186 protein-coding genes, 3 tRNA genes, 2 pseudogenes and 2 riboswitches are annotated in these 223,760 nt (G+C 57.0%); of the genes and pseudogenes, 90 read left to right on the top strand and 101 right to left on the bottom strand.

The genetic code is table 11. From position 1 onward, the window contains the following. Nucleotides 1-84: 84 nt before the first annotated feature. The 3 genes from JL015_RS18990 to JL015_RS19000 all read right to left on the bottom strand — a co-directional run bounded on the left by JL015_RS18990 (nucleotide 85) and on the right by JL015_RS19000 (nucleotide 1,993). Nucleotides 85-267 carry a hypothetical protein gene (locus tag JL015_RS18990; RefSeq protein ID WP_201019531.1) on the bottom strand — a complete coding sequence of 61 codons (183 nt, stop codon included), beginning with the start codon at nucleotides 265-267 and terminating at the stop codon, nucleotides 85-87. 171 nt (nucleotides 268-438) lie between these two features. Further along, nucleotides 439-792: a hypothetical protein gene (locus JL015_RS18995; RefSeq protein ID WP_025259829.1), complete on the bottom strand. Its 354-nt coding sequence runs from the start codon at nucleotides 790-792 to the stop codon at nucleotides 439-441. A 541-nt stretch (nucleotides 793-1,333) separates the two neighbouring features. Further along, entirely contained in the window at nucleotides 1,334-1,993 is a 660-nt protein-coding gene (locus tag JL015_RS19000) for a YceH family protein (RefSeq protein WP_201019532.1), read from the bottom strand. Between the two features lie 155 nt (nucleotides 1,994-2,148). Between JL015_RS19000 and JL015_RS19005 the strand changes: the two genes are divergently transcribed. Next, a complete protein-coding gene (locus JL015_RS19005) occupies nucleotides 2,149-2,658 on the top strand; it encodes a DUF1993 domain-containing protein (RefSeq protein WP_201001977.1) in 510 nt (169 codons plus the stop codon). 2 nt (nucleotides 2,659-2,660) lie between these two features. Here JL015_RS19005 and nhaR read toward each other — a convergent pair whose 3' ends face one another. Beyond that, nucleotides 2,661-3,557, bottom strand: coding sequence for a transcriptional activator NhaR (gene nhaR, locus JL015_RS19010; protein ID WP_201019533.1), 897 nt, complete (start codon nucleotides 3,555-3,557; stop codon nucleotides 2,661-2,663). Between the two features lie 132 nt (nucleotides 3,558-3,689). Between nhaR and JL015_RS19015 the strand changes: the two genes are divergently transcribed. After that, nucleotides 3,690-3,932 (top strand): hypothetical protein, encoded by a 243-nt coding sequence (locus tag JL015_RS19015; protein WP_201019534.1) that lies wholly within the window; start codon nucleotides 3,690-3,692, stop codon nucleotides 3,930-3,932. Between the two features lie 32 nt (nucleotides 3,933-3,964). After that, nucleotides 3,965-4,723, top strand: coding sequence for a TerC family protein (locus JL015_RS19020; protein ID WP_201019535.1), 759 nt, complete (start codon nucleotides 3,965-3,967; stop codon nucleotides 4,721-4,723). Nucleotides 4,724-4,796: 73 nt separating this feature from the next. Here JL015_RS19020 and JL015_RS19025 read toward each other — a convergent pair whose 3' ends face one another. Both JL015_RS19025 and JL015_RS27750 read right to left on the bottom strand, forming a co-directional pair. Beyond that, nucleotides 4,797-4,961, bottom strand: a complete 165-nt coding sequence (locus JL015_RS19025; RefSeq protein ID WP_201019536.1) for a hypothetical protein — start codon at nucleotides 4,959-4,961, stop codon at nucleotides 4,797-4,799. 128 nt (nucleotides 4,962-5,089) lie between these two features. Then, the gene (locus JL015_RS27750) at nucleotides 5,090-5,269 is read right to left on the bottom strand and encodes a hypothetical protein (protein WP_236124047.1); all 180 of its coding nucleotides are present in this window, start codon (nucleotides 5,267-5,269) and stop codon (nucleotides 5,090-5,092) included. A gap of 7 nt (nucleotides 5,270-5,276) precedes the next feature. Between JL015_RS27750 and JL015_RS19030 the strand changes: the two genes are divergently transcribed. After that, on the top strand, nucleotides 5,277-5,867 hold the full coding sequence (locus tag JL015_RS19030; RefSeq protein WP_374063445.1) for a peptidase C39 family protein: 591 nt from the start codon (nucleotides 5,277-5,279) through the stop codon (nucleotides 5,865-5,867). A gap of 58 nt (nucleotides 5,868-5,925) precedes the next feature. Here JL015_RS19030 and JL015_RS19035 read toward each other — a convergent pair whose 3' ends face one another. After that, complete coding sequence (locus JL015_RS19035; protein WP_201019538.1) at nucleotides 5,926-7,209, bottom strand: NAD(P)/FAD-dependent oxidoreductase; 1,284 nt, start codon at nucleotides 7,207-7,209, stop codon at nucleotides 5,926-5,928. A gap of 182 nt (nucleotides 7,210-7,391) precedes the next feature. Here JL015_RS19035 and JL015_RS19040 point away from each other — a divergent pair. Next, nucleotides 7,392-7,468: transfer RNA gene (locus tag JL015_RS19040), tRNA-Val, on the top strand. A gap of 118 nt (nucleotides 7,469-7,586) precedes the next feature. Here the strand turns inward: JL015_RS19040 and JL015_RS19045 are convergent. After that, complete coding sequence (locus JL015_RS19045) at nucleotides 7,587-7,808, bottom strand: ubiquitin-like protein (RefSeq protein ID WP_025259836.1); 222 nt, start codon at nucleotides 7,806-7,808, stop codon at nucleotides 7,587-7,589. A 296-nt stretch (nucleotides 7,809-8,104) separates the two neighbouring features. Between JL015_RS19045 and JL015_RS19050 the strand changes: the two genes are divergently transcribed. Together JL015_RS19050 and JL015_RS19055 are read left to right on the top strand one after the other, a co-directional pair. After that, nucleotides 8,105-8,181: transfer RNA gene (locus JL015_RS19050), tRNA-Val, on the top strand. Between the two features lie 550 nt (nucleotides 8,182-8,731). After that, entirely contained in the window at nucleotides 8,732-9,049 is a 318-nt protein-coding gene (locus JL015_RS19055) for a hypothetical protein (RefSeq protein ID WP_201019539.1), read from the top strand. Nucleotides 9,050-9,606: 557 nt separating this feature from the next. Here the strand turns inward: JL015_RS19055 and JL015_RS19060 are convergent. From JL015_RS19060 to JL015_RS19110, 10 genes are all read right to left on the bottom strand, one after another. Further along, nucleotides 9,607-9,954, bottom strand: coding sequence for a hypothetical protein (locus tag JL015_RS19060; RefSeq protein WP_201019660.1), 348 nt, complete (start codon nucleotides 9,952-9,954; stop codon nucleotides 9,607-9,609). Between the two features lie 335 nt (nucleotides 9,955-10,289). After that, nucleotides 10,290-11,540: a hypothetical protein gene (locus JL015_RS19065; RefSeq protein ID WP_122321277.1), complete on the bottom strand. Its 1,251-nt coding sequence runs from the start codon at nucleotides 11,538-11,540 to the stop codon at nucleotides 10,290-10,292. Between the two features lie 34 nt (nucleotides 11,541-11,574). After that, entirely contained in the window at nucleotides 11,575-11,826 is a 252-nt protein-coding gene (locus tag JL015_RS19070; RefSeq protein WP_122321279.1) for a hypothetical protein, read from the bottom strand. A 94-nt stretch (nucleotides 11,827-11,920) separates the two neighbouring features. After that, nucleotides 11,921-12,184: a hypothetical protein gene (locus tag JL015_RS19075; RefSeq protein WP_122321281.1), complete on the bottom strand. Its 264-nt coding sequence runs from the start codon at nucleotides 12,182-12,184 to the stop codon at nucleotides 11,921-11,923. Beyond that, nucleotides 12,181-12,606 (bottom strand): hypothetical protein, encoded by a 426-nt coding sequence (locus tag JL015_RS19080; protein ID WP_122321283.1) that lies wholly within the window; start codon nucleotides 12,604-12,606, stop codon nucleotides 12,181-12,183. Before JL015_RS19080 ends, JL015_RS19075 begins: the two co-directional genes overlap by 4 nt. Before the next feature lie 14 nt (nucleotides 12,607-12,620). After that, on the bottom strand, nucleotides 12,621-12,890 hold the full coding sequence (locus JL015_RS19085) for a hypothetical protein (RefSeq protein WP_122321285.1): 270 nt from the start codon (nucleotides 12,888-12,890) through the stop codon (nucleotides 12,621-12,623). A 465-nt stretch (nucleotides 12,891-13,355) separates the two neighbouring features. Beyond that, nucleotides 13,356-14,312 (bottom strand): tyrosine-type recombinase/integrase, encoded by a 957-nt coding sequence (locus tag JL015_RS27755; protein WP_236124051.1) that lies wholly within the window; start codon nucleotides 14,310-14,312, stop codon nucleotides 13,356-13,358. A gap of 206 nt (nucleotides 14,313-14,518) precedes the next feature. After that, complete coding sequence (locus tag JL015_RS19100) at nucleotides 14,519-14,881, bottom strand: NUDIX hydrolase (protein ID WP_025259837.1); 363 nt, start codon at nucleotides 14,879-14,881, stop codon at nucleotides 14,519-14,521. A gap of 219 nt (nucleotides 14,882-15,100) precedes the next feature. Further along, nucleotides 15,101-15,469, bottom strand: a complete 369-nt coding sequence (locus JL015_RS19105; RefSeq protein ID WP_201019540.1) for a hypothetical protein — start codon at nucleotides 15,467-15,469, stop codon at nucleotides 15,101-15,103. A gap of 242 nt (nucleotides 15,470-15,711) precedes the next feature. Beyond that, nucleotides 15,712-16,776: an NAD(P)-dependent alcohol dehydrogenase gene (locus JL015_RS19110; RefSeq protein ID WP_201019541.1), complete on the bottom strand. Its 1,065-nt coding sequence runs from the start codon at nucleotides 16,774-16,776 to the stop codon at nucleotides 15,712-15,714. A gap of 260 nt (nucleotides 16,777-17,036) precedes the next feature. Between JL015_RS19110 and JL015_RS19115 the strand changes: the two genes are divergently transcribed. Both JL015_RS19115 and JL015_RS19120 read left to right on the top strand, forming a co-directional pair. Next, nucleotides 17,037-19,937, top strand: coding sequence for a sensor domain-containing phosphodiesterase (locus JL015_RS19115; protein ID WP_201019542.1), 2,901 nt, complete (start codon nucleotides 17,037-17,039; stop codon nucleotides 19,935-19,937). 142 nt (nucleotides 19,938-20,079) lie between these two features. Beyond that, the gene (locus JL015_RS19120; RefSeq protein WP_201019543.1) at nucleotides 20,080-20,634 is read left to right on the top strand and encodes a hypothetical protein; all 555 of its coding nucleotides are present in this window, start codon (nucleotides 20,080-20,082) and stop codon (nucleotides 20,632-20,634) included. Nucleotides 20,635-20,695: 61 nt separating this feature from the next. On the opposite strand, the gene JL015_RS19125 is transcribed toward JL015_RS19120, so the two are convergent. The 8 genes from JL015_RS19125 to JL015_RS19160 form a co-directional block, all read right to left on the bottom strand. Next, a complete protein-coding gene (locus JL015_RS19125) occupies nucleotides 20,696-21,634 on the bottom strand; it encodes a carbohydrate kinase family protein (RefSeq protein ID WP_201019544.1) in 939 nt (312 codons plus the stop codon). Nucleotides 21,635-21,657: 23 nt separating this feature from the next. Continuing rightward, the gene (xylB, locus tag JL015_RS19130; protein ID WP_201019545.1) at nucleotides 21,658-23,139 is read right to left on the bottom strand and encodes a xylulokinase; all 1,482 of its coding nucleotides are present in this window, start codon (nucleotides 23,137-23,139) and stop codon (nucleotides 21,658-21,660) included. Between the two features lie 9 nt (nucleotides 23,140-23,148). Continuing rightward, on the bottom strand, nucleotides 23,149-24,630 hold the full coding sequence (locus JL015_RS19135) for a mannitol dehydrogenase family protein (RefSeq protein WP_201019546.1): 1,482 nt from the start codon (nucleotides 24,628-24,630) through the stop codon (nucleotides 23,149-23,151). Between the two features lie 20 nt (nucleotides 24,631-24,650). Beyond that, the gene (locus JL015_RS19140; protein WP_201019547.1) at nucleotides 24,651-25,754 is read right to left on the bottom strand and encodes an ABC transporter ATP-binding protein; all 1,104 of its coding nucleotides are present in this window, start codon (nucleotides 25,752-25,754) and stop codon (nucleotides 24,651-24,653) included. Nucleotides 25,755-25,785: 31 nt separating this feature from the next. Then, complete coding sequence (locus tag JL015_RS19145; RefSeq protein WP_201002010.1) at nucleotides 25,786-26,619, bottom strand: carbohydrate ABC transporter permease; 834 nt, start codon at nucleotides 26,617-26,619, stop codon at nucleotides 25,786-25,788. A gap of 10 nt (nucleotides 26,620-26,629) precedes the next feature. Further along, a complete protein-coding gene (locus tag JL015_RS19150) occupies nucleotides 26,630-27,562 on the bottom strand; it encodes a carbohydrate ABC transporter permease (protein WP_201019548.1) in 933 nt (310 codons plus the stop codon). 74 nt (nucleotides 27,563-27,636) lie between these two features. Continuing rightward, nucleotides 27,637-28,959, bottom strand: coding sequence for an ABC transporter substrate-binding protein (locus JL015_RS19155; RefSeq protein WP_201019549.1), 1,323 nt, complete (start codon nucleotides 28,957-28,959; stop codon nucleotides 27,637-27,639). A 240-nt stretch (nucleotides 28,960-29,199) separates the two neighbouring features. Beyond that, entirely contained in the window at nucleotides 29,200-30,105 is a 906-nt protein-coding gene (locus JL015_RS19160; RefSeq protein ID WP_201002016.1) for an AraC family transcriptional regulator, read from the bottom strand. Between the two features lie 105 nt (nucleotides 30,106-30,210). On the opposite strand from JL015_RS19160, the gene cobF reads away from it, so the two are divergent. Then, a complete protein-coding gene (gene cobF / locus JL015_RS19165) occupies nucleotides 30,211-30,966 on the top strand; it encodes a precorrin-6A synthase (deacetylating) (RefSeq protein WP_201019550.1) in 756 nt (251 codons plus the stop codon). On the opposite strand, the gene JL015_RS19170 is transcribed toward cobF, so the two are convergent. Together JL015_RS19170 and JL015_RS19175 are read right to left on the bottom strand one after the other, a co-directional pair. Further along, nucleotides 30,967-32,235, bottom strand: coding sequence for a glycosyltransferase (locus JL015_RS19170; RefSeq protein ID WP_374063446.1), 1,269 nt, complete (start codon nucleotides 32,233-32,235; stop codon nucleotides 30,967-30,969). Between the two features lie 46 nt (nucleotides 32,236-32,281). Then, nucleotides 32,282-32,641 (bottom strand): response regulator, encoded by a 360-nt coding sequence (locus JL015_RS19175; RefSeq protein WP_201019551.1) that lies wholly within the window; start codon nucleotides 32,639-32,641, stop codon nucleotides 32,282-32,284. Nucleotides 32,642-32,988: 347 nt separating this feature from the next. Between JL015_RS19175 and JL015_RS19180 the strand changes: the two genes are divergently transcribed. The 5 genes from JL015_RS19180 to JL015_RS19200 all read left to right on the top strand — a co-directional run bounded on the left by JL015_RS19180 (nucleotide 32,989) and on the right by JL015_RS19200 (nucleotide 39,690). Then, nucleotides 32,989-36,489, top strand: coding sequence for a response regulator (locus tag JL015_RS19180; protein WP_201019552.1), 3,501 nt, complete (start codon nucleotides 32,989-32,991; stop codon nucleotides 36,487-36,489). A gap of 40 nt (nucleotides 36,490-36,529) precedes the next feature. Further along, complete coding sequence (locus tag JL015_RS19185; protein WP_201002024.1) at nucleotides 36,530-37,351, top strand: CheR family methyltransferase; 822 nt, start codon at nucleotides 36,530-36,532, stop codon at nucleotides 37,349-37,351. Beyond that, complete coding sequence (locus JL015_RS19190; protein WP_201019553.1) at nucleotides 37,348-37,962, top strand: chemotaxis protein CheB; 615 nt, start codon at nucleotides 37,348-37,350, stop codon at nucleotides 37,960-37,962. The genes JL015_RS19185 and JL015_RS19190 overlap by 4 nt, the downstream gene beginning before the upstream one ends. Further along, the gene (locus tag JL015_RS19195; protein ID WP_201019554.1) at nucleotides 37,956-39,137 is read left to right on the top strand and encodes a hybrid sensor histidine kinase/response regulator; all 1,182 of its coding nucleotides are present in this window, start codon (nucleotides 37,956-37,958) and stop codon (nucleotides 39,135-39,137) included. Before JL015_RS19190 ends, JL015_RS19195 begins: the two co-directional genes overlap by 7 nt. A 175-nt stretch (nucleotides 39,138-39,312) precedes the next feature. Beyond that, nucleotides 39,313-39,690, top strand: a complete 378-nt coding sequence (locus JL015_RS19200) for a response regulator (protein WP_201002030.1) — start codon at nucleotides 39,313-39,315, stop codon at nucleotides 39,688-39,690. A 19-nt stretch (nucleotides 39,691-39,709) separates the two neighbouring features. Here the strand turns inward: JL015_RS19200 and JL015_RS19205 are convergent, their stop codons facing one another. Both JL015_RS19205 and JL015_RS19210 read right to left on the bottom strand, forming a co-directional pair. Continuing rightward, a complete protein-coding gene (locus tag JL015_RS19205) occupies nucleotides 39,710-41,740 on the bottom strand; it encodes a hybrid sensor histidine kinase/response regulator (protein ID WP_201019555.1) in 2,031 nt (676 codons plus the stop codon). Further along, nucleotides 41,737-43,221, bottom strand: a complete 1,485-nt coding sequence (locus JL015_RS19210; protein WP_201019556.1) for an ATPase domain-containing protein — start codon at nucleotides 43,219-43,221, stop codon at nucleotides 41,737-41,739. The genes JL015_RS19205 and JL015_RS19210 overlap by 4 nt, the downstream gene beginning before the upstream one ends. A 203-nt stretch (nucleotides 43,222-43,424) precedes the next feature. Here JL015_RS19210 and JL015_RS19215 point away from each other — a divergent pair, with 203 nt between their 5' ends. Both JL015_RS19215 and nudC read left to right on the top strand, forming a co-directional pair. Then, the gene (locus JL015_RS19215) at nucleotides 43,425-44,237 is read left to right on the top strand and encodes a crotonase/enoyl-CoA hydratase family protein (protein ID WP_201019557.1); all 813 of its coding nucleotides are present in this window, start codon (nucleotides 43,425-43,427) and stop codon (nucleotides 44,235-44,237) included. 39 nt (nucleotides 44,238-44,276) lie between these two features. Further along, complete coding sequence (gene nudC, locus JL015_RS19220; RefSeq protein ID WP_201019558.1) at nucleotides 44,277-45,113, top strand: NAD(+) diphosphatase; 837 nt, start codon at nucleotides 44,277-44,279, stop codon at nucleotides 45,111-45,113. Here the strand turns inward: nudC and JL015_RS19225 are convergent. The 6 genes from JL015_RS19225 to JL015_RS19250 all read right to left on the bottom strand — a co-directional run bounded on the left by JL015_RS19225 (nucleotide 45,081) and on the right by JL015_RS19250 (nucleotide 50,408). Continuing rightward, a complete protein-coding gene (locus JL015_RS19225; RefSeq protein ID WP_201019559.1) occupies nucleotides 45,081-45,860 on the bottom strand; it encodes a TSUP family transporter in 780 nt (259 codons plus the stop codon). The genes nudC and JL015_RS19225 overlap by 33 nt on opposite strands. Nucleotides 45,861-45,963: 103 nt before the next feature. Further along, nucleotides 45,964-47,106 (bottom strand): Gfo/Idh/MocA family protein, encoded by a 1,143-nt coding sequence (locus JL015_RS19230; protein ID WP_201002042.1) that lies wholly within the window; start codon nucleotides 47,104-47,106, stop codon nucleotides 45,964-45,966. Nucleotides 47,107-47,246: 140 nt separating this feature from the next. Further along, nucleotides 47,247-48,014 (bottom strand): SDR family oxidoreductase, encoded by a 768-nt coding sequence (locus JL015_RS19235; RefSeq protein WP_201019560.1) that lies wholly within the window; start codon nucleotides 48,012-48,014, stop codon nucleotides 47,247-47,249. Between the two features lie 31 nt (nucleotides 48,015-48,045). After that, nucleotides 48,046-49,113 carry a phosphotransferase family protein gene (locus tag JL015_RS19240; protein ID WP_201019561.1) on the bottom strand — a complete coding sequence of 356 codons (1,068 nt, stop codon included), beginning with the start codon at nucleotides 49,111-49,113 and terminating at the stop codon, nucleotides 48,046-48,048. A gap of 211 nt (nucleotides 49,114-49,324) precedes the next feature. Then, nucleotides 49,325-49,642, bottom strand: coding sequence for an SCP2 sterol-binding domain-containing protein (locus tag JL015_RS19245; protein ID WP_201002048.1), 318 nt, complete (start codon nucleotides 49,640-49,642; stop codon nucleotides 49,325-49,327). A gap of 55 nt (nucleotides 49,643-49,697) precedes the next feature. Continuing rightward, nucleotides 49,698-50,408, bottom strand: a complete 711-nt coding sequence (locus JL015_RS19250) for a histidine phosphatase family protein (RefSeq protein WP_201019562.1) — start codon at nucleotides 50,406-50,408, stop codon at nucleotides 49,698-49,700. A 205-nt stretch (nucleotides 50,409-50,613) separates the two neighbouring features. On the opposite strand from JL015_RS19250, the gene sohB reads away from it, so the two are divergent. After that, complete coding sequence (sohB, locus tag JL015_RS19255; RefSeq protein ID WP_201019563.1) at nucleotides 50,614-51,642, top strand: protease SohB; 1,029 nt, start codon at nucleotides 50,614-50,616, stop codon at nucleotides 51,640-51,642. 67 nt (nucleotides 51,643-51,709) lie between these two features. On the opposite strand, the gene JL015_RS19260 is transcribed toward sohB, so the two are convergent. Both JL015_RS19260 and JL015_RS19265 read right to left on the bottom strand, forming a co-directional pair. After that, a complete protein-coding gene (locus JL015_RS19260; RefSeq protein ID WP_201002053.1) occupies nucleotides 51,710-52,204 on the bottom strand; it encodes a DUF934 domain-containing protein in 495 nt (164 codons plus the stop codon). Beyond that, the gene (locus tag JL015_RS19265; protein WP_201002055.1) at nucleotides 52,188-53,846 is read right to left on the bottom strand and encodes a nitrite/sulfite reductase; all 1,659 of its coding nucleotides are present in this window, start codon (nucleotides 53,844-53,846) and stop codon (nucleotides 52,188-52,190) included. Before JL015_RS19265 ends, JL015_RS19260 begins: the two co-directional genes overlap by 17 nt. A gap of 572 nt (nucleotides 53,847-54,418) precedes the next feature. Here JL015_RS19265 and JL015_RS19270 point away from each other — a divergent pair. Beyond that, nucleotides 54,419-55,522, top strand: a complete 1,104-nt coding sequence (locus tag JL015_RS19270; RefSeq protein ID WP_201019564.1) for an ABC transporter substrate-binding protein — start codon at nucleotides 54,419-54,421, stop codon at nucleotides 55,520-55,522. A 53-nt stretch (nucleotides 55,523-55,575) separates the two neighbouring features. Here JL015_RS19270 and metH read toward each other — a convergent pair whose 3' ends face one another. Then, nucleotides 55,576-59,295, bottom strand: coding sequence for a methionine synthase (gene metH / locus JL015_RS19275; protein WP_201002059.1), 3,720 nt, complete (start codon nucleotides 59,293-59,295; stop codon nucleotides 55,576-55,578). A gap of 153 nt (nucleotides 59,296-59,448) precedes the next feature. Here metH and JL015_RS19280 point away from each other — a divergent pair, with 153 nt between their 5' ends. The 3 genes from JL015_RS19280 to nfuA all read left to right on the top strand — a co-directional run bounded on the left by JL015_RS19280 (nucleotide 59,449) and on the right by nfuA (nucleotide 63,605). Further along, nucleotides 59,449-61,752 carry a fatty acid cis/trans isomerase gene (locus JL015_RS19280; RefSeq protein WP_201019565.1) on the top strand — a complete coding sequence of 768 codons (2,304 nt, stop codon included), beginning with the start codon at nucleotides 59,449-59,451 and terminating at the stop codon, nucleotides 61,750-61,752. Nucleotides 61,753-61,919: 167 nt separating this feature from the next. Beyond that, entirely contained in the window at nucleotides 61,920-62,942 is a 1,023-nt protein-coding gene (locus tag JL015_RS19285) for an acyltransferase family protein (RefSeq protein WP_201019566.1), read from the top strand. Between the two features lie 69 nt (nucleotides 62,943-63,011). Further along, complete coding sequence (gene nfuA, locus JL015_RS19290) at nucleotides 63,012-63,605, top strand: Fe-S biogenesis protein NfuA (RefSeq protein ID WP_122315432.1); 594 nt, start codon at nucleotides 63,012-63,014, stop codon at nucleotides 63,603-63,605. A gap of 68 nt (nucleotides 63,606-63,673) precedes the next feature. On the opposite strand, the gene cobM is transcribed toward nfuA, so the two are convergent. From cobM to JL015_RS19310, 4 genes are read right to left on the bottom strand one after another with little or no spacing between them, the layout of a single operon-like run. Then, a complete protein-coding gene (cobM, locus tag JL015_RS19295; RefSeq protein WP_201002066.1) occupies nucleotides 63,674-64,420 on the bottom strand; it encodes a precorrin-4 C(11)-methyltransferase in 747 nt (248 codons plus the stop codon). Between the two features lie 42 nt (nucleotides 64,421-64,462). Then, the gene (locus tag JL015_RS19300) at nucleotides 64,463-64,906 is read right to left on the bottom strand and encodes a cobalamin biosynthesis protein (RefSeq protein ID WP_201019567.1); all 444 of its coding nucleotides are present in this window, start codon (nucleotides 64,904-64,906) and stop codon (nucleotides 64,463-64,465) included. Then, nucleotides 64,887-65,591 carry a CbtA family protein gene (locus tag JL015_RS19305; protein ID WP_201019568.1) on the bottom strand — a complete coding sequence of 235 codons (705 nt, stop codon included), beginning with the start codon at nucleotides 65,589-65,591 and terminating at the stop codon, nucleotides 64,887-64,889. The genes JL015_RS19300 and JL015_RS19305 overlap by 20 nt, the downstream gene beginning before the upstream one ends. An 11-nt stretch (nucleotides 65,592-65,602) precedes the next feature. Continuing rightward, nucleotides 65,603-65,788, bottom strand: a complete 186-nt coding sequence (locus JL015_RS19310) for a CbtB domain-containing protein (protein WP_201002072.1) — start codon at nucleotides 65,786-65,788, stop codon at nucleotides 65,603-65,605. Nucleotides 65,789-65,883: 95 nt separating this feature from the next. After that, nucleotides 65,884-66,099: riboswitch (cobalamin riboswitch) on the bottom strand. Nucleotides 66,100-66,157: 58 nt separating this feature from the next. Next, a riboswitch (cobalamin riboswitch) is annotated at nucleotides 66,158-66,369 on the top strand. A 108-nt stretch (nucleotides 66,370-66,477) separates the two neighbouring features. On the opposite strand from JL015_RS19310, the gene cobW reads away from it, so the two are divergent. The 4 genes from cobW to JL015_RS19330 are packed head-to-tail and all read left to right on the top strand — an operon-like array spanning nucleotide 66,478 to nucleotide 73,003. Continuing rightward, a complete protein-coding gene (cobW, locus tag JL015_RS19315; RefSeq protein ID WP_236124052.1) occupies nucleotides 66,478-67,542 on the top strand; it encodes a cobalamin biosynthesis protein CobW in 1,065 nt (354 codons plus the stop codon). 3 nt (nucleotides 67,543-67,545) lie between these two features. After that, a complete protein-coding gene (gene cobN, locus JL015_RS19320; protein WP_201019569.1) occupies nucleotides 67,546-71,310 on the top strand; it encodes a cobaltochelatase subunit CobN in 3,765 nt (1,254 codons plus the stop codon). Then, on the top strand, nucleotides 71,310-72,341 hold the full coding sequence (locus tag JL015_RS19325) for an ATP-binding protein (protein WP_201019570.1): 1,032 nt from the start codon (nucleotides 71,310-71,312) through the stop codon (nucleotides 72,339-72,341). The genes cobN and JL015_RS19325 overlap by 1 nt, the downstream gene beginning before the upstream one ends. 53 nt (nucleotides 72,342-72,394) lie before the next feature. Next, nucleotides 72,395-73,003, top strand: a complete 609-nt coding sequence (locus tag JL015_RS19330) for a vWA domain-containing protein (RefSeq protein WP_201019657.1) — start codon at nucleotides 72,395-72,397, stop codon at nucleotides 73,001-73,003. 156 nt (nucleotides 73,004-73,159) lie between these two features. On the opposite strand, the gene JL015_RS19335 is transcribed toward JL015_RS19330, so the two are convergent. After that, nucleotides 73,160-73,426 carry a hypothetical protein gene (locus JL015_RS19335; RefSeq protein WP_201002078.1) on the bottom strand — a complete coding sequence of 89 codons (267 nt, stop codon included), beginning with the start codon at nucleotides 73,424-73,426 and terminating at the stop codon, nucleotides 73,160-73,162. Between the two features lie 373 nt (nucleotides 73,427-73,799). On the opposite strand from JL015_RS19335, the gene JL015_RS19340 reads away from it, so the two are divergent. Continuing rightward, nucleotides 73,800-75,125, top strand: a complete 1,326-nt coding sequence (locus JL015_RS19340) for a sigma-54 dependent transcriptional regulator (RefSeq protein ID WP_201019571.1) — start codon at nucleotides 73,800-73,802, stop codon at nucleotides 75,123-75,125. On the opposite strand, the gene JL015_RS19345 is transcribed toward JL015_RS19340, so the two are convergent. Both JL015_RS19345 and pnuC read right to left on the bottom strand, forming a co-directional pair. Next, on the bottom strand, nucleotides 75,069-75,647 hold the full coding sequence (locus tag JL015_RS19345) for an AAA family ATPase (RefSeq protein ID WP_201019572.1): 579 nt from the start codon (nucleotides 75,645-75,647) through the stop codon (nucleotides 75,069-75,071). The genes JL015_RS19340 and JL015_RS19345 overlap by 57 nt on opposite strands. Further along, nucleotides 75,644-76,207 carry a nicotinamide riboside transporter PnuC gene (gene pnuC, locus JL015_RS19350; RefSeq protein WP_201002083.1) on the bottom strand — a complete coding sequence of 188 codons (564 nt, stop codon included), beginning with the start codon at nucleotides 76,205-76,207 and terminating at the stop codon, nucleotides 75,644-75,646. The genes JL015_RS19345 and pnuC overlap by 4 nt, the downstream gene beginning before the upstream one ends. A gap of 214 nt (nucleotides 76,208-76,421) precedes the next feature. On the opposite strand from pnuC, the gene JL015_RS19355 reads away from it, so the two are divergent. Then, a complete protein-coding gene (locus tag JL015_RS19355) occupies nucleotides 76,422-77,252 on the top strand; it encodes an undecaprenyl-diphosphate phosphatase (protein WP_201019573.1) in 831 nt (276 codons plus the stop codon). After that, nucleotides 77,249-77,719, top strand: coding sequence for a DUF1294 domain-containing protein (locus JL015_RS19360; protein WP_201019574.1), 471 nt, complete (start codon nucleotides 77,249-77,251; stop codon nucleotides 77,717-77,719). The genes JL015_RS19355 and JL015_RS19360 overlap by 4 nt, the downstream gene beginning before the upstream one ends. Here JL015_RS19360 and JL015_RS19365 read toward each other — a convergent pair. Then, nucleotides 77,684-78,028, bottom strand: coding sequence for an MmcQ/YjbR family DNA-binding protein (locus JL015_RS19365; RefSeq protein ID WP_201019575.1), 345 nt, complete (start codon nucleotides 78,026-78,028; stop codon nucleotides 77,684-77,686). The genes JL015_RS19360 and JL015_RS19365 overlap by 36 nt on opposite strands. A gap of 118 nt (nucleotides 78,029-78,146) precedes the next feature. Between JL015_RS19365 and pcaD the strand changes: the two genes are divergently transcribed. Together pcaD and JL015_RS19375 are read left to right on the top strand one after the other, a co-directional pair. Beyond that, nucleotides 78,147-78,938, top strand: a complete 792-nt coding sequence (gene pcaD / locus JL015_RS19370; RefSeq protein WP_201019576.1) for a 3-oxoadipate enol-lactonase — start codon at nucleotides 78,147-78,149, stop codon at nucleotides 78,936-78,938. A 306-nt stretch (nucleotides 78,939-79,244) separates the two neighbouring features. Further along, entirely contained in the window at nucleotides 79,245-80,324 is a 1,080-nt protein-coding gene (locus JL015_RS19375; RefSeq protein WP_201002409.1) for an alpha/beta hydrolase family protein, read from the top strand. On the opposite strand, the gene JL015_RS19380 is transcribed toward JL015_RS19375, so the two are convergent. From JL015_RS19380 to glgA, 10 genes are all read right to left on the bottom strand, one after another. Then, nucleotides 80,279-80,953, bottom strand: a complete 675-nt coding sequence (locus tag JL015_RS19380; RefSeq protein ID WP_201019577.1) for a glycosyltransferase — start codon at nucleotides 80,951-80,953, stop codon at nucleotides 80,279-80,281. The two genes, JL015_RS19375 and JL015_RS19380, sit on opposite strands and share 46 nt — an antisense overlap. After that, nucleotides 80,950-81,549: a class I SAM-dependent DNA methyltransferase gene (locus JL015_RS19385; protein WP_201019578.1), complete on the bottom strand. Its 600-nt coding sequence runs from the start codon at nucleotides 81,547-81,549 to the stop codon at nucleotides 80,950-80,952. The genes JL015_RS19380 and JL015_RS19385 overlap by 4 nt, the downstream gene beginning before the upstream one ends. After that, nucleotides 81,546-82,304, bottom strand: coding sequence for a PIG-L deacetylase family protein (locus JL015_RS19390; protein ID WP_201002098.1), 759 nt, complete (start codon nucleotides 82,302-82,304; stop codon nucleotides 81,546-81,548). Before JL015_RS19390 ends, JL015_RS19385 begins: the two co-directional genes overlap by 4 nt. Further along, a complete protein-coding gene (locus JL015_RS19395) occupies nucleotides 82,301-83,320 on the bottom strand; it encodes an acyl-CoA dehydrogenase family protein (protein ID WP_201019579.1) in 1,020 nt (339 codons plus the stop codon). Before JL015_RS19395 ends, JL015_RS19390 begins: the two co-directional genes overlap by 4 nt. Then, on the bottom strand, nucleotides 83,317-85,485 hold the full coding sequence (glgX, locus tag JL015_RS19400; RefSeq protein WP_201002102.1) for a glycogen debranching protein GlgX: 2,169 nt from the start codon (nucleotides 85,483-85,485) through the stop codon (nucleotides 83,317-83,319). Before glgX ends, JL015_RS19395 begins: the two co-directional genes overlap by 4 nt. 159 nt (nucleotides 85,486-85,644) lie before the next feature. Further along, a complete protein-coding gene (locus JL015_RS19405; RefSeq protein ID WP_201002104.1) occupies nucleotides 85,645-85,995 on the bottom strand; it encodes a DUF2934 domain-containing protein in 351 nt (116 codons plus the stop codon). Between the two features lie 17 nt (nucleotides 85,996-86,012). Further along, a complete protein-coding gene (locus tag JL015_RS19410; protein WP_201019580.1) occupies nucleotides 86,013-88,796 on the bottom strand; it encodes a malto-oligosyltrehalose synthase in 2,784 nt (927 codons plus the stop codon). After that, nucleotides 88,793-90,871 carry a 4-alpha-glucanotransferase gene (gene malQ / locus JL015_RS19415; protein WP_201019581.1) on the bottom strand — a complete coding sequence of 693 codons (2,079 nt, stop codon included), beginning with the start codon at nucleotides 90,869-90,871 and terminating at the stop codon, nucleotides 88,793-88,795. Before malQ ends, JL015_RS19410 begins: the two co-directional genes overlap by 4 nt. Next, a complete protein-coding gene (gene treZ / locus JL015_RS19420) occupies nucleotides 90,861-92,675 on the bottom strand; it encodes a malto-oligosyltrehalose trehalohydrolase (RefSeq protein ID WP_201019582.1) in 1,815 nt (604 codons plus the stop codon). The genes malQ and treZ overlap by 11 nt, the downstream gene beginning before the upstream one ends. Before the next feature lie 17 nt (nucleotides 92,676-92,692). Continuing rightward, a complete protein-coding gene (gene glgA, locus JL015_RS19425) occupies nucleotides 92,693-94,285 on the bottom strand; it encodes a glycogen synthase GlgA (protein ID WP_201002112.1) in 1,593 nt (530 codons plus the stop codon). Nucleotides 94,286-94,884: 599 nt separating this feature from the next. Between glgA and JL015_RS19430 the strand changes: the two genes are divergently transcribed. After that, on the top strand, nucleotides 94,885-95,376 hold the full coding sequence (locus tag JL015_RS19430; protein ID WP_201002114.1) for a GNAT family N-acetyltransferase: 492 nt from the start codon (nucleotides 94,885-94,887) through the stop codon (nucleotides 95,374-95,376). Between the two features lie 74 nt (nucleotides 95,377-95,450). Here JL015_RS19430 and JL015_RS19435 read toward each other — a convergent pair whose 3' ends face one another. Further along, a complete protein-coding gene (locus tag JL015_RS19435) occupies nucleotides 95,451-95,624 on the bottom strand; it encodes a DUF6026 family protein (RefSeq protein WP_201002116.1) in 174 nt (57 codons plus the stop codon). A gap of 316 nt (nucleotides 95,625-95,940) precedes the next feature. On the opposite strand from JL015_RS19435, the gene gnd reads away from it, so the two are divergent. The 4 genes from gnd to JL015_RS19455 are packed head-to-tail and all read left to right on the top strand — an operon-like array spanning nucleotide 95,941 to nucleotide 101,125. Next, entirely contained in the window at nucleotides 95,941-96,915 is a 975-nt protein-coding gene (gene gnd, locus JL015_RS19440; RefSeq protein ID WP_201019583.1) for a phosphogluconate dehydrogenase (NAD(+)-dependent, decarboxylating), read from the top strand. After that, nucleotides 96,915-98,447 carry a glucose-6-phosphate dehydrogenase gene (zwf, locus tag JL015_RS19445; protein ID WP_201019584.1) on the top strand — a complete coding sequence of 511 codons (1,533 nt, stop codon included), beginning with the start codon at nucleotides 96,915-96,917 and terminating at the stop codon, nucleotides 98,445-98,447. Before gnd ends, zwf begins: the two co-directional genes overlap by 1 nt. Beyond that, nucleotides 98,440-99,258 (top strand): HAD family hydrolase, encoded by an 819-nt coding sequence (locus tag JL015_RS19450; RefSeq protein WP_201002411.1) that lies wholly within the window; start codon nucleotides 98,440-98,442, stop codon nucleotides 99,256-99,258. The genes zwf and JL015_RS19450 overlap by 8 nt, the downstream gene beginning before the upstream one ends. Before the next feature lie 46 nt (nucleotides 99,259-99,304). Beyond that, entirely contained in the window at nucleotides 99,305-101,125 is a 1,821-nt protein-coding gene (locus JL015_RS19455; RefSeq protein ID WP_201019585.1) for a glycoside hydrolase family 15 protein, read from the top strand. A 117-nt stretch (nucleotides 101,126-101,242) separates the two neighbouring features. On the opposite strand, the gene JL015_RS19460 is transcribed toward JL015_RS19455, so the two are convergent. Next, nucleotides 101,243-101,422 carry a hypothetical protein gene (locus JL015_RS19460; RefSeq protein ID WP_201002124.1) on the bottom strand — a complete coding sequence of 60 codons (180 nt, stop codon included), beginning with the start codon at nucleotides 101,420-101,422 and terminating at the stop codon, nucleotides 101,243-101,245. A gap of 16 nt (nucleotides 101,423-101,438) precedes the next feature. After that, nucleotides 101,439-101,744 carry a DUF1883 domain-containing protein gene (locus JL015_RS19465; RefSeq protein WP_201002126.1) on the bottom strand — a complete coding sequence of 102 codons (306 nt, stop codon included), beginning with the start codon at nucleotides 101,742-101,744 and terminating at the stop codon, nucleotides 101,439-101,441. A gap of 172 nt (nucleotides 101,745-101,916) precedes the next feature. On the opposite strand from JL015_RS19465, the gene JL015_RS19470 reads away from it, so the two are divergent. Next, nucleotides 101,917-102,267, top strand: a complete 351-nt coding sequence (locus JL015_RS19470) for a hypothetical protein (protein ID WP_201002128.1) — start codon at nucleotides 101,917-101,919, stop codon at nucleotides 102,265-102,267. A gap of 7 nt (nucleotides 102,268-102,274) precedes the next feature. Here the strand turns inward: JL015_RS19470 and JL015_RS19475 are convergent, their stop codons facing one another. Further along, nucleotides 102,275-102,556, bottom strand: coding sequence for a hypothetical protein (locus JL015_RS19475; protein WP_025259914.1), 282 nt, complete (start codon nucleotides 102,554-102,556; stop codon nucleotides 102,275-102,277). 184 nt (nucleotides 102,557-102,740) lie between these two features. On the opposite strand from JL015_RS19475, the gene JL015_RS19480 reads away from it, so the two are divergent. The 6 genes from JL015_RS19480 (at nucleotide 102,741) to JL015_RS19505 (ending at nucleotide 109,622) form a co-directional block, all read left to right on the top strand. Next, the gene (locus tag JL015_RS19480; RefSeq protein ID WP_201019586.1) at nucleotides 102,741-104,102 is read left to right on the top strand and encodes a UDP-glucose dehydrogenase family protein; all 1,362 of its coding nucleotides are present in this window, start codon (nucleotides 102,741-102,743) and stop codon (nucleotides 104,100-104,102) included. 44 nt (nucleotides 104,103-104,146) lie between these two features. Beyond that, complete coding sequence (gene galU / locus JL015_RS19485) at nucleotides 104,147-104,986, top strand: UTP--glucose-1-phosphate uridylyltransferase GalU (RefSeq protein WP_025259916.1); 840 nt, start codon at nucleotides 104,147-104,149, stop codon at nucleotides 104,984-104,986. A gap of 105 nt (nucleotides 104,987-105,091) precedes the next feature. Next, nucleotides 105,092-106,456, top strand: coding sequence for a glutathione-disulfide reductase (gene gorA / locus JL015_RS19490; protein WP_201019587.1), 1,365 nt, complete (start codon nucleotides 105,092-105,094; stop codon nucleotides 106,454-106,456). Nucleotides 106,457-106,647: 191 nt separating this feature from the next. Further along, nucleotides 106,648-107,466, top strand: coding sequence for a class II aldolase/adducin family protein (locus JL015_RS19495; RefSeq protein ID WP_201019588.1), 819 nt, complete (start codon nucleotides 106,648-106,650; stop codon nucleotides 107,464-107,466). 119 nt (nucleotides 107,467-107,585) lie between these two features. Beyond that, nucleotides 107,586-108,494 carry a glutaminase B gene (glsB, locus tag JL015_RS19500; RefSeq protein WP_201019589.1) on the top strand — a complete coding sequence of 303 codons (909 nt, stop codon included), beginning with the start codon at nucleotides 107,586-107,588 and terminating at the stop codon, nucleotides 108,492-108,494. A gap of 54 nt (nucleotides 108,495-108,548) precedes the next feature. Continuing rightward, a complete protein-coding gene (locus JL015_RS19505; RefSeq protein ID WP_201019590.1) occupies nucleotides 108,549-109,622 on the top strand; it encodes a DUF1615 domain-containing protein in 1,074 nt (357 codons plus the stop codon). Between the two features lie 5 nt (nucleotides 109,623-109,627). Here JL015_RS19505 and JL015_RS19510 read toward each other — a convergent pair whose 3' ends face one another. Beyond that, nucleotides 109,628-110,059: a DUF1810 domain-containing protein gene (locus JL015_RS19510; RefSeq protein WP_201019591.1), complete on the bottom strand. Its 432-nt coding sequence runs from the start codon at nucleotides 110,057-110,059 to the stop codon at nucleotides 109,628-109,630. An 89-nt stretch (nucleotides 110,060-110,148) separates the two neighbouring features. Here JL015_RS19510 and JL015_RS19515 point away from each other — a divergent pair, with 89 nt between their 5' ends. The 3 genes from JL015_RS19515 to JL015_RS19525 all read left to right on the top strand — a co-directional run bounded on the left by JL015_RS19515 (nucleotide 110,149) and on the right by JL015_RS19525 (nucleotide 115,847). Then, a complete protein-coding gene (locus JL015_RS19515; protein ID WP_201019592.1) occupies nucleotides 110,149-111,960 on the top strand; it encodes an ABC transporter ATP-binding protein in 1,812 nt (603 codons plus the stop codon). Between the two features lie 135 nt (nucleotides 111,961-112,095). Beyond that, the gene (locus JL015_RS19520; RefSeq protein ID WP_201002142.1) at nucleotides 112,096-113,133 is read left to right on the top strand and encodes an NADP(H)-dependent aldo-keto reductase; all 1,038 of its coding nucleotides are present in this window, start codon (nucleotides 112,096-112,098) and stop codon (nucleotides 113,131-113,133) included. Between the two features lie 326 nt (nucleotides 113,134-113,459). Then, on the top strand, nucleotides 113,460-115,847 hold the full coding sequence (locus JL015_RS19525) for a TonB-dependent receptor plug domain-containing protein (protein ID WP_201002144.1): 2,388 nt from the start codon (nucleotides 113,460-113,462) through the stop codon (nucleotides 115,845-115,847). Between the two features lie 88 nt (nucleotides 115,848-115,935). Here JL015_RS19525 and JL015_RS19530 read toward each other — a convergent pair whose 3' ends face one another. Further along, entirely contained in the window at nucleotides 115,936-116,964 is a 1,029-nt protein-coding gene (locus tag JL015_RS19530; RefSeq protein ID WP_201019593.1) for an ABC transporter substrate-binding protein, read from the bottom strand. 146 nt (nucleotides 116,965-117,110) lie between these two features. Continuing rightward, complete coding sequence (locus tag JL015_RS19535) at nucleotides 117,111-118,127, bottom strand: DNA-binding protein (protein ID WP_201019594.1); 1,017 nt, start codon at nucleotides 118,125-118,127, stop codon at nucleotides 117,111-117,113. A gap of 177 nt (nucleotides 118,128-118,304) precedes the next feature. Here JL015_RS19535 and JL015_RS19540 point away from each other — a divergent pair, with 177 nt between their 5' ends. The 3 genes from JL015_RS19540 to ahpF all read left to right on the top strand — a co-directional run bounded on the left by JL015_RS19540 (nucleotide 118,305) and on the right by ahpF (nucleotide 121,617). Next, the gene (locus JL015_RS19540) at nucleotides 118,305-119,264 is read left to right on the top strand and encodes a site-specific integrase (protein WP_201019595.1); all 960 of its coding nucleotides are present in this window, start codon (nucleotides 118,305-118,307) and stop codon (nucleotides 119,262-119,264) included. A gap of 101 nt (nucleotides 119,265-119,365) precedes the next feature. After that, nucleotides 119,366-119,929 (top strand): alkyl hydroperoxide reductase subunit C, encoded by a 564-nt coding sequence (gene ahpC, locus JL015_RS19545; protein ID WP_025259928.1) that lies wholly within the window; start codon nucleotides 119,366-119,368, stop codon nucleotides 119,927-119,929. Nucleotides 119,930-120,054: 125 nt separating this feature from the next. After that, a complete protein-coding gene (ahpF, locus tag JL015_RS19550) occupies nucleotides 120,055-121,617 on the top strand; it encodes an alkyl hydroperoxide reductase subunit F (protein ID WP_201002152.1) in 1,563 nt (520 codons plus the stop codon). A gap of 130 nt (nucleotides 121,618-121,747) precedes the next feature. On the opposite strand, the gene gloA is transcribed toward ahpF, so the two are convergent. After that, nucleotides 121,748-122,269: a lactoylglutathione lyase gene (gene gloA, locus JL015_RS19555; protein WP_201019596.1), complete on the bottom strand. Its 522-nt coding sequence runs from the start codon at nucleotides 122,267-122,269 to the stop codon at nucleotides 121,748-121,750. A 171-nt stretch (nucleotides 122,270-122,440) separates the two neighbouring features. On the opposite strand from gloA, the gene JL015_RS19560 reads away from it, so the two are divergent. Beyond that, complete coding sequence (locus JL015_RS19560; protein WP_201019597.1) at nucleotides 122,441-122,986, top strand: DUF4946 domain-containing protein; 546 nt, start codon at nucleotides 122,441-122,443, stop codon at nucleotides 122,984-122,986. Between the two features lie 609 nt (nucleotides 122,987-123,595). Here the strand turns inward: JL015_RS19560 and JL015_RS19565 are convergent. The 5 genes from JL015_RS19565 to mexE all read right to left on the bottom strand — a co-directional run bounded on the left by JL015_RS19565 (nucleotide 123,596) and on the right by mexE (nucleotide 131,457). After that, nucleotides 123,596-123,961 carry a histone-like nucleoid-structuring protein, MvaT/MvaU family gene (locus JL015_RS19565; RefSeq protein WP_201002158.1) on the bottom strand — a complete coding sequence of 122 codons (366 nt, stop codon included), beginning with the start codon at nucleotides 123,959-123,961 and terminating at the stop codon, nucleotides 123,596-123,598. Nucleotides 123,962-124,368: 407 nt separating this feature from the next. Next, on the bottom strand, nucleotides 124,369-125,469 hold the full coding sequence (locus JL015_RS19570) for a tetratricopeptide repeat protein (protein WP_201019598.1): 1,101 nt from the start codon (nucleotides 125,467-125,469) through the stop codon (nucleotides 124,369-124,371). Nucleotides 125,470-125,614: 145 nt separating this feature from the next. Further along, nucleotides 125,615-127,012, bottom strand: coding sequence for an efflux transporter outer membrane subunit (locus JL015_RS19575; protein WP_201002162.1), 1,398 nt, complete (start codon nucleotides 127,010-127,012; stop codon nucleotides 125,615-125,617). Further along, nucleotides 127,012-130,203, bottom strand: coding sequence for an efflux RND transporter permease subunit (locus tag JL015_RS19580; protein ID WP_201019599.1), 3,192 nt, complete (start codon nucleotides 130,201-130,203; stop codon nucleotides 127,012-127,014). Before JL015_RS19580 ends, JL015_RS19575 begins: the two co-directional genes overlap by 1 nt. Before the next feature lie 12 nt (nucleotides 130,204-130,215). Beyond that, entirely contained in the window at nucleotides 130,216-131,457 is a 1,242-nt protein-coding gene (gene mexE / locus JL015_RS19585; protein WP_201019600.1) for a multidrug efflux RND transporter periplasmic adaptor subunit MexE, read from the bottom strand. Between the two features lie 366 nt (nucleotides 131,458-131,823). Between mexE and JL015_RS19590 the strand changes: the two genes are divergently transcribed. Next, nucleotides 131,824-132,930, top strand: a complete 1,107-nt coding sequence (locus JL015_RS19590; RefSeq protein WP_236250237.1) for an MBL fold metallo-hydrolase — start codon at nucleotides 131,824-131,826, stop codon at nucleotides 132,928-132,930. Between the two features lie 158 nt (nucleotides 132,931-133,088). Continuing rightward, the gene (locus JL015_RS19600; protein WP_201019602.1) at nucleotides 133,089-134,327 is read left to right on the top strand and encodes an MFS transporter; all 1,239 of its coding nucleotides are present in this window, start codon (nucleotides 133,089-133,091) and stop codon (nucleotides 134,325-134,327) included. On the opposite strand, the gene JL015_RS19605 is transcribed toward JL015_RS19600, so the two are convergent. Beyond that, on the bottom strand, nucleotides 134,324-134,659 hold the full coding sequence (locus JL015_RS19605; RefSeq protein ID WP_201019603.1) for a DoxX family protein: 336 nt from the start codon (nucleotides 134,657-134,659) through the stop codon (nucleotides 134,324-134,326). The genes JL015_RS19600 and JL015_RS19605 overlap by 4 nt on opposite strands. A gap of 343 nt (nucleotides 134,660-135,002) precedes the next feature. Here JL015_RS19605 and JL015_RS19610 point away from each other — a divergent pair, with 343 nt between their 5' ends. Then, nucleotides 135,003-135,557, top strand: a complete 555-nt coding sequence (locus tag JL015_RS19610; RefSeq protein ID WP_268939678.1) for a TetR/AcrR family transcriptional regulator — start codon at nucleotides 135,003-135,005, stop codon at nucleotides 135,555-135,557. A gap of 89 nt (nucleotides 135,558-135,646) precedes the next feature. Here the strand turns inward: JL015_RS19610 and JL015_RS19615 are convergent, their stop codons facing one another. The 4 genes from JL015_RS19615 to JL015_RS19630 form a co-directional block, all read right to left on the bottom strand. Further along, entirely contained in the window at nucleotides 135,647-136,798 is a 1,152-nt protein-coding gene (locus JL015_RS19615) for an MFS transporter (protein WP_201019605.1), read from the bottom strand. An 85-nt stretch (nucleotides 136,799-136,883) separates the two neighbouring features. Beyond that, nucleotides 136,884-138,119: an aromatic ring-hydroxylating oxygenase subunit alpha gene (locus tag JL015_RS19620; protein ID WP_201019606.1), complete on the bottom strand. Its 1,236-nt coding sequence runs from the start codon at nucleotides 138,117-138,119 to the stop codon at nucleotides 136,884-136,886. 196 nt (nucleotides 138,120-138,315) lie between these two features. Beyond that, nucleotides 138,316-139,692 carry an MmgE/PrpD family protein gene (locus JL015_RS19625; RefSeq protein WP_201019607.1) on the bottom strand — a complete coding sequence of 459 codons (1,377 nt, stop codon included), beginning with the start codon at nucleotides 139,690-139,692 and terminating at the stop codon, nucleotides 138,316-138,318. Nucleotides 139,693-139,832: 140 nt separating this feature from the next. After that, the gene (locus JL015_RS19630; protein ID WP_201019608.1) at nucleotides 139,833-140,792 is read right to left on the bottom strand and encodes a LysR family transcriptional regulator; all 960 of its coding nucleotides are present in this window, start codon (nucleotides 140,790-140,792) and stop codon (nucleotides 139,833-139,835) included. Nucleotides 140,793-141,159: 367 nt separating this feature from the next. Here JL015_RS19630 and JL015_RS19635 point away from each other — a divergent pair, with 367 nt between their 5' ends. The 9 genes from JL015_RS19635 (at nucleotide 141,160) to JL015_RS19670 (ending at nucleotide 150,619) form a co-directional block, all read left to right on the top strand. Then, on the top strand, nucleotides 141,160-142,194 hold the full coding sequence (locus tag JL015_RS19635; RefSeq protein WP_201019609.1) for a quaternary amine ABC transporter ATP-binding protein: 1,035 nt from the start codon (nucleotides 141,160-141,162) through the stop codon (nucleotides 142,192-142,194). A gap of 50 nt (nucleotides 142,195-142,244) precedes the next feature. After that, nucleotides 142,245-143,198 carry a glycine betaine/L-proline ABC transporter permease ProW gene (gene proW / locus JL015_RS19640; protein ID WP_201019610.1) on the top strand — a complete coding sequence of 318 codons (954 nt, stop codon included), beginning with the start codon at nucleotides 142,245-142,247 and terminating at the stop codon, nucleotides 143,196-143,198. A gap of 42 nt (nucleotides 143,199-143,240) precedes the next feature. Then, complete coding sequence (gene proX, locus JL015_RS19645) at nucleotides 143,241-144,266, top strand: glycine betaine/L-proline ABC transporter substrate-binding protein ProX (protein WP_201019611.1); 1,026 nt, start codon at nucleotides 143,241-143,243, stop codon at nucleotides 144,264-144,266. A 90-nt stretch (nucleotides 144,267-144,356) separates the two neighbouring features. After that, nucleotides 144,357-145,268, top strand: coding sequence for a GlxA family transcriptional regulator (locus JL015_RS19650; RefSeq protein WP_268939676.1), 912 nt, complete (start codon nucleotides 144,357-144,359; stop codon nucleotides 145,266-145,268). A gap of 5 nt (nucleotides 145,269-145,273) precedes the next feature. Continuing rightward, nucleotides 145,274-145,411 (top strand): hypothetical protein, encoded by a 138-nt coding sequence (locus JL015_RS27895; protein ID WP_268939677.1) that lies wholly within the window; start codon nucleotides 145,274-145,276, stop codon nucleotides 145,409-145,411. 128 nt (nucleotides 145,412-145,539) lie between these two features. Continuing rightward, on the top strand, nucleotides 145,540-146,856 hold the full coding sequence (locus JL015_RS19655; protein WP_201019612.1) for an NAD(P)/FAD-dependent oxidoreductase: 1,317 nt from the start codon (nucleotides 145,540-145,542) through the stop codon (nucleotides 146,854-146,856). A gap of 168 nt (nucleotides 146,857-147,024) precedes the next feature. Then, on the top strand, nucleotides 147,025-147,927 hold the full coding sequence (locus tag JL015_RS19660) for a dihydrodipicolinate synthase family protein (RefSeq protein WP_201019613.1): 903 nt from the start codon (nucleotides 147,025-147,027) through the stop codon (nucleotides 147,925-147,927). Nucleotide 147,928: 1 nt separating this feature from the next. Further along, entirely contained in the window at nucleotides 147,929-149,419 is a 1,491-nt protein-coding gene (locus JL015_RS19665; protein ID WP_201019614.1) for an aldehyde dehydrogenase, read from the top strand. A gap of 186 nt (nucleotides 149,420-149,605) precedes the next feature. Then, a complete protein-coding gene (locus JL015_RS19670; protein WP_236250242.1) occupies nucleotides 149,606-150,619 on the top strand; it encodes a GlxA family transcriptional regulator in 1,014 nt (337 codons plus the stop codon). 81 nt (nucleotides 150,620-150,700) lie between these two features. Here JL015_RS19670 and JL015_RS19675 read toward each other — a convergent pair whose 3' ends face one another. Then, complete coding sequence (locus JL015_RS19675; protein ID WP_201019616.1) at nucleotides 150,701-151,384, bottom strand: glutathione S-transferase family protein; 684 nt, start codon at nucleotides 151,382-151,384, stop codon at nucleotides 150,701-150,703. 50 nt (nucleotides 151,385-151,434) lie between these two features. Next, nucleotides 151,435-152,193: an SDR family NAD(P)-dependent oxidoreductase gene (locus JL015_RS19680; protein WP_201019617.1), complete on the bottom strand. Its 759-nt coding sequence runs from the start codon at nucleotides 152,191-152,193 to the stop codon at nucleotides 151,435-151,437. A 156-nt stretch (nucleotides 152,194-152,349) separates the two neighbouring features. Here JL015_RS19680 and JL015_RS19685 point away from each other — a divergent pair, with 156 nt between their 5' ends. Further along, nucleotides 152,350-153,249 carry an AraC family transcriptional regulator gene (locus JL015_RS19685; RefSeq protein ID WP_201019618.1) on the top strand — a complete coding sequence of 300 codons (900 nt, stop codon included), beginning with the start codon at nucleotides 152,350-152,352 and terminating at the stop codon, nucleotides 153,247-153,249. Nucleotides 153,250-153,325: 76 nt separating this feature from the next. Here the strand turns inward: JL015_RS19685 and JL015_RS19690 are convergent, their stop codons facing one another. The 4 genes from JL015_RS19690 to JL015_RS19705 all read right to left on the bottom strand — a co-directional run bounded on the left by JL015_RS19690 (nucleotide 153,326) and on the right by JL015_RS19705 (nucleotide 157,772). Next, entirely contained in the window at nucleotides 153,326-154,087 is a 762-nt protein-coding gene (locus JL015_RS19690; protein ID WP_201019619.1) for an IclR family transcriptional regulator, read from the bottom strand. Between the two features lie 111 nt (nucleotides 154,088-154,198). Next, nucleotides 154,199-155,518, bottom strand: a complete 1,320-nt coding sequence (locus tag JL015_RS19695; protein WP_201019620.1) for an MFS transporter — start codon at nucleotides 155,516-155,518, stop codon at nucleotides 154,199-154,201. Between the two features lie 116 nt (nucleotides 155,519-155,634). Further along, complete coding sequence (locus JL015_RS19700) at nucleotides 155,635-156,834, bottom strand: CaiB/BaiF CoA transferase family protein (RefSeq protein WP_201019621.1); 1,200 nt, start codon at nucleotides 156,832-156,834, stop codon at nucleotides 155,635-155,637. After that, the gene (locus JL015_RS19705) at nucleotides 156,831-157,772 is read right to left on the bottom strand and encodes a hydroxymethylglutaryl-CoA lyase (RefSeq protein WP_201019622.1); all 942 of its coding nucleotides are present in this window, start codon (nucleotides 157,770-157,772) and stop codon (nucleotides 156,831-156,833) included. The genes JL015_RS19700 and JL015_RS19705 overlap by 4 nt, the downstream gene beginning before the upstream one ends. 354 nt (nucleotides 157,773-158,126) lie before the next feature. On the opposite strand from JL015_RS19705, the gene JL015_RS19710 reads away from it, so the two are divergent. Further along, nucleotides 158,127-159,053 (top strand): SMP-30/gluconolactonase/LRE family protein, encoded by a 927-nt coding sequence (locus JL015_RS19710; protein WP_201019623.1) that lies wholly within the window; start codon nucleotides 158,127-158,129, stop codon nucleotides 159,051-159,053. A 106-nt stretch (nucleotides 159,054-159,159) separates the two neighbouring features. After that, nucleotides 159,160-160,446, top strand: a complete 1,287-nt coding sequence (locus tag JL015_RS19715) for a CitMHS family transporter (RefSeq protein ID WP_201019624.1) — start codon at nucleotides 159,160-159,162, stop codon at nucleotides 160,444-160,446. Nucleotides 160,447-160,525: 79 nt separating this feature from the next. Here the strand turns inward: JL015_RS19715 and JL015_RS19720 are convergent, their stop codons facing one another. Then, entirely contained in the window at nucleotides 160,526-161,554 is a 1,029-nt protein-coding gene (locus JL015_RS19720; protein ID WP_201019625.1) for an AraC family transcriptional regulator, read from the bottom strand. Nucleotides 161,555-161,894: 340 nt separating this feature from the next. On the opposite strand from JL015_RS19720, the gene JL015_RS19725 reads away from it, so the two are divergent. From JL015_RS19725 to JL015_RS19750, 7 genes and pseudogenes are all read left to right on the top strand, one after another. Continuing rightward, nucleotides 161,895-163,148: a dienelactone hydrolase family protein gene (locus tag JL015_RS19725; RefSeq protein ID WP_201019626.1), complete on the top strand. Its 1,254-nt coding sequence runs from the start codon at nucleotides 161,895-161,897 to the stop codon at nucleotides 163,146-163,148. A gap of 2 nt (nucleotides 163,149-163,150) precedes the next feature. Next, entirely contained in the window at nucleotides 163,151-163,936 is a 786-nt protein-coding gene (locus JL015_RS19730) for an SDR family oxidoreductase (protein ID WP_201019627.1), read from the top strand. A 76-nt stretch (nucleotides 163,937-164,012) separates the two neighbouring features. Continuing rightward, on the top strand, nucleotides 164,013-165,251 hold the full coding sequence (locus JL015_RS19735; protein ID WP_201002186.1) for a styrene monooxygenase/indole monooxygenase family protein: 1,239 nt from the start codon (nucleotides 164,013-164,015) through the stop codon (nucleotides 165,249-165,251). Between the two features lie 26 nt (nucleotides 165,252-165,277). Next, on the top strand, nucleotides 165,278-165,820 hold the full coding sequence (locus JL015_RS19740) for a flavin reductase family protein (RefSeq protein WP_201019628.1): 543 nt from the start codon (nucleotides 165,278-165,280) through the stop codon (nucleotides 165,818-165,820). 396 nt (nucleotides 165,821-166,216) lie between these two features. Further along, complete coding sequence (locus JL015_RS19745; RefSeq protein ID WP_201019658.1) at nucleotides 166,217-167,137, top strand: SphA family protein; 921 nt, start codon at nucleotides 166,217-166,219, stop codon at nucleotides 167,135-167,137. 127 nt (nucleotides 167,138-167,264) lie between these two features. After that, a pseudogene (locus JL015_RS28290) lies at nucleotides 167,265-167,558 on the top strand (PAS domain-containing protein); the annotation flags it as partial. Between the two features lie 159 nt (nucleotides 167,559-167,717). After that, complete coding sequence (locus tag JL015_RS19750) at nucleotides 167,718-168,812, top strand: methyl-accepting chemotaxis protein (protein ID WP_445177109.1); 1,095 nt, start codon at nucleotides 167,718-167,720, stop codon at nucleotides 168,810-168,812. Between the two features lie 66 nt (nucleotides 168,813-168,878). Here JL015_RS19750 and antC read toward each other — a convergent pair whose 3' ends face one another. Genes antC through antA form a run of 3 tightly spaced genes read right to left on the bottom strand, consistent with a single transcriptional unit; the run spans nucleotide 168,879 to nucleotide 171,804 of the window. Beyond that, the gene (antC, locus tag JL015_RS19755) at nucleotides 168,879-169,910 is read right to left on the bottom strand and encodes an anthranilate 1,2-dioxygenase electron transfer component AntC (protein WP_201019630.1); all 1,032 of its coding nucleotides are present in this window, start codon (nucleotides 169,908-169,910) and stop codon (nucleotides 168,879-168,881) included. An 18-nt stretch (nucleotides 169,911-169,928) separates the two neighbouring features. Then, nucleotides 169,929-170,417, bottom strand: a complete 489-nt coding sequence (gene antB, locus JL015_RS19760) for an anthranilate 1,2-dioxygenase small subunit (protein ID WP_201002193.1) — start codon at nucleotides 170,415-170,417, stop codon at nucleotides 169,929-169,931. 1 nt (nucleotide 170,418) lies between these two features. Next, nucleotides 170,419-171,804, bottom strand: a complete 1,386-nt coding sequence (gene antA, locus JL015_RS19765; protein WP_201019631.1) for an anthranilate 1,2-dioxygenase large subunit — start codon at nucleotides 171,802-171,804, stop codon at nucleotides 170,419-170,421. 228 nt (nucleotides 171,805-172,032) lie between these two features. Here antA and JL015_RS19770 point away from each other — a divergent pair, with 228 nt between their 5' ends. The 4 genes from JL015_RS19770 (at nucleotide 172,033) to catA (ending at nucleotide 175,575) form a co-directional block, all read left to right on the top strand. Further along, entirely contained in the window at nucleotides 172,033-173,040 is a 1,008-nt protein-coding gene (locus JL015_RS19770) for an AraC family transcriptional regulator (protein ID WP_201019632.1), read from the top strand. An 82-nt stretch (nucleotides 173,041-173,122) separates the two neighbouring features. Then, nucleotides 173,123-174,271, top strand: a complete 1,149-nt coding sequence (locus tag JL015_RS19775) for a muconate cycloisomerase family protein (protein WP_201019633.1) — start codon at nucleotides 173,123-173,125, stop codon at nucleotides 174,269-174,271. A gap of 10 nt (nucleotides 174,272-174,281) precedes the next feature. Beyond that, on the top strand, nucleotides 174,282-174,572 hold the full coding sequence (gene catC / locus JL015_RS19780; protein ID WP_201019634.1) for a muconolactone Delta-isomerase: 291 nt from the start codon (nucleotides 174,282-174,284) through the stop codon (nucleotides 174,570-174,572). A gap of 73 nt (nucleotides 174,573-174,645) precedes the next feature. Further along, complete coding sequence (catA, locus tag JL015_RS19785) at nucleotides 174,646-175,575, top strand: catechol 1,2-dioxygenase (RefSeq protein WP_201019635.1); 930 nt, start codon at nucleotides 174,646-174,648, stop codon at nucleotides 175,573-175,575. Nucleotides 175,576-176,157: 582 nt separating this feature from the next. Here the strand turns inward: catA and JL015_RS19790 are convergent. Beyond that, on the bottom strand, nucleotides 176,158-178,833 hold the full coding sequence (locus JL015_RS19790; protein WP_201019636.1) for an AAA family ATPase: 2,676 nt from the start codon (nucleotides 178,831-178,833) through the stop codon (nucleotides 176,158-176,160). 188 nt (nucleotides 178,834-179,021) lie between these two features. Between JL015_RS19790 and JL015_RS19795 the strand changes: the two genes are divergently transcribed. After that, nucleotides 179,022-183,038: a helix-turn-helix domain-containing protein gene (locus tag JL015_RS19795; RefSeq protein ID WP_201019637.1), complete on the top strand. Its 4,017-nt coding sequence runs from the start codon at nucleotides 179,022-179,024 to the stop codon at nucleotides 183,036-183,038. 708 nt (nucleotides 183,039-183,746) lie between these two features. Here the strand turns inward: JL015_RS19795 and JL015_RS19800 are convergent. Next, the gene (locus JL015_RS19800; protein ID WP_201019638.1) at nucleotides 183,747-187,376 is read right to left on the bottom strand and encodes an ATP-binding protein; all 3,630 of its coding nucleotides are present in this window, start codon (nucleotides 187,374-187,376) and stop codon (nucleotides 183,747-183,749) included. A 64-nt stretch (nucleotides 187,377-187,440) separates the two neighbouring features. Further along, nucleotides 187,441-188,169, bottom strand: a pseudogene (locus JL015_RS19805) (TIGR03747 family integrating conjugative element membrane protein). A gap of 584 nt (nucleotides 188,170-188,753) precedes the next feature. On the opposite strand from JL015_RS19805, the gene JL015_RS19810 reads away from it, so the two are divergent. Continuing rightward, nucleotides 188,754-192,761, top strand: coding sequence for an nSTAND3 domain-containing NTPase (locus JL015_RS19810; RefSeq protein WP_201019639.1), 4,008 nt, complete (start codon nucleotides 188,754-188,756; stop codon nucleotides 192,759-192,761). 265 nt (nucleotides 192,762-193,026) lie between these two features. Then, a complete protein-coding gene (locus tag JL015_RS19815; protein WP_201019640.1) occupies nucleotides 193,027-195,447 on the top strand; it encodes an NERD domain-containing protein/DEAD/DEAH box helicase in 2,421 nt (806 codons plus the stop codon). A gap of 634 nt (nucleotides 195,448-196,081) precedes the next feature. Here JL015_RS19815 and JL015_RS19820 read toward each other — a convergent pair. Then, nucleotides 196,082-196,996, bottom strand: a complete 915-nt coding sequence (locus JL015_RS19820) for a LysR substrate-binding domain-containing protein (RefSeq protein WP_236250238.1) — start codon at nucleotides 196,994-196,996, stop codon at nucleotides 196,082-196,084. A gap of 309 nt (nucleotides 196,997-197,305) precedes the next feature. On the opposite strand from JL015_RS19820, the gene JL015_RS19825 reads away from it, so the two are divergent. The 5 genes from JL015_RS19825 to pgm all read left to right on the top strand — a co-directional run bounded on the left by JL015_RS19825 (nucleotide 197,306) and on the right by pgm (nucleotide 206,130). Continuing rightward, on the top strand, nucleotides 197,306-198,328 hold the full coding sequence (locus JL015_RS19825) for a zinc-dependent alcohol dehydrogenase family protein (protein WP_201002348.1): 1,023 nt from the start codon (nucleotides 197,306-197,308) through the stop codon (nucleotides 198,326-198,328). Nucleotides 198,329-198,913: 585 nt separating this feature from the next. Beyond that, nucleotides 198,914-200,416 carry a hypothetical protein gene (locus tag JL015_RS19830; protein ID WP_201019641.1) on the top strand — a complete coding sequence of 501 codons (1,503 nt, stop codon included), beginning with the start codon at nucleotides 198,914-198,916 and terminating at the stop codon, nucleotides 200,414-200,416. A 97-nt stretch (nucleotides 200,417-200,513) separates the two neighbouring features. Then, a complete protein-coding gene (locus JL015_RS19835; RefSeq protein WP_201019642.1) occupies nucleotides 200,514-201,920 on the top strand; it encodes an aminotransferase-like domain-containing protein in 1,407 nt (468 codons plus the stop codon). Nucleotides 201,921-202,059: 139 nt separating this feature from the next. After that, nucleotides 202,060-204,381: an ATP-dependent DNA helicase gene (locus JL015_RS19840; protein WP_374063447.1), complete on the top strand. Its 2,322-nt coding sequence runs from the start codon at nucleotides 202,060-202,062 to the stop codon at nucleotides 204,379-204,381. 102 nt (nucleotides 204,382-204,483) lie between these two features. Beyond that, on the top strand, nucleotides 204,484-206,130 hold the full coding sequence (gene pgm / locus JL015_RS19845) for a phosphoglucomutase (alpha-D-glucose-1,6-bisphosphate-dependent) (RefSeq protein ID WP_201019643.1): 1,647 nt from the start codon (nucleotides 204,484-204,486) through the stop codon (nucleotides 206,128-206,130). Between the two features lie 53 nt (nucleotides 206,131-206,183). On the opposite strand, the gene JL015_RS19850 is transcribed toward pgm, so the two are convergent. Further along, nucleotides 206,184-206,459: a peptidylprolyl isomerase gene (locus JL015_RS19850; RefSeq protein ID WP_122315356.1), complete on the bottom strand. Its 276-nt coding sequence runs from the start codon at nucleotides 206,457-206,459 to the stop codon at nucleotides 206,184-206,186. A gap of 132 nt (nucleotides 206,460-206,591) precedes the next feature. Between JL015_RS19850 and JL015_RS19855 the strand changes: the two genes are divergently transcribed. After that, on the top strand, nucleotides 206,592-207,758 hold the full coding sequence (locus JL015_RS19855; RefSeq protein ID WP_201019644.1) for a PilT/PilU family type 4a pilus ATPase: 1,167 nt from the start codon (nucleotides 206,592-206,594) through the stop codon (nucleotides 207,756-207,758). Nucleotides 207,759-207,815: 57 nt separating this feature from the next. On the opposite strand, the gene JL015_RS19860 is transcribed toward JL015_RS19855, so the two are convergent. The 11 genes from JL015_RS19860 to JL015_RS19910 all read right to left on the bottom strand — a co-directional run bounded on the left by JL015_RS19860 (nucleotide 207,816) and on the right by JL015_RS19910 (nucleotide 219,810). Beyond that, entirely contained in the window at nucleotides 207,816-208,577 is a 762-nt protein-coding gene (locus JL015_RS19860) for a 3-hydroxybutyrate dehydrogenase (protein ID WP_201019645.1), read from the bottom strand. A gap of 10 nt (nucleotides 208,578-208,587) precedes the next feature. After that, the gene (locus JL015_RS19865; RefSeq protein ID WP_201019646.1) at nucleotides 208,588-209,979 is read right to left on the bottom strand and encodes a GntP family permease; all 1,392 of its coding nucleotides are present in this window, start codon (nucleotides 209,977-209,979) and stop codon (nucleotides 208,588-208,590) included. A 242-nt stretch (nucleotides 209,980-210,221) separates the two neighbouring features. Then, the gene (locus JL015_RS19870) at nucleotides 210,222-211,634 is read right to left on the bottom strand and encodes a sigma-54 interaction domain-containing protein (protein WP_201019647.1); all 1,413 of its coding nucleotides are present in this window, start codon (nucleotides 211,632-211,634) and stop codon (nucleotides 210,222-210,224) included. 52 nt (nucleotides 211,635-211,686) lie between these two features. Continuing rightward, entirely contained in the window at nucleotides 211,687-213,264 is a 1,578-nt protein-coding gene (locus JL015_RS19875) for an ABC transporter ATP-binding protein (RefSeq protein ID WP_201019648.1), read from the bottom strand. A 40-nt stretch (nucleotides 213,265-213,304) separates the two neighbouring features. Beyond that, nucleotides 213,305-214,327: an ABC transporter permease gene (locus JL015_RS19880; protein ID WP_201002366.1), complete on the bottom strand. Its 1,023-nt coding sequence runs from the start codon at nucleotides 214,325-214,327 to the stop codon at nucleotides 213,305-213,307. Then, a complete protein-coding gene (locus JL015_RS19885) occupies nucleotides 214,327-215,391 on the bottom strand; it encodes a microcin C ABC transporter permease YejB (protein WP_201019649.1) in 1,065 nt (354 codons plus the stop codon). The genes JL015_RS19880 and JL015_RS19885 overlap by 1 nt, the downstream gene beginning before the upstream one ends. Next, nucleotides 215,392-217,260 (bottom strand): extracellular solute-binding protein, encoded by a 1,869-nt coding sequence (locus JL015_RS19890; RefSeq protein ID WP_201019650.1) that lies wholly within the window; start codon nucleotides 217,258-217,260, stop codon nucleotides 215,392-215,394. Nucleotides 217,261-217,428: 168 nt separating this feature from the next. Continuing rightward, nucleotides 217,429-217,773, bottom strand: coding sequence for a peptidylprolyl isomerase (locus JL015_RS19895; RefSeq protein ID WP_268939539.1), 345 nt, complete (start codon nucleotides 217,771-217,773; stop codon nucleotides 217,429-217,431). A 20-nt stretch (nucleotides 217,774-217,793) separates the two neighbouring features. Further along, complete coding sequence (locus JL015_RS19900) at nucleotides 217,794-218,873, bottom strand: 3-deoxy-7-phosphoheptulonate synthase (RefSeq protein ID WP_201019651.1); 1,080 nt, start codon at nucleotides 218,871-218,873, stop codon at nucleotides 217,794-217,796. A gap of 325 nt (nucleotides 218,874-219,198) precedes the next feature. Continuing rightward, nucleotides 219,199-219,345, bottom strand: a complete 147-nt coding sequence (locus JL015_RS19905) for a hypothetical protein (RefSeq protein WP_201019652.1) — start codon at nucleotides 219,343-219,345, stop codon at nucleotides 219,199-219,201. A gap of 231 nt (nucleotides 219,346-219,576) precedes the next feature. Further along, nucleotides 219,577-219,810 carry a DNA-binding protein gene (locus tag JL015_RS19910; protein ID WP_201019653.1) on the bottom strand — a complete coding sequence of 78 codons (234 nt, stop codon included), beginning with the start codon at nucleotides 219,808-219,810 and terminating at the stop codon, nucleotides 219,577-219,579. Between the two features lie 82 nt (nucleotides 219,811-219,892). Between JL015_RS19910 and JL015_RS19915 the strand changes: the two genes are divergently transcribed. From JL015_RS19915 to JL015_RS19935, 5 genes are all read left to right on the top strand, one after another. After that, nucleotides 219,893-220,258 (top strand): helix-turn-helix domain-containing protein, encoded by a 366-nt coding sequence (locus JL015_RS19915; RefSeq protein WP_201019654.1) that lies wholly within the window; start codon nucleotides 219,893-219,895, stop codon nucleotides 220,256-220,258. A gap of 257 nt (nucleotides 220,259-220,515) precedes the next feature. Further along, entirely contained in the window at nucleotides 220,516-221,160 is a 645-nt protein-coding gene (gacA, locus tag JL015_RS19920; RefSeq protein WP_201002380.1) for a response regulator transcription factor GacA, read from the top strand. Between the two features lie 2 nt (nucleotides 221,161-221,162). Next, nucleotides 221,163-222,986 (top strand): excinuclease ABC subunit UvrC, encoded by a 1,824-nt coding sequence (gene uvrC, locus JL015_RS19925; protein WP_201019655.1) that lies wholly within the window; start codon nucleotides 221,163-221,165, stop codon nucleotides 222,984-222,986. Nucleotides 222,987-223,018: 32 nt separating this feature from the next. Beyond that, on the top strand, nucleotides 223,019-223,579 hold the full coding sequence (gene pgsA, locus JL015_RS19930; RefSeq protein WP_201002384.1) for a CDP-diacylglycerol--glycerol-3-phosphate 3-phosphatidyltransferase: 561 nt from the start codon (nucleotides 223,019-223,021) through the stop codon (nucleotides 223,577-223,579). 61 nt (nucleotides 223,580-223,640) lie between these two features. Beyond that, a tRNA-Gly gene (locus tag JL015_RS19935) sits at nucleotides 223,641-223,716 on the top strand. The last annotated feature ends 44 nt before the right edge of the window (nucleotides 223,717-223,760 follow it).

Here is a 223,760-nt window from a genome sequence, read left to right on the forward strand (position 1 = left end):
CCCATAAAAAAGCCCACATCAAAGGATGTGGGCAAGGGGATGTGCGGAGCAACGCACGAAGTTCGTTAAAGCCGGGTACTGCATTCAGCCGTTGAGCATGTTGCTTTCCAGTTTCTCGGAACTGGCCTTGGCTGCAGGCAGTGAAGCGAAAGGGCCGCTGACGGGCTCGCCGTTGTGCATCAGATACCAGCAGGCCAGCAGGCCGCGTTCTCTGAGTGTGGCTGGTACGGCGCTGCCAACTACTGACATGATCTGAACCTTGTTCATGGCTGTCTCCATCAATCGATGGCGCTACTTTACGCAGCCATCGTCTCTGGTAAAAATCATCGCTCTCGATAGTGGTCATTGATGAGCGCGAGGTTCCCAAGCCTTGACGCTCCACCCCCGACTCATGACAAAGAAACGAAAAACCCCGCCAAAGCGGGGTTTTTTTGTGGGTTACCAGTGACCGCGTGGCGGGCCATAGTAGGCTGGCGGCGGTGCATAGCGACGGTAGTAGACCGGTGGCGGAGCCGGGTAGCGTTCCACAACCTCATAAGCGGGTGCCGGCTGGTAGTAAACCACTGGCGGAGGAGGTGGAGCGTAGTAAACCGGCTGCGGTTGAACATAGACCGGCTGGCGCTCTACATACACTGTCCTGTCACGGCTGGACGAAACAGCCGCTCCAACCACGGCAGCGCCAACGATTGCGCCCAGTACGGCGGGCCCACCCCAGCCACGATCAGCGTTGGCTTGACCTGCCAGTGCCAGGGCACCAATAAACAAGGCAATTTTGGGGATATGACGAATCATGACTGTTCCTCGCTCTCAACCCGTTGTCGCGGGCCTGCATTACGCTCAAGCACTGCCACGGGATAACTCTAAGACATCGTAATTTGAGAAAACTGCGAAGCCGTTAGGTAAATTTTGTGTAAGGGGGCTGGCGATGTTTTGTGTGGCTTGTCCATCGCGAATCTGTGGAGCGATTCTACGCCTGCACCGGGGAGTTAATCCAATACCGTTTGGGGGAAAGGTGTAGATGAGAGAGGCGCGGGTTTGATGTTGGCGACTGGTGCGGGTGGGAGAGTTGCAGAGACTCGTCCAAGCCAAGGCGTCTAAGCGCCGCATTGATATAAAACCAAAGATAGCAAGGGCGAGTTCGGGGGCAGGCTTACGAGCAGGATTGACCTTTGTCATTAGCCGAGTGTTGATTTGTGCAGGAGGCTCCGCTGTGTTCTTGACATCGCGCTGTCGCGCAGCAGACTTAGGAGCGAATTTATTCGCGAAGGGCCTGTGCATCCGTCAGAGATATACAGTTTGAAATACCTTCTCGCGGATAAATCCGCTAGTCCCCTCACTCTAGCCTCGCCAACCGCTCCTCAAGCGCCGCAATCCGTGCCTCAAGTTCATCGATCCGCTCGCTCGATGCAGATGCCGATACCCGTTCCGGCTGGTTTTGCCGTGCAGCCAGCAGTTCCTCCAGGTCGGCCGGATCTCCCAGTGAATGCATGTAGCGATCTTCCCGCTGGCCGGCCTGGCGTGGCAGCAGGGTTGCCAGGCCTCGGGCGATGAGGCGGTCCAGTTGGTGGACGACTTGTTCGCTGTCTTCGAAGTCGTGCATTCGGTTACTGCGTGTCAGCAGTTCGTTGGTGGTTTGCGGGCCACGCAAAAATAGCAGCCCGCTCAGGATCACTTGCGCGGGCACCAGTTCCAGATGCTTGTCGACCTTGTGTTCCCAGCGATCGGCGCGGCTGCCCATGACCAGGCGGGCCAGCCCAAGGTTTTCCAGGGCGCGCAGGCTTTGGCCAACCTGGCCCTGGGTCAGGTTCATCACCGGGTCGCGGCTGGTTTTCTGGTTGCAGGCAATGACCAGGGCGTTGAGTGTCAGCGGGTAGGTTTCCGGGCTGGTGGCCTGTTTTTCGATCAGGCAGCCGAGAATGCGTACTTCGGTGCTGTTGAGTTGCAGCGCTTGGGTGGCATCGGCTGATTCGATTGAAGAGGATTCGGTGGTCATTACGCTTTCCCTGAGCGATGGCGGGGTGTCAGCCTATGGGCTGCGCTGAATTATATCCAGTGCGCCGCTGGCTCGTTGTGTGGAATGGAAAAAGACTCGCCATCTTTCCTGAAGAGCATGTCTATAATTCCTGACTTTCACTTTCAGGATTTGTCATGTCTATTTCCCTGTACGCCGCTTCCGTTCCTGTATTCCAGCAAATGCTCAACGCGCTGAATGACGTTCTGGTCAAAGCCGAGGCCCACGCTACCGAGAAGAAAATCCAGCCTGAAGCCCTTCTGCAGGCGCGTCTGTTCCCGGACATGCTGCCTTTCACCCGTCAGATCCAGATCGCTGTCGACTTCGCCAAGGGCGCTTCGGCTCGTCTGGCTGGTGTCGAGATCCCAAAATACGAAGACTCCGAAACCACCTTTGCCGATCTGCAAGCCCTGATCGCCAAGACTCTGGCCTTCATCGGCAGCATCAAGGCGCAGGATGTCGACGGCAAGGAAGGTATTGAAGTCGTCCTGCGTCCTGGCACTGACAAGGAAAAACGCCTCAACGGCCAGGCTTATCTGTTGAGCTATGCCTTGCCGCAGTTCTTCTTCCATGTCACCACCGCTTACGACCTGCTTCGCCACAATGGCGTGGAAATCGGCAAGCGCGATTACATGGGCAAGTTTTAAGCTCAGTCGGTAAATAGCTTGTTTCGAGCACTCTCGGTAATGGCGACAATGCCGGGGTGCTTGACCTTGCGTTCGACGGTAATGGCATAGAACGACTCGGTGACTGATTCGGTCTGGCCAATGATCTGCACGTCATATTGGTTCTGCACTTCATCGGCGATCACGCTGGGGGCGACGAACACGCCGCTGCCGGATTTGCCGAAAGCCTTCATCAAGGCGCTGTCATCAAACTCGCCGATAATCCGCGGCTGGATTTTCTGTTCGGCGAACCAGCGCATCAATCTGCCGCGCACCACAGTGTCCTGCCCAGGAATCAATAGCGGTGCGCCATGCATGCTCTGCGGAAAGTCTCCCCACAGATTTTCAGCGACGCCTCGGGTCGCGAAGAAGCTGACACCGCATTCTCCCAGTTTCTGGTTGTAGCCTTTAATGTCCAGATGTGGTGGCATAGGGCTGTCAGAAATCACCATGTCCAGTTTCTGGATTGCCAGGTCGGCCAGCAGGCGTTCGAGCTTGTCTTCGCGGCAGGTGATGCGAATCGACTCTTCGAGTTCCATGGTGGGGGCGATCAGGCGATAGACGATGGATTTGGGGACGACATCTGCAACGCCGATGCGAAACAGGATCTGTTGCTCGTCGGGCTGTGAGCGCAGCATGGTTTCCAGCTCATTACCCAGTTGGAACATCTGTTCGGCATAGGGCAGTGCCAGGCGACCTGCTTCGGTCAGTTCCAGTTGCCGGCCTACACGGCGAAAGAGATCGACGCCCAGTGTCTCCTCGAACAGGCTGATCTGGCCGCTGATGGTCTGGGGCGTGAGGTTCAATTGTTCGCAGGCGCGCACGATACTGCCGGTCTTGGCCACGACCCAGAAATAGTGGAGTTGGCGATAGTTGAGCATAAAGATTGCCGATTCGGTAAAACCGAAGTATACACCTTGAAAAATCGAATTTTTCTGATGTTTCCATGTCCCTAGAATGCTTCGCTGACGCCGGACCAAAGGTGATGTCCGGCCTTGCTTATCGAGGGAAACATGATCAAACCCATTTACGCCGCATTGCTGACATGTTCGCTGGTTGTAATGGCGGGCTGTGACCAGGTTGAAACATCGACCAAACAGATTCTGGATACGGCTGCCAACACAGCCAAGCAGGCGATTGACGATACCCATGAAGCTGCAACCAAGGCGCTTGAAGATACCCGCAAGGATCTTTCGGTACTTGAACCCAAGAAACAGCCCGAGTCTCCCGAAGAGAAGTCTGGTAAAGAAATCTAACGCTTAATATTGGCTCAAGCAGGACACGATCTATGGAATACCTTTTGGAACTCGCTACAAGTCCCGCAGCCTGGATTGCCTTGGCCACGCTGGTGGTGATGGAAGTCGTATTGGGTATCGATAACCTGATCTTCATCTCCATCCTGACCAACAAGTTACCTGAGCATCAGCGTGCCAAGGCCCGTCGCCTGGGTATCAGTGCGGCCTTGATCATGCGTCTGGGCCTGCTCAGTACCGTGGCCTTCATTGTCCAGTTGACCGAACCTGTGATCGAAGTACTCGGCCAGGCGTTCTCCTGGAAGGACATGATCCTGATCGCGGGTGGCCTGTTCCTGGTCTGGAAAGCGACCACTGAAATCCATCACAGCATGGACAGCAAGGCCGAGCAGGAAAAGACCATCGGGTCTGCTGTGACGCTGAGCATGGGCGCGGCGATCTTCCAGATCCTGCTGCTGGACCTGGTGTTCTCCATCGACAGTATCATCACTGCGGTGGGCATGACCGAACACTTGCCGATCATGATTATCGCTGTGGTGTCTGCTGTGATCGTGATGATGGTGGCTGCCAACCCGTTGGCCAAGTTCATCAATGACAACCCGACGGTGGTGATGCTGGCGCTGGGCTTCCTGATCATGATCGGTATGACACTGATCGCTGAAGGTTTTGGTGCCCATGTACCTAAAGGCTACATCTACGCCGCCATGACGTTCTCGGCAGCGGTTGAGATCCTCAACATCCTGGCTCGCAAGGCCAAGCGTAAAAAGGCTGCTGCTGAAGCTGCCAACGCCTGATACCTGGGGCGGTAATGTAAAAAATGGTCGGCCCTGTAATGGGGCCGACCATTTTTCATTTCATGGACGGTAATCAGTGGGCTGTTGCAGGCTGTCTTTTTTCCAGCCGGACCACTGGGGTCGGTCGCACCGGACGAGGATGATGGCGGCGAGAAATTCGCAGAACTCCCCAAAGCATGGCACCTGCAACCATCAGCCATGCCATGATCAGCATCACGATTGTCATTTCCAGGCTCATAAGCGCCTCCGCATTTGCTGCATCTTCTTGCTGTCTGAATAACTGACAGTCTAGTCCCTCACATGTTTCGATTAATTGACGGCTATGATCGATTTGATCTATCCAGACACTCTGACTGCGTGAGAAGGCTATACCCATGCCTTGCGCGGCTCTATGATCGACGTCCGAGTCAGGTCGCGTGTTGCCTGACGCCAGTTGAAGTGAGTGAAAATGCTGCCGGTATCCTTTTTGTTCAACGCCGCCAGATCCCGGCGGTCATGGGTGATTGCCCTGGCACTGAGCCTGGCCGCCTGCGCTTCGATGGTCACCCCGCAAATCCAGCGTCTGCCGGATCGGGTCGAACTCAACTCCGTGCCGTTCTTCCGGGGCAATGCCTACCAAAGCGGGCCGGGCGCACTGGCGAGCATGCTGTCCAACCATCAGGTGCTGATTACCCCCGGCCTGCTCGACAAACCTCTGCAATTGCCGGGCGGCGAAGGCCGTCTTGAAAGCAGCATGCAGAACGTGGCGCGCCAATATGGCTTTGTGGTCTACCCCCTCGATGGTGAGCTGCACGCTCTGCTGGAGCAGGTTTCGGCGGGATATCCGGTGATGCTGCGCATGTCCGAAGGCTCGGCCTGGTGGAAAGGGCCTCGCTATGTCGTGCTCGTTGGCTATAACCGCATCAAGCAGACGGTGCTGTTGCAGGCGGGCATGAACCGTCGGCAGATGATGAGCTTTGGCAGCTTCAGCTCTGCCTGGAAGGATGCGGGTAGCTGGGCTGTCCTGATTCAGGGGCCTAGGCAACTGCCTGCCAATGTGGATCAGCAGCGCTGGCTGAAAGCTGCCAATGAAGTGTCCCTGGCGGGACAGGAGCAGGCGGCGGGTGAGGCGGTCAAGGCGTTGGCGCGCCAGGGTGTTAAATAAGTTTGGCCTTGCAGAGTGAAAACCCCGATATAGGCGGTTTTCACTCTGAAGCCGAGTATCAGAAGCCCAGCCTGTCGCGCAGGCTGTAATACCAGGCACCCAATGCCGTAAGCGGTGTGCGCAACAACTGGCCACCGGGGAAGGGGTAGTGGGGCAGGTCAGCGAATGCATCGAATCGCTCGGCCTGTCCGCGCAAGGCTTCGGCGAGCACTTTGCCTGCCAGATGGGTGTAGGTCACGCCATGCCCGCTGCAACCCTGAGAGTAATAGATGTTGTCGCCCAGGCGCCCGACCTGCGGAAGTCGTGACAGGGTCAGCAGGAAATTGCCGGTCCAGGCGTAATCGATCTTCACATCCTTGAGTTGCGGGAAGGCCTTGAGCATCTTGGGACGAATGATGGCTTCGATATTGGCCGGGTCGCGGGCGCCATAGACCACGCCACCCCCAAAGATCAGGCGCTTGTCGGCGCTGAGGCGGTAGTAGTCCAGCAGGTAATTACAGTCCTCGACGCAGTAATCCTGAGGCAGCAGGGATTTGGCCAGCTCTTCGGTCAGCGGTTCGGTGGTGATCACCTGAGTGCCGCATGGCATCGACTTGGCCGCCAGTTCCGGCACCAGATTGCCCAGATAGGCATTGCCGGCCACGATGATGAATCTGGCCCGGACTTTCCCTTGTGCCGTATGCACGACCGGGTTGGCGCCACGTTCGATACGGATCGCCGCCGATTGTTCATGGATGACACCGCCCAGCGATTCCACGGCAGTCGCTTCGCCCAGCGCCAGGTTCAGTGGATGGATATGGCCGCCGGTCATGTCCAGCATGCCGCCGATATATTGCTCGCAGGCAACGACTTCGCGGATGCGGTTTTTATCCATCAGCTCCAGATGCGAATGCCCATAGCGTTCCCACAAACGCTTCTGAGCTTCCAGATGCGCCATCTGCTTGTTGGTCAGGGCTGCGAATACGCCGCCGTCCTTCAGGTCGCATTGAATACCGTAACGGGAAACACGATCTCGAATGATCGCCGCGCCCTCGAATGCCATCTGCCCCAGCAGTTGCGCCTGTTTGGGGCCTACGCTGCGCTCGATGACATCGATATCGCGGCTATAGCTGTTGACGATCTGCCCGCCGTTACGGCCCGAGGCGCCAAAGCCGACCTTCGCGGCCTCCAGCACGGTGACTCTGAAGCCATGCTCAAGCAGGAAGAGGGCGCTGGACAACCCTGTATAGCCTGCGCCGATGACGCATACGTCCGTCTCCACTTCACCCTGCAAGGCAGGACGTTCCGGGACCGGATTGGCTGATGCGGCGTAGTAGGACTGCGGATAGAGCGTGTTCGCCATCCTGAAGCTCCGTTTAAAATTCTTGACGAGTGCCGTGATCCTACCCCAGTTAAAAAACCTCTGCCAGCCACGGGATAAAACATATTTACCTGCGCAGCACCTAAAAGCGTTGCGAATTCATAGGCTTAGCTGAAAAAGAGATTGACAGGCCAGCCAATGTCCGTAGAATGCGCACCCACAGCAGGCACGTAGCTCAGTTGGTTAGAGCACCACCTTGACATGGTGGGGGTCGTTGGTTCGAGTCCAATCGCGCCTACCAAACAAATCCGCTCTGCTGGGCGGTGAAGAAGGGCGATCCGAAAGGGTCGCCCTTTTTTCGTTCGACCGTGAAGTGCATGATGCCGGTTGTCTATGGGTATTGCGCCAGAGCTTTATGTCTAGAGTCGGATTACAACATATATGGTGCTCTCCTTCTGAATGTTGTAATCGCTCAGGCTTCTCTGATCTTCAAGCTGTTTCCCGGCAAAGATAAGCCTCTGTGCTTCGGGGGAAATGCCAGATTTATCCTGAATCTTGCATTTCACGTTACTGATCGTATCTGAGGGTTCAACATCCAGTTCCCAGAGTTCTCCGGTCAATTTCTTTGCATAAATAATCATTTCGTCACCTGGCGTGAATGGCATAGGAGACGCGAACAGGAGTGCCTTGAACGTGTTCGTGCAGATAGCTACATTCGCTTGCGCGCGTGCGTACAGATTAAAAGTGGGGGGAAATGACGGGAACTGACAGAACTGTCAGCGCCGTGCGCTTTCAGACAGTTGGCTTGATGCCCTTGCCGGAGCTTGCGTCTGATGGCATGTACTGAATTCAGAGCTAAAAATTTGAATATATCAGTGGGTTACTGCAAAAATCCGTTGACACCTTTTTCAATATCCGTAGAATGCGCTCCCACAGCAGGCACGTAGCTCAGTTGGTTAGAGCACCACCTTGACATGGTGGGGGTCGTTGGTTCGAGTCCAATCGCGCCTACCAAACAAAATCCGCTCTGCTGGGCGGTGAAGAAGGGCGATCCGAAAGGGTCGCCCTTTTTTCGTTCCTGAGAAAACGTTCACAAATTACAGGCAGTGTTCACAGAAGGCAACGTGAACAGAAAATTTGGCCAGTGGTGAGCGTTCACACATCATTCACAGTGACGTTCACACCAGCGTTCACACAAGAAATTGTGAACGACCTAGCCTAACCAATTGATTTCAAAGGCTGGAACACCTTCTTGTTAAGGTGGTGCTCATTGTTCGTGCCTCACAATGGCAGGCTTCTAACCAACTGAGCTGCGTGCCTGCTGTGGGGCTGTGAGCTAAGCGCCTGTGGCACTCAAGCTAATGAGTTGTGTACGCATGAGAGAAGCGGACAGTCAGTGCATGTGTCTGTTTAGTGGGAAGGTATGCCTTCATTTCTGGCTGGGACGCTATGAGCGCATAAGGGGAGGCGGGGGTGTGGGGGTTAGTGCTATCTATGCAATGCTACGTATTATTTTCTAGAAAAAACTCTGTAGCTGCATCTAGTGAAAATTAAGGAATTGAGAATGTTTAAGGGAATATATTGGGCTTGGAAAGGTAAGTCGTTCGGTAATGAAGTGGCAGATTATCTGGGTGTTAATCGTAGATTGTATCATGGCGCTATGGAAGAGGGTGGTTGCAGTCAGCACATGTTAAGGTTGTATCATTTGCGGTCTCAGGGTGTTGCTCTGGAAGAGGTTGCATACCATTCGTGCGACTATTTATCACTCGGTCTTCTTGGTTTAGAGCGTCGCTTCGGTAAGCAGAAACTTATTAGCCAGGCCCAAGAGAATATAAACCGATTTCTATTAGCTAAGGCTAATCTTGACTTACGTTCTTCTTGAGCGTATCTTAATGCCTTCGGCAAACGGGCCTGCCTAGCTTCACAGGTAAACTGTATGTGCCAGTAGGGTGCACCTCAATGTTAGTAGTGTCATAGCGTAGCCTTCAATGGCGTAGTGGTGATATGAACGCTAAGAGGACAATGGGAGGATGGTTAGTAGAACTCCCCAGTGTGGAAACGCATTGAGCACCCTAAGAGGGCATAGGTACAGTTAGAGCTTAACGCTCTCTTTGATTCTACTATGCCTTTAATTCAAGGGGAGAGTTGAATGCAAGAATCAACGCCTGAATTAACAAGACTTATATTTAAGTCAACTTCTGCATTCCACCCTTTAGGGTTGCTATGTAATTTTCTGCTACTTTCTACGATTATTGCATCAATCATGATTGCCATATTCAAAGGCAAGGTGGTAGGCGCTTTATTATTGGTGCTCTCAGCGTTTGTGATTCGAGCGATAGTCATGTGGGTGTTGAGGCTTTATCTGTTTCGTAAGTATAGATAGAAAAGTGGTGGTTGTGCTCTGAGGTTAATGCCTATCACCTCAATTAATAAATAATTCTACGGCTTGACTAGAGCCATACGCTTAACATCTGCATCAAACTCATTGTCTATCTTAGCCTTAATATTAAGATACTTTTCTACGTCTGCTTTTTTAGGGCGTCCCACAGGTCGGGCCATACCAGCAAGCTTAAGCATTTCCTTCACTGCTACAACGTTACCATTGATAAGCTCAACCTTAAGTTGCTCCACCGACTTGTCAAACCAGTAGAGTCTATGTTCTTCTTTCCAGCCTTGAAGCTCGGCATGGCTATCTAGAAGGGAGAGGCTTACGCCTATCTTCTCTGCTAGCTCAATGTGCGAGAAGGCTTCGATATATTCCTTCTTGTATATTTCTTTAATATTCATTTTTTTTCTCTTGAGGGTAGTGGTTGGCTTTCAGCAGGAGTCACTGCGTGACGGCAGAAGCAAGAGCACGCCACGGAGTGGCAACGCATCAAAGAGAAGGGCAAAGGCACTGGTAGGTGTTCCGCTTTTGATCTTTTTTTTAATGCGTGCTCTTTTCGGCTATGCCGAAGTTGCTTTTGATTTCAAGTATAAGGAAGTTGTTTGTAATGTATCTGAGCATAATTGATAGAAGGACTTGTCTTCTATTTATAAATCTTTAAGGGAGCGCCTCTGTAGGTCGCGTAAATCAAGGGCTAATTCTAATTTGGTGACAAAGAATTGCCATTTTCTTGTCACTAAACTTCTAGCCAGTTTTCTAGTAGTTTTCTCATTCGCTCGCTGGCTATCAGTAGATTCATATCGTTGTGTGTTCTGATTGAACCTCTGAATATGAATTGCAGGAGAAAGCCTAGGGCATATCTCTCTGAGTCAATCTCTATCCCCAATGTCTTGTAATGCTGGATGATGATTACGTTAGGGTAGATGTTGTATGCGTAGATGCAATTGATTCGATCTGCAAATTCATTGGTTGCTCTGGTGTTCCAAGGTATGAAGGTTCTATGTTTGGAATCGTCATTACCTTCTAGGTCAGTCTGCCAGCGCTTATGTGCCATTACTTTAAGTTTTTGGTAAGGAGAGGAGCCTATAGGCGCAGTCCAGAAATATGAGCCTTTAGGCATTACCTTCTGTCTGGTGTTCTCCAGGCTAGCCCCAAAGGTTTTTAGTGTTTCGTCACTTGCGTTCTCAAACCAAGAGTAAGAGAAGGTATGTGGTGCATACATACCCTTACTGTCAGTCTGTATGTCTAAAACTTTCTTAGGTGTATTGATGATTTTCAGTTTCTGCTTGATGATACGCTTTATCTCATTCTCAGAGCGTAGCTCGGTAGGGTAGTGATAAGCATATTCAAGGTCGTTGATCTTCAACCATGCAGCCATTAGGCTACCTTCAAACAGGTATGTCAGAATGGTAGTGGTCTTGGCTGCATTGATAACGCAAGGTGGTGTGCGCGCAATGAAGATAGTATCTCCATATAACCATAGGGAGCCTGCATCGCATTTGTTTTTAACTGACAGATCGCGACCTTTATAGTTGGGGTATTTGAGGTGATTCCACTCAACCCTGCCATTTTCAGCGATGTGTATCATGCCAGCCTCAGCTAGCGCTGTAATGTCTTGCGGGTGATACTCCTTCCACACCTCAATCATGTCTATCGTTTCGTCTATGATTAGATGGTAGTCATTTTCGTAGATGATTTGGATAGTGTCCTTGTCTATGTCTTCAAACAGAGCATGGGTGCATGCAATGTTGTGACCACAGGAGAGAAGGGATTTTAAGTGAGAAGACTTGCTAAGGCCGCTGGTTCCGGGAGATTTAAAGTCTAAGTTTGGTAGCTCTAGCTGGATGCGTCCTTTGGTTTTGCCGTCTCCTACTTCTGATAGGTAAGGAGAAACGAATAGCCAGCGTTTTTCTTTGTTTTTCTTAATGTGGTCAAAGACCCAAGTGGTTTTGCCTGCACCGCATACAGCATCTATAATAGTTACCAAACGTTACTCTCTCTATGGTTTTTTGTATGAGTAATCACACCTTGTAGTTAGGGCTAACTGCTGGTGCTTCATTAATATACTTCTCCGTCTGCCAAGTTAAATGGCCTACAGCTTGCAAAGACATTCTATGCTTTAGAGCTAATGCGTAGATAGCGTCAGGATTACCCTTGGCCGTCATTATTTCTCTAACTACCTTGCGCTTAATCTTAATGGGGATGATAGCTCTGAGGGGGGATTGGTAGTTAGGTATGAGGATGAAGTCTTCTTCTGAATTTAATTGAGCCATATCATGGCGCCTATGATAAGTATAGCTATGGTAAGTAAGATTATGCATGTTGCATGCATGATGATTGCTGTAATAGCCCAGCTTGTACCCGTATTCATTTCTTGGGCTTAAGTCTTTCTAGTTCGTCAACAACGTTGTGTAGAATAAAGGCTGTAGTAAATACACCTTCCAGCTCAGGGCGAGGATTGATGCAGAGGAAATTACCTCTCTGATTCATCTGGTATTGAACGCCCTTGTAGGTTTTAATCTCACCTACAGGGCTGTCGTTCTTCAAGGCAACAGCTTTAATAGTTTTCTCTAGCTCGGCCTTGCGATGTTCAAGGTATTGTCGCTCACCTTCTGATCGGTAACAGTTCATTGCTCAGCCCCCAGTCGTTTATAAATATTGGCTTTGATAGCCTTCATTGCGTCAGCTTGATTTTTTCCTGTAGCCGCTGGTCCGCTAATGATGCTTTTGTTTACACCTTGAAAATGTCCATTCTCGTCGTAGATGTTATTGTTAGGCTCGGTGTTCTTGCGTGTTTGTCTGGCTGCCTCAATGGCTGCTTGGGCATTAATCCCCTCTCGAATGAAAGGGTCATCTCTGTAGAGGCGCTGTAATGTTTGCTCTTTGATCTGTTTCATCATTGCTACAGCGTCCTTGGAGTTGTCAAGGCTTCGTAAAGTCTTAGGTTTCTCTGATAGCTGCCAACCTGAGTTCTTTGCAATCTCTTCGATTTCTTCGACACTGCGTCCAGTTTCTTGGGCAATGGTTACTAGGTCGTTGTGGGTATAATTCATACTGTGTTTCCTTCTTAAAATGTAATGGTCCGATACTGGAAAGGAGATGTTTGATTCGGTCCAGACTTTCTACGCTCTACCAGACCTGATTTAATCAGGTGTTTAATCACGCCTTCTACAGAGCGACGGGAGAGAGCAGATGCTACACAGAAGTCATTACCTGAGATGGTAGACCAACCTTCTTGGTCGGCTTGGTTACGCACCATCAAGTAGATGATCTTCCTTGGAAATGTATTAAGCTGCTGGTGTTGGATTGCTACAATCTGTTCAAGTGTTATGCTCATTGCTATTGTCTCTTTGGTTTTATGAAGGGCTCTCCTTGTTGTGTTTCCCATGGATGTCTAGAGTTTACGGCTCGTAATATTATCTGGGTGAAACCACAAGTTGTCTCTATCTCATAACTTGTATGAAAATAGAAAGCTGGGAGAGGTTGCTGCTCGGAGTTACAGTCTGGTTTGGTGTGGGAGTTGAGGAGGTGATTTTAATAACTGTGCCTGATTTTTGGAGGGGTGCCTAAAAATGTAGCAGAGATATTTTCTCTACTAGTAATATACTAGAGTGGTTTTTTAGGAAATTTGCTGCATGCAAAAATAAATTATTTTTCGATAGCAATGGCTCAAGCATACTCATGGTGAGTTTGTTGTGGTATGGCTGGTGCCTATAAGTAAGCCTGTTGGGGAGGTGCTGTGTATAAAGTTATAGTCTGGCGAGGGCGGTTCCTTACGCCTCGCCAGAGGGCTTGTAAGGGCTCAATCAATTAGATGGAGAACGTCCTTGGCATTCAAGTGAGAGTATCTGGCTACCGATCTCGTATCTCTGTGCCCCGACACAATCATTATCTGAGCATTGTTAAAACCTTTCTTGGCTACATTGGTTATTCTTGTATGTCTCAATTGGTGCAGTCTTACACTACTGTCTAAGTTGGTTGCGATACGTGCCCGCCTGATAGCCTGTGAGACGCTACGGGGCGCTACAGTGAATAACCTTCCTTTGGGTATGCGCTCAGCTACAGCACGCCTCATAGCTTCTCTGAATAGCTCTACAGCACGAAAGGTAAGAGGAACAGAGCGTGTCCCATTTTTCCCATCTACAACATCCGCTATACGTTGATCCAGATGCAAGCAGTTAACTGTCAGCTTCAATATCTCCGAACGCCTCATGGCTGTTTCATATGCGAGTTCAGCTATCAACCCCATGGTAGGTGACAGCTCATTGAGGATTATGTGTAGCTCACCAGTGGTCACTACCTTGTCACTCGACTTTCCTGGCTTTGGCAGGACTATTTCCTGTACGGGGTTAGCTATGTCTATCAGCAAGCCCCGCTTTGCATATTTGAAGAACCGAGAGAGGAACGCTAGCTGATGCCTACAGGTAGCAGCCTTCACTGTCTGTAAGCGTCTCAGCTTGAAGTCATTAATCATTTGAGGGGTGATTTCATGGATGGGCTGGGGGAAGGCTTGAGCAAGCTGCTCAACAATCTGGATGGCATGGTCATAGCTGCCCTTGCCCTTGAGGTGGGACTCACAATAGGTCATGCCTAGCGTGAGTATGGTGTGATGCTTGTGGTCCTTGTGAATCGCTTCCTGTTTGTCAGCCCATGCCTGAGCCTCAGCTTGAGTAGGGAAGGTGGCTGATTGAGCAGGTCTGCCCTTGATACGTACCTGAGCATTCCAGTTACCAGAAGGAAGGGAACGGATGTTAGCCATATTTGACGCCTCATAGTGTGAATGGGCGTTCTCTCAGGGCCTAGAACCACAAGGGCTATAGACAGCAGGCTGCCTTCTTGACATGGTGGGGGTCGTTGGTTCGAGTCCAATCGCGCCTACCAAACAAAATCCGCTCTGCTGGGCGGTGAAGAAGGGCGATCCGAAAGGGTCGCCCTTTTTTCGTTTGCGCAGATTGAAACCCGACCCTATTTGGGCCGGGCAAACGATTTGACGATGGATTTGGTCGCTGTGCTTGCCTTGAGGTCGCTGATGTTTCCCGTCGCGAGCCATTTGCAGGCGGCAATCTCGTTCCGTGGCGAGGGCTCGCTGGAGGAGGGGATCACGGCTGTGAATATGTGGTGAATGACCCGATCCTTTTCGTATTCATCCACATACATGAGGTCCAGGTTTTCAAGGCCCGTTTCCTCACTCAGTTCGCGCACGGCTGCCTGGGCTGGCGTTTCTCCCGCTTCGATCCTGCCGCCGGGCAATGCCCATTTCGATTTTGGTTTGCGAACGTAGAGGATCTGGTCGTCACGCTTGCAGATGACTGTTGCTCGTTCTTTCATCTTTCCACCTGTTAACGTCCAGTCATTCTTGATATCTGCACGCTTGCCCTGAAACTTGAATCTGTTGAGATAACAGAATGCAATGTCATAAAAATGTAATAAAAAGTTAATCTTTCACCAAGCACAATCGGTGCCAGAACGCTTGTTGAAAAAAGAATAGTCGGGGCATAACGAAAGAGCCCGGCGCAGGACCGGGCTCTTGTCAGGCAGTGGGGGCTTTTACATGAAGTCGGACACAGGGATATCCTGCGCCATTTTGCGGTAGGTTTTTTCATCGGTGGCAGCGAGCAGGCTTCTGCCGTCCTTGAACGTTGCTACAAAGGTTATTTCTTTCTCCTCGCTCGCCAGAAGCATGCCAGCGGCAGCTCCCACGGGACCTAGCATCAATGCGCCTGCCAGACCGAATCCGATGGTGTCATCCATTTTCCTGTTTGACGCTTTGCTGGCAATTTCCACTGACTTGATTTCGTTCTGCTTGAAACAGATTCCAGGCCATGGAAAGAGGGGGGTTACAAGAGTAATGGTGCCAGAGCGGTATTCCCCATTACCTTGAAGAAAATCACCCGCTAAAACATTGATCTTAGCCATGTGTGTTTCCCCGTCGTTTCATCCAGCACCTATTGCGCGCCCCATAAAAGGGCGTGTCAACAGCGGGAAGTGATGGATAAGGGCTTTATGATGAATGGTTTGAGGAAGCGTGCAGTTATTTGCAGCAAGATATTTCAAGGATGAGGTTTGTTGTTTAAATGCGCTGAATCGAGACTTTTTGTCATATGCCCTGATGATAAAACAGGCTGCCCGATCCTGCCGGACAGCCTGAATGTCCGCTATCAGGCAGCAGACGCTTCCTGCTTCAGAGTGGCCATGTCGATCACGAAGCGATATTTCACGTCACCCTTGAGCATGCGCTCGTAGGCGTCGTTGATGTCCTGCATGGCGATGATTTCGATATCCGAAACGATGCCGTGCTCGGCGCAGAAATCCAGCATTTCCTGGGTTTCCTGAATGCCGCCTATCAATGAACCGGCCAGGCTGCGGCGCTTGAAGATCAGCCCGAACACGGCCGGTGATGGGTGAGGCTCCGCAGGGGCGCCGACCAGCGTCATGGTGCCGTCACGCTTGAGCAATCCCAGGAAGGCGTCGAGATCGTGAGGTGCAGCGACGGTATTGAGAATGAAGTCCAGGCTGTTGGCCTGTGCTGCCATTTCGGCAGGGTCTTTGGAAACCACGACTTCATCGGCGCCCAGGCGCAGGCCATCTTCACGCTTGTTGGGCGAGGTGGTGAACAGCACCACATGCGCGCCCATGGCGTGGGCAATCTTCACGGCCATATGACCCAGCCCGCCAAGGCCGACGACACCGACCCGTTTTCCTGGCCCGACTTTCCAGTGGCGCAGCGGTGAGTAGGTGGTGATGCCTGCACAGAGCAACGGAGCGACAGCAGCCAGATTGTCGCTGTGGGAGATGCGCAGGACGAATTTCTCCTTGACGACGATATTGTCGGAGTAACCGCCAAAGGTGTTTTCGCCACCAAAGACCGGGCCGTTATAGGTGCCGGTAAAACCGCTCTCACAGTATTGTTCTTCACCTTCAGCGCAGGAGGCGCAGTGTTGGCAACTGTCGACCATGCAGCCGACGCCCGCCAGGTCTCCTAACTTGAAGTTCTTGACGTCGGCACCCACAGCGGTGACCCGGCCAACGATTTCATGGCCCGGCACCGAAGGGTAGAGCGTGTTGTGCCATTCGTTGCGTGCGGTATGCAGGTCCGAGTGGCAGACGCCGCAGTACAGAATATCGATCTGCACATCGTCAGCACCTGGGGTGCGGCGTTCAAAGCGGTAAGGTTTCAGGGTGTCGGACGGTTCTTTTGCGGCGTAGCTGTATGTCTTGACCACTGCGATCACCTTTGGAGTGGGGTTGAAAGAAACCGGAAGCCAGCATAGCTGTTGATCAGGCTTCGAGTATTGCAATGTGACCGGGTTTGACTTGCTGAATGAACCGATAGTGCCGGGCGCCGTCAGCTTTTCTGATGGGCTGAGGCCTTGATACGCTCGGTAATACGTATTTTCTTGTGTTCAATCGCACTTCCTGCTTGCCACCATTGGGGGCTGCCGATGAAGATAGCCGCAGTCAGCTTCAGGATTTGGTGTTTTTCATGCAGGTTCCCCCTTTGTCCCCAGACTTGTACCAGTCCACTGATGACTCTTGTGCTGTATCACCTGCACCTTCAGATGAAGACTCCGTGGAAGCCTTGCTGCGCGAGGCGAGAAGCCGCATGCCCAATGTGGCATGGGCGGCCTACGGTGCCGGGTCACACAAGCGTCTGCTGGGGAGCGGGTGTGTACAGGCTGACTGGCTTGGGGAAATTGCCTGTGACGGTTTCGATGACTTCTGTCGCTCGCGGCAGTTGCATCGCTGGGTCATGGGGATGGGCGAAGCGGCGCTGGGCTGGTTGCTGGCGCCCCTGTCCGAAGCCGATAACCCGCAATTGGCCGATCTGGCCCTGCGATTGGGGTATCTCTTGCAAAGTGCTGCTCTGGTCAGGGCGCAGAATACCCAGCGCGTCCTTTATGAAATCAGTCATCTGGCCAGTTCGACACGGGACCGTAGCACCTTCCTCAAAGGCATCCATAAACAGCTGGCGACTCTGATCGATGCCGAGAACTTCTATCTGGCGCTGTACGACGGCCAGCGAGACAAGATCACTTATCCCTATTACATCGATGTAGCCGACCACGAAGCGCTGGAGCCGGAGAGCTTCGAGTATCTCGACCGCTCACGGCTATCCATGACGGGCTATGTCCTGACCACCGGCCAGCCGATGTTCATTGATGCCATCGCTATCAGGCAGGCTCAGGCTCAGGGGCGCGTTTTCTGCGAGGGGCGTCATCCCGAGTTCTGGATGGGCGCACCGCTCAAGAAGTCATCGGACGAAGTCTTTGGCATGCTGGCCATGCAGGTCTACGACGTCTCGCGGATTTACAGTGTCGAAGACCGTGCGCTGTTTCTGGTGGTTGCCCGGCATGTGGCGATGGCGCTGGACCGGATTCTGCACCGGGCCGACCTGGAACATACGGTGTTGCTGCGCACCCAGCAGCTTTCGGCCGCCAACGATGCACTCAGGCAGGAGGTGGCAGATCGCGAGCGGGCAGAGCACCTGCAGAGTGCGTTGTTCCAGATTACCGAGCTGTCCAGCCAGCCGGGCGATATGGCAGAACTGTTCCACAGCCTGCATATGATCGTCGGCGAGTTGCTGGTGGCGTACAACTTCTATATCGCCCTGTACGACAGTTCTACACAAGAAGTGACCTTCCCGTATTACAGCGATGAGCGACTGGCGACGCCTCCCAGGTCGCGGCGGGGGCAGCGTGGCTTTACCGAATATGTCATCCGCCAGCGCCGTCCTTGCCTGATCGATAAAGAAGATGCTTACAAGCTGGAAAGGGAAGGTGAAATCGAGATTCAGAATGAATCCAATCGTTCGTCATCCTGGTTGGGCATTCCCCTGTTCGAGGGGGACGATGTACGAGGCGTGCTGGCGGTGCAGAGCTATTCGCAGAACGTCAGCTACACCCTGCGCGATCAGGAGTTGCTGACCTTCGTCTCTCGCCATATCGATACGGCCTTGTCCCGGCGTAGCGCTGCCGAGGCGATACATACCGCTAATCTGCGCCTTGAGGCACGGGTTCAGGACCGTACCCGTGAGCTGGATCTGGCCAATGCCCGGCTTCAGCATGAAAACTCCCATGACTCACTCACCAGCCTGCCCAATCGCAGCCAGTTGCAACAGCGCCTGAAAGAAGCCTGGCAGGCTTTCAATAAACATGACCAGCAATTGGTGGTCATGTTTATTGACCTGGACCGGTTCAAGGTCGTCAACGACAGCCTGGGCCATCACTTTGGCGATATCCTGTTGGTCCAGGCGGCTGCGCGGTTGCGCAGCTGTATCCGCGATTGCGATCTGCTTGCGCGTCTGGGGGGCGATGAATTTGCTGTGCTGGGGATCGGTGCGCCGCTGGCTGTCGGGGTCGGGATTGCCGAGCGCATTCTTGAAGCGTTCGACCTGCCGTTCTTTATCAGCGGCCATTCGGTCTTTTCTTCGTGCAGTATCGGTGTGGTCGGGGCTGATCGTCAGTTTCACCAGGAGCCAGCCGATTTGCTGCGTGATGCGGACACGGCTATGTACCGGGCCAAGAATGGTGGGCGTGACAGCTTTGTCGTGTTCAATCAGGAGTTGCGTCGCGAAGTCTCGGACCAGGTCGAGCGCGAAGGCGCATTGCGCAAGGCGCTCAAACATACCAACGAACTGATTCCGTATTTTCAGCCCATCATTTGCGTCAACACCGGCAAGCTGCTGGCGCTTGAAGCCTTGATCCGCTGGCGTCAACCCGATGGTCGGGTCATCGCTCCCGGCAGCTTTCTGCCAGCTCTGGAAGGGTTTCGCCTTATCGGGCGTCTGGACCTTTACATGTTGCAGCGGGTGATTGCCATTCTGGCTGATCCGGCCAATGCTCACTGGCCGCCGGTGCATGTGAACTGCTCCAGTTACAGCATCACCCGTCCCGAGTTCGCCTCCGAAGTACTGGCCTTGCTGGCGGAATACGACGTTGCGCCTTCGCGGCTTTGCCTGGAGCTGACCGAAGGCGCGCTGGTGGCAGATCCCGAGCAGGCTCGTCAGTCCATGAAACAATTGGCTGACAGGGGCATGTCGGTGGTGCTGGACGATTTCGGAGCGGGCTTCTCATCGCTCAGCTATGTGCATCAGTATCACTTCAGCGGCTTGAAGATCGACAAATCCTTCATTCTGGAGCTGACGACCAGCGCCAGAAGCCGGGCCATTGTGCGCGCTATCGTACGAATGGCCGAGTCGCTGGATCTGACGGTGGTGGCCGAAGGGGTTGAAGACCGCGCTACCCTGGAGCTGCTGCGCGGTATGGGAGCGGGGCAGGCTCAGGGGTATCACTTTGCGATGCCGTTGCCTCTGGAGCAGCTCGACCTGAACAAGGATATCGAGTTGGGCCAGCACTGGAACCAGACCGGCAATGACTTGCCATGACCGGCATTGTCTTTCCTTTCCTGTTAGGCTTTTGGTCGGGCCTCTGTAATAAAGTCCTTATTAATCAGTCGATTATATTTTGTTGAGAGGGCTGGCACTGGTTTTGCTGCGAAAGGGGCGCACCCACCGCAGGAGGTGAAAGATGATTATCAACAACGGCACGCTCGAAGGTCTGGTTTCCAGATTCGTCGGGCGCAAGACAGTGGATGAGGTTTCCCAGAACTCATTCAGTACTGTTGCGGCTGCTGAGAGTCTGGTTCCGGCAGTCACTCCGGTGACCGCCAGGGCAGACAGTTCCGCATCTCAGGACAGTACCAAGAGCAACAATGGGTATGACGAGTCTTTTGCCCGGATGATGTTCAACATCAAGACCCTGGCCGAGAAAACCCTGTCCGAGGCGACTGCCGACAGCGATAACGGTTTTATCGCCTCGACCGGCTCAACCAGTGCAATCAATACGGGTACTCCGACTGGCTCTGTTCAGCAGGAATTCATGGATTACATGAAGCAGTCTGCCGAAGAGAAAATGCGTGAAAAACTCACTGGCGTCAGCAAAGAGGAATACGACGCCATGACGCCTGAAGAGAAACTGGCTCTGGACAAGAAAGTCCAGGAAGCTCTCAAGGAGCAGCAAACCGCTGCCGTTGATGACATCAATGCCAGAATCAACGGCATCAAGGCCGGGATGGTTGCGTAGCGTATCTTTCGCGAATGAATTCGCTCCTACGCGGGTGTAGGAGCGACTTCAGTCGCGAAAATCACGCCAGCTGATGCCGATACGGCAGATCCGGCCCCACCTTGGTACAGGTCAGTGCCGCTGCCCTGACGGCAAAGCCGAGCATTTCATCCAGGGTTTCCCGCGACAGTGATTCCAGGCTTTGCGCGTTGTCCAGTTGGCGTTCGCTGAGGAACGTCAGCAATGCTGCCTGAAAGGTATCTCCTGCGCCCACCGTATCCACGGTCTTGACGCTTTGTGCCGCCACCGACCAGTTTCCGTGTTGCCGGGTAAAAATGCTGGCACCTTCCGAACCCCGGGTCAGGACCACCAACTGGCAGCGCTTGTTCAGCCACTCTTGCGCAATGCTTTGCGGGGTGCTGTCCGGGTAGAGCAGGTGCAGGTCTTCGTCGCTGACCTTGATGATATGCGCGTGCTCGGCAAAGGCGTGGATCCGGGTGCGCCAGCGCTCTATATCCGGCTCCGGATTGAGCCGCACATTCGGGTCCAGGGTGATCAGACGGTTGTTGCTTTCCCGGGCAACCAGCGCCAGCAAGGTATCGGCGACCGGCTGCACAACCAGTGAAAACGAACCGACATGAATGCCGCGCACTTTTTCATCCAGTGTGGGCAAGTGTTCCAGGCGCAGTTGCCGGTCGGCACAGCCTTCGCCCCGGAAACTGTAGGTGGGCGAGCCATTGGCACCGACTGCGACCATGGCCAGGGTCGTAGGCGCTGCAAAGTCGATCAGGTAATCGGGGTTGACCGCTTCCTGCTCCAGCACCGCCCGCAGGCGCTGTCCGAGATAATCGGTGGACAGCCCGGCAAAAAAGGCCGCTTCGACCCCCAGACGGCGTAAACCTATCGCCACGTTGAAGGGGGAGCCACCGGCAATGGCTTCAAGGCCCAGCCGGTTGAGCGAGCCGTTGTCGTCCGCTCGGGTAAAAATGTCAAAAAGCGCTTCGCCGCAGACAAGAAACATAGGTGCTCCGTGAAAGGGCAGGATCAGGCTGCCCGCAATTGATCTTGATAACGTGAATAGACTCGCTCGTAGGCGGCCACGTTCTCCTGGACTGGATGGGTTTCGCTATCTGGATCAAGCCTGACACAACGTTCGCAAAGTGCTTGCAGATCCGCTGTCTGCCCATGCTCGCCAGACCAGCACCAGGCCGCCTGAATCGCCGCGCCCAGTGCTGCCGCTTCGGCGTATTCGGTGCAGATGACGGGAGCATCCATGATGTCGGCAATCATCTGCCGCCAGATGGCGCTTTTCGAGCCGCCGCCGATCAAACGGATGGTCTGGCTCTTGATACCGCTGGCCCGCAGCAGGTCCAGCCCGTAGCGTAGCCCGAGGCTGGTGCCTTCAACCACGGCCCGGCACAGGTTGGCCTGGGTCAGGTTGGTGCTGTTCAGGCCCAGAATGCTGCCGGTGGCATCGGGGAGGGCGGGGACCCGCTCGCCGTTTAGAAACGGCAGCATGAGCACGCCCTCCGAGCCAATCGGTGCCTGGGCTATGGCCTGATTGAAGCCTTTGATATCCAGCGCGAACAGCTCGCGAATCGCACTGGTGGCATTGGTCAGGTTCATGGTGCAGATCAATGGCAGCCAGCCATCGGATGAGGAGCAGAAGGTTGCCACCGACGCTTGCTCGCTGACAAATGCCTGATCGGCAAAGGCGTAGATGGTGCCTGACGAACCGAGGCTCATGGTAATCAGGCCCGGCTGGATATTGCCGGTGCCGATGGCTCCCATCATGTTGTCGCCGCCACCGCTGGACACCACCGCTTCGGGATTCAGGCCCAGCCGCCTGGCGACTTCATCCCGAATCGTGCCGACCTTGTGTTGCGCCGGCAGTAGTTCTGGAAGCGCCTTGCCCAGGCGGCCGGTCGGGTCGATATGCGCCAGCAGCGGCAGATCCCATTCCCGGCTGCGAACATTGAAGTAGCCCGTTCCCGACGCATCCCCATAGTCCGTGCAGCAACGCCCGGTCAGCCAGTAATTGAGGTAATCGTGAGGCAGCAGGATCTTGTCGATGCGCCCGAACAGTTCCGGGTGCTGCTCCTTGGTCCACAACAGCTTGGAAACCGTATAGCCCGGTGCAATGACCAGCCCCAGACGTTGCAGCGAACCTTGCTCGCCGCCCAGATAATCCAGCAGACGCTGGTTCTCGGGAGTGGTTTCGGTGTCGCACCACAATTTGGCCGGGCGCAGCACCTGGCCCTGAGCGTCCAGCAGCACCAGACCGTGCTGCTGGCCCGAAACGCCAATGCCCTTGATCTGCTGGCCTGAAATGCCAGCCTGTTTCAGAGCGCTGCGGGTCGCCTGTTCCAGCGCGTCCAGCCACTGCTGCACATCCTGTTCGCGTCGGCCATGGGCGTTGCTGATCAGGCTGTGCGGGGCTGAGCCTTCGCCCAGCACCTGACCGCTATCAGCATCCAGAACGATGGCTTTGGTACCTTGGGTCCCGCAATCGATTCCAAGAAACATGGTTGCCTCTCAAGGGCTGTTGGCCAGTATTTTTTCCAGTGTGCCGCTGACTCCCAAGTCCCGCAGGTTATTGAGGTTCTGCTCAAAGGCTGCGACGAACTCGGCGGAGCGGGGGATTGCCAGACCAAAGATTTCTTCCACGCCCAGCAGCCGCTGAGTCAGCAAAACATCGTCGGCCACCAGCGCCTGACAGAAGTCAGCCCGTGGATCGGGAATCCTGTAGGTCGTGCCGTTCTCGTCCACGCCCTTGAGGTACAAGGCCCAGGCAGCCACCACCAGTGATGCGCGCTCCAGATTGCCCTGATCGAGAATCAGCCGGTTAATGGTCGGAATGGTGAACTTGGGGAATTTCGACGAGCCGTCCGAACACACACGCTCCAGTTGATCGGCAATCGCCTGATTGGAGAAACGCTCGATCAGCGTGTCCTTGTAGCCTTCCAGATCGATGCCTGGCACCGAAGCCAGCTGCGGGGTGACATCCAGGTCCATATAGGCCCGGATATAACGCACGAACAGCGGGTCGTTCATGGTTTCGTGGACGAAGCGGTAACCCTTCAGAAAACCCAGGTAGGTCAATGCAAGGTGGCTGCCGTTGAGCAGCTTGATCTTCATTTCTTCGTAGGGCGTCACGTCGTCGGTGAACTGTACGCCGACCTTTTCCCAGGCCGGGCGGCCATTGACGAACTTGTCTTCCAGCACCCATTGCACGAACGGCTCGCAGACCACTGGCCATGCGTCGTCGATATGCTTTTCATCGGCCAGTTTCAGGCGGTGGGCCGAGCTGGTCATGGGCGTGATGCGGTCGACCATGGCATTGGGGAAGCTGACGTTTTCGGCAATCCAGTCATGCAGGTCGGCATCGCGCAGGGCAGCAAAGGCCAGCAGTGCCTTGCGGGTAACGGCGCCGTTGTGGGGCAGGTTATCGCAGGACATCAGCGTAAAGGCCGGTATGCCCGCAGCACGCCGACGGGCCAGCGCGGCACACAGAAAACCGAATACCGTGCCGGGCGTATTGGGGTGGGTCAGGTCGTGGCGGATCTGCGGCAGGTGCGCCATGAACTGGCCGTTGCTGTCATCGATGCAATAGCCGCCTTCGGTAATGGTCAGCGACACGATGCGGATGTCCGGGCTGGCCAGTTTGTCGATCAGGGCTTGAGGATCGTCTTCGGCCAGCAGCATGCCGCTGATGGAGGCGATGATCCGGGTTTCAGTGTCCGGCGTGTCGCCCAACTCATACAGGGTGTACAGATAGTCCTGGCCGGCCAGTGCATCGCGCACGGCCCGGTCTTCGGGGCGCAGGCCGACGCCGCAGATGCTCCAGTCCAGACCTTCACCGCTGTTCATCAATGCATCGGTGTAAAACGCCTGATGTGCGCGATGAAATCCACCGACGCCAATATGGGCAATGCCCTGGCGGGTTTCGCTGGCAGAGTAGGCGGGGCGGGCAATATCGGCACCCAGTTGCGACAGGTTCTGTTTGTTCAGTTTCATGTCAAAGGCTCTCCAATACGTTAGGCAGCGACCGGCAAGGCCTTGGCAATGACCAACCCCTGATCGTCGAACAGATGGCAGTGGGCGCTATCGAGATGCAGGTTCAGGGTTTCGCCGTACTGGCTGGCCAGATCGCCACGGATACGCATGGTCAAGGCTTCGCCCGAACGGGTGCGGACATGGCAATAGGTATCACTGCCCAAGCGCTCGCTGACATCGGCGGTGACTTGCAACTGACACTCGTCACTCTGGGCAATGTTCAGATGCTCGGGACGGATACCCAGCGTGACCGGAGCCCCGACACTCAAGCCGGCACGGCTTACCGGCAGGGTGATGCGTGTACCGGCATCCAGTTCGACTTCGCAGTCCTGGTTGTCGACGCGGCTGATCCGGCCCTTGAGAAAGCCCATTTTCGGCGTGCCGAGAAAACCCGCGACAAACAGGTTGGCCGGATGGTGATACAGCTCCAGTGGCGAGCCCACCTGTTCCACCTTGCCGCCATTGAGCACCACCACCTTGTCGGCCAGAGTCATGGCTTCGACCTGATCGTGGGTGACGTAAATCATCGTTGCCTGTAACTCTTTGTGCAGGCGCGACAGCTCCAGCCGGGTCTGTACCCGTAAAGCAGCGTCAAGGTTGGAAAGCGGTTCGTCGAACAGGAAGATTTTCGGGTTGCGCACGATGGCCCGGCCAATGGCGACCCGCTGGCGCTGACCACCTGAAAGCTGCTTGGGTTTACGCTCCAGCAGTGGCCCAAGCTCCAGGATGCGTGCGGCTTCATCCACTTTCTTCTTGATCTCGGCCTTGTCGCCGCCCGCCAGGTCCAGGGCAAAGGACAGGTTCTTGCCCACGGTCATGTGCGGGTACAGGGCGTAGGTCTGGAACACCATGGCCAGGTCGCGCTTGGCCGGTGTGACCTGGGTGATCTCGCGGCCATCGAGTTCGATGCTCCCCGAGGTGACTTCCTCAAGCCCGGCAATCAGGCGCAGCAGGGTGGACTTGCCGCAACCCGACGGGCCGACAAAGACCACGAACTCGCGGTCCTTCACATCCAGATCGATGCCTTTGATGATCTGATGGCCGTCGAAGCCTTTTTGCAGATTTCTGATACTGAGATTAGCCATGCTTGACTCCGTTTTTATTCTTGAATTCGGGCTATTTGACTGCGCCGAACGACAGGCCGCGGACCAGTTGTTTCTGGCTGATCCAGCCGAAAATCAGGATCGGTGCGCAGGCCAGGGTCGAGACGGCCGAGAGCTTGGCCCAGAACAACCCTTCAGGGCTTGAGTACGAGGCGATCAGTGCAGTGAGCGGCGCGGCGTTGGACGAGGTGAGGTTCAGGGACCAGAAGGCCTCGTTCCAGCACAGGATCAAGGACAGCAGCGCCGTCGAAGCCAGGCCGCCCTTGCAGATCGGCATCAGCACCCGGAATATTTCCTGGCGCGTGCTGGCACCGTCCAGCCGCGAGGCTTCGAGGATTTCTCCCGGAATGTCCTTGAAGTAGGTGTAAATCATCCAGACCACGATCGGCAGGTTGATCAGCGTGTAGATGATGATCAGCGCCAGACGCGAATCCAGCAGGCCGAAGGTCTTGGCCAGCAGATAGATCGGCATCAGCACGCCCACCGGCGGCAGCATCTTGGTGGAGAGCATCCACAGCAGTGTGCTCTTGGTGCGCTTGGTCTCGAAGAAGGCCATGGAGTAGGCAGCAGGAATGGCCACCAGCATGCTCAGGATCGTGGCGCTGAACGAAATCAGTACCGAGTTCCAGGCGAAGTGGAAGTAATCGCTGCGTTCCTGAATGTGCAGGTAGTTCTCCAGCGTCGGGGTGAAAAACAGTTGCGGCGGCGTCGCGAAGGCGTCGATCTCGGTCTTGAAGCTGGTCAGCACCATCCAGAAGATCGGGAAGAACACCAGTGCGGCGATAAGCCAGGACAAGACCCCGAGCAGCAGGCTTTGCAGGCGGCGTGATTGTTTGAGCGTCATCATGGCAAGGCCCTCATGACTTGTCGGTGAGGTTTTTGCCGATCATCCGGATCAGGATGATCGCCGCGATATTGGCAATGACGACCGCTATCAGGCCGCCCGCCGAGGCCATGCCGACATCGAACTGCAGCAACGCCTGGATGTAGATCAGGTACGCCAGGTTGGTCGAAGCGAAGCCCGGCCCGCCATTGGTGGTGGTGAAGATTTCGGCAAACACCGAGAGCAGGAAAATCGTTTCGATCATCACCACCACGGCAATTGGCCGGGCCAGGTGAGGAAGGGTCAGGTGCCAGAAAATCGCAATCGGCCCGGCACCATCGAGTCGGGCGGCCTCTTTCTGTTCCTGATCCAGCGACTGCATGGCGGTCATCAGAATCAGGATCGCGAACGGCAACCATTGCCAGGACACGATGATAATGATCGACAGCATCGGGTAATGAGCGAACCAGTCGACGGGCTCGGCCCCGAAGAAGCGCCACACGGCGGCCAGAACGCCGGAAACCGGGTGGAAAATCAGGTTCTTCCAGATCAGGGCGCTGACCGTGGGCATGATGAAAAACGGCGAGATCAACAGCACCCGCACGATGCCGCGACCAAAAAACTCGCTGGCTTCCAACAGGGCGGAAATCAATACACCGAGGATCACACTGATCGCCAGTACGCTGCCCACCAGCAACAAGGTATTACCGGCACCGGGCAGGAAACCGCTGTCGGTGACGAAGTACGTGAAGTTTTCCAGCCCGACGAATTCGTTTTCGCCGGGGCTCAACAGGTTGTAGCGAATCAGCGAGAAATAAATGGTCATGCCCAGAGGCACGATCATCCAGACCAGCAAGAGCGCCACGGAAGGGCTGACCAGAAACCATCCGGGTTTGAACCTTTTGTTTCTGGCCTTGGAGGCATCGCCGGACAAATCCGGGCGAGCAGGAATGGCTGAGGTCTTCATGGGGAACTCCGAACCGGGATTTGCCTGTCAGCGGGAGTCGAGGGGCAAGTGCCCCTCGGCTTGAGTCGTGAGGCCTACTTTTTCGGGTAGCCGGCTCGTTTCATGTCGCGCTCGGTGGAGTTTTGCGCCATTTTCAAGGCGTTCTCCACTGTCGACTGACCGATCAGTGCAGCCGAGAACTGCTGGCCGACACTGGTGCCGATGGCCTGGAACTCGGGAATGGTCACCAACTGGATGCCCACGTAAGGCACCGGCTTGAGCGTTGGTGTCTTGGGCGTCACGGCCATCAGCGATTTGAGGGTGATATCGGCGAATGGCGCGGCTTTCTTGTATTCATCCGTGTAGGTCGATGCCCGCGTACCTGGCGGCACGTTGGATACGCCGTCTTTCTCTGCGACCAGAGCGGCATATTCCTTGGATGTTGCCCACTGAGTGAAGGCCTGGGCGTCCTTGGTGTTCTTGGCACTGGTCGGAATCGCCAGCGACCAGGAATACAGCCACGACGAGCCTTTTTCCGTCACTTGATGAGGCGCATAGGTAAAGCCGACATGGTCGGCGACCTTGCTCTGGCTCTTGTCGGTGACAAAGGAGCCGGCCACGCTGGCATCGACCCAGATCGCACACTTGCCGCTGTTGAACAGCGCCAGGTTCTCGTTGAAACCGTTGCTTGATGCGCCCGGTGGCCCGGATTGCTTCATGGTGTTGACGTAGAAGTTGAGGGCGTCTTTCCATTCCGGCTGATCGAACTGGGGTTTCCATTGTTCATCGAACCAGCGTGCGCCGTAGGCGTTGGCCACTGTGGTAATCAGCGCCATGTTCTCGCCCCAGCCGGCCTTGCCGCGCAGGCAGATGCCGTATTGCTCTTTGGACTTGTCGGTGAGCTTGCCTGCGAACTCGGCAATCTGGATCCAGGTCGGACGCTCCGGCATGGTCAGCCCTGCGTTCTGGAACAGGTCCTTGCGGTAGTAGGTAATCGAGCTTTCTGCATAGAACGGCAGGGCAAACAACTTGCCGTCCACCGACAACCCGTCGCGCACCGACGGGAAGACATCATCGAGCTGGTAACTGGCAGGCAGATCCTTCATTTCCTGCAACCAGCCCTTGGCGCCCCACAGTGAGGCTTCGTACATGCCGATGGTCAGCACGTCGAACTGGCCGCCCTTGGTGGCGATGTCGGTGGTCAGACGCTGGCGCAGGACGTTTTCTTCCAGCACGACCCAGTTGAGCTTGATGTCAGGGTGTTGTTCTTCAAAGGTCTTGGAGAGGCGTTGCATGCGAATCATGTCGCTGTTGTTGACCGTGGCGATGGTCACGGTCCCTGCAACAGCGTTGCCGCCGAACAGGAAACCGGCGCTGAGGACTGAACTGGCAAGCAGTAATTTTGCTGGGTTCTTCATTGATCACTCCTCGTCCATGCTCTGGGAGTCATGGAGGGTCGGTTATTGTTTTTGTCTCTTCCGGAGGTGAGGAAGATGTGAGCTGATTACAACGACCTTGAGACGCGATGACAAATCCTGCACCGCACTTCAACTGATACTTTTTTGCATTCGGCAGTGCTTTGAAAACGCACCGCAACCGCGCTCAGGCAGGCTGCAATGCAGAATCAGCGTAGACGAGATGGCCGCAGGCAGGGTGAATCAGTACAGGTTCTGCTCGGTCAGGCGCTGGACGGCAAGGCGTCGATAGTGTGACGGCGTCATCCCTTTGAGCTGCTGGAAGCGGCGATTGAAGTTGGAAATGTTATTGAATCCCGACTCGAAGCAGATATCCGTCACCGGCTTGTCGCCATCGGCCAGCAGCTCACAGGACTTGCTGATGCGCAGGCGATTGACGAACTCCACGAAGCAGCGGCCAGTGGCCTGTTTGAATACACGAGAGAAATACGTCGGTTTCATGCCCAGGTATTCAGCGACCTCTTCAAGGGGCAATTCGCGCCCATAGTGGGCAAAAATGTAGTCCACCGCCCGGTTGGTGCGCTCAACGCTGTGCTCGTCGGCCATGTGCGACACCGTGGTCCCCGAAAGCAGTTGAAAGTCGTCGCTGGCCGCCAGCAGCTCCAGCAGAATCAGGAAGTGCCCGAGCCGGGTGATACCGCTGGAGTCGGCGATTTTCTGCATCAGCTTCATGGCCTGACGGATCGTGCGCTTGCAGCGGAATTCGATGCCGTACCGGGCGCGCTCCAGCAGCGGGGTCAGGCTCTTGAGTTCGGTAAACACCTGGTTGCCGCTTTCCAGCAGTTCATCGGTGAAATTGACCAGCATGTCGCGCTTGGCCACTACTTCATCTTCCTGAATCTGGCTGATCCAGTTGTGCGGCAGGTTCGGCCCGGTGAGGAACAGGCTGCCGGGGTTGAAGTTGCCAATGTAGTCACCGACGAACACCTTGCCTGAACTGGCGACGATCAGATGCAGCTCGTATTCCTTGTGGAAATGCCAGCGCACCAGCGGGCAGGGGAAACCGTGTTCGCGGTAGATGATCGACAGGCCATTGTGATCGTCCATCAATTCGTAGGAAGGGTCTGTGATTCTTGTTGTTCTTGTCATGGTCTGACCGCCTTCAGAAGTTGCCAGTCTGCTAATGTGCCTTAATTGTTCTATTCATGCCCAGTCGTCTAATGCTGTCCGCATCAAAACCGGAGTCATTGCCTGATGAAACAGATCCTTCTGATCGGTATTGGTGCCGGAGATCCTGAACAAATTACAGTGCAGGCCATCAATGCCCTGAACCGCGCCACGGTGTTCTTCCTGCTGGACAAGGGCTATGCCGAGGATGATCTGCTGCGCCTGAGAAAAGACATCTGTCAGCGTTATATCCAGAACGACAACTATCGACTGGTGCAGGTCCGGGACCCGCAGCGCGAAGATGATCCCCAGGGCTATGAGCGCGGCATCGAACATTGGCATGAGCAGCGGGCGGTTCTGTTCGAGCGGCTGATCGGTGATGAACTGAGAGCGGGGGAGGTCGGGGCGTTTCTGGTCTGGGGGGATCCGTCGCTGTACGACAGCACCCTCAGGATTCTCGATCAGGTACTGGCGCGTGGCCGGGAGGTCTTCGAGTATCAGGTGATTCCCGGCATCACCAGCGTTCAGGCGCTGGTAGCACGACATCGGGTGCCGCTGAACCGCATTGGCGAACCGATCCGCATCACCACCGGCAGGCGATTGGCTGCCATGCCCGAGAGTGAACTGGATAATGTGGTCGTGATGCTCGATGCACACTGCACTTTCGAGCGCTTTGTCGGGCAGGGGCTGGATATCTACTGGGGGGCTTATCTGGGCACGCCGGACGAGATCCTGCTGTCCGGCCCGCTCGATCAGGTCTGTGGGCAGATCAGGCGGCTACGGGACGAAGCCCGCAGCCGCAAGGGCTGGATTATGGATACCTATCTACTGCGCAAATGTTGATCAATCCTTGCGATTCTTCGCCTCGATCCACTGCGCCATGTACTGAGTACTTTTGTGGTGGTGATGGCGCAGCATCGCGCCGGTGAAGTTGGTGAGGCGATGGCGCGGCAAGTCCTGACGCAGGGTTTCGATACGTTCGATCAGGCTCGCGCAGTGTTGCCTGTGCTGAAAGCGCGCCTGAAGGATGGTCCGGCCTGCGGTCTGGGCTTCAGTCCACAAGGTCTGATCCTGATACAGGCGCACTGCCGCGCTGGCGATTTCGCTGGCGCTGCGGGCAATTGCGCCAGGCCATGGCAGGTCGCCGCTCATGGCTTCGGCGCCCACGGGCGTCGTTACCGAAGGCGTGCCGCTGAGCATGGCATCCATCAGCTTGCCCTTGATGCCCGCCCCGAAGCGTATCGGTGCCAGGCAGATGCGCGCGGCAGACATCACTTGCAGGGCATCTTCGGCCCAGTTCATGACATGAAAACCCTGCGCCGCGTTATGCAGAGCGGTGGCCTTGGGCGGTGTGTAGGCGCCATAGATATGCAATTGCGCAGTCGGCAACTGTTGGCGAATCAGTGGCCAGATGGCGTTTTTCATCCAGAGCACGGCGTCCCAGTTGGGCGCATGCCGGAAGTTGCCGATGCTGAGAAAGTGCGCCCGCTGCTCGAACGGCGTCACGCTGTCCGGTACGCCATCGAGCATCAATGGGCACCAGTGCAGCAGGGATTTCGGCACGCCGAACTGGCCGCTCAGCAGGTCGATCTCCACGTCAGAAACCATCAGGTTGAGGTCGCAGCGATAGAGTGAGGCCACTTCGCGCTGGGCCAGATCGCTGCTGGCGATTCGGGCAAAGAGGCTTGAATGGTCGATCGCGAAAAAGTCATTCAGATCGTCAGGCTCTGACGATTCATTCAAATGCTCCTTGAGAATCTGATGGCGTGTATGGCGCAGGCTCTGAAAGTCGGAAGTTTCCAGTACCCGCAAGGCATTCGGGCAATGCTTTTCAACGCGCCAGCCAAATTGCTCTTCGATGAGAAACTGGTCGAACAGCACGATATCGGGCTGTAGCTCACTGACGAAGGTATCGAAGCTGCTGCTGTTGAGCTCGATATGGACTTCTTCAATCCCCAGGCTTTTCAGGTCGGCCCGGTGTTCACCTTCGGTGGCCGGGCTGGCGAAGGTGATGTGCCAATCCTGTTCGAGAAAACACTGGATCAGTTGCATGACATGGCCGCTGGCCGCGGAGGAACGGGGCTCGGGCCATACATAACCAATGATCAGCAGGCTGGTTTTTACTCGGGGCGGAGTCTGTGCAGGGTGAACGTCATGATTAGCCAAGGATGCTTTTTACCTTGTCGCGCAGGTCATCGATGGAAAACGGCTTGCCAATCGAATGCATGCCATCCGGGACTTCGATGTTTTCCGAATAGCCGCTGGCAAACAGGACCGGCAGTTGCGGGCGCAGTTGCCGGGTTTGTCTGGCCAGCTCCGTACCACGCATGTCAGGCAGGCCCTGATCGGTCATCAGCAAGTCGATGTGAGTGGCCTCGTCCTTGATATGGGCCAGCGCCTCCTGGGCGTCCGACGCTTCAAGTACCTGATACTCCAGTTCTTCAAGCACATCGACGATCAGCATGCGTACGATGCTGTCATCTTCGACCACAAGAATGGTGTTGGCTGCGTCAGGCATGGCGATTTCCTAGAAAATGGTAGTGAAGGCTACGCACTGGCGCAGCCTGCGGGCTTTTGTACGAAAAGTCACTGCGTTTGGATCATGCAGCCGTCAAAAACAGCCTGGTCTGATCGGGACGGGTGATTTCTTGCCCATTCCTTCCATCAGTAAATAAAACACAACCAGAAGTTCCGTCAGAATCGAATCGAATAGCTATCCTTTGCCAGCAGGCTTTATTCGCTTGATGTGGGCGAGCTTATCGCCGATTTATGTGTGAGATTTCAATCCTCTATGTGAGAAAACTGAGTCTTTTTCTTGCCGTTGCGGCAAACTCTAACGTTTTGATATATCGCCAGGGACTTTTCATGATCCGGACGTCTGTCGTCGATGAACAGCGCTTTCGCAAGTTATTGGTTCGTAATGTCAGTCTGCCGCTGGGTGTTGGCGTTTTAAGTGCGTTTTTCTTTGTCTTGCTGATCACCTATCTGCTCTCGGTCATCCAATGGGTCGAGCATACGGATCGGGTCATCAATAGCACCAACCGCTCCATGAAACTCTCCATCGACATGGAGACGGGGATGCGCGGTTTTCTGCTGACCGGCCAGGAAAGCTTTCTTGACCCTTATGAAGTCGCAAGACCTGTGCTCAAGGCAGAGCTGAAAACCCTGGCAGAACTGGTTGCCGATAACGCGACGCAACTGGATCGTTTTCGCCGACTGGCCACCCTGCATGAGGAGTGGGAGCGTTTCGCTCAGGAGATGATCGATCTGCGTCGTCAGAGTGGGGATTATCGGACGGCTACCCAGTCAGGGCGTGGCAAGCGTATTACCGATGAAATCCGCTCCGAGTACGATCAGGCCATTTCCATGGAGCAGCAGTTGCGTCTTGCACGCAATGCCGACGTGACCCGCACGACCATTGCGTCGGTGGTGCTGTACCTGATCTTTGTGCTGACGGTCAGTGGCATCCTCGCTTACTTCGGAAGGCGTGATCTGCTTTCTCTTTCAAATACCTACAGCGCAAACCTCAGTCAGCTCGAAGATAACGCTGAGCGCCTGCAGAAGGTCGCCTGGTTGCGTAATGGTCAGAGCGAACTGGCTGAGCAGGTCCTGGGGCAACTGACTCTCAACACCCTCGGGCTGCATATTCTGCAATTCTTTGCCCAGTACCTGGGCGCGGTTGTTGCGGCTGTTTATGTTCGCCAGGAGCATGGTGGTCTGCAGCGTGTGGCCTCTTACGGCCTTTCCCGAGAGCAGGAGCAGCAGGAGCAGACAATCTTCAGCGGTGAGGGCGTTATCGGTCAGGCCGCGCAGCAGAACCGCATCGTCACGCTCAATGAACTGCCCAGCGATTACTTCAAGTACAGCTCGGGTCTGGGCGAAGGTCTGCCGCGCAGTGTCGTGATCGTGCCCACCACCAATGACGATCAGGTCAATGGTGTGGTCGAACTGGGCTTTCTGCGGGCGCTGACCGACAAGGACACCGAATTCCTGGAGCTGGTGGCAGCGAATGTAGGGACTTCCATCGAAGCGGCGCGTTATCGCCAGCGCTTGCAGGAAGTCCTGACCGAAACCCAGCAGCTCAACGAAGAGTTGCAGGTCCAGCAGGAAGAGTTGCGCACCGCCAACGAAGAACTCGAAGAGCAATCGCGCATCCTCAAGGAATCCCAGGCGCATCTGGAAACCCAGCAGGCCGAGCTTGAGCAGACCAATACCCAACTGGCCGAACAAAGCCAGGCGCTTGAAGACCAGCGCGACATCCTGGACAGCAAGAACGAAGAGCTGAGCCTGGCCCAGGTTGAGTTGCAGGCCCGTGCCGATGAGCTGCAACGTTCCAGCAAGTACAAGTCCGAATTCCTGGCCAACATGTCCCATGAGCTGCGCACGCCGCTCAACAGCTCGCTGATCCTGGCCAAGCTGCTGGCTGAAAACCCGACAGAGAACCTCACCGAAGAGCAGGTGAAGTTTGCCGAGTCGATCTATTCGGCGGGCAATGACCTGCTGAACCTGATCAATGACATTCTGGATATCTCCAAGGTCGAGGCGGGCAAGCTGGAGGTTCGGCCGGAGAACAGCAGTGTGTCGCGTCTGGTGGATGGCCTGCGCGGCCTGTTCCAGCCTTTGGCGACCGACAAGAATCTGGACTTCAGCGTGGAGGTGCAACCTGGCACGCCGACCATGCTGTTCACCGACCGCCAGCGTCTGGAGCAGATCCTCAAGAACCTGCTGTCCAACGCGATCAAGTTCACCGAGAGCGGTTCTGTCAGCATGATCGTCTCCCGCCAACCGGGAGCGGGCATTGTGTTTACCGTGCGCGATTCCGGGATCGGGATTGCCCAGGAGCATCAGCAAAGCATTTTCGAGGCCTTCCGTCAGGCCGACGGCACGACCAACCGTCGTTACGGCGGCACCGGTCTGGGGTTGTCGATTTCCCGCGATCTGGCAGCGTTGCTTGGCGGTTCCATCAGCGTCACCAGCGCGCCGGGGCAGGGCAGTATTTTCTCTCTGGTGCTGCCGGAGCAATACGTCGATCAAGGGCGTGAAGAGGATGCTGGCGAGCGCTCTGCGATCATTTCCTCGCCCGTCGTCACGCTGCCGGTTGTGAGCCCGCCCGTTGCCGAGCCTGTGTCGGCAAAACCTCAGCCGACCTTTGCCGATGATCGCCACAAGGCGCCGTTCAGCGGTCGCTGCATTCTGGTCATCGAGGATGAAGTGTCGTTCGCCCAGATTCTTTTCGATCTGGCCCACGAACTGGGATACGACTGTCTGGTCGCCCACGCCGCCGATGACGGCTTCAATCTGGCGGCGCAGTACACTCCCGACGCAATCCTGCTGGACATGCGTCTGCCGGATCACTCCGGGCTGACCGTGCTGCAACGCCTCAAGGAACTGGCGCCTACCCGACACATCCCGGTGCATGTGATTTCCGTCGAGGATCGTCAGGAGGCCGCCATGCACATGGGGGCCATCGGCTATGCCGTGAAGCCGACCACCCGCGAAGAACTCAAGGATGTATTCGCCAGGCTCGAAGCCAAGCTGACCCAGAAGGTCAAGCGCATCCTGCTGGTCGAGGACGATGCCTTGCAGCGTGACAGCATCGCGCGTCTGATTGGCGACGATGATATCGAGATCACCGCAGTGGGGTTCGCTCAGGAAGCTCTGGATCTGTTGCGCGAGAACATCTACGACTGCATGATCATCGACCTCAAGTTGCCGGACATGCTGGGTAATGAATTGCTCAAGCGCATGTCCACCGAGGACATCCGTGCCTTCCCGCCGGTGATCGTTTACACGGGGCGTAACATGACCCGTGACGAAGAAGCCGAGCTGATGAAGTATTCGCGCTCGATCATCATCAAGGGTGCCCGTTCGCCGGAGCGTCTGCTCGATGAGGTGACGCTGTTTCTGCACAAGATCGAGTCGCAGCTCTCCAACGAGCGCCAGAAAATGCTCAAGACCGCACGCAGCCGTGACAAGGTCTTCGAGGCGCGCAAGATCCTGGTGGTCGATGACGACGTACGCAATATCTTTGCCCTCACCAGCGCTCTGGAGCACAAGGGTGCCGTGGTCGAGATCGCTCGCAACGGCCTTGAGGCAATTGCCAGGCTCAACGAGGTCGAGGATATCGATCTGGTGCTGATGGACGTGATGATGCCGGAAATGGATGGTTACGAAGCGACTGTCGAGATCCGCAAAGACCCGCGCTGGCGCAAGCTGCCGATCATTGCGGTGACTGCCAAGGCGATGAAGGATGACCAGGAGCGTTGCCTGCAAGCGGGCTCCAACGATTACCTGGCCAAGCCGATCGATCTTGACCGGCTATTCTCGCTGATCCGGGTCTGGCTGCCGAAAATGGAACGTATTTGAATGGCAGTGGCCCAACCGATTCACTCTTTCAGGTTTTTTCATGGTTCTTGATCGAAACGCTGATATCGAGCTGCGACTGCTGATTGATGCTATTTACCTGAAGTACAGCTACGACTTTCGGGATTACTCCGGCGCTTCCATCAAGCGTCGGGTCAGTCATGCCTTGCGCCAGTTCGATTGCAGCACCATCTCCGCCTTGCAGGAGCGGGTGCTGCATGACCCGGCGGCCTTCATGCAATTGCTGCAGTTCCTGACCATTCCGGTCAGCGAGATGTTTCGTGATCCTTCGCACTTTCTGGCGATTCGCCAGGAAGTCGTGCCATTGCTCAGAACCTATCCCTCGATAAAGGTCTGGATCGCCGGATGCAGCACAGGGGAGGAGGTTTATTCGATGGCCATCCTGCTGCGCGAAGAGGGTTTGCTGGAGCGCACCATCATTTACGCCACCGATATCAACCCCAACTCGCTGGAAAAGGCCAAGCAGGGGATCTTCCCCATGGAAAGCGTGCGCGCCTATGCCGATAACTACCGCAAGGCCGGTGGTCAGCGCGAGCTCTCGGATTACTACACATCGGCCTATGATTACGCGATATTCGACAAGACCCTGCGTGAAAATGTCACCTTTGCCGATCATAGTCTGGCCACTGACAGCGTGTTTTCCGAAACGCAGCTCATTTCATGCCGTAATGTGCTGATTTACTTCAACAAGAACCTTCAGAACCGAACGTTCGGGCTGTTCCATGAGTCGCTGTGCCATCGCGGGTTCCTGGCGCTGGGCAGCAAGGAGACTCTGGATTTCTCCGCGTACAGCAATGCTTTCGAGACATTGGTGAAGCCGGAACGGATCTACCGGAAAAAATGAAAACGACGTTCAGTGCCGAGTCGCAGAATTGCCCCCTGCCGGCCGTAGATGCCATTGTTGTCGGCGCTTCGGCTGGGGGTGTGGAAGCATTGCTGAAAATATTCAGCTTGCTCAGGCCCGGCTTCCGTCTGCCGATCATTACTGTCCTGCATCTGCCTGAGGAGCGACGCAGCCAGTTGGCCCATGTGTTCCAGAATCGTCTGGAGATACCGGTCAAGGAAGCTGACGACAAGGAGTCGATTGTGCCGGGCACGCTGTATTTTGCGCCCGCCGGTTACCACCTGTCGGTTGAAAACGATCAGAGCTTTTCATTGAGCCAGGAAGAGCGTGTGTTTCATTCTCGGCCCAGCATCGATATCTTGTTCGATTCGGCTGCCGATGCCTTTGGCTCACGCCTTGCGGGCATTTTATTGACCGGTGCCAACAACGATGGCGCGCTCGGATTGGCGCACATCAAGAGATACGGTGGCTTTACCGTGATCCAGGACCCTGATCAGGCCCTGGCACGTACCATGCCGGAGGCGGCTCTGGCGCTTCATTCGCCCGATTACCTTCTGCCTTTGAATGAGATAGGCCAACTGCTGGTCGAGCTGGAACGAATCGCATGCTAAATGAAATCCAGGCAAAACTGCTGATAGTCGACGATTTGCCGGAAAACCTGCTCGCCCTCGAAGCGTTGATAAAGCGCGATGACCGAGAAGTCTACAAGGCTCTTTCGGCAGACGAAGCCTTGTCTCTGCTGCTGCAGCACGAATTCGCCCTGGCCATTCTCGACGTGCAGATGCCCGGTATGAACGGTTTTGAGCTGGCCGAGATGATGCGCAGCACCGAGAAGACCAAGAACATCCCCATCGTGTTTGTCAGTGCGGCAGGGCGTGAGCTCAACTACGCCTTCAAGGGCTATGAAAGCGGCGCAGTGGACTTCCTGCACAAGCCGCTTGATATCCATGCGGTCAAGAGCAAGGTCAATGTGTTCGTCGAGCTTTATCGTCAGCGCAAGGCAGTGAAACTGCAGGTCGAGGCACTGGAGCAGAGTCGTCAGGAGCAGGAGGTGCTGCTCAAGCGCTTGCAGGCGACACAGGGCGAGCTTGAGCATGCGATCCGCATGCGCGATGACTTCATGTCCATCGTTTCCCATGAAGTGCGTACGCCACTCAATGGCCTGATCCTTGAAACCCAGCTGCGCAAGCTGCATCTGGCCAAGGACAACGCTTCGGCTTTCACCATGGAAAAACTGCGTGGCATGGTCGATCGCGACGAGCGCCAGATCCAGAGCCTGATCCGGTTGATCGAAGACATGCTCGATGTGTCCCGTATCCGCACCGGCAAACTGTCGATCCGGCCGAGTGCTTTTGACCTGAGCGAACTGGTCAGCCAGTTGCTGGAGAACTTCTCCGCCCAGATTACTGCGACCGAATCTACCGTGACCCTGTTTGCCGATGACACGGTCATTGGTGTCTGGGACGAATTCCGGATAGAGCAGGTGGTGGCCAACCTGCTGACCAACGCCATGCGCTACGGCGCCCGCAAGCCGATTGAAGTGCGTGTGTACTGTGACAACGGAGAGGCAAGGGTCGAAGTGATCGACCAGGGGATCGGTATTTCCGGGGAAAACCAGAAGCGCATCTTCCAGCAGTTCGAGCGGGTAACGGCCAAGCATGCCGTTGCCGGCCTGGGGCTCGGGTTGTTCATCTCCGAACAGATCGTCCTGGCCCATGGCGGCCGGATTGTCGTGGAAAGCGAAGAGGGCAAGGGCTCGACATTCCGGGTCTGCCTGCCGCTGTAGGAGCGAATTCATTCGCGAGGCAGCATTCCAGGCGATGAATTTTTATGGAATGTACTGGCCCTTCGCTAATGAATTCGTTCCTGCAGAGGTTTGCAAATTTTCGGGAAAAATTAGCGCAACCTCTACAGAGCGCCGTGGTCGTATTGGCAGCTATTTACAGAACAAAGGCAGTTCCATGAGCGCTGATGCAGAAAACGTCGTACTAATCGTCGAAGACGAACCCCTGATCTTGATGCTGTTGGCCGACTATCTGTCGGGCGAGGGCTATCGAGTCTTGCAGGCCACCAACGGCGAGCAGGCGTTCGAGATTCTTGCGACAAAGCCCCATCTGGACCTGATGATCACCGACTATCGCCTGCCAGGCGGCTTTTCCGGTGTGATGATTGCCGAGCCGGCAGTCAAACTGCGACCTGAACTCAAAGTGATCTTCATCAGCGGCTATCCGGCGGAAATTCTCGATTGCGACAGCCCGATCACTCGCAAGGCACCGATTCTGGCCAAGCCATTCACCATGGAAACCCTGCATACGCAGATCCAGCGCCTGCTGGCCTGAAACGTCCAGAATGGAGGCTTCAGGCCTCGATCATCTCTCGTACCTTGGATGTCAGGTGATCAAACGCAAAGGGCTTGGTGATCATCTGCATGCCCGTGTCCAGAAACCCCGAGCGTGCCGCCGCATGTTCGGCATAGCCGGTAATGAACAGCACTTTCAGCTCTGGCCTCAGTTGCCGGGCTATTTCCGCCAGTTGCCGACCGTTCATGCCGGGCAGGCCGACGTCACTGATCAGCAAGTCAATGCGTTGATCCGACTCCAGAATCGGCACGGCTCCACGGGCATCGCCGGCTTCTATGAAGGCGTACCCCAGTTCACCGAGCACTGCGCTGACCAAGGCCCGTACGGCTGGATCGTCTTCGACTATAAGTACGGTTTCGCCTTCTTTGGCAAAAAGGGTGTTGCCCTGATAGCTCTGCTCGTTTTCAGGCTGATCGCCCTGGAAGCGCGGCAGGAATAACTGCACTGTCGTACCGCGGCCCATTTCGCTCTTGATGGCGACATGACCATGAGACTGTTTGCTGAAACCATAAATCATCGACAGCCCGAGCCCTGTGCCCTGGCCGATGGGTTTGGTGGTGAAGAACGGGTCAAAGGCGCGGCTGACCACGGCTTCCGGCATGCCACAGCCGTTGTCGCTGACACTCAGTACTACATAGTCGCCCGGCAGAAGGTTTTCATGGGCGTTGGTGAACGACTTGTCCAGCCGCTGATTGAAGGTCTCGATCTGCAACTGCCCGCCATCGGGCATGGCGTCCCGTGCATTGAGCACCAGGTTGAGCAGGGCATTTTCCAGCTGGTTGGGGTCGGCCTCGGCGGTCCATAGCTCTGCATGCGGGCGCATGTCCAGGTGAATGCTTTCGTTGAGGCTGCGCTGGATCAATTCGCCCATGGAACTGATCAACTGGTTCATCTCTACGGGCTTTGAGTCCAGCGACTGGCGTCTGGAAAAGGCCAGCAGACGATGGGTGAGAGCGGCTGCACGGTTGGCGGAGGTCACGCCCAGGTCGATCAGGTTGTCGAGGTCCTCGATACGGCCCCGAGCCAGGCGTCGCCTGATCAGCTCAAGGCTGCCGATGATTCCCGTCAGCATATTGTTGAAGTCGTGGGCGATGCCGCCGGTCAACTGGCCGACAGCCTCCATCTTTTGCGACTGACGCAGGATCTCTTCCTTATGGCGCAACTGCGACGTTCGCTCCTCGACCTGTTGTTCAAGGGTTTCGTTGAGGCTTCTGAGCTGAGCTTCGGCCTGCTTGCGCTCAGAAATGTCGGAGGTCACTCCGGATAGTGCGCTGACATGGCCGTTCTTGGCGCGCAGTGCCCGTGCGCGCACATCGACCCAGTTGACCGAGCCGTCGGGCCAGATATCACGGTACTCAATGATGAAATCGACGCCCGTATCCAGGCTGCGCTGCAAGGCCGATTGCATACGGGGCTGATCTTCGGGGTGAACTGCTTCCAGCCAGTCGTCGTAGGTGAAGTTTTCGTGCTCTTCGCGGCCATAGTGGGCTTTACTGATGGCCGAGCAGGTCAGTACCAGAAACCCGGTCTCCAGTTGCCATGAACCGAGCCGACCTGCCTTGAGGGCGTTTTGCAAACGCCTTTCACCCTCCACAAGATCCTCCATGCGTGCCCGAGCCTCGTACTGGCGTCGACGGCCGCGCACGGCCGTGGACACCAGGCTGACCAGAGTGATGGGGTGGAAGGGGCGTTCCAGGAAAGTGACGTTGCCCAACAGGTTGCCCAGACGTGCCGAAGGGTTCTGGTCCGGGCCGCCATGGTGAGTGAGCAACACGATAGGCAGGTCTGACCAGGCGGGCTGGTTGGCCAGAAGGCTCACCAGCGGATCGATATCCGCACCGCGCAGTGCCTCATCGGCAATGATCGCGAGTCCCGCTCCGGCAGCCAGTTCCTGGCCTAGTTCGTTGAGATCGCGGGCTATGGTTGCTCCATAGCCCGCTTCCTCAAGGATCATTACCGCAATCTGACTGTCACGTCCTCTGGGGGCCAGAATGACAGCCCGCTCCGATAACAATCCGCTGACACTCACTCGTCTTCATCCTTGAGCAGTGGCTTGCTTTCGCCAAAGTAATCGGGAGCGCCGCGCAGGACACCCTGAAAGGCTGATAACGGCTCGCCTATTCTCAGGCCGCTCCTGCCAATGCGGTATTCGCGAATCGTCGATTCGTGAGTGCCGGTTCGTTTCTTGATGATGGATATGGCCCTGCGAATCTGGCCGAGCGCTTCAAAGTAGCGCAACAGGATGACGGTATCTGCCAGATAGGTAATATCCACTGGCGTTTGCATATCGCCAACCAGGCCGTGTTGCGCCACGGTCATGAAGGTCGAGGCACCTTGTCGGTTGAGATAAAGCAGAAGTTCATGCATGTGCAGAACCAGTGAGTTCTCTTCCGGCATTGCCGCCTGATAGCCGTTTATGCTGTCGATGACAACGGTCTTGATCTGCTTGTCATCCACGCAGCGGCGCACCCGATGGGAAAACTCCCCCGGAGACAACTCGGCAGCGTCCACCTGCTCGATCATCAGGTTGCCCGTGGCCTGCAAGGCCTTGAGGTCGATGCCTATCTTTTTCATCCGGTCAAACAGCAGGCCCAGTTCTTCGTCGAAGATGAACAGGCCGACCCGCTCGCCACGAGATACGGCCTGTGCGGCGAAGACCAGTGCGATCAACGATTTGCCAGTGCCGGCCGGGCCGAGGATCAGCGTACTTGAGCCGCTGTCCGTACCACCGCCGAGCAAGTCGTCGAGTTCCTTGATGCCGCTGCCCAGTTGCGTGCGGATGTAGTCATTACGGTGTTCGGCCGCGACCAGGCGCGGGAACACATGGATTCCGTCTTCCATGATGGTGAAGTCATGGAAGCCGCCGCGATACTTCTGACCGCGATACTTGACGATCTTGAGGCGTCGCCGTTCTGCGCCATAGTTGGGTGTCAGTTCTTCCAGGCGGATGACGCCGTGGGCGACGCTGTGTACGGTCTTGTCCAGAGACTCCGTAGTCAGGTCGTCGAGCAGAATGACGGTCGCGTCATAGCGAGCGAAGTAATGCTTGATGGACAGAATCTGCCGTCTGTAGCGCAACGAACTCTGCGCCAGCAGGCGAATTTCCGAAAGGCTGTCTATGACTACGCGAGATGGCCTGATGCGCTCCACCACGTCAAAGATCTGCCGTGTTGCTTCCCCCAGCTCAAGGTCGGAGGAGTACAGCAGGCTTTGATGCTGCTCGGTATTGAGCAGGCTTTCAGGAGGCGTCAGCTCGAAAATCTCGATATGTTCATCCAGTTCCCAGCCATGGGAACGTGCTCCCTCACGCAGCTCTCGTTCGGTTTCCGAGAGTGTGATGTAGAGGCAGACTTCACCCGTTTGCGCACCCGCCAGCAAAAACTGCAGCGCTACGGTGGTCTTGCCGGTTCCGGGTTCCCCTTCGAGAAGGAAAACATGATTGCGTGAAAGACCACCCGAAAGGATGTCGTCCAGACCTTCTATACCGGTTACCGCTTTTGAATTTTCCAAGTATTGCCCTCTTGTTTCCGATTGCAGGCAATGAATCTGGACCCCTTGAGGCCTCGACGGTTCATACTTTTTATGTGTCAGGCCATGGAACATGGCCGATTCGCGGTCCGGGAAATGTCACAAAAGTCGTCTTACGGCAGTTGTGAAGGGCTTGGTATAGTCCGGGCCAGTCAAAACAATAATCACCTCTGAGGATGATGCCCGTGTCCGATTACCAAGCCTTTCTCGTCGAACTGACCGATCACATTGCTCATGTGCAGATTAATCGACCAGACAAGGTCAATGCCATGAGCGCTGCCTTCTGGAGTGAAATAATCGAGATATTCCAGTGGGTCGAGGAGAACGATGAGGTGCGTGTCGTCGTTTTGAGTGGTGCGGGCAAGCATTTTTCCTCGGGGATCGATCTGGCGCTGCTGGCTTCCATCGCGGGGCAGATGGGCAAGGATGTCGGGCGCAATGCGCGGATGTTGCGTCGCAAGATCCAGCAGATGCAGGCTTCGTTCACTGCGGTGGACAACTGCCGCAAGCCCGTGCTCGCTGCAATTCAGGGCTATTGCCTGGGCGGCGCCATCGACCTGGTTTCCGCGTGCGACATGCGCTATGCCGCAGCCGACGCGCAATTCTCGATCCGTGAAATCGATATGGGGATGGCTGCCGATGTCGGGACCCTGCAACGCCTGCCACGGATCATCGGTGACGGCATGATGCGTGAGCTGGCTTATACCGGGCGCACCGTGGGTGCCGAAGAAGCCCAGCGCATCGGTCTGGTCAACAGCACTTTTGCCGATGCGCCGAGCCTGTTGGAAGGTGTCTTCGCCATCGCCCGTGAGATTGCCGCCAAGTCTCCTATCGCGATAGAGGGCACCAAGCAAATGATCGGTTACATGCGCGACCATCGCATTGACGATGGCCTTGAGCACGTTGCCATCTGGAACTCTGCCATGTTGCAATCGGCAGACCTCAAAGTGGCCATGGCGGCGCACATGAGCAAGCAGAAGCCTGTTTTCGACAATTGAGGAGCTAAGATTCTTGCCAGTTACCAGAGGAGTTTTGCCATGACACGCCCGGCGCGCTGGACTACCGCAGTTCTGGATACGCAAGCCACGGGTGGTTGGGCCGTGGTCCATGGCGACGAGGGTTTCCTGCTCGACGGCAATGGCGTCATGTTCCCCAGAGAGTGGCTCAAGCGTCAGGACCTGCCGGTGCAAAGCGAGCATGGGATTGGCCACTTCGATGGCGAGCCGGTCTATGTGCTGGTGCTCGACAGGTCGGTGGAGGTCGAAGGATGCACCTGGCAGGGGCTTCGCCAGTTCATGCTGCAAGGCGATTTTGCTGTCTATCAAAAGCTCGGCTATGCGGCGCAGATCAGCACCTGGGCTCGCGAACATCGATTCTGTGGCGCCTGTGGCCGCCCGACGGTGCAGATTCCGGGCGAGCGGGCCATGTACTGCGAGCATGACAACCTGCGCTTCTATCCGCGTATCTCGCCAAGCATGATCGTGTTGATTACCCGTGGCGATGAAATCCTGCTGGCCCGTTCACCGCGCTTCGTGCCGGGCGTCTACAGCACTCTGGCGGGCTTTGCCGAACCGGGTGAGTCCGCCGAGGACTGCGTGCGTCGGGAGGTGATGGAGGAGGTGCAGATCCGCATCCGCAATATCACTTACATGGGCAGCCAGTGCTGGCCGTTCCCCCACTCGATGATGCTGGGCTTTCATGCCGAATATGAAAGTGGTGAAATCGTGCCGCAGGTCGATGAGATCGAAGATGCGCGCTGGTTCCGTATCGATGACCTGCCGCCTTTGCCGGCCAGCCGTTCCATTGCGCGCTATCTGATCGAGTCGTATCTGGCTCGTCGCTCAGGCGCCCCCGAACCAGTGCTGCCAGGCTAGGCGCACGGTCAGGCCGAGCACGACGGTGATGAACACCGGGCGAATGAACCTGGCACCGCCCTTGATTGCGGTGCCTGCGCCGAAGTAGGCACCGAGCATCACTGACAGCCCCATGCTCAGGCCGATCACGAAGTCTACCTGGCCGGAAAAGATGAACACCGACAAGGCCACGGCATTGCTGACGAAGTTCATGCTGCGCGCCACGCCACTGGCCTTCACCAGATCCACGGGGTACATCATCAAGGTGCTGACAGTCCAGAAGGCTCCGGTGCCGGGACCCGCCACGCCATCATAGAAACCCAGCGTCAGGCCTTGGGGCAGTTGCCATTTCTTCTTGATCGGCGCGTCACTGTCCAGCGGCGCCTTGGGCGTGCCGCCGAACAGCAGGTACAAACCGCAACCGAACACAATCACCGGCAGCATCTGGTTCAGCCATTCGGCAGGCAGGTAATGGGCAATCACCGCGCCGAGTGCCGCACCCACAGCGGTGCCGACCAATGCATGCATCCATTGGCGTGGATGGAAAAGCTTGCGACGGTAGTAGGTAAAGCTGGCCGTGGCCGAGCCGAAGGTCGAACTGAGCTTGTTGGTGCCCAGAACCAGATGCGGCGGCAGGCCGGCTGTCATCAGGGCCGGGGTGGTCAGCAGCCCGCCGCCGCCGGCAATGGCATCGATGAATCCGGCGATGAAGGCAACGGCGATCAGAACAGCGAGGGTAGTAAGGTCGACACTGAGTTCAAAAGGCATGATCGGTACGGCTTATAGGGCAGGGGGGCAGAATGGCTGCCCGAAGGCCGCGCATTCTACTCCCATGTGTACCCAGTGTCAGACAATGGTCGAAGCCTGGCTCTCAAATTTCACCCAGTCCGACCCAGCGCTGTTCACGCGCCGCAAGGCGAATCGCCGCTGCCAGGCGTTCGATCTGCCAGGCCTCTTCAAAATCCGGTCCTCGCTTGCCAAGGCCGCAAACGGCCTGAATCAGAGAATGTACTTCCAGTGCCTTGAGTTCGTTGTAACCCAGTTGATGGCCGGGCGCTGGACAGAAGGCGGCATAGCCTGCCTGGGCCGGGCCTGCGAGTATCCGCTGGAAGCCATCGCGCCCGGTGGCGCCCGAGCGATAAATGCGCAGTTCGTTCAAGCGCTCCTGATCGAAAGCCAGGGTGCCGCGAGTGCCGCTGATTTCAAAGCTCAGGTGATTCTTGTAGCCATGCTTGAGCCAGCTGCTGCTGAAGGTGCCGCGTGCGCCACTGGCAAAGCGCAGCAGGGCGTGGGTCTGATCGTCTACCGCAATCGGGCGCAGCTCGCTGCTGCCGCGAGTGCTCGGGCGCTGGCGATGCACCGTATTCGAGTCGGCGCACACTGCTTCGATATCGCCCAACAGGTAGCGGGCCATGGCCAGCAGATGGCTGCCAAGATCGGCCAGTGCGCCACCGGCATGCTCGGCTTCACAGCGCCAGGACCATGGCGAAGCCGGGTCGCCCATGAAGTCCTCACTGAACTCGCCCTGGAAACTGATGATGTCCCCCAGCTCGCCAGCCTCGATCATCTCTTTTGCCAGGCCGATCATCGGGTTGTGCTGATAGTTGTAACCCACTTGCGTCACGACGCCTGCGGTCTGGGCGCTGCGGCGCATCTCATCGGCCTGGGCAAGGCTGACGGCCAGAGGCTTTTCGCAATACACCGCCTTTCCCGCGGCGATGGCTGCCATGGCCATGGGGAAGTGCAAATGATTGGGTGTGGTGATCGCCACGATCTGAACCTGAGGATCGTCGATCAGTTGCTGCCAGTCGCCATGACTGCGCTCGAACCCCCATGCTTGCGCACACTGCTCGGCACGGGCGCTGTCTGCATCGGCCAGTGCCGCCAGGTGGAGAGGGGCAGGCAGCTCAAAAGTCGCGCTGACATTACGAAATGCAAGGGCATGGGCGCGGCCCATGAAACCGGTGCCGATCAGCCCGATACCCAGTGGCGCAGCGAGAGGGGTTTTCCGCATGACAGTCTCCGTAAAGGATTATTGTTTTCGGAAAATATATTCTACAAATTATAATTATGGAAATTTAATTCTTATCTGGTTCTGTGGGAGCGAATTCATTCGCGAATGAATTCGCTCCTACGCAGACGTCATGGCTGCACTCAGGAAAGAAACCCGCCATCCACATTCAGGGCAACCCCGGTGGTATAGCTGGACGCTTCGCTGGCCAGATACAGCACCGCACCGGCCATTTCACTGGGAGCCGCCACGCGCTTGAGGGGGATCTGGGCCAGTGCCACATTGAGAATGGCGTCGTTCTTGACCAGTGCCGAGGCGAATTTGGTGTCGGTCAGGCCCGGCAGCAGGGCATTGCAGCGGATACCGAACGCCGCGCACTCCTTGGCAAACACCTTGGTCATATTGATGACCGCCGCCTTGGTTACCGAATAGATCCCCTGGAACTGGCCCGGAGATACGCCATTGATCGAGGCCACATTGATGATGCTGCCGCCGCCGTTTTCGCGCATCAGCTTGCCGGCTTCCACGGACATGAAGAAGTACCCGCGAATGTTCACGTCCACGGTCTTTTGAAAGGCACCGAGGTCGGTATCCAGCACATTGCAGAACTGCGGGTTGGTGGCGGCATTGTTGACCAGCACGTCCAGACGCCCGAACTGTTGGCGAATCTGCTCAAAGACGCTTTGAATCTGTTCCATCTCCCCAATATGGCAGGCGATGGCGGTTGCCTTGCCACCTTCGGCGATGATTGCATCGGCAACCTGCTGGCAGCCCTCGATCTTGCGGCTGGAGACGATGACATGTGCGCCTTGCTGGGCCAGCAGTCTGGCGATGGCTTCCCCGATGCCGCGACTGGCACCGGAAACAAAGGCGATTTTGCCATCAAGGTCGAATAACTGGGTTCTGGACATGTTGGTTTCCTGTTTCCTTGGGTCACTGCACTCAAAGGCTGGATTTTTCGATCACTTGCAGGCTCATCCGCTCCAGCAGCAGGTTCATCTGGATGAACTGTGCGAAGCGCTTGTCCCGGGTCTGGCCATGGAAGAACCGGTAGTAGATCTGTTGCACGATGCCGGCCAGACGGAACAGGCCGTAGGTGTAGTAGAAGTCGAAGTTATCGATGCGGATGCCAGAGCGTTCGGCGTAATAATCGACAAACTGCTGGCGGGTCAGCATACCCGGCGCATTGCTGGGCTGACGGCGCATCAACTGTACGGGCGCAGGGTCGTCTGCCTGTATCCAGTAGGCGAGGGTGTTGCCCAGATCCATCAGCGGGTCTCCCAGCGTGGTCAGTTCCCAGTCCAGCACGCCAATGATGCGCATCGGGTTTTCGGGGTCGAGAATCACGTTATCGAAGCGGTAATCGTTGTGTACGATGGCGTGCTGCGGGTGGTCGGAGGGCATTTTTTCCACCAGCCAGTTCCTGACCGTTTCCCAGGCGGGAGCATCAGGGGTCATGGCTTTCTCGTAGCGTTCACTCCAGCCGAGGATCTGCCGTTCGACATAACCCTGAGGCTTGCCCAGGTCAGTCAGGCCGCACGCCTGATAATCGACCCGATGCAACTCCACCAGCTTGTCGATGAAGCTTTTGCACAGTTCCCCGGTCTGTCGGGCATCCAGATTCAGCTCAGGCGGCAGGTCCGAGCGCAGGATGATGCCCTTGACCCGCTCCATGACATAAAAGTCAGAGCCGATCAGGCTTTCATCGGTGCAGTGTGCATAGGTTTTCGGGCAATAGGGAAATGCATCCTTGAGGCCGTTGAGAATACGGTACTCACGGCCCATGTCGTGGGCCGACCTGGCTTTTTGCCCGAATGGCGGGCGGCGCAGGACAAACTCCTGTTCGGGATAACGGATCAGGTAGGTGAGATTCGATGCGCCTCCCGGAAACTGGCTGATCTGCGGCAAACCGCTGAGGCCAGGGATCTGTGCTTTCAGGTAGGGATCAATCAGGTGTGCGTCCAGCTCTTCACCGGGACGAATATCCGTGGACTGGTCGGTTAGCGCCATACTTATTCCTGTTTATTATGGTCTGTCAGGATCATTGGCTAATCTAATCGGCAGGCTATTGGCGAACAACCCTTGGCGAGCCTTATAGGCTAGCGTGTTGCCCGCCGATCAGTCGGTTTTATTGCAGACGAAAAAAAACCGAAGCCCTGAAGCTTCGGTTTTTCGTGCATCGTCCTGAGCCAGTCTGCATGACCGGGCGCAGTGGTTTTCATTAAACCGGGAACAGCTCGCTCAGCTTCATGGCCAGCATCATGTCGCCTTCGGCGCGCAGTTTGCCGCCCATGAAAGCCTGCATGCCATCGGTCTCGCCGCTGACGATGCCTTTGAGGGTTTCGCTGTCCATGACCAGAGTCACGTTGGCGTCAGGGTTTTCACCTTCCTGCAGTTCGCAGGTGCTGTCCTTGACGATCAGGGCGTAGTGCTTGTCTTCGTCAGTGATGTTGAAGCCGAAAACCAGGTCCAGGCCCGAAGCAGCGCTTGGGTTGAACTTGGCTTTCATGGTTTGGACAGCTTCGGCTACTGAGGTCATGGTCTTATCCTTTTATGGTTGGTTCTGGCGCCGGTCAGGGCGCGGTTGGCCGGACTCAGCGGTAAGTGATGAGTTCCGGCGCCTTCAGCAGTTGCAGGTGTGTGTAACTGTTGAAGGAAGCCAGGGTCACCTTGCTGCCACTGAATTCCAGCCGGTTCAGCGAGGTGTTGACGATATGCCAGTTAAGCTCGAATGCCTGCCGGGCAGGTACGCCGCTGACAAGATGCAGTAAAGCCGTGATGGTGCCGCCGGAGGTGAACACGGCGATGCGCCCGTGCTTGTCTGCCGCTTCGATGATTCTGTCCAGACCTGCCTTTACGCCAGCGACGAACGCCAGCCAGCTTTGCATGCCCGGTGTGTCGTGTTCGCCGCCGAGCCAGCGGCTGACGATCTGTGCGAACAGGCGCTGGAACTCGGCCGGGTCATGGCCGGCATTGCGCAGGATATTCAAGGCATCGGGTTCATCGGGGAGCATTGCGGGCAGCAGGGCGCGGACGATGCCTTCGGCATCGAATTCATTGAAGGCGCTGTCGATTTCCAGCGCAGGCGGCTCAAGACCGGCCTCGGCCAGTTGGGCCAGGGCATTTTGTGCAGTGTCTTTCTGGCGCCGCAGATTGCCGGACAGGCAGCGGTCGAAGCGCAGGCCAAGCTGCGCCAGATGTTCGCCAATTACCTGGGCCTGACGAATACCGACGGGCGACAGGACGTCGTAATCGTCTGCACCGAATGAAGCCTGGCCATGTCGTATCAAATAAATGCTGCCCACGTCCGTGTCGTCTCGGTACGTTGAAGGTCCGGCGAGGTTATGGGGTATGGCCGGGGCCTGTCAACGAAAAAACATACGCTCGTTTGAAATTACCGTTTTAACTATTTGCAACAGGTCGTGTGCTGGTGAACGTCAGAGCGCGTCGGTATGCTTGAGCCATCGAAGCCCTTGACTGGAAAGGGCGCAACGCAAGTGAGGAGTATCTGTGGATTTCGTTGCCGATTACGCAAGTTTTCTGGCCAAGACGGTTACGCTGGTCATTGCCATCGTCGTCGTGCTGGTAGCTATCGCGTCAGCACGTGGAAAAGGTCGTCGCAGGACGGCAGGACAACTTCAGGTCACCAAGCTCAACGAGTTCTATAAAGGCCTGCGCGAGCATCTGGAGCAGGCGCTGCTGGACAAGGATCGCCTCAAGGCCTTGCGCAAGGAGCAGGCCAAGACCCTGAAGAAAGAGAAGAAGCAGGCCGAGCCTGAGTTGAAACCCCGCGTCTTCGTGCTGGATTTCGATGGCGACATCAAGGCTTCGGCCACCGAAAGCATGCGTCATGAAATCACCGCGCTGCTGACCATGGCTACCGACAAGGATGAAGTGGTCCTGCGCCTGGAAAGCGGCGGCGGCATGGTTCACAGCTATGGTCTGGCTTCATCGCAACTGGCGCGTATCCGTCAGGCGGGGATTCCGCTGACCATCTGCATCGACAAGGTCGCGGCCAGTGGCGGCTACATGATGGCCTGCATCGGTAACAAGATCATCAGCGCACCGTTCGCGATTCTCGGCTCCATCGGCGTCGTGGCGCAGTTGCCCAACGTCAACCGGTTGCTGAAAAAGCACGATATCGATTTCGAAGTGCTGACCGCTGGCGAGTACAAGCGCACCCTGACGGTCTTTGGCGAAAACACCGAGAAGGGCCGTGAGAAGTTTCAGCAGGATCTGGACATCACCCATGACCTGTTCAAGGGCTTCGTCGCCAGCTATCGCCCGCAGTTGTCCATCGATGAGGTGGCCACCGGTGAAGTCTGGCTGGGTATGGCTGCTCTTGAGAAGCAATTGGTCGATGAGTTGCAGACCAGTGATCAGTACCTGGCCGAGCGGGCCAAGGATGCCGAAGTGTTTCACCTGAATTATGCCCAGCGCAAAAGCCTGCAGGAGCGCGTAGGACTGGCAGCAACATCATCGGTGGATCGGTTGGTTACCGGCTGGTGGAGTCGTCTGACCCAGCAGCGGTTCTGGTGATGCCTTCGCGAATGAGTTCGCTCCCACATACCGTGCAGGAGCGAATTCATTCGCGAAACACTGTCCGTCAGCGACGACGGAACAGCGGCAGAGGCTCGTCGGTTGCAGCCTGGTAGGTCACCGAGAAGTCCTTGAGGCCTTCGAGGGCGTCGTAGGGGTCCTTGTCGGCGCGGACAGCGAAAGCATCGAAACCGCAGCGACGCAGGTAGAACAACTGGTCGCGCAACACATCGCCAATTGCCCGCAACTCACCCTTGTAGCCATAGCGATCACGCAGCAGGCGTGCATTGGAGTAGCTGCGGCCATCGGTGAAGGCCGGGAAGTTCAGGGCAATGACCTGGAACTGATCCACGTGCTCGCCGATTTCCTCGGCTTCTTCATCACTGTCCAGCCATACACCCAGGCCGCCATCGCGGGCCTTGAGTGCGTGGCCATGTTCGCGCCACAACGCCAGCGGCACAATCAGGTCATCGCAGTTGGACAGGCTGTCGAAAGTCGTGTCCTTGGGCAGCAGGTGCCAGGTTTCGTCGATGACTTCGTTGTTCTTAATGATTCGCTGCATAGACGCGCTCCTTGAAAGGGTCAATGCCAATACGCTGGTAAGTGTCGATGAAGCGTTCGTCTTCGGTACGTTTCTCGACGTAGACGTCAATCAGCTTCTCGATCACGTCCGGCATTGCGTCCTGGGCGAAGGACGGGCCGAGGATCTTGCCCAGGCTTGCATCACGGCTGGCGCTGCCGCCGAGTGAAACCTGATAGAACTCTTCGCCTTTCTTGTCCACACCCAGAATGCCGATGTGGCCGACATGGTGGTGACCGCATGCGTTCATGCAGCCGGAAATGTTCAGGTCCAGCTCGCCGATGTCGAACAGGTAGTCCAGGTCATCGAAACGACGCTGGATGGATTCTGCGATGGGGATCGACTTGGCGTTGGCCAGCGAGCAGAAGTCACCGCCAGGGCAGCAGATGATATCGGTCAGCAGGCCTATGTTCGGCGTGGCGAAACCGCCTTCACGCAACTCGTTCCAGAGGGTGAACAGCTCGGACTGCTCGACGTCGGCCAGAATGATGTTCTGCTCGTGGGAGGTGCGCAGCTGGCCGAAGCTGTAGCGGTCGGCCAGATCGGCAACGGCATCCAGCTGTTTGTCGGTCAGGTCGCCAGGAGCAACACCGGTCGGCTTGAGCGACAGGGTCACGGCAATGTACCCCGGCTTTTTATGGGCCAGGACATTGCGGGTGCGCCAGCGAGCGAAGCCAGGGTGCTGGGCGTCCAGAGCAGCCAGTTCGGCGTGCTGATCGCTGAGGGTTTTGTAATCCGGGTCGACGAAGTGCTTGGCAACACGCTGGACTTCGGCTTCGGTCAGGGTGGTCTGGCCGCCGCGCAGGTGAGCCATTTCGGCCTCGACCTTTTCGGCGAAGACTTCAGGTGTCAGTGCCTTGACCAGAATCTTGATCCGGGCCTTGTACTTGTTGTCGCGACGGCCGTAGCGGTTGTAGACCCGCAGGATGGCGTCCAGGTAGCTCAACAGATCCTGCCATGGCAGGAACTCGTTGATGAAGGCGCCAACCACTGGCGTACGGCCCAGACCGCCACCGACCAGTACGCGGAAGCCCAGTTCGCCAGCAGCATTGTGTACCGGCTCCAGGCCGATATCGTGTACTTCAATGGCGGCGCGGTCGCTTTTCGAGCCGTTGATCGCGATCTTGAACTTGCGCGGCAGGTAGGCGAATTCCGGGTGGAACGTGGTCCACTGGCGAACGATTTCACACCATGGACGCGGGTCGATCAGCTCGTCGGCGGCAACACCGGCGAACTGGTCGGTGGTCACGTTGCGCAGGCAGTTGCCGCTGGTCTGGATGGCGTGCATCTGCACGGTTGCCAGTTCGGCCAGAATATCCGGCACGTCTTCCAGGGCTGGCCAGTTGAACTGCACGTTCTGGCGGGTGCTGATGTGTGCATAGCCTTTGTCGTAATCACGGGCTATCTTGGCCATCATGCGCGTCTGACGCGACGTCAGTTGGCCGTAAGGTACGGCAACGCGCAGCATCGGCGCGAAACGCTGGACATAAAGACCGTTTTGCAGGCGCAACGGTCGGAATTCTTCTTCGCTCAGTTCCCCCGCCAGGTAGCGTCGGGTCTGGTCACGGAACTGCTTGACGCGGTCCTCGATGATCCGCTGATCGTACTCGTCGTATACGTACATATAGGTCCTGTTCTCAGGCTTCGTAATGAAGCAAGGGCTGCGGCGTCAAACACGACTGCGGTTACACAGCCTCTGTCTTCGCTTGCGAAGCCTTACGCCATCTAGACAATTCTGCGCGCACGGTCGCGCACTCCCAACGGAGCGCGGCGAAGATACCAGTTTGCAGATATCGGTAAAAGTGATGTTTATATATATGCAAATCGTTAAAAGCGATAAGCAAAATCCTGTCCCTGCGCCGCGTGTACAAGACCCTGCTTGAAGTGCGGGAAATTGTCGACTTTACTGAGTGCTGATCGATGCCCGATGAGGGGTAAGACAAAATTTTTCATATGCAATCACCTATAAAACCGACAAGAGGCGATGCGATGAGTAAGCACCCGAAGACCACCAAGTCCGATAGCAACGTGGATGCCTGGGCTATTTTCTTCCTGATTCTGCTGGTAGTAGGCGCTGCTGTCTTCTGGGTCAGCGGCCAATAGCCAGAACCTGATTGTCTAGCGGTCGACTGCGCAGCTCTCCAGTATTCGGGAAGGGCGGCCGATAGCCATTTATATGCTCAAGGTTCTGTGAATATGAGTGGCTTCATTTTCCGCTGTTTGATCATTCTCTGCGGTTCATGGAGCGGTGTGGCCCTGGCCGCTTCCGTAACCTTTCTAAGCCCGGGTTTTGCAACCGATGGCTATTGGCAAAGCTATGCGCGTGTCATGCAGTCGGCTGCCGATGAAACCGGCATGTCACTCAAGGTGCTGTACACGGACCGTGACACCCGCAAATTGCTGGATATGGCGCGAGAGGCGTTGCAGGGGGCCGGTCAGCGTCCTGACTATCTGGTGTTCTCCAATGAATTGAATGTAGCCCCCGAGGTCCTGCGATTATCTCAGGGCAGTGGCGTCAAGCTGCTGGCCGTCAACAATACGCTGACGGAGGATCAGGTGCGGATTCTGGGCGATCTTCCCTCGCGATACCCGAACTTCATCGGCAGCCTGATCGGTAACGATGAGGAGGGCGGCTATCTGACGGCAAGGCGGCTGATAAGCCTTTATCCTGGTCTGGCTGACGGCCAGCCAATCGAGATGCTGGCGTTTTCCGGGACCAACTCCACGCCGGTTTCCCTGGCGCGTGAACAGGGGATGCGCCGTGCTCTTGAAGAGTTTCCGCAGGTTCATCTGCGTCAGATCGTGCTGGGTGGCTGGCGTCGTGACCGGGCACAGGAGCAGGCCCGGGTACTGCTCAAGCGATATCCGAATATCCGGCTGATCTGGGCTGCGAACGAGCAAATGGCGCTCGGTGCCATGGATGCGTTGCGCGAGCGTGGCGGCGAACCTGGCAAGGACATCCTGTTCAGCGCCATCAACGGTACGACGATTTCATTGCAGGCGCAGTTGAATGGTCGCTTGAGTGTGGTGGCAACGGGGCACTTCACCATTGGCGGCTGGGCCATGCTCTTGCTGCATGACTACGATGCTGCCGATGCTCAGACACGCCCCCGAATCGGCGAGCGCAGTGTGCGGGTGCTGGAGTTGGTAGAGCGCCATGACGCCAGGCGTTTTCTGGAGGCTGCGAAAGTCGAGCGTTACTACCTGGACAAACAGGCGTTCAGGCGTGAACCGGTCGACGGCAACTCACCCTTTGCCCTGAAAAACATGCTGCCGCTGGTTCAGCAAGACCCGAAATAATGCCCTTTCCCCATGGATATGACAGGTATCCATGGGGAAAGGGCGGCGACGGGTTACTCGTCGTAACCCAGGTTGGGTGCCAGCCAGCGCTCGGTCACGCTCAGATCCTGGCCTTTGCGAGCGGTGTAGCTTTCGACCTGATCCTTGTCGACCTTGCCCACGGCGAAGTATTGCGCCTGCGGATGGGCGAAGTACCAGCCGCTGACGGCTGCTGCGGGGAACATGGCGTAGTGCTCGGTGAGGAACACGCCGCTCTTGCCAGGTGTATGGATCGGTGTGCCTTCAGGCAGCGGGTCCAGCAGGGCGAAGAGGGTGCTCTTCTCGGTGTGATCCGGGCAGGCCGGGTAACCCGGTGCAGGACGGATACCCACGTATTGCTCCTTGATGAGCGCTTCGTTGTCCAGATGCTCGTCCTTGGCGTAACCCCAATATTCCTTGCGCACCTGCTGGTGCAGCCATTCGGCGCAGGCTTCGGCCAGACGGTCGGCCAGTGCCTTGACCATGATCGAGTTGTAGTCGTCGCCCTTGTCCTGGTAGGCCTTGGCCACTTCTTCGGCACCGATGCCTGCGGTGGTGATGAAACCGCCCACATAGTCGGTCACGCCGCTGTCCTTGGGCGCCACGAAGTCGGCCAGGGAGAAGTTCGGCTTGCCATCGGTCTTGATGATCTGCTGGCGCAGATGATGCAGTTTTGCCAGTGGCTGGCCGTCGTCACCGTAGACTTCCAGGTCATCGTCATCGATCTGATTGGCAGGCCAGAAGCCGAACACCGCACGGGCGCTGATCAGCTTCTCGTCAATCAGTTTGCGCAGCATCTGCTGGGCGTCGGCAAACAGCGCTGTAGCCGCCTCGCCAACCACTTCGTCAGTCAGGATGCGCGGGTATTTGCCGGCCAGATCCCAGGAAATGAAGAAGGGTGTCCAGTCGATGTATTCGGCCAGCACGTCCAGGTCGATGTCTTCCAGAATGCGGGTGCCGGTGAAGGTCGGTTTGGCCGGCTCGTAGCTGCTCCAGTCGAACTGCGGCTTTTTCGCGACTGCCGCGCCATAGCTCAGGCGTTCGGTGCGGGCGCTGCGTGCCGAGGTGCGTTCGCGGACTTCGACGTACTCGCTGCGGGTCTTCTCGATGAAGCCGGCCTTCAGTTCCTTGGACAGTAGCTGTGTGGCAACACCCACTGCGCGGGAGGCGTCGGTCACATAGACCACGGCGTCATTGCTGTAACGCGGCTCGATCTTGACTGCCGTATGCGCCTTGGAAGTGGTTGCACCGCCGATCATCAGTGGAAGATGGAAATCCTGGCGCTGCATTTCGCGGGCGACATGGACCATTTCGTCCAGCGACGGGGTGATCAGGCCGGACAGGCCGATGATGTCGCATTTCTCGTCGCGGGCCACTTGCAGGATCTTCTCGGCAGGCACCATGACGCCCAGGTCAACGATGTCATAACCGTTGCAGCCCAGTACCACGCCGACGATGTTCTTGCCGATGTCGTGCACATCGCCCTTGACCGTGGCCATCAGGATCTTGCCCTTGGCTTCGGGCTTGTCGCCTTTTTCCAGTTCGATGAACGGGATCAGGTGCGCTACGGCCTGTTTCATCACACGGGCGGATTTCACCACTTGCGGCAGGAACATCTTTCCTGCGCCGAACAGGTCGCCGACCACGTTCATGCCGGACATCAGCGGGCCTTCGATCACTTCGATCGGGCGCGAGAACGACAGGCGGGACTCTTCGGTGTCTTCGACGATATGGGTCGTGATGCCCTTGACCAGCGCATGTTCAAGGCGCTGATTCACAGGCCAGGTGCGCCACTCTTCGGTTTCGGCTTCTTTGACGCTGCCGTCGCCCTTGAAGCTGTCGGCAATGGCCAGCAGCGCGTCGGTGCCATCGGCGGTGCGGTTGAGGACCACATCCTCGACCCGGTCGCGCAACTCGGCCGGGATCTGATCGTAGATTTCCAGCTGGCCGGCGTTGACGATGCCCATGCTCAGGCCGTTGCGGATCGCGTGCAGCAGGAATACCGAGTGAATGGCTTCACGCACCGGGTTGTTGCCACGGAACGAGAACGACACGTTGGATACGCCGCCGGAAGTCAGTGCGTAGGGCAGTTCGTCACGGATGTAGGCGCAGGCATTGATGAAGTCTACGGCGTAGTTGTTGTGCTCTTCGATGCCGGTGGCGATGGCGAAGATGTTCGGGTCGAAGATGATGTCTTCCGGCGGGAAGCCGACTTCATTGACCAGAATGTCGTAGGAGCGCTTGCAGATTTCCTTCTTGCGCGCTTCGGTGTCGGCCTGACCGGCCTCGTCGAAAGCCATCACCACCACGGCCGCGCCATAGCGCTTGCAGAGCCTGGCGTGATGGATGAACTGCTCGACGCCTTCCTTCATGCTGATGGAGTTGACGATGCCCTTGCCCTGGATGCACTTGAGGCCGGCTTCGATCACGTCCCATTTGGAGGAGTCGATCATGATCGGCACGCGGGAGATGTCCGGCTCGCCTGCGATCAGGTTGAGGAAGGTCACCATGGCCTTCTTCGAGTCCAGCATCCCTTCGTCCATGTTGATGTCGATCACCTGGGCGCCGGCTTCGACCTGCTGCAGGGCGACTTCCAGGGCTTCGGTGTAGTTGTCTTCACGGATCAGGCGAGCGAAGCGGGCGGAGCCGGTGATGTTGGTCCGTTCGCCGACGTTGACGAACAACGACTGGCGATCAATGGTGAACGGCTCAAGGCCCGACAGTCGGCAGGCCTTTGGAATATCCGGAATCTGGCGTGGCGCGTAACCCGAGACGGCTTCGGCAATCGCCTTGATGTGCGCAGGTGTGGTGCCGCAGCAGCCGCCGACGATGTTCAGGAAGCCGCTCTGGGCGAATTCCTCGATGATTTTTGCCGTCTGGCTCGGCAGTTCGTCATATTCGCCGAAGGCGTTGGGCAGGCCGGCGTTCGGGTGCGCGGAAACGTGGGTGTTGGCCTTGGTGGACAGTTCCTGCAGGTAAGGGCGCAGGTCGCTGGCACCCAATGCGCAGTTCAGACCGACGGAAATCGGTTTGGCGTGGCTGATGGAGTTCCAGAAGGCTTCGGTGGTCTGGCCCGACAGGGTGCGGCCCGAGGCGTCAGTGATGGTGCCGGAAATCATGATCGGCAACTCGAAGCCGATTTCCTCGAATACTCCCTGCACGGCGAAGATCGCGGCCTTGGCGTTGAGGGTGTCGAAGATGGTTTCGATCAGGATCAGGTCGGCGCCGCCCTCGATCAGGCCGCGAGTGGCTTCGGTGTAATTCTCTACCAACTCGTCGAAGGTCACGTTGCGGTAGCCGGGGTTGTTCACGTCCGGCGACAGGGAGCAGGTGCGGCTGGTCGGGCCGAGCACACCCGCGACAAAACGCGGTCTGTCCGGGGTTTCGAGGGTTTTTGCATCGGCGACCTTGCGCGCCAGCCGGGCACCTTCTACGTTCAGCTCGTAGACCAGCGCTTCCATACCGTAATCGGCCTGGGAAACCTGGGTGGCGTTGAAGGTGTTGGTTTCAAGAATGTCTGCACCGGCATCCAGATAGGCCTTCTCGATGGCACCGATGACATCGGGGCGCGTCAGAACCAGCAGGTCGTTGTTGCCTTTGACATCGCTTGGCCAGTCGGCGAAGCGTTTGCCACGGTAATCCTCTTCCTCGAGCCTGTAGCTCTGGATCATGGTGCCCATGCCGCCATCGAGGATCAGGATCCTCTGTTTAAGTGCGTTGAGAAAGGCTTGATGGCGGGCGCTGCGGTCAGACATAGGGATACCTTGAAAAGGCCGATACAGAAAGGTCGAGATCATACCAAACCGGAGCGCTTTTGGTGTTGATGGCGCCTTTGCATGAAAATAGCTCATGTTGGTGTGCTCTAACAGCTGTAGAATTGCGCGGTTTTTCATTTCAAGGCCCTGGATATGCCGTACCGCTCATTGCCAAGTCTCGTTCTGTTGTTGTGGTGTTGTGCTGTCCAGGCCCAGGGAGTGCCTGCGGCCCCGGGCCCCGCTATTTCCTATGTGCGGGATATCCAGCCGATCCTGACCCAGAAGTGCGTGGCCTGCCATGCCTGCAACGACGCGCCTTGCCAGTTGAACCTGGGCAGCGGCGAGGGCATGAGCCGCGGGGCCAGCAAGACCCCGGTCTATCAGGGCGAGCGCAGTACGGCGATGGCGCCCACCCGGCTGTTTTACGATGCTCAGGGCACCGATGCATGGCGGCGCAAGGATTTCTATTCGGTGCTCGATGCCCAGGGCAGTCAGGCTGCCTTGATGGCACGCATGCTGGAATTGGGGCGCAGTGCGCCGCTGCCGCCCAACAGCAAGATTCCCGACGACATCGTTCTGGGGTTGAACCGGGAAAACCTCTGCCCGCTGCCGGGCGAGTTTCCTGCCTATGCCCAGGCGCATCCCACCGGCGGCATGCCGTTGGCGGTGGCCGGGCTGAGCGACGCCGAGTACCAGACCTTGCAGCGCTGGCTGTCTGCCGGTGCGCCGGTCGAACAACAACCCATCATGCCCAATGTCGCTGAAGCGGCGCAGATTGCCGAATGGGAAGCCTTGCTCAACCGCCCGGGTTCCAGAGAGACGCTGGTGGGTCGATGGTTGTACGAGCACCTGTTTCTGGCGCATGTCTATTTCGAAGGTGGTGATACCGGGCACTTCTTTCAGTGGGTACGCTCGCGCACGCCAAGCGGCAAACCTGTCGATCTGATCGCTACCCGTCGCCCCAATGACGATCCGGGCAATGACTTCTATTACCGGCTGATACCGGTACAGGGCGTGATCGTCCACAAGACCCATATCACCTACGCCATGAGCCCGCAGAAGCTGAAGCGGGTCAAGGATCTGTTTTACAGCGCCAACTGGAGCGTGGATGCAATGCCGGGCTATGGGCCGGGGCATCGTGCCAACCCGTTTCTGACTTTCGAGGCGATTCCGGCGCAGGCGCGTTATCAGTTCATGCTCGATAACGCCGAATACTTCGTGCGCACCTTCATTCGCGGTCCGGTGTGCCGTGGGCAGATTGCGACCGACGTGATTCGCGACCATTTCTGGGTGCTGTTCCAGGAGCCGAGTCATGATCGTTATGTCATCGATGCCCAGTACCGTGGGCAGGCAACGCCATTGCTGGCCATGCCCGGGCAGAACGACGAAGTAGGCAGCATCCTGAGCCTGTGGCTGTCCTACCGGGATCGTCGCAACGCTTATGAAAACCTGCGCCGCGACAGCTACGCCAGCATGACGCCACCCAGTTGGTCGACGCTGTGGGCCGGCAACGATAACTCGCTGCTGACAGTATTCCGCCACTTCGACAGCGCATCGGTGACCAAAGGGCTGATCGGTGATGTGCCGCACTCGCTGTGGTTGTTCGATTACCCGTTGCTGGAGCGCACCTATTACCAGTTGGCGGTGAACTTCGATGTCTACGGCAATATTTCCCATCAGGCCCAGACCCGGCTGTATTTCGACCTGATCCGCAACGGCGCGGAAATCAACTTCATGCGTCTGATGCCTGCCGACAAGCGCGAGAAGATGCTGGGCGACCTGTATCAGGACTCCGGCAAATTCAAGATGTGGCTGGACTACCAGAGCATCGATGACGACACTCCAAGCGGCCTGAGGCTTGACGAGCGCCACCCTCGTCAGGACTTCTCCCGACAGCTGATTCAGCGCTCCGGTACGCTCAATGCCGCGCCGGACCCGATCAACCGCTGTCAGGGCGCGTATTGTTCACGGCCCGGTATCAGCAAGAGTTTTGCCCAGGCAGAGCAGTCTCTCAGTCGACTGGTTTCAAGGCCTGCCGCTGGCCTCAAGGTCATCGAGCAGTTGCCCGAAGCGACCATGCTGCGCATCGAAGACGCCAGCGGCAAGCGTGTGATGTACAGCATGCTGCGCAACCGCGCCCACAGTAACGTTGCCTTCCTGCTGGGCGAGTCCTATCGCTACCAGCCGGGTCTGGACACCCTGACCATTTACCCAGGCGTGCTCAGCAGTTATCCGAACTTCATGTTCAACATCCCGGCTGGCGAAGTGTCCGGGTTTGTCGACGCCATGCAGCAGGTCAAGGATCAGGAAGGGTTCGAGAAGATCGTGCAGCGCTGGGGTGTGCGCCGCACTCATCCGCTGTTCTGGACCTATTTCCATGACATCAGCCGCTATATCCAGGAGACCGAGCCGCGAGAGAGCGGGGTGCTGGATATGAATCGCTACGAAAACCTCTGAATGTCGTTGCAGGCCACGTTTGACGTGGCCTGCCGCCACTACTGTTTCCTGAACGAAACAGGATTTTCCTGATCTTTTCTGTCATCTCACTGTCCGACCTCATGCGTGTCCGGCTCGCTTCGTGTCCGGGCTTCTGGTTGAAAAGGCAGGTGACAAGAGGTTTTTGGATGTTGATTTCGGTTCAGGCTTTACGGGCTTTCGCCGCGTGGGTTGTTGTGTGTCATCACTTCATGCAGATTTTTTTCGATTTCAAGGCCAGCGGTCCCGTTGGCGAATTCTTTGTTTCCAAGGGCGCCGTGGGCGTCGATATCTTCTTTGTCATCAGCGGGCTGGTGATTTACCTCTCGACCCATGGCAGCGACATGCCTGCCGGGCGTTTTATCCTGCACCGCCTGATCCGCATTGTGCCGGCTTACTGGCTGTATACCGCTGCCATGGGGTTGTTACTGCTGGTTGCGGCGCCCTGGCTTCCCCATCAGGTAATCGGCTGGCAGAACTTCTTCCTTTCATTGCTTTTCATTCCTTCGGAAAATCCCGGTGGCTACGGTTTGTATCCGACGCTTAACGTCGGCTGGACCCTGAACTACGAGATGCTGTTTTATGTGCTGTTCTCCATGGTCTTTCTCTTCGAGCAGCGCCATCGGCCCTTGATCATCGCCGCCGCGCTGTTTGTCGTGACCGAGATTCTGGCTCGCAGTGGTTTGATCAGCCGTTTCTACGGCAACGACATCGTCTATGAATTCCTGTTGGGGATTGGTATCGGCATGCTGTATCGCCGGGGCTGGATCAAGGAAGGGTTATGGCTGCCATTGGCCGGGATTGTGGCGGGAATGCTGCTGATCCATCACCTGACCAACGAGCAGCGCCTGCTGAACTGGGGGCTGCCAAGCGCCTTGATCGTGCTGTGCGCCATTTCGCTGGAACCATACTTGCGCGGTAGCCGGATGCTCAAGACTCTGGGCGACTGTTCCTACTCGGTATATCTGCTGCATGTCCTGGTGCTCTACGGTGGCTTGCTCATGGCGCAGCGCTTTGCCTTGAGTCCGTATCTGGTGTTTGCTTTCTGTGTGCCGATCATCGCCATTGGCGCATGGGGCAGCTATGAGTGGATCGAGAAGGGCTTGTATCGCCGAATGCGCCGCAGTCTGGATGCCCGCCAGGAAGGAAGAGAAGCGGTTGCGCTTTCCTGACAAAAATACTAGGACTTTGTATGCGCATCCGATTGGCGTAAACTGCCGCCAAGTCTGCGAGGAATGTTCATGACCGCTATCACTATTACCGATGCTGCCCACGATTATCTGGCCGATCTGCTGGAAAAGCAGAATACCCCGGGTATCGGCATCCGAGTGTTTATCACCCAGCCTGGCACCCAGTACGCTGAAACCTGCATTGCCTACTGCAAGCCGGGCGAAGAAAAACCTGAAGACAAGGCTATTGGCCTGAAGAGCTTCACCGCCTGGATCGATGGTTTCAGCGAAGCTTTTCTGGATGACGCCGTTGTCGATTACGCAACGGATCGCATGGGTGGCCAGTTGACCATCAAGGCGCCAAACGCCAAAGTCCCGATGGTCAATGCCGACAGCCCGATCAACGAGCGCATCAACTACTACCTGCAAACCGAGATCAATCCGGGGCTCGCCAGCCACGGTGGTCAGGTGACCCTGATCGACGTGATCGAGGAAGAAGAGCGCAATATCGCCGTCCTGCAGTTTGGCGGTGGTTGCCAGGGTTGCGGTCAGGCCGATGTCACCTTGAAGGAAGGCATCGAGCGCACCTTGCTCGAACGCATCCCCGAGCTGGCCGGTGTGCGTGATGTGACTGACCATACCCAGAAAGAAAACGCTTACTACTGAGTTGTTTTCTTCGCGAGTGAATCCGCTCCCTGTTCCTTGGGAGCGAATTCATTCGCGAAAGCCTTCATTCAAGGCCTGAACAAATGCGCATGCCCTGCCCGATACAGCGATGACTCGCCAAACGTATCGTCTGCCAGTACGCGACCAACCAGTATCAATGCAGTACGCCTGAAGCCTTTCTCCTGCACCTTGTCGTGAATGTCGGCCAACGTGCCCAAAACCCAGTCCTGATCCGGCCAGCTTGCGCGATGCACCACGGCTATGGGGCAGTCGGGGCCGTAATGCGGCGTCAGCTCTTCCACTATTTTCTGCAGATTATTGACCCCCAGATGAATGGCCATGGTGGCGCGATGCTGTGCCAGGCTTGCCAGCTCCTCGCCAAGTGGCATTGAGGTCTTGTCGGCATAGCGGGTCAGGATCACGCTCTGGGAAATGTCCGGCAGCGTCAGTTCGGTGCCCAGCAGTGCTGCGCAGGCCGCCGTGGCTGTTACGCCGGGGATGATCTCGAAGGGAATTCCCAACTCGCGCAGGCAACGAATCTGTTCGCCAATCGCACCATACAGGCTCGGGTCACCGGAATGCACGCGGGCCACATCCCGGCCCTGTTCATGAGCGGATTTCATCAAGGCAATGATCTGCTCCAGGTGCAACTCGGCACTATTGACCACCTGAATGGCCCGATTGCCATCCAGCACCGCGACTGGCACCAGTGAGCCCGCGTAAATGATGACCGGGCAACTGTTGATCAATCGTTGGCCTTTGACGGTGATGAGGTCCGGGTCGCCTGGGCCTGCACCGATGAAAAAGACGGTCAATGGATTCTCCTGAGTCGAGCGCGATAAATGAGCAGCGGATTATCAACCCTGCCCAGGGGCGCGTGCCAAGGCAAATGTTGCCCTGATGTTTTTCTGGCGTTCGATCACCAGTGTTGCAGGGCTGTTGCCCAATTGGCTGGCCAGTGCCAGCGCTGCACTTTCGGCAACGCCGTGGCAGCCGGTGTGCAGGAACGTCGTTGGCGAGCGATGGGTCAGTTGCGGTTCGTATCGTGCCAGTTGAGAGGCATCGAAGAAAATCAGCGGTACTGACAGGTATTCAGCCAGCTCCAGCAAGCCCGGCTCGTCCTGCTTGAGGTCGATGGAGGCGAGGGCGGTAATGGCTCCGATCTCCAGAGCGTGGGCTTTCAGGCTGCTTTCGATCAGTTCCAGCAGGTGCGTGGACGGGCAGCCACGCTGGCAGCCCAGTCCTGCCACAAGGACAGGACGGGGCTGTGTGTGGGTGTGATCAGGCGTGCAGGTCGGCATTGTTGCGACGGAACAGCCAGGTGCTGATCAGGCCCAGAGCAATCCAGAACAGTGCGTTGGTCAGCAGCGAAGCCATGACGAACTGTGATTCCAGTGCTTCAGGAGCTAGGCTCTCGTGGGTCAGTGGCTGTGGCGCGCCAATCAGATGCGGCACTACCAGAATGGCCGCGCCCAGCACTTTGAGCAGCCAGTTCTGGCCGAAGGCGATCAGGGCCAGCCCGGCAGCCGTGGAGGCCGCAGTCCCGATCCACCAGTATTGGCGCAGGTTCAGGTCGGCGGCCGCAGTGCCTGGCAGTTCGGGCGGCAGGCCCAGTGTCGGAGCCAGAACGAAAACCGCAAAACCGGCGAGCCCCCATAGCGCGCCCTGAGAGGTGCGGCCCGGTGCGCGCAGGGTGTAGAGCGCGACCAGCATCAAGGCAAAACCGACCGCGACTACCAGATTGCCACCGGTCGTTGAGAGGATGCGCTGCCAGCCGTCTTCCGGCTCCCAGGCCTCTTCGTCGTGACTGTGTCCGGCGGCTGCGCCCTCGGCATGATCATGTTCATGCACATGCTCGGCAGGTGCTTTTTCGTAGGTTTCGGCCTGAAGAATCAGCGGCGCGACCCAGAAGCTTTGCAGCAAGGTCAGCAGCAGTGCCGCCAGCAGACCGCTGAAACCTGCCGTCTGGATGATTCGCTTGAACATGGCGTCAGGTCTCAATGGCAAGGGAAGGCGGCGCTGTGGCGGGTGTCGTGCGCGGCGTTGTGAACGGCGGCGATGTGCGAGAAACCGGCGAAATACACCAGGCACGCACCAAGAATCGCAGCGCTGATGGCGGCGGTCAGGCGTTGGGTCTGGGTGGATGTGGCTGTGCTCGACTGGCTGCTGCTGATGGTGGACATGGCGCTTCCCTCTGGTTTCGACAGGCGGGCATGCGCACAGGAACCTTCTGACGGGCGCCAGGAGGTTTCAACTGCGCCCGCCCACCGCGGGTGTGTCATTGAGTCAGTATCGGGCCGGTCTCCGGGCTCGCGAGGGGCGTTGATGTGCAGCGTTCAACACCTTCAGGATCACCTTCCCATGCCGTGGCACAGTGGTTCTGACCCTCTCTCGCTTACCGTTGCGGGGGCAGCGCCGGACTTGCTCATGCGTGAATGAGCGCACCGGTTTCCCGTTTCACCCCGTGAAGGGCACCCGTAACAAGTTGTAATAGGAGAGCATGGCAGCCACTGAACGTCAATCTGAACGATTGACCTGCCCTCGACCACTGCGTAGCCTTGCGCACTTGAGGTTCTCTGCCTTCTGCAGGAGGGTAGAGCTAAGACGGGAATGCGGTCCAAGCCGCAGCTGCCCCCGCAACTGTAAACGGTGATGTTCATTGCATGGCCACTGCGCAAGCGGGAAGGCGCGATGAATGCCTGTCGGCCAGCACCGCCGATACGCCGCCGTCAGCCAGGAGACCTGCCTCGAACCGGGCCACAGGCCCACGAATTCTCACTACAACCGGGCGGGGTGATCCGGTGGCGAATCGATCCGTGCGCAGCGCACGGTTCTCGTCCTGCTTGCCCGCCGTATTGCCAAAGGGCATCCGATGAAAACACTGGCCAAACTTCCCGTCACCATCGTTACCGGTTTCCTGGGGTCGGGTAAAACCACCTTGTTGCGGCATATGCTCGATAACGCCGAAGGGCGTCGTATCGCGGTGATCGTCAACGAGTTCGGCGAGCTGGGCATCGACGGCGAAATCCTCAAGCAATGCACCATCGGTTGCACCGAAGAAGAAGCCACTGGTCGTGTCTACGAACTGGCCAATGGCTGCCTGTGCTGCACGGTGCAGGAAGAGTTCTTCCCGGTGATGCGCGAATTGGTGTCGCGTCGCGCCGACCTGGACCACATCCTTATCGAAACCTCGGGTCTGGCGTTGCCAAAACCGCTGGTCCAGGCTTTCCAGTGGCCGGAAATCCGCAATGCCTGCACCGTCGATGCGGTCATAACCGTGGTCGACAGCCCGGCCGTTGCCGCAGGCACTTTCGCGGCTTTCCCGGATCAAGTGGACGCCCAGCGCAAGCTCGACCCGAATCTGGATCATGAGTCCCCGCTGCATGAACTGTTTGCTGATCAGTTGGCCAGTGCCGACCTGGTGATCCTCAACAAGGCCGACATGATCGATCCCGAAGGTCTGGCGGCGGTGCGTGCCGAAGTTGCCGAAGAGCTGCCGCCAGCGGTCAAGGTCATCGAGGCCAGCAATGGCCGTCTGCCAATCAATGTACTGCTGGGCATTGGCGCGGAGTCGGAACTGCATATCGACAGCCGCAAGACTCACCATGACCATCATGACGACGATGATCATGATGACCACGATCACGATGCTTTCGACTCGATTTCCATCAAACTGCCTCAGGCCGACGAAAGCCTGCTGCTCGATGCCCTGACGCAACTGGTGGTCAAGCATGGCATTTTGCGGGTCAAGGGTTTTGCCGCCATCCCCGGCAAGCCGATGCGCCTGCTGATCCAAGGCGTGGGTACGCGCTTTGACAAACATTTCGACCGCGCCTGGCGTGCCGATGAAGAGCGCATCACTAATCTGGTGCTGATCGGCCAGGAACTGGACGCCGTGGCTCTGGAAGCGCAGCTCAATGCTGCGATTGCCGGCTGATCCATGCACTTACTGAGAACCCAGCCGGGCGGTTTCGTCCCCGACGACAGCATTGCCGACCTGGGGCAGACCCCGGCCGAGCTGGTGATTCTCTGTAGCGGCGATTCGAGCCTGGCCTTGCTGGCCGAAGCTGCGCAGCAACTGCCCGACGATTACCCGAGCCTGCGTCTGGCCAATCCGATGCAGGTGCAGAATCACGCTTCGGTGGACTTGTACGTCGATGAAGTGTTGCGTCACGCCAGGGTCATTCTGATTTCCCTGCATGGCGGCATCGGCTACTGGCGTTATGGCGTCGAGCGCTTGATGGAGCTTGCTGCCCGTGGCGTGCAAGTGATTCTGGTGCCGGGCGATGATCGTCCCGATCCGGAATTGAGCGACCTGAGCACCGTGCCCGCCGAAGCGCGGGACCGGCTCTGGCAGTTCTTGCGTCAGGGCGGGCTGCAAAACGCGCTGGATCTTTATCGCTGCCTGGCAAGTAGCTGGCTCGAGCGCGACTATCCATGGGGCGAGCCCCAGCCATTGCCGCGTACGGCGATCTACCATCCACATAAACCCGGTGCCGCGCTGACTGACTGGCAGGCTGACTGGATTGCCGGGCAGCCGGTGGTCGCGCTGCTGTTCTACCGCTCCCACTTGCAGGCCGCCAATACCGGTTTCATCGATGTGTTCTGTGAGCGCTTGCAGGCCGAAGGGCTCAACCCCTTGCCGGTTGCGCTGGCCAGCCTCAAGGAACCGGGTTGCCTGATCATGGTCGAGGACTGGCTGGATGAAGTCGAAGCCGAACTGATCCTCAACACCACAGGCTTTGCCCAGTCCAGCCCGGAAGCGCCGCATCTGCGACCGTTTCGCCGCAATGTGCCGGTCATCCAGGCCATTTGCGCCCAGGACAACCAGCCCGGCTGGCAGGCCAGCGAGCAAGGGCTGGGCGCTCGGGATCTGGCGATGCACATTGCCTTGCCGGAGCTGGACGGGCGGATCATCAGCCGCCCCGTCAGCTTCAAGGATCTGGCCTGGCGCAGCGAGCGCAGCCAGTCGGATGTGGTGTGTTATCGCGCTCACCCGGAGCGCATGGATTTCGTTGCGCAACTGGCGCGGCGCTGGATCGAACTGGCGCGTTTGCCCAATGCCAGCAAACGGGTAGCGTTGATCCTGGCCAACTACCCGACCCGCGATGGCCGGATCGGCAATGGAGTCGGGCTCGACACACCTGCGGCTGCGCTGAATATCCTGCGTGCCATGCAGGGCGAGGGCTACCCGCTGGCGCAACTGCCTGAAAGCGGTACTGCACTGATTCAGCAATTGCTCGGCGGCGTCACCAACGATCTGGACAGCATCGATCTGCGTCCCTGCCAGCAAAGCATGGCGCTGGATGAATACCTGCAAGCCTTCGATGCCTTGCCCCAGGCCAATCGCGATGCGGTCAATGCCCGTTGGGGCGCGCCCGTGGATGACCCGATGTTTCGCAGCGGGCGGATGATGATTGCCGGTATCCGATTTGGTCTGACCTTTGTCGGTATCCAGCCCGCCCGTGGCTATCAAGTGGACCCCAGCGCGGTCTATCACGACCCCGATCTGGTACCGCCCCACGGTTATCTCGCGTTCTACTTCTGGTTGCGCAAGGCTTATGGTGCGCATGCTGTGTTGCATGTGGGCAAGCATGGCAATCTGGAGTGGTTGCCGGGCAAGGGCGTTGGCCTGTCACAGGATTGCTGGCCTGATGCAGTGCTGGGTGCGATGCCGAATATCTACCCGTTTATCGTCAACGATCCGGGCGAGGGCGCCCAGGCCAAGCGCCGTACCCAGGCGGTCATCATCGACCATCTGATGCCGCCGCTGACCCGTGCCGAAACCTACGGCCCGCTGCGCAATCTGGAACTGCTGGCCGACGAATATTACGAAGCGCAACTGCTTGACCCGCGCAGGGCGCTGGAGCTTCAGCGAGACATCCTCAAGCTGGTACGCGAAACCCGTATCGACCGCGAACTGGCGCTGGACGACTCCATCGACAGCGATGCCGATGCGGCGATCTGGTTACCGCGTCTGGACACTTATCTGTGTGACCTGAAGGAATCGCAGATCCGCGATGGCCTGCATGTCTTCGGCCAATCCCCTGAGGGGCGCCTGCGCATCGACACGCTGCTGGCGTTGCTGCGCATTCCCCGTGGCGATGGTCGTGGCGCGCAGTCGAGCCTGTTGCGGGTGCTGGCCAAGGCGCTGGTGCTGGATTTCGATCCACTGGATTGTGATCTGGCTGAACCCTGGAGCGGGCCGCGCCCGTCAGCCTTGTTGGCGGTGAGCAACGATCCATGGCGTACCACGGGGGATACGCGAGAGCGGCTGGAGTTGTATGCCGCCATCCTGATCGAGCGCATCGTCAAGAATGAAGCAGTCGACGATCTTCCTGAGCACCCGGAACTGGCACTGGTTCTGGATAGCCTGCGCGATGTCGTAGCCCCGCGCCTCGATGCCTGTGGCCCCGAAGAAATGCGTGGCCTGCTCGATGCCCTGAGCGGTCGTTTCGTGCCGGCTGGCCCGAGCGGTGCGCCGAGTCGAGGTCGGCTTGACGTGCTGCCCACCGGTCGCAACTTCTTTACTGTGGATGTGCGCAATCTGCCAACCACTACGGCCTGGCGGATCGGCTTCCAGTCGGCAAACCTGCTGCTGGAACGCCATCTTCAGGATCATGGCGATCATTTGCGCCAGCTCGGCCTGTCGGTCTGGGGCACGGCCACCATGCGTACCGGTGGTGACGATATCGCTCAGGCCATGGCCCTGATGGGCGTGCGTCCCGTCTGGGCGACGGGCAGTCAGCGGGTCGATGACTTCGAGATTCTGCCGCTGAGCTTGCTGGATCGTCCCCGCGTGGACGTGACCTTGCGGGTGTCCGGGTTCTTCCGTGATGCTTTTGCCAATCTTATCCGCCTGTTCGATGCCGCCGTACAGGCCGTGGCCGCTCTCGATGAGCCGGACGATCAGAACCCGCTGGCCGCCCGGGTTCGTGAAGAGCGCCGCAGCTTGCAGGAAACCGGGTTGAGCGAAGACGAGGCAGTGCGCCAGGCCGGTTGGCGAATCTTCGGTGCCAAGCCCGGTGCGTATGGCGCGGGTGTGCAGGGCGCTATCGACGGGCGTCTGTGGCAAAGCCGTGACGATCTGGCCGAGGTCTATCTGAACTGGGGCGGCTATGCCTACGGCGCAGCCGATGAAGGCACGCCGGCCCGCCAGCAGTTTGCACAACGACTGACGCAGGTTCAGGCGGTGTTGCAGAATCAGGATAACCGAGAGCATGACCTGCTGGATTCCAACGATTACTACCAGTTCCAGGGCGGAATGCTGGCTGCCGCCGAAAGCCTGAGCGGCCAGAAAACGGCCAGCTACCACGGCGATCACAGCCAGCCGGACTTGCCTAGAATTCGCACCCTCAAGGAAGAGCTGAACCGGGTGATCCGCAGCCGTGCGGCCAACCCGAAGTGGATCGAAGGCGTCAAACGGCATGGCTATAAAGGCGCGTTCGAAATGGCTGCGACCGTGGACTTCCTGTTCGCGTTCGATGCCACTACCGAGCTGATCGACGACCACCAATATGCACTGCTGGCCGATGCCTATCTGCTTGATCCATCGACCCGCCAATTCATTCGCCAGCACAACCCCGATGCCCTGCGCGACATGACCGAACGCATGCTTGAAGCCCAGCAGCGTGGGCTCTGGCAGGAGCCGGGCGACTATCGTGAAGCGCTGGAAGACCTGCTGCTGGATATAGAAGAGAGCTGATGAACTTGCCTGACCCAAGCATGACCGACACCCCGCATTTTCCTCTGGCAGCCGTAGTCGGTGCAGATGATCTGAAACTGGCGCTGTGCCTGGCAGCCATCGACCCCAGAATCGGCGGCGTGCTGATCGAAGGCCCGCGGGGCATGGCCAAGTCGACCCTGGCCCGTGGTCTGGCGGACCTGCTGGCCAGCGGTCAGTTCGTCACCTTGCCGCTGGGCGCTACCGAAGAGCGGCTGGTCGGCACGCTGGATCTGGATGCAGCGCTGTCCGAAGGTCGTGCGCAATTCTCGCCCGGTGTTTTGGCCAAGGCTGACGGTGGCGTTCTGTATGTGGATGAGGTCAATCTGCTGGCCGATCACCTCGTCGACCTGTTGCTGGATGTCGCTGCCAGCGGTACCAATCTGGTGGAGCGCGACGGTATTTCCCATCGCCATGCAGCGCGTTTCGTGCTGATCGGCACCATGAACCCGGAAGAAGGCGAATTGCGTCCGCAACTGCTGGACCGTTTTGGTCTGAACGTGGTTCTGAGCGGGCAGACCTTGCCAGCCGAGCGCAGCCAGATCATCCGCCGACGTCTGGATTTCGATGCCGACCCCCATGGCTTTTGTCAGGCATGGCAAGGCCAGCAGCAAGCCTTGAAGCAACGCTGTGAGCAGGCTCGTGGGTTGTTGTCTTCCATTGAGCTGGATGACCGGTCGCTGGGTCTTGTTACCGAGCGCTGTTTTGCGGCGGGTGTCGATGGCATGCGGGCCGATCTGGTCTGGCTGCGTGCTGCGCGTGCGCATGCTGCGTGGCGTGGTGTCAGTGTGATCGAGGAGCAGGATATCGACGCGGTGGCCGAATTTGCCTTGCGTCACCGGCGCCGCGATCCTGCGCCACCGGCACAGAGCCCTGAAACACCGCCATCCAGCCAGGCTCGCCCACAAAACCCTCAGCCGCAAAGCGGGCAGGGCAACTGGGGTGAATTGCCTGCCCGGCCAGTGTCGACAGGGGCGCGCCGCGAAGTGCCGAGCTGGCCAAAAAAGCCTTAGGCATCCGCCCTCGTTCGGCTAAGGGGGCGGATGCCAGCCCCCGTCCAGGCAAACTGACTTCCGGGCGTCATGGTGCCGCGCGTTCGGGTATCGATGGCGCGATTGCCTGGCTGCCCACGTTATTGCGCGGTCGCCCGCAAAGCCGCAACGATCTGGTGCGCCAGCCTCGCAGCAGTCGGCCTGCGGAGTTGTTGCTGGTGATCGTCGATGCATCGGCCTCGACACGTCGTCATCAGGCCTTGAGTCAGGCTAAGGGCATGCTGGCCCAGGTGTTTGACGAGGCTTACCGCCGTCGTGCAAGGCTGGCATTGCTGACCGCCAGCGGTAATGTCCCGCAGTGGAAGCATCAAGGGCTCAAGGCCTCGGCGGCATTGCGTCCCTGGCTGGATGCGCTGGGCGCTGGCGGAGGAACGCCCTTGTTTGCTGCCATCGAGCAGGCGAAGGACTGGTTGAAGGTGCGTCAGCAGCGTTATCCCGCCGAACATTTGCGTGTATTGATCCTCACCGATGGTCGTATCAAGGACATGCCGCACTGTTCAGGTTTCGACTGCGAGAGCCTGTTGATCGATATAGAGAAAGGACCGATCCGGCTGGGCCGGGCGCGGGAACTGGCTAATAGACTGGGTGCCGATTACCGGCATATTGAAGAGCTTCGCGAATAAAACGCAACATCATGAATTTAATGAAGTTTCCGTAGGAGCGAATTCATTCGCGAAGGGTTCGTACATCCGAAGAAAATGTATATCCTTCAAATGACGTCTCGCGAATGAATTCACCCACAAGTAGGAGCGAATTCATTCGCGACAAGAGTCACGCCATCAAGCCGGCATGGTCCAAGGCTGGAGGCTGTAACCCTCATTGCTGATTTCTTCGCGAGCTTCTTTCAGGGCGCTGGCCAGTTGAACAGGGTCGGAGTAAGCGCTGCTCGGGATCTGTTTACGACCGATCAGTGCGCAGGTGCGGTCGATCACTGTAAGGCTCAGTTCGCCGCTTCCGGCCTGGGCTGCCCAGGCAACACACTGGAAAGGTGCAAAGGCGTTTCCAGCGATCAGAAGTGCATCGTTGAAGCGCAGTGGGGCGTTCATTTTCAATTCCTCAAAATGCCCATATCAGTCCAGTCACGTCGGTGGGCTGACCGTTCGGCTGGTTACCTGTGTTGATGCCGAACAGGGTGGGGTGAGTCACACCGCTTGCCGGATATTTTCAATTTTTTTACATCCATGCCGCGTTCGGCTTGATCTGAGGCAATTTTTACGATGTTCGGTTCAATGACCGGCAGAATTTCCTGACTGTAAAAACGTTACAACCTGTTTAATTACTTTTCGTTATGAGCGATATATTTAAACGGTACAAGGGTGTGTCAAATATTTGCTAATGTAACATTCGGGCTCGTCAACTTACTGTTTATAAAAAGATTTTAATCACTCTCTTCCACGTCGGGCGCCAAGGAAACCTAATATGCATGAAGCGGCCCAAACACGACGTCTGTTGATTGTTGATCCCAGCGATGATTGCCATCAGTTGATCCCTGTCTTGCAGGCTGCCGGATGGGCTGTGGACAGCAATACGCTGGAAGGGGCGCTTAACCAGCGTTGCGATGTTGGTCTGATTCGTCTCATGCCTGAGCATTTCGAGCACCCCGAAGCGGTCAAGGAACTGATTACCCGCAGCAACACCCAATGGATTGCGGTGCTTGCACCCAATGATCTGCGGCGCGAAAAGATCGGCGATTTTGTCTGTGAATGGTTTTTCGATTTTCACACCTTGCCTTTCGATGTGGCTCGCATGCAGGTCACGCTGGGTCGGGCTTATGGCATGGCACGTCTGCGTGTCCAGGGGGCTGCGCAAGTATCGAGCTCCGATCACGAGATGCTTGGCGAGAGCCGTCCTATCCGCGAGTTGCGTCGTTTGCTGGGCAAGCTGGCTCCCACTGAATCACCGGTGCTGATCCGCGGCGAGCGCGGTACTGGCAAGGAGCTGGTTGCGCGTACCTTGCACATGCAGTCGCAGCGCAGGAACAAGCCATTCGTTGCAGTCAATTGCGGCGCCATTGCCGAACATCTATTGCACACGGAGCTGTTCGGTTATGAGAAAGGTGCTTTCAACGGAGCCCAGGAGCGCAAGATCGGACGCATCGAAGCGGCGAATGGCGGAACGCTGTTTCTGGACGATATAGGCGATCTGCCCATGGAAACCCAGGCCCATCTGCTACGCCTGTTGCAGGACCGGCATATCGAGCGGTTCGGTGGTAGCGAAGCGATTCCCGTGGATGTACGGGTGCTGGCCGCGACCCATGTGGATCTTGAAACCGCCATCCGTAAAAAGCGCTTCCGTGAAGATTTGTACTACCGCCTGAATGTCTTGCAGGTCGGCACTGCGCCTCTGCGTGAACGACATGGTGATCTGGCCATGCTGGCCAATCATTTTGCGCATTTCTACAGTCAGGAAACCGGCAGGCGTGCCCGCAATTTTAGCCAGGACGCCCTGATCGCCATGGGCAAGCATGACTGGCCCGGCAATGTGCGGGAGCTGGCCAACCGCGTAAGACGCGGGTTGGTGCTCGCCGAGGGACGGCAGATAGAGGCCGCGGATCTTGGCTTGCTCGGTGAAGAGGATATTGCCAGCAGCATGGGGACGCTGGATGACTACAAGTCGCGAGCCGAGCGTCAGGCCTTGTGCGATGTGTTGACCCGCCACAGCGATAACCTCAGCGTTGCAGCCAAGGTTTTAGGTATTTCGCGGCCGACGTTCTATCGGCTGCTGCACAAGCATCAGATCCGCTGAGCCAGTCAGTAGCTGCGTGACGGCAGCCATTGCCTGCTCGCGGCGTGCGTCCCAATCACCCCCGATGACCTGATAGTTCTGCGCATGGCGATGCAGCCATTGCCGACTGTCCTCGAAAAATGCCTGTCGCTCGCTCAGTTGCGGCTGGCAACGTTGCCCGTCACTGATCCAGTCGACACCTTCAGGGGAAAGCAGCAGATGCAGGTCGTAGTGCCTGCTGAGCAATTGCTGCTCGATCCACTGCGGGCAATCACCGAACAAGGCCTTGCTCCAGAGCATGTTGCTCAGAAGATGCGTGTCGAGAATCAGCAGCGGCGGGGCGGTAGCACGGGCCGTGTCCTCCCAGGCCAGTTGGCCTTGGGCAATGTCGGGAATATCGCTGTAGACAGTGTCGCGACCTTGCTGCTCGATGAAATGGCGCACGTACTCGCCCACCAGCAAACCACCGAAGCGCTTGCTGATTTCCTGGGACAGCCAGCTCTTGCCGCTGGACTCGGGACCTGCCAGGACCAGGATTTTCATCGCGCCAGCGCCAGATCGTTGCGCCACTCACGCCAGCCTTGAACGGCCAGCAGGGTAAAGAGCCCATACAGCGCCGCGGTCAGGTACAGCTCCTTGTAAATGAACAGGCCGACGAAAATGACATCCAGCACGATCCACAGGGGCCAGCACTGGACCCGTTTTTGTGCCATCCACACTTGGGCAACCAGGCTGAAACCGGTCAGCGCGGCATCGAGCCAGGGCTGTGCTGCATCCGTGAAATGAGCCATGGAAGCACCCAGCACCAGGCTGATGACAGCACCGATTGCCAGGCCGCCCAGGACTGGCCCGCTCTGCAGGACCGTGACCGCCCGCACCGGCAAGCCGTTGCCGTGTCGGGTCCACTGCAGCCAGCCATACACCTGAAGACCGGCGTAGATCACTTGCAGCAGCATGTCCGAATAGAGCTTTACGTCGAAGAAGATCCAGATATAGATCACCACCATCACCAGACCAATTGGCCAGCACCAAGGGTTCTGCTTCACTGTAAGCCAGACTGCTATCACGCCGAGGACGGCAGCGAAGAGTTCAAGTCCGGACATGGCGGCTCCCTGAGTGTGGTTGGAATGGGTGGGCGCGCGATTGTAAGCGCTTATGCGCAAGACAGGGAGCCTTTGCACGCGCAGGTCTGCTAGCATCTCGGCGCTTTTAAGCATCCTCTTCAAGCATTGTTCAGGTTCGGATGCTCATAGTTACAACCTTTTTTGCAAAACAACACTAACGAGCGAGCCACAGGCAGCGCTTTATGGGGGAATGATGGATCTTTGGACCGCCGCTCAGGCGTTGATATTGGGTGTTGTCGAGGGGCTGACGGAGTTTCTGCCGATTTCCAGTACGGGGCATCAGATCATCGTTGCCGACTTGATCGGTTTCGGTGGTGAGCGGGCCATGGCGTTCAACATCATCATCCAGCTCGGCGCCATTCTGGCGGTGGTCTGGGAATTTCGGCGCAAGATTCTTGACGTGGTCATTGGCCTGCCCAAGCAACAACAGGCGCAGCGTTTCACCATCAATCTGCTGATCGCCTTCCTGCCTGCAGTTGTGCTGGGGGTGATTTTTGCGGACCTGATTCACCACTATCTGTTCAACCCCATCACCGTCGCGACTGCTCTGGTGATTGGCGGCGTGATCATGCTCTGGGCCGAGCGTCGCCAGCATGTGATACGTGCCGAAACAGTCGATGACATGACTTGGCGCGATGCCCTGAAAGTGGGGCTGGCGCAGTGTCTGGCGATGATTCCGGGGACTTCACGCTCGGGCTCCACCATCATCGGCGGCCTGTTGTTCGGTCTGTCGCGCAAGGCTGCGACCGAGTTCTCTTTCTTCCTGGCCATGCCGACCATGGTCGGGGCCGCGGTGTATTCGGGCTACAAGTACCGTGATCTGTTTCGCCCCGATGACTTTGCGGTGTTCGCGATCGGTTTCATCACCTCATTCATCTTCGCCATGATTGCCGTGCGCGGTCTGCTCAAGTTCATCGCTACGCACAGCTATGCGGTGTTCGCCTGGTATCGCATCGCCTTTGGCCTGTTGATCCTCGCGACCTGGCAGTTTGGCTGGATCGACTGGGCAGCGGCCAAGGCATGACCCTGCCTCGGCAGCGTTCTTCGATTCAGAGACCGAGCGGGGGCAGGGCGCCGGTTCAGGGATTGAACCTCAAGGTCTGCATCCTTGTGCTGTTGTGCGCGATGCCTGCTTATGGCGCGGGCATGTTGTGGGCCAGGTCAGGCAGCCCCTTGGTGCTCGCGGCTTATCTGGTCGTCAGCCTGCTGGCGTTTCTGCTTTACCGGCACGACAAGCGTCAGGCCGGTAACGGCGGCTGGCGCACCCCGGAGAACATTCTGCACATGGCCGAACTGTTCGGCGGCTGGCCCGGGGCTTTGCTGGGCCAGCAGGTTTTCCGGCACAAGACACGCAAGCTGTCTTTCCAGATGGTGTTCTGGCTGATTGTGCTGGGGCATCAGTTGTTCTGGATCGACCAGCTGTTTCTCGACAGCGGTTGGTTCAAACCCTGGCTGTCACAGCTTGAGCGCTACCTGCAGGCGCTTCGGTAGCTTGCTGACCACCAGTTGATGCGAGCGGGTGAGCAAATCCCTGATTTCATCGTCGCTCAACACATGGGGCTGCTGGACACTGATCCAGTGGGCCCTTGCCAGATAAGGTGCCGGGCGGATACCGGGCCGGTCGACGTAACCCAGAAACAGCTCCGGGTGGACCTTGAAAGACAAACCCTGACCGGCCAGGTCCATCACCGCGAACATCTTCTTCTCGGCAACTGAAAACACCCTTACGCCGCCCCATTTATAGTCTTCCCGGGCTCCCGGCAGGTTCAGGCAGAAGCGTGCGATTTCTTCGGTTTGCATGGTGTTTGTGGTCCTTGCTTCTAAGGTGTTCGATAGTCGCACGAATAATCCATCAGCGGATTGTTTGCCCATGCGTCTGTGTCTACTGTGCATCTTTTGTTTTGTTCAGGAGCCTGGAATGTCTGCCGTGCAACTCGCTGAGGGTGAACTCAATTATCTGCTGGAAGGCCCGGCCGATGCACCGGTACTGGTGCTGTCCAATTCTCTGGGCACTGATCTGCACATGTGGGATGCGCAGATTCCGGCGTTTACCCGGCATTTTCGTGTGTTGCGCTACGACACACGTGGCCATGGCCGCTCGCTGGTCAGCGAAGGCCCTTACAGTATCGAGCGCAATGGGCGTGATGTGCTGGCATTGCTGGATGCGCTCCATATCGACAAGGTGTCTTTCTGTGGCCTGTCCATGGGCGGGCTGATCGGCCAGTGGCTGGCGATCAATGCTCCCGAGCGTCTGGAGCGTGTGGTGCTGTGCAATACCGCATCGAAGATCGGCACGCCTGAGGTGTGGAATCCGCGTATCGAAACCGTGCTGCGCGATGGTCAGGCCGCGATGGTTGCTTTGCGCGATGCCTCGATTGCCCGCTGGTTCACGCCTGAGTTCGCCGTTGCCGAGCCTGCACAAGTCGAGACCATTGTCGGCATGCTGGCGCAGACCTCGCCTCAAGGCTATGCCGCCAACTGCGCTGCCGTGCGCGATGCCGACTTCCGTGACCGGATCGCTTCGATCAGCCTGCCGGTTCTGGTGGTCTGTGGTACCCAGGATGCCGTGACCACGCCTGCGGACGGGCGCTTCATGATCGAGCGTATCCAGGACGCGCAGATGATCGAGCTGCATGCGGCGCATCTGTCGAACGTCGAAGCGGGGGAGTTGTTCACGCAACCGGTGCTGGCATTTCTGAACGACGAATAAACGCTACCGGCAGAATCCATGAACTCCACAGCCCGTGCATTGGCTTGCGCCGGGCTGTGGAGTTTTTGCTTTCCATACGCGGCAAGTTGAAACCTTGACAGCTTCCTTACAGGTAAGCGTGGCTGACCGGCAGTAAAATGGCTCCAGCCGGAATACAGACGTCCTCCCGATAAATAGTCTGGCCCGGCTTATGCACTATTTTCCATTCAAAGACTCTCATTTCTGTGAGAGCAGGGGCGCTGGAGCATGAAGTTCCTCATGTGCGCATAAATGGATTGTTCAGGACTACAAAGGATGAGCCTTCAAATGGTACGTCTTTGTGCAGCGATGCTGGTTTTTGTGCTCAATGGCCTGATTTCAGTGCAGGCACAGGCGAGTGAGGATTGGAGCGCGGGCTTTCATGAGCTGAGCTTTCCCGACCCACTGGATTCGCAATTGATGCAGGCCATTGCTTTCTATCCGTCCACCGGATCGGAGCAGGTGAGCGCGATCCAGGGTTATCGGGTTGAAGCCGGTGAAGATGTGCCGATTGCCATGGGACGTTTCCCGTTGCTGTTGTTGTCGCACGGCAATACAGGCAACCCGCTGGCCTTGCATGATCTGGCGACGTCCCTTGCTCGCCAGGGCTTTGTGGTCGTTGCCGTGATGCACCCCGGTGATAACTATCGCGATCACAGCCGTCTCGGCAGCCTGAGCAATCTTTATGGCCGTCCGTTGCAGATTTCCGAAGCCATCAGCGCAGCCTTGCTCGACCCCATGCTGTCGCCTTATCTCAATGCCCGTCAGGTCGGCGTGATCGGTTATTCGGCAGGTGGCGAAACCGCACTGATCCTCGCGGGTGCGCAGCCGGACCTCAAGCGCCTGCGCCAGTATTGTCTGGAGCGGCCTGATGATCGCGATGCCTGCAAGACCCGGGGGGAGCTTGTCGCTGACCGGGACGACTTGCATGCCCAGGCCGATCCGCGAGTCGGTGCGCTGATGCTCATGGCGCCCCTGAGCCTGATGTTCGGCCGCCATACCCTGAGCGAAGTTCATGTTCCGGTGCTGATGTATGCCGGTGATGACGATCAATTGCTACCAATCGACAAGAATGCAGAGGCTCTGGCGCGCAAGCTGCCGAAGGTGTCGGACTACAAGCTGCTGGCAGGCGCAGGGCATTTCGTGTTCATGGCCCCGTGCAGCGATGAACAACGCGCAACCATGCCGCTGTTATGCACTGACCGTGAGGGCGTGGACCGCGAAGATATCCATCGCAATCTCAGTGCCGAAGCGGTGCGCTTCTTCAGCAGTACATTGGGCTCCTCCGATGCCGATCGTTCCGGCATGCAGACGGCTCATCATCAATGGCCCGATTCACTGCTCCCTTCTGACAGCAGTCTCAGGTAATCACCAAACCCGCCGCTGGCCCTGGGGTCAAGGCGAGTGCTGGTGGTGACCTGTGGCCTGCAACTCCATGCGATACGGGCACCGCTGCGTTCCAGTTGGCGGACAAGATGTACGTCTTCATGGCAGGCCAGGAAAGGAAATCCTCCGGCCCGCAAATAGGCAGAGGCACTGACGCCCAGGTTGGCGCCATGAATGTGCCGATGCCCTTCGCGATGTTGATAGTGCTGTTCAAACAGCCTCTGTGCTGTGGCTGACAGGCCATTGTTCTGCATGGCGAGTGTGACCGTGCCGCAAACGGCGTCGGCATTCAGTGCCAGTTGCTCCACCAGCCAGTCTGTCGCCACATTGCTGTCGCCATCGGTGCTGGCCAGCCAGCGGGCGCCGTGGGCGAGCAGGTAACGTGCGCCTGCCGCCCGCGCCTGTCCGACATTGCGGGCCTTCAGGTCAAGGGTGATGACACCGTGTTCCAGGGCGATATCGGCCGAGTGATCGGTACAACTGTCCAATACCACCAGGATCGTGACGGGTTCGCCATTCAACCCTGGATGCCTGCTGGCCAGCAGCAGGCTTTCAAGGCAGGCACCGAGCAGTTTCTCTTCGTTGTGTACCGGGAGCAGGATGCCAATCATCTGAGTTTCTCCCGAGCTGCGACGGAGGTTTGATCATGACTCCAGAGGTCCAGCAGAAAGTCGGCTTCGTGATGACTGAACAGCCGGTGCGCCTGCAAGCGTTCGTCCAGAACCTGATGAACCCGATCGGCATTCAATGGGCAGCCCTCGATGTCGGGACGCCAATGACAGGCCAGCAATTGACCATCGGGTGTGAGCGAGGCAAGCGCGCAGTCGATCCATTGATGCAGGTCTTCGAGATCGAGGTAATAGCCAAGTTCGCTGAACACGATCAGATCGAACTGTCCCTCGGGCCATTGCTGTGGAAGGCGGGCGTGCAGCACATGGACATGGCTGAAAGACGCCAGGCGCTGGCGGGCAAGCTCCACAGCCAGGTTTGAGGTATCGCAACACAATAAATGTTCGCAGCGTCCGGCCAGTTCTGCGCTCAGTTCGCCATTGGCGCAGCCAGGCTCGAAAATTGAGGCATAGCGCTCATGGGGCAGGGCGGCGAGGGTCAGGGCGCGTTTGCGGCGTTCGTACCAGCGCTGCTTGAAAGCCCAGGGGTCGTCGTTGTCCCGGAAAAGCTCATCGAAATGCTGTTCGGTGACACTCATATGAAGATCACCTCGAAAGGTTGCAGCAGCCGTTCAAGTATTCCGGCAGGCAATATCGGGGAAAGCCCGATGTCCGGGTCGCCTTGCAACTGGCTGGCAAAGGCATGGGCAGCATGGCGCTTGCGGGCAATGGTCATGGGGTCCAGCAAGACCTTGCGGGCACGTTCCCAAGGCAGGCGGTCATCTTCCGGGCTTGCCCAGTGCCAGGCCCAGATCGGCACTTCGATGAGGGTGGCGCCTGCCTGGGCACAGGCGCGTGCGCAGGCGCGGCCTGTTGCTTCGTGATCGGCATGCCCGTCTTCGGCCCAGGTGGTGAACACCACATCGGTGGGCAGCAGGTAGCGTTCGATGAATTTCACCAGCTTTTCCTCCTGGGCGGCGACTGCGCCGTCATTGAAACCACCACGAATCCATTGCAGGCGATGCAGTGGCAGGTCGAGACGACGCAAGGCTTCGGCGCTTTCTTGGGGACGGATCACGCTCAGGCGTCCGGCGGGCCAGAGTTTCGAGCCGGGATGGCTGGCGCTGCCATCGGTGACCGATAACAGTTTCAGGCTCCGGTCCAGTTGCGCCAGTTGGCACATCAGGCCGCCACAGCCCAGTATTTCATCGTCTGGATGAGGGGCGACGATGATTGCCCGTGAGTGATGTGGTACCAGCAGGTCAGCGCTGATGACGGGTACTGCGGCCAGTTTCTGTGAGGCGTTCCAGGCTTTCAGGCTGGTGCCACAACCGGCTATCAGTTTCTTTTTCATGGCTGCCAGGCTGCACCCCATGGGCTATTCGATGCCTTGCTTGCCAATTGCCCGAGAATGGCGAGGTCTTTCTCGGCATGACTCTGGCGCAGGAAGACCGGCAGGTCGGCAATCAGGCGGGCAAAATGGGCGTCCTTGCAGTAAGGGGTTGCCCCTAGTGCCCGGCCCACATGATGAATGACCTGTTCGGCCGTGTGTTCGACATGGGCACGACAGCGTCGGGCAAGCTGTTCGGCATTGTCCTCCGGTGTCCGGTCCAGGCTGAGAGCGGCTGCCTGCAATAGCTGGCTGGCGCTGTACAAGGCAGTATCCACCGCCCCCAGATGTGCAAGGGCATGGGGTTCTTCGCTTTTACCGGCCTGCTGTAAAAGACGTTGTGCCAGTGCGCATGAAGCGCCGTACCAGCACGCCGCAATACCGATGCCGCCATGCCAGAAACCTGCGCGCGTCAGATACGCCCCAGGCGTGCCGACTGTCGACGCGGTGGCTTGCTCGAACTGAACCTCGATACTGCCGGTTGCGCCCATGCCGACTGCACGCCATCCGGAGGTTGCGATATGAATGCCGGGTTGATCGAGAGCCACAGCAACCAGTTGCTGGCGGTTTTCTTCATCCCAGGCGGTGATCAGGGCATGGCTCAAGACTGCCGCTCCCGAGCACCATGCCTTGCGGCCGTTCAGTCGAAGCGAGTCGCCCTTGCCGCTGACACTGACTCTGGCTGTGGGCGGTTCGGCAGCCCACATGCCCCAGGTCGTCCCGGGCTCGGGAATCTCCGCGCCCAGTTCCTGCATGATCGCCAGGGCATCGGTATGCCCTTCATAGAGTTTGCACAGCCCCAGATCATGAGCTGCCACACAGGCCAGCGCTTGCCAGCGCTCCAGAGTCTGGCCGCTTGCCGGCATCGGCAGGTGGTCGAGGCCTTCGCTCACCAATGCCCGCAAGCATTCGCCCAGCGCCTGCGTATCGGCATAGCCGTGCTTGCGCCAGTCGAGAAACTCCTTGAGTGCCTGAGTCATGACTGATCTTCGCGCTGTAGCTCAAATAGCAACAACGAGCGTGGGGTTACGGTGTAGCGGGAGCCGAAGTCGAATTTTTCCTTGCTGCGCAAATCTTCCTGATTGGTATCGATCAGGCAGGTGAAATGCGTGCCTTCAGGTACTTGCGGGAAGGTGAAGTCAACGCTTTCATGGTGGGCATTGACCACCAGCAGCAGGGTGGCATCGGCACCGGGACGACGGATTCCAGTTTCCTGGGCGCGGCCATCCATCAGCATGCCCATGCAGCGGGCCTGGCTGTCGTGCCATTGTTCGACGCTCATTTCATTGCCGTCCGGCGCCAGCCAGGTGACATCCTTGACGCCGATTTCTTCGTTGTAGTCGCCCACCAGAAAACGGCTGCGGCGCAGGATCGGGTAGCTTTGGCGCAGCTTGATCACGCGCTTGACGAACTTGAGCAGTGCCTTGCCATCGGAATCCAGATCCCAGTTGACCCAACCGATTTCGCTGTCCTGGCAATAGGCGTTGTTATTGCCATGCTGGGTTCGGGCGAATTCATCGCCAGCGACCATCATCGGAGTGCCTTGGGCCAGCAGCAGGGTGGCGAAGAAGTTGCGCATCTGACGCAGGCGCAACTGATTGATTTCCTGGTTGTCTGTCGGGCCTTCGACGCCGTGGTTCCAGGACAGGTTGTTATTGCTGCCGTCCTGATTGTTCTCGTCGTTGGCCTCGTTGTGCTTGTCGTTGTAGGACACCAGGTCATGCAGGGTGAAGCCATCGTGCGCAGTAATGAAGTTCACCGAAGCCTGAGGGCGACGTCCACGCTGGTTGAACATGTTGCCCGAGGCGGTCATGCGGCCGGCAAAGTCGGCAAGCTGATTGTCATCGCCTTTCCAGAATGCACGTACGGTGTCGCGGAACTTGTCGTTCCACTCCATCCAGCCTGGCGGGAAGCCGCCGACCTGATAGCCGCCAGGCCCGCAGTCCCAAGGTTCGGCGATGAGCTTTACCTGACGCAGGACCGGGTCCTGGCGGCAGGCGACCAGAAAACTGTGCCGCTCATCGAAGCCGTCGTGATAGCGGCCCAGAATGGTTGCCAGGTCGAAGCGGAAACCATCGACATGCATCTCCGAAGCCCAGTAACGCAGGGAGTCGGTGACCATTTGCAGCACGCAGGGGTGGCTCAGGTCCAGCGTGTTACCGGTGCCCGAATCGTTGATGTAGAAACGCTTGTCGTCGGGCATCAACCGGTAATAGGAGGCGTTGTCGATGCCGCGCATGGACAGGGTCGGGCCTCGTTCGTTGCCTTCGGCGGTGTGGTTGTAGACCACATCAAGAATGACCTCCAGCCCCGCGTGGTGCATGTGCGCGACCATTTCCTTGAACTCGGCGATCTTGCCGTGTGCCAGGTAGCGTGGGTCCGGGGCGAAGAACGCAATGCTGTTGTAGCCCCAGTAATTGGTCATGCCTTTTTGCAGCAGGTGCTGGTCATTGACGAAGGCGTGCACGGGCAGTAGTTCTACCGCGGTCACACCCAGCCTGGATATATGATCGATCACTTCCTCGACCATCAGGCCGGAGAAGGTGCCACGCAACTCATCCGGTACCGCCGGGTGGCGCATGGTGAAACCGCGCACATGGGTTTCGTAGAGGATGGTCTTGTCCCAGGGCGTACCGACCCGCTGGTCGCGGCCCCATGTGTAGGCCGGGTCGATGACCTTGCTCTTGGGCACGAAAGGCGCGCTGTCGCGCTCATCGAAACTCAAATCGCCGTCAGGGTGGCCGATGGTGTAACCGAACAAGGCTTCAGACCATTTCAGCTTGCCGACCAGTTGCTTGGCATATGGGTCGATCAGCAGTTTGTTATGGTTGAAGCGATGGCCATTCTGCGGGTCGTAAGGCCCGTAGACTCGATAACCGTAGATCAGGCCGGGGTGTGCATCGGGAAGGTAGCCATGAAAGATTTCATCGGTGTATTCCGGTAGCTCGATACGCTCCAGTTCTTCCTCACCGCTTGAATCGAACAGGCACAGTTCCACCTTGGTTGCATTGGCGGAAAACAGTGCAAAGTTGACACCCAGGCCATCCCAGTTGGCGCCGAGCGGGAAGGGCAGCCCTTCACGAATGCGGGAGGGTGAACTGGTCGTTGAAGTCTCGTCTTTTACGGTTTTGGACTTTGTATTCATGATTCTTTCCTGACGCGATGACTTTTCAGGCAGCCAGAACCGCTATCGAAACCCGGACGGCTTCAATACTGCTGAATAAAGATGCCGGAGTTGCCGCAGGTCGCGCCGTGATCTAGCGCGACATCTGCGGCAGTGGGCAGGTACAGGACCTGTAGCGTTTCAAGTCGCCGGTGGTTTACGTGGTTTCTTCGCCGCAGGCTTGGGCGGTTGTTCTGCCTGGGTAGGAGGTGACTTTGGTTTTGCAGCGGGCTTGGGTGCGGCGGCTGGTTTGGCTACCGGTGCTGCCTTGGCTGCCGGCTTGGAGGGCGCGGTTTTTGGCGTACCTCCATCGACCTTGGGTAACTTGGGCTTGTTGGCCTTGCTGGCACTGGTTTTATCCGGAGCCAGTGCTTCGGCTTCTGCCAGTTTGCGGGCCATTTCCCAGTGACGCTGTTCCTGCCCGGTGGGCTTCCCTTCCGATTCCCATATCTGATATGCAAATTCGCGGATTCTTTTTTCGTCGGCACTCATCTCGACACTCCCAGGTATTACATAGTTTGAATAAGCAGGTTTACAGAAAAATCCTTGAGCGCTGCACTGAGCTGTATTTCCCTGTCATTTATAACTACGACGTCAGAAAAGAGGCCCTTCCAGTCTGGATGTGAATCAGCGAACGGCAGAATGATTCGTGTATTTCCCCAATTGGCAGCATTAATGAATGGAGTTTGCGCAGTGCCCAATAGTTCACTGCTTGTGCGTGGAACAACAACAATGGCGCGCTCGCCCTCCCATACACGAGCGAAAGCCACTACATGCTCTGCGTGGCTGCCAGTCACTTGCAGGGGCAGATACTCCCCGTGACTGAACAGGCTTGAATGTTTTGCGCGCAGATTCAGCACCTGTGCGATCAGCGCCTGCTTGACTCTGCCGTCCTGCCAGTCGCTCAGCAGTTCGGGGGCCGGAACGGATTCAGCCAGGGCTCGCTCACGGGCCTTGTAGTCCACCGGGCGACGGTTGTCAGGGTCCACCAGGCTGAAATCCCAGAACTCGGTGCCCTGGTACAGATCAGGCACACCCGGTACGGTCAAGCGCAGCAAAATCTGCGCCAGACTGTTGAGTGCTCCGGCGACAGCGATGCGGTTGGCGGTCGCCCCCAGAGACTGGCGCAGCGCCAAGGCTTCAGGGGCCAGCAGCAGGCGCTGGAGAAATTCCCGGCAGGCGCCTTCATAGGCCTGATTGGGCGAGCCCCAACTGCTTTGCAGCTTGGCTTCACGCAGGGCTTTTTCCTGCCACTGAACCATGCGCTGAGCATAGGTTTCATGGGCTTGCTCACCTTCAAGATCAAGCGGCCAACTGCCCAGCAGCGCCTGATAGAGCATCAGCTCATCCCCCGCGCTGATGGTCGGGTCTTCACCTTTCAGCGCGATCGCCAGTTGTCGCCAGCGCTCGACTTGCTCGGCATACCAGTCTGCGCATTCGCTGAGCACGGCCAGTCGCGTGCGAGTGTCTTCGCCGCGTTTATGGTCGTGGGTCGCGGTCGCCAGCAGGTTGTTGGCAAACTTTTCGTGTCGCTGCTGGCATGCCTCATGAAAGGCTTCCACCGGCGCACTGAAGTGCTGGGGATGAAACCCTACGTCGTTGCGCGAAAGCAGCACTGCCGAGCGATAGAAGGCGGTGTCTTCCACGGATTTGGCTGCGACGGGGGAGGTCAGTTGCTGAAAGCGGACACAGGCTTTGCGCAGTTGATCGCGAAGGCGCCCGCGGGGCAGCTTTCGCCATGGCTCACCCCCTAGCCAGCGTTGCAGGTAATCCAGCACTGGCCAGTCACCTTCGTTGAGCGTCGTGCGGGCGCCTTGCATCGCCTGCTGAAAGAAACGATCGTCCTCTGGCGAACGGCCGCAGGCACTGATGTAGGTCCGGTAGATCGGGAAGTTCACCACCAGTGCCAGCAGCGCACGGCGAATGGCGCCAAGGGTCAGGTCGCGACTCATCAGGTCGCTGCGCGCTACTTGCAGCAGCGCCTGAGCAAGATTCTCGAAGTCGCCGGCCAGGGTGCCATGCAGCACCAGATCACGGGCTTGCAGCACCTCCTGATCGAAATCCGCACTGCGTTCTGTCAGTCGGCTCCAGAGTTCGGCCAGCGGCGCCTGGCCCTTGGGATCGTGTTGCAGCAGGGATACCTGATTCATGAACTCGTAACCGGTGGTGCCATCCACGCTCCAGTCATCGCGCAACGGTTCATCGGGGCCGAGGATCTTCTCGACGAAAATCGGCAGGTGGTCCAGCCGGGCGTGGGCAGGACGGTGCCTGAGCAGCCCTTGGACCCGACGATGCAGTTTACGGCCGTAGCCGCGAGGGTCGGCCAACCCGTCGATATGGTCGATGCGCAGACCGTCTACCAGACCCTCCTCGATCAACTGGAAAATCTTGCCATGGGTAGCCTCGAAGACCATGGGCCTTTCGACCCGCAGGCCACCCAGTTCATTGATGTCGAAGAAGCGCCGCCAGTTGATGTCATCGGCGGCGGTGCGCCAACTGGCCAATCGATAATGCTGGCGTTCAAGCAAGTGGTGCAGACGGTTGAAGCCTTCGCTTTCCCGTGAGTCGAACTGTGTAATTCCTTGCTCGATGGCTTGAAGTATTTCTGGGTTCCTGGCCATTTCAGCCAGCTCGGCCTTGGCTTGTCGGGCACGCTCGTAAGCCTGGGGGTACTGACTCAGTGCCGAAAAGCGCTGGCCCAGTTCGGTCAGTTGCGGATGCGCGCTGGCATGCAGCAACGGGCCGTAGGTCATTGGCGTGATCGGAAAGTGATGCTGATAGTGCTCGATATGAAACGAGCCGTTCTGCGCATTGAAACGCAACGCAACGTCCCCGGCTTGCAGCACCGCTCCGTAGTCGCTGCTCAGGAATGGCAGCAGCAACTGGCCTTCGAGCAGCGGGTCGGGGGAGTTCCACTGAATATCGAAAAAGCTGGCGTAAGGGCTGCCGCGCCCCCACTCCAGCAGATCGAGCCACCAGGGGTTGTCCGCACCGCCGACGGCCATGTGATTGGAAACGATATCGAGGATCAGGCCCATGCCGTGGGCGCGCAGGGCCTCTACCAGACGGCGCAGTGCCGGTTCGCCGCCCAGTTGCGGGTTGATGATGGTCGGGTCGACCACATCGTAGCCATGCATGGAATCGGCCCGCGCCTTGAGCAGCGGAGAGGCATAAATGTGGCTGATACCCAGGCTGGCAAAATAGGGCACCAATGGCACAGCGTCGTCGAGGGTGAAGTCCTTGTGGAACTGCAAGCGTTGAGTCGCGCGCAGGGGTTGCAGGGCAATACTCATCGGTCACGCTCCGCAGCTTGCAGCCGGGATTGGGACAGCAGCTCCAGCCTTCGTGCAGTGTCTTCATGGTCGAGCAAGGCGGCACTTTCTGCAGTGAAGCGCCGTCGCCAGTTCGGATGACTGTCGATGGTGCCGGGCAGGTTGGCCTGCTCATGAACGCCCAGAGCATCTTCCATGGGCAGCAGCACCAGCGGTGCGCGGGTATGGCCCAGATAGCGGATGCTGGCATCGATGATGCGACTGAAGTCTTCGGTGTCGGCGGGCAAGTTGTCGTTGTTCTGGCTCAAGGCACGGCGCAGGCTATCGTATTCACGGGCCCGTTCTTCGCGCCAATGGCGCTCGCTTTGTTCGTCGAGATGGCCCAGGCGCGAATGCCACTCGATATCCAGCTCGCTCAGCCAGCCCGTCAGAGTGGGCAGGTCGTGAGTGCTGGTCGTGGCCAGTGCTTCGTCCGACCAGTCGAGGATCGGTTTGAAATGCCCGTTGTTCTGTTCAAACAACAAGACGCGCATGCCCAGAATCGCACGGGCCGACAGTTTCTCATGCAGGCCTTCGGGGACTGTGCCCAGATCTTCTCCCAGCACAATTGCCTTGTGCCGCCAGGATTCGAGGCTCAGCAGGCGCAACATGTCGTCAAGCGGGTAGTTGAGGTAGGCGCCTTCGCTGGGCGGCGACCCCAGCGGCACGACCCACAGGCGTTGCAGGCCCATCACATGGTCGATACGCAAGCCACCGGCATGGGCGAAGTTGGCGCGCAGCATCTCGATGAAAGCCCGGAAGCCGTTGCGTTTCAGCCCATCGGGAGAGAAAGCCGAGATCCCCCAGCTTTGTCCTGAGCGATTGAGGATATCCGGCGGTGCGCCAACGGTCAGCGCCGACAGCAGTTCGTCCTGCCGACTCCAGGCCTGGCTGCCGGCGCCGTCTGCGCCCACTGCCAGGTCGGCGATCAGGCCAACCCTCATGCCACTGCTGCGTGCGGCAACCTGCGCACGTTCCAGGCTGCGAGTGATCAGCCACTGGGTAAAGGCATGAAAGCTGATCTGCGGGCCGTGGGCTGCGGCGAACAGGCCAATGGCGTCGCTGCGCGGGTTTTTCAGTTCGTCCGGCCACTCATGCCAATTGTCACTGATGCCCATGTTCGGGCACTCGGCGCGCAGGGCTTCAAAGCGACAATGGTTTTCCAGGGCTTCGCCGCCACTGTGGCGGAAGCTGTTGAAGTCTTCGTACAGCGGATGAGCACCGGTACTGAACGCTTCATAGAGTTTATGAAGAGCTTTCCACTTGGCACTGGCGGCCGCTGGCCAGTCGATCAAGGGCAAGTCTTCCAGACGCTTGAACTCATCGCTCACACCGGCATCTTCAACGGCCTGACGCCAGGCTCGCTCGCCGAGGATCATGCCCGGCGAAGCGTAGAGACTGTTGAGGAACAGGCGGCTTGAGGGGGAATAAGGGCTGTATCGGTGCGGGTCGCTGGCGAACATGGCGTGGATGGGGCTGATCGCCAAGGCGTCGGCACCCCGTTCGCCGGCCGAGCGCACCAGGGCTTCAAGCGCCTGGGTGTCGCCGAATCCGCCATCGCCTTCACGACGGAGGCCATATAGCTGCACTGTCAGCCCCCATGCGCGGGGCACACGGACATCGGTTGCCATGGCCATGCTGAAGCAGGCTTTGGGGGCTACGGCGATGGTCAGGTGCTGGCCGGCGATATCCAGTTGCTGATAGCCGATGGTTGCCAGTGCTGGCAACTGCGCATTGGCGGTCAGCCTGGCAGCCAGTCGTGAACCGTCTTCCAGATGCAGGACGAAAGGTGTCTCAGGCTCGAACCATTCGGACAGGTCCAGATTGCTGCCATGGTCCACCGTCAGCAGCGGCGGGGCGCTGGCGCCGTGCATGGAGGTCTGCAATTGCAGCAGGCTGGCGTCGATGGTTTCGCTACTGTCTGCCGGGTGTCCGAGTGCCTCGAGAACCTTGCGCAATACCTGCGGGCTGACCGTCTGCGGTCGACCATTGGCGTCGACCCAATGCACAGACAAGCCTGCTTCAGTGGCAAGTCTCTCCAATTGCTCATTGCTCATCCTGTTCCTCCAGAACATCACTTGCTGTCAGGCTGACAATGGCCGTGTAAGGATTGAGGGTGCCTCGTCGGGAAAGTTCTACCGGATGTTGCTGAGTGGCAAAGAGAAGCGTAGCGCTATCCCGTTCGGGTGCCACTGCCGGATGCTCGCCGAGATTCAGATCGATGCGCAGGACACTGCCATCACCCATGCGCCAGCGCGCACTGACCGCGCCATCGCCCAGCACGTCGCAACCCAGTGCGCGGGTGCCCGGCAGGCGCGGGACGATGTGGTCGTGACGAATGCCCAGCAGTTGTCGATAGAGCAGCAGCCAGCTTTGATGGTCGCTGCCTTTGTCGGTTTCCAGTTCGATGGCATCGAAGGCGGGGCGAGAAGCTGTGAAGGTTTGCGGGTCGTTGGGGTCGGGGATGTGCTCTCGGCGCTCCTCGTCGGCAAAGGCTGCGAAGTCGGCGAATTCGTTTCGTCGCCCCTCGCGAACGGCGTCGGCCAGCTCGCCGTGGTGGCTGGTGAAGAACAGGAAAGGTTCGCTCGCACCCCATTCATCGCCCATGAACATCAGCGGGATCATTGGCGACAGCAACAGCAGCGCGGTCGCCGCCTTGAGCGCAGGGGCAGGGCAGAGCCGGGTCAGGCGCTCACCCAGGGCGCGATTGCCGATCTGATCGTGATTCTGCAGGAACAGGACGAAGGCACTGGGTTCGAGGTGCCCGCTGGGTTCGCCACGGTTATGGCCGTGCCGGGTTGCTTCGCCCTGATAGACGAAACCTTCGCTCAGCAGACGAGCCAGCTTGTGGGTCGGCTCTTGAGCGAAGTCCGAGTAATAGGCATCGGTTTCACCGGTCAGCAGGACATGCAGGGTGTTGTGCCCGTCATCGTTCCACTGGGCATCGAAGCCTTGTTCAAGCAGCCTTGCCTGATTGAATTCGTTTTCCAGGTTCAACCAGACATGCCGGTCCTTGTCGATGTGCTGGCGCACGCGCCGGGCAAACTCTGGCAGAAAGGTGTCGTCCTTGATGGCATGTACGGCGTCCAGGCGCAGCCCGTCGAATCGATATTCGAGCAGCCACATCAGGGCATTGTCGATGAAGAAGTTACGAACCTGCGGCCGACGAAAATCGATGGCATCGCCCCAAGGCGTGTTCACATCGCTGCGAAAGAAGTTTTTGGCGTAGCTGCCCAGATAGTTGCCGTCCGGGCCGAAGTGGTTGTAGACCACATCCAGAATCACCATCAGGCCATGGCCGTGGGCCGTGTCTATCAGGTGCTTGAGCTGTTGCGGGGTGCCATAGGAGGATTGCGGGGCATAGGGCAGTACGCCGTCGTACCCCCAGTTGCGATCACCGGGGAATTGCGCCAGCGGCATCAGTTCGATGGCGGTGACGCCCAGTTCTGCAAGCCGGGCCAGATGTGTCTCTACTGCGGCATAACCGCCCAGTGTGCCGACATGCAGTTCATGGATCACAGCCTCGTGCCATGGGCGACCGAGCCAGTGTGTGTGTTGCCACTCATAAGCCTGATGATCGACGACGATGCTTTGTGAATGCACGCCATCGACCTGGGCGCGGGAGGCCGGGTCAGGCACCTCCAGCGCCTTGTCGATTCTGTAGCGGTAGCGAGTGCCCGCCTTGCAGCGGGCATCGATAACGAACCAGCCGTCCTCGCGTGCCGACATGGCCAGTGACTGGCCATTGTCCAGCTCGACGCTTACATCTTTGGCATCCGGTGCCCAGAGGGCGAACCGGGTGTGTTCGGGGTCCAACAAAACGGCACCGTGGCACCAGCTATCGTCTGTACGCACAAGCATCCAGTGACCCCTTCTCCTCAATAGTAAGTCGAAACACCTGCATTCTTTTTCAGCAGGTCCTGATAAAGCTCGGCATAGGGTTCTACAGCCTGTTGCCAGTTGAACGGCGCTGCCATGGCGCGGCAGCGCATGGCATTGAGCAATTCATGGTTGGCGAAAACCTTGAAGGCACGATTCAACGCTTCGGTGTAGCTCTCTACGCTGGAATCATCGAACAGAAAACCGGTAACACCATCTTCTATCGTGTCTGCCAGGCCGCCGGTATTGCGAGCAACCGGCAGTGAGCCGAAACGCTGGGCGTACATCTGGCTCAGGCCGCAAGGCTCGTAGCGGGATGGCATCAGCAGGAAATCGCTGCCGGCAAACATGCGGCGCGCATCGGTTTCGTTGAAGCCGATACGGACACTGATTCGCCCCGGAAAACGTTCGGCCAGGGCGCGCATGGCATCCTCTTCCTCCGGTTCGCCACGGCCGATGATCGCGATTTGTCCGCCTTGATTGACGATGTGCTCTGCTACGCCGATGGTCAGGTCCAGACCCTTCTGGTACACCAGCCGCGAAACCACGGCGAACAGCGGGCCGCTCGAAGGATCCAGCTCGAACAGCTCGCGAACGTAGTCGGCGTTGATTTCCTTGCGCAGCCACTCGTTGGGTGCGAAATGGCAGATCAAGTGCTCGTCGGTACTGGCATCCCAACTGGCGTCGATACCATTGGGGATACCACTGAGCTGGCCTTTGTCGGCCTTGCTTTGCAGGAAGCCTTCCAGGCCGCAGCCAAAGTCGGGAGTCGTGATTTCTCTGGCGTAGGTCGCGCTGACCGTTGTGATATGGCTGGCGTAGGCCATGCCGGCCTTGATGAAGGACAGCTTGCCGTAGAACTCCATGCCGTCGCTGCTCAAGGCTTCGTCCGGAATACCCAGTTCACGACTCGAACCTGTACTGACTGTGCCTTGGTAGGCCAGGTTATGAATGGTGAAAATGCTTGGCGTGGTCTGCCCGCGCCAGCGCATGTAGGCGGGGGCCAGGCCGGCAGGCCAGTCGTGGGCGTGGACCAGCTCCGGGCTCCACTGGCTTTTTACCGCGCCAGCGGCGAAGTCGGCCGCCGCCAGCCCCAGCCGGGCGAAACGGATATGGTTGTCGGACCAGTCGCGGCCGTTGGCGTCGCCATAAGGCGTACCTTCACGCTCGTAAAGTTCAGGGCAGATCAGTACATAGATGACCAGACCGTCCTTCATGTCCATACGCCCGATCTTGCAGGCAGGCAAGGCGGCATAGCCTCCCAGCTCACTGATCACATGGATCGGGTTACCGCTGTTGAGCACTTGCGGATAGCCGGGAATCAGCACTCGTACATCATGCAGATGACGCATGGCGCGTGGCAGGGCGGCAGACACATCGCCCAGGCCCCCGGTCTTTACCAGATCAGCCAGCTCCGAAGTCACGAACAGCACTTTGCGTCTGTTGACCGGCGATAGGGTGGGCTGTGTAGTTGAAGGGGGTAGTTGAAGCTGTGGAGCAGGGGTTGTAGCAAATGATGGTAGATGAGTCAGCTCGTTGGCCAGCTGATTAAAACTCTCTCCCTTCTGGGTTTTGACCGCGGCGCTAATCATCGTTTTCTCCCATTCAACACAGTGTTGGTGCAGCAGTGATGTTTTTATGAGCCATTCCCTATGGCTGACGATATGCACTACGCAAGATCAGTACCTGTTTATGCCTTGCGCAGTGATGGAGCGTGGTGATGAGACCCAATGCTTATTGGTCAGCCAATAGCATAGGCGCTCTATTGAGATGACCCACCCGTTTTGGAGAAGTTTCGACTTTTTTACGGGGAAATGTCTGGCATGGGCATTAGGCGTAGATAACGCTGGGGCCGCGGGAGCCCGAAGAGGCAAGGGCGCGTCTTTTTGGTGCGGGCTCAGGAGCAGGAAAAGGGTGTCGTGACCGGTCGTCGGATTGCCGCAGCCACCGTGCTGATTTCAGCGAATTCAATGACAGATGCAATGATTTTGCGCACTTTTCTGGTGGGAAACAGGCTGTATGCCTCTTCCAGGTGCATGGGGCGTTTTATCTTTGGGCGTCCGAGGAAATTTCCTACATTCATGTTGGAACATTTTGGGGTGAGGCGCGATAGAATCGGCCTCCGTTGGCTTGCCTTTGTGCATGCTTGCCGGTGGAATCAAACTGTGTCGACGTATTGAAGAGGTTGGAAATGGAAGCCCCAGAGGTGCTGGTACTGCAAGCGAGCTATACCAATCCGGTGCATGCCGAAGCGATTGGGTTCGTCTTGAATCACTATGCCGAAGATGTCATGGGTGGTGGCGAGTCATTATCGGCTGATACCCGTCAGCAACTGGCAATCGAACTGGCCAAGCGACCTCATGCCTTCAGTGTCCTGGCTTTTATCGCTAACGAGCCGGTAGGGCTGGTCAACTGCTTCGAGGGGTTTTCGACTTTTGCCTGTCGCCCGCTGGTGAATATCCATGACGTTGCTGTGCTGCCCCAGCATCGTGGCCTGGGCATCTGTCAGAAAATGCTCGCCAAGGTCGAGGAAATTGCACGTCAACGTGGTTGCTGCAAGCTGACACTGGAAGTACTGGAAGGTAACGAGACGGCGCAGCGCGTGTATGCAAGGCAGGGTTTTGGCGGCTATCAGCTCAACCCTGAAATGGGTCGTGCGATGTTCTGGCAGAAAACGCTTTAAGCTACGCTCATCGCGGGCAAGCCAGATATCAGGCTTGCCGCTGAACGTTCAGGTCGGGGCGGGGGTCTAGCTGATCAGGCTTGCAGGGCTGTGCCGGGAGCGGACAGCTGGGCTTGCTGCAGAAGCAGGCTCAAGTGAGCTACTTTGCTGAGTAACTGTTCACGCTCTTCTTTGAGCGCACGCAGTTCATCGCGACGGATAGTGACGTACAGGGTTTGTGGTGCAAGTGCTGGTAGTACAGTGCCCATTGCTCACCTCGCAAATGGCGGATTCAACGTCGGAAAGACCTCTGCATTGACAATCGTTCCCTGAATCGCCACTGCTTGTCTCTCTATCGGCCCTGATTTTGATTTCTTTTGCGTTAAATTGGAACTTTTTTATTTTTAATTGTCGCGAACCTTTCCCGTTAACGACAAAATGCACTATCGGGTGGCAGATGTGCCGCCATCCCCGCTCTGGGGAACCGATGCCAGAGCTTTCTTGACTAACCAGCATGTGTCACTGAATCAAGTGCTGGATCCGAGAAAGTGAGGCACCTTTTTACAGATTGAGGAGCACCTTTTCATGCAACTTGGGATTGTTGGGCTGGGCCGCATGGGCGGCAATATTGCACGGCGACTGATGCTCGATGGCCACAGCACTGTGGTCTATGACCGCGACGAAGCCTTGCGCAATACCCTGGCCAACGAAGGTTCGACGCCTGCCACCGACCTCGCGTCACTGGTAGCTGCACTTGAGAAACCACGTGCTGTCTGGGTCATGCTGCCGGCTGGTGCTCCAACCGAAGACACCATTCAGGCCTTGAGCCAGTTGCTCGAAGCCGACGATGTGATCATCGATGGCGGTAACACCTTCTACAAGGACGACATCCGTCGTGCCCAGGAGCTGACCCAGAAAGGCCTGCATTACATCGATGTCGGTACTTCCGGTGGTGTCTGGGGTCTGGAGCGTGGCTACTGCATGATGATTGGCGGCGAAAGCGCCATCGTCGAGCGTCTGGACCCGCTGTTTGCAACCCTCGCTCCGGGCTATGGCTCGATCGAGCGCACCAGGGGCCGCACTTCCAGCGATGACCGCGCCGAGCGTGGTTACATTCATTCAGGCCCGGCCGGTTCCGGTCATTTCGTGAAGATGATCCACAACGGTATCGAATACGGAATGATGCAGGCTTTTGCCGAGGGCTTCGATCTGCTCAAGCAGAAGAACTCCGAGCACTTGCCGCCCGAGCAGCGTTTCGACCTCAATACCGCTGATATTGCCGAAGTCTGGCGTCGCGGCAGCGTGGTTTCGTCCTGGCTGCTGGACCTGACCGCCGATGCCCTGGCAACTGATCCGCAACTGGATGCGTTCTCCGGTTCCGTGGCCGACAGTGGCGAAGGCCGCTGGACCATCGAAGCCGCCATCGAGCAGGCTGTTCCGGTCCCGGTATTGTCCAGTGCGCTCTTTGCACGCTTCCGTTCGCGTCAGACCAGTTCCTACGCCGACAAGATGCTTTCCGCCATGCGCTTCGGGTTCGGTGGTCACAAGGAACCCAAGTAATGGGCCTGTCACGCGGCAAGTCCGCACAAAAGGCTGAGGTCGCTCCGGCTACGACACTGTTTCTGTTCGGTGCTCATGGCGACCTGGTAAAGCGTTTGCTGATGCCGGCGCTTTACAACCTGGCGCGTGACGGCCTGGTGGACGAAGGTCTGCACATTGTCGGTGTCGATCACAATGCGATCAGTGACGCCGACTTTGCCCTCAAGCTGGAAAACTTCATCCGCCAGGAGGCCGCCAGCAAGGTGGCCGAGGCGGGTGGAGAGGCGCTGGACGCTGCGCTCTGGGGCAAGCTGGCCAAGCGCATCAGCTATGTGCAGGGCGACTTTCTCGACGATTCGACCTATCAGGACATCGCCGGCAAGATCGAGAGCAGCGGCACTGCCAACGCCGTTTTCTATCTTGCCACGGCGCCGCGTTTCTTCAGTGAAGTGGCCTCGCGCCTCGGCTCTTCAGGCCTGCTGACGGAAACCGAAGGTGCTTTTCGCCGGGTCGTGATCGAAAAGCCGTTTGGCTCCGATCTGGCCAGTGCGGTTGAGCTCAATGCCTGCCTGCTCAAGGTCATGAGCGAAAAGCAGATCTACCGGATCGACCATTATCTGGGCAAGGAAACGGTGCAGAACATTCTGGTCACCCGTTTCTCCAATGCCTTTTTCGAGTCGTTCTGGAACAACCATTACATCGATCACATACAGATTACTGCGGCTGAAACCGTGGGCGTTGAAACCCGCGGCAGCTTTTACGAGAACACCGGGGCTCTGCGCGACATGGTGCCCAATCACTTGTTCCAGTTGTTGGCCATGGTTGCCATGGAGCCTCCGGCGGCGTTCGGCGCCGATGCAGTGCGGGGCGAGAAGGCCAAGGTCATCGGTGCGATTCGCCCATGGAGCAAGGACGAAGCGCTGGCCAACTCGGTGCGCGGCCAGTATGGGCCTGGCCGTGCAGGCGAGCGCGACGTTGTCGGTTATCGCGAGGAGGAGCGGGTCGCCGCTGACAGCACGACCGAAACCTATGTTGCCCTCAAGGTTCTGGTCGATAACTGGCGTTGGGTCGGGGTGCCGTTCTATCTGCGGACCGGCAAGCGCATGAGCTCCCGCGACACCGAAATCGCCATCTGCTTCAAACCGGCACCTTATGCCCAGTTCAGGGATACCGAGGTTGACCGGCTCAAGCCCAACTATCTGCGGATCCAGATCCAGCCCAACGAAGGTGTCTGGTTCGACCTGTTTGCCAAGCGTCCGGGGCCGACCCTGGAAATGGAAGACATCGAACTGGGTTTTGCCTACAAGGACTTTTTCGAGATGCAGCCATCGACCGGCTACGAAACCCTGATCTACGACTGCCTGACGGGCGACCAGACGCTGTTCCAGCGTGCCGACAATATCGAGAATGGCTGGCGTGCCGTGCAGCCGTTTCTGGATGCCTGGGCCGAGAAGCCCGAGGTGCAGTTGTACAAGGCCGGTGAAGACGGGCCTGCTGCTGCCAGGGATCTGCTGACCCGCGATGGACGTGAGTGGCGCCAGATCGATGATTGAGCGCGAGCAGCCACTTATCCGCTTCATGATGTCTGATATCGACGGCACCTTGCTGCTACCCGACCACAGCCTCAGCCCGGTGACGGTCGATGCAGTGAAGCGGCTGCGCGATGCCGGAGTTCATTTCACCCTGGCAAGCAGCCGTCCGCCACGGGCCATGCGGCAGATTATCGAAGCCCTGGGCGTCGAACTGCCGACCGTAGCCTTCAATGGCGGCGCGATTACCCATCCAGATGGAAGCCTGCTGGCGGCCTATCGTATCGATCGGGACGCTGCGCGCACTTGCCTGGAGCTGTTTGCTGCTCAGGAGGTCGCGGTCTGGGTTTTCGCCGATGACCAATGGCTGTTGCTTGACCTTGACGGCGCCTATGTCGATCACGAGCGTCATGCGCTGGGCTATGAGCCGCTGCTGGTGGACAGTTTCGAGCCATATCTGGACCGCATCGACAAGATCGTGGCCTCCAGTACCGATTTCGGCTTGCTTGAAGTGCTGGAAAATCGCCTCAACCCGTTGATTGAGGGGAAGGCGCTGGCGGCGCGTTCGCAGTCTTATTACCTCGATATCACGGCGGTAGCGGCCAACAAGGGCGAGGCTCTGGCAACTCTGGCCGAGTATCTGGGAGTGGAGCTTGAACATACGGCTGCTATTGGTGATGGCGGCAATGATGTCGCCATGTTCCAGCGGGCCGGGTTATCCATTGCCATGGGCCAGGCCGATGCCAGTGTGCAGGCCCGGGCCGATGAGGTTACGGCCAGCAATCTGCAGGATGGGGTGGCTCAGGCCATCGACCGTTACATCTTGCCACGCTGAGGTTTCTGTTCCCGGCGAGGCTTCACAATAGGACGGACATTCTCGAATGGCTGCACTGATTGAAGACTACGCACTGTTGGGTAATTGCCGGACTGCCGCACTGGTTGCCCGGGATGGTTCGCTGGACTGGCTGTGTTTTCCGCGTTTCGATGCACCTGCCTGTTTCGCGGCGTTGCTGGGCGACAGCGATAACGGCCGCTGGAAGATAGCTCCGGCAGAAGAGATCACGTCTGTCGAGCGCTGTTATCGCGAAGGCACTCTGATTCTGGAAACCCGGTTCACGACCCCGAACGGCTGCGCACTGCTGATCGACTTCATGCCTATGGGTGTCGACAATCAGGTGGTGCGGATTGTGGTCGGTCTTGAAGGGCGGGTGCGCTTCAGCATGGACCTTGCCATTCGCTTCGATTACGGCAGTACGGTGCCGTGGGTCGAAAAGAAGGACCCACACACTCTGACTGCCGTGGCCGGGCCGGAAATGCTCGTGTTACGCAGCCCGGTTTCCCTTCAGCCCCATGATCACCACACCGGCAGTGACTTCCATGTCGCCGCTGGCGAGCGCAAGGTCTTCACCCTGGCTTATCAGCCTTCATACGAACCGATACTCCCCGATGTCGATGCCGATCAGGCGATGATTCGCACAGAGGCTTTCTGGCGAGAGTTTTCCGATCGTTGCCCTGATGTCGGGCCCTGGACTGCTCAGGTCAAGCGTTCGCTGATTACCCTCAAGGCCATGACCTATCAGCCCACGGGCGGTATCGTCGCTGCTGTGACGACTTCTCTGCCTGAACAATTGGGGGGTGAGCGCAATTGGGATTACCGCTATTGCTGGTTGCGGGACGCAACCATGACGTTGTTGGCGTTCATGAATCTGGGTTATTTCGAGGAAGCGACAGAGTGGCGTGACTGGCTGCTGCGCTCGGTGGCCGGCAACCCAGAGCAGATACAAATCATGTATGGCCTGGGCGGTGAGCGGCGGTTGATGGAGTATGAGTTGCCCTGGCTAAGCGGTTACCAAGGGTCGCAGCCCGTGCGCATAGGCAATGGTGCTGCAACCCAGATGCAACTGGATGTCTACGGCGAAGTGGCCGATGCCATGATTCAGGCACTCAAGGGCGGCATGCCGCGACACCCGCGCAGCATTGCGATTTCCAAGGTAGTGATGCCGTTTCTGGAGACGGTCTGGCATTTGCCGGACGCCGGTATCTGGGAAATTCGTTCCGAGCCGCGGCATTTTACCCATTCCAAGGTCATGGCCTGGGTGGCCTTCGACCGTAATGCGACACAGATAGCCCAGGCTGCGCTCACCGAAGAAGATCGTGCCCTGGCGCGGCATTTTCGGGAGGTAGCGGATCAGATCCACGCCGACGTGTGCCTCAATGGCTTCAATACGCAACTGGGCTGTTTCGTGCAGACCTATGGCGCCACGGAGATGGATGCCAGCCTGCTCCAGATTGCCCTTACCGGGTTTCTGCCCGCCAACGACCCTCGGGTGGTCGCCACTGTTGAGCGGATCGAGCGTACCCTGATGCAGGATGGTCTTTTGCTGCGCTATGACAATGAGCGCAGTGTCGATGGTGTGTCGGGAACCGAAGGGACTTTCCTGGTGTGTTCGTTCTGGCTGGCCGATGTCTATGTCCTGCAGGGCCGCGAGCAGGAAGCCCGGGCCTTGTTCGACCGCTTATGCAGCCTGTGCAATGACGTGGGCCTGCTGGCTGAGCAATACGAGCCGCACGGCAGGCACATGCTGGGCAACTTCCCCCAGGCATTCAGCCATATCGGCATCATCAATACCGCGCTGAACCTGCATCGTGCGGAGTGCCCGCTCAGGGCGCGTGCATCGGCTGGTTTTGAAGGTTGTGTGTGAAAGCTTCTGGCCTTTTCGCGACTGAAGTCGCTCCTGTGGGGGCAGCAGGTAGCGAATTCATTCGCGAAAAATGAATCTGGTCGGCTGGCGATTGGTCCCGCAAACAGGCTGCTACGGTTAAAGAGCCTTGCTGACTTTCACGTCGGTGATTTGGTCATCGCTCTGGCCATGCATCTTTTCCAGCGCAGCCCGCGCTTCTTCTGCCGAAGCGGATTGCAGTTGTGCAAACTCGAAGCGGCGCTCGCCATTGAGCTTGTAGCTGACGGCATATTTGGTCGTTTTGGCAGGGTTGTTCACAGTAGCTCCTTGGGTGTCAGCTCAGGCGAGAGGTCGAGCGACGAACGATCTTGATCGAGTGGGTGAATTGCGGTTTGTGCCCCGGATTCGCGCTTGGCTTGCGGCCAGTGGTGTCGATGGTGATATTCCAGAAACCCGTGCTGGGAGCTGCGATCTTGGCCGGGAACTTGTCGAACGCGCCACCGTGGTAGGTGTGACGTCCGCCGTTCTTGAAGCTGCGAAAGTTGGCATCGTTCATCAGGCGGATATTGCACGTTTGCGAGCACTGGATGACGACCAGATCGTCCTCGTTCAAATGCTCACGCTGGTGTACGAATTTCATGGGTGTCTCCGAAAGCCGTGGCTTTATTCTGAAAAATCAAAACGATAGCATGCGGCGCGCGCTATTTGCCGTTGATTGGGTGTCAATTGCGGTCTTTCTGGTAAAAAGTGGCTCGGTTGGGATCTAATCGCGCCTTTGCTTGTCGTAGCACCTTTAATTTGGAGGGGATTGTATGAAACTGGCCGTTGTAGTCATGGCTTTGGCGATGAGCGGATGTGCGACCGTTGCTGATATCGAGCATTCGCCTGCGACCCTGAACGTGATTTCCGGCAAGACGCCCCAGCAATATGCCGATTGCTTCGTCGAAAAAATCAGCGACAGCCGCGAGCCGCCGCTCATTGAGCGTCATCGCGACGGTTTGCGCATCATCGTTGCGCAGAGCCTCAGCAGTGACCCCGCCGCAGTGATTTATGTCGAGAATCGCTCCGGAGGCAGCTCCATCAAGGTCCATGAACGTCTTTCCAACCTGCCTCTGCGTTTCAAGGATGTGCGCAACGCGGCTGAGGCCTGTATTTCAGGCTGATCGAAATCTATTTGCACACCACCAGCACGCTACGGCTCTTGTAGTTGCCCACGTCCAGGCCAAGGGTTTTCTCGCTTTCGGCCGGCCGTGGCGTGCCATCGGTTCCGACAATCTCGTAACCGGTGCCGGCGCACGATGCGTCGGCTTTTTCATAACAGCTGGCCCATGACATCGCTTCGCCTGAGCAGTCGATGCTCAAGCCTTGCTTGCCATTCTTCAGGTAGGTGTTAGAGGCGGTTGCGCAGCCAGTCAGGCCCAGTACAGCAATAATGGACAGAACTCTGATCATGTTTTTCGCTTCAAGATAAGGCCGGGGGAGAGTTTGCAATACGAGGGTTGGACTGATCGCCAGTGCCATCGTTCCGCCATGTAATGCATGATAATTCTTCTGTCATGTGTCTGTCGTCATGTCATCACCGGGCTGCAATCGGTTTGCGTTGCAATCGTCGCAAATCCCAATGGAGGGGCGACACATGCGACTGTGCATAATCGGTGCCGGATACGTGGGGCTGGTAACGGCGGCCTGCTTTTCTGAAATGGGCAATCAGGTGGTGTGTGTCGAAACCCGGTTGCAGAGAATTGCCGCCTTGCGGCGCGGTGAGTGCCCGATTTATGAGCCTGGTCTTGAGCCCATGCTCAAGGAGCATCAGGCCAGTGGATTGTTGCGATTTACCTCAAGCCTGGAGGAGGGTGTACGTCAGGCCGAGATTGTTTTCATTGCCGTAGGTACGCCCGGCAGCGAGGACGGATCGGCAGACCTGTCCCATGTGCTGAAAGTCGCGGATCAGTTGGGGCAATGCCTGAATCGGGCTTGCCTGGTGGTCAACAAGTCAACCGTGCCGGTGGGCACCGCCGAAACATTGGCGCTGCGCATCAACGGGCATCTTGCGCGCCGTGGCCTGGCTGCCCGTGTAGCGGTGGCGAGCAACCCCGAGTTTCTCAAGGAAGGCGCTGCAATCGAGGACTTCATGAGGCCGGACCGGGTCATTCTGGGGTGTGCCGAGCCTGAGTCCGCGCAATTGTTGCAGCGCCTGTATGGGCCGTTCCTGCGTAACCGCGAGCGAGCCCTGGTCATGGACGTGCGAGCGGCGGAATTCAGCAAGTACGCCGCCAATGCATTTCTGGCGACAAAGATTTCCTTCATCAACGAAATGGCCGGGTTATGCGCTCATCTGGGTGTGGACATCGAGCAGGTGCGTCGTGGTATCGGCAGTGACAAGCGCATTGGTACGCATTTTATCTACGCCGGTTGCGGTTATGGCGGGTCGTGTTTTCCCAAGGATGTGCGTGCCCTGATTCGTACGGCCGAGCAACAGGGTTTCGAGCCGCAGATCCTGCGCGCTGTACAGCAACGCAATGCAACCCAGAAGACCTTGCTGTTCCAGGCCTTGCTCCAGCATTTTGGCGGTTACATGCAAGGACGGGTGGTGGCCTTGTGGGGGTTGGCCTTCAAGCCTGGTACCGACGACATTCGTGAAGCGCCAAGCCTGGTGCTCATCGATGCCTTGCTGGCGGCCGGTGCGAAAGTCCATGCCACGGACCCGGCGGCGACTGGACCGGTGGCCGAATATTATTCCAGCGCCGTGCAAAGTGGTCAGCTACGCTTGAGCGAGTCGCTGTACAGCTGTGTCGAAGGCGCAGATGCAGTGGTTCTGCTGACCGAATGGAAGCAGTTTCGTCAGCCGGATTTCATCCGCGTACGGGGCCTGATGCGCATGCCCGTGCTTTTTGATGGGCGCAATATCTATGATTTTGCGGAACTATCTGCCCATGGATTCCTCTACCATGGCATCGGACGGCCAGTGGCGGGGCATTGTAAGGTGACCGCCGCCTGATTAGACTGCGCCGCTAACACCAACAGCCCTTACCAAGGACTTTTATGATCAAGAAATGCTTGTTCCCAGCAGCCGGTTACGGTACTCGCTTTTTGCCAGCGACCAAAGCCATGCCCAAGGAAATGCTGCCGGTGGTCAACAAGCCACTGATCCAATACGGTGTGGAAGAAGCGCTCGCCGCTGGTTTGAATGAGATCTCCATCGTCACCGGTCGCGGCAAGCGCGCGCTGGAAGACCATTTCGACATCAGCTACGAGCTGGAACACCAGATCAAGGGTACGGATAAAGAGAAATACCTGGTCGGTATCCGCAAACTGATCGACGAGTGCAGCTTCTCCTACACTCGCCAGACAGAAATGAAAGGCCTGGGTCACGCGATCCTCAGCGGTCGTCCTCTGATCGGCAAGGAAGCGTTCGCCGTGGTTCTGGCGGACGACCTGTGCGTCAACCTCGATGGTGACGGTGTACTGGCCCAGATGGTCAAGCTGCACAACCATTACGGCTGCTCGATCATCGCGATCCAGGAAGTCGATCCTCAGGAAACCAACAAGTACGGTGTTATTGCCGGTGACGAAATCAAGCCAGGCCTGTTCCGTGTCACCGACATGGTCGAGAAGCCAAAGCCTGAAGACGCTCCATCGAACATGGCAATCATCGGTCGTTACATCCTGACCCCGGACATTTTCGAGAAGATCGAACAGACCGCTCCAGGCAAAGGCGGCGAGATCCAGATCACCGACGCCCTGATGAAACAGGCTGCCGAAGGCAACGTTCTGGCTTACAAGTTCAAGGGCCAGCGTTTCGACTGCGGCGGCGCCGAAGGCTACATCGAAGCAACCAACTTCTGCTTCGAGCATTTCTACAAAACGGGCAAGGCTTACTGATCCATCGCCTGTACATGCTTCAAGACAAGGCCACCTTCGGGTGGCTTTGTCATTTCTGGACTGAGCGCTTAGCGGGTATGCTGTTTCATCGCTAAGGAGACAGTAATGGCTTACGACTTCGATCTTTTTGTAATTGGTGCCGGTTCCGGCGGTGTAAGGGCGGCGCGTTTCGCCGCTGGTTTCGGCGCGCGGGTGGCTGTGGCCGAAAGTCGCTACCTGGGCGGTACATGCGTCAACGTGGGGTGCGTACCCAAGAAGTTGCTGGTGTACGGCGCCCATTACTCCGAAGACTTCGAGCAGGCCAAAGGCTTTGGCTGGTCACTGGGCGAGGCACAATTCGACTGGGCCACGCTGATCGCCAACAAGGACCGCGAAATCAATCGCCTCAACGGTATCTATCGCAATCTGCTGGTCAACAGCGGCGTCACGCTGCTGGAAGGCCATGCGCGGATCACGGGGCCGCAGCGCGTGGAAATCAACGGCCAGAGCTACAGTGCCGAACGCATCCTGATTGCGACCGGTGGCTGGCCACAGGTGCCTGACGTGCCGGGTCGCGAGCATGCCATCACTTCCAATGAAGCCTTCTATCTCAAGGAGCTGCCCAAGCGCGTGACGGTGGTTGGCGGTGGCTACATTGCCGTGGAATTCGCTTCGATCTTCAATGGTCTGGGGGCCGACACCACACTGCTTTATCGCGGCGATTTGTTCCTGCGCGGTTTTGATGGTGGTGTGCGGACTCACTTGCATGAAGAGCTGGTCAAGCGACACATGAATGTGCGCTTCAACAGCGATATCGAGCGTATTGAAAAGCAGGCCGATGGCAGTCTCTTGCTGTCCCTCAAGGATGGCAGCACGCTGGAAACGGATTGTGTGTTCTACGCCACAGGTCGTCGCCCGATGCTCGACAACCTCGGGCTGGAAAGCGTGGACATCAAGCTGGACGAGCACGGTTATATCGAGATCGACGAGCATTATCAGAGCAGCGAGCCGTCGATCCTGGCCATCGGCGATGTGATCGGTGGCGTGCAACTGACGCCAGTTGCACTGGCTGAAGGCATGGCTGTCGCTCGCCGCCTGTTCAAGCCAGAGCAGTATCGTCCGGTGGATTACAACCATATCCCGACGGCCGTCTTCAGCCTGCCAAACATCGGCACGGTCGGCCTGACCGAAGAAGACGCCATCAAGGCCGGGCATCAGGTGCAGATTTTCGAGAGTCGCTTCCGCCCCATGAAACTGACCCTGACCGGCGATCAGGAGAAGACCTTCATGAAACTGGTGGTCGACGCTCAGACCGATCGCGTGCTGGGGTGCCACATGGTCGGCCCGGATGCCGGCGAGATCGTCCAGAGCCTGGCAATCGCCCTGAAGGCCGGGGCGACCAAACAGATCTTCGACGACACCATCGGTGTACACCCGACCGCTGCGGAAGAGTTTGTGACGATGAGGACGCCGGTGGCGCGGGCGCTGTAGCTCCTCTTGCAGCTTGAGGCTTGTAGCTAGCGCCCAGCTACAAGCCGCAAGCTTTAAGCTGCAAGCGATGTTGCAGTGCTTCTAATATTTGCTTTTTTCATAATTAGCTTATAAGAAAATGTGCTTTTTAATGATTTTGTTATGCGCTTAGTCTTGTGGGACAGGCTTTAAAGTCATTCAGGAGCAATACCATGAGCAACGTCAGCGCTTTACCAGTCCAGCAAGGGATTCCAGGCCCGGAAAAATCAGGTAGCGTCCGGGATCGGGTTTCGCCTGAGGAGTGGGAAGTGCGGGTCAAGCTGGCGGCGGCTTATCGTCTGGCGGCACTCAAGCGCTGGACCGATCACATCTACACCCATTTCTCCGCACGAGTTCCTGGCCCGGACGAGCATTTCCTGATCAACGCCTTTGGCCTGTTGTTCGATGAAATTACCGCATCGAACCTGGTCAAGGTCGATCTCGACGGCACCATCGTCGATGACCCGACGGGGCTTGGCATCAACTATGCCGGTTACGTGATTCATAGTGCGATCCATGGCGCACGTCCCGATCTTCAGGCGGTACTGCATACCCATACCCGCGACGGCATTGCGGTTTCTGCCCAGAAGGACGGCTTGCTGCTTATTTCCCAGCATTCTCTGGGGTTCTCGGGGCGAGTGGCCTATCACGGTTATGAAGGGGTGGCACTGAATCTGGACGAGCGTGAGCGGCTGGTGGCGGATCTGGGCGACAAGAGCGTGATGATCCTGCGCAACCATGGTTTGCTGACTGCCGGGGTGAGTGTCGAGCATGCGTTCCAGCAACTGCAGTCGCTGGAGTACGCCTGCAATATCCAGATCGCCGCTCAGGCCGCTGGCAATGCGGAGCTGGTTTTCCCGCCTGCCGAAGTGATCGCTACCGTGGAAAATCAGGTCAAGGCCTTCAAGGATGGTGACGAGCCCTATGTGTCCAGGCACTGGAATGCACTGATCCGTCAACTTGAACGCACCGATACCGAATACAAGACCTGATGTCGGGTGAGGTCGGGTTTTTTCACGGTGTCTGTAAATCACGGGACATTGTCCTTGCTGGATGATGCTCGTTTTCAATTGTTGGTGTAGTGTGCGCACCCAAAACACGGGGCGCATGCATGCAAAACCTGCTGAACGAAATTCTTGATGAAGTCAGGCCCTTGCTCGGTCAGGGCAAGGTTGCCAATTACATTCCTGCGTTGGGTGAAGTTCGCCCCGATCAACTGGGTATCGCGGTCTATAGCAACAGCGGCGAGGTGTTCTACGCCGGTGATGCGGCCACGCCGTTTTCGATCCAGAGTATTTCCAAGGTCTTCAGCCTGGTCCAGGCTATCGGGCATTCCGGCGAGGATATCTGGAAGCGTCTGGGGCATGAGCCTTCCGGCCAGCCATTCAACTCGCTGGTCCAGCTGGAGTTCGAGCGGGGCAGGCCGCGCAACCCTTTCATCAACGCAGGAGCGTTGGTGATCTGTGATATCAATCAGGCACGCTTTGCCGCCCCCTCGCTGTCGATGCGGGACTTCGTGCGGCGCCTGTGTGGCAACCCCTCCATCATTTCCGATGCCAAGGTCGCAGAGTCCGAATACCAGCATCGTTCGCGCAATGCTGCGGCTGCGTACCTCATGAAATCCTTCGATAACTTTCATGGCGATGTCGAAGACGTGCTGCGCAGCTATTTCCATCATTGTGCGCTGAGCATGAACTGCATCGACCTGGCGCGTGCCTTTGGTTTCCTGGCCAATCAGGGTTTCTGTACCCATAGCGGCGCACAGATCCTGACGGCTCGCCAGGCCACGCAATTGAATTCGATCATGGCTACCAGCGGTCTTTACGATGAAGCCGGCAATTTTGCCTATCGGGTGGGCTTGCCGGGCAAGAGCGGCGTGGGCGGCGGTATCGTTGCCGTTGTGCCTGGGCGCTTTTCTGTCTGTGTCTGGGCCCCGGAATTGAACGCGGCAGGCAATTCGCTGGTCGGTATGGCAGCGTTGGAGAAACTGAGTGCGAGGATTGAGTGGTCTGTGTTCTAGGCCTGTATTGAGGTGAGAGGTAAGCAAGTGAATGGAGTGAAGTCTGGAACGCTCATGATGAGCCTTACGCTGGCGATTGCCGGATGCAGTACCCAACGGGCTCAACAGCCAGAGTTGAGCCCTGATCAGGCGCGGGCACAGATCGTGCGTCTGATGCCGGCCAAGACCCCGGATCGTCAGGCGTGGGCGAACGATATCTATGCCGCCTTCGTGGCACAGAGGATCGATCTGAGCACCGAGAACCTGTGTTCCGTGCTGGCAGTGACCGAGCAGGAGTCCACTTATCAGGTTGATCCGACGGTGCCGGGAATGGCGAAGATCGCCCGTGCCGAGATCGATCGGCGCGCCTCACGGCTGCATATTCCGGCAGCGCTGGTCAATGCGGCCCTGCGTATCCGTTCGCCCAGCGGCAAATCCTATGGCGCGCGACTGGATGCGGCCCGCACCGAAAAAGAGCTGAGCGCCATTTTCGATGACTTCATCGGCATGGTGCCGCTGGGGCAAACCCTGTTCGGTAATTTCAATCCGGTGCGCACCGGCGGGCCCATGCAGGTCAGCATTGCCTTTGCTGAAAAGCAGGCAGCCAATTATCCGTATCCGGTCGATGGTTCCATCCGCCGTGAGGTCTTTACCCGGCGTGGCGGCATGTACTTCGGCATTGCTCATCTGCTCGGCTATCCGGCGAACTACACGCAATCGATCTATCGTTTTGCGGACTTCAATGCGGGCTGGTACGCGAGCCGCAATGCCGCTTTCCAGAATGCAGTCAGCCGGGCCACGGGTATCGAGCTGGCGCTGGATGGCGACCTGATCCGCTACGATTCGACTTCGCCGGGTTCCACGGAGCTGGCTGTCCGTACCCTGGGAGCTCGTCTGGACATGAGCAATTCGGCCATCTGGAACCAGCTCAAGCAGGGCGACACTTTTGAGTTCGAGGAAACCCGGCTTTACACCCGGGTCTTTGAACTGGCGCAGAAGACTCAGGGCAAGCCGCTGCCTCGGGCCGTCTTGCCCGGCATTGTCCTGAAAAGTCCGAAGATCACACGCAAACTGACGACGGCCTGGTTTGCGGAGCGCGTCGATGAGCGACGCGAGCGCTGCATGCAGCGCTCTTCGGCAGGCGTTTGAAGGCTTCAGGGAAAGGCTTGCAGTTTCTCCAGCGTCATGGTGTCCGGTTCTCCATCGAAGAAGGTGTCCAGCACTTCCTTGAACAGCGGGTGCTCCGGCGCTGCGGCTGCGAACAGGGTCATGCTTGAATGCAGCTTGAGGTCATCCGGGGAACCGAAAATCTGTCGCGCCGAACGCTGCACCTGAGGCGCGATAGCCTTTGCGCATTCTTCCAGGCGAGGCCCCAGCAAAGGGTGTTGCAGGTAAGCCTGGGCTTCATCGAGGTTGCTGATGGCATAGCGCTGCGCCATGGCGCTATGTCCCAGGCCCTTGATCTGCGGGAATACAAACCACATCCAGTGACTGCGTTTTCTACCGGCCTCCAGTTCGGCCAGCGCCTGCCGGAAAACCGGTTCCTGAGCCTCGACGAAACGTTGCAGGTCGTAAGCATCGTGCATGATGTGCCTCTTTTTCACGGTGGGCCGGGGCAGTTTTGTGGTATCAGGCCTGCTCTCAATTCATCCCTGTTCCAAGAGTTCTTTTACGCATGTCCTTTGCTCGTCGTTTGACTTCCTTCCTGCAGCAGGCAATCCGCGCCATGCAGCTAGTCTGGACCACTTCCCGGGCCTTGTCCCTCGGTCTGGTGCTGGCGACCCTGATTGCCGGTCTGCTGCCTGCACTGGCCGCCTGGCTGGGCCAGCGCATCGTCGACTCGGTGCTTGCCGCCATCCAGTTGAATACGGCAACCGGTGACGCGCCGCTTTGGCCGGTCCTGCGCTATGTACTGCTCGAAGCGGGCGTGCTGGCGCTATTGGCCGCCGCTCAGCGGGCGCTGTCGGTTCAGCAGGCCTTGCTGCGCGTGCAGCTTGGGCAGAAGGTCAACACCCTGATTCTGGAAAAGGCCCAGACCCTCTCGTTGCTGCAGTTCGAGGATTCAGAGTTCTACGACAAGCTGGTGCGGGTCCGGCGCGAGGCTTCGGTCAGGCCGCTGGCATTGGTGACCAAATCCCTGGGCTTGATGCAGAACCTGATTTCCCTGATGGGCTTTGCCGTATTGCTGGTGCATTTTTCGCCCTGGGCTCTGCTGATTCTGGTGCTGGGTGCGTTACCGGTCTTCTTTGCCGAGGCGCACTTTTCGGGCAATGCCTTCCGCCTGTTTGCCCGTCGCGCCCCGGAAACACGCAAGCAGAATTACATCGAAGCGCTGCTCTCCAATGAGGTGCATATCAAGGAGGTCAAGCTGTTCGGTTTTGCGCCGCTATTGCTCAAGCGCTATCGGGACACTTTCGAGCGCCTGTATGCAGAGGATCGTCAACTGACCGTTCGCCGCGATGGTTGGGGGTTTCTGCTGGGGTTGCTGGGCACCGCTGCCTTTTACCTGACGTATGCCTGGGTGATTGTCGATGCCGTGCATGGGCGAATCAGCCTTGGGCAAATGACCATGTATCTCGTGCTGTTCAAGCAGGGCCAGACTGCCGTGAGCAGCAGCCTGATGGCGATCAGTGGTTTGTATGAGGACGGTCTGTATCTGGCGGATCTCTACGAATACCTTGGGCAGCCGGTTCAGGCGCCTTCCGGCAGCCTGATCGAAGGTGTTGCACCCGGCGATGGTCTGCGTTTCGAGGCGGTGAGTTTCACGTATCCAGGTTCCAGCCAGCCTGCGCTGGAAAATATCGACCTGCATCTGGCACCCGGTCGCAGTGTTGCTCTGGTGGGCGCCAATGGTTCGGGCAAGACCACGTTGATCAAGCTGCTGACCCGTCTTTATCGGCCGGATCGCGGGCGCATTCTGCTCGATGGCAGTGATTTGCAGCAGTGGGATGAAGACGCCTTGCGTACCCGCATCGGGGTGATCTTTCAGGACTTCATTCGCTACCAGTTTCTGGTGGGCGAAAACCTTGGTGTGGGGGATATCACGGCCTTCGATGACGAGAGTCGCTGGCGCGAAGCGGCCACTCAAGGCATGGCCGCTTCTTTCATTGCGCAACTCGATAAGGGCTATGCCACTCAGTTGGGGCGCTGGTTCAAGGGTGGGCAGGAACTGTCCGGCGGGCAATGGCAGAAGATCGCCTTGTCCCGCGCCTACATGCGGCGTGATGCCGACATTCTGATTCTCGATGAGCCGACCGCTGCGCTGGATGCTGCGGCGGAGGCGGCAGTATTCGACCGCTTTCGCGAGTACGCCAAGGGGCGCATGACGCTGTTGATCTCCCATCGTTTTTCCAGTGTGCGCAATGCTGAGCATATCGTTGTGCTGGAGCAGGGGCGGGTGCTGGAGCGTGGCGATCACGACAGCCTGATGGCTGCGGGTGGCCACTATGCAACGCTGTTCGACTTGCAGGCGCAAGGTTATCGCTAAGCGTTCCGGCATGCAGGTGTTGGCTGGCAGACACCAACAAAACACTTGCAGCCCCTGGCCTGAGGGCGTTTTATAGGGTCTCTTTGCCAGGCGCCGGAGTGCGCTCGTTTTTATCTGAACAAGACGGAGTCATCGATGCAATTTCGTTCATTGGGCAAGACCGATATCTCGGTCAGCGCCATCGCACTGGGCACCATGACCTGGGGTGAGCAAAACACCGAAGCTCAGGCTTTCGAGCAAATCCAGTTGGCCAAGAAGGCTGGCGTCAACTTCATCGATACCGCCGAGATGTACCCGGTGCCGCCACGTGGGGAAACCTACACCAAGACCGAAAGCATCATCGGCGAGTACTTCAAGAAGTATGGTGATCGCAAGGATTGGGTGCTGGCCAGCAAGGTGGCCGGTCCTGGTCGCATGGAGCATATCCGCAATGGCAATCCGCGCCTGGATCGCGCCAATATCACCGCCGCACTGGAGGCCAGCCTCAAGCGTCTGAACACCGATTATCTGGATCTCTATCAACTGCACTGGCCGGATCGCAAGACCAACTTCTTCGGTGTGTTGGGCTATCAGCATGACCCGGACGATTCGGCAGTGGAGATCGAGGAAACCCTGTCGGTGCTGAACGATCTGGTCAAGGCGGGCAAGATTCGCCATTTTGGTCTGTCCAACGAAACCCCGTGGGGCACCCAGCGTTTCCTGCACCTGGCTGAAACCCATGGCTTGCCGCGTGCCGTTTCCATCCAGAACCCGTACAACCTGCTTAACCGCAGCTTCGAGATCGGCCTGGCGGAAATCGCCATTCGTGAGCAGATTGGTCTGCTGGCCTATTCGCCACTGGCGTTCGGTGTGCTTGCAGGCAAGTACCTCGACGGCGCACGTCCGGCCGATGGCCGCCTGACGCTGTTCGAGCGCTTCCAGCGTTACAACAATCCGCAGGCCGTGCGTGCTACCGCGCAGTACGTGGCACTGGCCCGTCAGCACGGCCTGGACCCGGCACAAATGGCCCTGGCTTATGTGACCAGCCGCCCGTTCGTGACCAGCAATATCATTGGCGCGACCACTCTGGAGCAACTGGCTGTCAACCTGGCGAGCATCGATGTCTCGCTGTCCGATGAGGTTGTTGCCGGTATCGAAGCGATTCATGTCGGGCAACCCAACCCGGCTCCGTAAAGTGCTGCCCCCTCCCGATAGTGGGAGGGGGCTTGCCCGCGACTGAGCATGAAAGGCTAAATCCCCCTCCCGAAAACTCCCTGTTTTGGTGCGCAAATTCGCGTTCGCGAATGGGTTTGCCCCTGTCTTGTGCGCTTGCAAACCCATTTGTAGCTTCTTATGCATTAATGGTATTTAAAAACTTACACTTAATGGCATTAAGCTATAAGGCATCGGACCACCGGAGAACCTAATTACGTATCAATGAACGCTACCGTCCGCCGCACGGATCGCTCGTTGTTACCCAGGCAGAGAGGCCTGGGTCAGGGATTTAAAAGGGGAGCGGTATGGGGAGCTTTAAACGACACGTGCTGGGGACGGCCATTTTGTCAGCCAATTTGCTGACTGCCGGAACCTGGAGCGCCGCAGCGTTGGCCGAAGAGGCCAAAGAAGAGAGCAAGACGCTCGATACGGTTATCGTGACCGGCACTCGGGCTCAGGAGCGCACCGCAAGCGCTTCGTTGTCACCTATCGACGTCATTTCCGGCGACAGCCTGCGCAGTTCCGGCTCTGGAGAGCTGGGTGCGGTACTGGCGCGCCTGATTCCTTCGATCAACTTTCCGCGTCCCAGTCTGGTCGACGGTGCTGAGCTGACTCGTCCTGCGCAATTGCGTGGTCTTTCGCCTGATCAGGTGCTGGTGCTGGTCAATGGCAAGCGTCGTCATACTTCGGCCTTCGTCAACCTCGGTGGTGCGGTCGGCCGTGGCTCGGCACCTGCCGACCTGAACGCCATTCCGCTGTCGGCCATCGATCATATCGAAGTGCTGCGTGATGGTGCGTCGGCGCGCTACGGCTCGGACGCCATCGCCGGGGTTATCAACGTCATCCTTAAAGAGGGTGATCACGGTGGTTCGATCTCCACTCAGTACGGTCAGTACAAGAAGGGTGACGGGATCAAGCGCAACATTTCGGGTAACACCGGTTTTGCCCTGGGCAGCAATGGCTTCCTCAACCTTTCCGGCGAAGGCGCAAATAACGATTACACCGACCGTGCCGGTAATGACTTCCGCCCTGCAAGCGTCGGTTCTACCACCTACGGTCAGCATGTATTCCGTCAGGGTGAGCCGGAAACCGAAGAAGGCAAGATCCAGTTCAACGGTGGCTACACCTTCAGCGATGCTGCCGAGTTCTACAGCTTTGGCGGCTACAGCAAGCGTCGCGGTGAAACGGCAGCGTTCTACCGGGCCAGCAATGCCGGTAACAACATTCCTGCGATTTTCCCCAATGGTTACCTGCCGCTGATTCGCGGCACCCTGGAAGACACGACGCTGGTCGCCGGTTTGCGTGGCGAGCTTGCCAATAACTGGCATTACGACCTGTCTGCCAACTACGGCAAGAACTCTTACGAGTTGCGCACCAAGACCATCAACACCTCGTTGGGTCTGGCCACTCCGCGCTCGTTCTACAACGGTACGCTGACCAACGACCAGAAGCAGCTCAGCCTGGATCTGTCCCGTGAGTTCAGTGCTGCGTGGCTGCCGTATCCAGTGTCGGTGGCGTTCGGTGCCGAGTATCTGCATCAGGGTTATCAGATCGAGGCGGGTCAGGCCGAGTCCTACTTCCAGACCGGTAGCTCCGGGCTTGGCGGTTTCCGCGCAGCGGATGCGGGCAGCTATTCGCGGCATAACATTGCCCAGTATCTGGACCTGGAAACCAATATCACTGAAAAGCTCGGGGTTTCGGCTGCTGTGCGTCGCGAGGACTACAGTGACTTCGGCTCCAATACCAGTGGCTCGGTTTCGGCGCGTTACGATTTCACGCCGCGTATCGCCTTGCGCGGTAGCGTTTCGACAGGGTTCCGCGCGCCATCGCTGGCTCAGCAGAACTTCACGTATACCTCGTCGCAGTTGATCGGCAACACCATCCAGGAAGCGGGTACGTTCCCGGCCAACAGCAATGTGGCCCAACTGTTGGGTGCTGAAGATCTCAAGGCCGAGAAGTCCCGCAACTACAGCCTGGGCCTGGTGCTCAAGCCGCTGGACAATCTGACCGTGACTGCGGACGTCTACCGTATCGACATCCGTGACCGTATCTCGCTGTCCTCCAACCTGGTGCTCAACAACGCTGCAACCAACTACCTGCAAGCCAACGGTATCACTGACATCAACTACACCAGTGTCCGTTACTTCACCAATGCCACCGATACCAGCACCGATGGTATCGATCTGGTTGCCAACTACCGCTATCAGTTCGATAACGGTGTGGATTGGAACAGCACCCTGGGCTACAACTACAACCACACCAAAGTTACTGACGTAAAAGCCAACCCGCCGGAACTCGATCAACTGGGCGTCAACCTGGTGCGTGTGGATCGTCGCGAGCGTATCGGCCTGCTGGGTGATACCACGCCGCAGCATAAACTCACGCTGGCCAACGATTTCACGATCGGCAACTGGACGCTGCACTCGAACCTGGTGCGTTATGGCGAGTTCACCAGCTATCAGGCTGCCGAGGTCAACGACCAGACATTCAAGGCTGCCTGGCTGCTGGATCTGGCAGTGGATTACAAACTCAAGAACTGGGTCTTCACAGTGGGTGGCGACAACGTTACCGACGTTTACCCGGAGAAGCTGAACGAGTTTGCTTCCAGTGGCGGCAACCTGGCTTACAGCACCTTTTCACCTTATGGGTATAGCGGCGCGTTTTACTACGCACGTGCCACCTATAACTGGTAATCGCTGTTAAAAAAATCGCCCCCGCTTATGGCGGGGGCGATTTTTTTTGTCTGTAGAACCCGCCATCAGGCGGGGTGAGGCGGTTGGATCAGCTGCCTTGCAGCGGCTTGGCATCCTGGAAGAAATAATCTTTCCATGATTCTGGCTTGTTCTTGATCGCGCCGACGCGGTACAGGAATTCGGCCAGCGGGTAGGTGTTTTTCGGGGTGATGGTGAACTGGAACTCGGGCTTGTCGATGATCTGCAGCAGTTCGGCACGATCGATCTTGGCCTTGGTGACACGGATGTAGGTGTCTGCCGCAGCACCGATGTCCTTGCGGACAAAGTCTTCGGCTTCCGACAACGCTTCAATGAATGCCTTGTAGGTCTTCGGGTTTTCCTTGCGGAATTTCTCGGTGGCGAACAGTACGGTTGGCGAGTTTGGCCCCAGCAGGTCGTAGGTGTTGAGCACGACATGCACGTTAGGGTTTTTCAGTTCCTGCTCCTGGAAGGGCGGGTTGGAGAAGTGCCCGGTCAGCTCGGTGCCACCGGCGATGAGGCTGGCGGCAGCGTCAGGGTGAGGCAGGCTGATGGTGTACTTGTCCAGTCGGGCGTATTCCTTGTCGCCCCATTGTTTGGCTGCTGCATATTGCAGGTAGCGCGACTGTACGGAAACGCTCACTGCCGGCACGGCGATGCGGTCCTTTTCAGTGAAGTCGGCGATGGTCTTGACCTTGGGGTTGTTGCTGACCAGGTAGTACGGGAAGTTACCCAGCGAGGCGACGGCCTTGACGTTCTGTTTGTCCTTGGTGCGGTCCCAGATTGTCAGCAGCGGGCCGACGCCGGCGCCTGCGATATCGATGGAGCCTGACAGCAAGGCATCGTTCACGGCCGAGCCGCCGGAAAGCTGGGTCCAGTCGACCTTGATCTCCAGGCCATCCTCTTTGCCGTGCTTCTCGATCAGGTTCTGGTCGCGAACAACGTTGAGCAGCAGATAGACGATGCCGAACTGTTCGGCGATCCGTATTTCACCTTCGGCCTGCGCAGTGGCAGGCATTATCAGCGCGCCGGACATCAGTGCAGCACCCAGGCCGATGGCGGTTGCCAGGCGAGACAGGCGTTTCGTGGGTTTTTGCATACAAGGCTCCAGCTTTCGAGGGATATATTCAGGTGTGGAGTGAGCTTATATGCATAAAAAATGTTATTTAAATAACATTTAAGAATATTTATATGATGAATCGATAGTGGCTATTTATCATTGTTGTGCATATTGGGCGGTGCTCTTTATTTATCCGGCTTTGCCTTTGTGGTCGGGCCTGAGGTTTTTTTCGGTTTTGGCTTTTCATCAGGCTCGCGCAGATTTTCCAGTGCGACTTCCTTCTTTATCAGCAGCAATTCCAGCATGCGATTCTGCTGTCGTGTGTCGACCAGACTCTGCTTGAGTTCAGTGTTCTCGTCCTGAGTGGTGCGCAGTCGTTCTTCGAACAGGGCGCATTGGGTCTGTGAGTGCTGGTACTGCTCGCTGGTGCTGGCGGCTTGTTGAGTGGTTTTGCTCAGCAAGTCTTTCTGGCTTTCCAGCTCCCGTGCCACGTTGCGGCTCTCTGTCAGCAGTCGCTCATTGTCCCGGTTCAGGCGGGTGATTTCTTCCTGGCGCATCATCAGGCTTTGTTGGGCTTGGCGCAGTTCCATCTGGACCTGTTGTAGCTGACCTTCGTGGCGTTGTTGTTCCTGAGTGCGTTGTTCCGTGATCGAGTTTCGATAGTGCTCCAGCGCTTCGCGGGCGTGCCGATGCTTTTCTTCCAGCGAACGAATCTGCCCGTCCTTGTCTTGCAGGCGCGCTTCCAGATCCTGATTGGCCTGAAGCAGTCGGGCATTCTCCATCTGCTCGCCTTGCCGTGCCTGTTGCTGGTGGAGCAGGGCGGTGCTCTGTTGCTCGAAAGCTTCGGTCTGCCGTGCCAGTTGCTCTTGCAGCTCATTGATACGCTGCTGCGCTGTCGCAAGGTCCTGTTGCATGGCCTTGCGATTGGCGTCGTGCTCTGCCGAAGAAAAGTCGATGCGCCCCTGGGCCTGTTCCTGCAAGCGTTGGGCAAGCCGGGCAACCAGTTCCGTCAGCTCATCGTTGATGGCAGGAGCGGGCGTGTCGGTTTCATCCAGCTCCTTGAGGTAACGATGGATGGTGGTTTTCGAGCCGGTATTGCCCATTTCGACCCGTACGGCATCGATGCTCGGGTTTTCCCCGCGAGAGAGCAGGGCAAGCCGTGCCTTGTTCACCAGCGCCTTGTTTACACCGCCGCGAGCCATGCTGTCTCCTACGATTTCGTACTGTGGTATGTACCCTGTAATTACATACTATATTAAATCGTAAATCAGCGTGAAGTCTGCAATTAATTAACCTGTGATATTAGCGTATTATCCCGTGTCATACGCTTGTCTGGCCTGTGAGGGCGATATGCGCAGTACACAAAGGGGTGACAAGGCATGAATGACGTCGATCGCTACATCGAGGCGGCGACCCGGGACAACACCCGGCGCAGCTACCGAGCGGCCATCGAGCATTTCGAGGTGACATGGGGCGGGTTTCTGCCGGCCACCAGCGAGAGTGTGGCCCGCTATCTGGCGGCCTATGCTGCGACCCTGTCGGTCAATACCCTGAAGCTGCGCATGTCGGCACTGGCGCAGTGGCATAACAGTCAGGGTTTTGCCGACCCGACCAAGTCCGCGATGGTGCGCAAGGTACTCAAGGGCATACGCGCCTTGCATCCCGCTCAGGAGAAGCAGGCCGAGCCTTTGCAACTGCAGGATCTTGAGCGTGTGGTTGCCTGGCTTGAAGCTCAGGCGAATGATGCGCTGGTACGGCACGATCAGGCGCAGTTGCTGCGCTGTCGCCGCGATGCGGCGCTGATCCTGCTGGGATTCTGGCGAGGGTTTCGCAGTGACGAGCTGTGCCGCCTGCAAATCGAGGACATCAAGGCGATTCCCGAATCCGGGATCAGTCTTTACCTGCCGCGTAGCAAGGGTGATCGGGACAATATCGGCAAGACCTACCAGACCCCGGCCCTGCAGCGCCTGTGTCCGGTGCAGGCTTACATCGACTGGGTCAATTGCTGTGCCCTGGCGCGTGGCCCGGTATTTCGCTCCATCGATCGTTGGGGCAATCTGGGCGAGGAGGGCCTGCATGTCAGCAGTGTCATTCCCTTGTTGCGTCAGGCCTTCGAGCGTGCAGGTATCAGCGCCGATCAATACACCAGCCACTCGTTGCGCCGCGGGTTTGCTACCTGGGCTCATCGCAACGGATGGGATCTCAAGTCGCTCATGGCTTACGTGGGCTGGCGGGACATGAAGTCTGCGATGCGTTACATTGAGCCGGTTACGTTCAGCGCTCCCTCCGAGGAGGTGAGCGGCTTGAAGGTTTCTTCTATTAATAAGCTGCGCCGATAGGCAAAACTAATGAGTGATATCAGGTTTGCCAATGAGCCTTTGTCATCAATCGTGCGTAAGCTTCACTCCATCGAATTCACAACCCATCAGGAGATTCACCGATGCCTATTATCAACAGCCAAGTAAAACCGTTCAAAGCAACCGCATTCAAGAACGGTGCTTTCGTCGACGTATCGGAAGCTGACTTCAAAGGTAAATGGTCTGTCGTATTCTTCTACCCAGCCGACTTCACCTTTGTTTGCCCTACCGAACTGGAAGACCTGGCTGACAACTACGCTGAGTTCCAGAAACTGGGCGTCGAGATCTACAGCGTTTCTACCGACACTCATTTTGCCCACGCTGCATGGCACAACACTTCGCCAGCAATCGGCAAAATCCAGTACACCATGATCGGCGACCCTACTCTGCAGATCTCCCGCAACTTCGACGTGCTGATCGAAGAAGCCGGTCTGGCTGATCGCGGTACTTTCGTGGTTAACCCTGAAGGCCAGATCAAAATCGTTGAACTGAACGATGGCGGCGTTGGCCGTGACGCTTCCGAGCTGCTGCGCAAGATCAAGGCTGCTCAATACGTCGCTGCTCACCCAGGCGAAGTCTGCCCGGCCAAGTGGAAAGAAGGCGAGGCTACCCTGGCTCCGTCCCTGGACCTGGTTGGCAAGATCTAAGTCGTATGAAACGGCTAGGGGCTTTGAGCTCTTGAGCAAGTAAACCGCATCGCCCCAAAAAACGCCCGGGCGGTCATCGCCTGGGCGTTGTTTTTTCTACCTTCGTAAAAATAGGAAGTCGCCACATGTTGGACGCCAATCTTAAAGCCCAGTTGAAATCCTACCTGGAGCGGGTTACTCGCCCCATCGAGATCGTTGCGTCCCTTGATGACGGCGCCAAATCCCAGGAAATGCTGGCTCTGCTGAACGATGTGCTCAGTGTTTCCAAAGACATCACCCTGCAAGACAACGGCACCGATGCGCGCAAGCCGTCGTTCTCGCTGAACAGCCCGGGTCAGGATATCAGCCTGCGTTTCGCCGGCATCCCGATGGGGCACGAATTCACCTCGCTGGTCCTGGCGTTGCTGCAAACTGGCGGCTACCCACCCAAGGTCAGCGCGGAAACCATCGAACAGGTTCGCGCTCTGCAAGGCGAGTTCCGTTTCGAGACTTATTTTTCGCAGTCTTGCCAGAACTGCCCGGACGTCGTTCAGGCCTTGAACCTGATGGCAGTCCTCAATCCGAACATCAAGCACGTCGCTATCGACGGTGCGTTGTTCCAGGATGAAGTGACCGAACGCAAGATCATGTCGGTTCCGAGTATCTACCTCAATGGCGAACTGTTCGGTCAGGGCCGTATGGGCCTTGAAGAAATCCTCGCCAAGATCGACACCGGCGCCAGCGCCCGTCAGGCTGAAAAACTCAACGCCAAGGACGCCTTCGACGTTCTGGTAGTAGGCGGTGGTCCAGCCGGTTCGGCCGCAGCGGTCTACGCAGCCCGTAAAGGCATTCGTACCGGTGTTGCGGCAGAGCGTTTCGGCGGTCAGGTGCTGGACACCATGGCAATCGAGAACTTCATCTCGGTACAGCACACCGAAGGGCCGAAACTGGCCGTTGCGCTTGAAGAGCACGTCAAGCAATACAACGTCGACATCATGAATCTGCAGCGCGCCGACAAGCTGATTCCCGGCAAGGCCGGTGAGTTGCATGAAGTGAAGTTCGCCAGCGGTGCAAGCCTCAAGGCCAAGACCGTGATTCTGGCAACCGGCGCTCGCTGGAGGGAGATGAATGTTCCGGGCGAGCAGCAATACCGCAACAAGGGCGTTGCCTACTGCCCGCACTGCGATGGCCCACTGTTCAAAGGCAAGCGTGTTGCAGTGATCGGTGGTGGTAACTCGGGCGTTGAAGCGGCCATTGACCTGGCGGGTATCGTGTCTCACGTCACCCTGCTGGAGTTCGATGTGCAATTGCGTGCCGATGCCGTTCTGCAACGCAAGCTGCACAGCCTGCCGAACGTTACAGTGATTACCAGCGCCCAGACCACTGAAGTGACTGGCGATGAGCAGAAGGTCAACGGCCTGCGCTACAAGAATCGCGTGAATGGCGAGGAAGTGACTGTAGAGCTGGAAGGTATCTTCGTGCAGATCGGCTTGCTGCCTAACAGTGAATGGCTCAAGGGCACCATCGAACTGTCGCCACGTGGCGAGATCGTGGTCGATGCGCGGGGCGAAACTTCAGTGCCGGGTATTTTCGGTGCCGGTGACGTGACGGTTGCTCCTTACAAGCAGATCATCATCGCCCTGGGCGAGGGTGCCAAGGCCTCCCTGAGTGCTTTCGATCACCTGATCCGTACCTCTGCTCCGGCCTGATTGGCGGTCAGATACAAGAAAGCCCCATGAGTGATCATGGGGCTTTCTTGTACACGGTCCATTCGCGAATAAATTGGCTCCTACGGTGTACTGGCTGCAGGAGCGAATTCATTTGTGAGCAGGTGACGGATTACAACGGTGTCGGCTGAATGATTTCCACCCAGTAACCATCCGGGTCCTTGATGAAGGCCAGGTTGTTCATGCGGCCATCGGCCAGGCGTTTCTGGAAATCCACGCCGAGCTTTTCAAAGCGTTCGCAGGCCTCGTGTACATCCGGTACGGACACGCAGATATGCCCGAAGCCACGCGGGTCGCTGTTGCCGTTGTGGTAGGAGAACGCAGGATCGTTTTCGGTGCCGTGGTTGTGGGTCAGTTCCAGGATGCCGGGGATCGATTTCATCCATTCGTGGCGAGCCTTGTCGTCGGCAGGGATCTGGGCCTTGTCTACCAGGGTCAGGAAGTACAGGCTGAACTCTGCTTCCGGGAAGTCGCGTTTTTCTACCAGGCTGAAACCCAGTACACGAGTATAGAAATCCAGCGAAGCGGTGACGTCCTTGACGCGCAGCATGGTGTGGTTGAACACGAAACGCTGGGTTGCCGCTTCGGGTTCAGCGGTTACGCCAGGGAAGGTGTTGAGTTCTTGCAGGCTCATGGGGGTCTCCAACAGAGTGTTCAAAAAGTCTTGCCAAATGATACGGGGCGGGGCGCTCGGTGCCAAACCCTGTGCTGATCAGGCTTGCACTGCTCAAAAGTGCTCAGCCCCTTGCTCGTGACGGGCGACAGGCTCAGAATTTCCAGTTTCCTGTACTGAGTAGCTTCAATCATGACTTTCACGCCATGCAGATCCTTGTTCATAAGCCTGTGCCTGTTGGGAGCCGCAGAGGTGCATGCCGCTGATGCAATGATCATCTGGCCAGCAGGCTGGGAAGTGGAGTCGCTTCCGGCAGCGGACTCCTCAACTCAACCCTCTGTGCAGGTCAGACAACGCGCAGTGAAAAACGATCAGGCCGGTAATCCGAGCATGGTAATGGAGCTGACGCAGTCTCGGCTGGTGCCGGGCCATGAGGTCAATGTGCAGGCCGTGCTGCTGGAGATGCGCAAGTCGATTCAGGTCAATTTTGCCCGTAGCGGCATGCAGAGTGTGTGTACCCATGTACGCGAAGGGCAGCTCAGTGTGATTCCTTCGCTGGAAACCACCTGCACCGTCACTCAGAACGGTGTGCATGTGCTGACCCAGACGCTGGTGGCGGCGGCAAACAAGGAGATGGCGTGGTCGTTGTCCTACGCCGGGTCGGTCGATGGCTATGCGGCCAGCAAGGACGAGGTTCTGCGTATTCGGGACAGTCTGAAGCTCGATTCGGCCCGCTAAGCCGTGGCGCTTTTCTGCGGGCAAAAAGAAGCCCGCCGAAGCGGGCATGGGGCGCTATTCCTTTAGCGGCCTTCATCTTGTAAGAAGTCGTGTGAAAAAAATGTGAAGTCCTGACTTGAAGTTATTGCATTCAAGGTGCGCAGGTGCTGGCCAGTTGAGCAAGCCTCACGGCATGCAGGCGGGTACTTATGGCAGCTCGTCAAAAAGTTAACGTATTCGTACCGTGCAACACTGAAAAATATTGACGTTGAATCTTCGGCGATGTTGTCTTGCCTTACAGGGTATTGCGAGGAAGTGACGCATTTCACACATCAAGGATGAGGGGCGTTTGCTGTCGGGATGCTGAAGGCGGATCGATTTTTTCAAGTTGTAACAGCGGGGCAATATGTTTGGATAAAGAGAGGATTATTGGCGTCATTATTTTAACGTGAGGATGATATGTCGCTCTGTATTATATGCGGTACACGCTAAATAGGGGTCATGTATATGAATTCCACGTGCTTATACACATGCGTATCTATGAAACCATGCTTTTTTCGAGAGGCGGCGGCGGGGAGTGGCCAATAAAAAGCCCTGCGGATGCAGGGCTTGCTTTACGAGAAAGCGCAATCAGGCACGAAGCCAGGAATCGACAGTCTCGACGCCGTATTGCTCTTTCCAGGACTTGAGACCGCGGTGGTTGCCGCCTTTGGTTTCAATCAGCTCGCCCGTGTGCGGGTTCTGATAGACCTTTACAACTCGGGCGCGACGGCGTTTCGGGCCGGCGGCTGGCGCAACCAGGGAGGTGGAGCTGACAGGGTCAAGGATGGCGATGATGTCGCGCAGGCTTTTGCCATAGCTGCCCATCAGGTCCTGGAGCTTCTGCTCGAATTCAATCTCCTTTTTCAGCCCGGCGTCATTCTTCAGGGATTCCAGCTGTGCAAGCTGTTCTTGAAGGGCTTTCTCTGCTGCTCGAAACTCGGCAAGTCTGGACAAATAAAATACTCCAACAATGTAGTGGCTGTTGATAGCCCGATAAAGCGATATGACAAAAACGTTAGGCCGGCTCGCTCATTGATTCCTACCCAGTCCCGGCGCTTTTCAATCATGAAACTAAGCGTTCCGGTCACGCAATCGGGAGTAATGGGTAGTTATAATCAGTTGCCCCTAAATAATGCACGTTTTTTACGAGTTAGAAAATAGTCTTCTTGAAAATGATTAAATGAAATTGCTTTCATCAGTTGGCGGCTTCTATCACTCGTTGTGTTATCGAGCGAAGCGCGTTGTAAGTTATTTCCGATATTAGGTGTCGGTTGAATAATGTCTGAAATCTATGGGATCAGGTTAAAAACAGACGCGAAATGCTTATTTTCGGCCGGTCAGCCAGCTGGCTGGACCGGTTCCTAAAGTCCTTGTTGCAGGGCGGGGTCATCCGGATTCTGTTGTTCGAGCTCTGCCAGCAGGACCTGCACATTCTGCAATTGACCATTTTCCTTCCAGTACTGGATCAGGAGCACCCGTGCCCGTCGGTTGGCAGGCTGGTTCTGGAGTATTTGCACCAATTGCTTCTGTGCAGCTTCCAGTTGATCCAGATCATGCAGGGCTACCGCCAGGTCGTAGCGGTAATCGTTGTTGCCTGGTTCAAGTTCCGCTGCCTTTGCCAGGCTGAGCAGGGCGTACTCGCTCTGCCCGTGGTTCAGTAGCCACATGCCCAGGGCATGTTGCAGCAGGGAGGATTCGGGGTTGCGCTCCAGCAAGCGGGCAAAAAGACTGCGCGCCTGATCCGCCTGACCTTTCTTGTCCAGCAGTTCGATATGCGCCAATGCGGCTTCGACGTTTTCGGGGTCCAGGGCAATGGCGTTCTTCAGGGCTGAAAGTGCAGGCTCCAGATCACCGGTCTGCAGGTAGAGCTTTGCCAGTTGCAGCTGGTTCTGTGCGGTTTGCGGCTGGGTTTTCAATGCTTCCTGATAGGCCTCGGCGCCTTGTTGCAGCACGGCAAAGTACAACCCCAGATCATCCGGGGACAGCCCCAGTAATGCACGGGTGGCGCTGAACCTCACGGATTGTTCGGCGTCTTCCAGCAGTGGGCCGAGCACGAGGCTGCGCTGTCCGTCGGGTATCAGTTTCACACTGGCTTCAATCGCTGCCTCGCGTACTTGTGGCGATGGGTTCTTGAGGCTGGCATTGAGCAGCTTGAGTGCCTGGGGGCTCGGGTAATTGTTCAGTTCGGCCAGGAGGGCCATCCGATGCGCAGGCGAAAGGTCCGTTCGCGCCAGTTGCTGATAAAGCATGCGCGCTGCGCCGGGTTTGCCGTCATGGGCTTGTTGCATCGCTTGCGCGTAGGTGTGATTCAGCTTGGCTGCGGGTTGGGCAGGGCTGCTGCGCCACGACCACACAGTCACTACCAGTGTAATGAGCACTATGGATACAGCCGCAATGCCGATCAGTTTGCGACGTCGAGTAGTGGGGCGAGGCGATGAGCCCTGTAAAGGCAATCTGGGCATATCGAGTTCCAATTCTTGACGGCTTGCAGCTTCGGGCAGTGACTGGCTGCTGTCAAACTTCAATCTTGAATAGCCTGTAAATACGGGACGGAAAAAAGCCCCGCGCTCATGGAGTGCGAGGCTGATCGGTCATGCAATCAATGCATCAGGCCTGTGGTTGCCATCCACCGCCTAAAGCCTTGTAGATCGCCACGATACCGCGATAGGTCTCGATTTCTGCCTGGGCCTGTGAGTCTTCGGCTGCCAGTCGTTCCCGCTCGGCATCCAGCAGGACCAGGAAGTCCGCCGTGCCTTCGCGATACTGGATGGACGCCAGTCTCGCCGCGGCACGACTCGATTCACTCTGGCGAATCAGAGCCAGCAGGCGTTGCTGACGTTTGTCGTAGTCGCTGAAGGCGTTTTCCGACTCTTCGAGCGCCAGCAGTACTTGCTGTTCGTAGTTGGCCAGCGCGCCTTCGGCATCTGCATCGGCGCTGCGGATCTGGGCGCGGACGCTGCCCAGATCGAAAGCGGCCCAGGTGATGTTCGGACCCAGGGCCCAGGCTCTGGCGGCCGACGAGCCAATCTGTGAGCCACGCCCGGCAGTAAAGCCCAGGAAGCCACTCAGGCTGACCCGTGGAAACAGGTCGGCAGTCGCCACACCGATACGTGCGGTGGAGGCGGCCAGTTGACGTTCGGCTGCACGGATATCAGGACGCTGACGCAATACCTGAGTCGGATCGCCAATCGGCAAGGCCTTGGCGATGGCCGGCAGTTTTGCCGGGCTCAAGTCCACGCTGAGGCTTTCGGGCCGTTCGCCCAGCAACGTCGCGATACGGTTACGCTGACGCACCTGCTCGGCCTGCAACTGCGGCACGCTGGCTTCGACGGCGGCGAGGCGGGCGTCGGCGCGCACCACGTCCAGCTCGTTGCCGACCCCGGCATCACGCAATTGTGTGGTAACGCCTCGGGAATCCTGCTGGTTTTTCAGGTTGTCCCGGGCAATGGCTTCGCGTAACTGGGCGCCGCGCAATTGACCATAAGCATCGACCACTTCGGCAATCAGCGTCACCTGAAGCTGATACAGATTGGCTTCGGCGGCTTCCTGATCCGCTTCGCTGGCTTCCAGTTGCCGTTGAATGCGACCGAACAGGTCCAGCTCCCAGGCCATGTCCAGGCCCAGGTCATAACGCTCGCTGTTGACGCGGCGCTCAGTTGTACCCGGTTGCTGGCCTTTACCCAGGTCGCTGCTGGCCCGGCTGGTGATCACGGGCATGGCATCGTTGCTGACGTCATCGCGAATCGCCCGTGCCGATTTCAGGCGGGCAAAGGCCACTCGCAGATCACGGTTGCCATCCAGTGAACGGCTGACCAGTGTGTTCAGGGTCGGGTCGTCGAACTGCTGCCACCACAGGGTATCCACCTTGCTGCGGTCATGGTTGCCCTGGGCTGCCGAGGCGAGTTTTGCCGGTGCAGTGTCAGGCGCTTTGTAATCCGGGCCGACGGCACAGGCCGCCAGCGCCAGAACCAGCAGGCTCGGAACGAAGAGTTTCAGAGCGCTCATCAATGCATCTCCGCAGACAAGGTGTTCAGTTTCTGGGCCTTGGCTGCCTTGCGGGCGTCCTGGCGTTCGACATAGTTACGGATCAGCACATAGAACACCGGCGTCAGCAGCAGACCGAAGAAGGTCACGCCGAGCATCCCGGAGAACACCGCCACGCCCATGGCATGACGCATCTCGGCACCGGCACCGCTGGAGATCACCAGTGGCACAACACCCATGATGAAAGCGAACGAGGTCATCAGGATCGGACGCAGACGCAGACGGCAGGCTTCCAGTACCGCATCCAGCGGGCTCAGGCCTTCTTCCTGTTTATCCTTGGCAAACTCGACGATCAGAATCGCGTTCTTGCATGCCAGGCCCACCAGTACGATGAGTCCGATCTGGGTAAAGATGTTGTTGTCGCTACCGGCAATGATCACCCCGGCGATGGCTGACAGCAGAGTCATCGGCACGATCAGGATCACAGCCAGCGGCAGGCTCCAGCTTTCGTACTGGGCTGCCAGTACCAGGAACGCCAGCAGTACGCAGAGCGGGAAGACAAACAGCGCGGTATTACCCGAAAGAATTTGCTGGTAAGTCAGGTCTGTCCACTCGTAGACCATGCCGTTGGGCAGTTCTTCCTTGAGCAGTTTCTCGATGGCGGCCTCTGCCTGACCGGAGCTGTAGCCCGGTGCGGCGGCACCGTTGATCTCGGCGGTGATGAAGCCGTTGTAGTGCATCACCCGGTCGGGACCTGCGGTATCGCTGATCTTGACGAAGGTTGCCAGCGGGATCATTTCACCCAGGTTGTTACGCACCTTGAGCTGAGCGATCTGGTCGGCATCCTGACGGAACTGCTGTTCAGCCTGAACGTTGACCTGATAGGTACGGCCGAAGCGGTTGAAGTCGTTGGCGTACAACGAGCCCAGATAAACCTGCAAGGTATCGAAGATGTCGCTGATTGCAACGCCGTGGGTCTTGGCTTTTTCGCGGTCGATGGCGGCATCGACCTGAGGCACGTTCACGGTATAGCTGGTGAACAGGCCTGCCAGCTCCGGCACGCTACGGCTCTTGGCGATGACGTTCTGGGTTTCCTTGTACAGCTCGTCATAACCCAGGTTGCCACGGTCTTCGATCTGCAGACGGAAACCACCAATGGTGCCCAGCCCCTGTACCGGCGGTGGCGGGAAGATCGCCATGTAAGCTTCCTGAATGGACGCGAACTTGCCGTTCAGCGCGCCAGCGATGGCATTGGCCGATTGACTCGGGTCCTTGCGCTGGTCAAAGTCCTTGAGTGCAACGAATACCACACCGTTGTTGGGGCTGTTGGTGAAGCCGTTGATCGACAGGCCCGGGAAGGCGATGGCGTTTTCGACACCTGGCTGCTGAAGCGCCAGCTCGGACATCCGCTTGATGACGTCCTCGGTACGGTCCAGGCTGGCAGCGTCCGGAAGTTGAGCGAAGGCCACCAGATACTGTTTGTCCTGACTCGGTACGAAACCGGTCGGCGTGCTGGAAAAGCCCATCCAGGTCAGAACCATCAACCCTGCGTAAACCAGCAGTGCGATGCCGCTGCTGCGAATGACGCGGGCTACCGTGCCGACATAGCCATGGCTGGCTTTCTCGAAGAAGCGGTTGAACGGACGGAACAGCCAGCCACCGAGCAGTTTGTCGAGGAACAGCGAGAACTTGTCTTTGGGCGCGCCATGAGCCTTGAGCAGGACGGCTGCCAGAGCCGGCGACAGGGTCAGGGAGTTGAACGCCGAGATCACGGTCGAGATGGCAATGGTCAGAGCGAACTGTTTATAGAACTGACCTGTCAGCCCGGAAATGAACGCAGCCGGTACGAATACCGCACACAGCACCAGCGCCGTGGCGATGATCGGCCCTGTCACTTCACCCATGGCCTTGTGGGTTGCCTCCATCGGAGACAGTCCCAGTTCGATATTACGCTCGACGTTTTCCACGACGACGATGGCGTCGTCCACCACGATACCGATGGCCAGTACCAACCCGAACAACGACAGTGCGTTCAGGGAGAAGCCGAACATGTGCATGACCGCGAACGTACCGATCAACGACACCGGCACAGCGACCAGCGGGATGATCGAGGCGCGCCAGGTCTGCAGGAACAGGATCACGACCAGTACAACCAGGATCAGCGCTTCGAACAGGGTATGGATTACCGCTTCGATGGAGCCGCGCACGAAAATGGTCGGGTCATATACGATGCTGTAGTCCATGCCTTCCGGGAAGCCCTTTTTCAGCTCGGCCATCTTGCTGCGTACGTCATTCGAGATATCGATGGCGTTGGAGCCGGGGCGCTGGAAGATCGGAAGGGCAACAGCCGGTTTATTGTTGAGCAGCGAGCGCAGAGCGTATTGATTCGAGCCCAGTTCCACGCGGGCAATATCTTTCAGGCGAGTGATTTCACCATCGGCACCCGCGCGAATGACAACGTTCTCGAACTCTTCCTCACTGACCAGACGGCCCTGAGTGTTGATCGACATCTGGAAGCTGGTTGCGCTCGGGGAGGGTGGCGCGCCCAGTTGGCCGGCCGCAACCTGACGGTTTTGTTCACGAATGGCGTTGACCACATCGGTGGCGGTCAGATTGCGTGAAGCAGTCTTGTTCGGGTCCAGCCAGACACGCAGCGAGTAGTCGCCCATGCCGAACAGTTGCACGTCACCGACACCGCCCAGTCGTGCCAGCTCATCCTTGATGTTGAGCACGGCATAGTTGGACAGGTACAGCATGTCGTAGCGGTTATCCGGTGAGGTCAAGTGCACGACCATGGTCAGGTCGGGAGACGCCTTGTCCACCGTGATACCGATACGGGTCACTTCTTCGGGCAGTTTGGGTTCGGTTCGGGTAACGCGGTTCTGCACCTGCACCTGCGCGTTGTCCAGGTCAGTGCCCAGTGCGAAGGTGATGGTCAGGGTCAGCTTGCCGTCGGCCGTGGACTGCGAGGACATGTACAGCATGTTCTCGACACCTGTGATGGCCTGTTCCAGTGGTGAAGCAACGGTTTCACCGATGACCTTGGGGTTGGCACCGGGGAAGTTGGCACGTACCACGACTGTGGGCGGGACCACTTCCGGGTATTCACTGATCGGCAGCTGGAACAGCGAGATAGCGCCTGCGATCAGGATCAACAGTGACAACACTGCTGCGAAGATCGGCCGCGTGATAAAGAATTTGGAGAAGTTCATCGGACGAGTCCCTTAGCCGCGAGGCGCAGTTGCGCTGGCGATTTTGACAGCCGCCTTGGGCGTCACTTGTGGCAGGTTGCTGGCTTCGAGGGCCTGGCGTTGTTTGAGCAGTGCAGCCAGTGTTTCGCTGGAAGCCATTGGCGTTACTTCAGGGTCTACAGGCTGGCCAGGACGGACGCGCTGCAAGCCTTTGACGATAATGGTGTCGTCCTTGCCAAGACCGCTGCGCACGATGCGCAGGCCTTCAACCTTGGGACCCAGTTCGACGAAGCGATAGGCTGGCTTGTTGTCCTTCTCCATCACCAGTACGAATTTCTTGCCCAGATCGGTGCCTACGGCTTCGTCGTTGATCAGCATCGCGGAGTAGGTGCCGCTGCCCACCAGTTTGAGGCGTGCATACAGGCCGGGGGTGAAACTGCCATCTGTGTTGTCGAACACAGCGCGACCGCGAATGGTGCCGGTCCTCGGGTTGACCTGGTTGTCGACGAAGTTCATCTGGCCCAGGTGAGGGTTGCCTGTTTCGTTGGACAGTCCCAGATAGACCGGAGTGGTCTGGCCACGCTGACCCTTGCGCGCCAGTTCGGTGTACTTGAGGAATACGCGCTCGTCAGCATCGAAGTAGGCGTAGACCTTGTCGGTGGAGACCACGCTGGTCAGAGGCGTTACATCGGCCGTCACGATGTTGCCGGCAGTGATTTCCGCGCGGCTGACGCGACCGCTGATGGGCGCAGTGACGCGGGTAAAGCTCAGGTTGAGTCTGGCCACGTCCAGTTGCGCTTGAATCGCCGCAACACCGGCTTTTGCTTCCTGTGCCGAGGTCGTGCGCGAGTCTGCCAGTTCAGCGGAAATCGCATTGTTGGTACGCAGACGCTCACCGCGTTCGGCTTCGTTTTCACTGCGATTGGCTACGGCGCGAGCCTGTTGCAGTTGGGCTTCAAGACGACGAACTTCTGCCTGGAAAGGGCGTGGATCGATCTGGAACAACAGGTCGCCTTTCTTGACCAGTGAGCCGTCAGTGAAAGCCACTTGATCGATCTGCCCGGAAACCCGCGGACGAACTTCGACGGTTTCCGGCGCTTCCAGGCGACCGGTGAACTCATCCCATTCGTTGATCGGCTGTTCCAGCACTTTGGCGACACTGACTTTGGCTGCGGCTGGAGCCATGGTGGCCTCAGGTGCGCGTCCGCAGGCACTGATCACGATCAGGGCGAGGGCGGTGAGGGGATAGCGCAAATGAGAGAGAGACTGAGACATGGAAAAATCCGCCGATAGTATGAGATGGGCGGATTCTGTTGTGAGGGGGTTCTATTAACGAATCGAATAAACCGAAGGTTATTATCAGTGGGAATGATAAAGGTGATCGATGCCTCGTTTATGACCAGTCTCTTCGTCTGGTTGCTGACAGTCAACCGGCTGATGTCATAGCGTTCAACAGATTATTGAGCCGGGTAGCGGCAGTCCGTGGGACGAATTCATTTGCGACAAGACAGAAAGCAGACGCATTGTTGAATCTCATTCATAGCCGTATCAAGTAATACAGGTCTGGTTCGATACGCCTTCTCTCCCTACCATCGCGGGCAACTTTTGAACGTGGCCTGGGCCGAGATGAGAAAAATCCTGTTGCGAACATTGGCCGTGCTCACGGTCGGTATTGCCGTGCTGGTTGCGGCAGCCTTCTTCTATATGCGTCAGCCGGTTTTCGGGCAGTTGCCTCAGGGCGAGCGGCTTGCCCGCATCCAGGCGTCGCCGAACTATGTGAATGGTGCCTTTCAGAATCAGGAGGACACGCCTTTCCTGACCAATGGTGCTACCCAGTTGTCGATCCGCATCGATAACTTTTTCGCGCAGAAGGGCAAGCCTCGGCCTGCCCATGATATTCCCACGCAAAAGACCGACCTGCGCTCGCTGGACCCACAGGATGATCTGGTGGTGTGGCTCGGCCATTCTTCCTGGTACGTGCAACTGAACGGCAAACGCATCCTGATCGACCCGGTATTCAGTGATCATGCGGCGCCATTGCCCGGAGTGGTGACTGCGTTTGGCGGCACGAATATCTATTCGGTGCAGGACATGCCATGGATCGATGTATTACTGCTCACCCACGACCATTACGATCACATCGATTACCCGACGATCCTTGCCCTCAAGCCTCTGGTCAAACAGGTGGTTACCGGATTGGGCATCGGAGCGCATTTCGAGTCCTGGGGTTATGACGCGGCCAGGGTTCACGAGCTGGACTGGTATGACAGCTATGAAGTCAGCAAGGATCTGAAACTGCATGCGACACCTGCGCGGCATTATTCCGGACGCACACTGACCCGTAATCAGGCGTTGTGGGTAGGGTTTGCGCTGGAATCCCCTCAGCGGCGGCTGTTCTTCAGCGGCGACTCTGGCTATGGCAGCCACTTTGCAGAGATTGGCAAACGCTTCGGTCCGTTCGACTGGGTGTCGCTCGACAGCGGTCAGTACGATCCGCGTTGGGCTCACCTGCACATGAACCCCGAAGAGGCCGCTCAGGCTGCCAACGACCTCGGTGCCCGAGTATTGACTCCGGGGCATGTGGGACGCTTCTCCCTCGCGTCACATGACTGGAACGATCCTTTCCGACGCCTGACTGTGGCCAGCGAAGGAAGGGGCTATGCCCTGTGGACCCCCATGATCGGTCAGCCTGTTCACTTCGACGGTCGTGCCCAGACCTTTGAGGCATGGTGGAACAGCGTCGACTGAAGTGCTGACCCAGCCTCTACATACGCTTCAAGCGACTCGGCTGGCATGGGCCTGAGAATGCCCTCGGCCGAATCATCTGAGCAGGTTATGCGGATTGTGCCGACAGGTTTGTCGCGCAGTTCTCCCACTCTCTCGAAAGCCTCAGCAGGTGGAGAAATATGAATACACTGCAAACCCACCCGGAGCGACAAACGACTCCCGGCCATCCTCCGGCCTGGGGCGCCGTATTTTCAATGGCGCTCTGTGTCGTTGTACTGATCGCATCGGAGTTCATGCCGGTCAGCCTTCTTACGCCGATTGCCCAGGACCTTGGGATCAGCCAGGGGCAGGCAGGCCAGGCGATTTCGATTTCCGGCTTTTTTGCCGTCCTTACCAGCCTTCTGAATACGCCGCTGACCGGGCGATTCGACCGCAAGAAAGTGCTGCTGAGTTTCAGTCTGCTGCTGGTGATTTCTGGCGCAATTGTTACCTGGGCACATAACGGCATGCTCTTCATGACCGGGCGCGCCCTGTTGGGTATCTCGATTGGCGGTTTCTGGTCCATGTCGACCGCGACTGTCATGCGGCTGGTGCCCAAGGACTCCGTTGCAAAAGGCCTGGCACTCATTAACGGTGGCAACGCATTGGCGGCCACGGTTGCTGCGCCATTGGGCAGTTATCTTGGGCAGTTCATCGGATGGCGAGGCTCGTTTTTCCTCGTGATACCGCTGGCCGTGCTTGCATTCATCTGGCAATGGTTGAGCATTCCCGCGATGCGCAGTGAAGCGACTACCCGCTCCAGTAATCCTTTCCGTTTGCTGGGTAATCCTCAAGTCGCGCTCGGGATGCTGGCAATCATGCTGCTGTTCATGGGGCAGTTTGCGGTCTTCACTTATCTGCGCCCGTTTCTGGAAGCCGTCACCGGCGTGAGTGTCACGACGCTGTCGCTCATGCTTCTGTTGCTGGGAGCGAGCGGTGTCGTCGGTACTTACTTCATGGGCTCATTGCTGCAAACCCGTATGTACGCCTATCTCATCGCCATTCCGCTGTCGATGGCAGTCCTCGCTGCGCTGCTGATCGAGATGGGTAGCTCCATGTGGGCAGTGGGAGTCCTGCTCGCGGCATGGGGACTGGTTGCAACGCCTGCGCCCGTGGCGTGGGGGCTATGGTTGAGCAAGACTCTTCCGCACGATGCCGAGGCGGGTGGTGGCCTGATGGTCGCCACCATTCAAATGGCGATCACTGTCGGAGCCGGGCTGGGTGGCATGCTGTTCGACAGCCTGGGCTGGTGGAGTCCGTTTGCCCTGGGCGTCGTGGTCCTGCTCACATCCTCAGCCTTTGCGTGGATGGCGTTGGGGCAGGCGAGTCGGCATGAAGGTGTCGGTGGCACCGAAACTGACTCGCCCAGAGCTTGCTAGGTTGCGCTCCATCCACACACAAGGGCCAGGAAAAGCACCAGGGCAGGAAGAAGTGCATGTTTGTACTCGCGATGGAAGATCAGGGTAGCAAAGGCTCCTCCCATGATTGCAATGGCGAGGATTGAGCCTGCAATCCGTGTCTGCGGAAAAATGAAAAGTATGGCCGCGATAATTTCCAGCCCGCCAGTGACGTAATGGAACCAGCCAGGGTAGCGCCATCGCTCATAGTCTTTCCTGATCCGCGCCGGAGCGATCCAATTCACGATCCCGCCCAACAGAAAGAATGCTGCGAGCGCCCAAGGCAGAGCCTCTGTTAAATCTATGCCAGTCATTACGGTATATCCCATGAGTATCTGCTGAGCCCGGCTGATTGCGGCATGCTGAAAAATGCCTGAAAGCAGAAGCGTTAAAACAGACTGATAGTCTGTTTTTGCGATTTTTAGACTGGCAGTCTATTTTGTCAAGCTGAAGAGCGGCTCCCTCTGGCGCAGGAAGTCGTCTGTTTCGCAAGGAAGACCCCATGCGCTTGGCAAGGTAAACTGCGGGTGCTGACGGTGCGGCAGGCGCGCACAGGTGTTTTGAAATCGATTCGCGAGAAACAAATTGACACTAGAAAACGAGCCCGCTTCGAGCAAATGCACTTCCTTGCGGTCTCGCAAGCCTCAGCAACGCGGCTTGCGAAGTGCCAGGAACATTCTGGAAGCTGCGGCTGTGCTGTTTTCGGAAAAGGGAATCGCTGAAACGAGCGTGGATGATATCGTCCTGCGCGCAGGCTCAAGCAAAGGCACCTTCTATCACCACTATGAATCTAAATCGGCGCTGCTCGCGGCGTTACGCCAGAGTGTGGTCGATGAGTTCGAGGCCGATCTGGATGCCGTACTGGAAACGAGGGCAGGGCAGGACCCCGATGTCCGGCTGGATGCATGGGTCAGTGCCGCTTGTGACTGGTACATTCGCTCGGCGGACCAGTTGCACGATATCGCCTGGAGTAACTATCCCGGGTCTCGCTGGACTGTGGGAAATACCAGGATCATCACGGGGCTGACCGACCTTCTGATCCAGGGACAGAAAAAGGGAATCTTTGTCGTGAACAATCCCCACTCCACCGCGACCTTCATCCTGCGGGGGATGCTCGGTGCAATTGACGATCTCATCCTTTCTGAAAAATCGCTCAAGGAAATCAAGCCGGAGATGGTGGCGCTGGCTCGCAGGAGTGTCGGCTTGCCCTAACTGATTGATTTATATGAGTTCTGTCAGTGAAAGCTCTCTTCTGATGACAACTGTCACTCAGGCAGTGGTGGAGCAAGTTGACGGCAGATTCAAACCTTGAGTAAACGCGCGGCATAGCTGACGAACAGCAGCAGGAACACCAGTGCGCTTAACGCGATTGTCAGTGAACTGATATGTGCTGCCAGGCCAATGAATGCCGGCCCCACAAGGATGCCCGCATACCCCATGGAAATGATCGCCGGGATGGCTGCGCGCTGCGGCATATGGGTCTGTCGCCCTGCGGCGGTAAACAGAACCGGGACGATATTCGAGCAACCTGCACCGACCAGGGCATAACCGAGTAACGACGCTTGCCAGCTGTCGAATAGCAGCGAGACTGCCATGCCCGCCGCCGCGCAGATCCCGCCCAGCGCCACTACGCGAACGCCACCCAGCCTGCTGACGATCATGTCGCCAGTCAGGCGCCCGATGGTCATGGCAGCAGCGAAGCATGCATACCCCAAGCCCACGTAGCTTGGGTACATATCCTGCCGGGACGCGAGAAAGACTGCGCTCCAATCGAGCATGGCGCCCTCGGTCAGGAACCCGATGAAACACAGGCTGCCCAGTAGCAGCACAATGCCTCGCGGAATCACAAACAACGGGCCACTCCTTTCAGTGCCGTAGGGCAACAGCATCGGAGCAGCCTTGTAAAGTGAGGCAAGAATCAGCGCGACCAGACACAGTACGCAGAGCAACGGCTCCAGTCCCAGGCTGAGCATGGCCGTCATCGCCCCCGCGCCGACGATACCTCCGACACTGTAGAGACCATGGAAACCGGATTGCAGGGTTTCGCCGCTGTTTTTTTCAACGATGATCGATTGGATATTGATCGCGCAGTCGAGCATGCCCATGCTGGCACCGAACAACAGTACGGATATTGCCAACCCCGGTAGCCACGCCACATGGCTCAAGATCGGCAGTAAGCTGCACAAGGCGATAGTCGAACAGATAATCACCGGGCGACAGCCAAAACGCGCAGTCAGATATCCCGCGAAGGGCATTGCGACGATCGAACCTGTGCCGAAGCCAAACAGCAGCAATCCCAGGCCGCCGTCGTCCAGCCCGGTACGCGCTTTCACCAATGGCACCAGAGGCGCCCAGGCCGACATGACGATACCAGTGATTAAAAACGTGATTCGGGTGGAAACGCGCTCGCCGTAATTGGCATTGATCGCTAAAGAAGGCGTAGAGGTACTCATTGTTGCTGACATCCTTATCTATACGGTTCCAGCTCATGGGCGTCGGTTCTTCAAGTGGAAGAACCGACGTTGCATCGAGTGGCTGTCAGCCAACGGATTTCAATGGAGTCGGCCCTTTGAGCCGATCCATCATGGTGGTGCAGTACCAGTCATCAAACTGGCACACTCCGGTCTCGGCCGTTTCCGAGTACGGGCCTGGCTCGTACGACGGAGAGGTCACGCCGCGTTGGGTGCCCTCGACCAATGTCCTGTCCTGATCGTTGGTCGCAATCCAGACCTTGGTCAGGCGATCTATATCGTAGTCAACGCCTTCCACCGCCGTGTTGTGCACCAGCCATTTAGTGGTGACCAGTGTTTCAGTGGCGCTGATCGGCAGCACCCGGAAGCTCAGTGCATGGTCACCGAGGAAGTGATTCCAGGTGGACGGGTAGTGGAAATACAGCAGGGCGCCGATATCGGCTTCGCAGGTCTTGTCCAGCCGGCCGGCGACGGCTGGCTTGCCGTCCATGGTGTAGCTGACGGCACCGGATGAGAGCGGGATGCGGGTCATGCGGAACTGGCCATTGATGTCCATCACCAAACGGCTTGGCAACCCGGCTTTCTCGCACTTCGACCAGTAGGCCGACAGCTCAGGATCATCCTCGCCACTGATGCCACCCACCGAGAGGTTATCGACGAACGAATTCAGTAACTCCGGGTGGGAGCCGTCGCAGTGGTAGCATTCGCGGTTGTTTTCAAAGACCAGTTTCCAGTTGCCTTTCTCAATGATGTTCGACTCGAAGGCCACCTTGCAGTCATTAAGATAATGCGGCGCAATAAACGGGCTGACGGCTTTGCGGAAGCCTTCGAAATCCGGTGCCTTGGCGGCGACGCAAATGTAAATGTAGGTGTCGACGATTTCGCAGTGAACGCTTTTCAGGTTGTATTGCGATTTGTCGAAGTCCTGGCCCATGTTCCCGGCAAACAATAGATTGCCGTCCAGCTCATAGGTCCATTTGTGGTACGGGCAGACCATCTTCGCGACTTTGCCGTGGTCCGCCTCGCAAATCTTTGCGCCACGGTGGCGGCACGCATTGTGGAATGCCCGCACTTCACCATCTTTGCCGCGTACGACGGCCACTGGATAATCACCGACTTGCAGCGTGAAATACTGTCCTGGTTTTGCAAGCTCGAAAGTGTGGCCGGCAAATATCCAGTCCTTGTGCCAGATGTGCTCAAGATCCTGGCGATATACGCTTTCACTGCTGTAAAGAGCGCCGGGGAGCGAGTGCCATGGTTTGCGTTGTGCGATCAGGTCAAAAACGGTTTCTTTATTATTCATTTTTATCCTCCCGGGACATAGATCTTGAGCGGTCACCTTTTAATGTGACTGGTAGAGTCTTGAAAAAAACAGCGTGTTCTTTATTGCCTTGAATGCACATGGCGCAGCTGCCATACGCATGACCCAATAAGGAGACGATAGTCCTCAGCCTATAGGGGGGATGACGGTCGTCACAAACGACATTTGCTATGGGCAATCAATGATTGGAGGTTATGGATGCCGGGCATTCAGCCAGGTTTGAAACCCCTTGGAAAATCGGTGCGAGCGCATCAATGGCAGACGAAGCGTGCCCAAGGTTCTTGATCGCCTGCTTTACTGCAGCACTGCGCTCAAGGCCCAGGCCGGAGGCGAACAGGTCAAATTTCTGATTCAGCTCCTGCGCACTCATCGGGGTTTGCGGGTCCCCTCGGGCTGCGGTGATCGGGCTGACAAGCACTGCTCTGTTCTTCAGGGTGATGATCAGCCGTGAGAGGATCTCGCCGGGAAATCTGGCTGAGAGATCCGCCGCTTCGACAATTTCGATTCGCCCGCTCAAGGCCAGGATGTCGGCTGAGTGAATGGATGCACCGGTCACTTCATCGGGCCCCAGTCTTCCTCGAACGATCAGCGCTGCCAGCGGAAAGGCGAGGGCGTACTGCGCTTGATCTGCATCGGCCGGGGAGTGCCCCTGGAGGCACATCGACTCATGGAAAGTCTCCACACGAATGGCTTCAATCGAATCAGCGTCCAGTTGCGGATGGGTTCGCTGCATTTCGAGCATCGCCGTCAAGGCAGGCTGCGCCCAGCGGCACACCGGCCAGGGTTTGAAATACTGGCTGTCAATCTCCCAGCGCTGACCCATGTCACGCCAGTACTCGGTAACCGAGGCATCTTCCACGGTTTCAGCCGGGGCACCCGTCATGCCTTCCCTGGCCATCAATAGGGCGTTCAAACCGACAAAAGCGCCGGAACCATGGGCGTCGCGCAACATGGTTGGCGCTTGCACGACGCGCATCATCGGGCAGCGTGCGCTGAAGTATTCGGCGATGCCGAGGGCGTGGCGAAAGGTTTGCTGGTCCAGGCCGAGCAGTCGCGAGCCGGCACACACCACACCCATTGCCGAAAAACCACCGGAGGCGTGATACGTGGGCGAGGTCCCCATCAGGGCAGAACCGGCGCGCAGTGCGGTTTCATAACCGATGCACAGGGCCGTCAGCAATTGGTGCCCGCTGATATCCCGGCCGTGGTCGTGCAGTGCGTCTGCCAGCGCGAGCAGTGCCGGAACTACCGTTGCACCTGCGTGGCCCTTGGATTTGAAGTGGCCTTCATGGGCATCAAGGCTGTCGGCACTGAAGCCTCCGGCCCATGCCGCGCCGAGCAGGTTGACACGTTGTCCGTCGAAAATCAGGCGGCTGGTGTAGGTCCCGGCGGGGTAGTGCAGTGTGGCGTAACGCCGAATTGCCATGCTCGTTTCGTTGGAAGCTGCGCCAGCCATGACGCCGACGATATCCAGCAGGCTGTCCTGCACGATTGACCGGGTCTTGAGCGGGGCGTTGAGGAAATCAAAGTCGCGACAGAACTCGAAGAGTGACATTCAACCATCCTTTCCTGGTGAGTAACCCCGGACCCCTTTTGGCCGGTGCTGCTCAACAATGAGCCAGGAAGGTTGTGTTGCTCTAGCAACATTTTCGTTGGGCAATTGATAACCAAATCGCCTGATGATTGAGGCGCTGGTTAGCGGCGGGGAAACTTCGACAGGATCCACTCGCGAAAGCGCCGTAGCTCTTCTTCATTGTCCGGGTTTTCACGGCAACTCAAATAGTGCCAGCTGTTTCGCAGTTGAACCTTCTGTTCGATCGGTCGCACGAGCAACCCTTGCTCTACCAGCGGCGTGACCAGGTGATTCCAGCCAAGCGCGATGCCTTGGTGGGTCAGTACCATGCTGATCAGCAGGTTGTAGTCATTGGCATTGAATATCTGCGGGCTGTTGGCCGGGCGGTCGTCGATGTCAATCGCCTGGAAAGCCAGCCAGACGCCCCAGTCGACATGCTCGGCCACTTGCGAACGACCATAGGGGCTCAGGTTCAACAGTGCGGAGTCGCGCACGCCTTCAATGGTCGATATTTCCGGGTGCTGTTGCAGATACTGCGGGGTACATACGGGGTAGATGACGTCATGACATAACGGATAGCTTCGATAACCTTCTCTGATGCGAGAGATCTTGGTGATAAAAATGTCAGGCTGAACACCAGGTTCCATGGTCAGGAAATTCTGGGTAGTGATCAGGTTGAGCTCGATGCCCTCACTTTGCGCGAAAAATTCCGGCAGGTGATTGGCCAGCCACAGTGCGGAAAAGGCCGGGGAACAACATACCGTCAGGACCTTTTTACTGGACTGACTGTTGCGGATCCGTTCGGCGGCCTGAGCGATATTCACGAATGAAAGCTGTGCAGCATCAAAGAACACCGTGCCGGCGGCCGTCAGTTCCACCGCACGTCCTACCCGGGTAAACAATTGCGCCCCCAGGTAACTCTCCAACTCGCGAATCTGTCGACTGATGGCTGCTTGCGAGACGCACAGGGCTTGTGCCGCACGGGTAAAACTTTCGTACTTGGCGGCCGCGACAAATGCCTTCACAGCCCTCAAGGACGGCATCTTCAGCAAGATGGTGTCAGGGTCGACATGCTTGGTCATTCAAACGCTCTCTTAACGATACAGCTCCCCAATGAAGCGGGAGGAGGGTAACGGAACCCGACATGGAGGGCTACGCCAGCGTCGCTGGCAGGATAGCGTCAGTCGTTCATGGGCGGCAGTTGCCACACTCCGAGAGACGCAGCGGCAATCAATAACCTGACGTTATCAAATTGTCCCTGTAAATGTAGTTGGATTAAGCGGGGTGATGCTAATAAATTTGAAACATCCCTTTTTCCTAGGGCCCCAAAAATAATAAAAGGAAGCCCGTCGTGAAGACATCTATTCATTACCGCTGCCGCTTAATTTTATTTTCGCTCGTTTGCATGTCGCTTGATGCGAATACTGCACAACGCGAGGGAGGCAAGGTATGACAAGCTCCGACGAGATCATCTGCGTGCAGAATGTATATAAGGTCTTTGGTACGCAGCCAGCACTTGCAATGAAGATGATTGAAGAGGGCGCTTCAAAAGCTGAAGTGTTCAAAAAGACTGGCCAGGCAATCGGTGTATTTGACGCTAACTTTTCGGTTCGCCGCGGTGAGATTTTCGTGATCATGGGGTTGTCCGGTTCCGGAAAATCGACCATGGTCAGGTTATTCAACCGGTTGATAGAACCCACTTCCGGCAGCATTTTTTTAAATGGAAAGGAAATCACCGGTCTAGCCGACAAGGACTTGTTACAGGTTCGTCGCAAAGACATGGGCATGGTCTTTCAGTCCTTTGCCTTGATGCCGCACATGAGCGTCATCGACAACGTCAGTTTCGGCCTGGAAATCAGCGGTGTCAGCGAAAAAGAGCGTTACTGCCGCGCGATGGGCGCGTTGGAACAGGTCGGGTTGTCGGGACAGGAACTCAGTTTTCCACATCAACTGTCTGGCGGCATGCAACAGCGGGTCGGTCTGGCTCGTGCTCTGGCCAACGATCCGGCCATTCTGCTGATGGATGAAGCATTCTCTGCGCTTGATCCGATGATTCGCAGTGAAATGCAAGGCGAGTTGATCAAGCTCCAGGCCGAGCAGGATCGAACCATTATCTTCATTTCCCACGACATCGAAGAAGCCGTTCGGATCGGTCACCGGATTGCGATCATGGAAGGCGGAAAAGTTGTGCAGATCGGCACGCCGCGTGAGCTTCTGTGCAATCCGGTGAATGATTATGTACGTGATTTCTTCAATGGATTCGATGCCAGCCGGATTCTGAAAGCAGGTGATATCGCTCAGCACGACGCCGGCATCGTTTATCAGCCTGGGTATCAAACTCCCATCAAGGCGGAAGCCTCTCTTCGAGAGATCTTTCATATCGTTGCTGCCTCGGCCACTCCCATGCCGGTTGTAGATGAAGTCGGGTTGTATAAAGGCTCGATTTCACAAGGTCATCTTCTTAGCTGCCTTTGTAGCAACTGAACTCCGAATAATCAGAATTGATAAGCCATTTCTGAGGGCGAGGTAGCACCATGTCTGACTTCAATTTTCTAGACCCCTTTCAAAGTATCAATATCCCTTTGGGCTCATGGGTAGAAACCGCCCTTAAATATTTGGTGCACAACTTTCGGGATGTATTTCGCTCGATCCGCTGGCCGGTCGATCAAGTCCTGGATGGTGTTCAGTGGGGACTGCTGTCGGTGCCTCCCACCGTATTCATCATCATTGCCGGGCTGATCAGTTGGCAGGTCGGTGGCAAGCGCATTGCGATTTTCAGTGTGGCGACGCTGACGGGGCTTGGGCTGATCGGCGTCTGGGCCGATGCCATGGTCACGCTGGCACTGGTACTGACGTCATTGCTGTTCTGCGCCGTCATCGGCATACCGCTGGGCATCCTTTGTGCCCGCAGTGACCGCATGGAAGTGATCATCCGCCCGGTGCTGGATGCCATGCAGACACTTCCTGCCTTCGTGTACCTGGTACCGGTGGTCATGCTGTTCGGTATTGGCAACGTGCCCGGCGTGATTGTCACCATCATTTTCTCCGTCGCGCCGCTGGTGCGGCTGACCAACCTCGGTATCCGCCAGGTTCCGGCCGACAAGATCGAGGCTGCCCGCGCTTTTGGTTGTACGGCCACCCAGATGCTGGTGAAGGTTCAACTGCCGCTGGCGGCGCCGACGATGATGGCCGGGCTCAACCAGACATTGATGCTGTCCCTGTCGATGGTGGTAGTCGCCTCGATGATCTCGGTCGGCGGGCTTGGCTTGATGGTGTTGAGCGGTATCGGTCGCCTGGACATGGGGCTGGCGAGCGTCGGTGGTGCTGGTCTGGTGCTGTTGGCGGTGTTTCTTGATCGACTGACCCAGGCGATGGGGGAGCGCAGCAGTGATTTGGCGACCGGCCAACGCTGGTATGAAACCGGGCCTTTGGGGCTGGTCATGAAACTGAAGAAAAAGAAGAACGTTGTACGTCCAGTGACGAATTAAGTTTGCCTGCTCACCCATTAAAAATTCCAAGCATGGTGAAAAATGAAACTAGCAAATCTGAAAAAAAGCGTCGTTGCGGGCCTGATTGCGTCGGTGTTCGGTACGGTGCTGTGCTCGGCGGCTTTCGCGGCTGATGCCACTAAACCCGGTGCCGGTGTGTCCATTACGCCGATTTTTCCGACTATTGCCGAAGAGCGCTTTCGCGGTGAGGTGGTGATTGCCGGGCTCAAGGAGCTTGGCTACAACGTGAAGCAGCCCAAGGAGACCGACTACCCGGCGATGTTTCTTGCGCTGTCTTATGGCGACGCAGACTTCACCGTGCATGAGTGGGAACACCTGCACGAAGCGTTTTACAACAAGGCCGGTGGCGATGATGTGATGGTCAAGGTCGGTCAGATCATGAAGGGCGTGCTGCAGGGCTACATGATCGACAAGAAGACCGCAGAGGCCTATCAGATCAAGGATCTGTCGGACTTGAAAAGGCCAGAGATCGCCAAGTTGTTCGACAGCAATGGCGATGGAAAGGCCGACCTGACCGGCTGCAACCCCGGCTGGGGCTGCGAAGTCATGGTTGAACATCACATGAAAGCCTATGGCCTGGGGCCAACGGTGGTCGATAACCGCGGGTCTTACTTCGCGCTGATGGCCGATACCATTGCCCGCTATCAACAAGGCAAGCCGGTGCTGTTCTTCACCTGGGTGCCGCAATGGATTGCCAGTGTGCTGGTGGAAGGGCGCGACGTGGTCTGGCTGCCGGTGCCGTTTACCTCGCTGCCGGATGGCAAGGACAGCAAAGATACCTTTCACGACGGCAAGAACCTCGGTTTTCCGGTGGATACGGTTAACGCCGTCATGAACAAAGAGTTCGCCGAGAAAAACCCGGTTGCGCGCAAATTCCTGTCCGAAGTCAGCCTGACCACCGCCGATGAAAGTGCGCAGAACCTGCGTATGCAGAAGGGTGAAAAGTCCCTTGCCGACATCAAGCGCCATGCCGCGGAGTGGATCAAGGCCAACCAGCAAGCCTACGACGGCTGGCTCAGCGATGCGCGTGCCGCAGCGGTGAGGTAATCGGTCCAGGTCCGTGTTGGCGGAGGCCACGTCCCTCGCCAGCACGCCGGTTGTACCTTGTTTCAAGTCATGGGTTTCGGATGGTGCAAGATGGAAACTTTTCAGAGTACGTTGAAGCTACAGAACATCGGGTTTCGACAATCCAGGGGGGCGTCGGGACATGAGCGTATCGTGCGGGTGGCCTTTATCCTGCTCGATCATTTCTCGCTGACAACCTTCTCAACGGCGATGGATGCCCTGGCCACCGGTAATCTGATCAACTGCGACACGATTTATAAAGTCTCAACCTATTCGCTGTCGGGGGGCCTGGTCGAGAGCGATATCGGCGTGCCGCTTTCTTCGGAAAGGCTGGTGGCTGAGGGGTTCAATCACGATGCGGTTATCGTCGTGGGGGGGCAACGTGTCAGGCTTTCGGCCAATCCGCTGCTGCGACGAGTATTGAAAAAAACAGCGGCCAGGGGCGTTGTTGCCGGGTGCTGGAATGCCGCGTTTTACCTGGCTGATGCGGGGTTTCTCGATGGGCTGGACTTCGCGTGTCACAGCGACAGTTGCGGTCTGATCAGCGAGTATTTCCCACAATTGAGCGTGTCCGGCCTCGACTTTACCTTTGAACAGCGCCGCGCCACCTGTGCCAACGCCCATTCAGCGCTGGATATGACCTTGGCACTCATGCAAGAGCTGGGCTCCTGCAATGACGCTTCCCTGGTGGATGAAATCAGACGGGTTCATCAACCCAGGCAACTGGCGCACGATTTTGCGTTCAGTAATGAATGCATTCGATCGGTCGCTATTCCAAAACCGTTGAATGTCGCCCTCAACTTGATGGAAAAACACATCGAGGAGCCGATGGAGATTGATCAAATCGCCAGTCACGTCGGCGTGTCACGACGACAACTTGAAAGACGGTTTGCACGTTATTTGAACGTTGCACCCAATCGATATTATCTGGAGTTGCGCCTGACCCGGGCTCGGCAACTTATTGTGCAAGTGATCGATCGTTAACGGATGTGGCACTTGCCACCGGGTTTGTCAGTTATCCGCATTTCTATAAGCGTTTCAAGGATCTGTTCGGATTACCGCCAATGACATTCAGGGATAACTATTACGCCAGTGCAGGTCGTTACGCCATTGCTGCGAACTTTTGACTTAATTCATCAAGTGCCAGCGTATTAGCGTCCCGTCGATTAGGTAGCTGTTTTTAATCAACGCCTCTCTGTGCGTTCGCCTCGTGCCGAGTCCGGTTTGTCATTTCAACGATGAATGGTTCAACACTATGAAAGTCAGTTCATTGCCCGCCGATGATGATAGTTGTGGCTGGTTTCATTTGAGCCTGCCACGTAATCCCGAGCCCGCTCACCGAGGCCACAGCGCTGCCCGGTGGGTCATTGTCGGAGCCGGATTCACCGGGCTGGCGGCTGCCCGGCAACTTGCACTGAATTTCCCCGATGACCATGTGGTGCTCATCGAGGCGCAGGAAGTCGGGCTGGGCCCCTCGGGCCGCAATGCGGGTTTCGCCATCGATCTTCCCCATGATATCGGTGCAGAGGATTACATCGGCGATATCGACCTGGCCAGAATGAGTTTGAAACTGAATCTCGCTGGCCAGTCGATCCTGCGCGACCTGGTCGATCAATACAGCATTGATTGCCAGATGAAAGCCTGTGGCAAATATCAGGCCGCGGTGGAGGATCGTGGCATCGCAGTACTCGACGCTTATCGCCGAGGGCTGGAAAAGCTCGATCAGCCATACCAGATGATCGACGCAGAGGGGTTGGCAGAACATTTGGGTACTCGTTTCTACCGTAAGGCGCTTTACACCCCGGGGGCTGTCTTGCTGCAACCGTCGGGCCTGGTCAAAGGGCTGGCGAACCATCTGCCGGCAAACGTCACGTTGTATGAACACACGCCGATCCTTGAAGTGGAATACGGCCAAAAGACTGTTCTGAAGCACGCCCATGGAAGCATTACAGCGGAAAAACTGATCCTGGCGAATAACTCGTTCGGCATGCGTTTCGGATTTCTGCAGGGACGCATGCTGCCCATCTACACCTACGCGAGCATCACCCGACCCCTGACCGAAGAAGAGCAGGCGCGCCTGGGTGGAAAACCCTTCTGGGGCGTGATTCCGGCAGACCCCTTCGGCACTACGGTACGGCGTACTCCGGATAACCGTCTGCTGATTCGCAACAGTTTCAGCTTCAACCCGGATGGTCGCAGCAACAGCAAATACAACGAACGTTTTGTACGCCGGCACAAGGCCTCTTTTGACGTGCGTTTCCCGATGCTGCCGGACGTGACGTTCGACTACACCTGGGGCGGGGCGCTGGCCATGTCGAGAAACCACAACGGATTTTTCGGTGAGCTGGCTGCGAATGTGTATGGCGCGCTGGGCTGTAACGGCCTTGGCGTTACGCGCGGCACGGTAACGGGCACGTTGCTGGCCGACTGGCTGGCGGGGCGGCGTGACGGGTTGATTGATTTCTTGTTGCAAGCGCCTGGACCTAACAGCAACCCACCAGAACCTTTCCTTTCGCTGGGAGTGAACATGAACCTGAAGTGGGGGCAGTACCGTGCCGGACGAGAGAGCTGAGGCTCTATCCATCGGGCACGCCGGGCCGAGTTTGCTGGTGCTGTTTCTCTTCGCGTTCTACGCGCTCACTCAAGCTACAAGAAGCCGCATCGCTGAATTGACCACTGTCTGTGTCCGGCTCGTAACCGGGCGTGCGGATTGAACATTGCAATCACTGGAGAAGACGCTATGAACTTTGACGGAATTTTCACCCCTGCCATTACCCCGTTGTCAGCCGATGGCCAGATCGATTTTTCGGCGTTCGCTGAAGTGCTCGAATACCTGATCGAGTCCAGGGTTCACGGCATCGTGATTGGTGGCTCGACGGGCGAGTACTACGCACATACCACCGCCGAGCGTGTTGCCGTGGCTGAGCGTGCGAAAGAAGTCATCCGGGGGCGCTTGCCGCTGGTGATCGGCACAGGTGGTATCCGCACCGAGGACTCTGTTTACTTCGCCGAGAAGGCCAAGTCGCTTGAGGCCGATGCCATTCTGGTCGGGTCGCCGCCTTATGCACTGCCGACGCAGAAGGAAATTGCCACCCATGTGCTGGCAGTGGACAAGGCGGCCGGTCTGCCGATCATGCTCTACAACTATCCGTCGCGAATGGGCGTGGCGATGGGCGACGAATTCTTCGAGGCAATTGCCAGCTGCAAGAACATTGCCGCCATCAAGGAGAGTTCTGGCGAGATGGCCCGCCTGCACCGCATTGCCAGCGCGCATCCGTCGATTCAGTTGTCCTGCGGTTGGGATGATCAGGCGCTGGAGTTCTTCGCATGGGGCGCACGCAGCTGGGTTTGCGCGGGCTCCAACTTCATCCCGCGTGAACACATCGCGCTGTACGAGGCCTGCGTTATCGAAAGGAACTTCGATAAAGGACGTCGCATCATGTCGGCAATGTTGCCGCTGATGGACTTCCTTGAGAGCGGCAAATTCGTTCAATCGATCAAGCATGGCAGCGAGCTGAGCGGTCTGCGCGCTGGTGGCGTACGCGCGCCGCTGCAACCCCTGGAGGCGTCCGAGAAACAGGCGCTGGAAGATGTGATCAAAACCCTGAAACAGAATGTGGCACGCATCGTCGAGGAGGCTTGAAATGGCAGACCTGTTGAATAAAGAGCAATACCTTGAGTTGGCCGCGAAGCTTGAGTTTCGCAATCAGGCCTTTATCAATGGCAAGTTTTGCACGGCCAGGTCGGGCAAGACCTTTACCACGACCAATCCAGCCACCGGACAGGTATTGACTGAGATTGCCGCGTGTAATGCGCAGGATGTCGATGATGCGGTTGCAGCAGCCAAGGATGCGTTTGAAGACGCCCGCTGGCATTCGCTGGCACCTTCGGCTCGCAAGTCGGTACTGCTGCGTTTCGCCCTGTTGCTCGAAGACAATGCCCATGAGTTGGCGGTTCTTGAGAGCCTGGACAGCGGCAAGCCGATTCGTGAGTGCCAGAACGTCGACGTGCCCGAGACGATCCATACCCTTCGCTGGCACGCCGAGCTGATCGACAAGATTTACGATTCGACCGCGCCGGTAGGTTCTGGGGCGGTGACCATGGTTGTGCGCGAGCCGATTGGTGTCGTCGGTCTGGTACTGCCATGGAATTTCCCGCTGTTGATGCTCGCCTGGAAAATCGGCCCGTCGTTGGCTGCCGGTTGCTCTATCGTGGTCAAGCCAGCCAAGGAAACCACGCTGAGTACGCTGCGCGTTGCTGAACTGGCTCATCAGGCAGGAATCCCGGCCGGCGTGTTCAACGTAGTGCCCGGGGGCGGCAAGGAGGCCGGTGAGCCGTTGGGTCGGCATCCGGACGTGGCCATGGTCAGTTTCACGGGGTCTACCGACACCGGTCGGTTGTTCCTCAAGTACTCCAGTGAGTCCAACCTCAAGCGTATTGTGCTTGAGTGTGGTGGCAAGAACCCCGCAGTGGTGATGAATGATGTCGAAGACATCGATGTCGTCGCCCAGCATGTGGTGAACGGCGCCTTCTGGAACATGGGCGAAAACTGCTCGGCCTCGTCACGGCTGATCGTGCATGCGGATATCAAGGACGCTCTGTTACAGCGCGTACAGGTCCACCTGGATGACTGGAAAATGGGTGATCCGCTGGACCCGGAAAACCGCTTGGGGGCGATGGTCAGCAAGGCGCATTTCGAGAAAGTACGTTCTTACCTCGACGTAGCCAAAGAAGAAAAGCTCAAGGTGCTGGTGGGTGGCAACACGGCCAAGGATATTTTCGTCGAGCCGACCATTGTTGATGGCGTGAGACGTGACAGTCGTTTGTTCCAGGAAGAGATCTTCGGTCCTGTACTGAGCGTGACCACGTTCCAGTCGGTCGATGAAGCCATCGTCCTTGCCAACGACACCGCCTATGGCCTGGCTGCTTGCGCCTACACTGGCAACCTGCGTCATGCTTTGAAACTGGCGCGTGGCATTCGTGCCGGCATCGTCACCGTGAACTGCTTCGGTGAGGGCGACGCTTCCACACCTTTCGGTGGATATAAAGAGTCCGGTTTTGGTGGCCGCGACAAGTCAATCTGGGCGCACGACCAATACACCGAGTTGAAAACCATCTGGATTGATGCCTCCTGATGGCGTCTTGATGCTTGATCCAGAATTGTCCCGGTCAATTGATGTTTCGCGCGGGGCGATTCTGGTTGATGATTGAAATGACCGTTCTGGCTGAAAGCTGTGCTTTGTAAGTTGATGCGGTCATGGCAGCGGGATTTTTTGCAGCTCAACTTTATCGTGCAGGCGTCTGACATCAAGGTGGTTGAAGTGATAGAGCCGCGAAGTTTTTGTGGAACCCTCAAAGGGAAAAACCTCAGGTATCTTAAAAACGAGAAACCTGTAACGAGCACTTATTGTGCAGTGGGCTTCATTTTACTCGATCATTTTTCCCTTCCTTCTTTTACCAACGCTCTGGATGCGCTGGTCACTGCCAATTTATTGCGACCTGATCTGTTCACCACCTGCACCTTTACCTTGAGCGGGGAAGAGGTGATCAGTGACTTGGGAATCCGTATCCGTCCTGATCAGAATCTTTCCAGCTATCCCGTCACCGAGCTTGATCTTTTGGTGGTTTGTGGCGGCTTGCGCACGCCATTAAACGCTGATGCGGGTTTGCGCCTGTTACTCAAGAAAGCCTCAGAAAGGGGAGTGGCCCTGGCGGGGCTGTGGAATGCGGCATGGTTTCTCGGGCAGGCGGGCCTTCTGGATGCCTACAGGTGTGCGATTCACCCCGAGCATCGTCCCGCACTCGCAGAAGCTGCGCCTTACAGCCAGGTAACGAGTGAGAACTACATTGTCGATCGTGACCGTTACACCTGCGCCAGCCCAAACGGGGCGTTCTATCTGATGCTGGACTGGATTGGTCAATCTCAGGGAGCCACCCTGGTCGACGGTATTACAGATATCCTGGCGTTTGAGACAACCCGATATCGTCGCCTGAGTCCGGCGATTCACATCAAGATGGCAGCGCCGTTGAGAGAGGTGGTCAAGTTGATGGAGGCGAATCTTGAGGAACCGTTGGATCTGGAACAGATTTCGGGGTGGGTCAGCCTGTCAAGGCGTCAGATAGAGCGGTTGTTCAGGGCTCAGCTCGGCACCACTCCTTCGCGCTACTACCTTGAGCTGCGTGTGACGGAGGCGCGCCGTTTGCTCCAGTACTCCAGGCTTTCAATCGTTCAGGTTGCTGTGGCGTGTGGATTCATATCGCCTAGCCATTTCAGCAAGTGTTACACCTCCTACTTCGGTTATTCCCCCTCCCGAGAGCTGCGGATGGAGTTTTAAATACTGAAAGCACGCTCTGTGCCGAAGTTAGCTATCGGAGATCTTTTGAGCAAAGTTGATATCGAAATCCCACTGAAGTTTTTAACGAACCGAGCCTGAAAGTATTGCCTGCTGTCTGACAAGGTACTGCTTGAATCGGTCAGCGTAATCGCCTCCTACGGCCGAGATGACGCTTGGCCTGTTTGCCAGTGAAACCCGCCAGGCAGATACACGGGGAAGGTTATCGAAGATCGGCTGGGAGACAACCGGGCTCAGCAAGTCGAAATAACGAAACACAGGGGCAAACACTGCATCGACCATGCCGAACGCTGACCCTGCAAAATACGGCGTTTGATCAAGCTCGCTTTCAAGTCGTTGCAATTTATCTCGAAAGGCCGCTTTTTTGTTCTCAGCAATCGCGAGGTCCTTGGCGTTGAGGAACTGCCAGGCATCGGAGAGCATCGCCACGCCGAATTCTGCCCAGGCGCGCTGGCGCGCACGGGAGAGCGCATCGTTGGAGTAAAGACTGACACCCTCCTGCGTTTCGTTGAGATATTCGCAAATGGCCATGCTCTCGAAGAGTACCGCGTTCGTCCTGTCCGGCAGCGCCACCTTGAGTAACGGCACTTTTCCCGTCGGTGAAAGCGCCAGGAACCAGTCTGGTTTGGCTGCGAGGTCGACATCGATCCTCTCAAAGGGCACATTCTTTTCCAGCAGCACGATAGCCGCTCGCTGAACGAACGGGCACAACGGATGACTGATGAGCGTAAGTTGAGCGTGCGGCATGGTGGTCTCTCGACAGGGGCGGCGATGTGATGGAAGTAATGCTGCTGTGACTAGAGCAATTGCCCGCCAGAAATATCAAAAGTCGTCCCGTTAGCCCAGGCCATGTCATCGGACAGAATGGCGGCAACCGCACCGCCTATATCGTCCGGCAGACCGACACGGCCCAGTGCGATGCCTTGTGCTACGTAGGCGTTCACATCCTTGTTGTCGCGCACGGCACCACCGCCAAAATCGGTTGCGATGGCGCCCGGGGCAATTGCATTCACCCGAATCTGGCGTGAACCAAGTTCTATGGCCATGTAACGGGTCAGTACCTCGACGGCTGCTTTTACCGCCGCATAAATGCTGTATCCCGGCAAAGTGAAGCGCACGAAACCGGACGAAACGTTCAGGATACGACCGCCGTCTTCCATGATCGGTAGCAGCTTCTGCGTCAGAAAAACCGGGCCGCGAAGGTGCGTGGCGACCAGTGAGGCAAACTGGTCCTCGGTCGCGTCAACGAAGTTTGAAAAGAGGCCATTACCGGCATTGTTGACGAGGAAATCGAAGCGCTCGCGGCCGAATCCGGTCTTCAGCGTATCAGTCACCGCGTTTGAAAAAGCCTGATAGCTGGCGGTATCGGTGATATCGAGCGGCAGCATCGCGGCCTTGCCGCCCAGCGCTTCAATCTCTTGCTTCAGCGTCTCGGCTTCTGTTGCACTGCTGCGATAGGTACCGATGATATGAACGCCGCGTTTGGCGAGGTGAAGAGCCATGTTGCGGCCAAGGCCGCGGCTGGCGCCAGTGATGAGTGCGATCTGATTGGTCATGGACTGTCTCTACTAGGTTAGGCGCACCGCTTGGTGCTTTCTGACCTGCTCAAGATAGGCAATGACCTGTTTATAACCCACGCCCGATACGCTCAGTTTATTGCCTGATTGTCTCAATCATCTTGCGTGGTGGCGGGGCATTGGCATAATCGGCCCATGAATAACGATCTTGCACCGCATCTTGATATAGCCCTGCGCCATGCGCCACCGGGTTTGACGATTACACGGATTCCGCGTGTAGACCTCTGCGTCGGGCAAGGTACTACAGACAAGGCACCATGCCTGTATCGATCGATGATCTGCTTCATCCTGCAAGGCTCTAAGCGCGTTTCGATCAACGACAATCTTCTGAACTACGACAGTGAACAATATCTCATCAGCGCCCTGGACCTGCCTTTGAGCGGACAGATTCTTGATGCTGAGGGTGGGCAGCCTTACGTTGCGGTATCGCTCGTACTGGATCCGGCCATACTGGCGGAATTGGCGGCGACCATGCCTGCGGTTCGCGAGAGCGAACAAAAAGGGATTGGCATCACGATAAACCCGATGACCGCGCCGCTGCGCGACACGTTATTGCGCTTATTGTCGTTGCTCGACACGCCTGCCGATATCCCGGTCCTCGGCCCCATGGTCGAACGGGAATTGCTCTATCGTCTCCTGCAGGGGCCACAAGGGCGGCTGCTGCGTCAGATTGCCCAGCCCAATGGCGCACTGGGCAGCATCCGGCGTGCCGTTGCCTGGATCAGGGACAATTACAATACCCGGCTTCGCATCGAAGCCTTGTGTGATGCAAGCGGCATGAGCCGGGCGAGCCTGCATCGTCATTTTCTGTCAATGACAGGTTTCAGCCCGATCCAGTATCAGAAACAGCTCAGATTGCAGGAGGCTCGCCAGCTTTTGCTTGCCGGTGAGCATCGCGCCTCTGACGTGGCGTTCGTTGTCGGCTATGAAAGCGCATCACAGTTCAGCCGCGAATATCTCCGACAATTCGGCGCATCGCCTGCACGCGACGTGCGGGAGATACGGCAGGCTATTGCCACTTCAACAAGGGCGTAAACAGCAGACTTGTCTATGGATTGCAGGCGTTAGCGTTCAGGGGAGGGTGGCTCCCTAAAGACATTATTGGCAGCATTCAATCTGTTGCATTGATAGCGGTGACATAAGTTTCGGCTACTCCGCCCAATGCAGCAGTCGCTTGCGCTGCTTTTCTCAAGACAGTGGAGCGTACGCGCTTGATTTGCTCGGCGTTAAATCGATCTGCCGGCCCAGATAAAGTCAATGCGCCGGCAAGTATGTTTCCAGCGCCAAACACCGGAACAGAAATAGCAGCCGTGTCTGGGTCCCGCTCTCCGAATGAGGCTGCCCAGCACTGCTCGCGGACTGCTTGAAGAGATGGGTCTTTAGCTGCGCCAAATGCTCGGAGGACCTTGCCTGAAGCACCCGCATTGATGGGGAATCGATCCCCTTCATGAATGGAAACACGTACCGACCGTTTCGGTTCAACACGGAGTAAGACGACCCGGCTCGCTCCTTGCGCAACATAAAATGATGAGGTTTCCGCGCATTCCTGAGACAGCGCTTCGAGGATGGGCAGTAGCGCATCACGCAGATTGAAAGAGCCCTGATAAAGCTGGGCGAGACGAAGAGGTTCGTGCCCGATAGCAAATTGACCATCCGCCAACCTGCGTACGAAGCCTCCCCGCTCGAGGGACGTCATCAGGCGCAAGATCGTGCTTTTATACAGACCTGTGCGCCGTGATATTTCTGCCAAGGGCAGGCTGGGGCGATCGGAGTCGAAAGCTGCAAGAATCGCGAAGGCACGATCTACAGCGGCGACACCGCCTGCTGTTGCTTCAGTACTGTCGTCACTTTCTGGGGTGCTGTTGGTAGGCATAGCGTCACTTTTGTTGCTTGAAAAAGGCCTGCCATGAGACAGGTCAACCAGAGTTGCTGTAATCGCAACATAGAGAATCCAGCCTCTGGGCGCAACAGAACACTGTTCTGATCAGGCTTCTCGCATGAACAGCTTGAGCACCAGCGCCATCACGGCAGCGAACAACAGAATGCATCCCATCACCATCAGTCCTGCCGTGAAAGATTGCGTAGTTTCTTTCAGGTAACCCATCAGGTATGGCCCAACAAAACCGCCGAACGCTCCAATCGAGTTGATGAGAGCAATACCACCTGCTGCCGCCTGACCACTCAGGAATTTGGCGGGCAATGTGTAGAAAATGGTTTTGGCCGAAATAGTGCCTACCAGCGCCAGCGTGATACCGATCAGCGCAGGAATCAAAGCGCTCATCTGAAGAGCGAACAGCAGGGCCAGCCCTGCCAGAACCAACGCAATCACAAGGTTCAGAATGCCTTTACCGGTACGGTCTACATGCCTGGCCCAGAACAGCAATCCTATGGTTGAGAAGAAGTAGGGGATGGCTGCAATCCAGCCAATCATGCTCAACTCGACGCCTTGCGCCTTGAGCATTTGTGGCAGCCAGATACCGATCCCGTACGTACCAATCGTGAAGCTGAAAGTGATCGAGCTGAGAATCCATACACGAGGATCCTTGAGCGCACCCTTGAAGGCATGACTCTTCTGAGTCTTGCCCGATTCTGCTGCCAAGAGTGTATCCAGTGCATTACGCTCCTCAGTACTCAGCCACTTGGCTTCGCTTGGCCGGTTGGCGAGTACCTTTAGAGTGATCAGCCCTAGAACGCATGCTGGAAGCCCTTCGATGATGAACATCCACTGCCAGCCGGCCAATCCAAGGATACCGTGCATCTGCAGCAGCCATATAGACAGTGGACCGCCGACCAGAAACGAAATCGGTGTTGCTACGGTAAACCAGGCCAGCACTCGGGTACGGTACTGAAGCGGGAACCACAGTGTCAGGAAGAAGATGACGCCCGGAAAGAACCCTGCCTCAGCCACGCCGAGAATGAAACGAATGATGTAGAAGCTGTAAGGTCCGACGACAAGAGCGGTTGCAGCTGCTGCCAGCCCCCAGGTGATCATGATCCGTGCCATCCAGAGTCTGGCGCCATACCGGTACATGGCGAGATTGCTGGGTACTTCGCACAAGCAGTATCCGACGAACATGATGCCTGCACCCAGCCCGAACTGCGCGGCTGTCAGGCCAAGCTGATCCGTCATTTGCAACGCGGCATAGCCAACGCTCGTACGGTCGAGATAGTTGAAGAAGTAAGCCAGAGCCAGAAGTGGGATCAGCCGCCATGCAGCTTTGCGCAGAGCGCGTTGCTGCAGTTCGGAAAGCTCAAGTGGTTGCGTCAGGGGGGTAGCGTTTGCTGGAGTCGTGACGTTAGCCATGACGGGTTCCTCGATATTGTTCTTATGCAGGGCCAGACGGTGTCGTCAAAGTCGATGCAATGCCAACGCACCGTGGGCATTGCACATTCATTTGCGCCGGTTCTTGTGCTGATCTATCAGGTTTGAATCAAACCGGCGGATGCGAGGTCATCGATTGCAGTACTTTCGTACCCCAACTCGGCCAACAGCTCCCGCGAATGACTGCCGATTTCAGGCACTGACAGTCGTGCGCCAAAGCGCTGACCATCCATTTCAAATGGCAGCATCGGCACTTTTGTGATTTGCCCGTTGCTGAGCGTCAGCTCAGTCAGTCCACCCGACTCATTCAGGTGTTTATCATCGAAGAGATCTTCAGGGCGTTGGATGGGCGAGAAAGGTAGACCGGCCAGTTCGCACAGTGCCATGACGGACGCTTTATCCATTGCCTGGATACGCTCACGCACAATCGGCATGATTCGCTCACGTGCCTGCACACGCTGGTTGTTGAGGGCTAACGAGCCATCATTGGCAAAATCCGGAAAATCGAATGCTTTGCAGAATGCGGCCCATTGGCTGTCGCTCACGACCCCCAGGAATATTTGCTGACCTTCTTCAGCTGTCTCGAAAACGTCATAGATAGCCCAGGCAGAAATGCGGCTAGGCATTGGCGCAGCGGCCGCGCCGGTTACCACTTTTTGCATCATGTGCTGTGCGACCAGGAAAGCGGAGTTTTCGAACAAACCGGTCTGGACAAACTGCCCCTTGCCACTGTCTTTGCGCTGGAGGAGGGCGGCCAATACGGAGATAGCACTGAACATACCGCCCATGACGTCGTTGACTGAAGCTCCTGCGCGCAGTGGACGGCCAACCGGACCGGTCATGTATGCGAGCCCGGTCATCATCTGAACGACCTCGTCCAGCGCTGTCCGTTTTTCATAGGGGCCAGGCAGGAAGCCTTTCATCGAGCTGTAGATGATATCTGGCTTTATCGCTTTGACATCGTCGTAGCCAAGGCCCAGTTTCTCCATGGCACCTGGGCGGAAGTTCTCTGTCACCACATCTGCGGTGGCGATCAGTTTCTTGACCGCTGCCATTCCTTCTTTCGACTTGATGTCGACGGCAAAGCTTTTCTTGTTGCGGTTGTAGGTCAGCCAGTAGCCCGCGCCGGACCCCATCAGGCGCCGGGTGTTGTCACCTTCAGGAACCGGCTCTACCTTGATCACCTCTGCGCCAAGATCTGCAAGCAGCAGGCCACAGGTTGGCCCCATGACCATGTGAACGAACTCAACGACTCGGATGCCGGCAAGTGGCAGTGCTTTCTCCGGGGACTGGCTCATACTGCCTCCTTCGCATAGGTGAAGTTTTTTCCAACGCCGGCATCGGGGATAAAGCCATACAAGGCCTCACCTGGAAGGCCTTGGCGGAGCCACTCGCGTGCAGCGACCAGACGATCAATGTCGACGCCGGTCCGCAAACCCATGGATTCGAGCAGATAAACCAAGTCTTCGGTCACGATGTTGCCTGAGGCCCCTGGAGCGTATGGGCAGCCGCCAATACCGCCCTGCGACGCATCGAAGGTCGTCACGCCAGCCTCGAGCGCCGCTACAACATTGGCCAGGCCTTGACCTCGCGTATTGTGGAAATGTGCGCTTCCAGCCAGGGCTCCAAGCTCATTTTGCAACCGAGTGAAAATTCGACGAACCTGGGCCGGGTTGGCGTAGCCGACTGTGTCTGCAAGCCCGACTTCGTCGACGCCCAACTCAGCCATCTTTACGGCCATGGCGATGCTCTCGTCATCAGTAACCACGCCTTGAAGGGTGCAACCGAAAACGGTGGAAAGGCCTGCCTCGATTTGGACCCCTGGGAACTGTTCATTGCGCAACGCCACCACCGCCTTGACCTCTTCAAAGACCTGAGCGTGCGTTTTACGAACATTGGAAAGGGAATGAGGTTCGCTGACGGAGATCGGCAACGTGATTTTCTGAACCCCAGCATCGAATGCGGCCTGGGCGCCCTTGAGGTTCGGCACCAGCGCGGTGACGAAGAGGCCGGAAATCTTACGAGCGTGAACAACCAGTTCAGCGCAATCGGCCATCTGGGGAAGAAGTTTTGGCGGTACGAACGATCCCACTTCGATCTCACGCAATCCCGACTCGGCCAGTGCTGAGATCCAGCGAAGTTTCAACTCGGTAGGCATGGTCGCCTTGATGCTTTGCAGGCCATCGCGGGGGGCGACTTCACTGACCAATACATCGATATCTGAATCGTGGTGCATGGAGGTTCTCCTCATCGGCTGGAGAGCCTTTGGAACATTCACGCGGCAGGCTATTGGGTAGCGCTGATCCGTATTTTTATGATTGTTCTGTCAGGCAGAATTACGTTCTGTCAAATAGTATCTGCGCCAATTTCTCATGCTGTCAATGCCCGCTCGTTCTTCCAGAAACCCACGAGGAGGAAAAACTCCCGTGAATGAATACGGCTTGACATGTGCCGTTAGATTTTGAAAAAGTGTTCCACAGAAAGAAACAATGTTCTGTCAGGTAGAACGATAAATATAATAATCGCGTACTTGGGTGCTCACTCATCACATAAGATGGGTGCAGTGCTTGCACGCCTTGCGGAGATGCCCATGAGTCTGTATGCCCCTCCCCAGGACCTCCAAACCGAGGTTTTCAGTCGCATGCCCGAGAAATTCTGGCGCGATGGCGATTCGGATTGGGTAAGAGCCAACAAACCCGGCCAGGTCGTAAGTTCCTTCCTTGAAGGCCCGTCATTCGACAAGGCCGGAAATCTCTATGTGACGGACATTCCCTATGGGCGGATTTTCCGAATCTCTCCTGCTGGTGAATGGGAGTTGGTAGTCGAGTACGATGGCTGGCCAAACGGGCTAAAAATCCATGCCGATGGCCGTATCTTTGTCGCGGACTATAAGCGCGGCATCCTGAAGCTCGATCCTGTCACCAAGACCATTGAGCCTTTCCTCACCCATCGCCGTAGCGAGGGTTTCAAAGGGGTCAACGACCTGTTCTTCGATCAGGCGGGGTGCCTCTATTTCACTGACCAGGGTCAATCAGGCATGCACGATCCGTCCGGTCGGGTATTCCGATACGACCTGCAGGCGCAGCGGCTGGACTGCCTCATTGATAACGGCCCGAGTCCTAATGGCCTGGTGATGGATCTGAAAGAGCAAGCACTGCTCGTAGCCATGACCCGTGGAAATGCCGTGTGGCGACTACCTATTCAGAAAGACGGCTCTACCTCGAAGGTGGGTATTTTCACCGCCATGGCGGGAGGGGTCAGTGGCGCAGACGGTATGGCTCTGGACGATGAAGGCAATTTGTACGTCTGCGATGCCGGTAACGGCTGCGTCTGGGTATTCGATGCTCATGCCGTGCCGCTGTACCGGATTCGGGCATGCTCGACCGGCAAGACCGTTACCAACCTGGCTTTCGGAGGAGAAGGCAACCGCACGCTTTTCATCACCGAATCGGCTACTGGCCACATTCTGAAAGTGACCCTGCGTCACGCAGGGAAAAAACTCTTCTCTCACGCTTGAGCTGACATAGCCCGGCACGTCTATGCGCGATCGCGTAGGCGTGCGCTCGTCCAGAGGATGAGCACACGAAAGTCTTCACTATAAAACCGATAAAACGAGGGACTTCATGATCACGATCCTGAGCTACACCATGATCATCTGCTTCATGTACCTGATCATGTCAAAGCGGCTCTCTCCGCTGGTGGCATTGATACTGGTACCTGTTGCATTTGCCTGTGCCGCCGGTTTCGCTGGCGAACTGGGCTCTATGATGTTTGATGGCGTGAAGATGCTCGCTCCCACGGGCATCATGCTGACATTCGCCATCCTGTACTTCTGCATGATGACCGATGCAGGACTGTTCAATCCGCTCATCGAAACCGTGGTTAGAGTGGTCAAGGGTGATCCGCTGAAAATCGTGTTAGGCACAGCTGTTCTGGGTGTCTGCGTTGGCCTGGATGGCGATGGGGCAACCACTTACATCATTACGACAGCCGCTCTTTTGCCACTCTACCGCCGGACAGGGATCCGCCCACAAGTCATGGCGACTGTGCTGCTGCTTACGATCGGTGTGATGAACATACTGCCCTGGGCTGGCCCATTCTCCCGCGCCGCCAGCGCCATGCATGTCGACATCACGGAACTATTCATCGAGATGCTGCCTATCATGCTTGCGGGCCTGGCCTGGGTTCTGATGGCGGCTACCATCCTGGGGCGCCAAGAACGCAAAAGACTCGGGGTGGTACAAATTGATCTGGAGCATCTCATGGCCGAACTGGAGCAATCCAGGCTCACCGGCTGGCGATTCATCTTCAGCGTCGTGCTGACTGTCACGTTAATCACCCTGATGATGCTGAATATCATGCCTCTGCCGACGCTGTTCATGATCGCTTTCGTTTTGGGACTCGTCGTCAACTACCCTACGCTTAAAGCGCAGAAGGAGGTCATCGACAAATATGCAGGAAGCGTCCTTTCGGTAACCTTGCTGATCTTCGCCGCTGGCATATTTGTAGGGGTTATGTCGGGTACCGGGATGATCAAGGCCGTCTCTGCAAGCCTTGTACAGATAATTCCGGAGTCGACTGGCCATTTCATGTCGGTCTTCACCGCATTTATCAGCATGCCATTCACCTACATCCTCACCAATGACGCATTCTACTTCGGTATTCTGCCCATCCTGGCTGAGACCGCTGCGCACTATGGTATCGATGGGAAAGAAATGGCCATCGCCGGATTGATTGGGCAGCCTGTTCACCTGTTGAGCCCGTTGGTTGCATCAACCTACTTGCTATGCGGCCTGCTTGACATTGACTACGGAGATAACCAGCGTGCCTCGATTGGCTGGAGTATCGGTACCTGTCTGGTCATGTTCATTGCGGCGGTAGCTTTTGGTTCGATCACTGTTTTAGCCTGATCTGCGGGTAGATGGTGATTTCTGTCAGGATATCCAGGCGGTACAGGGTTCTTTCCGCATGACACCACGTCCGTGAGCCTCAGCCGCGAAACCTCAGGGTTGTCGACGGCGCCTGGCCGTAGCGCTTTTTATACTCCTGGGCGAACCGGCCCAAATGGGCAAAGCCCCACTTGAAAGCGATGTCGGTGACTGAAACATCCTGGCTTTGGTTGAGCAACTCCTCGTGGGCATGTTCCAGTCGCAGGTTGCGCAGATAAGCCATCGGCGTGGTGCCGCTGAAATCCCGAAACCCGGCAAACAAGGTGCGCACACTGACTCCGGCATGATCGGCCAGTTGCTCGATGCTCAACGGCTCGTGGGCATTGACGCGCATGTACTCTTCAGTACGTTTCACAAAGTACGGCAACGGTGCCTTGGGCTTGCTGGCGCTGTCGATCTGTTCCTTGAGATTGTTCGGTTGTCCGTAGATCAAGGCATTGATCAGCATCGACTCGAATTGCTTGAGCGCCAGCGCGTGGTGCAGCGGATGCTCATCGGCGGTGATGGCATCGACCAGCAGTGTGATCAGATGTAGAAAGTAGCTGCCGCCCGAGGTGTTCAGGTCGAGCATTGGCTGAAATTCCACAGGGCGGTCCAGCGAATGTCCCAGATGCTGCGCACAGTGATACTCGACTTCACTGCGCTCGATGCGCAGCGCCAGTTGCGGCGAGTCGGCATCCCAGCGCATCGACACCGGCAGGTTCGGCGAGATCAGCGATGCATGGCGGGCATCGGAGGTGAAGTCATGCCGACCGCAAATGATCTGTGCGCTGCCGCTGAGCGGCACCTGAATCAGAAAGAAGTCCTCCAGGCGACCAGGATCAATCTGCACCCGTGCACCGTATTCCAGGCGGTTCAATGACAGCCGGCCACGGCTGACATGGTGCATGCGCGCGCTGATCCGCTCGCCTTTATCCGTGCAGCGCAGCTCGTGGTTTTTAAACACGCTGCTGACGCCGTCACGAATGGCGTTCAAGTCGTCAAGCATGAACAACTGGTTACGGGCGGTGAACAGCGGCGACAGTTCAAAGCGACTGCCGCTACGCTCGGCATTGAGATTCTGATTCATAGTCACCTCACTTGCGTGCACGGTTTCAAGGCATTGCGCACCGCAGCGTTACCGAGGTTTTGCAGCATCTGGACAGGCGCTGCAGTTTCTGGATAAGCGGATGGCATGACTGTTTCTTTTTGCGCCCTCGACGGGGCTTATGCCGTGATACAGCAATAAATACGCCACATTGCCCTGCATTGGCCCGCTGCTGACTGCCAGCGTTTTTACGCATAGTTGATAAAAGCCACGGCCTGAATTTACTGCATGTCACGGACAGGCTTTGCACTCAGCGGATAGTCGTCGCCGTGTCGGATACTCAATATCGTCTCCAACGTTCCTGCGTTTTTGGAGAGTCGATATGAAAGGTCAGTATGTCAGCGTGCCAGCCGCCAACGGCGGCCAATTCCAGGCTTACCTGGCAACCTCCGTTGACGGGCGCGGCCCGGGTGTAGTGCTGTGCCAGGAAATCTTCGGCGTCAACCTGGCCATGCGCGAAGTGGCGGACTTGCTCGCCGAAGAGGGCTACAGCGTTCTGGTGCCTGATCTTTACTGGCGCCAGCAGCCGGGCGTCCAGTTGGGTTACACCGAAGCGGACTTCGGCCGTGCATATGAGCTTTATCAAGGCTTCGACGAGGCGTTGGGGGTCGAAGACATCCGCGCCAGCCTCAAGGCGTTGGCTGAGCTGCCGCAATGTGCGCCCGGCGCGTTGGGTGTGGTCGGCTACTGTCTGGGCGGCAAGCTGGCCTATCTGGCGGCCTGTCGTCTACCAGAGGTGGCCTGCGCCGTCGGCTATTACGGCGTAGGTATCGAGAACGCCCTGGCTGAAATCGAAGGGCTACAAGGGCGTCTGGTGCTGCACATGGCCGAGCGCGATCAGTTCTGTCCGGCCGAGGCGCGCACCGCAATCCAGCAGGCTTTGCTGAGCAAGCCGGGTGTCGAAATCTATGTCTATCCTGGCGTTGATCACGCCTTCGCCAGACCCCGCGGCGATCATTATCACAATCCATCGGCGCTGTTGGCGCATGACCGCACGATTGCAGCACTGCGTCGCGTGCTTGGCCCGGATTACAACCTTTCCGACTTGTGGGAAGAGCACATTCGGCATGAGTTCGAGACTCGCGATGTGCCAGCGACCATGGCGACCATGGTGGACGAGCCTTACGTCAATCACATCCCGACCATGACCGGTGGCGTGGGTGCCAAGCAACTGAGCCGTTTCTACCAGCATCATTTTGTACACGGCAATCCCAAGGACATGGCCCTGACGCCCTTGTCGCGAACCGTTGGTGCGTCGCAGATCGTCGACGAATTCATCATGACTTTCACCCACGACACTGAGATCGACTGGATGCTGCCCGGTGTTGCTCCGACCGGGCGTTACGTCGAGATCCCGATGCTCGGCGTCGTCAAATTCCGCGGCCCCAAGCTGTATCACGAACACATCTATTGGGATCAGGCTAGCGTGCTGGTGCAGATCGGCCTATTGGACCCTAAAGGCCTGCCGGTCGCAGGTGCTGTCACCGCACACAAATTGCTCGATGAATCGCTGCCTTCCAATACCTTGATGCCGAGCTGGGCGTCCAGCGCAGAGCTGTCTGCGGAGGGGCAATAACCATGACTCGGATAACAGACAAAGTCGCAGTGATCAGTGGTGGTGCGACGCTGATTGGCACCGCAGTGGCGCAGGCCTTGATTGATGCCGGGGTGCGTGTGGCGCTGTTTGATATTGATCATCAGGCAGGCATCAAGGCAGCCGCCGAACTGGGTGAAAACGCAGCTTTCTTCGCTGTGGATGTAACCGATGACGCGCTGCTGGCTGATGCTGTCGAAGCCGTTCGTGGGCGTTTTGGTGGCATTGATCTGCTGATCAACCTGGCCTGTACCTACAGCGATCAGGGCTTTGCTTCCAGTCGTCAGGACTGGTTGCAAGCGCTGGATGTGAACCTTGTGTCGGCGGTGGCCTTGACTCAGGCGGTGCATCAAGACCTCAGGGCGCGCAAGGGTGCGGTCGTCAACTTCACCTCGATTTCCAGCAAATGCGCGCAGACCGGGCGCTGGCTGTATCCGGTGTCCAAGGCAGCCATGTTGCAGTTGACTCGCTGCATGGCCATGGACCTGGCCGCCGACGGCATCCGGGTCAATTCGGTATCACCGGGCTGGACCTGGTCGCGTGTGATTGCCGAGGCCAGTGGCGGCAATCGCCAGAAAGCCGATGCGGTAGCCGCCGACTATCACTTGCTGGGCCGCCTGGGGGATCCGGCCGAAGTCGCCAACGTAGTGGCTTTTCTCTGTTCGCCTGCCGCGAGCTTTGTCACCGGAGCCGATTACGCAGTCGATGGAGGCTACTCGGTGATGGGCCCTGAGCAGAACCGGCCAGCGATTCCGCGCCTGGCCGAATAACTTATGGCACCTCTGAACACCCGTTCGGAAGGTGCCGAATGCTGCAGTTGTAACCGTCGATAACCAGGAGATGACAATGCGTAGAATCGCTATCGTTGGCGCCGGCCAGGCTGGCCTGCAACTCGCTCTGGGCCTGCTTGCCCAGGGCTATCATGTGACCCTGACCACCAATCGCACGGGTGAGGACATTCGCAATGGCAAAGTAATGTCCAGCCAATGCATGTTCAACGCCGCGCTGCAAAGCGAGCGTGATCTGGGCCTGAATTTCTGGGAAGACCAGTGCCCGGCTGTCGAGGGCATCGGCCTGACCGTGACTGACCCGCAAAGCCCCGGTGAAGCCTTGTTCGGCTGGAGCACGCGGCTGGATCGTTACGCTCAATCCGTTGACCAGCGCCTTAAAATGCCGGTGTGGCTTGAAGAAGTCGCCAAACGTGGCGGCGAAGTAGTGTTTCAGGATGTGGGCATCGCTGAACTGGAACAACTCTCCAGCAGCCACGACCTTGTGTTGCTGGCGGCAGGCAAGGGCGAAATCGTCAACCAGTTCGAGAAAGACCTCGAGCGCACTCAGTTCCAGCAGCCGCAACGTGCGCTGGCACTGACTTATGTCAAAGGCATGCAGCCGATGACACCGTTTTCCCGGGTCAGCTTCAACCTGATTCCAGGTGTTGGCGAATACTTCGTGTTTCCGTGCCTGACAACCACTGGCCCGTGCGAAATCATGGTCTTTGAAGGTGTGCCGGGTGGTCCGATGGACTGCTGGCAAGGCATTCAGTCGCCTGAGCAGCATCTGGAAAAAAGCCTGGAACTGATCAAGCGTTATGCTCCCTGGGAAGCCGAACGCTGTGGGTCGGTGCAACTGACTGACGACAAGGGTTTCCTGTCGGGTCGCTTCACGCCGATGGTGCGCAAGCCGGTGCTGACCTTGCCCTCCGGTAACAAAGTGTTTGGCATGGCCGATGCGCTGGTGGTCAATGATCCGATCACGGGGCAGGGCTCAAACAACGCGGCCAAGTGCAGCAAGGTGTATCTGGACGCGATTCTCGGCCGTGGCGCGCAAGCCTTCAGCCCGGACTGGATGCAGGACACTTTCGAGACCTACTGGAGCTATGCGCAACACGTGGTCAAGTGGACCAACAGCTTGCTCACTCCGCCACCGCAACACGTCCTGGAGTTGCTCGGCGCTGCCAGTCAATCCAGGCCACTGGCCTCGGCCATCGTCAATGGCTTCGATGACCCGCGCAACTTTGCGCCGTGGTGGTTCGATGCCCAATCGTGCCAGGCCTTCATCCAGGAAAAAAGCCGTCAGGCTGCCTGAATCGCCCACAGAGCGAGGAGTTGATCATGAATGCATTTACCAGCCAGTCCCTGCAGTACGAACTTACTGAAGCCGCGGGCAGCGACCCGCGTGAACTGCGTAACCTGCTCGGTCAGTTTGCTACCGGCGTCACTGTCATCACTACACGCACTGCAGATGGTCGCAATGTCGGGATGACTGCCAACTCGTTTTCGTCGGTGTCCCTCGATCCGCCACTGGTGTTGTGGAGTATTTCCCGAAACGCACCGAGCCTGCGTGACTACCAGACTTGTGAGCATTTTGCGATCAATGTGCTGGGTGCCGATCAGCATGATATTTCCGGACGTTTTGCACGTCCCGCACCCGACAAGTTTGCCGGTGTGGTTTTCACCTATGCCGACTGTGGCGTGCCATTGCTCGACGGGGTAATCGCCACACTGGTGTGCCGCAATGTCACGCAATACGAAGGCGGCGATCACCTGATCTTTATCGGGCAAATCGAGCACTATCGGCACGGTGCAGGCGAGCCATTGGTGTTTCATGGCGGCCAATACCGGATTGCTGCCGAACACCCCGGGCTCAATCGCTGAAACAGTGCGTTGGCTGTTAAAAATAATAGTTGCTGTGAAAGAAGTGTATTTCCATCTGCACGCTCTGCATTAAAAGCAATCAACGTTTACCCAGGTTCCAAGATGTAAGTTTTTTGCATTAAATGGATAAGTCGCGCAGTCAGTGGATCGCTGCGTGCTGCGCGAGTTGTCATGCTCCGACAGGCCGAACAATAAAAACAAACCAGCACAGGATTCAAGTTATCTGCCGAGTCTATCAGGGGGGTATTGGTTGTCGCAGAGTGTCTGTCATCACAGTATTCAATGTGCCTCGTGTACTGGATGTTGTGATGCAGGTCGTGCGGTTTATTGATACGCCGGCATTAGTCTTGATTCGAGGAGGGGAACATGATGAAAAGAACAACAACATGGTTGTCGATGTGGGCACTGGGCAGCGGCTTGTTAAGCGTGAGCACGGCGCAGGCTTACGACTTGCCGGTGGTGAATCTTGGCTTGACCAGCTTTCTTGACGGTGGCGTACCGGCGGGTTCCGGTTGGTACTTTCAAGAGTACTTCCAGAACTACAGCGCCAATCGTCTGCGCGATGAGAACGGCAAGGCACTGGGGCTGCCCAAACAGACCCTGGACTATCAGGTGGCCGTGACCCAGATTACTTATCTGTCGGATGTGCGTGTGGGCAATGCGAGCCTGGGCATGAATGCCTTGTTGCCCTTCGTGACGCGCATGGACGTGGATGATGGTCTGAATAACGCGGCACTCAAGGCGCAGAGCGGCTTGGGCGATCTGCTGTTGGGGCCGATGATTCAGTTCGACCCGATCATGGGCCCGGATGGGCCGCGCTTTGTACACCGTATCGAGTTGCAGGTGAATTTGCCGACCGGAGAATACGACAGCAAGCATGACATCAACCCCGGCAACAATGCCTGGTCGTTTGATCCGTACTGGGCCGCGACTTACTGGTTTACACCGAAGTGGACAGCCTCGCTGCGAGCACATTATCTGTACAACGGCAAAAATGACGATCCGGGTCCGGGGTTTGTCGGGGCTGACGATATTCAGGCCGGACAGGCATTGCATGCCAACTTCGCGACAGAATACGCCGTCACTCCGCAATTGCGTCTGGGTATGAACGGTTATTGGTTGAAGCAAATCACCGACACTAAAGCTGACGGTCATGATGTATCCGGGCGTCGTGAGAAAGTGTGGGCGATCGGGCCAGGTGCCATGTACAGTTTTTCCAAGGATGACCATGTTTTTGTGAACGCCTACTTTGAGCAGGATGTAGAAAACAGGCCGGATGGCAGTCGGATACAGATGCGTTATGTTCATCACTTTTAGAACCGGGTTAGTCTTTTAGCTCCTTGGCTTTAATAACTTTGGTCTTGAGCTTGCCCGCGAAGACAGTGTGAACATCATTCACGCTGTCTTTCGTGGGCAGGCTTTTTTTGTCAGGGGAATATGTATTATGTCTGCCACCTCTACACACTCTACTGTTGCGCCGCTGATATGCCGTACCGATCTTCGTGGCCTTATAACGTTTGGCAGCGATGCTTTTGTTTCCTTGAGCGGATATTCCGCGACAGAGTTATTGCGTCAGCCTTGCGTGCTGTTGAAACACCCGGACATGCCGGCGCAGATATTCGACAGCCTGTGGGCGACCCTGAAGCAAGGCAAACCCTGGATGGGGCTGTTGAAGAATCGCCGCAAGGACGGTTCGGCCTACTGGCTGAGTGCCTATGTCAAACCCATCTTTGGTAACGAGGGCATTCAGGCCTATGGCGCGGTGTACAGCACGCCGACGGATGTGCAGCGTCTGCGGGCGGAAAAACTCTACACCGGGCTGAAAGGCAGCTCTTCGTCGCTCGGTGCAGGACAACGGGTCGCCGCGCTGTTGAGTTGCACGCTGCCCGCATTGCCTGTGGGGCTGCTGGCCGGTGCCGGGGTCTGGCAACTGGATGGTTTCGCTGCGCAGGCCGGGTTGATCGTCGCCGCAGTGGCGGCGATGGGCGTTATACAGCAGTGGCGTCAGGCTCGGGCGTTCCAGCGTGTACTGACAGCTCATCACAAGTCCTTCGCGGATCCACTATTGGCCAGGGTCTTCAGCGGCGAATCAGGCACTGCCGGACTGCTGGATCTGGCGCTTCTGGCCGAACAGAGTCGATTGCAAAGTGCCTTGTCGCGGATCGGCAGTACCGGCAGCGTGGTAGAGCAGCGCATCAATGAGCTGGGGCAACTGATCCAGGCGGAAACCCATCGTCTGGAGCGCCAGCGCGACGAGACGGATCTGTCGGTGACGGCGCTGGCCGAGCTGGGCGCGACCATTCAGGAAGTTAGCGGCAATGTGCAGGAAACCAATCTGGCCACTCAGGAAGCCTTGCGCCTGGCCAGCCACGGTGAACAGCTGTCGGAGAAAAGTCTCGGCGCGATGCAGCAATTGAGTTCGTCTGTTGATCACATCGCGCTGGCGGTCGAGCAGTTGGCTCACTCGACGGAATCGATTGGCAATATCACCGAGATCATCAGCGCGATTGCCGGGCAGACCAACCTGCTGGCATTGAACGCGGCCATTGAAGCGGCACGGGCAGGCGAAGCGGGGCGCGGTTTCAGTGTGGTAGCTGATGAAGTGCGGCATCTGGCAACACGCACGCAAGAGGCAACCCGGCAGATCCAGCCATTACTGCTGCAATTGCGTACCGCCACCGAGCGTACAGTGCAGTTGACCGATGAAGGCCGAGAGTTCGCCCGCCACAGCACCCGTGAAGTCGAGTCGGTGCAAGGTAATCTCGCCGGGGTCAATGCTTCCCTGGGGCAGATATCCGGGATGAGTGAGCAAATCGCATCTGCCATGCAGCAACAGTCACAGGTCGTGGAAAGCCTTTCGCAGCAAGTGCTACAGGTTGCACAGCTATCGACACAAAGCGTCGACAAGGCAGTGGATGGGCAGCGCATCAGCAGCGATATCCAGGACCAGGCCGTTGCATTGAGGCATTTGGCGGAGCGCTTTGATCGCTGAGATGTTTGTTATTGAAAGGAGATAGCGGCTCAAACCGCTACCTCCTTGTTGATGTGCCAGAGATTGTTACTGGCGAGAATTACTTTCGATGAACTTTTCGTAATACATCTGGAAGTTATCGATCTGTTGTTCGGTGAACCAGGTGCGGACTGCTTCGACCATGGGCGGCGGGCCGCACAGGTAGATGTCGAAGGGCGCGCTCTGCAAGGCCTGGCGATCAAAGTGATCGGGAATCCAGCCGGTCTTGCCTTGCCATTCCGGAGACGGTCTGGACACCACCAACTGGTAATCAAAACCCTCGATGCGGTCCCGGTACTCGGCCAGACGCGGCAGCTCACACAAGTCGTTGTCCTGGGTGACGCCGTAGAACAGTTGAGTGGGCTGCTCACAACCGCCTTGTTCAGCGATCGTGTCCAGCATCCCGAGAAACGCCGACAAGCCGGTGCCGCCTGCAATCATCACCAGCGGGCGTGTGATCTGGCGCATGTAGAAGCTGCCCAGTGGCGCTTCAAGTTCGATGCCTTGCCCCGGTGCGCAGCGCTGGCGGATGAAGTTGCTCATGACCCCGTCAGGCAGCAGGCGAATCAGGAACTGCAATTGATTGGCCGGGTTGGGCCGGTTGGCGAACGAGTACGAGCGCCATTCATCCGTGCCCGGCACGTGCAGGCGTGCGTACTGGCCGGGCAGGAAGTCCAGCTGTCGCGGGTGCGATCCTGCATCAATGTGCAGAATCGCCGTGGTCGCCGATACCTGCTCGACCTGAGTCACCGTAGCCTGCAGCAATTGCGTGCCGCCGGCATTGCACATGCTTGAGTCGAAGTCGAAATAGAATGACGCATCCGACTGCACGCGGGTCTGGCAGGAGAGCATTTTGCGTTGGGCCAGATCGTGCTCGCTGAGCGCCTCGTCATCGACATAATCCTGAGTGTACTGGCCGGATTCGCAGCGCCCCTGGCAGGTCCCGCAGACGCCTTCGCGGCAGTCCAGCGGGATATTCACCCCGTTGCGCAGAGCGGCATCGAGCAACAGTTCATTGGGCTTGATCTCAAAAAACGAGGTCTTGCCGTCGGCGAAGCTGAAAGCAACTTTATGATTCATGACAGCCTGCTCCGCAGCTCAGAGGTGGTAGAAATCAAGCACTGAGTTGATGGTGTCGTTGAGCAACACAATATGTTTCCGGGTGATCTTCCAGCTGTCGGCGGTGGCTTTGAGGTGGTATGTCACGTGACCGTAAAACTGCTCGGACAACCCTTGTCGGGTGTACAGCGTGACCCAGGCCGCCTTGACCTGGAGCTGGCCGTCAGGCAACTCACTGATCCGCACATTGCTGATCTGGTGCAGCGTTCTAGGCATTGGCGTCGACGCTGCGGACTTGCCGGTGCGAAGGCGAAAGACCCGGTCTTCGAGCCCTGAACGATTAGAGTAATAGATCAGCGACATGCCACGTTTAGGGTCGGTGGTGTAGACATGCTCCGACTCCCATTGCGGCAGATGGAATTCACTCTGCTCATCAAACAGAGCGATGTAGGCATCCCAATCCTGCTGGTCACACAGCTCGGCCTTGCGATACAGAAACTGTTCTACAGCGTGTTGCAGTGCGCTCATGTCACACCTCCTTCAACTTCAGGGCTTTTTGTTCCAGGCCTTGCAAGAGGAAGCGCTGCCAGGATCCGTGTTGATTGATGTACAGGCCTTCATGGGTGAACTCGGTGCCGGTCAGCACCGGCTTGATACCCAGTGCCTCGCTGTTCGGCGTTGGGCCTTCGACCCATTTTCCGCTGCCGCGAGAGACTTCGTTCCAGCGTTCCAGACGTGCCTGGAAACCCCGCTGGGCTTCACGGAATTCCACCAGGTCATCGGGCGTGCCCATGCCGGACACGTTGAAGAAGTCTTCGAACTGGCGAATGCGGTTTTCCCGGTCAGCGTCGGATTCGCCTTTGACGCCGATGCACTGGCTGACGATTTCAGTCTTGTTCCAGGCCACCGGCCGCACGATGCGCAACTGTGAGCTGATCTGATCCATGAAGAACAGGCTGGGGTAGATATTCAGGTTGCGCAGCCGATGCATCATCCATTCGGCTTGCTGCTGGCCATACTCTTGCACCAGGCGCGGCATGACCGTGGCATAACCGGCGCGCACGGTCGGGTTGGGCATGTCGCTGAACAGCAGGCTGTGGCCGTTCTTGAACGAGAACCAGCCGTCGTCGGTTTCAGCATCGCCTGCGCCCAGCTTGCTGTAGTCCAGTGTGCTGGAGCCGCCGCCATTGGCTGCGTTGACTTGCTGACGATGCTGTACGGTGGACACGTAGTTGTAATGCACGGTACTGACGTGATAACCGTCCAGCCCATTTTCGTGTTGCAGTTTCCAGTTGCCGTCGTAGCTGTAAGTCGATTTGCCCGGCAGGATTTCCAGTTCACCGGTAGGGGACTGCGCGACCATCATGTCGAAGAAGATTTTTGCGTCGCCCAAATAGTCTTCCAGGCTGTTGCTGGCATTCACGTCAAGGCTGATGAAGACAAAACCTTTGTAGCTCTCGATCCGGGCTTTTTTAAGGCCACGGGTGGCTTTGTCAAAATCTTCCGGGTATTCCCCCGGTGCCTTGACCTTGACCAGGCGCCCGTCGCTTTTGTAGCACCAGGCGTGGAACGGACAGGTGAATGTCGACTGATTGCCCTTGCTGACCCGCGTCAGGGTTGCACCCCGGTGCTGACAGGCATTGATCAGTGCATGCAACTGATTGTTCGTGTCGCGGGTAATGATCATCGGCTGACGACCTGCACGCAGGGTCAGGAAATCATTTGGCTTGGCGATTTCACTTTCGTGGCAGGCGTAGATCCAGTTCTTCTCGAAGATCAGTTCCATCTCCAGGTCGAACAGTTCCGGCTCGGTAAACATGTCTCGTGCCACACGATAAATGCCTTCTGCCGGCCGAAAATCCAGACACCCCTGAATATAGTCCTGCCACTGCGCAATGCTCTTTGTGCTGTTCATCAGGTAGACCCTTTTCTAGTGTTAGGCTCATACCGATTGAAAGCATTTCCGGCACATTCATCTATCCGGATTCGTGGTGATATCTGTCCACTTTTTTACAGGCCCGAGCGCGTTCTGCCGGCCGATTTCTTTTATGCGTTTTTCTGCTCATTTCTGCACGATGCGGATAGTTGCCGGGTGCCGCGCTCATTAGGCTGAAAGCTAATCGGCAAGTCGTGTGGTGTTGTGATGAACCTGCAAACTCATGTACGGAGCGAAGACCCGTTTCAAGGCATTCATGCGGCGTGCAATGACGCGCAGAGTGCCCAGGCGTGGATGGCCAATATTTGCGGACCGCACGGGCTCAAGGTGTCTGCACCGCAACGTTTGAACTTCCAGCATGCGGGCAATGTGCTGAAGTCCATGTCCACAGTGATTGGCTGTATCGAATACGGCACGGATGTGACCATTGATATCGATGCGTCGGCGCTGTGCAGTTACAGCATCAGCCTGCCACTCAACGGTCAGCAGGCGTTGCGTCGCCCGGAAGGCTTGTTGCTCTCTGACAGCCTGACCGGTCTGATCGTGTCGCCACATGCTCAGCAAGAGCTGTCTATCGCCGGTGACTGTCGCAAGATCCAGGTCGCAATCAAATGTGCAGCCATGCGCCAGGTGCTGGAGGAAATGCTGCAGCGCTCGGTCGATGCACCGGTTGTGTTTGACGCACAGATCAGCACTCACGATGGCAGCACAGCCGCCTGGTGGCGCTGGGTAAAGCATCTGCTGGCGGAAATGGAGCAGTCCCGGGACTTTTTCGCGCATCTGTCCATGGTGCGCGATATCGAGCGGGCCTTGATAAAAGGCCTGTTGTTGTCACAGCCCAATAATTATTCGTGCGAATTGCTGAGTCTGTCTCAAGCGCGCTGTCCTGAATATCTGTCCAGGGCCAAACAGTTCATCCATCAACACGCCGACGAAGGCATCACGCTGGAAGATATTGAGCACGCGGCGGGTATATCGCGCTTCAAGTTGTCATCGGACTTCAAGAAGCATTTCGGCATTTCACCGCTGTGCTACTTGAAGCGTTATCGACTTGAAGCCGTCAGACGGGCGCTGTTGGAGGAGGGCTGTAACCAGAATATTTCTGCCGTTGCCATGCGCTGGGGATTCAATCATCTGGGGCGCTTCTCATCGGACTATAAAAAGTTGTTCCTGGAAATGCCGTCGACCACCGTTGAGCGTCGACGGCTGTATTGATTGAGTTCAGGAATCAAGTTTTATCGCTCGTTAAAGAGGGCGATAGCAGCCTCGGAACACTAATAACTTTAAAGGTATCAAGATGCTGTTTTCTGCGATTGAGACAATCGAGACGATTATTGTCGATCTGCCGACTATTCGGCCGCACAAGCTGGCCATGCACACGATGCAGAACCAGACGCTGGTGGTGATCCGCGTGCGCAGCGCCGATGGTATTGAGGGCATCGGTGAGGCCACCACTATTGGCGGCCTGGCCTACGGCAATGAAAGCCCTGAAAGCATCAAGACCAATATCGATCGCTACTTCACGCCACTGCTGATCGGGCAGGACAGTGCCAACGTCAATGCGGCCATGCAGCGCCTTGAGAGCTGCATACGCGGCAACACGTTTGCCAAGTCCGGGGTTGAAAGTGCATTGCTTGATATACAAGGCAAGCGCCTGGGCTTACCGGTCAGCGAGCTGCTTGGCGGGCGAGTACGTGATGCATTGCCAGTGGCCTGGACCCTGGCCAGCGGTGACACCGACAAGGACATCGCCGAAGCGCAGAAAATGCTCGACCTCAGGCGCCATCGTATTTTCAAACTGAAAATCGGTGCGGGGGAGGTCAACCGTGACCTGGCCCATGTCATCGCGATCAAAACCGCGCTGGGCGACCGCGCCAGCGTGCGGGTCGATGTCAATCAGGCCTGGGATGAGGCCGTCGCGTTGCGTGCCTGTCGGGTATTGGGCAGTAACGGCATTGACCTGATCGAACAGCCCATTTCGCGTAATAACCGTGCGGGTATGGCGCGTCTCAACGGGATCAGTCCGGTGCCGATCATGGCCGATGAGTCCATCGAGTGCGTGGAGGACGCTTTCAATCTGGCGCGTGAGGGCGCGGCTTCAGTCTTTGCCCTGAAGATCGCCAAAAACGGTGGCCCGCGCGCCGTGTTGCGCACTGCGGCGATTGCCGAAGCCGCAGGTGTCGGCCTGTATGGCGGCACCATGCTTGAAGGCGGTATCGGCACAGTGGCTTCGGCGCATGCCTTCCTGACCCTGCAGGCGCTGGCTTGGGACACTGAGCTGTTCGGCCCGCTGTTATTGACCGAAGACATCCTCACCGAGCCGCCGGTGTATCGCGACTTTCAGTTGCATATTCCTCGAACACCCGGCCTCGGTCTGAGCCTGGACGAACAGCGTCTGGCTTTTTTCCGTCGCGACAAGACTTCCATTTCCGTTCAACAAGCCTGAGGTGAGCAGCATGCTGTTCCACGTAAAAATGACGGTGAAGTTACCGGTCGACATGGACCCGGAACGTGCCGCACAACTCAAGAGTGACGAAAAGACCCTGGCCATGCGCCTGCAACAGCAAGGCAAATGGCGCCATCTCTGGCGGATCGCCGGGCTGTATGCCAACTACAGCGTCTTTGATGTGGACAGCGCGCAGGAACTTCACGATCTGCTCACGCAATTACCGTTGTACCCGTACATGGCGATCGAAGTTGACGCCCTGTGCCGACATCCTTCTTCCATCCATGAAGATGATCGCTGATCTGTGATCGGCCAAGTGCAGCACGTTAATAACCAAGTGCAGCACGCTAATAACTACAAGATGAGGATTAATCATGAGCGTCAGAATCTCCCGGACTGCAGGCGTTAAACAGTTTCTAGAAGAGGTCAGCGGGCAACTCAATGACAATGGCAACCCGCGTATCAAAACCCTGATTCACCGGATCTTGCGTGACTCGGTCAGCATCATCGAAGACCTGGAAGTCACCCCTGAAGAGTTCTGGAAGGCAGTCAACTATCTCAATGTGCTGGGTGCGCGCCAGGAAGCAGGCTTGCTGGTGGCTGGCCTTGGGCTGGAACATTATCTGGACCTGTTGATGGACGCCGCCGATGAGCAGGCTGGCAAGACCGGCGGCACGCCACGCACCATCGAAGGGCCGCTGTATGTGGCAGGCGCTCCGTTGAGCCAGGGCGAGGCCCGGCTGGACGACGGGCTTGATCCGGGCGTGCCGCTGTTCATGCGCGGGCAGGTCAGGAATACACGGGGCGAACCCGTTGTCGGGGCTGTGGTGGATGTCTGGCACGCCAATACGGGTGGCGGTTACTCGTACTTCGATGTCAGTCAGTCGGAGTTCAACCTGCGTCGTCGCATCGTCACCGATGCTGAAGGGCGTTACCGCTTTCGCAGCATCGTGCCGTCTGGCTACGGTTGCCCGCCCGATGGCCCGACGCAACAGTTGCTCGACCAACTGGGCCGTCACGGCCAGCGCCCGGCCCATGTGCATTTCTTCGTTTCTGCCGCCGAGCATCGGCACCTCACCACCCAGATCAATCTGGACGGCGACCAATACCTGCATGACGATTTTGCCTACGCCACACGTGACGAGTTGATCGCTAAAATTACCTTCAGCGACGAGCCCGCGCGCGCCAAGACACTGGGTATTGAGGGCCGCTTTGCTGAAATCGAATTCGACTTCACCTTGCAACCTGCGGTTGTTGTAGAAGATGAACAGCGTGGCGAGCGGTTGCGTGTGCTGGAGGATTGAGGGGTAGGGGGATTGAGTAGCCAAGGCCTGCTTTAGAGCAGGTCTTGGTGGTTGATTAGCGTTGTTTTGTTTTGCAGATGCTGCGTTTTCGTATGGTAAAGTTTTTCCGGCACTGGTTTAGTCATTGTTTTATGGAAGGTTTTTTGAAGACTGTCCGGATCCCCAAAAAACATTTTGACTTAGCTCTAGGACGGTGTTTTCAGGTGGAAAAAATTCAAATGTGCCCCCAGTTTTGCCCCAGTAGCGCGGGATATCCGGGCGATCGAGATTGGCGATCTCTGAGGCGGAGCAGGGTGGTCGTCGATGGCTTTCAATGTACGTCAGACTCGGCTTGCACGGGGGATGGCTGGATGATTGGTCGCCTAGGGCAGGGCACCAAGCGCCTGGTAGGACACCAAATCACATTCGGTGTCCGGTGTGTCATAGCTCAACGACAGATATTACGGCTAGCTGCTTACGCTGCTAGCCGTAATATCTGTGTTGGGAGAAGTCTATTGATAAAGGAGCGTGCCTGTGCACACGCCCCTATAGTTGAAGTTAATGCTACTCCCAGCCGAGACCAAGCGTGCGCCGCAACGAATGCTAGCGTCCGCCTCGTAGATCTAGGCGGTCTAGCTCCTCAAGAGTTTGGACAACGACCTCGACAAGTTCCCCGTCAAAGTCATCGCGGTCTGCCTCCTCATGAGTGCCTTTGTTCAGGTAGGTCCAGACAAGATTATTGACTGGAATACCCAAAATGCGGCCATACGCAGCAAGAAGTGGCTCTCTGTTCGCATGGTGGACGGTCTGGGCATCTCCCAGTTTCTTGACCAACGCTTCGCATAGATTTCTCAACGCAGGCTCGGCACCGACGCCAGCCAACATCAGATTCAACACGCCTTGGCCATGACTTCCAAGCCACCGCCAAACTTTCTCGCTCAGCATCTCCAAGGCTTGGCGAGAAGCAGCGAGCGCATCTCGGTCGTTGAGCGCTTCCCTTGCTGCCCTGGCCTTGGCAATGTAATTCGCGCTCGGTACGTTGCCGGTAACTCTCGGTTGATAGTTGCCATCGTGATGTCGGAACAGGTAGACCTGGCACGCATTTCTGCGATGGGCAGGAAGGTGTTGTTGGATGTCTTTAATGAACTCGTTGCTGTGACAGGTGACGATTAGTTGGATTTGAGCGAAGTGGTCGCCCTCAAAGATCGCCTCTCGGATTCCGCCTCGATGGTCATGGTCGATGGCATTGATGGCATCGTCGAAAACGATAACAGGGCAGCCGATGCTCTTCGCTTTGGTCATCAAAATGGCAAGGCCGAGACAGCGTATATGCCCCTCGCTCAGAACGTGGAGCGCATCGACGCGGACCCCAGGGTTTCCCCGGAAGCTGATTTCGATCTTTTCTTCGCCAGTCAAAGGCAGATGCAGCGCTGATAGCTTGTCCTCGTCGCGATCATTGCGATTGAATGCGTTATAGAGGTCTCTGGCAGCGTCATTCAGCCCAGCCATTAGCTGACCAGGGAGTTGATCTCTATAAGATCTAAGTACTTCGAGAAATCTGTCGTAGGCGGTCTTGTACGGCCTGTCGCGGGCGATATCTAGTCTCTCCTGCTCCGCTTGTGCGATCAACCCAGCATTTGTTTCGTCGAATGCTTTGATGCGGTTACGTGCTGCTTCGATATCCGCTTGCAGTTGTTGCCGCTTGAGATCTTGCGCTTGCACCTTTAGCTGGAATTCGTTGAGTCGCCGACGTTCATCGATGTGCGGTTGTCGATCTCGCTGAGCCGTCCTTGACGCCTCGTCTTGCGCGGTCATGCGGTCTACTACGCCGAGGATCTCATCCAGCGAAGGAAATCCGCGCTGGCCTGTGGGGGGCTGGGGATAGATATCTGTCCACCAACGACCGACAGGCTCCGCGGGGAGCTGCAGAGCCCATCGACCGACTACTGATTCCTCTTCTTGCTGAGCAGTTATGAACGCGCTGAGGGGGGAGAACATCTGCCGCAACGCGCGAGATGCTTGGCCAAGTTTTACCTCAATGGTCTGCTGTTGCTCTTGAAGGGCACCCAGCTCTTCAAGCTGCTGCAAGCCGTCTACTGCCTTCTTAAACGGATCTGCGGCAACATGAGCGTCACCGTTCAATGGTGTGTCGCAAGCGGGGCAGCGGTCTCCAACAGTCTGCTGCAAGGCGAGAACAGAGTTGTACAGTGCCTTGAAGGACACTTGGTCGCTCTTGGCCCGAAGAGAATCGATAACCGCATCAAGCTCCTGGGAGCACTGGTGTGCCTCTGCGAAAGCATCCTGGAGACCTTGTCGTGTGACACCAAGAACACTCGGTGGAACCGCTTCCAGGATGCCATCAAGCTCTTGGAGACGTCCTGAAGATTCCCCTGTACCAATCAAGCCCTTCAGGGTTTGAAAAGTGAGTTCAACTGCGTACTCTTTGGCTAGAGAGGATTCCTCTTCGTCCAGCACTTGCTGGGAGGCAGCTTCTCCATTAACGGTTGCTTGGTCTGCCTTCAGCGCGTTCCGGCGCATCGTCAAGATGGTTTGTAGTTCTGCGACCAGAACAAGCTGTCCGTCGATGGTCTCGTTGAAATGGCCTACGAATTCATTGAACTGGTCCATACCAAAGAGTGTGGCAATCAGTTCGGCTCGCTGAGCATTAGGCCGGGCAGCGATTCTTGAAAATGCGTCGATTCGGTTTTTTTCTATAAAACAGAAGCGGTAGGTGTCGAGATTTGCAGCAACGTCGACCTCGCGTCCTTGTTGATCCGTAGCCTTCAGAACTGGCGGATCGAATCGTTTGTCGTGGACATTTGCCAGATACGTCCTTGCCGCAATACGTTTGTTACCGGCCTCTTCGACATCCCCAAGAAGAGCATATTCCAATCCTTCGCAAAGGCTGGTTTTCCCACTGCCATTGGGGCCGTAGAAAAGGATGATCTGCTTTGTTAGGTCGAAAGGCTCAGGTGCTCGGAATCCCCTAAATGGACCGAGCGTTAGGTGACGCAACCTAACCCATGGCCAGACGCCTGCGTTTGCTTCAGCGACGTCGGCTGGAGGCGCCTCAACCGTACCATCAAGCTCTCGCCGCATTAGGCTTACTAGACTTACTAGAAAAGTCGAGCGCTGGCTTCGTTGTCGTGAGGTTCCCGCCAATTCGTCAAAGTTAGCAAGGGCCAAAGTAGCCAGGCGGCGCACGCCGCCGGGAACTTGCCTATCTGGCTGGTAAATCCAGTGCACGAAGCGTTCAAAATCCTGTCTTGCCGATGCCATGCCCCCTCCCTTTGATCAGCGGTATCTGTAGCTAGCGTACCGTATGGGTCGTAGGGCTCACCAGGAGCACCTGAGTAGATATTCAGCCTTGGCTGTAAGCAGGCCCGTATCCTAGGTGATCTTGACGTTTTCACACTCTCGCTTATTCTGAAACACAATTAATGTGTTTTTGAATTTTGGAGGGTGGCATGGTCAAGTATCCCGAGTTCGCAGCGCTCATTGTCACCCTCAGAAGCGCTAAGGGGTGGAGGCAAAAGGAGTTTTCTACCAGTGCAGGCCTCACTCAGCAGACGGTTAGTCGCTGGGAGAAGGGTGAGTCCCGTCCGAGGGCGGAAGAGCTGCCTCGCCTCGCTGCTCTTCTAGAGGCGGAGTTGAGCGCTATGGCTGCCGCTGCTGGATATGTACAGCCTGCTCCAGTCAGCGGTCAGCCTGAAGGTGCGCCGACCTATGACGTTCCGCTTCCAGTGCATTCTTTGCGACCTGACAGCTTCGAAAACTTTAGTGCTGATTTTCTTCACCGGTACTACCGTAGTCGTGCCGGCGTAGTAAATCGCTTTGGTGGTAATGGCAGCAAACAATACGGTATCGATATTGAGGTGCGTGGGAGCACTTTCGTGCATACATTTCAATGCAAGCGTGTAGAAGAATTTGGGGCGCAAAAAGTCCACGATGCTGTGGCCGAACACACTTATGTGTCAGATCTCAAGGTGCTGTTGCTTTCCAATATCGCAAGTCCTAAAGCCCGCCAGGCAATTGCTCAGTATGATGGGTGGGAGCTGTGGGATCGGATAGATATCTCAGCAAAATTCCGTGAGCTATCAATGGTTGATCGAAGGGATTTGGTCGACATTTATTTTCGAGGGCAACGCCAGGCACTTCTTGGTGAGCCGGAGTCGGGGCCATTTCAGAGGGCCGAAGAGTTCTTTAAGGGTTTCACGGATAATAGTCGCTTCTTTAATCATGCCTGGACTTTAGTAGGCAGGGAGGAAGAGTTAGAAAGGCTGGCTGCAGATGTTCTCGATGACAATCTCCTGGTTACGATGCTTCTGGGGGCTCCGGGGAACGGGAAGACTCGACTTCTACGAGAGGTTGTTGAGAGGGTGCGAGGGGCGCGGCCGGATATATATATTCTTTTTGTTTCTCCGACGGAAGATGTCAAGGCACAACATTTAGACGAGTTGGGGGGCGATGCGAAGCTATTAATTATCGACGATGCCCATGATCGTGATGATCTTGCCCAGTTGATGCGGTATGCGTCAGTGGAAGAGAACAGGGCAAGGTTGTTGATTTCATTGCGGCCATACGGTCGAGCTATGGTTCGTAATCAAGCCTCACTTGTAGCTATGGATGGCCCTCAGGTAGCGAGTGTGGAGTTGAGGCCGCGTACTAAGCAGGATGCAAAGATCCTTGCTTTGCAGGTATTGCAAGCCTCGGGCGGGCCGATCGAGGCGGCAGATATCATTGCGGAACTGACATACCCCACGCCGCTTGTGACCGTGCTAGCTGCTCAGATAGTCGCCAAGGAGAATGTAGCGCCGGCGTTGATTGGCAACAGCGAGAACTTTCAGGAGCATGTGCTTGCCAGACTGGAAGATATTATTGCTGGCAAAATTGTGACTGGGCAGGACGTACCCAAGCTTCAAGCCGTTCTTCAGATGGTCGCATTGCTGCAGCCTGTGGTGTTCGATGATCCGGCTTTCCTCCGGATCTTGCAGGAGGTTGAGGGGCTGGGGCATGAGGATGCTCAGCGCCTGCTTCGTCTCCTCGCTGAGGGGGGAGTTCTCTTTAAGCGCGGTCTTCGTCACCGGCTGGCTCCGGACCTACTGGCTGACTCCATCATCCAGCGCAACTTTATTGGTATTGATGGATCCGTAACCCCCAAGGTTGAGCGTGTTTTCGAGCTCGCTGACTCTGAGTACCTGAAATATCTATTAGTCAACCTAGGGCGTCTTGACTGGCGTTTGCGGAATGGTGATCCAGAGGGAAGCACATTGCTGTCCAGTATTGGACGAAAGCTCCAATGGCACGGGGAGTACCATAATCCGCACGCTCATGCCGTCGAGGCCGTGGCTTATTATCAGCCGCGGCTGGCACTCAACTTCGCTGAGCGGCTTATAGAGGAAGGTCATGGGGATGACGGCGGCGTATGCGGGATGATTCGCAACGCTGTCTTCAACCCGGAAGTTTTGGAAGAAGGGTGTGTGTTGCTATGGCGGGCGGGGCGAGGAGACGCCCGTGCGTTGAACTCGCATCCGAACCACGGAATACGAATTCTGAGAGAGCTTGCTGAGTTCTCACCTAACAAGCCAGTGGCTTATGTGGAGCAAGTGGTAGCTTTTGCTACTGAACTGCTGGAGCGCCCTGTGGCCTTGTCCGGGACTTACACACCTTTCACTATATTAGAAGGGGCGTTAGGTACTGAGATGGAGGAGGTCACTTCGAGTAATCGGAGTTTTACAATTACTCGATACAAGCTGGATTTTGAGCTTGCCAAGAGCGTACGGGCGCGAGTGATCGATGTCATGGTCAGCTCCCTAGAGCAAGGCCCACACCGGAAGGCATTTCTTGCTTCCAGTTTGCTTTCTGAGGCGCTTCGCGGCCCTATGCATGGCGGCGAAGATCTTGAAACGTGGGACTTTGCTCACGCTGAATTACTTCAGCGCGTGCATCTTGTGCTCGAAAATGCTCCGGTTCATCCGGCTGTTCTGGTTCAAACAGCGATATCCGTCAGTTGGCATGCTTTCTATAACGAGAATCAAGCATGCCGTTCTAGTGCGCGAGCTGTAATTGGGCTGTTGGGTCGTGACCTGCCGAGTCGACTGGTAAGGCTCATTGGTGACGCGTGGGGGCATCAGACGTGGGATAGTGGCGAGTCTTTCGAGTACAAGGCCCACGAAGCTGAGACTCTCGCTTTGATAGCGGATCTTACGGCCGAGTTTCCCGATGCTCTGGATCTGTACGAGTTCTTGGATCATTGGCTCAGTGAGATTGGTCACGTCGCAGGTAACGGGTGGGGGAGTTCGTATGTTTTTGTGAATCGCTTGCTTCAGGGGCGTGCAGATCTTGCTCAAGCGATCATGGCCAGACAGTCGAGCTCCCAGTCGCCCTTGAATTACTTTTCAGGGGCTGCTCTGGGCGTCCTCATAGCAGATCAGAACCGTCACGGTCTTATCGCTGATTTGTTAGGGGCTGATTCGGCGTGTGCTTGGGAAATGGTTTCGGATGCATATGCACGTCAGGCCGATGGATTCTTCACTGATGCTGATTTGCCGGTTTTGCGACGCATTTTTCAGTCGAATGACCCTTCTGTTTTACGCAACTCTGCATCTATCGCGCGCCAGATTGCCAAGGGTAAACCAGCGCTAGCGGTAGAGATGATCTGTACCGCCGATATGGTTGTCTCTCCTCAGGCTACTCATGATTTTTTCATGCTCTTGGCGAGCCGTAGCATCCTCCCCGCGGGAAGTATCAGTTTTGACCAATGGCGAATTCTTTTGAGAGCGCTAGAGCGGATGACTGAGCTTGATGGTCATTGGGTGGTCGAGTTTCTCAAGCAAGCTGTTGAGGTGGTTCCGGCAGACGTGGTTCAAATGATGAAGGGTAGATTGCAAGCTGTTGGTCGTTGCTTGGGGTATAGATCAATGCGCAGGGATCGTAGTGGTGCAGGGCTTGGTCTTCTAGCGCATCGTGATGGGCATCGCCTATTGCAAGAACTTCTTACCTGGGCCGTGGATGGTCAGGTGGGTGAGAAGCTGACTATAGATATAGGTGCGTGTGTTTCGGGTCTTTGCGGTAAGTATGAGCAGCAGGTGCTCGATTTGCTGCTGTTGCTAATTAAAGGCGGTGGCCAGGCGCACGTAAATGTTGTGGCAAGCGCATTACGAAGTGCGTACCAATCGTTCGTGATTCAGGAGACGTCCTTTGTTCGAGAGCTATTGAGTCAGGCGGAGCTTATTAGCGAGAAGGCCGTAAGAGATATCTCCTCAGCTTTATGGTCATCCGCCGTATCTGGCGGAAGATCTGGACTGGCTGGAGAGCCCTTTAGTGAGGATTTGGCACTTAGGGAGCATGCAGAAAAGACCCTCAAAGGTATGAGCAGGATGGACCCAGCGTATAGGCTGTACGGGGGGCTGCTTCAGCACGCCAAGGACAACATAGATCGGCAGGCAGACGAAAAGCGCGCGATGGAGCTGGAGGACGAGTAATGGCGATACATCTGGGATGCCTCAAGTGAGCCAACCAGGCGAAGGCTCCTCGCTCTCTGTATCCTTCTCGTTGATCGACCATGTTGTCGCTAGCGTCCTCGCCTTGCAAATTGCTCCATAGCGCCCGCCAGCAAAGCTGCGCGCGAATGACGGTGAAACAGACGGTAAAGGCACGTATCGATCACTGCCAATCCCTTTAAGTACGCGGGCTTAGGCGAGTTGTTGATGATTGAGTGGGCTACGTCAATGCTATCCAGGCCCAGCCCTCCAACTATGGTGTATTGCCCTGGTCCATGGTTCTCACCAAAAACTGTACATCTGCCTCGTTGAGTTGACCTCGCCAGAACGAGCCAGGGTAGTGATTGCATGACAACTGACATGGCCGCGTGAACTAAGTTGCATAGGAGATGTTCAGGCATAACATGGGCATCCAACCTCCTTGAGTTGCGTCTGCGGCTACAAATCCTCTAATCCTCGCCATCACAGCGAAAATCTCCCGCTGGTAGGCTCACGTTATGGATACTCTGGCCACACGCAGGGCACAGCTAGTCTCGCAAGCCCTAGCATCTTACTGTATGCAGATAAGGTAATCCTTAATAAGCAGCTGCGATTATCGAAATGCAGTCCTAATAAGTAGGACTGCAGATGCGAGCCAGTCCGGTAGAAATGGCTAAGGTGTTGATTGAATGAATCCAGATCGTGGTATGGTCATATTAAAGTTCGGCTAAAAACATCGAATCGGATTGAGTTGACGTATTCTGCTGATGTGTTGCGCTCTCTAAATACTGTTTCGAAAATATAAAATTCTGAGCGTGTAGCCTCGTTGCTCAGGATGTCTCCGACAATAAATAGTGCTCGATCTTCAGGGTGGAGCTTTAGCCAGGCGAGTAGTTCGTCTATGATTTTAGCGCGTGGAATGCCATTTTCCAGCTGTCTGCCTAGCCACTGATAACGATTCACGATTGTGCCAGGTTCGTTTAATAGGGCAAGGTCCAACGTTTGGGTGTGAACCGCTTTTTCGGAAGGTGGTTTTGGGGCGTATGGGTTTGAGTTAATGATGGGGTCAATGTATTTGGTGCGAAAATCTGTCAATCCGCCCTTGGTGCATTCATGAGCTAAAAGTACTAACTCGTTGTTGGTGAAATGGTTGAGGTAGGGCTTAATGTTATTCAGCGCTGTTTTCTGATTGTGGTTCGGGTTTTTTCTGTGCAAATATTTGAATGAGCTTAGGCTGAAGTGTCTTAAAAGCTCGCATGGGTGTGGAGATGAGTCGAAAGAAGCTTGTGCCAGTTTTGCGCTTGCTGCGTCGCTCATTAAAAGCAGTATTTGTACAATCATTGGCTTGGATTTAAGGCTGGCCCAGCGTGGCTCCAACATGGAAGTGACTTTGTGTGGGTCTACGTTGTAAAGTGCCCTTGCGAGAGAAAACTCTAGATCTGAGAAGCTTTCTGGGCTTTCTGCTAACCTGTCTAGGAGTGGCGGAAGGGTATCCGTCAACTCTTCCGACCATAGATAACGCTCGACTTGAAGCCAATAGACTGGGTCCTCTGGGACTTTGTTAACAAGCTCTGAAATGACAGATTGGTCTTTCATTCGTGCTCGTACCCACAATGCTCGCTCATAAAGTGGACTTTCCGGACGAATCGTACGTGCAGTTTTGAGGTCACGGTCTTCAAGGGTTAATGCCCAAAAAGCGAATGCCTCCTGTCTGATACTCTCGATCTCTTCAACGTTACATGCTATAGACATGAGTCGATCTTTAGATGCTATCGACATTTTTCTGCCTTTGTTTCGCCCTCCACGTTCCCAGTCAGACTTTAAGATTCTAGGATCGATAAAGTTGGAGTTTTCTGCTGAGTAGCGTGCTAAGTGCTCTACTGCGTCTGGATGATCCACGGCCCTCAACATGTAAGTTATCGGCCATCGAAGCTTTTCAGAACGCTTCGATCTGTAAATAAAGTATTGTATTGCTTTGCTAGGTGTGTACGTTATAAATGCCCATGCCACATTTTCAGCAGCAATTCGCTCGGCTGGCTGTCCCATAGTTGAGTTGGTCTCGTCTGGGAGAGACTCCCAGGCATCGCAAATCGGCCCCAGAGTTATTTCTGAGTTGTCTCCGCTACACCTGGCTGCGGCAAATATATATGAAGATAGACAGTCGATCTTACTGCGATCTTGGTCCCAGCATTCTTGAATCGATTCGGCAAGAGAGCTGCAGCCAATATAGCCTGCGAGTCGCAAGGCTCCGACTTTGCTGTTAAAAACTTTTTCGTGGCAATGGCCTAATTCTCTTTTTATTGCTGGCAGAAGTTCGTCTCGGCAACTATTAAGGACGGAGTTTGTAAGGTTTTGTATTGTGCTGCCCGCAGTGCCTAGCTCACAAAGCTGCAAAAGAGTAAAGCCTGCGCTGAAATTACCATTCTTAAAAGCTGCCGCAAGCAGGGGATGCCAAAAATAATCGTCTCTACCGAAAGAACTTACAAGCGACAGGACGTGCGTGGAGCTTACTTCGCTAAGTGTTCGGGCGATTGCGTATCTTTGGTTGGAAAAATCTGCGTCGTTAGAATGATAGTGTAGCCAATGGTATAACGCTTCGGCTGCGGTGTCAGCGTAGTCGCTATCAATTTCGGATGCAATACGCAATGCATGAGCTGCCGTTACAGGTGTAGAGTCCATTAGAATCAAAAGTCTGGATAATGGAAGTTTTATTTTAACTATCGCATCTGCGGTTGCCTCTGAAAAGAATGGGTCGGTAACGTAGTGAGGGAATTCCTCCGAGCCAATTGCCTCAGTGATAGCTCCGCTGAGGAGTTTGTGCAGCAAACGATCATGCCTGAACTCTAAAATGCCGTCTGTGTTTGTGTTGTTTATGCGTAATAGGTTTCCTTCTAGAGATATTTTTGTTAAGAGGTTAATTGTGTCCCTGTTCGGGATCCATGAGGTGATCTGGCGCCAGTTAGGTGAAAGGACTCCGTGCTGTAGCATGGCGTGAAGTAAATTATTGATGGCGTGGATTAGTTCAATCGGCATGCAGTGCGAACGGCTGGCGATGATTTTTATATGGTCTTCAATATATTGATTAATTACATCGGCAGGAGGTTCGGTAGATTTCATGTCGTAGAAGCCGATCAAAAATGGATCATGCCCGAGTCGATCTGCTAAAGTTTGGATGTGGAGCTCGTCGATTGATACGTGAGACCTGTCGGCACGTTTGGAGATCGCTTTGATCGCTTCGCTGGAAGTGTATTTTTCGACGTATATAAGGTCTACGTTTTCTAATGTGCGTTTTTTATCTTCGATCACATCAAGATACTGAGGCCAAATAGGAAGAATGACTCGCCAAGATCGAGCGGTTGCACGAGTCCAGCCTAAAATTTTGTTTAGCAGTAACGCCGGAGTCTCTACGCGGTTCACATCTTCTATCAGGATTGTTAGCGGCTCTTCTTTCATGCAAAGCAGTAGTGCTTTTCTGCCTGCTCCAGCTTCTAGGTCAGGTTCCTGGCGACGAAGCTCAGCTTCCAAAGCAATTTCAATACTGGCAGCGCCAAGTAAAAATTCCGATTTGAGTACAATGGCGGGCAGTCCATCAGTGATATAGGAATCTAAGGCAGTGGCGCAGGAGGTTGTTTTTCCCATTCCAGATGCTCCGACCACCAATGTGTCGGTACGTTCTAGGTTAAAGTTCTCACGTAGAATAGTTACTTCTACTGTGTCAAACGGAAGGTGGTCCTGCAAACTACGCCTTCCTATCTGAAGCAGAAGCTGACGGGACAGCAATTTCACGGGAGCGCCGAGATGGTTGCGTCTTATTATTTGACCCGTAGGGTCCGTGTCTAAGAAATGGGCGATTCTAGAAACACTCCAGATATCAAGATGGATTCCAGTTGATTTCGCTAAGCTTTCTACCGATGATCGTAAATCCACCGATGGTTCACAGTTGGTGGTCAAGGCATATGTGACAGCGAGCTCTGGGTGCTCTTCACGGAGTTTTCGAATCTCAGAAATCCCTTTAACTAAGTCTCCGGCAGGCTTGGTTGGCTTACTCCCAGGATTTTTAGGTATGACTCTGGCAGGGTCATGGAGCCATTTGCCCTTCAAATCGTTTTGCTCCGTGGTGTGTGCAGCGCAAACAAACCGGGGCGGGGACTCCATTAGTAGCCAGCCTACATTATCAAAGGGGGCTTTCACGGTCTTGCCGCCAGGTTTCACGCCGGGATGGGACAGATTTCCGTAAACCATTGGGGACGCAGCTCGAAGTACGGCTGCGGCTAAACGCTCAAAGGCCGCGGCATCGTTCATCTGGGATAAACTACGCTCAGTATCAGAACTCATTTCCATATGTTAAACACCGTGAAAAAAGAAACATTTGACGTCCAAGCTAGACGCACGATATCGCTACCAGTCAGAGGTACTTCTTGAACGTTGCAGTCGTGATCTCCACCATGCATCCAAGTAATGCAGCACACGGCAGCAGCACCCATGTGGGATTCAACGAGCAAGGTAGGGAAAGGTAAATCACCCATGGACTCACCATCAATGGCAACAGTGCGCGTTTTGCTCGATGTTAGACAAAGCTGCTTTCTCGACCAGCTCCAAATTTACGCAGGTCACGTCGCATCAAACCGTCGACGGCACCGGTGATCACCGCAATTAGGAACAGAGGCATAGCCAGAGTCAGCACCGCCAAGCGCACCACAAAAGTGAAGATCGTGAATAGGGCTGCCAGCAAGTAGTCCTGCATCACAACGTAGGCCTGCGCGAACTGCCCCTGCAGTGACGCTTCTCGACTGAGCAGTTTCAGCTGGGTGTCCGATTTCGCCCATCCAGAGCGCACCACGACCCAATCGTTCAGGTGTTCGAGTACCTTGGCGGTCGCTTGCGCGGGTTCTTGCACAAGCAGTGAATTCTTGAAATGGCCACTGAGTCAACCCAGCTCACTCAGCCACATGGCATGGCTGTGATGCCAGCCCTGCTCGGGCCAGAACCACAGCATTCCCACGAACTCCAGCACGATGGAAAACATCAGCGAAGCGAACAGCAGGCCGAGTAGCCGCAGACACAGCCCGAGCATGCCGAAGATGAGCCCCGGACTTCGCTGTGGAGGAGGCGGGCTGGCTGGGGTGGTCGACATACGGGCTCCAGAGTATCCGGTTGCTCACTGCGTGCTCATTATAGGAGCGTCTGCGCCCTGGTGGAGGCATTTCGGGATCGAAATCGACCGTCGGAGCACCGCTGGTGCTGCTCCACCAACCTTGGTTAGTTGATTTCCCGCCACCGAACAGGAGTAGCAGGGTCAAGGTGTAGCCTGCGCATAGTGGCGATCTGGGGAAAGTCCTCCTTGACCGAGAGTAACGCAGCTTCCGCCTCCGCAACCTGATTGGCCTGACGGTATCGCTCGACCAGGGAAAGGCCCAAAAGAGGCTTCCACGAGAGTGGGGAGCCACTGCCGTATAGGCAGCTCAGAAATTACTGTTGATGTCAGCAAGGATCTGTTGAGAATTCACTACCGTACAGGCAGCGGGACCTTGGTCAGGCTTGGTATAGAGCTTTATGGTGAGCAGGTTTGTTCCGTTAGATTGTTATTCCTGTGATACTGAATGGCCATATTTCGCCTCACCGGTTGTCGCCAAACACTTTGATGATGCCGGCAGTTCATTGCTGTCTGCTTAGCTCGGAAGAGGGACGACGTAGCCATAAACGACTAAAGGACACTATATGAGCTTGGATAGCCATCCTGCCAAGGCCATGCCATCGAACAATACCGCCACGGGCAGCAACGCAAGCTCCTCGGCGGGAGCCGTCGCTGCACTAGCAGGCTATGACTATCAGCTCAATGTATCGGAGCTGGCGGCTCTTCGGCTGCTGCTGATTACTAAATCTGCCACGAGCCTGACTTTGGAACCTGCCAATGAAGAGGATCTGGAGGCTGATTTAGAACCCTTTGAACCGAGTCCGGTAGTCCCTAAGGCATCCTTGGCCAGCGGGTACAAGTTGGTCATGCAGGTGAAGTTTTGTTCGGGTGATCCTTGGTCGGTTGCGGACTTCACCAGCCTGCTCAACCACGGTAAAAAACGACGGCCTGCCAAGCATCACCTTGATGATCCCGACACCCATTTCCTGCTGGTGACCAACGCAGACGCGACAGGTGTTACTCGCGATCTGCTCGTCTCGGATTTTGAGGAAAAACCCGATCCGGCTTCGTTTCCACCCTCACTCAGACAGACACTGACGAAGACCCCAGAGGGTCGTGTAGCCATCTGGGGAGGACTTACTAACGAGCTCATAGAGTTCAAGATCAGGGAGATCCTGTCTGACTTGCTGCGCATTCCTCACTCTCGCCTGAAGGCGTGTCGTGAGAAGCTGAGGTCAGAGTCACTCCGTCGCATGCGTGGCACAGGCCCTGGGGTCTGGACTCGCGATGAACTACTGGCCATCGTACGTGAGCATGGGGGCTTTCTGGCGAGTGCGGCGGAGCTGGACGCGTTTGTCGAACCCTCTAATTTTGAGGCGATGCTGTCCCACTTTCGTAAGCAAGGCGCCATTGTCATTACCGGTCCTTCCGGGACGGGCAAGACACTTGCTGCACTTGCGCTGTGTGAGCGGGCCCGGTTAGCGGCGCCAGGCCTTGATGTCGTCACGGTGAATCCTGCCGAAGGTCCGTCAGTTACAAGACGCCTGGTCAATTCAGGTCCCACATTATTTTACCTGGAGGACCCCTGGGGGCAGTACAGCCTCAGATCGGGTTCTGAGAGTTGGACGGAGCAATTGCCCAAGTTGCTACCTGGTGCACGCGCTGGCAACCAGTACGTGGTCACGTCACGTGCTGATGTAATGAGGGAGGCTGAGGCGGAGCGGGGTCTTAAACTATGGTCAATGGAACTCAATGCTGATCACTACAGCGACGGCCAACTGGCTAAAATCTATGAGAAACGCATGGCCGCGATCGCCACGCCCCTGCAGCCCAAAGCTCTGGAATTCAAGCGCGAAGTGCTCGCAGCCTTGGAGACGCCACTGGAGCTGGATCTGTTTTTCACGAACCTCTCTGAAGGTCCTGAGGCCGGCGAGCCGGATTATGCTTTTCTAAGCCGCCTACTAGACCTAGCTCATCGCGATGCGGTCGAGGGTGTTGTCGTCAAGTACCTGAAAGCGGTAGACCAAATAGGGCTGTCGGCTGTGGTGTGGGGGCTGGTGGCGGCGCGTGGTCATTTCGATCGAGAACAACTGAGTGCTGTCCTGCGCCGATTGCGCCGCATTGATCCTCCCTTGGGAGCGCAATTGGACGGTGCTGTTGATCGGATGATTGCAGCTCGACATTTACGCCAGCCCAACCGTAAGGTCACCTTCTCCCATACGAGCGTTCGCGCAGGCTTTGCGACGTTTCTCAAAAAAAACTGGTCCTGCAGTGAAAGCGCTCTCAATGCGCTTTTATCAGCCCTGGTTTCATTGACCGGCGACCAGCGTGACTGGGGATTGGAGACCGCTGCACGTGTCTTGAGTAAGGCGCTCAGTTTCAGTGAGGATCTGACGGACAGTTATGACGTGTTTGCAGTGGATCATGCCAGTCAAGTCGCGATTGATGAATGGCTTGATGAGTCGCTTTTCGATCCTCGCTCTGAGCTTATGCCTCTGCTAGAGCTCGCTGCTGATATCGGATCCGTCGACTCCATCCCTTCAGAGGTTGCCCGCTGGATAACCAAGGGGCGAAGGAGAGGCGGGGGCTTCTTCATTGATGGTTGGGCGCCGCCAACGTTTAGCGACAAGTGGTACGACCGTGTGTGCGCCGATCCTCGCTCGGCGGTGATCGTGGAACGTTTCGTCCGCAAGTATCTGTCACAAGATTTCGGAGAGTACAGTCGGCACTTCGTGCCTCAGCTTGATCGGATCGCCCCTGGGTTGGCGCCGGCTTTTATCGAGGTGGCGCATACCCTAGTCGGTACCCCCTTCCATTCAAATGCTCATGTGATTGCCGCGGGAGCTATAAGGGACTTGCCGGGATACGAGGCCGTGTTAGCCGAAGCCTTGGCAGAGCTTGAGGCGCTACGGTTGCCAAACCCGCGAAATGTCAAAGAGTGGAGAGCCATTGAAGACGGTGAGCACGACATTACGTATGAGGAATGGTACTACTCTCGACCAGATGATGAAGGTGAGGCTTCACGCATTCTTGTTGCGACTTACGTTTCAACTAAGCGCTCCTCGGGATACTGGCAGCACCTTGCCAATCATCATCATGCCAAAAGCTTGGTCAACGAGTGGGCGCGCAACATTCAAGACTCTAGGCTTAAAACCGGCGAGGATGAGCTACTCAGCATTTTGAACATTGCCTTGGGCAGTAACAGTGAGGATCTCGCGTGGAGAGTTGCTCACAAGCGTTGGTACCCTTCGCTGGAAAAACCGTTACTGGATCGAATGCTTTCCTTGCCTGAGGATGAAGACCTTCGCAATTCGCTCATGCTCTGTGCTTACACTGTCGCTCCCGCAGTCCTGGTTGAATGCTTCAAGGCACTCACGAGTTCACCGGTGGCCTTCATTCACCTTTTGGTGGACTTCAGCGTGGTGGTGAAGGAGGAGGAGGGCAGTCTTTTTGACCTGCGTTTTCTCCCTATTGAGGCCACGGAAATCCTGGGTGCTCTTTGTGCTACGGGCCCCTCAAAAGGTGTTGGAGGTCCGGCGCTGTCTTTGCTGGAGTCTGCTGCGTCAGATTGTTCATTGACCGTTCTGGCTCAGATTGTGCCGATCATGATTGCGAGTGGCGGTGTGCCGACGAGTACCATCGAGCGTTGGCTGGATGAAAGCACAGAGGCTGCGAGCGCACTCGCAGCGGCGCAAGCGGCAATAGCAATAGACAGTGAGCCGCTCGTCTGGCGTGCCTTGAGTCATCGCCGTGCTGACGCCCGCTGTGCGGCACTTGAATACCTGGCACCTAGGCTACCGGATCCGTTGCCCCCTCAGTTTCTCGATCTGAAGAGTGATCGAGGAAGCCGAGTGCGCCTTGCACTCGTTAACGAGTTGAGCAACCGACCACATGCAGACCATTTACCGGTCTTGATGGCAATGTCGAAAGATCGCTACTCAGAAGCTAATGCAGCCTATGACGAGCCAACCTTTTACCGGATTGCACGCGAGGCAGTGAATGCGCTTGAGGGGTACGGGGAGCTGTCTTATGAGCATGGAAGGCAGCTTATCGACTTGGCGAGAGCGACCGAAGATCGCACCTTGCGCCGTATTGCACTCACAACCGCTGCCAGCCTGTGTGAGGCCGAAATCCGCCAGCAGATTTGGGCCATATTGAAGAATAAGGACCTACTGCCGTGGGCCCGTGCCGACGCCACAGAGGCATTGGCTTTGGCGCCTTTTGTTGAAGCAGACATTCTGAGTAAGATCACCCCCAAGCGGTTGATGAGTGTGTCTGCAACATTAGCTGCTTCACTCACGGCCTTGGTGAGCCGGCATTTTCCTGTCGCTGAGGCTGCCACCTTCCTTGAGCAGATTGGGAAGTCTCAGACACACCGAGCCTTACTGCTGCTGGGCGTCTACGAGCTGGAAAGTCGTGATCTTGCAGTGGCTATGGGGCTTCTTGATCTACTGGATGATGGTCACCCGGCTCGCAAACTACTTGATGACGACGGCACACTCTTACCGTCTAACGTGCTCGATGACCTTGGCGATGTCAGAATTCGCAAGCTGGTAGGGGAGTGGCTGAAGGATCGTATTGAGGAAAATTAATCTTACGTCAAATGTGTCGGGTGCTAGATCGCTCAGCGGTTCACTGAATCGATTTCTCCACCCGTTACAACCTTGATTACGACGTTGTCTTGTCGATTTGCAACCAGTCACCAACGTGCTCGATAGCGAATCCATTTCCCGAACGATGAACCCCTAGGTGGGTAGGGTACAACTTGACTATCGATTCGGTAATTTCCGCCCGGTCTGGGCTGATCGGAGCGGTACCATTGATAGGTTGGTGGATGAGAGGACACGGGTGCATCCAGTGCCTTACTATGCCCCAACTGACATAGCGTTTCTTCCATTCATGGCCAAATTCTTTCCAGCACTCGATCATGCGGAATTCCGCAGCAAAGGCGAATTTACGCTTTTTCAGGAACTAGCGGCACTTGACGATGGGTTTGTCGTCATCCACTCGCTACCTTGGCTACGCGGCCGGACAAAGCGGGTGTACTCGCAGGATCTGCAGGACTACCTGCGAGTTTCCTTAGAGAGGAGGCACCTGTCTGGCGAGGTGGACTTCGTAATCTTACATGCGGAGCTGGGTATGCTTTGCATAGAAACGAAGTCAGGTTTGTATCAGCCGTCGGGCGTTCGATTCATTCACGAACGTGACGGTTATGAAATCGATCCTCTGAATCAGGTCAAGGACAACGCTTTCGTCCTCGTCGATATGTTGCAATCGTGGCAGATGAAGTGCCCAGTCGGTTACGCAGTGCATTTTCCAGACTTCGATCTGGAGAGCTCGCAAATCGCCAGTGCATACGTGCCGCTCGACCGGCAGTTGCCCGACGGTATTCTAATCCTCCAAAAGCACCGTCAGGACATGCCTTCGCGCATCATGCAATTGATGGCGCACTGGAAGTCCGCACTGAACTACAACACCAAGGATAATTTCAGCCATGAAATCAAACAATTTCTCGACTCCGTCTGGCCGCGGGAATTACGGGAAGGGGCTCTTGGCCGGAAAATCGTTGCGGACAGCGAGTTGTGGCTTCAATTAGACAAAAAGCAGGCGAATCAGGTGGCATTGTGCGTCGACTCTGATCGAAGGTTGATCGCGGGGTTTTCGGGCAGCGGCAAGACGTTGATAGCGCGTTCTCTTGCTGAGCAGTTTGTCGCTCGGGACCTCAAGGTACTGTTCCTTCTGAAGAACCGCCAGATTACGCATAAGGTGGCCGCTCAATTGAGGCAGTTTGGCCGGGCGGTGACTGTTCAAACCTTTCATTCCTACTGCGAGTCCCAGGGCAAGCGGAACAGGGAAAACAGCTCCGGCGAGCCCAACTATGACGAGCATCACCTGGCCCTGCATGGGTCGGTAGATGATCAGTACGCCGCGTTGATTGTCGATGAGGCCCAGGCGCTCAATGAGGCCGATCACTTGGCGCTGCGCGACCATTTCGCCAACGCACGCAAGTTCGTTTTTGCTGATGAGCTCCAGGTACTACCCGGGATCGAAAAAGGCAGTTCCTATCGATTTCTGGAGGATACCTATGGCGAGCGATTCTTCTATCTGACAACGGTCTACCGGAATCCCGGAGGCATCACTCAGACGATGATGGAGATGCTACCGCCACGACATGAGGTGAATTGCCCTCGGCCGATCTCCGTGGAGGACTTGTGCAGAAGCATTAGCTGGGATGTTTCCAAGACAATCCAGACCATGACGGCGAGCCTTGCTAAATCCGGTGTCATGAACGAGGACTTGATCGTGCTCAGTCAGTTCTCCTCGTCGCTTGAGGAGATCGATGTTCCACGCTCCACTATCTCGGCGTATCGCGGTATGGAGGCGCCAGTCGTCATCGTCGTAGCAGGCTTCGAAATGGATGACATCACATTGGCTTGCGCTCTCGGACGAGCCACCACCCGTGCCTATATCATCGTGCCTATTGAACTGCTTGTGGGTCAGAGCAGCGTAAAATCAGATTTCCTTCGCAAAGGTTTGGAGAATATTGATCGCACATCAGTGCTCGATCAGGATGCCCGTGCTCCGGCCCCACGGTTTATCGTTAACAGAATGCGGAAATACGCCGACTTGGGCGGAAGACACGAAATCTTCGGCGAAGGATTTGTTTACGCAAGCCGATGGAGGCGATGGGTATATGAAGGCGGCGCCAGATGGAGCAATCGCGGAGTTCAGCTTTGGGGCTGGTGGATATCGCTATCGACAGGTCTTTCCATAGCTGGAATCGACTTTGTGCGTAATGAACTGACAGAGGGCTATCTCAAGCCCTGCACCGAATGCAATACGATGACACCGCATAACATGTACGGTGCGTGTCTGACTTGCCTCGCAGAACCATTGGACGAGGCCAATGTTTTTGAGATCGCCCAGCAGGCGGTTGAATTGGGTGCTGCGCGATCAATGAAGCGGGGGCAATCTTTAATCAAGGTGGCGGCACTGGTCGGCAATTTTGAATTTCCGCGCTCTAATGACCCTGTGTATGGGATTACTGAAGTCCCTGTCCTATTCCTCGCCACTACGATCGTCGAGTTTCGGATGCGCAACGAGGCGACCGTTGCCACCAAATCCCAAGTAGTACAATGGTTGCGGGAAGGGTTGGTACCCAGTGATTTAGATGACTCCATCGAGAGCCTTGCGGGCCGAACAATAGGCAGTCTCTGCGGGCAGAAGCTCATGGTGAAGATTGAGGCCGGCAAGTACCGACTAACCAATCCTCAATAGCCTCGTAAAGGTGGGGCTCCTTGAGTCTCCGGTCTGCCTGGTCAGATCTAGGTCTCAAGTTTTCGATAAAGCTGCGTTGCTCAACCGTAATTTTCAGATCCCTTGCCCTTGGAAATAAAGGTCGCGTTTAGCGCTGGAACATCTTTGAATTATCAACTTTTCCGGAGCCTTGACTGTTGAGCCAGATGAAAAGCTAGTTTTACCAACCCTGGGGCGATCACTTCATCGTTGCCGTTGAAGTTCGATTCCTGGTTTGCATGGGAAGTGTCAGCCCCTCCGATTTTGAGTTGTTCGGACAGAGCTAACGCGACAATGCCAATTAACTAATTAATTTTTAACGATTAATTCCTTGGGCGGAAAACGAGTCTGTACGGAGGTGGTGTTGTTCGTTCATCGATTCCAGTGTCCACCGTTCCGCTGAAAGCTTCAGGCCGGTCTATCGAATCGCAGAGTCTCCGGTCGGAGCTATCCTCATCAATAGCCCACTTGGCCTTAGGCTGGGGGCATCCTTTTCAAACCATCCAGTGCATGCCCTCAGATGTGCCCCCAATGTAGCAATCCACTGGAAGTGAATGGAGCTCCATGGTTTGTGGAAAGGCAGAAATGATCAGTCGAACAGCCTGCCAGACAACGCCTAAAGACTCTCAGGGTCGCCAAAAAACATCTGAATCCGCGACCTCAACCACCTTTCCCCCGGATCATTATCCTGCGCCCCGCGCCAGGCCATGTGCAGTTCAAAAGTCTGAGTCTCAAGAGGCAGGTTCTCTGCTCGAACCCCGCCAGCGGCCGTCAGCACCTGCGCGGCATAGTCCGGGACGGTGGCGATGATGTCGGTGCCGGTCAGGAGGGTGGCCAGGCCGTTGAACTGCGGGACGGCCAGGACGACGTGGCGTTTGCGGTTTATTGCTTCCAGGTATTCATCGATAAAGCCGCTCAGGTCGCCTGCGAATGACACCAGGGCGTGAGGGCGTGAGCAGAAGTCGTCCAGGGAGAGGGCGCCGGGAATCGAGTCGGCGCGCAGCAGTTGCGGCTTGCTTCTGCGCAATACCTTGCGTTTGGCGTTAGCGGGCAGGTCCTGGGTGTAGCTGACGCCCACGGAAATTTCGCCCGAGGCCAGCAGGGCCGGCATCAGGATGTAGTTGACGCGCCGGACCACCAGCACGATGCCGGGTGCTTCGGAGCGCAGGCGTTTGAGCAGGGTGGGTAACAGGGCGAACTCCACGTCGTCGGACAGGCCGATACGGAAGACGTTGGTACTGGTCGCCGGGTCGAACTCCGATGCCCGGCTGACCGCAGTGGAGATCGAGTCCAGCGCCGGGGAAAGGAGGGCGAAGATTTCAGTGGCGCGGGCAGTCGGCTCCATGCTGCGGCCGGTACGCACGAAGAGCGGATCATCGAACAGCCCGCGCAGGCGTGAGAGGGCCGCACTGATTGCCGGTTGCCCCAGGAACAGTTTTTCGGCCGCGCGAGTAACGCTTCGTTCATGCATCAGGGTTTCAAAAACGATGAGCAGATTGAGGTCAACGCGACGCAGATCATTGCGATTCATGCGGAATATCTCGGGCCATTTGTCGATTTGATGCTTTGAGAGGTTGCGATAGTACGAGCAAACGCCGATGACGCGCATCGAAAATTCGTTGTCATGGCTTAAATGTCCACACTGGTTGCAATGTTTCGTCGACATGCCAACAATGGCCGCCCATGAGTGCATGGGTGTTCAGGGATTGTCAGGCGTTGCCGCCCGGCCCATGAGGCACAATCGATGACAGGCATGTCGACTATTAATAGCCACTGATAGTGTTGTCGGCAGAGCCCGGATAGAGTTCACGGCATCAAGGTATACAAGGCGAGGTTCTAAATGTCCCGCACGATCCGTTTTCACCAGTTTGGCCCGGCCGAGGTGCTCAAGGTCGAAGAGCATCCCGACACGTTGCCCGCACCCGGCGAGGTGCAGGTGCGTGTCCAGGCAATCGGTGTCAGTTGGTATGACGTTCTCTGGCGGCAAAATCTTGCTTCCACCCAGGCGCGTCTGCCTGCCGGTCTTGGTTATGAGATGGCCGGTGTCGTAACCGCTCTGGGCGATGGCGTCAGTGATCTGGCCGTAGGCGACAAGGTCGCCAGTTTTCCGGCTGCCGATGCCAACAAGCATCCAGTCTATGGCGAGTCCATCGTATTGCCACGCTCGGCATTGACCCGTTATCCCGACGTGCTGAGCCCTGTCGAAGCCAGCGTGCATTACACGCCGATGCTGATTGCCTACTTCGCGTATGTCGATCTGGCGCGGATCAAGGCGGGGCAAACCGTGCTTGTCACCGATGCCAGTCACTGTGCCGGCCCGTGCTTTGTCCAGCTTGGCAAGGCGCTGGGTGTTCGTGTCATCGCGGTGACCAAGACTGACGATGCGCGTGATTACCTGTTGGCTCAAGGTGCTGACAAGGTGGTGGTCACCGAGGAGCAGGACTTGCTGATGGCTATCAACAAGTACACCGACAATCGCGGTGTGGATGCGGTGTTCGATGGCCTGGGCGGCCCACAGATGTCGATCATGGGCGATGTGCTGGCTCCGCGTGGCAGCCTGGTGCTATATGGTCTGCAAGGCGGCAATCAGACGCCGTTCCCGGCCTGTGCAGCGTTTCAGAAGAACATCCAGTTCTTCGTACACTGCCTGGGTAATTTCACCGGCAAGCCTGAGCTGGGGATTGTTCCTGACACCGAGGCACTGCAACGTGCCCTGCGCGAGATCAATCAACTGACGGCTGATCGTGTACTGGTGCCGCTCCAGACTCGCAACTTTCCGTTCGAGCAAGTGGTTCAGGCTCATCGCTACATGGATACTTGCCCGATTGGTGGACGTGCCGTGCTGGAAATCGCTCAGGCATAGTTTTTCACCCGTCTATCAAGTTCTGCACGAAGCCTTCCTTTTCAGGAGGGCTTTTTTATATCTGCAAGTTTGTGCGCTTCGGTGGGCAGGGCTGCTTTCACGAAGGCAGAATTAGTTGTTTAAATTTTTTCCGTTTTACAGATGAGCGGTTGTTTGTCGTCGTGAATTTAAAAATCCTCATAATGAGTAGTCGTGTTTAATTTGTCTGTCGGATGTCGCTTTCATTGAACAGCGTTTCCTACGGGCAAAAAAGCATTTTTTGTCGGCTGCTTCAGGTGGTCTGGTGTGGAATCCATTTCTAGAGCGTTTGCCTTGCCGGGGACGGCGCACAATGCTGGCAAGACAGGGTCTGGGCTGTGACGTTTTGCGTTGAACGCAATGTTTATTTATAGCGCTTGTTTAAACCGAGTGTATTGCTTTTGGTGTCGATCTGTACCTTGTAATTGTTTTAGGGATACCGATAATAGTTTGGTAATTCTTACTCAGGGAATGAGTCATGATTGATTATAAACTCGCGTATAAGCCTGATATTAAATGCCGCCCTTACATCATGTTGTTTCTTGATAAAGGCGTGGGTGAAAAAGTATGAGCTCCATTCACGAACAAGCAATGAATTATGTCTACCAGCAAGTGTTGCAGCGTTTGCTGGGTTACTTCACGAGGGCTGAGCGTACGGCTTTGCAACTGTTGATTCAGCGGCTGATCGTGGCGGCGGGCGGTATCGAGCGTATTTCCAGTTTCAAGGTGCTGATCGCTTTTGGAGGTGGCAAGGACAGCGCTTACACACTGGCGTTCCTGAGAGCGGCACAGTTAAGCATTGCAGGTCGATCCCCTGGCACTTTCAACCTGCGGGTGGCCAACATGCGCCATGTAGGGCTTACGCAGGCAGTGATGGATAACATTCACCGCACCTACTCGGCGTTGTTTCTGTATGACGATCCGCGTGTGGAAATGCTCGTGGTCGACAATCAATATACTCAGGTGTTCGAGCCGGACCTGCCGTTTTCCAGTGCCGGGCGCGAGCAGAACCGCTCGGACATGTTGCTGGCCGGCCATCTGACGGCAGGCGATGCACGCACGACCTTCTGCAATCGTTGCTACCTGGGGCTTGCCGAGTTTCTGGGGCGGGCTTCGAGCTGGGGGAGCGGTGTGGATGCTGTCGTCAATGGCGACTCCCGCAAGGAGCAGAAACACTACGTTACCTGGGCAATGCGTCTTGCCCAGCGCACGGGGCAGGGCAAGGCTAACTGGAGTGGCCAGAACCTCAATGGCATCCTCAGATCAATCGATACTATCGGGCAGGCTTATTTCCATGAGCTTTATGGCGAAGGGGATGAGCCTGCCAAGTCGCCTCGAGCCACCGTTTATCCCAATCAGTCGATTGTTCCGGCATTCATCAGCATTTGCGATCTGGTCAACTGCAAGGTTGAGGAGCACTGGAACCTGCTGACCGAGTTCCTGGGGTTTCGCTTCGATGACCTGGCGTTTGCCTTCAGCGAGTCGGACTGTGCCAATCCACTATTGATGGCCCATATACGAGGCCTCAAGGCGCAATACCTGCAAGGACGCAGCTATGCCGACGGAATTGCCGAGTACCTGACTCTGGCGCGCATAATGATGCGCCGCAAGCAAATGCCGTCACGGCTGGTCAAGCAGGCCATGGATGCCTATGAAGGGCCTGAGGGCATCGAAGCGCGTCATGAACTGGCCGCCAGTTACGCTCAGGAAGGATTTGGTCTGAGTGAGGCGCAACTGGTCTGCATGATTTTCTCGCCCTTCGTAGATCGGGGGCGTGGGCTTGAAGCGTTCCTGCGCGGTTGTCACCCGGGCATGCTGGTGGCATTACCGGATCTTCATAAAGTGCTCTCGGGCCTGACGGCACCTGAGCAGGTCGTGCAATGGCTTGTCGATATCAGCGGCTTGAGCCTGAAGGGGTTACAGAGCCTGTACTGCAAGGTGCGGGTGGACTTCGACAGTGAAAGCTCCATCATCGCCCGGTTTCGCGCCTCCGACCCGGACAAATGCCGGATCGTGACAGTTGATCCTGAGACCGGCGGTGTTGTGGCTGAAGTGCTCTCCGGACGTTAAGCCCTCTTGTCTGGCGAATGGCTGTTGCCGTGGATTCGGTACCAGCCATGTCGCTATCGCCTGGAAAATCTTTTGGCCACGCGCCGGATTGCCTCCCATGAAAAACAAAACGGATTTCGCCTATCAGGCGGTTTACCGCTATCTCGTTCGCCTGATTGACGAGGTGCAAACCGATTCCACGACCAGGATGCCGTCCTTGCGCCAGTTGTCCCGGCGTCTGCGTGTATCGATCTCGACCGTACAAAGCGCCTATTCGTTGCTGGAGAAGGAAGGGCGTGTGTGCTCCATGCCCAAGTCCGGCTATTACGCCTTGCCCAGCGCAAGCAGTGACGAAACGCCAGAGCCGGTATTCGAGAATGGCAACCTGCTGGAAGCGTTTTACCGGCATATCCGTCGCCCCGGTGTATGGGTGCTGGGTAATGATGAACCCACATTGCTGCAATCGATGGAAAGCCCATTGCTGGCCATGGAGCGTGAACTGCTCAGGTATTACCCGCGCCCACTGAGTTCCGGGTTTCAGCCTTTTGGGGATATCGAACTGCGTACGGCCCTGGCGGCTCGCTATACCCAGGATGCCCAGCGCTGCTGGCACCCGGAAAATGTCTACATCGGGCCGGATATGCCGGGCATGCTGGCGGCGGTTGTCGAGGTCTTGAACCTGCGTGGCGCAACCGTACTGGTTGAGTCGCCTTGCACCTGGACGTTGTTGCGCTTGTTACAGTCCTTCGACATCCGGGTCATCGAGGTGCCGCTGGACGAGGCGGGCGCTATCAATCTGGCAGTGCTGGATCAAGTGCTGCTGACAGAGAACATTGGCCTGGCGCTGTTACCCTCGCTGCTTAATCCGGTTCAATGCAGCACATTGCCTGCTGCCAATCTTCAGGCCGTCGCTCAACTGCTCAATCGGTATCGGGTCTGGGTGCTGGAAAACGACAGCCACGGCGAACTGGTTTTTGTGCCGAAGCAAGCCCGCCTGCGGGATTTGATCGATCCGCAGCGTCTGTTGATCCTCGGCAGCTTCGACAAGGTTCTGGGGCCGGAAGCGCCTTATGGCTACCTGCTGTGCAAACACTTCGACGTCCAGTGGCAGCAGTATTTCCTGCTGCGCGCCTTCGAGTTGCCGCCGATTCGTCAGAAGGCGGTTGCCAGGCTCTGTAGCAGCGGGCGGCTGGATGCTCATCTGGTTGAACTCAGAGAGTTGCTGGCGCAACGCATGCAGATGATGGTGCAGTTGCTGGACCGGGATCTGGGGCAACTGCTGCGTTATGAATTGCCTGAAGGCGGCTGCGGAATATGGGTGCAAAGTGTGTATCGCGTGGACATGCGCCAGGTTTTCGAGAGCCTTTTGCAGCAGCGCATTATCGTTACCCCCGGCGAGTTGTTCAGTCTGCAAGGCCTGCACCGCCAACACCTGCGCATCGGTTACGCCATTGACTGGACCCAGAACATCGCCCGGTTGCTGAGCGCACTGGCCGAGGCCTTGAAGCAGGCGCGGCAGCATTGAGGTGCAGGAGACGCCCGGTAGGAGCGCACTTGCCCGCGACAGGGCCGCTGATCCATTTGTATTTGCCAGAGCCGGGAAAAGGCTGTTATCTGTACGCCTATCCAGTATCGGCAATCAACAGTTCCCCTGTGCAGTGACTCTGACGACTTCTTCCAGCCCTCACCTTGAACCGCAATCTACTGGCGCAGAGCCCTCGCGTTATGTCGTGGCGGTGCGTGCGTTATGTGAATTCACGGCCAAGGCCGGCAGTCTGGATCTGCGCTTCACACCTTCGCCCACGGCCCAGGAAGGTATTGCCGGGCACCGCACCGTGGCGGCTCGGCGTGGCGCGAGTTATCAGGCTGAGTTGTCGCTGAGCGGCGATTATCGGGAGTTGACGGTTCGGGGCAGGGCCGATGGCTACGATGCGGCGCTCAATCAACTGGAAGAGGTGAAGACCTACCGTGGTGAGCTTGATGCCATGCCCGGCAATCATCGTCAATTGCACTGGGCGCAGGCGAAAATCTACGGCTGGCTGATCTGTCAGCAATTGAATCTGAACGAGGTCACTCTGGCGCTGGTGTATTTCAACATCGTCAGCGAACAGGAAACCCTGATCCGCGAGTCGTTCAGCCGCGAAGCGTTGCGGGAGTTTTTCGAGCGGCAATGCGAGATATTCCTGTACTGGGCGCAGCAGGAACTGGCGCACACCTCGTCACGCAACCAGAGTCTGAAGACGCTCGCATTTCCTTATCCGCAGTTTCGGACCGGGCAGCGAGTGCTGGCCGAGTCGGTTTACAAGGCCGTCAGCACGGGGTCCTGCCTGATGGCGCAAGCGCCGACCGGGATTGGCAAGACGGTCGGTACGTTGTTCCCGATGCTCAAGGCTGCACCGACTCAAAAGCTCGACAAGGTATTCTTCCTGACGGCCAAGACGCCGGGCCGCAAACTGGCGCTGGATGCCCTGCAAGTGATCGGGCGCAGCTCGCCCGACCTGACCCTGCGTGTGCTGGAACTGGTCGCACGGGACAAGGCCTGCGAGCACCTGGACAAGGCTTGCAATGGTGATTCCTGCCCGTTGGCCAACGGTTTCTATGACCGCTTGCCTGCCGCGCGCAGTGCCGCCTTGAATGCGCCATGGCTGGATCAGGCTGGTGTGCGCGAAGTCGCCTTGCTGCATCAGGTCTGTCCGTATTACCTCAGCCAGGAACTGGCGCGCTGGTCGGACGTGGTGGTCGCGGACTACAACTACTATTTCGACCTGAGCGCCTTGTTGTTCGGCCTTGCCCAGTTCAATCAGTGGCGCGTGGCGGTGCTGGTGGACGAAGCCCATAACATGGTCGAGCGTGCCCGCAGCATGTACAGCGCCAGCCTCGATCAGCAGAACCTCAATGCACTTCGACAAAGTGCTCCGCAGCCCTTGCACAAGGCCTTGCAACGGCTCAGTCGCCAATGGAATGCCCTGCACAAGGAACAGGCGGGCGCCTATCAGGCCTACGCCGATGTGCCGGGCAAATTTCTGAGCAGCCTGAACCTGTGTGTGTCGGCGATAGGCGATTACTTCAACGAGCACCCGCATGCGGTGGATGGCGCGCTGCAAAGCTTCTATTTCGATGCCATTGCGTTTGTAAGGATTGGCGAACTGTTCGATGAGCATTTCATCTTCGATATCGCCGTGCGCGAGTGGGGCGCGAAACGCCGTTTTTCCCGGTTGACCCTGCGCAATGTGGTGCCGGCTCGTTTCATTGCGCCGCGTCTGAGCAGCGCGCTGGGGACTGTGCTGTTTTCCGCTACGCTGAAGCCGCAACGCTATTATGCGGACTTGCTGGGGCTGCCAGAGAAGACGGTCTGCATCGATGTGGAGTCGCCGTTTCACCACGAGCAACTGGATGTCCGGATCGTCAGCCACATTTCGACCCGCTTCACTCATCGACAGGCCTCGTTGGCCCCTATCGTTTCCTTGATGGGAGAACAGTTTCAGGCGCAACCGGGTAATTATCTGGCGTTCTTCAGCAGCTTCGATTATCTGCAACAAGTGGTTGAGCTGATGCGTCAGAGCTGGCCGCAGATCGAGCTGTGGCAACAGGAACGCGGCATGAGCGAAGGCGAACGTCAGGCCTTTCTCGACCGCTTTACCCTGAGCAGCAGAGGCATTGGTTTTGCGGTACTGGGCGGTGCATTTGGCGAGGGTATCGACCTGCCCGGAGCACGGCTGATCGGCGCGTTCATCGCGACCCTTGGCTTGCCTCAGTTGAACCCGGTCAACGAGCAATTCAAACAACGCATGGCTGCCTTGTTCGGTGCTGGCTACGATTACACCTATCTTTATCCGGGGGTGCAGAAAGTCGTGCAGGCTGCCGGTCGAGTAATCCGCAGCCAGAATGATCGTGGTGTGGTCATGCTGATCGATGACCGTTTTGCCGAGCGTCAGGTGCAACAGCTACTCCCGACCTGGTGGCAGCTCGCAAACTCAACTACTTAGGGATCGATAGCCAAGCATTCCGGTCAAACTGCCAGTAAACTGCCGCACCATAGGCGTTTTCGCCAAAACCGAATTTCCTGTCCCCATTTACGTGGAGGTTGTATGAGTCTCAGTCCTTTCGCCGGCAAGCTGGCACCTGCGCAGTTACTGGTCGATATCCCGAGACTGGTAACGGCCTATTACGCCGGGCAGCCGGACGCTTCGATCACAACCCAGCGCGTGGCCTTCGGGACTTCCGGCCACCGCGGCAGTTCGTTTGAACTGAGTTTCAACGAGTGGCACGTTCTGGCTATCAGCCAGGCGATCTGTCTGTATCGTCAGGCCAATGGCATCGATGGTCCGCTGTTCCTGGGTGCCGACACCCACGCACTCTCGACGCCTGCCAGCTCAACGGCCCTTGAAGTACTGGCTGCCAACGGCGTGCAGGTGATGATTTCCGAAGGTGACGAATACACGCCGACTCCAGCGGTATCCCACGCGATCATCTGCTACAACCGTGGCCGTACATCCGGTCTGGCCGACGGTATCGTGATCACGCCGTCCCACAACCCGCCGCAAAGTGGTGGCTTCAAGTACAACCCTCCAAATGGCGGCCCGGCTGACAGCCACATCACCAAATGGATCGAGAACAAGGCCAACGAACTGCTGGCCGATAAACTCCAGGGCGTGCTGCGCATCAGCCATGAAAAAGCCCTGCGTGCCGATACCACCCATCGTCATGACTACGTCAATACCTACGTGGCCGACCTGAAAAGCGTCATCGATCTGGATGCCATCCGCGATGCCGGTCTGCGCCTGGGCGTCGATCCGCTGGGCGGAGCAGGGGTTCGCTACTGGTCGGCCATTGGCGAGCATTACGGCCTGAACCTGGACGTGGTGAACCAGTTCGTCGATCCGACCTTCCGCTTCATGAGCGTGGACTGGGATGGCCAGATCCGCATGGACCCATCGTCCAGCCATGCGATGCAGAGCCTGATCGGCCTCAAGGACCGCTATCAGGTCGCCTTTGCCTGCGACCCGGATCATGACCGTCATGGCATCGTGACCCCGACTGGCGGGCTGATGACGCCTAACAGCTATCTGGCAGTGTCCATCGATTATCTGTTCCAGAACCGTCCGCACTGGCGTGCCGATGCAGCGGTTGGCAAGACCGTGGTCAGCAGCGGCATCATTGACCGGGTCGCGGCGCGTCTTGGCCGTCGTCTGTACGAAGTCCCGGTGGGCTTCAAGTTCTTTGCCGAAGGCCTGTTCGAGGGTTCGCTGGGCTTTGGTGGTGAAGAGAGCGCGGGTGCTTCGTTCCTGCGTCGCGACGGCACGGTCTGGACCACCGACAAGGATGGTCTGATTCCGGCCTTGCTGGCGGCCGAAATCACTGCACGTAAAGGCCGTGACCCGAGCGAGATCTACAAGACCATGACCGACGAGCTGGGCGAGCCGTTCTCGACCCGTGTCGATGCCAAGGCCAACCCGCAACAGAAGGCTCTGCTGGGCAAACTGTCGCCGGAGCAGGTCAAGTCCACTGAACTGGCGGGCGAAAAGATCCAGGGCATTCTCAGCCATGCACCGGGCAACGATCAGGCCATTGGCGGCCTGAAAGTGATGACCGAGAACGGCTGGTTCGCAGCGCGCCCATCCGGCACCGAGGACATCTACAAGATCTATGCGGAAAGCTTTGTGGGCGAAGATCACCTGCAGCGTCTGGTGGCTGAAGCCCAGGTGCTGGTCGATGGAGCGATTGCACCGAAGTGACTGGACAGGTTTCGGGCTACTCTTGCCTTGGGGTGTGAGTAGCCTGGAGCCGGTCAGTCGCGGTAGAACACCTGAACCAGGTGGTAGCCGAACTTGCTCTTGATGGGGCCGTGTACAGTGCGTAGCGGCTTCTTGAAGATGACCTGATCGATGGCGCCGACCATCTGGCCGGGCCGGACTTCACCCAGGTCGCCGCCACGTTTGCCGGACGGGCAGGTGGAATGCTTCCTGGCGAGTACGTCGAAGGCCTCGCCCTTGGCGATACGCAGCTTGAGCTGCTCGGCTTCTTCGGCAGTCTTCACCAGAATATGGCGGGCTTGGGCTTTCATGTCGCAATATCACCTGTCAGAAAAGGCTGCCATTATGCCTGCCCTGACCCGATTGAATAAATCTGCTCGTGAAAGGTTGCTGAGTGCAGCGGGCAGACAAGCGTTTTCACATTATCTTGTGCGGTGTTGATTATGGATTTCCCGGCGTTGTTGAAGATTCTGGCCAGCCAGGACGGATCGGACCTTTATCTCTCCACCGGAGCGCCTCCTTGCGCCAAGTTCAATGGCGTGCTCAAGCCGCTGGGCACTGAAACCCTCAAGCCCGGCGAGGTGGCGACTGTCGCCCAGAGCCTCATGGATGAGGAGCAGAAGCTCGAATTCCAGCGTGAGCTGGAAATGAACCTGGCGGTGTCACTGGCCGGTATCGGGCGTTTCCGGATCAATATCTTCATGCAGCGCAACGAAGTCTCCATCGTGGCGCGTAACATCAAGCTGGATATCCCGCGTTTCGAGGATCTGCATCTGCCGCCGATCCTGCTCGATGTGATCATGGAAAAACACGGGCTGGTGTTGTTCGTGGGCGCGACGGGCTCGGGTAAATCCACTTCTCTGGCGGCCCTGATCGACTATCGCAACCGCAATGCCAGTGGTCATATCATCACCATCGAAGACCCGGTGGAGTTCATTCACCGCCACAAGAAGTCCATCGTCAACCAGCGTGAAGTGGGGGTCGATACCCGCAGTTTCCGTGCCGCGCTTAAAAACACCTTGCGACAGGCCCCGGATGTGATCCTGATCGGCGAGATTCGTGACCGGGAAACCATGGAGCATGCGCTGGCCTTTGCCGATACCGGCCACCTGGCAATCTCGACCCTGCATGCCAACAACGCCAACCAGGCCCTGGACCGGATCATCAACTTCTTCCCGGAAGAGCGCCGCGAACAACTGCTGCACGACCTGGGCAACAACCTCAAGGCCTTCGTTTCCCAGCGTCTGGTCAAGACCCCGGATGGCAAGCGACGTGCGGCAGTGGAAGTGATGATGGGGACGCCGACCATTCGCGATCTGATCCAGCGTAACCAGTTGACCGAACTCAAGGGCATCATGGAAAAGTCCGGCAGCCTGGGCATGCAGACCTTCGATACCGCGCTGTTCAATCTGGCGGTGGAAGGTGCAATCAGCGAAGAGGAGGCCCTGAAAAACGCCGACTCGCAAAACAACGTGCGCCTGCGCCTCAAGCTGCATGGCGAAGGCGGAGTCAGCAACCTCACAACACCTCCGCCTGCACCTGTCGGGACAGGCTCGACAAAGATGTCCGATTGGGGGTTGGTGGACGAGAATGAAGAACCCCGGTCCTGACTGTTCAAACTGTGTGGGAGCGGATTTATCCGCGAATGAATTCGCTCCTGCACAACGTTATTGAGCCAGCCACCCACCATCCACATTCCAGGCCGCACCGCGCACCTGAACCGCCGCCTCGCTGCACAGAAACAACACCAGCTCACCCAGTTGCTCCGGTGTAACGAAATCCAGCGAGGGCTGTTTTTCGGCCAGCAGGTCGTGTCGGGCCTGATCCGGGTCGCCCTGGCGGTTATCGATCTGTTGCTGCACCAGCGGCGTCAGGACCCAGCCGGGGCAGATGGCGTTACAAGTGACATGACTGCGGGCGGTTTCCAGACCTACCACTTTAGTCAGACCAATCACGCCATGTTTGGCCGCGACATACGCCGCCTTGCCGGTTGAACCCACCAGCCCGTGAACCGAGGCGATATTGATGATTCGTCCCCAGTCCTTGCTGCGCATACCGGGCAGGCACAGGCGGGTGGTGTGGAACACCGATGACAGATTGATAGCGATGATCGAGTCCCAACGCTCGACGGCAAAGTCCTCCACAGCGTCCACATGCTGAATGCCGGCGTTATTGATCAGAATGTCGACCCCGCCAAACTCGCGTTCGGCATAGGCGATCATGTCGGCAATCTGTGCCGGGTCGCTGACATCCGCAGGGTGGTGCCCAACGCGACCGCCAAACTGTTGCACTTGGGCGATCACCGTCGAAGCATCGCCGAAACCGTTGAGGATCAGGTTGGCGCCGGCTTTGGCCAGAACCAGGGCAATGCCCAGGCCGATGCCGCTGGTGGAGCCGGTGACCAATGCAGTTTTTCCTTGCAGATTCATAATCGATTCCTTAAACGATGCCAGTGGCGTAGAACGCTGCGATCACTACGAAAACCGCCAGTGTCTTGATGATAGTGATACCGAAAATGTCCAGATAAGCTTCACGGTGGGTCAGCCCGGTCACGGCCAGCAGCGTGATGACCGCGCCGTTATGGGGCAGGGTGTCCATGCCGCCGCTGGCCATGGCGGCCACCCGATGCAGGACTTCCAGCGGGATATTCGCGGCGTTGGCAGCCGCGATGAAGCTGTCTGACATGGCGGCCAGTGCGATGCTCATGCCGCCCGAGGCCGAACCGGTGATACCGGCCAGCAGGGTGACGGTAATGGCTTCATTGACCAGCGGGTCCGGGATGCTTTTCAAGGCATTGGCCAGCACCAGAAACCCTGGCAGTGAAGCGATTACAGCGCCAAAGCCATATTCGGATGCGGTATTCATGGCCGCCAGCAACGCGCCATTGACCGCGCTTTTACTGCCTTCGGCCAGCCGGGAGCGAATGGCGCCGAAGCCGAATATCAGCACCATCACAATGCCGGTCAACAGTGCGGCTTCAACGGCCCAGATCGCCGTCAGCCTGGCAATCTCAGTCTGGATCGGAGCCGCCATGCCCGGCAGCGCCAGGGTGTGGGTCTTGCCGTACCACTGGGGAATCCACCAGGTAAAGAGCAGGTTCATGACCCCCACCAGCACCAGTGGCGAGAGCGCTATCCACGGGTTGGGCAGTTTGATGTCGGCTGCCGTTTCCGGTTCATTGCGCAGGTCGTGGCCATAACCTTCGCCGTTACGTGCAGCCTTGTTGCGCTGACGCTGCAGATACAGCATGCCTGCGCTGAATACGAACACGGTACCGATCAGGCCCAGCCATGGTGCGGCCCAGGCGGTGGTATTGAAGAAGGTCGTGGGAATGATGTTCTGGATTTGCGGCGTGCCGGGCAAGGCATCCATGGTGAAGGAGAACGCGCCCAGCGCGATGGTTGCCGGAATCAGGCGCTTGGGGATATCGCTCTGGCGAAACATCTCGGCGGCAAACGGATAGACCGCGAAGACCACGACGAACAGCGACACGCCACCATACGTGAGCAGGGCGCAGACCAGCACAATCACCAGCATGGCCTGGCGTGTGCCGAGCACACCGATGGCGGCTGCCACGATGGAGCGGGAAAACCCGGACAGCTCGATCAGCTTGCCGAATACCGCGCCGAGCAGGAACACCGGAAAGTACAGCTTGATAAAGCCGATCATCTTGTCCATGAACAGCCCGGTAAATGCAGGCGCCACTGCCGAAGGGTCGGTCAGCAATACTGCACCCAGCGCGGCAATGGGGGCAAAAAGGATAACGCTGTAACCACGGTAGGCCGCGAGCATCAGTAGCGCGAGCGCCGCCAAAGCAATGAGTACGCTCATGGGTATCTCCTGTTGTTATTGTTTTTTGGGTGCGGTCAGGCCGCCGCATGGCTATAGCGGGATTCGTGCCATATATTCAAGTCATTGAAAGTAAAGGGAATTACTAAAATTTATGCAGCCGGTAATCTCACAACAGAGACTACCGCCGCCCCGTAGGAGCGAATTCATTCGCGAAAGATTGGTTTTCGCGAATGAATTCGCTCCTACGGGGGTGTTGTCTCTTAAGGGAGACTCGGTTCTCTTTATTGAGACTCCACGATCCCCAGCATTGCCATTTTCTTGTAGAGGGTCGAGCGGCCCAGGCCGAGCTGGTTGGCCGCTTGCACCACATTCCCTGCACACTGCAACAAAGTGGTTTCGATCAATTGTCGATCATTGCGCTGACGGGCCTGGCTGAAGGTTTCGTGGACATGAGGGCGATTATCGCGGGCGTTGCTTGCGACTGGCGGGAGCAGGGTGCCGATGGCCGTATGGATATCCTTGGCCGTAAGTTGCAGATCGTCGCTGAGCAACGCCGCACGCTCCAGCACATTGCGCAGTTCACGGATATTGCCGGGCCATGCATGTTGCGCCAACAGTTTCAGTGCATTGCCTTCCAGCTCATGCTGGCTATGCAGTTCTTCGAGGATGGTTTCACTCAGCACAGGCAGATCCTCCAGACGCTCGCGCAATGGGGGAACCTGAATGGGCAGGACGTTCAAGCGGTAATAGAGATCAGCGCGAAATTCGCCTCGCTTGATCGCCGCCTCCAGATCGGTGGAGGTGGCCGCTATCAGACGCACGTCGCTCTGGAACACTTCATTGGAACCTACGGGCTCATATTCCTTTTCCTGCAGCACCCGCAGCAACTTGCTTTGCAGGGCCAGTGGCATGTCGCCGACTTCATCGAGAAACAGCGTACCGCCCTGGGCAATTTTCAGTTTGCCCGAACGTCCCTTGCGTACGGCACCGGTAAAGGCGCCGGGTGCCGTACCAAAGAACTCGGCTTCCAGCAGGGCTTCCGGGATTGCTGCACTGTTGATGCTGACAAAGGGTTTGTCGGCGCGGGGTGAAGCGTTATGAATGGCATGGGCCAGCAGTTCCTTGCCGGTGCCGGTCTCGCCCAGCAGCAGGATCGGGGATTCGGTGCTGGCGCTGCGCCGGGCACGGCGTTTGACTTCCAGTGTCGCCTCACTGATGCCGATGAAGTGCGCAAAGCTGTATTTTGCCTGCCGGGCCTTGAGCAGTGAGCGCGTACTGGCCAGTTCCTGCTGCATGCTCTGGTAGCGTTTGAGCAAGGGCGACAACGTCTGCAACTGATCGAACAGGGCAAAGCCGATGGCGCCAATCACTGAGCCGGCGTTGTCATGAATGGGCAGGCGCATGACCACCAGCGGGTCTTTTGCCGTGTCCATCATGTCCAGCAGGATGGGCTGTCCATTGCTGGCCACCTGACGCAACAGGCTGCCGGGAATCACGCTTTCGCAAGGCTGCCCAATGGCCAGGCTGGCATCCTGCAGGCCAAACCGGCGTGCATAACGTTCGTTGATCCAGACGATGCGCGCATCTTTGTCGACGATCACGGTGCCTTCGCTGGACTGCTCGATGATCTCGAACAGCGAGCGGGTCGCAAGACGCTGGATGTTTTGGTAGTCGCTGAGATTATTGTTTTTCATGGGGATGTTCCGTCATTTAACCCCGGCGTCTGGCCGAACAGAATGCCTGTTTTTATCCTGGGTGCGCTGCCGCCAGCAATTCCCTGGTGTAAGGGTGCTGAGGCGAATCGAAGATATCGTGGCTGGCGCCACGCTCGACGACTTTGCCATCCTTGACCACGATCAAATCATGGGCCAGCGCCTTGACTACAGCCAGGTCATGACTGATGAAAAGGTAGGTCAGGCCGTGTTTTTCCTGCAGGTCACGTAGCAGTGCAACGACTTGTTTCTGTACCGTTCGATCCAGCGCCGAGGTCGGTTCATCGAGCAGTATCAAAGCAGGTTTGAGTACCAGTGCCCGAGCGATAGCAATACGCTGGCGCTGGCCGCCGGAAAACTCATGGGGATAACGATGGCGGCTTTGCGGGTCGATGCCGACTTCTTTCAGTGCCCGTATCACTTCGGCTTCGCACTGCCGGGCATCCAGTTGCCTGTGGACCTCCAGACCTTCGCTGATTATCTGCGCCACCGACATGCGCGGGCTGAGACTACCGTAGGGATCTTGAAAGACCACCTGCATCTCTTTGCGCCATGGACGCATCTGTTTCTGATTCAAGCCATCCAGAGCCTGTCCCTGAAAACGGATACTGCCACGAGACTCCAGGAGGCGCAGGATTGCCTGACCAAGTGTCGACTTGCCTGAACCCGATTCGCCTACTATTCCGAGGGTCTTGCCGCGTTCGATACTCAGGCTGATGTCATCGACGGCCTTCAGATACTCCTTGTGACGACGCAGAATGCCGCCTGCCAGGGAAAACCAGACGCGCAGGTTCTCGACTTCCAGGACTTTTTCCCGGGTATCCCGTGGCAAGGGTTCACCCGCCGGTTCGGCATCGAGCAACAGGCGGCTGTATGGGTGCTGTGGCGATTTGAACAGCGACTGGCAGTCGGTCTGTTCGACGATTTCCCCGGCGCGCATCACGCAGACCCGCTGGGCAACGCTATGGACCAGATTCAAATCATGGCTGATCAACAGCAACGACATGTTCAGGCGCTGTTGCAGCTCCTTGAGCAGCAACAGAATCTTGCGCTGCACAGTGACATCCAGCGCTGTGGTCGGCTCATCGGCAATCAGCAGTTCCGGTTCGCAGGCCAGGGCCATGGCGATCATCACCCGCTGGCGCTGACCACCGGACAGTTCATGAGGGTAGGCTTTGAGCCGCTTTTGCGGATGCTGGATGCCGACCAGTTCCAGCAGCTCGACGATGCGTTTCTGGGCCTCGCGACCACTGATGCCGCGATGCAGGAGCAGTGTTTCGCCGATCTGCCGGGCAACGGTGTGCAACGGGTTGAGGGAGGTCATGGGCTCCTGAAAGATCATGGCAATCCGATTGCCCCGCAGCTCACGCAAGGTCCGGTCGCTGGCGCCGATCAGTTCCTGACCGCGATAGGTGATGCTGCCGGTACTGGTCGTGCCGCTTTTGGGCAACAGTTGCAGAATCGAGTGAGCAGTGACCGATTTGCCTGAGCCGGATTCACCCACCAGTGCCAGACATTCGCCCGCGCAGATATCAAGTCTCAGGTCGCTGACGACCTTCTGCCCATTGAAGGCGATGTTCAGGTTGCGGATTTCGATCAGTTTTTCTGACATTTCAGGGTCTCGAATCAGCATCAGGGATCAAGATCGGGGATCAAGATCGCGGATCAAACGCATCACGCAGCGCCTCACCAATGAACACCAGCAGCGTCAGGATCAACGCAAGGGCAAAAAAGGCGGTCAGGCCCAGCCAGGGTGCTTGCAGGTTCTGCTTGCCCTGAGCGATCAACTCACCCAGCGAAGCGCTGCCGGCCGGCATGCCAAAGCCCAGGAAATCCAGGGCGGTCAGCGTCGAGATGGCGCCGGTCAGGATAAACGGCAGATAGCTCAGGGTCGCAGTCATGGCGTTGGGCAGGATATGCCGCACAATCACTTTGCGATCACCCAACCCAAGGGCGCGGGCTGCCTTGACGTACTCCAGGTTGCGTCCACGCAGGAACTCGGCGCGCACTACATCCACCAGCGTCAGCCAGGAAAACAGCGCCATGATGCCCAGCAGCCACCAGAAACTGGGCTCGACAAAGCCTGACAGAATGATCAGCAGGTACAGCACCGGCAATCCTGACCAGACTTCCAGCAGGCGCTGGCCGATCAGGTCCACCCAGCCGCCGTAATACCCCTGCAAGGCACCGGCCGCGATACCGATCAGGGCGCTGATGGCGGTCAGAATCAATGCAAACAGAATCGATACCCGCGCCCCGAAAATGACCCGTGCCAATACATCGCGAGCCTGATCATCGGTGCCCAGCCAGTTGTTGCCCGAGGGCGGGCTGGGAGCCGGGGCTGTGAGGTCGTAATTGGGGGTGTCATCACTGAACGGAATCGGTGGAAACACCATCCATCCATTGCCTTTGGCGATAAGTTTTTGGACGTATTCGCTGCGGTAATCGGGCTGGAAGGGCAGCTCTCCGCCGAACTCCTGCTCGCTATAACGCTTGAATACCGGGAAGTAGAGGTCGCCCTGATAGCTCACCACCAGCGGTTTGTCATTGGCGATCAGTTCGCCTCCCAGCGTCAACGCAAACAGCGCGCAAAACAGCCACAGCGACCACCAGCCCCGACGGTTGGCGCGAAAGCGTTCCAGGCGGCGTTGAGCCAGCGGAGAAAGTCTGCGCATCAGGCATTCCTCGCGCTGAAGTCGATTCGCGGGTCGACCAGGGTGTAGCAGATGTCGCCTGCCAGTTTTATCAGCAAACCGAACAGGGTAAAGATGAACAGCGAGCCGAACACCACCGGATAATCCCGCGAAACAGCGGCTTCGTAACTCATGCGCCCCAGGCCATCGAGAGAGAAGATAACCTCGATCAGCAGCGATCCGGCAAAGAACACCGTGATAAATGCCTGTGGGATGCCGGACACCACCAGCAGCATGGCGTTACGAAACACATGGCCATACAGCACGCGCCGTTCGCTCATGCCCTTGGCTCGGGCGGTGGTGACGTACTGGCGGGTGATTTCATTGAGGAAGGCGTTCTTGGTCAGCAGGGTCAGGGTGGCGAACCCGCCGATCACCAGTGCCGATACCGGCAGCACCAGATGCCAGAAGTAGTCGGCAATCTTGCCGAGTGTCGATAGCTGGTCGAATTCATCCGACACCAGGCCTCGTACCGGAAACCAGTGCAGCGAAGTGCCGCCACAGAACACCACGATCAGCAGCATGGCAAACAGAAAGGCCGGTGTGGCGTAGCCGATGATGATGGCGGTGCTGCTCCAGATATCGAACTGGCTGCCGTGCCTGACCGCCTTGCGAATGCCCAGCGGAATCGAGATCAGGTACGTCAGCAGCGTCGCCCAGAGCCCGAGGGAAATGGAAACCGGCATCTTTTGCAGGATCAGGTCGGTCACCGAGGCACCGCGAAAGAAACTGTTGCCGAAATCCAGTCGTGCGTAGTTTTTCAGCATCAGCCATAACCGCTCATGCAGCGGCTTGTCGAAACCGTACTGGCGTTCGATGTCCTTTATCAGCTTGGGATCAAGGCCACGGGACGCTCTTGATTGACCGGTGTTGACCGACTCTGTCGCGCCCGCGCCGACACTGCTGTTACCGATCCCTTGCAGACGGGCTATGGCTTGCTCCACTGGCCCACCGGGCGCGGCCTGCACGATAAAGAAGTTGACCAGCAGAATGCACAACAGCGTGGGAATGATCAGAAGCAGGCGGCGCAGGATATAACCGAGCATTCACTTCATCTCCGAAACAAGGGCTGAAGCGCCGCGTTTTGCTGCAAATTGCTCGTTATTGAGCGGAGTGGGGCTGACTTCCCACCAGGTTTCGATGGCTTCGCTGTTGCTGGCCTGGATTTTCGGGATACCGAAGCGATTCCACCATACGGTCGAGGAGCCTGGCGGGTAATAGTTGGGAATCCAGTAGTAATTCCATTGCAGTACCCGATCAAGGCTGTGGGCATAGTCGGTCATCGTCGCCTTGTCGCCAGCCTTGAGCAGGCCCTCGATCAGGGTGTCCACGGCGGGGTCTTGCAGTGCCATGTAATTGCTGGAGCCTGGATCATTGGCCACCTTGGAGCCAAAGTTGTTGTAGAGGTCCATTCCCGGCGATGTCGAGACCGTGAAGCCGGTGACGATCATGTCGTAATCCCGGGCCATGACGCGGTTCAGATACTGGGCCGCATCGATCCGCCGCACCTCGAAGTGGATACCGATCTGCGCCAGATTGCGCTTGTAAGGCAGCAGCAGACGCTCGAAACCCGGTTGCCCATTGAGGAAGGTGAAGCTGAGCGGCTCGCCCTGGGCGTTGACCAGTTGATCACCCTTGGGTTTCCAGCCAGCTTCCTGCAATAGCGCCAGCGCTTGCAGTTGTTTGTCGCGGATAAAACCTGTGCCATCGGTTTTCGGGTTCTTGAAGACCGTAGTAAAGACTTCGTCGGGAATCGAACCGCGCAAGGGTTCAAGAATCTTCAGTTCAGCGGGTGTCGGTAGTTGCGTGGCTGCCAGTTCCGAGTTCGAGAAATAGCTGTCCTGGCGAATGTACATATTGCGCATCATCTGCCGGTTCGCCCATTCAAAGTCCCAGAGCAGAGACAACGCCTGACGCACGCGACGGTCCTTGAACATCGGGCGGTTGAGGTTGAAGGCAAAGCCTTGCGAACTCTGGACCGCGCCCTTGGCCAGATGCGCCTTTTGTAGAAGACCTTCGCTCAGCGCCGGGCTGTCATAGCGGATTGAGTAACCGGTGGCCGAATATTCACGGTTGTAATCGTAGGCGCCCCCCTTGAGTACTTGCCGCGCTACATCGGTATCGCCGAAATACTCAATGCTGAACCGGTCGAAGTTGTACATGCCTCTGTTGACTGGCAGATCCTTGCCCCACCAGTTCGGGTCGCGCTCGAAGGTGATACTGCGCCCCGGATCGACATGGCTGATCGTATAAGGGCCGCTGCCCGGCGGGATCTCGAAGCCTGCGCCACCGGCAAAGTCACGGGTTTTCCACCAATGCTCGGGAAACACTGGCAACGAGGCCAGATCCAGGGGCAGGGTACGGTTGTCGTTATTCTTGAAGTCAAAGCGAATCCGGTTCCCGGACTCCACTTCCAGGCCTTTTACCGCTTCAAACCGGGTACGGTATTGCAGGCTGCCTTGAGTCATCAGCAGCTCATAGGTGTATTTCACGTCATTGGCTGTGATGGGTGTGCCATCGGCAAAGCGGGCACGTGGGTCAAGATAGAAACGCAAGGACATTCCGTCCTCCAAGCGCTCCATTTTCTGTGCGACCAGCCCGTATACCGTGTAGGGCTCGTCCAGCGATTTGACCGCCAGTGGTGAATACAGCATGCCGTTGATCTGCGAGACGGCCGTGCCTTTGTCAGTGAACGGCATCAAATGGTCGAACTGGCCAATGTCTGTCGCCGAGCGACGCATGCTCCCGCCTTTGGGGGCATCAGGGTTCACGTAGTCGAAATGCTGGAAACCGGCAGGATAGCGCGGCGGTTCGCCGTATACGGTCAAGGCATGCTGCGGCTCTGCCCGCACTTGTTGAAGGCCCGTGGCAAGCACCAGCATTGCAGTTATCAGCGATAGGAAAGCAGAACGCATTACTTGAATCCTGACTGACGTTCACACGCGAACATCAGGGTTGAAGGCATGCGCCAAGGTACCGGATCACAACAGGCTTTGTAACCGTTACTGTCAATAAATACGGGAGTACAAATGAAAACGGCCCATCCGAAGATGAGCCGTTTCATGTGCCTCAGCGAATCAGGATCAGTCCTGACGGCTGGTCACTTCCAGCAGGTGATAACCGAACTGGGTTTTCACTGGACCTTGCACGGTATTGACTGGCGCACTGAATACGACGGTATCGAATTCCTTGACCATCTGGCCTGGACCGAACGACCCCAGGTCGCCGCCTTGACGGCTCGACGGGCAGCTGGAGTTAGCCTTGGCGATTTCAGCGAAATCAGCGCCGCCTTCGATCTGAGCCTTGAGTTCGTTGCATTTCTCTTCGCTCGAAACAAGGATGTGGCGGGCAGTGGCTTTAGCCATGGGAAAGTTTCTCCTGTCAAAAAAAAGAAAGAGCCTACCGGAATCAAGGCTGCATTTCCTGATAAAAGTTCATCGAGAACCGATTACCTGTAGCGCAGCCGGTCCACTGCCTGACGCAACAGGTGCTCGCTACCTTCCCAGCCGAGGCAGCCATCGGTGACTGAAACCCCGTACTGAAGCGTTTCACTCAAAGGCTGGCAGCCATCGAACAAGTGACTTTCCAGCATCATGCCGATCAGCGATTTGTCGCCCTGCAAGCGTTGCTCAAGCACGTCATTGAACACCTGTGGCTGACGCAGCGGGTCTTTACCGCTGTTGGCATGGCTGCAGTCGACCATGATTCTTGAGGCAATGCGGTTCTTCTCAAGGCTGGCGCGTACCTGGGCAACGCTCTGGCTATCGTAATTGGGGCCGCGATGGCCACCGCGCAGGACGATATGGGTGTCCGGGTTGCCCTGAGTCTCGATGATTGCTGGATGGCCGTGGCGATCCATTCCGAAATGGCGATGCGGGTGGGCTGCCGAACGCATTGCGTCACTGGCCACTGCTACGCCGCCATCCGTGCCGTTCTTGAATCCGACTGCCATTGGCAGGCCGCTGGCCATTTCCCGGTGGATCTGCGACTCGGTGGTGCGTGCGCCAACGGCTACCCAACTGAGCAGATCATCGAAGTAGCCAGCGGCCATGGGTTGCAGAATCTCGGTGGCAACCGGCAGGCCCATGAGCAGCATTTCGCGCATCAACTGGCGTGACAGGGTGAGGCCGGCGGCCATGTCATCGCTGCCATCGAGCTGTGGATCGTAGGCAAGGCCTTTCCAGCCTACGGTGGTACGAGGCTTTTCGACGTAGGCGCGCATCACCAGCAGCATCTGATCGCTGACTTCGGCTGACAGGCTGGCCAGGCGTTCGGCGTATTCAAGGGCTGATTGCGGGTCGTGGAGAGAGCAGGGGCCTACGATCACCAGCAGACGGGAATCTTCCCCGGTCAGGATCGAGCGTACGGCACGGCGATGGGCTGCAACCTGTTCGCTCAGGGCGGCGGTCAGTGGCAGACGGCTTTTCAGCTCAATGGTACTGGGCAGGCGCGTTGGGGCGGGCGTGTTGTCGAGCAGGGTGACATTGCTGGACAGGTCGGACGGTTTTACGGCAACGGACGAGTTCATGATCTGGTTTCCTGGGCTGGCGGGCATGTTCCCGCGCAAGACCCTATTGGGGTGTTCGACAATTGGCCTGACTGGCTGTGCGTGTGAGGTTGCCACCTGGCAGTGACCGATCGGAGGCGGCTGGCTGTCCCGAACGGAGATTGCTAAATCGCCAGGCGAAGTCGATGTCGTTGCGGTAATAGAAAGTGGTGTTCATGTCGTATTCCTCAAGTGGATTCAATCGGGCTTTCAATGGCCCAAAAAACAAAACCCCCGGTCGGGTAGCCGACCGGGGGTAGAGAATTCTCTGGTTGGCGTCCCCTGAATCCGGGCGCCTTTTTGGGTATCAGGCGCGCCAGTGGCTAAACCAATACCCGTAATAAACGTTGACCGGCAGGCAGACACCAGCCGAGGCAGTCCGCGCAGCAACGCCTGCTACCGAGCGTTCAACGCTGGCAGAGTGCAGAAGCTGTGATGAGGCGGATTGCAGCATGGTGTGTCTCCGTTAGGTTGGTCGGGAGCTTACCGTAGGCAAATGCTCTGATTCAATTGGAAAATTCAATCAGTTGGATTGATTGCCTGAATTGCTCAGGAGCTTGAGACCATGGAAGGAGGGCACAGCTTTGAATGGCTGTTTTTCTATCAGCAGGTTTTGTAAGAAAAGTCGACATATACAGTCGGATTGTTGCGTCATCTATTGAAGTTGTTTAGGCGGGAGATATTCTCAATTATCGTTTTCTTGCTCTGTGCCAGTACTCTGCGAGGGGATCACACCTATCTTCATGCCCAGCAAAACCGCCACTTTATGGGCTTCTCCGCGACGACCTTTCTTGCGGCCAGCCAATACCTGGTAAGTCGTTGCCGGATCAATACTGTTTTCCCGAGCAAATTCTTGAACCGATTTTCCCTGTTGTTCTAGCCAAGCCTTGGCTTGTGCAGCGGTACGTATTCCGGGCATAGTTCAAAACCGTTCAAATAAGTTTAATTCTATCTAGATTCTACCATTCGTAAGGATGGGGTCAACAAGGTTACGCATTCAAATGAGTGGAATTGGCTACCGGTTAAGAAAAGAAAGAGAGCGTCTGGGGCTTTCTCAACGCGCCTTCGGTGAAATCGGTGGCGTGGAGGCAAATGCTCAGGGTAAATATGAAAGCGGTGATCGTGCGCCCAAGGCCGACTATCTCGCAGCAGTAGCGGCGAAGGGGGTCGATGTGCTCTACGTATTGACCGGGACGCCCACACCCATTCCGATCGATAACCTCAGCACTGCAGAGGAGAAGGTGTTAGGGAGCTACAGAGCCTTGCACAAGGAGGATCAGGATGCAATAAGCCGGTTGACCATCACTCTGGCCGAGCTATCGGCTTCTTATGGCATTCACAATAAGTCGTTGCCTGACGACCATTGATGGCATATCTGCCAATCAAGCGTTTTTGAGAAAAAACGCTGGTGTCTTAATGGGTTAGTGATAGTTTGTTGACAACGCTATCCACATATCGATACGAGCCGGATCCTGCCTGATATCAGGGGCCGTTGTGATTTCAGCCCGCCTGTACCGCTTCCTGGGTGCGGCTTTACGCTGAAACGGCAACAGGGCCTAGGTCTGACTCATGGTTTTTGTTATGGTGGGTAGCATTCGTTATGACTGTTGTGTGAGGTGTCTGCTTGATTAGGGTGCTAGTTGTCGATGACCATGATCTTGTCCGGACAGGCATTACTCGCATGCTTGCCGACATAGACGGCTTGCAGGTTGTCGGTCAGGCTGACTCTGGTGAAGAGTCCCTGAAGAAAGCCCGGGAGCTCAAACCTGACGTCGTGCTGATGGATGTCAAGATGCCCGGCATCGGAGGCCTTGAAGCGACTCGCAAGTTGCTGCGTAGCCATCCCGAGATCAAGGTCGTGGCCGTGACGGTCTGCGAAGAAGATCCTTTCCCGACGCGCCTTCTCCAGGCCGGTGCCGCAGGCTACATGACCAAAGGCGCCGGGCTTGCGGAAATGGTGCAAGCCATTCGTCTGGTATTTGCCGGGCAGCGCTATATAAGCCCGCAGATCGCCCAGCAACTGGCATTGAAGTCCTTCCAGCCGCAAGAGAACAATTCACCGTTCGATCTGCTTTCCGAGCGTGAGATCCAGATTGCCCTGATGATCGTTGGCTGTCAGAAGGTCCAGACCATCTCCGACAAGCTATGCTTGTCACCCAAGACCGTTAATACCTACCGTTACCGGATTTTCGAGAAGCTTTCGATCAGCAGTGATGTCGAACTCGCTTTACTGGCTGTACGTCACGGCATGGTTGATGCCAGCGCCTGAACATGACCCAATCGTTTGATCCAAGCGCGTTTCTTGCGACATGCAGTGGCCGCCCTGGCGTGTATCGCATGTTCGATATTCATGCCCAGCTTCTTTATGTCGGAAAGGCCAAGAACCTCAAGAAGCGCCTGGCCAGCTATTTTCGCAAGACAGGTCTTGCGCCCAAGACAAACGCTCTGGTCGCTCGCATCGCCCAGATCGAAACCACCATCACGGCCAATGAAACCGAAGCGCTGCTGCTGGAGCAGACCCTCATCAAGGAATGGCGGCCTCCATACAACATCCTGCTGCGCGACGATAAATCCTACCCTTACGTCTTTCTGTCCGATGGTGCATTCCCTCGTTTCAGTATTCATCGGGGCGCAAAAAAGGCCAAAGGGCGGTATTTCGGCCCTTATCCAAGCCCGGGGGCGATTCGTGAAAGCCTGAGCCTGCTGCAAAAGACGTTTCTGGTTCGTCAGTGTGAAGACAGCTACTTCAAGAATCGCAATCGTCCCTGCCTGCAATATCAGATCAAACGCTGCAAAGGGCCTTGTGTAGGGCTTGTGGAACCAGAGGTTTACGCCGAGGACGTACGCCATTCGGTCATGTTTCTTGAAGGCCGCAGCAATGCCCTGACCGATGAGCTGAACGAGTCGATGGAAAAGGCCGCCATGGCCCTTGAGTTCGAGCGGGCAGCCGAGTTGCGTGATCAGGTGGCCTTGCTGCGTCGGGTTCAGGATCAGCAAAGCATGGAAGGCGGAACCGGTGACGTGGACGTGGTGGCTGCGTTCGTCAACCCTGGTGGTGCCTGTGTGCATTTGATCAGTGTGCGCGGCGGACGTGTGCTTGGCAGCAAGAACTTCTTCCCGCAGGTGGGTATAGAAGAGGAGGTCGGAGAGGTCATGTCGGCCTTCCTGGCGCAGTACTTTCTCGGCGGTGTCGATCGTGAGTTGCCCGTCGAGGTGATCGTCAATGTGGTCCACGAGGACTTCCCGACACTGATCGATGCCATCGAAGAGTCCCGTGGCCGCGAGATGACCATCAGCCACAGGGTTCGTGGCACCCGTGCGCGCTGGCAGCAACTGGCAGTGACCAATGCCGAACAGGCCTTGAGCGCACGTCTGGCCAATCGTCAGCATGTGGCCTCGCGGTTCGAGGCGCTGGCGCAGGTCCTCAAGCTCGATGAGCCGCCTCAGCGGCTGGAATGCTATGACATCAGTCATTCCAGCGGCGAAGCGACCGTGGCGTCCTGTGTGGTCTTTGGTCCTGAAGGGCCTATCAAGTCCGATTACCGGCGTTACAACATTGAAGGCGTCACGGCAGGCGATGACTATGCCGCCATGCATCAAGCCTTGACCCGGCGCTTCAGCAAGATCAAGGATGGAGAGGGCAAGTTGCCCGATATCCTGCTGGTCGACGGCGGCAAGGGGCAATTGTCCATGGCTCGCGATGTACTGACTGAGCTGGCGGTTCCTGATCTGATACTGCTCGGCGTTGCCAAGGGCACGACCCGCAAGGCCGGGTTCGAGACCTTGTACCTCAATGATGCTGCTCATGAGTTCACATTGCCGGGCGATTCGCCAGCCTTGCACCTGATCCAGCAGATCCGCGACGAGGCTCACCGTTTCGCCATTACCGGACACCGGGCGCGACGCGGCAAGACACGTCGTACTTCGACCCTCGAAGGCGTGGCAGGCGTTGGGCCTACAAGGCGTCGCGATCTGCTCAAACACTTCGGTGGATTGCAGGAATTGGCCCGCGCCAGCATCGATGAAATAGCAAAAGCACCCGGAATTAGCAAAAAGCTGGCAGAGTCGATTTATGCAAACCTGCACAGCGAGTAGAATGCCCGCTCACCTCGTAGCCAGTTGTGCCGATGAATATCCCTAATCTGATTACCGTTCTGCGTGTTTTACTGATCCCGATCTTCATTCTGTTGTTCTATTTGCCCTACCACTGGAGCTATATGGCGGCCAGTAGCGTGTTCGCATTTGCCGCAGCGACTGACTGGCTCGACGGCTATCTGGCGCGTCGTCTCGAACAAAGCACGCCATTTGGCGCCTTTCTCGATCCGGTGGCAGACAAGTTGATGGTGGCGGTTGCACTGGTGCTGCTGGTTCAGACTCACGCCAACCTGTGGCTGACCCTGCCGGCTGCCGTCATCATCGGTCGCGAGATCGTGATCTCGGCACTGCGCGAATGGATGGCCGAAATAGGGGCCCGCGCCCAGGTGGCCGTTTCCAACATGGGCAAGTGGAAAACGGCTGCCCAGATGCTGGCGCTGGTCATTCTCCTGGCCAACCCGCCGGCCTTCGCTTTCTGGGTCATCGTCGGTTATGCATTGCTGCTGATCGCGGCAGGGCTGACGTTGTGGTCGATGGTGCAGTACCTGAGAGCCGCCTGGCCTCATTTGAAGACCACCGCAGAAAAGAAATAACTTTTTTGAATCAAGGGCTTGACGAATAAACGCCAGCGTATAGAATGGCGGCCATCACCAAGCGGGAATAGCTCAGTTGGTAGAGCACGACCTTGCCAAGGTCGGGGTCGCGAGTTCGAGTCTCGTTTCCCGCTCCAAGATTCAGAAAAAAGCCACTCAGATGAGTGGCTTTTTTTTGCCT

The sequence above is a fragment of the Pseudomonas cichorii genome (assembly GCF_015471405.1).
Lineage (GTDB): Bacteria > Pseudomonadota > Gammaproteobacteria > Pseudomonadales > Pseudomonadaceae > Aquipseudomonas > Aquipseudomonas serbiensis.

Bases quoted from the DNA above. Each gene is read 5' to 3' on its own strand.
- JL015_RS19025 (WP_201019536.1), bottom strand. From the start codon at position 4,961: ATGAGCCTGGAAATGACAATCGTGATGCTGATCATGGCATGGCTGATG.
- JL015_RS19465 (WP_201002126.1), bottom strand. From the start codon at position 101,744: ATGAAATTCGTACACCAGCGTGAGCATTTGAACGAGGACGATCTGGTC.
- JL015_RS19245 (WP_201002048.1), bottom strand. From the start codon at position 49,642: ATGACCTCAGTAGCCGAAGCTGTCCAAACCATGAAAGCCAAGTTCAAC.
- JL015_RS19300 (WP_201019567.1), bottom strand. From the start codon at position 64,906: ATGCCGACCTGCACGCCTGATCACACCCACACACAGCCCCGTCCTGTC.
- JL015_RS27755 (WP_236124051.1), bottom strand. From the start codon at position 14,312: ATGGCTAACATCCGTTCCCTTCCTTCTGGTAACTGGAATGCTCAGGTA.
- nhaR (WP_201019533.1), bottom strand. From the start codon at position 3,557: ATGCTCAACTATCGCCAACTCCACTATTTCTGGGTCGTGGCCAAGACC.
- JL015_RS19830 (WP_201019641.1), top strand. From the start codon at position 198,914: ATGAGCTCCATTCACGAACAAGCAATGAATTATGTCTACCAGCAAGTG.
- JL015_RS19470 (WP_201002128.1), top strand. From the start codon at position 101,917: ATGAAACTGGCCGTTGTAGTCATGGCTTTGGCGATGAGCGGATGTGCG.
- JL015_RS19360 (WP_201019574.1), top strand. From the start codon at position 77,249: ATGACCCTGCCTCGGCAGCGTTCTTCGATTCAGAGACCGAGCGGGGGC.
- JL015_RS19615 (WP_201019605.1), bottom strand. From the start codon at position 136,798: ATGAGTACCTCTACGCCTTCTTTAGCGATCAATGCCAATTACGGCGAG.
- JL015_RS19870 (WP_201019647.1), bottom strand. From the start codon at position 211,634: ATGAAAAACAATAATCTCAGCGACTACCAAAACATCCAGCGTCTTGCG.
- JL015_RS19150 (WP_201019548.1), bottom strand. From the start codon at position 27,562: ATGAAGACCTCAGCCATTCCTGCTCGCCCGGATTTGTCCGGCGATGCC.
- JL015_RS19450 (WP_201002411.1), top strand. From the start codon at position 98,440: ATGATTGAGCGCGAGCAGCCACTTATCCGCTTCATGATGTCTGATATC.
- pgm (WP_201019643.1), top strand. From the start codon at position 204,484: ATGAGTCTCAGTCCTTTCGCCGGCAAGCTGGCACCTGCGCAGTTACTG.
- cobN (WP_201019569.1), top strand. From the start codon at position 67,546: ATGCACTTACTGAGAACCCAGCCGGGCGGTTTCGTCCCCGACGACAGC.
- JL015_RS19355 (WP_201019573.1), top strand. From the start codon at position 76,422: ATGGATCTTTGGACCGCCGCTCAGGCGTTGATATTGGGTGTTGTCGAG.
- JL015_RS19505 (WP_201019590.1), top strand. From the start codon at position 108,549: ATGATGAGCCTTACGCTGGCGATTGCCGGATGCAGTACCCAACGGGCT.
- JL015_RS19080 (WP_122321283.1), bottom strand. From the start codon at position 12,606: ATGAATTATACCCACAACGACCTAGTAACCATTGCCCAAGAAACTGGA.
- JL015_RS19735 (WP_201002186.1), top strand. From the start codon at position 164,013: ATGCGTAGAATCGCTATCGTTGGCGCCGGCCAGGCTGGCCTGCAACTC.
- JL015_RS18990 (WP_201019531.1), bottom strand. From the start codon at position 267: ATGAACAAGGTTCAGATCATGTCAGTAGTTGGCAGCGCCGTACCAGCC.
- JL015_RS19775 (WP_201019633.1), top strand. From the start codon at position 173,123: ATGCTGTTTTCTGCGATTGAGACAATCGAGACGATTATTGTCGATCTG.
- pgsA (WP_201002384.1), top strand. From the start codon at position 223,019: ATGAATATCCCTAATCTGATTACCGTTCTGCGTGTTTTACTGATCCCG.
- JL015_RS19575 (WP_201002162.1), bottom strand. From the start codon at position 127,012: ATGAGCGCTCTGAAACTCTTCGTTCCGAGCCTGCTGGTTCTGGCGCTG.
- JL015_RS19085 (WP_122321285.1), bottom strand. From the start codon at position 12,890: ATGAGCATAACACTTGAACAGATTGTAGCAATCCAACACCAGCAGCTT.
- JL015_RS19035 (WP_201019538.1), bottom strand. From the start codon at position 7,209: ATGGCGAACACGCTCTATCCGCAGTCCTACTACGCCGCATCAGCCAAT.
- JL015_RS19715 (WP_201019624.1), top strand. From the start codon at position 159,160: ATGATCACGATCCTGAGCTACACCATGATCATCTGCTTCATGTACCTG.
- JL015_RS19890 (WP_201019650.1), bottom strand. From the start codon at position 217,260: ATGCGTTCTGCTTTCCTATCGCTGATAACTGCAATGCTGGTGCTTGCC.
- JL015_RS19850 (WP_122315356.1), bottom strand. From the start codon at position 206,459: ATGAAAGCCCAAGCCCGCCATATTCTGGTGAAGACTGCCGAAGAAGCC.
- galU (WP_025259916.1), top strand. From the start codon at position 104,147: ATGATCAAGAAATGCTTGTTCCCAGCAGCCGGTTACGGTACTCGCTTT.
- JL015_RS19495 (WP_201019588.1), top strand. From the start codon at position 106,648: ATGAGCAACGTCAGCGCTTTACCAGTCCAGCAAGGGATTCCAGGCCCG.
- JL015_RS19675 (WP_201019616.1), bottom strand. From the start codon at position 151,384: ATGCCGCACGCTCAACTTACGCTCATCAGTCATCCGTTGTGCCCGTTC.
- JL015_RS19260 (WP_201002053.1), bottom strand. From the start codon at position 52,204: ATGCAGCGAATCATTAAGAACAACGAAGTCATCGACGAAACCTGGCAC.
- JL015_RS19310 (WP_201002072.1), bottom strand. From the start codon at position 65,788: ATGTCCACCATCAGCAGCAGCCAGTCGAGCACAGCCACATCCACCCAG.
- JL015_RS19600 (WP_201019602.1), top strand. From the start codon at position 133,089: ATGAATACACTGCAAACCCACCCGGAGCGACAAACGACTCCCGGCCAT.
- JL015_RS19865 (WP_201019646.1), bottom strand. From the start codon at position 209,979: ATGAGCGTACTCATTGCTTTGGCGGCGCTCGCGCTACTGATGCTCGCG.
- JL015_RS19375 (WP_201002409.1), top strand. From the start codon at position 79,245: ATGGTACGTCTTTGTGCAGCGATGCTGGTTTTTGTGCTCAATGGCCTG.
- antB (WP_201002193.1), bottom strand. From the start codon at position 170,417: ATGAGCGCACTGCAACACGCTGTAGAACAGTTTCTGTATCGCAAGGCC.
- uvrC (WP_201019655.1), top strand. From the start codon at position 221,163: ATGACCCAATCGTTTGATCCAAGCGCGTTTCTTGCGACATGCAGTGGC.
- JL015_RS19885 (WP_201019649.1), bottom strand. From the start codon at position 215,391: ATGCTCGGTTATATCCTGCGCCGCCTGCTTCTGATCATTCCCACGCTG.
- JL015_RS19285 (WP_201019566.1), top strand. From the start codon at position 61,920: ATGTTGATTTCGGTTCAGGCTTTACGGGCTTTCGCCGCGTGGGTTGTT.
- JL015_RS19620 (WP_201019606.1), bottom strand. From the start codon at position 138,119: ATGAATAATAAAGAAACCGTTTTTGACCTGATCGCACAACGCAAACCA.
- JL015_RS19655 (WP_201019612.1), top strand. From the start codon at position 145,540: ATGAAAGTCAGTTCATTGCCCGCCGATGATGATAGTTGTGGCTGGTTT.
- JL015_RS19380 (WP_201019577.1), bottom strand. From the start codon at position 80,953: ATGATTGGCATCCTGCTCCCGGTACACAACGAAGAGAAACTGCTCGGT.
- JL015_RS19820 (WP_236250238.1), bottom strand. From the start codon at position 196,996: ATGAATCGCAATGATCTGCGTCGCGTTGACCTCAATCTGCTCATCGTT.
- glgX (WP_201002102.1), bottom strand. From the start codon at position 85,485: ATGAATACAAAGTCCAAAACCGTAAAAGACGAGACTTCAACGACCAGT.
- nfuA (WP_122315432.1), top strand. From the start codon at position 63,012: ATGACCGCTATCACTATTACCGATGCTGCCCACGATTATCTGGCCGAT.
- JL015_RS19075 (WP_122321281.1), bottom strand. From the start codon at position 12,184: ATGAACTGTTACCGATCAGAAGGTGAGCGACAATACCTTGAACATCGC.
- JL015_RS19770 (WP_201019632.1), top strand. From the start codon at position 172,033: ATGAACCTGCAAACTCATGTACGGAGCGAAGACCCGTTTCAAGGCATT.
- JL015_RS19235 (WP_201019560.1), bottom strand. From the start codon at position 48,014: ATGTCCAGAACCCAGTTATTCGACCTTGATGGCAAAATCGCCTTTGTT.
- JL015_RS19395 (WP_201019579.1), bottom strand. From the start codon at position 83,320: ATGACTCAGGCACTCAAGGAGTTTCTCGACTGGCGCAAGCACGGCTAT.
- JL015_RS19915 (WP_201019654.1), top strand. From the start codon at position 219,893: ATGAGTGGAATTGGCTACCGGTTAAGAAAAGAAAGAGAGCGTCTGGGG.
- JL015_RS19790 (WP_201019636.1), bottom strand. From the start codon at position 178,833: ATGGCATCGGCAAGACAGGATTTTGAACGCTTCGTGCACTGGATTTAC.
- gloA (WP_201019596.1), bottom strand. From the start codon at position 122,269: ATGAGCCTGCAAGAACTCAACACCTTCCCTGGCGTAACCGCTGAACCC.
- JL015_RS19270 (WP_201019564.1), top strand. From the start codon at position 54,419: ATGAGTGGCTTCATTTTCCGCTGTTTGATCATTCTCTGCGGTTCATGG.
- JL015_RS19835 (WP_201019642.1), top strand. From the start codon at position 200,514: ATGAAAAACAAAACGGATTTCGCCTATCAGGCGGTTTACCGCTATCTC.
- catA (WP_201019635.1), top strand. From the start codon at position 174,646: ATGAGCGTCAGAATCTCCCGGACTGCAGGCGTTAAACAGTTTCTAGAA.
- JL015_RS19720 (WP_201019625.1), bottom strand. From the start codon at position 161,554: ATGAATCAGAATCTCAATGCCGAGCGTAGCGGCAGTCGCTTTGAACTG.
- JL015_RS19480 (WP_201019586.1), top strand. From the start codon at position 102,741: ATGCGACTGTGCATAATCGGTGCCGGATACGTGGGGCTGGTAACGGCG.
- JL015_RS19680 (WP_201019617.1), bottom strand. From the start codon at position 152,193: ATGACCAATCAGATCGCACTCATCACTGGCGCCAGCCGCGGCCTTGGC.
- JL015_RS19520 (WP_201002142.1), top strand. From the start codon at position 112,096: ATGCAATTTCGTTCATTGGGCAAGACCGATATCTCGGTCAGCGCCATC.
- JL015_RS19650 (WP_268939676.1), top strand. From the start codon at position 144,357: ATGGAAACTTTTCAGAGTACGTTGAAGCTACAGAACATCGGGTTTCGA.
- JL015_RS19690 (WP_201019619.1), bottom strand. From the start codon at position 154,087: ATGCCTACCAACAGCACCCCAGAAAGTGACGACAGTACTGAAGCAACA.
- JL015_RS19435 (WP_201002116.1), bottom strand. From the start codon at position 95,624: ATGGGCACTGTACTACCAGCACTTGCACCACAAACCCTGTACGTCACT.
- JL015_RS19725 (WP_201019626.1), top strand. From the start codon at position 161,895: ATGAAAGGTCAGTATGTCAGCGTGCCAGCCGCCAACGGCGGCCAATTC.
- JL015_RS19405 (WP_201002104.1), bottom strand. From the start codon at position 85,995: ATGAGTGCCGACGAAAAAAGAATCCGCGAATTTGCATATCAGATATGG.
- JL015_RS19060 (WP_201019660.1), bottom strand. From the start codon at position 9,954: ATGAATATTAAAGAAATATACAAGAAGGAATATATCGAAGCCTTCTCG.
- JL015_RS19795 (WP_201019637.1), top strand. From the start codon at position 179,022: ATGGTCAAGTATCCCGAGTTCGCAGCGCTCATTGTCACCCTCAGAAGC.
- JL015_RS19515 (WP_201019592.1), top strand. From the start codon at position 110,149: ATGTCCTTTGCTCGTCGTTTGACTTCCTTCCTGCAGCAGGCAATCCGC.
- JL015_RS19225 (WP_201019559.1), bottom strand. From the start codon at position 45,860: ATGCCTTTTGAACTCAGTGTCGACCTTACTACCCTCGCTGTTCTGATC.
- JL015_RS19195 (WP_201019554.1), top strand. From the start codon at position 37,956: ATGCTAAATGAAATCCAGGCAAAACTGCTGATAGTCGACGATTTGCCG.
- JL015_RS19135 (WP_201019546.1), bottom strand. From the start codon at position 24,630: ATGAAACTGAACAAACAGAACCTGTCGCAACTGGGTGCCGATATTGCC.
- JL015_RS19015 (WP_201019534.1), top strand. From the start codon at position 3,690: ATGATCAAACCCATTTACGCCGCATTGCTGACATGTTCGCTGGTTGTA.
- JL015_RS19430 (WP_201002114.1), top strand. From the start codon at position 94,885: ATGGAAGCCCCAGAGGTGCTGGTACTGCAAGCGAGCTATACCAATCCG.
- JL015_RS19000 (WP_201019532.1), bottom strand. From the start codon at position 1,993: ATGACCACCGAATCCTCTTCAATCGAATCAGCCGATGCCACCCAAGCG.
- JL015_RS19070 (WP_122321279.1), bottom strand. From the start codon at position 11,826: ATGGCTCAATTAAATTCAGAAGAAGACTTCATCCTCATACCTAACTAC.
- nudC (WP_201019558.1), top strand. From the start codon at position 44,277: ATGACACGCCCGGCGCGCTGGACTACCGCAGTTCTGGATACGCAAGCC.
- JL015_RS19280 (WP_201019565.1), top strand. From the start codon at position 59,449: ATGCCGTACCGCTCATTGCCAAGTCTCGTTCTGTTGTTGTGGTGTTGT.
- JL015_RS19700 (WP_201019621.1), bottom strand. From the start codon at position 156,834: ATGAGCCAGTCCCCGGAGAAAGCACTGCCACTTGCCGGCATCCGAGTC.
- antA (WP_201019631.1), bottom strand. From the start codon at position 171,804: ATGAACAGCACAAAGAGCATTGCGCAGTGGCAGGACTATATTCAGGGG.
- proW (WP_201019610.1), top strand. From the start codon at position 142,245: ATGTCTGACTTCAATTTTCTAGACCCCTTTCAAAGTATCAATATCCCT.
- JL015_RS19305 (WP_201019568.1), bottom strand. From the start codon at position 65,591: ATGTTCAAGCGAATCATCCAGACGGCAGGTTTCAGCGGTCTGCTGGCG.
- JL015_RS19180 (WP_201019552.1), top strand. From the start codon at position 32,989: ATGATCCGGACGTCTGTCGTCGATGAACAGCGCTTTCGCAAGTTATTG.
- JL015_RS18995 (WP_025259829.1), bottom strand. From the start codon at position 792: ATGATTCGTCATATCCCCAAAATTGCCTTGTTTATTGGTGCCCTGGCA.
- JL015_RS19730 (WP_201019627.1), top strand. From the start codon at position 163,151: ATGACTCGGATAACAGACAAAGTCGCAGTGATCAGTGGTGGTGCGACG.
- JL015_RS19365 (WP_201019575.1), bottom strand. From the start codon at position 78,028: ATGCAAACCGAAGAAATCGCACGCTTCTGCCTGAACCTGCCGGGAGCC.
- cobF (WP_201019550.1), top strand. From the start codon at position 30,211: ATGAAACAGATCCTTCTGATCGGTATTGGTGCCGGAGATCCTGAACAA.
- JL015_RS19160 (WP_201002016.1), bottom strand. From the start codon at position 30,105: ATGACAAGAACAACAAGAATCACAGACCCTTCCTACGAATTGATGGAC.
- pcaD (WP_201019576.1), top strand. From the start codon at position 78,147: ATGTCTGCCGTGCAACTCGCTGAGGGTGAACTCAATTATCTGCTGGAA.
- JL015_RS19475 (WP_025259914.1), bottom strand. From the start codon at position 102,556: ATGATCAGAGTTCTGTCCATTATTGCTGTACTGGGCCTGACTGGCTGC.
- JL015_RS19335 (WP_201002078.1), bottom strand. From the start codon at position 73,426: ATGAACGCCCCACTGCGCTTCAACGATGCACTTCTGATCGCTGGAAAC.
- JL015_RS19710 (WP_201019623.1), top strand. From the start codon at position 158,127: ATGAGTCTGTATGCCCCTCCCCAGGACCTCCAAACCGAGGTTTTCAGT.
- JL015_RS19875 (WP_201019648.1), bottom strand. From the start codon at position 213,264: ATGTCAGAAAAACTGATCGAAATCCGCAACCTGAACATCGCCTTCAAT.
- JL015_RS19410 (WP_201019580.1), bottom strand. From the start codon at position 88,796: ATGAGTATTGCCCTGCAACCCCTGCGCGCGACTCAACGCTTGCAGTTC.
- JL015_RS19535 (WP_201019594.1), bottom strand. From the start codon at position 118,127: ATGGCTCGCGGCGGTGTAAACAAGGCGCTGGTGAACAAGGCACGGCTT.
- JL015_RS19265 (WP_201002055.1), bottom strand. From the start codon at position 53,846: ATGTACGTATACGACGAGTACGATCAGCGGATCATCGAGGACCGCGTC.
- JL015_RS19455 (WP_201019585.1), top strand. From the start codon at position 99,305: ATGGCTGCACTGATTGAAGACTACGCACTGTTGGGTAATTGCCGGACT.
- JL015_RS19200 (WP_201002030.1), top strand. From the start codon at position 39,313: ATGAGCGCTGATGCAGAAAACGTCGTACTAATCGTCGAAGACGAACCC.
- JL015_RS19605 (WP_201019603.1), bottom strand. From the start codon at position 134,659: ATGACTGGCATAGATTTAACAGAGGCTCTGCCTTGGGCGCTCGCAGCA.
- JL015_RS19625 (WP_201019607.1), bottom strand. From the start codon at position 139,692: ATGTCACTCTTCGAGTTCTGTCGCGACTTTGATTTCCTCAACGCCCCG.
- JL015_RS19510 (WP_201019591.1), bottom strand. From the start codon at position 110,059: ATGCACGATGCTTACGACCTGCAACGTTTCGTCGAGGCTCAGGAACCG.
- JL015_RS19125 (WP_201019544.1), bottom strand. From the start codon at position 21,634: ATGTTTCTTGTCTGCGGCGAAGCGCTTTTTGACATTTTTACCCGAGCG.
- JL015_RS19740 (WP_201019628.1), top strand. From the start codon at position 165,278: ATGAATGCATTTACCAGCCAGTCCCTGCAGTACGAACTTACTGAAGCC.
- JL015_RS19045 (WP_025259836.1), bottom strand. From the start codon at position 7,808: ATGATTATTTATGCAAAGAAATTGACCGGAGAACTCTGGGAACTGGAT.
- ahpC (WP_025259928.1), top strand. From the start codon at position 119,366: ATGCCTATTATCAACAGCCAAGTAAAACCGTTCAAAGCAACCGCATTC.
- JL015_RS19880 (WP_201002366.1), bottom strand. From the start codon at position 214,327: ATGCGCAGACTTTCTCCGCTGGCTCAACGCCGCCTGGAACGCTTTCGC.
- JL015_RS19325 (WP_201019570.1), top strand. From the start codon at position 71,310: ATGAACTTGCCTGACCCAAGCATGACCGACACCCCGCATTTTCCTCTG.
- JL015_RS19580 (WP_201019599.1), bottom strand. From the start codon at position 130,203: ATGAACTTCTCCAAATTCTTTATCACGCGGCCGATCTTCGCAGCAGTG.
- xylB (WP_201019545.1), bottom strand. From the start codon at position 23,139: ATGTTTCTTGGAATCGATTGCGGGACCCAAGGTACCAAAGCCATCGTT.
- JL015_RS19345 (WP_201019572.1), bottom strand. From the start codon at position 75,647: ATGAAAATCCTGGTCCTGGCAGGTCCCGAGTCCAGCGGCAAGAGCTGG.
- JL015_RS19540 (WP_201019595.1), top strand. From the start codon at position 118,305: ATGAATGACGTCGATCGCTACATCGAGGCGGCGACCCGGGACAACACC.
- JL015_RS19900 (WP_201019651.1), bottom strand. From the start codon at position 218,873: ATGAACTCGTCCGTTGCCGTAAAACCGTCCGACCTGTCCAGCAATGTC.
- antC (WP_201019630.1), bottom strand. From the start codon at position 169,910: ATGAATCATAAAGTTGCTTTCAGCTTCGCCGACGGCAAGACCTCGTTT.
- gnd (WP_201019583.1), top strand. From the start codon at position 95,941: ATGCAACTTGGGATTGTTGGGCTGGGCCGCATGGGCGGCAATATTGCA.
- JL015_RS19630 (WP_201019608.1), bottom strand. From the start codon at position 140,792: ATGACCAAGCATGTCGACCCTGACACCATCTTGCTGAAGATGCCGTCC.
- metH (WP_201002059.1), bottom strand. From the start codon at position 59,295: ATGTCTGACCGCAGCGCCCGCCATCAAGCCTTTCTCAACGCACTTAAA.
- pnuC (WP_201002083.1), bottom strand. From the start codon at position 76,207: ATGTCCGGACTTGAACTCTTCGCTGCCGTCCTCGGCGTGATAGCAGTC.
- JL015_RS19140 (WP_201019547.1), bottom strand. From the start codon at position 25,754: ATGGCTAATCTCAGTATCAGAAATCTGCAAAAAGGCTTCGACGGCCAT.
- JL015_RS19175 (WP_201019551.1), bottom strand. From the start codon at position 32,641: ATGCCTGACGCAGCCAACACCATTCTTGTGGTCGAAGATGACAGCATC.
- cobW (WP_236124052.1), top strand. From the start codon at position 66,478: ATGAAAACACTGGCCAAACTTCCCGTCACCATCGTTACCGGTTTCCTG.
- JL015_RS19005 (WP_201001977.1), top strand. From the start codon at position 2,149: ATGTCTATTTCCCTGTACGCCGCTTCCGTTCCTGTATTCCAGCAAATG.
- JL015_RS19800 (WP_201019638.1), bottom strand. From the start codon at position 187,376: ATGGAAATGAGTTCTGATACTGAGCGTAGTTTATCCCAGATGAACGAT.
- JL015_RS19155 (WP_201019549.1), bottom strand. From the start codon at position 28,959: ATGAAGAACCCAGCAAAATTACTGCTTGCCAGTTCAGTCCTCAGCGCC.
- JL015_RS19145 (WP_201002010.1), bottom strand. From the start codon at position 26,619: ATGATGACGCTCAAACAATCACGCCGCCTGCAAAGCCTGCTGCTCGGG.
- JL015_RS19695 (WP_201019620.1), bottom strand. From the start codon at position 155,518: ATGGCTAACGTCACGACTCCAGCAAACGCTACCCCCCTGACGCAACCA.
- JL015_RS19825 (WP_201002348.1), top strand. From the start codon at position 197,306: ATGTCCCGCACGATCCGTTTTCACCAGTTTGGCCCGGCCGAGGTGCTC.
- JL015_RS19105 (WP_201019540.1), bottom strand. From the start codon at position 15,469: ATGGCTAAGATCAATGTTTTAGCGGGTGATTTTCTTCAAGGTAATGGG.
- JL015_RS19570 (WP_201019598.1), bottom strand. From the start codon at position 125,469: ATGCCCAGATTGCCTTTACAGGGCTCATCGCCTCGCCCCACTACTCGA.
- JL015_RS19385 (WP_201019578.1), bottom strand. From the start codon at position 81,549: ATGAGTGTCACCGAACAGCATTTCGATGAGCTTTTCCGGGACAACGAC.
- JL015_RS19665 (WP_201019614.1), top strand. From the start codon at position 147,929: ATGGCAGACCTGTTGAATAAAGAGCAATACCTTGAGTTGGCCGCGAAG.
- JL015_RS19020 (WP_201019535.1), top strand. From the start codon at position 3,965: ATGGAATACCTTTTGGAACTCGCTACAAGTCCCGCAGCCTGGATTGCC.
- glsB (WP_201019589.1), top strand. From the start codon at position 107,586: ATGCAAAACCTGCTGAACGAAATTCTTGATGAAGTCAGGCCCTTGCTC.
- JL015_RS19855 (WP_201019644.1), top strand. From the start codon at position 206,592: ATGGATTTCCCGGCGTTGTTGAAGATTCTGGCCAGCCAGGACGGATCG.
- malQ (WP_201019581.1), bottom strand. From the start codon at position 90,871: ATGAGCAATGAGCAATTGGAGAGACTTGCCACTGAAGCAGGCTTGTCT.
- JL015_RS19340 (WP_201019571.1), top strand. From the start codon at position 73,800: ATGCATGAAGCGGCCCAAACACGACGTCTGTTGATTGTTGATCCCAGC.
- JL015_RS19185 (WP_201002024.1), top strand. From the start codon at position 36,530: ATGGTTCTTGATCGAAACGCTGATATCGAGCTGCGACTGCTGATTGAT.
- mexE (WP_201019600.1), bottom strand. From the start codon at position 131,457: ATGTCTCAGTCTCTCTCTCATTTGCGCTATCCCCTCACCGCCCTCGCC.
- JL015_RS19120 (WP_201019543.1), top strand. From the start codon at position 20,080: ATGATTATCAACAACGGCACGCTCGAAGGTCTGGTTTCCAGATTCGTC.
- JL015_RS19390 (WP_201002098.1), bottom strand. From the start codon at position 82,304: ATGAAAAAGAAACTGATAGCCGGTTGTGGCACCAGCCTGAAAGCCTGG.
- gorA (WP_201019587.1), top strand. From the start codon at position 105,092: ATGGCTTACGACTTCGATCTTTTTGTAATTGGTGCCGGTTCCGGCGGT.
- JL015_RS19055 (WP_201019539.1), top strand. From the start codon at position 8,732: ATGTTTAAGGGAATATATTGGGCTTGGAAAGGTAAGTCGTTCGGTAAT.
- JL015_RS19560 (WP_201019597.1), top strand. From the start codon at position 122,441: ATGACTTTCACGCCATGCAGATCCTTGTTCATAAGCCTGTGCCTGTTG.
- zwf (WP_201019584.1), top strand. From the start codon at position 96,915: ATGGGCCTGTCACGCGGCAAGTCCGCACAAAAGGCTGAGGTCGCTCCG.
- JL015_RS19860 (WP_201019645.1), bottom strand. From the start codon at position 208,577: ATGAATCTGCAAGGAAAAACTGCATTGGTCACCGGCTCCACCAGCGGC.
- glgA (WP_201002112.1), bottom strand. From the start codon at position 94,285: ATGATTAGCGCCGCGGTCAAAACCCAGAAGGGAGAGAGTTTTAATCAG.
- JL015_RS19100 (WP_025259837.1), bottom strand. From the start codon at position 14,881: ATGAAAGAACGAGCAACAGTCATCTGCAAGCGTGACGACCAGATCCTC.
- JL015_RS19705 (WP_201019622.1), bottom strand. From the start codon at position 157,772: ATGCACCACGATTCAGATATCGATGTATTGGTCAGTGAAGTCGCCCCC.
- JL015_RS19230 (WP_201002042.1), bottom strand. From the start codon at position 47,106: ATGCGGAAAACCCCTCTCGCTGCGCCACTGGGTATCGGGCTGATCGGC.
- catC (WP_201019634.1), top strand. From the start codon at position 174,282: ATGCTGTTCCACGTAAAAATGACGGTGAAGTTACCGGTCGACATGGAC.
- JL015_RS19635 (WP_201019609.1), top strand. From the start codon at position 141,160: ATGACAAGCTCCGACGAGATCATCTGCGTGCAGAATGTATATAAGGTC.
- JL015_RS19745 (WP_201019658.1), top strand. From the start codon at position 166,217: ATGTGGGCACTGGGCAGCGGCTTGTTAAGCGTGAGCACGGCGCAGGCT.
- JL015_RS19685 (WP_201019618.1), top strand. From the start codon at position 152,350: ATGAATAACGATCTTGCACCGCATCTTGATATAGCCCTGCGCCATGCG.
- JL015_RS19240 (WP_201019561.1), bottom strand. From the start codon at position 49,113: ATGGCGCTAACCGACCAGTCCACGGATATTCGTCCCGGTGAAGAGCTG.
- JL015_RS19905 (WP_201019652.1), bottom strand. From the start codon at position 219,345: ATGCTGCAATCCGCCTCATCACAGCTTCTGCACTCTGCCAGCGTTGAA.
- JL015_RS19525 (WP_201002144.1), top strand. From the start codon at position 113,460: ATGGGGAGCTTTAAACGACACGTGCTGGGGACGGCCATTTTGTCAGCC.
- JL015_RS19660 (WP_201019613.1), top strand. From the start codon at position 147,025: ATGAACTTTGACGGAATTTTCACCCCTGCCATTACCCCGTTGTCAGCC.
- JL015_RS19810 (WP_201019639.1), top strand. From the start codon at position 188,754: ATGAGCTTGGATAGCCATCCTGCCAAGGCCATGCCATCGAACAATACC.
- proX (WP_201019611.1), top strand. From the start codon at position 143,241: ATGAAACTAGCAAATCTGAAAAAAAGCGTCGTTGCGGGCCTGATTGCG.
- JL015_RS19190 (WP_201019553.1), top strand. From the start codon at position 37,348: ATGAAAACGACGTTCAGTGCCGAGTCGCAGAATTGCCCCCTGCCGGCC.
- JL015_RS19530 (WP_201019593.1), bottom strand. From the start codon at position 116,964: ATGCAAAAACCCACGAAACGCCTGTCTCGCCTGGCAACCGCCATCGGC.
- JL015_RS19910 (WP_201019653.1), bottom strand. From the start codon at position 219,810: ATGCCCGGAATACGTACCGCTGCACAAGCCAAGGCTTGGCTAGAACAA.
- treZ (WP_201019582.1), bottom strand. From the start codon at position 92,675: ATGCTTGTGCGTACAGACGATAGCTGGTGCCACGGTGCCGTTTTGTTG.
- ahpF (WP_201002152.1), top strand. From the start codon at position 120,055: ATGTTGGACGCCAATCTTAAAGCCCAGTTGAAATCCTACCTGGAGCGG.
- JL015_RS19115 (WP_201019542.1), top strand. From the start codon at position 17,037: ATGCAGGTTCCCCCTTTGTCCCCAGACTTGTACCAGTCCACTGATGAC.